The following is a 223,359-nucleotide window of genomic DNA, read 5'->3' as shown; positions in this document are numbered from 1 at the left end:
AGGGCACGATCGCCATCGGCGCCGACGCCGACCTCGTGATCTGGGACGAGCGCGACGTCGTGGTGACGAACGCGCAACTGCACCACGAGGTCGACTACACGCCCTACGAAGGCATGCGGCTCAAGGCCTGGCCAGGCGTCACGCTCAGCCGCGGCGAAGTGGTGTGGGACGGCACGGACTTTCACCCGCAGCCGGGACGCGGCCAACTGCTGGCCTGCGGTGCGCCCACGCTGATGCCCGCGCGCCGCTGAACGACAGCCGCAGAACGACGGCCCCCGATGCGCCTGCTGGTCATCAACCCCAATATTTCCGAAAGCGTCACGGCGCTGATCGAGGCCGAGGCGCGGCGCACGGCATCGCCCGCCACGCAGATCACGATGCAGACGGCCGCCTTCGGCGTGGCCTACATCGAGACCCGCTTCGAAGCGCTCGTCGGCGCCTACGCCGCCGCGCAACTCGCGGCCGAGCACCATGCGGGCCACGACGCGGTAGTGGTCGCGGCCTTCGGCGATCCGGGCCTTGCCGCCCTGCGCGAGGTGATGCCGGTGCCCGTGCTCGGCATGACCGAATCGGCACTGGCCACGGCCTGCATGCTGGGGCACCGCTTCTCGATCGTCGCGATTTCGCAGCGCATCCAGGCCTGGTACCGCGAGGTGGTCGAGGCCAACGGGCTCATCGGCCGGCTCGCGAGCATTCGCGCGCTCGACCGGCCGCTGGCCAGCATCGGCAACGTGCAGGCGGACCATGCCGAAGCCCTGCACGAACTCTGCGAGCGCGCGGTGCGCGAAGACGGCGCCGAAGTCATCGTGCTGGCCGGCGCGCCGCTGGCGGGGCTGGCGCGCGCGCTGCACGGCCAGTTGCCGGTGCCCGTGGTCGATGGCGTTTCGAGCGCGGTGCGCCATGCCGAAACACTGGTGGCGCTGCAACCGGGCAAGGCCGCGATGGGAAGCTTCGCACCGCCGCCGGCCAAACCCCATCGCGGCTTGCCGGAAGCCATCGCCCGCCTGCTCGAAGGCAACGCCGCGCGGTGAGTACGGCCGTCGCCCGCACGCTGCCGGCCCTGACGGCGGTACAGGCCCTGGTGGCGACGGGCACTTTCGCGCTGTCGGTGCTCGCGCCGCAGCTGGGCCTGGAAGTGCAGCAGCTGGGGTTGCTCGGCAGCGCACTGTTCGCGGTCGGCGCCTTTTCCTCGTTGATGGCCGGGCGGCTGATCCGCCGCTTCGGCGATCTGCAATTGGCGGCGCTGTGCATGGCGGCCGTCATGCTGGCCATGCTGTGCCTGGCTTGCGACGCTGCGGGCATCGGCCCCTCGCGCTGGGCACTGTGGCCTGCCGTGCTGTTTCTGGGCCTGGCGTTCGGCCCGGAGACGCCCGCCAGCGCATCGGTGCTGGCGCGCGTCACGCCGCTGGCGCGCCGACCGTGGGTGTTCTCGATCCGGCAGACCGGCAACCAGATCGGCGCGATGGCCGGTTCGTTGCTGCTGCCTTTGCTGCTCTTCCGGCACGCCGCGCTGCCCTTTGCGCTGGTCGCGTCGCTTGCGCTGTGCGTCGGGCTCTGGTGCCTTCGGCTCGTGGGGCGCGATGGTGGCGCGGTCGCTGCGCTGTCGCAGAGCGGCCAGGGTGAAGCGGGCGCGGGACGTTCGAACAGTGCAGGAAGCGGCCTGCATGAGCTGGCCACCTCCGCGCCCCTGCGCCTGCTGACGGCCACCATGCTGGTCTACATGGTCACGCAGGTGTGCCTCAATCTTTTCGTGATGAGCCATGCGGTGCGCCACTGGCAATTGCCCATCGCCCTGGCTGCATCGCTGGTCGCGCTCATGCAGGGCGCGGGCCTGGTGGGGCGCCTGCTGTGGGGCTGGATCGCGCAGCGCCCCGGCCTTTCGACCGGTCGCCTGCTGGGCGCGCTCGGGCTGTCGATGGCGGCCTCGGGCCTGCCGCTGTTCCTGTGGCCCGCGACCCCGCCCGCGTGGGTGCTCGGCACGCTGCTCGCGCTGGTGGGCCTGAGCGCCAGCGGCTGGAACGGCGTGATGATGGCCGAGGTCGCGCGCATCGCCGGGCCCGCGCGTGCGGGCGCAGTGACCGGTGCGGTGCTGCTGTTCGGCTATTCGGGGCTGGCGCTGGCGCCGATTGCATTCGCGGCGCTCGGCGCCCGGACGGGCACCGACGTTTCGTACGCCGTCCTGCTGGTTGCGGCCGGCCTCCTGGGCGCAGTGGTGCTCTGGCGCTTCCGCGTCGAATGAATCCCCGGCGAACCAAATCTCGTGCCGCGGCGCGGAACACGCCCCACGGACGGTAGACAGGCGCCAGGAATTCAGCGCAACGCGAACGCCAGCGCGACCGCGCCCAGCGCCAGCAACCCGAGACCGACGATGAACACCGTCTCGCCCCAGGCTTCCAGCCGCGCACCCGAGCGGCGCGAACGCATGGAGATGAAAGACAACAGCGCGCTGGCCAGGAAGACCAGCGCGCCCAGGGCGAGCAGCCGGTCGATCAGAAGCCGCGCGCCATCGTGCGGCCCGAGATGGCCGATCGACATGACGGTCATGCACACGCCGATCATCGTGGCCGACGTGGGCAGGATGTGCGCGGAGAGGCCGCTGGCCGCCGCGCGCTCCTGGACCACGACGAGGGGCAGTTGGCCTGGCGGCTTCATCCGCTTGCGCCCCGCGGTCAGCCGATGCGGACGGGCACGAAGATCTTGTCTTCGCCGCGCTGGATCAGGAGCGCCACCGACTTGTTGGTCGCCTTCGCCACCACCTCGCGCACCTGCTCCAGGCTCTGGGCCGGGGTGCCGTTGATGGCCAGCAGCACGTCGCCCGCCTGCACGCCGGCCAGCGCCGAGGGGCCTGCCGCGTCTTCGATCAGGAGGCCGGTGTCGATGCCTGCCTCGCGCTTTTCCTGGGGCTGCAGGGGGCGCAGCGCCAGGCCCAGCTTGCCCTGGCCCGCGCCGGTGTCGGCCTTGGCGACCTGGGCCGGCTTGTCGCTGGCATCGCCGAGCCTGGCCTGCAGCTCCTGGCGTTCGCCCTGGCGCCACACTTCGAGCGTGACCTTCTTGCCCGGCGCCTGCTGGCCGATCACCGCGGGCAGGTCGCCCGAGGAGACGATGGCCTGGCCGTCGACCTTGCGGATCACGTCGCCCGCCTTCAGGCCGGCCTTGTCGCCGGGGCCGCCCTTCTCGATGTTGGAGACCAGCGCGCCTTCGGGCTTGTCCAGCTTGAACGAATCGGCGAAGGCCTGGTTCACTTCCTGCACCGCGACGCCCAGGCGCGCGTGCGAGGCCTTGCCGGTCGCGACGATCTGGTCCTTCACCTGCACGGCGACGTCGATCGGGATCGCGAACGACACGCCCTGGTAGCCGCCGCTGCGGCTGTAGATCTGCGAGTTGATGCCCACCACCTCGCCGCGCGTATTGAGCAGCGGGCCACCCGAGTTGCCGGGGTTCACCGCGACGTCGGTCTGAATGAAGGGCACGTAGCTGTCGTCGGGGAGCGAGCGGCCCTTGGCGCTCACCACGCCGGCCGTCACCGTGTTCTCGAAACCGAAGGGCGAGCCGATGGCCAGCACCCATTCGCCGACCTTCAGGTCCTTGGTGTTGCCCAGCGCGAGCACGGGCAGGTTCTTCGCATCGATCTTCAGCACGGCGATGTCGGTCTTGGCATCGGCGCCGAGCACCTTGGCGCGGTATTCGCGGCGGTCGGTCAGCTTGACGGTGACTTCCTTCGCGTCCTTCACGACGTGGGCGTTGGTGATGATGATGCCGCTGGGGTCGACGATGAAGCCAGAGCCCTGCGCACGCACAGGAACGTCGCGTTGTTGCTGCTTCTGGCCGCGCGGGCCCATCTGGCCCTGGAAGCGGCGGAAGAACTGGAACATCGGATCGTCCGGATCGATGCCCTGGATCTCGGCCGCGGCTTCGTCGTCCGAGGCCTTCATGGTGCCGGTCACGCTGATGTTGACCACGGCGGGGCCGTCGCGCGAGGTGATGGTGGAGAAATCGGGCAGCGTGACCATCGCGGGGGCTGCGGCGATGGGGGTGGCGTTGGTCGGCGCGCTCACGGCGCTGGTGTAGGCGCCGGCACCAACGGCGCCGATGACGCCGGCGCTTGCCAGTGCAATCACCAGGGCGCGGGGGGAAGTCAGGCGGGTGTTCATGGCTCGGTTCCTTTCAATTGCGTATGACGCAAAACACGATGAAAGGAATGTCGTTGCGCTGACTTAAGCGCCGCTTAAACGGCGCTGCCGCCCTGCGGCGCTCAGGCCGGCACGGGAAAACGCACCGTTGCCCGCAGCCCGCCGAGACTCGGCGATGCATCGAGCGCCACTGTGGCACCGTGCAGATCGGCAATCGACTTGACGATGGCCAGCCCCAGGCCGCTGCCCGGCGCCTGCGGTTCGCCCGAGCGGTAGAAGCGATCGAGCACGCGCTCGCGCTCCACCTCGGGCAGGCCGGGGCCGCTGTCGTCCACGCTGAGTTCGACCGCATCGCCGAGCTTGGCGATGCCGATGTCCACGCGCCCTTCCTCGGGCGTGTACTTGACCGCGTTGTCCAGCAGGTTGCGCAGCAACATGCGCAGCGCCTCGGGCTGGCCTTCGACCACCGCGTCGTCGGCATGCGCGACGCCGATGTCGATGCGCCGCGCCTGCGCGGCGGCCACGGCGTCCGAGATGGCCAGGCGCGCGACCTCGGCCAGATCGACCGGCTCGGGCTTCGCGCCGGCCGCCATGCTGGCCTCGTGCCGGGCCAGCGCGAGCATCTGCTCGACCAGCCGTGTCGAGCGGTCGATGCCCGCGACCAGCCGGCTCACCGCCAGGTCGCGCGTCGCATCGTCGGGCGCGCGCTGCAGGCCCTGCACCTGCAGCTTCAAGGCTGCGAGCGGCGAACGCAACTCGTGCGCGGCATCGGCGACGAAGTGCTTCTGCGCATCGAAGGCATGGCGCACGCGGCCGAACAGCAGGTTGAGTTCCTGCACCAGCGGGCGCACCTCCTCGGGCAGGCCTTCCTCGCTCACCGGCGACAGGTCGTCGGCCTGCCGCGACGCCACCTGCTTCCTCACGCGGGCCACCGGCGCGAGCGACCGGCTCACGACCCACCACACGACCAGCATCAGGAGCGGCGCCATCAGCGCCACCGGCGCGATGGTGCGCAGCGCCAGCGTGCCGGCCATGCTGCGCCGCGCCGCCATGTCCTGCGCCACCTGGATCACGAGGCCGCGCGTCTGCATCGAGAACACGCGGTAGGTGGTGCCGCGCGCGCGCACGTCGGCAAAGCCCAGCACCGCCAACTGCGGCAGCGCCGCCTGGTCGGCGGACTCGAAGACGCGCACGCCGTCGGCGGTCCACACCTGCACCACGAAGTCGAAGTTCTGCTCGCCGCCGCCGATGCCGCCGACGGCCGCGCTGGGCGGCAGGCCCGAGCGCAGCGACATCGCCATCTGCTGCATGTGGTAATCGAAGATGTCGTCGGCCTCGTGCAGCACCGTGCGGTAGGCCACCAGCGCCTGCGCGCCCGCGGCCAGCACGATGGCCGCGAGCAGGAACCACAAGAGGCGCGCGCGCAGCGATCCGGTCAACGAGCCCATGGTCCTGCTCATGCGCACTCCCTCCGTGGGACGACACGGAACCGGCTTTGCCGGGCCGCAGGCGTCGCCCCCGGCAGGGGGTGGGCGAAGCGACACGACGTGCGCGAAGCCTGGGGGCGAGTCATAGTTTCGGCACCATGTAGCCGACGCCGCGGACGTTGCGGATGAACTCGGCGCCCAGCTTCTTGCGCAGGCCGTGCACGTACACCTCGACCGCGTTGCTGCTGATCTCATCTTTCCAGCTGTAGAGCTTTTCCTCGAGCTGGGCGCGCGAGAGCACCATGCCCGGACGCGCCAGCAGCGGCTCGAGCACCGCCCATTCGCGCGCCGACAGCACCACCGGCTGGCCCGCCACCGTGACCTCGCGCGTGGCGGGGTTGATGCTCACGCCCATGTGCTCGTACACCGGCTCGGCGCGCCCCGCAGCGCGGCGCAGCAAAGCGCGGATGCGGGCCAGCAGCTCGTCCAGGTCGTAGGGCTTGAGCACGTAGTCGTCGGCGCCGGCATCCAGGCCTTCGATGCGCTGCTGCACCGAATCGCGCGCGGTGGCGATCAGCACCGGCATGCGCTGCTTGCGGGCGCGCAGGCTGCGCAGCACCTCCAGGCCGTCGCGGCGCGGCACGCCCAGGTCGAGCAGCACCAGGTCGTATTGCTGGGTGCGCAAGGCGGACTCGGCCGCCTCGCCGTCTTTCACCCAGTCCACCGCGTATTGCTCGGCGCGCAGCAGGTCGAGCACGGCCTCGCCGATCATCACGTCGTCTTCGAGAAGGAGGAGTCGCATGGTTGTTTCCGTTTCGAGATTTCGAGGCAGTGGCTGCGGCGAAGTTCAGTTCAGAGCAGCGACCGGACCTCGCGCGCGGCCTCGAACAGCAGCGGCAGCATCTCGCGCTGCAAGGCTTCTTCCTGGTAGCGCGTGCCCGACAGCACCATGTTGAGCGCGGCCACCGTGTGGCCCTGCATGTCGCGCAGCGGCACCGCGAGCGCCTGCACGCCGAGCTCGTGCTCCTCGCTGGCGAAACAATAGTCGTCCTTGCGCGTGCGGGCAATGAGTTGGCGAAGGCCGCGCGCCTGCGTGACGGTGTGCGGTGTCAGCCGTGCCAGGTGCCGGCCCTTGAGCCACTGCGTGAGCTGGGTGGAGGCCATGGCCGCCAGCAGCACGCGCCCGGTGGAGGTCGCATGCGCCGGCAGCCGCGCCCCGAGATGCAGGCCGTAGGCCAGCACGCGCGTCGGCGTGCCGTAGCTGCCGCTGCGCGCGACGATGACCACTTCTTCGCCATCGAGCACCACCGCGGAGAACGATTCGCCGGTCTGCGCCGCGAGCCGGTTCAGCGTGGGCTGCAGCGCGCGCGGCAGGCGCGACGAGGCGAGGTAGCTCCCCGAGAAGCGCAGCACCTTGGGCGCCATCCAGAAATAGCTGCCGTCGGTCTCCAGGTAGCCAAGGTGGGCCAGCGTGAGCAGGTGGCGGCGGGCGGCGGCGCGCGTGAGGCCGGCGCGCTCGGCGGCCAGCGTGGCATTGAGGCGCTGGCGCTCGGTGTCGAAGCTTTCGAGCACCGCCATTCCCTTGGCGATGCCTTCGATGAAATCGGCCTTGGCGATGGTCATTCGGGGTACAGATGGAAGTGTTGCGCGATCATCGCGCACGCGTTCGCATGATCGCACAGTGCCTCGGAATGCCGTGAACCAAGCGGCCGGCCGCGCCCTACGCTTGGCAAAATACCTCTTGGAGACACGAACATGCGCACCCAGGTCGCGATCATCGGCGGGGGCCCCGCCGGCCTTCTGCTCGGTCAGCTGCTTTTCAAGGCAGGCATCGACAACGTCATCGTCGAACGCCAGAGCGGCGACTACGTGCTCGGCCGCATCCGCGCCGGCGTGCTCGAACAGGTGACGATGGACCTGCTGGCGCGTGCCGGCGTCGATGCGCGCGCCCGCACCGAAGGGCTGCCGCACGAAGGCATCGAGTTGCTGTTCAAGGGCGCGCGGCACCGCATCGACATGCACGGCCTCACCGGCGGCAAGCAGGTCACCGTCTACGGCCAGACCGAAGTGACGCGCGACCTCATGGAAGCACGCGCCGCCGAAGGCCTCACGACCATCTACAGCGCGGCGAACGTCAGCCTGCACGACTTCGATTCGGCCCAACCGCGCGTGCGCTACGAGAAGGACGGCCAGACGCACGAGATCGAATGCGACTTCATCGCCGGCTGCGACGGCTACCACGGCGTGAGCCGCGCGAGCGTGCCGGCCGATGCGATCCAGACCTACGAGAAGGTCTACCCCTTCGGCTGGCTCGGCGTGCTGGCCGATGTGCCGCCGGTGTCACACGAACTCATCTATGCGAACACCGAACGCGGCTTCGCGCTGTGCAGCATGCGCAGCGCCACGCGGTCGCGCTACTACGTGCAGGTGCCGACCGAGGAGCGTGTCGAGAACTGGAGCGACGAGGCCTTCTGGAACGAACTGCGCGCGCGGCTCGACCCCGAGGCGCGCGAGCGGCTGGTGACCGGTCCGTCGCTGGAGAAAAGCATCGCGCCGCTGCGCAGCTTCGTGGCCGAGCCGATGCGCTTCGGCGCGCTGTTCCTTGCGGGCGACGCGGCGCACATCGTGCCGCCGACCGGCGCCAAGGGGCTGAACCTTGCGACGGCCGATGTGGGTTATCTCTCGCGTGCGTTCGAGATCTTCTATGGCGAGAAGTCGGCCTCGGCGCTCGATCGCTATTCGGACCTGTGCCTGCGCCGCGTGTGGAAGGCCGAACGCTTCTCGTGGTGGTTCACCTCGCTGATGCACCGCTTTCCCGAGACGGGTGCCTTCGGCCAGAAGATCCAGGAAGCCGAGCTCGACTACCTCGTGCATTCGCACGCGGCTTCCACCGCGCTGGCGGAAAACTACGTGGGGTTGCCGCTCGAGGATTTCTGAGCGGCGAGGCCCAGCACCGCGTCGACGCGCCGCTGGTCTTCGTCGTAGATCCAGCACTCGGAGAGCTTGCCGTCCCTCACCGCGTAGCGCAGTTGGCGCTCCAGTTCGAAGGCCTGGCCTTCGTGCTCGAACCGCTCGATGGCGACGATAAGCCCGAAGTGTTCGCCGGCCAGCACGTCGCGGATCGCGACCAGCCGGCGGTTCGTCTTCTCCTTCACCTGCTTGAGCACGGCCAGGCAGGCGGCCTTGCCGCGGTGCGTGCCCGCGAGCGGGCTCTGCCCGAAATAGTGGAAGACGACCTCGTCGTGGTAGCAGTCGAAGATCGCCTTCAGGTCGTTCGCCGCCCAGGCGTCCGCATAGCGCTGGACGACGGCGTGGATCTCGCTCGAAGCGGGTGACGCGCTGCTCATTCGCGTTGTTTCTCCAGCGTCTTTTTCATCGCCTCGCCCCCCTTCTCCATCATCGGCTCGACGTAGGCGGCGAATTCGTCGGGCAGCACGTCGGTGATCCACACGAAGCGGGAGCGCCCTTCGCCGTCGGCGAACACCTGCGCGGAAGCGTGATGGTGGCTCGCCTTGCCATCGGTGATGGTGTAGGCGAGGCGGCGGTTCGCCTCGTCGATGCCCATCAGCAGTTCGCGCGCGACGAGTCCGTTGGCAAAGCTCACGATGCGGGCGCCCTGCCCGTCCAGCTTGCAGTCCGTGAGGAAGCCGGGCGCGAGGCGCGTGTGCACGGCGCCGAAGTCGCGCAGCGCCTCCCACACCTGCGCCGCATCGGCCTCGACGGTGAATTCCTTGTAGATGGTTGCCATGGTGTGTCTCCGTACCTCAGGGGCAGACCGCCTCGACGTTGTTGCCGTCGGGGTCGATCAGGAAGGCCGCAAAGTAGGTCGGGCTGTAGTCGGCGCGCGGACCGGCGCCGCCGTTGTCGGTGCCGCCGGCCTTCAGGCCCGCCTTGTGGAAGGCCGCGACGGCCTGGTGATCGGGTGCGCGGAACGCGAGGTGGGTGCCCGGTCCCTTCGCGCCTTTGGCCGCATAGAGCCACAGGGCCGGCGCGTCGGCCGGGCCGATGCCGGCATAGCTGTCGTCGTGGCTGCCCAGCACATGGCCGAGCGGTGCGAGTGCCGCTTCGTAGAAGCGCCGGCTCGCGGCGAGGTCTTTGACTTTCAATCCGATGTGGTCGTACATGGCGATGACTTCCTGCTTGATGAATGAACCAGGCGGTCATCATTGAGCAGGGCGGCCATGCGGACTTGGAGAATCTTGCGATCGCCCCTGGCGGCCTGGCGGAAGCCGCGCGGCGAGACGCCGGCCGCGCGATGGAAGGTGCGAGTGAAGTTGCTGAGATCGGCAAAGCCCACGTCCAGGGCCACCTCGGTGACGGGCCGGTCGTCGTCCGCCAGCAGGCGCGCCGCGTGGCGCAGGCGCGAGCGGACCAGGTACTGGTGCGGCGTCACGCCGAGCACCTGCGAGAACAGGCGCAGGAAATGGAAGGAACTGAGGCCCGCTTCGAAGGCTGCACCTTCGAGCCCGATGTCGTCGTGCGAGTTGGCGTCGATCCACATCGCGGCATCGACGGCGCGGCGCCTGTCGCGCGGGGCGGCGGACTGCGGCGACGGCTTGCCGCGGCCGCCCACCACTTCGACGAAACGGCTCGCGAACCACATGCCCAGCTCGTCCAGGCCGACGTCGCTCTCGCCCTCGGCGGCGACCTGCGCGAGCTCGCCGAGCACCATGAGTTCGGGCAATGGCGGAAGCCCCGCGGTGCGCCAGGTCTGCCTGTCGCCGCCGACCAGGTCGACGAAGCCGGGCGAGAGGTGGAATGCCAGGCACTCGTCGCCGCAGATGTGGTGGTCATGGGTGCAGACGTATTCGTCGCCCGGGCAGCCCACCAGCACCGAGCCGGCCACCAACTCGTAGGCATTGCCGCGCGTGCGGTAGCCGAAGCTGCCCTTGCGCACATACGAGACCGAGTAGTCCTCGTGCATCTCGGTGAACGACGGCGCGCCCGGCCCCGCGTCGCAGCGGTAGCTGGACACGCGGATCGGGTCGGTCTGCAGTTCGGTGGTGATGCGCATGGTGCCTGTACCCTTCGAACACCCCGTCGTGAAAGGCGCTCAGTCCACAGTGTGCATCGCCGCCCATACCCGCGACGGGCTCAGCGGCATATGCAGGCGCGGCGCGGTCGCGGCGAGCCCGTTGCGCGCGAAGGCATCGGCCACCGCGTTCACGATGGCCGGCGTGGCGCCGATGGTGCCCAGCTCGCCCACGCCCTTCACGCCCAGCGGGTTGTTCGTGCAGGGCGTCGATTCGTCCATCTCCATGTGGAACATGGTGTCCACGATGTCGGCGCGCGGCGCGGCGTAGTCCATCAGGCTGCCGGTCACGGGCTGGCCGGTTTCGTGGTCGTACACCACCTGCTCGTACAGCGCCTGGCCGATGCCCTGCACCGCACCGCCTTCGAGCTGGCCGCGCACGATCATCGGGTTGATCACGCGGCCCACGTCGTTGACCGAGCTGTAGGCCACCACGCTGATTTCGCCGGTCGGCGGATCGAGCTCGATCTCGCAGATGTGGCAGCCGTTGGGCCAGGTCGGGCCGGCCACGGTGCTGGTGGAGTCCACGAAGATCTCGCGCTCGGGCTGCTTGCCCGCGAGCGTGAACAGGTCGAGTTCCAGGTCGGTGCCGGCCACCGAGAAGCTGCCGCGGCTGTAGATGATGTCGTCGATGGCCGCCTCGAACTCCTGCGCCGCGAGTTCGCGCGCCTTGTCGATGGTGCGCTCCGCGCCGATGCGCACGGCCGAGCCGCCGGTGAAGAGGGAGCGGGAACCTGCGCTGCCGAAGCCGTCGCCGCGGTCGGTGTCGCCCAGCACCACACGCACCTTCTCGATGGGCACGCCGAAGGCATCGACCGCCAGCTGCGCGAGCGAGGTGGCGATGCCCTGCCCCATGGCGTTGACGGCGGAGAACACCTCGATCACGCCGTCGGCCTGCACCGACACCGTGACGCGCTCTTCGAACACGTTGCCGCCGGTCCATTCGAGGAAGGTGGCGATACCAAGGCCCCGGTGCTTGCCGTTCTTCGCGGACTCCGCGGCGCGGGCCTCGAAGCCCTGCCAGTCGGCCAGCGCGAGCGCCTGGTCCATCACCGACTCGAAATTGCCGGTGTCGTAGACCTGCGCCATCGGGTTCTTGTAGGGCATCTGGTCGGGCTGGATGAAGTTCATCCGGCGCAGGATGATGCGGTCGATGCCGGTCTGGCGCGCGGCCTCGTCCATCAACCGTTCGATGGTGAAGATGGCTTCGGGCCGGCCCGCGCCGCGGTAGGCGCCGGTGGGCGCGGTGTTGGTGAGCACCGCCTTGAAATGGAAGTCGATGGTCTGGATGTCGTAGACGCTGGTCTGCACCCAGGGGCCGATGAGCAGCTGGATCGCGACGCCGGTACCGGTGGCGTAGGCGCCCACGTTGGCCAGTGTCTTGATGCGCAGCGCGAGGATCTTTCCCTCGGCATCGAGCGCGAGTTCGGCCCGTGCCTCGATGTCGCGGCCGTGCGCGCTGGAGAGGAATTCTTCGCTGCGGTCGGCCACCCACTTCACGGGGCGCTGGACCTGCAGCGCGGCGAACGCCACCGCGATGTCTTCGGGATAGGCGCCGGTCTTCATGCCGAAACCGCCGCCCACATCGCCCACCACCACGCGCACCTTTTCCTTGGCAAGACCGATGGCGGCGCACACGGAATCGCGCACGCCCGAAGGCATTTGCGTGCTCATGCGGATCGTGAGGCGATCGGTCTTGGCATCGTGCGCGGCGAGCACCGAGCGCGGCTCGATGGTGAGCGCGACCACGCGCTGGTTGATCACGTCGAGCGCCACCACGTGGCTCGCCTTGGCGAAGGCGGCGGTCGCGGCCTCGCTGCTGCCGTGGCGCATTTCGGCGGCGATGTTGCCGGAGGCCTCTTCGCACAGCTGCGGCGCGCCTTCGGCGGTGGCGCTGGCGAGATCGACCACCATCGGCAGGTCTTCGTAGTCGACCATCACGGCCTCGGCGGCATCGCGCGCCTGCTGGACCGTCTCGGCAATCACGGCAGCCACCGCCTCGCCCACGAAGCGCGTGCGTTCGTTCGCCATGGCGTAGCGCGGCGGGCTGGCGCTGTCGCTGCCGTCCGCGCGCTTGAACCCGGCGGCACCCGGCATCGGCTTGACCCCTGCGGCTGCCATCTCGGCGCCGGTGACCACGCGCAGCACGCCGGGCATGGCGGCGGCCGTGCTCGTGTCGATGGAAACGATGCGCGCGTGCGGATAGGGAGAGCGAAGAAAGACGAGATGCGCCTGGTCGGGGAGCGTGACGTCGTCCGTGTAGCGTCCGGCGCCTGCCAGCAGGCTTTCGTCCTCGAGGCGGCGCACCGCCTGGCCGCTGCCAAAGCGGGTGGGATTGGGTTCAGTGGTCAACGTGGTCCTCTTGTGCTGATCCCCGGCGGGCAACGCTGGCCCACTGGATCCGCTTTATGGGGGGCAAATAGAAGCAGCACTATATGGGCTTCGGAGCTTCTTGTCCGCTACGACGGCGGCCTGTGGCGCATGGACCGTAATCGTTTGCGACACCTGGCGGCCGGGCGCCATTTTCCCTCATCCCACAGGGGATGCAGGCGAAGCCGTGTATACCTACGGCCATGCGACAACTGCCCTGGCTCGAACCCGGAGACACCCTGCCCGACCCGGCATCGGCGTGGGGTGTGGCCGACCCCGTGCCGGGCCTTCTTGCGGCGGGCGGCGCACTCGACGTCGATACTCTGGTGCAGGCCTACAGCCACTGCGTCTTCCCGTGGTTCAGCGAAGACCAGCCGATCCTGTGGTGGAGCCCCGACCCGCGCATGGTGCTGCAGGTGGCCGATTTCAAGCTGCACCGGTCGCTTCGCAAGACGCTGGTGCGATTCGCGGAAACCCCCGGCTGCGAGGTGCGCATCGACCATGATTTCGCGGCGGTGATCAAGGCCTGTTCGCTCTCGCCGCGCGTGGGCCAGTCGGGCACGTGGATCGTGCCGGACATGGTGGAGGCCTATACGCAATTGCACGCGGCGGGTCATGCGCACAGCGTGGAAACCTGGATCGACGGCAAGCTCGCGGGCGGCCTCTACTGCGTAGCGCTCGGCCGCGCGGTGTTCGGCGAATCGATGTTCACCCGCCGGCCGGACGCCTCGAAGATCGCGCTGGCCGCGCTGGTGAGCCTGTGCCGGCGCGCCGGCGTGCAAATGATCGACTGCCAGCAGAACACCGCCCACCTCGCCAGCCTCGGCGCCCACGAGATGCCGCGCAAGCGTTTCGTCGCCCACGTGGCCAAGGCCCGGGAACAGGAGGGGCCACGGTGGCAATTCGAGCCCGTATACTGGACTGAACTCCTTTCCGCGCGACCTCTTTCACCGACGTGACGCACCTCAAGGATCTCCCGCTTCACACGCTGCAGTTCTATGCGACGGCGCCCTATCCCTGCAGCTACCTGCCGGATCGCCAGGCCCGGTCGCAGGTGGCCACGCCCAGCCACCTGATCCACAACGACGCTTACTCCGACCTCGTGCTCAGCGGGTTCCGGCGCAGCGGCATGTTCACCTACCGCCCGTATTGCGACGGCTGCCGCGCCTGCATTCCGCTGCGCGTGCTGGCCAACAGCTTCCAGCCCACGCGCAGCCAGCGGCGGGCGGTGAAGCAGCATTCCGATCTGCAGGCCCGCGTGCTCAAGCTCTGCTTCGTGCCCGAGCACTACCAGCTCTATTTGCGCTACCAGAACGGTCGCCACGCCGGCGGCGGCATGGACCACGACAGCATCGACCAGTACACCCAGTTCCTGCTGCAGAGCCGGGTCAACTCGCGACTGGTCGAATTCCGCGAGACGCTGGCCGATGGCAGCGCGGGCACGCTCAAGATGGTGTCGATCCTGGACGTGCTGAACGACGGCATCTCGGCCGTCTACACCTTCTACGAACCCGACACGAGCGCCGGCTACGGCACCTACAGCGTGCTCTGGCAGATCGAACAGGCGCGCAAGCTGGGCCTGCCGCACGTCTACCTCGGCTACTGGATCGAGCGCAGCCCCAAGATGCACTACAAGGCGCGCTTTTCCCCGCACGAAGTGCTGGTGGATGGACATTGGCAGCCATCCGGCGATTTCACAAGGTAAAATGGGCGCTCGGTCATCACCGCACAGCGCCATGAGAAAAAACCAATCCGACGTTCCTGCCGTTCCCGTGATCCAGGTGATCGAGCGCATGTTTTCGCTCATCGACGTCCTGGCGTCGCGCGAGGAGGCCATCTCCCTGAAGGAAATCAGCGAGAAGACCGGGCTGCATCCTTCGACCACGCACCGCATCCTCAACGACCTGGCGGTCGGTCGCTTTGTCGACCGGCCCGAGGCGGGCAGCTACCGGTTGGGCATGCGGCTGCTGGAACTGGGCAACCTGGTGAAGGGCCGGCTCAACGTGCGCGACGCCGCGCTGGGCCCGATGCGCGAGCTGCACAAGCTCACGCAGCAGCCGGTGAACCTCAGCATGCGCCAGGGCGACGAGATCGTCTACATCGAGCGCTCCTACAGCGAACGCTCGGGCATGCAGGTGGTGCGCGCCATCGGCGGCCGCGCGGCGCTGCACCTCACGTCCACCGGCAAGCTTTTCCTGGCGGCGGATGACCCGGCGCGGGTGCGCAGCTACGCCACCCGCACGGGCCTGGCGGGCCACACCCGCAACAGCATCACGCAGTTGCCCGCGCTCGAGCGCGAACTGTCGAAGGCGCGCCAGTACGGCATCGCGCGCGACAACGAGGAGCTCGAGCTGGGCGTGCGCTGCATGGCCGCCGGTATCTACGACGACCAGGGCAAGCTGGTGGCCGGGCTGTCGATTTCGGCGCCGGCGGATCGGCTGGACGAAGGCTGGCTGCCCAAGCTGCAGGCAACGGCCAACGAAATCTCGGGCGCGCTGGGGTTCAAGGACGGCGTGGCCGCCACGCCGCCCCCCTCCCCGGCAGGCAACGCGCCTTCAGCGAGCGCCTGACCCTCCTTGCGAGGGCTCTGAAAGACAAAGCGGGCCCGTGAGGCCCGCTTTCTTTTGTCGGCCGCTATCGCGGCGTTGTTGTTGCTCAGCCCGCGACCTGGTAGCTCACGTTGCGCGAAGCGGCCGGCGAGCCCGGCATGGCATGCGTCGCCTCGACCCAGCGGCGAACACGCTCTGCATCGGCAATGCGGCTGAACTTGCCCGCCGAATCCAGGAACACCATGATCAGCTTGCGCCCGGCCACCTTGGCCTGCATCACGAGGCACTGGCCGGCTTCATTGATGAAGCCCGTCTTCTGCACGCCGATTTCCCAATCGGGGCTCTTCACCAGGCGGTTGGTGGTGTTGAACTGCAGCACGCGGTTGCCGACCTCGACCTGGTATTCAGGCGACGTGGAGAGCGAGCGCACCGTGGCGTCGGAATAGGCGGCGTTGACCAGCAGCGCCAGGTCTTGCGCGCTCGACTGGTTGCGGCTGGACAGGCCCGTGGGCTCCACGTAGCGCGTGTCCTTCATGCCGAGCATCTTGGCCTTGGCATTCATGATGCTCACGAAGGTCGTGAGGCCACCCGGGTAGGTGCGGCCCAGCGCGTGCGCGGCGCGGTTTTCGCTCGACATCAGCGCCAGGTGCAGCAGTTCGCCGCGCGACAGCGTCGTGCCGATGGTCAGGCGCGAACGGCTGCCCTTTTCGGTGTCGACGTCGTCCTGGGTGATGGTGATGAGTTCGTCGTTCGGCAGATGGGCTTCGCTGATGAGCAGGCCGGTCATGAGCTTGGTGAGCGAGGCGATCGGCAGCACGGCGTGGTCGTTCTTGCTGAACAGCACTTCGTGCGTGTCCTGGTCGATCACGAGGGCGACACTCGACTTCAGGTCGAGCGCGTCGTCGGTGCCGTGCAGGCCGGCCATCTGGCCGAAGGACTGGCGCGGAGGCGCCTCGACGCGTACCACCGAGCGGCGCTGGACGGCCACCACGGTCTTGCCGTTCTTCTTGCGGATGGTGGCCACCACGTTGCGGCCACCGCGAACGACCTTCTCTGCTTTTTCGCTTCGCTCGGCACGGCCGCCGCGCTGGGCAACGGCAACGCGCGGTCCCTTGGCAGAGGCATTGCGCTTGACTTCGACCGGCACCGGACCCTTCGCCTTCTTGGCGACAGCGGTCTTGGCGGCGGTGGGCTTTTCCTTCTTCGCGGCCTGGGCGCCAGGCAGCAAAAACGCCGTGGCGCAGAGCGCGACGGCGATGAATTTGAATGCGGGTAGGAACCGCTGGCTGGAAACTCGGCGGAGACGGGCTTCAGGCATTAATAAATCTCCAGCGGCGACAAACGAGGACCGCAGTGTATCGAATTCAAAAAAGACACGCAATATCAGTTACTTGCATCCTCTTCTTCATTCGAATACCAAGGAACGCCTGAAAACCTAACCTTGCGCTGCAACTCTCTCAGCTTGGCTCTGTAACTTATTGAGAGCACTCAAATAAGCCTTTGCCGAAGCGACCACGATGTCCGGATCTGCACCCACACCGTTGACCACCCGCCCTGCGTTTTGTAACCGAACTGTAACTTCACCTTGGCTCTCTGTCGAGCCGCTGATCGCGTTCACCGAGTAAAGAACCATCTCGGCGCCGCTCTTGACGTGCGACTCGATGGCTTTCAGGGAAGCATCAACCGGGCCATTCCCGTCGGATTCTCCGGTCACTTCCTTGCCCTGGACGGTGAAGACGACCTTCGCCTGGGGGCGCTCGCCGGTTTCGCTGTGCTGGGAGAGAGAGACAAATGCAAACTGTTCGTCAACGTTCGACAGCTCCTCCGCGCTGACGAGCGCGAGGATGTCCTCGTCGAAAATTTCGGACTTGCGATCGGCCAGCTCCTTGAAGCGCAGGAAGGCGGCGTTGATGTCGGCTTCACTGGCCATCGTCACGCCCAGTTCCTGCAGCCGCTGCTTGAACGCATTGCGGCCGCTGAGCTTGCCCAGCACGATCTTGTTGGCGGCCCAGCCCACGTCCTCGGCCCGCATGATCTCGTAGGTGTCGCGCGCCTTGAGCACGCCATCCTGGTGAATGCCCGAGGCGTGCGCGAAGGCGTTGGCGCCCACCACGGCCTTGTTGGGCTGCACCACGAAGCCGGTGGTCTGGCTCACCATGCGGCTCGCGGCCACGATGTGCTGGGTGTCGATGTTCAGGTCGAGCCCGAAGTAGTCGCGGCGGGTCTTGACCGCCATCACCACTTCCTCGAGCGAGCAATTGCCCGCGCGCTCGCCCAGGCCGTTGATGGTGCACTCCACCTGCCGCGCGCCGCCGATCTTCACGCCGGCCAGCGAATTGGCCACCGCCATGCCCAGGTCGTTGTGGCAATGCACCGACCAGATCGCCTTGTCGCTGTTGGGAACGCGCTCGCGCAACATCTTGATGAAGTTGCCGTAGAGCTCGGGGATGGCGTAGCCGACGGTGTCGGGCACGTTGATGGTGGTGGCGCCCTCGTTGATCACGGTTTCCAGCACGCGGCACAGGAAGTCCGGGTCGCTGCGGTAGCCGTCTTCGGGGCTGAACTCCACGTCGCTCACGAGGTTGCGCGCAAAGCGCACGGCGAGCTTGGCCTGTTCATGCACCTCGTCGGGCGACATGCGCAGCTTCTTTTCCATGTGCAGCGGCGAGGTCGCGATGAAGGTGTGGATGCGGCCGCGCGCCGCGCCCTTGAGGGCTTCCGCAGCACGCGAGATGTCGCGGTCGTTGGCGCGCGAGAGGCCGCACACGGTCGAGTCCTTGATGGCGTTGGCGATCGCCTTCACTGCCTCGAAGTCGCCGTTCGAACTGGCCGGAAAACCGGCTTCGATGATGTCGACCTTCAGCCGCTCGAGTTGCTTGGCGATGCGCATCTTCTCGTCGCGCGTCATGGAGGCGCCGGGCGATTGCTCGCCGTCGCGCAAGGTGGTGTCGAAAATAATGAGTTGGTCAGCCATCGTGAATCTCCTTTTTGTTCGTTTCCACCTTGCGCGTCCCGCAGGACGACGTCAGGCGACTTCAACCACCGATTGTGCGCTGTGCGCGCCCCGGGTCCGCGCGCGCTGCACGCCCGAGACGATGGCCTTCAGCGACGCCGAGATCACGTTCGCGTCGATGCCCACGCCGAACAGCGTCTGGGTCTCGTCGACGCGCAGTTCGAGGTACGCCACCGACTTGGCATCGGCACCGGCGCCGATGGCGTGCTGGTGGTAGTCCATCACGCGCACGGTATGGCCGGTGGCCTTGCTCAGCGCTTGCGTGAAGGCATCGATCGGGCCGTTGCCGCGCCCTTCGATGGCGCGGATTTCACCGTCCCAGGGCAGGTCGCCGCGCAGGACCACGGAGGCATTGGCGCCCTCGCCCTCTTCTTCGATCACGCGCTGCTGCAACGAGTGGGCGGCTTCGATCCCATATTCGCGAACGAAGAGCTGCCAGAGGTCGGCAGCGGTGAGTTCCTTGCCGGCCACGTCCATCACGCCCTGCACCGTCTGCATGAATTCCATCTGCAGGCGGCGCGGCATCTCAAGGCCGTACTCGCTCTCGAGCAGGTAGGCCATGCCGCCCTTGCCGGACTGGCTGTTCACGCGGATCACGGCCTCGTAGCTGCGGCCCACGTCCTTCGGATCGATGGGGAGGTAGGGCATGTCCCAGATGTCGCCTTCCTTGCGCGCGGCGAAGGCCTTCTTGATCGCGTCCTGGTGCGAGCCCGAGAACGAGGTGTAGACGAGGTCGCCGACGTACGGATGGCGAGGGTGCACGGGGATCTGGTTGCAGTGCTCGACCGTTGCGCGGATTTCGTCGATGTTCGAGAAGTCCAGCTCGGGCGAGACGCCTTGCGTGTAGAGGTTGAGCGCGACGTTCACGAGATCGAGATTGCCGGTGCGCTCGCCGTTGCCGAAGAGGCAGCCTTCGATGCGCTCGGCGCCGGCCATCAAGGCCAGCTCGCCGGCAGCGGTGCCGGTGCCGCGGTCGTTGTGCGGGTGCACGCACAGCACGATGGCGTCGCGACGCGCCAGGTTGCGGTGCATCCACTCGATCATGTCGGCAAAGATGTTCGGCGTGGAATGCTCGACCGTCGTGGGCAGGTTGACGATGCACTTGCGCTCGGGCGTCGGCGCCCAGACTTCGGTGACCGCATCGACCACGCGCTTGGAGAACACGACGTCGGTACCCGAGAACATTTCAGGCGAGTACTGGAAGGTCCACTTCGTGCCCGGCTGCTTGGCGGCGAAGTCGTTGAACATGCGTGCATGGCTGCTGGCGAGTTCGACAATCTGGTCTTCGTCCATGCCGAGCACGACGCGGCGCATCACCGGGGCGACAGCGTTGTAGAGGTGAACGATGGCGCGTGGCGCGCCTTGCAGCGATTCGAAGGTGCGGGCGATGAGGTGGTCACGCGCCTGCGTCAGCACCTGGATCGTCACGTCGTCGGGGATGCGGTTTTCCTCGATGAGCTTGCGAACGAAGTCGAATTCGATCTGCGATGCGGAGGGAAAACCAACTTCGATTTCCTTGAAGCCGATGGCCACCAGGGTCTCGAACATACGCATCTTGCGCGCGATGTCCATGGGCTCGACCAAGGCCTGGTTGCCATCGCGCAGGTCGGTCGACAGCCAGATCGGGGCCTTGGTCAGCACGGCATCGGGCCAGGTACGGTCCTTGAGGCCGATCGGGGCGAATGCGCGGTATTTGGCTTGAGGTTGCTTGAGCATGTCGATTTCTCTGTGATGGTTGGTAATCAACCAGCAACCCCAAAAACAAACGGCCCGTTGCTGGTGCGAACGGGCCGTGGTGAGGGATTTGCGCGTGCGCTACCGTCTCCGCCCGTGAGGGAGGGCTAGTAGGGCCAGCAGCGAAATCTTGGTCATGAGGGTTGCGAATGTAGCACAAGCGACATTCAGTTATGCAAGCCCCGCTCGTCGGGCTCTTCGGTCGAGGTGCTGATCACGCTGACCGGTTGGCCCTTGGCCCGGCGCCACGCGTAGACCACGTAGCCGCTCAAACCGTAAGCCACGAAGAGGCCGAACAGCACCGTCGGCGGATGGATGTTGATGACTGCGATGCCGAGCGCGATGAGCACGATCACGACGAAAGGCACGCTCTTCTTCATCTGCACGTCCTTGAAGCTGTAGAACGGCGCGTTCGTCACCATCGAGAGACCCGCATAGAGCGTGAACGCGAAGGTGACCCAGGTGATCTGGGTCCACGAGAGGTACAGCACCTCGCCGCCGCGCTTGCCCCATTCGTTCACCAGCCAGATGAAGCCTGCCACGAGCGCTGCCGCGGCGGGCGATGGCAGCCCCTGGAACCAGCGCTTGTCGACCACGCCGGTGTTCACGTTGAAGCGCGCGAGCCGCAGGGCTGCACAGGCGCAGTACACGAAGGCCGCGATCCAGCCCCAGCGGCCCAGGCCCTTGAGGGACCATTCGTAGGCGATGAGCGCCGGCGCGGCGCCGAACGACACCATGTCGGACAGCGAATCCATCTGCTCGCCGAACGCGCTTTGCGTGTTGGTCATGCGCGCGACGCGCCCGTCCAGGCTGTCCAGGATCATCGCGGCGAACACACCGAGTGCCGCAAGGTCGAAACGCGCGTTCATGGCCATCACGACCGAGTAGAAGCCGCCGAACAACGCAGCCAGCGTGAACAGGTTCGGCAGGATGTAGATGCCCTTGCGACGCTTGCGCGGCTGCACATCGTCGGGGAGCGTGTCGTCATGCATTGAAATTGCCTCCATCCCTCATGGGCACTGCGCGAGCAGCTATCCAATCGATAGCATTTTGATCTGTGAGTCGCATGGTTCGCAGTGTAGTTCAGGGGGCGCTGCGCCCCCGACAAACAAAAGGGCCACCGCAACGGGTGGCCCTTTGACCTGCGTGCTTCAAAGGCCACCGAGGCGGCCGCCGCCGGGCCGCCCCAAGGCGAGCCGCGCCTCCCCCCCTTTGGGGGGGTGGCAAATTACACGCAGCGAAGCGAAGTGAAAAGCCGGGGGGCTTCAGTTGCGGGTCTGGTCGACCAGCTTGTTCTTCTTGATCCAGGGCATCATCGCGCGCAGCTTTTCGCCGACGACTTCGATCTGATGCTCGGAATTCAGGCGGCGGCGGCTGATCAGCGCAGGCTGGCCGGCGGCGGCTTCGAGCACGAAGCTCTTGGCGTATTCGCCGGTCTGGATGTCCTTGAGCACTTGCTTCATGACCTTCTTGGTCTCGTCGGTCACGATGCGCGGGCCCGTGACGTACTCGCCGTATTCGGCGTTGTTCGAGATCGAGTAGTTCATGTTGGCGATACCGCCTTCATAGATCAGGTCGACGATCAGCTTGAGCTCATGCAGGCATTCGAAGTACGCCATTTCGGGCGCGTAGCCGGCTTCCACCAGCGTTTCGAAACCAGCCTTGATCAACTCGACCGTGCCGCCGCACAGAACCGCTTGTTCGCCGAACAGGTCGGTCTCGGTTTCTTCGCGGAAGTTGGTCTCGATGATGCCGGCCTTGCCGCCGCCGTTGGCGGTGGCGTAGCTCAGCGCGAGGTCACGCGCCTTGCCGGTCTTGTCCTGGTGCACGGCCACGAGGTGGGGCACGCCGCCGCCTTGCGTGTAGGTGCTGCGCACGGTGTGGCCCGGGGCCTTGGGGGCAACCATCCACACGTCCAGGTCGGCGCGCGGCTGCACGAAGCCGTAGTGCACGTTGAAGCCGTGTGCGAAGACGAGCGAGGCGCCTTCCTTGATGTGCGGGGCCACGTCGTTCTTGTAGACGTTGGCGATCTGCTCGTCTGGCAGCAGGATCATGACGACGTCGGCCGATTTCACGGCGTCGGCCACTTCGGCGACCTGCAGGCCGGCCTTGCCGACCTTGTCCCACGAAGCGCCACCCTTGCGCAGGCCGACCACGACCTTGACGCCGCTGTCGTTCAGGTTCTGCGCGTGCGCATGACCTTGCGACCCGTAACCGATGATTGCGACCGTCTTGCCCTTGATGAGGCTGAGGTCGGCGTCCTTGTCGTAGTAAACCTTCATATGCGTCTTTCCTAATTAATCTCGAGCACCCCCTCAAGCGGGGGTGCGTTCACTCACAGTTGGCCGGAGGGATTCCGGTCCTTCATTTGCTGGTTGATGGACACGAGGTTGTCGTGAATGCGGAACAGCAGGATCAGCAATTCGCTGTAGACGCGAACCATGATCGCGCCGAAAACAAGAATACCGATGGCAGCCAGGATGCGGCCCTGGAACAACGAGATGACCGTTGCCGCGAGCACACCCAGCAGTCCGAGGAAGTACAGAATCCGAATGATGATCGGGGTCACCATCTTCTCGAAACCCAGCAAGTCTTGCATTACCTTCTCCTCATGTTGATTTGAAACATTGAAACTGAGGGGATCTTCACCCCCTACACGCGCAGGATGCGCTCGCCGCGCCCAATGCCGCTGGCACCGGTGCGGACAGTCTCGAGGATAGCGCTACGGTCGATCGCTTCCAAAAAAGCGTCATTTTTGCCGTGATCGCCGGTGAGTTCGATGGTGTAGCTCTTGTCGGTGACGTCGATGATGCGGCCGCGAAAGATCTCGGCCATGCGCATCATTTCTTCCCGCTCCTTGCCCACGGCGCGCACCTTCACCATCATGAGCTCGCGCTCGGTGTAGGCGCCTTCGGTCAGGTCGACGACCTTCACGACCTCGATCAGGCGGTTCAGGTGCTTGGTGATCTGCTCGATCACCTCGTCCGAACCGGTCGTGACGATGGTCATGCGCGAGAGGCTCGCGTCCTCGGTCGGCGCGACGGTCAGCGATTCGATGTTGTAGCCACGGGCCGAGAACAGGCCCACCACGCGGGAAAGAGCACCCGGCTCGTTTTCCAGCAGCACTGCAATGATGTGTTTCATGTTTGCGCGACTCCTCTTTTCGCCGCCCTCCCCCGCGCACGGTAATGCGCGGGCTTGGCGGGCAATAGATTCGTCAGTAAAGAGTTAAGCGAATGCGCCGCAGATCGATCAGAGATCTTCGGAACCCAACAGCATCTCGGTGATGCCCATGCCGGCCTTCACCATCGGGAACACGTTCTCGGTGGGGTCGGTGCGGAAATCCATGAACACCGTGCGGTCCTTGAGCTTGCGCGCTTCACGCAGCGCGGGCTCCACGTCTTGTGGACGCTCGATCAGCATGCCGACGTGGCCGTAGGCCTCGGCGAGCTTCACGAAGTTGGGCAGCGCGTCCATGTAGCTGTGGCTGTAGCGGCCGGAGTATTCGATCTCCTGCCACTGGCGCACCATGCCCAGGTAGCGGTTGTTGAGCGAGCAGATCTTGATCGGCGTGTTGTATTGCAGGCAGGTGGAGAGTTCCTGGATGCACATCTGCACCGAGCCTTCGCCGGTGATGGTGAACACTTCCGAATCGGGCTTGGCGAGCTTGATGCCCATGGCGTAGGGAATGCCCACGCCCATGGTGCCCAAGCCACCCGAGTTGATCCAGCGGCGCGGCTCGTCGAAGCGGTAGTACTGCGCGGCCCACATCTGGTGCTGGCCCACGTCCGACGTGATGTACGCGTCGGCGTCCTTGGTCATGTTCCAGAGCGTCTCGACCACGTACTGCGGCTTGATCACGTCCTTGTTGCCGCGGTCGTACTTGAGGCAGTCGCGCGAGCGCCAGGCTTCGATGGTCTTCCACCAGTCGGCCAGTGCGCCGGCGTCGGGCTTGGTGGTGCTCTCGCGGATCATCGAGATCAACTCGGTGAGCACATCCTTCACGTCGCCGACGATCGGGATGTCGACCTTCACGCGCTTGGAGATGCTCGACGGGTCGATGTCGACGTGGATGATCTTGCGTTCGTTCGTCGCGAAGTGTTTGGGGTTGCCGATCACGCGGTCGTCGAAGCGCGCGCCCACGGCCAGCAGCACGTCGCAGTTCTGCATCGCGTTGTTGGCCTCGATGGTGCCGTGCATGCCCAGCATGCCGAGGAACTTTCGGTCGCTCGCCGGGTAGGCGCCCAGGCCCATCAGCGTGTTGGTGACCGGGTAGCCCAGCATGTCGACCAGCGTGCGCAGTTCGTTGCAGGCGTTGCCCAGGAGCACGCCGCCGCCGGTGTAGATGTACGGGCGCTTGGCCGCCAGCAACAACTGCAGCGCCTTGCGGATCTGGCCGCCGTGGCCCTTGCGCACCGGGTTGTACGAACGCATCTCGACCTTGTCGGGATAGCCGGCGTAAGGCGTCTTCTTGAAGGAAACGTCCTTGGGCACGTCCACCACCACGGGGCCCGGGCGGCCGCTGCGTGCGATGTGGAAGGCCTTCTTCATCGTCATGGCCAGATCCTTCGGATCCTTGACGAGGAAGTTGTGCTTGACGATGGGGCGGGTGATACCGACCGTGTCGCATTCCTGGAAGGCATCCAGACCGATGGCGGCTGTCGGCACCTGGCCCGAGATGATCACCATCGGAATGGAGTCCATGTACGCCGTGGCGATGCCGGTGACCGCGTTGGTCAGGCCAGGGCCCGAGGTGACCAGTGCCACGCCCACTTCGCCGGTGGCGCGCGCATAGCCATCGGCCGCGTGCACGGCTGCCTGCTCGTGGCGCACCAGAACGTGCTGGATGGTGTCCTGCTTGTAGAACGCGTCGTAGATGTACAGAACCGCGCCGCCGGGGTAGCCCCAGATGTACTGGACGCCTTCGGCCTGCAGTGCCTTGACCAGCACTTCAGCGCCCATGAGTTCTTGCGTTGGGTTGCCGGCGCCAGAGGACGCGGCTGCTGCGGAGATGATCTCCGCCTTCGAGATTTCCATGATCAACCTTTGTGTTTTTTCGGGAACGAAAAACCTTGGGTGCCCCTTGCCAACCCTTGTGAGGTCGCGCCAGGACTTGAGGCCATGGCCATGAGCGGACTGATGTTCCGCCGGACCTTGACCCGTTTGCCTTTTGACTTGCAGCGCGGATTATGACATTACCGGCCGTTCAGATTCGCTTCAGGTCGTCTGTAAAGGCGCCGGGGCATAATCCGCGGCGGAAAACCATAAGCGTTCGCTAGACATCCCTTCCCACGCGGCGCACCTTTGCGCGCCCCTCTCGCTTGGCCACTGAACAAGAACTCTCCGACTTCCTGAAAAGCGTCGAACGGCGCGCTTTCAAGCGCTCGGTCTACCACGTGCGGGACGAAGAAGCGGCGCTCGACATCGTGCAGGACAGCATGATGAAGCTGGCGCAGCACTATGGCGACAAGCCAGCCAACGAGTTGCCGATGCTGTTCCAGCGCATCCTGTCGAACTGCACGCTCGACTGGTTCCGCCGCCGGAAAACCCGCCGCGCCCTTTTCTCCAATCTCAGTGATTTCGAATCGGTCGACGATGACGGAGATTTCGACCTTCTGGAGAACTTCGTCTCGCCAACCGACTCCAGAGAGACGGAAAGTGCCGAAGACACGACCCGCCGCGCCCAGGTCTTCCACGAGATCGAGGAGCAGATCGCCGCATTGCCGGGCCGTCAACGCGAGGCTTTCCTGATGCGTTACTGGGAGGAAATGGACGTCGCAGAGACGGCCGCCGCAATGGGCTGCTCCGAGGGCAGCGTCAAAACCCATTGTTCGCGAGCCGTTCACGCTCTGAGCAAGGCGCTCAAGGCCAAGGGAATATCGCTATGAACACTAAGGTTCCAACCTCTTCTATCGCCGCCGAAGATCAGTTCGGTCAGCGTCTGGCTGCCCGGCTGTCCGCCGGCAACCAGGAGCTGTCGCACGACATCGGCGAGCGGCTGCGCGTTGCGCGCGCCCAGGCCGTGGCCGCGCGCAAGCAGGCTCCGCAATTGCGGACCGCGCCAGCGGTGGTGCAGTCCGGCAGCACGCTCACGCTGGGCGGTGGCTGGTGGACCCGCATCGGGTCGGTGGTGCCGCTGATCGCCCTCGTGGCCGGCCTCATCACCATCAGCGTGATGCAGGACGACGACCGCGCCAGCGAACTGGCCGAGGTCGATTCCGCCTTGCTCACCGGCGACCTGCCCCCCGCCGCCTACACCGACCCGGGCTTCGCCCAATTCCTGAAGGCCGACGGCGCCTCCGACTGACCCCCACCGACCGAATGCGACGCCGTTCCAACTCCAGCGCGAACACATCCCGTCCCTTGCGCCCGCTCACGGCGGGCGCATTCGTTTGGGCGGGCGCGTTTGCCGTCGCAGCCTTCGGCCTGACGCTCGCCTGCGCCCAGCCCCCCTCCGAGGCCAACAAGTCCGGGCAGACGGGCGTTGCGAATTCAGCGGCGGCGGGCGCCGCCAAGGCAGTTCCCGCGACCAAGCCGCTCTGGAGCGAACTCACCGCCGAACAGCAGCAGGCCCTCAAGCCCCTGGTCCCGCACTGGACCACGATGAACACCGGGCAAAAGCGCAAATGGCTGGCGCTGTCACGAAACTTCGCGAACATGTCGGCAGATGACCAAGTCACCTTGCACAGCCGCATGATCGAGTGGGCCGCCCTGAGCAACCAGCAGCGCGCCCAGGCGCGCCTGAATTTCGCCGAGGTCAAGCGTGTGCCGGCCGACGAGCGCAAGGCCAAGTGGGAGCAATACCAGGCCTTGAGCGAAGAAGAAAAGCGCAAGCTCGCCGAACGCGCCCCGGCCAAGCCCCGCGGCGCGGCCATTCCGGTACGCCCTGTCTCGTCGCAGAAGCTCGTGCCGGTGCCGGCCGTCACGCCGCCCGGCCAGCACACGCCCAGGATCGTGCTGGCCCCATCGCCGTCCGCACCGGCCGCCATCCTGGTGGCGACGCCGCTGGAGCGGGCGCCTGCTGCAGCCAGCATCGTCCCTGCCACGGCACCTGCACCCGTCTACGTCGCATCGCCGCCGGTTCCCGCCGAGGCCCAGGTCCCGCCGCCAACGCCGACACCCGCAGCGACCGAGCAGCTTCCCTCCGCCCCCTGACACCAAGGTTTCGATGGTTTCCAGTTCTCCCGAGGCTTCGGGGCCCGATCAGTCCGCCTCGCCTGTTTCCCCGGCAACCAGCGCCCCTCCCTCGACGGTACCCGGCCTCTGGCCCCGGATGGCCTGCTGGCTCTACGAGGGCATGCTGCTGTTCGCGGTCGTGTTCGTCTCGGGCTGGCTGTTCAGCACGCTGGGCCAGATGCGCGACGCCATGGACTCGCGCCGGCACCTGTTCCAGGCCTTCCTTTTCGTGGTGTTCGGCGTGTATTTCGTCTGGTTCTGGACCAAGGGCCAGACGCTTGCGATGAAGACCTGGAACATCCGCATCGTCGACGTCCACGGCCAGCCCGTCAGCCAGCGCCGGGCGTTGGCCCGGTATCTTCTGAGCTGGATCTGGTTCCTGCCGCCGCTGGCCGCCATTGCGCCCTTCAGGCTCTCGGGCGGCGAATCGACCGTCCTGATCTTCGGCTGGGTCGCAGTCTGGGCGGTTCTTGCACGTTTTCACCCCGATCGCCAGTTCTGGCACGACGCCTGGGCCGGTACGCGGCTCATCACCTCCAAGCCCATGAGCCGCCGATGAGTGCCCTGCCCGAGCTTCCCGACCCCGCCGTCAATCCGCAGAAGGCCCGCAAGGGCTTGGAGCGCGTCTTTCATGCCACGCTGATTTCGCTCCAGGGCCTGCGCGCCGGCTGGAGCGAGCCTGCCTTCCGGCAGGAAGCGATCCTCTCGATCGTGATGATCCCGGTGTCCTTCTGGCTCGGGCGCAGCTGGGTCGAGGTGGCGCTGCTCGCCGGCAGCGCGATCCTGGTGATGATCGTGGAGCTGCTCAACACCGCCGTGGAGGCTGCCATCGACCGCATCGGCCCCGAATGGCACGACCTCTCCAAGCGCGCCAAGGACATGGGCAGCGCCGCGGTGCTGCTCTCGCTCACGTTGTGCGGTGGCATCTGGGCGGCGGCATTGTGGGCGCGCTTCGTGTCATGAGCGGGCCGGCATCCCGAGGCATGATGGCGGGATGAATCCTGAATTTTCGATCTGTGTGTATTGCGGCTCGCGCCCCGGCGAGCGCCCCGAGTTTTCCGAGGCCGCCAAGGCCGTCGGCCAGTGGATCGGCCAGCACGGCGGGCAACTGGTCTACGGTGGCGGCCGCACCGGCCTGATGGGCACGGTGGCCGAAGCCACGCGCCTGGCCGGCGGCCGCGTCGTCGGCATCATTCCCAAGGCCCTGGTCGACAAGGAACTGGCCAACCCGCTGTGCGACGAACTGCACGTGGTGGACACCATGCACGAGCGCAAGGCCATGATGGGCGAGCGCGCCGACGCCTTCATCGCCCTGCCGGGCGGCATCGGCACCTTCGAGGAACTGTTCGAGATCTGGACCTGGCGCCAACTGGGCTACCACGACAAGCCGACGGGCATCCTCAACACCGCCGGCTACTACGACAAGCTGCTCGACTTTCTCGCCCACAGCGTGCGCGAAGGCTTCATGGGTGACTGGCAGATGCAGTTGATCCGCACCGGCACCGACGCCACCGAACTGCTCACCACGCTGCGCGCCGAAGTGCCGCTCCATCCGCGCGAAGACAGGCTGTCGGAAAACCTCTGACGCCCGCTCGACACCAGGCGACACCAGGGGCCGGGCCCTTCCAGAAACACCGAGGAACCGGCTCTGCCGGGCCTCAGGTGTTGCCCCCTGCAGGGGGTTGGCGACGCGACACGAAGTGCGCGCAGCCTGGGGGCGAGCTCTTAGACGGCGTTTTCGTTTTCCTCGCCGGTACGGATGCGCACGATGCGCTCCACGGCGGTGACGAAGATCTTGCCGTCGCCGATCTTCCCGGTGCGCGCCGAGTTGACGATGGCCTCGATGCAGCGCTCCACGTCGCCCTCGTTGACGACCACTTCGACCTTCATCTTGGGCAGGAAGTCGACCACGTATTCGGCACCGCGGTAGAGCTCGGTGTGGCCCTTCTGGCGGCCGAAGCCCTTGACCTCGGTCACGGTCAGGCCGGTGACGCCCACTTCGGCCAAGGCCTCGCGCACGTCCTCGAGCTTGAAGGGTTTGACGATGGCGGTGATCTGCTTCATGGTTTTTGTGCTCCGGCGGTTTCGTTGAATTTGCTGGTGATAGGGTAACGCCAATCCTTGCCGAAGCTGCGGTGGGTCACCCGGATGCCTACCGGCGCCTGGCGCCGCTTGTATTCATTGATCTTGATGAGCCGCGCAACCCGCTCGACCACCGCGCGTTCGTAGCCCGCGGCAATGATCTCGTCGATGCTCTCGTCGTCCTGCATGTAGCGTGCCAGGATTCCATCCAGGATGTCGTAGGGCGGCAGGCTGTCCTGGTCGGTCTGGTCGGGCCGCAGTTCCGCGCTCGGGGGGCGCGTGATGATCCGCTCGGGGATCGGCTCGGTGCCCGTGCCGTACGGGTCATGGGCGTTGCGCCAGCGCGCCAGCGCGAACACCGTGGTCTTGAGCAGGTCCTTGATGACCGCGAAGCCGCCCGCCATGTCGCCATAGAGCGTGCAATAGCCCGTGGCCATTTCGCTCTTGTTGCCCGTGGTGAGCACGATCGAGCCGAACTTGTTCGACAGCGCCATCAGCAGCGTGCCGCGGATGCGGGCCTGGATGTTCTCCTCGGCCGTGTCCTCGGGGCGGCCCTTGAATTCCTCGGCCAGGGCGTTCTTGAAGGATTCGAAGGTGTGCGCGATCGAGATCTCGTCGTAGCGCACGCCCAGGCGCATCGCCATCTCACGCGCATCGATCCAGCTGATGTCTGCCGTGTAAGGCGAAGGCATCATCACCGCGCGCACCTTGTCCTTGCCGAGTGCATCGACCGCGATGGCGAGCACCAATGCGGAGTCGATGCCGCCCGAGAGCCCCAGGATGGCGCCCGGAAAGCCGTTCTTGCCGATGTAGTCGCGCACGCCGAGCACCAGGGCGTCCCACAGCTGGGCTTCGGCGTCGCGCGGGCCGGCCACTGCATCGGGCTCGATCACGAAGCCGATGCGGCCCTGCGGTGCGCGCTCCAACTGCGCGAAGACCAATCGCTCCTGGAAGCTCTCGGCCTGCATGGCGAGCGCGCCATCGGCCTGCACCGCGAACGAAGCCCCGTCGAACACCACTTCGTCCTGCCCGCCGACCAGGTGCGCATAGACCAGCGGCAACCCCACGGCGCGTGCGCGATCGGCCATGCGTGCGACGCGCTCGCCCTCTTTGCCCACGTGATAGGGCGACGCGTTGATCACGGCGAGCACCTCGGCGCCGGCCTCCCGGGCCAGCTCGGCCGGCTGGTCGAACCACGCGTCTTCGCAGATCAGCAGCCCGACAGAGACCCCACCCGCCTCGAACACGCAAGTGCCCTGCCCCGGCGTGAAATACCGGCGCTCGTCGAACACCTGGTAGTTCGGCAGTTCGCGCTTGGCATAGGTCTCCAGGACGCGTCCTTCCTTGATGACGCTGGCCGCGTTGTGCCGCATCTGCACTGCCACGGAGCGGCTGCGCAGACTGCTGCCGGTCGGATGGCCCACCACCACGACCATGTCTTTGAGGTCGGCCAGCGCGGCGGCAATGCCTTTCACGGCATCATCACAGGCTTCGGTGAAGGCGGGACGGAGGAGCAGGTCCTCCGCCGCGTAGCCGGCAATCGAGAGTTCGGGCGTCAGGAGCAGGCGCGCGCCCTGCGCATGGGCGTCGCGTGCGGCATCGACGATCTTTCTTGCGTTGCCGGCGAGGTCGCCCACCACAAAATTGAGTTGCGCGATGGCGAGCTTGAGCGTCATACAGAAGGAAGAAAAAGGCTTGAACGATTATGTCATTCGGGTTCTGGCGTCGCCGTCGGACGTGAGCCCGAAAGCCTGGAACGCGCTGCTCGCCGCGCAGGCCGAGCCCTCGCCTTTCATGCGCCACGAATACCTCGCGGCGCTGCACGAAAGCGACAGCGCATCGCCCGCGAGCGGATGGACGGCACAGTTCATCACGCTGTGGCGCGGCAAGCAGCTCGAAGCCGCCTGCCCGGTCTACATCAAGGACCATTCGTACGGCGAGTACGTCTTCGACTGGGCCTGGGCCAACGCCTACGAGCAGCACGGGCTTGCCTACTACCCCAAGGCCGTGGTCGCCGTGCCGTTCACACCGGTGCCGGGCACGCGCCTCCTGGCGCGCGATGCGCAAAGCCGCACGCTGCTGGTGCAGGCGCTGGTTGCCTGGTGCAAGCAGGAAGAACTTTCTTCTCTGCACCTCTTGTTCGGCGCCGACGATGACATCGCCGCGTGCACCGAAGCCGGGCTGATGCTGCGCAACACGGTGCAGTTCCACTGGACGAATGTGGCGCCGGCGCCCGGCACCGACATGCCCTCGCCGCCCTCCGATGGGGAGCGCTCCACCCTGGAGCCGCCCGGCTACCCCGACTTCGAGGCCTTCCTCGCCAGCCTTGCGCACGACAAGCGCAAGAAGATCCGCCAGGAGCGCCGCAAGGTCGCCGACGCGGGCGTGAGCTTCCGCTGGTCGCGCGGCAAGGACATCTCGAAGGCCGACTGGGATTTCTTCTACCGCTGCTACGAGCGCACCTACCGCGAGCACGGCAACCCGCCCTATCTCACGCGCGATTTCTTCCAGCGCATGGCCGACACCCTGCCCGAGGCCTGGCTGCTGTTCGTCGCCGAGCGCAACGGCAAGCCCATGGCGACCAGCCTGATCGCGCTCTCCACGCAGCCGGACGAACCGCTCGTCGCCTACGGCCGCTACTGGGGCGCGCTGGAGCGCGTCGACTGCCTGCATTTCGAGGCCTGCTACTACCAGCCCCTTGCCTGGTGCATCGAACACGGCGCACGGCGCTTCGAGGGCGGCGCGCAGGGCGAGCACAAGATGGCGCGCGCGCTGATGCCGGTGAAGACCACCAGCGCCCACTGGCTCGCGCACCCGGCGTTCTCGGACGCGGTCGAGCGCTTTCTCGAGCGCGAGGGTGCCGGCATCGGGAACTACATGGACCACCTGGGCGAGCGCAGCCCGTTCAAGGCGGCAGGCTGAAACACAGCCCTCTGCACAGCCTCTGTCCAAGGGCATAGCGCCCTTGACCGTTTGGCACATCGACGGCGCACGGCGCCTCTCCTAGCATGCGGGCCAGAAAAGCCCCGTTCCCGCATTCCCGTGTTCCCGTGTTCCCGAGGAGATACCGCATGCGCCCATCGACCCGCTTCGCCCTTGCGGCGCTCTGCTTCGCGAGCGCCGGCCTCACCTCTGCTGCGAGCTTCGATTGCGCCAAGGCCGGCAACGCGACCGAGAAAGCTATCTGCGCCGACCCCGGCCTGTCGCGGCAGGACGAGGCCCTGGCCGCGCTCTACCAGCGCCAGCTCGAGATGCCCGACGCGGGCCAATGGGGAACGATCCTGCGACGCGACCAGCGCGACTGGATCGCGGTGCGCAACCGCGAATGCAAGGGCAACGCCGAATGCCTGAAGCAGGACTACCAGCGCCGCATCGCCTACCTCAGCCATCCGCTGCTGCAATGGATGGGCCGCTACGTGCAGGGCAAATGCCCGCACGAAGGCCGCTTCCTCGACGTCACGCCCGGCGACGCCGGGCAGCTCGATGTGGAGATCTACATCTGCCCCAACCCGCGCGGCAACATGCTGCTGCAGGGCAGGAACGTGCTCGAAGCCGGGCAGCGCCTGAGGGTGGCGGAAGGCGGGCGTTGCACCCGCACCTTCCAGTTCGCCGCCGACCGCATCACGGTCGCCGACGGGGCCGAATGCACGCCTGCGCTGAAGGGCGTCTACGTGCGCGACCCGCGCCGCTCGCCCTTCGAGCTCGAGGGCGTGAAGTGAGTTACTTCTTGTACGCGGCGATGCCGTCGATGACTTCCTTCTTCGCCGCATCGATGCCTTCCCAGCCCAGCACCTTGACCCACTTGCCTTCTTCCAGGTCCTTGTAGTGCTCGAAGAAATGGCTGATGGCCTTCAGGCGCATCGGGTTCACGTCGTCCACCGACTTCCAGTGGCTGTAGATCGGCAGCACCTTGTCGGTGGGCACGGCCAGCACCTTGCCGTCGACGCCGGCTTCGTCTTCCATCAGCAGGATGCCCAGGGGGCGGCAGGGCACGACCACGCCGGGCAGCAGCGGGTACGGCGCGATCACCAGCACGTCGACCGGGTCGCCGTCGCCCGAGAGGGTCTGCGGCACGTAGCCGTAGTTGGCGGGGTAGTACATGGCCGTCGTCATGAAGCGGTCCACGAAGATTGCGCCCGATTCCTTGTCGACTTCGTACTTGATCGGGTCGGCATTCATCGGGATTTCGATCACGACGTTGAAGGCATCGGGGACGTTCTTGCCGGGGGAGACTTTGTCGAAGGACATGACGTTTTTCGAGTAGTTGAAAAGTATTGGGGAGACGGGGACAAACCCTGAGTTTACTTTCCGTGTCACCGCACGGTCGCACGCGCCCGCGTTTTTGCCTGTAAATTGCAGCCGTTGGCCAATCGGCTCCTCACCTTTTCGGTGCAGCGAGCTTCGAGGAAGCAACGCGACGGAAAACCTGGGTCCCGTACGCGTTGCGCGCAGGATCCATGCTGTCCGTCTCCACAAGTCACATCGAACGAATGGAGAAGCAAAGCATGATCGGCAACACCCCCCTGATACTCGCCATCGTCTGCGGCCTCGTGGCCGTCGGCTACGGTTTCTGGGCCCGAAGTTGGATTCTCGCCAAGGACCCGGGCAACGCCCGGATGCAGGAAATCGCCGCCGCCATCCAGGCCGGCGCCTCGGCCTACCTTGCCAAGCAGTACACCACCATCGCGGTGGTCGGCATCGTCCTGGCGGTCCTGATCGCCCTCTTCCTGGACCTCACCACGGCCGTCGGCTTCGTGGTCGGCGCGGTGCTCTCGGGCGCCTGCGGCTTCATCGGCATGAACGTGTCGGTGCGCGCCAACGTGCGTACCGCGCAAGCGGCCACCAAGGGCATCGGCCCGGCGCTGGACGTGGCGTTCCGCGGCGGCGCCATCACCGGCATGCTGGTGGTCGGGCTGGGCCTGCTGGGCGTGACCGGCTTCTACTGGTTCCTGGCCGGCAGCGCGCCCAAGTCGGACCACACCCTGGCGGCCATCCTCAATCCGCTGATCGGCTTTGCCTTCGGCTCCTCGCTGATCTCGATCTTCGCGCGGCTGGGCGGCGGCATCTTCACCAAGGGCGCCGACGTCGGCGCCGACCTGGTGGGCAAGGTCGAGGCCGGCATTCCGGAAGACGATCCGCGCAACCCGGCAGTCATCGCCGACAACGTGGGCGACAACGTCGGCGACTGCGCCGGCATGGCGGCCGACCTGTTCGAGACCTACGCGGTGACGCTGATCGCCACCATGGTGCTCGGCGCGCTGATGGTCACCACGGCGCCCGGCAATGCGGTGCTGTACCCGCTCGCGCTGGGCGGCGTGTCGATCATCGCGTCGATCATCGGCTGCTTCTTCGTGAAGGCGTCGCCGGGCATGGTCAACGTGATGCCGGCGCTCTACAAGGGCCTGGCCGTCGCGGGCATCCTGTCGCTGATCGCGTTCTGGTTCGTCACGGCCTGGATCATTCCGGACAACGCCATCGCAGCGAGCGGCAGCCAGCTGAAGCTCTTCGGCGCCTGCTTCGTGGGCCTGGCGCTCACGGCCGCACTGGTGTGGGTCACCGAGTACTACACCGGCACGCAGTACAAGCCGGTGCAGCACATCGCGCAGGCCTCGACCACGGGCCACGGCACGAACATCATCGCGGGCCTGGGCGTCTCGATGCGTTCCACCGCCTGGCCGGTGATCTTCGTGTGCATCGCGATCCTGGCTTCGTACTCGCTGGCCGGCCTGTTCGGCATTGCGGTCGCGGCGACGTCCATGCTGAGCATGGCGGGCATCGTGGTCGCGCTGGACGCCTACGGCCCCATCACCGACAACGCCGGCGGCATCGCCGAGATGAGCGACCTGCCCGCCAGCGTGCGCGCCGTGACCGACCCGCTCGATGCGGTCGGCAACACGACCAAAGCCGTGACCAAGGGCTACGCCATCGGCTCGGCGGGCCTTGCCTCGCTGGTGCTTTTTGCCGACTACACCCACAAGCTGGAGAGCTTCGGGCTGAACATCAGCTTCAACCTGAGCGACCCGATGGTGATCGTGGGCCTGTTCATCGGCGGGCTGATTCCGTACCTCTTCGGCGCGATGGCCATGGAAGCCGTGGGCCGCGCGGCCGGTGCGGTGGTGGAAGAAGTGCGCCGCCAGTTCCGCGAGATCCCCGGGATCATGGAAGGCACCGGCAAGCCCGAGTACGGCAAGGCCGTGGGCATGCTGACCGGCGCGGCCATCAAGGAAATGATGATCCCCTCGCTGCTGCCGGTGGTGGTGCCGATCGTCGTGGGCCTCGTGCTCGGGCCGAAGGCGCTGGGCGGCCTCCTGATGGGCACGATCGTCACGGGCCTGTTCGTCGCGATCTCGATGTGCACCGGTGGCGGTGCATGGGACAACGCCAAGAAGTACATCGAGGACGGCCACCACGGCGGCAAGGGCTCCGAGGCGCACAAGGCGGCCGTCACCGGCGACACCGTGGGCGACCCCTACAAGGACACCGCCGGCCCGGCCGTGAACCCGCTGATCAAGATCATCAACATCGTCGCGCTGCTCATCGTGCCGCTGGTGGTGAAGTTCCATGCCGGCGATGCCGCCGCGATGGCGCCCGCCAAGGTCGAGACGCCGACCGCCGTGACGGCGCCCGCGCCGGCCCCCGCAGCCATGGCCCCGGCCACGCCGGCTGCAGCGGTTGCTGCGGGCGCCGTGACGGCGGCCGAAGCCGCCGCGGTGAAGGTCGAGAACGGCGTCGTGAAGTTCTACTTCGCGAGCGCCAGCTCCGAAGTCGCGCCCAACGCCAAGGAGGCGCTGGCCGATGTCATCAAGGCAGTGCAGAGCGGCAGCACGGTGCTGGTGAGCGGCTACCACGATGCGAGCGGCGACCCGGCCAAGAACGCCGAGCTGGCCAAGCAGCGCGCCATGGCCGTGAGCGACGCGCTCAAGGCCGCGGGGGCGCCCGAAGACAAGATCGAACTGGCCAAGCCCGAGCAGTCGCAGGCCGACGGGCCGGCGTCGGAAGCGCGTCGGGTCGAGGTCAAGGTCAAGTCCTGAGATGCCCACGCCCGCACGGCTGGAAGCCTTCATCGCCGCCGTGGAAGGCGGCGCGCATGCGCAGGCCATCGAGGACTACTACACCGAAGACGCCACCATGCGCGAGAACCAGGCCGAGCCCCGGCGGGGGCGCAGCACGCTGGTCGCGCAGGAGAGCGCCGTGCTCGCCCGCACCGACTCGGTCACCTCCACCTGCGTGCGGCCCGTGCTGGTGAACGGCGACCGCGTGGCGATCCACTGGATCTTCGAGTTCGCCTTCAAGGGCGGCGCCACCATGCGCATGGAAGAGATCGCCTGGCAGCGCTGGGACGGCGAGCGCATCGCCGAAGAACAGTTCTTCTACGACCCGGCGCAGAAAAAGCCGGGCTGAAGAATGCGCTGACCTTTTCACACCGCCGGCCGGGCACTGGAGTCATTCCAACGAGACCTCCTGAACCGATGAAAAGCCTTCGCCGACCTTTCCTGCATTTCTTGCATTCCTTGCATGCCTTGGCCTTGCTGTTGCTTCCGGCCATGGCGGCAACCACCGCCCTCGCGCAGGCCCGCCCGGACGCCCTGCCGCTGAGCTTCGACGCAGCGCGCGCCCGCATGGTCGAGCGCTCCGACAAGCTGGCCGCTGCGCGCTCGGCCGTGGAGTCCAAGGAACTGCAGGGCGAAGGCCTGAAGCGCCTGGGCGGCCCGGTCGTGAGCGTCTCGGGGCTGGCCTACGCGTACAACGCCAACCTGAACCTGGACCTGGACCCGCTCAACCAGAAGCTCGGGCAGATCGGCCAGTCGCTGCCGCCGTCGATCCAGAGCTTCATCTCGCGCGTGCCGATTCCGCAACTGCCCAACAGCTACACGCTCAACCGGCACGACACGGGCACCAACACCTCGATCTCGGCGGTCTGGCCGATCTACCTGGGCGGGGCGACCGATGCGGTGCGCGGCTTCGTCTCGGCGCAGACGCGCGAGGCGCAGGCCGATGCCGAGCAGGCCGGCCACGAGGTCGACACGCTGCTGGTGCAGCGCTACTTCGGCGCCCAGCTCGCGCAGCGCGCGGCCACGCTGCGCGCGCAGGCCGAGCGCACCATCGCCCAACACGATGCGGCCGCGCAGAAGATGCTCGCGGCCGGCGTGATCTCGCGCGTCGAGCGGCTGCAGGCGAGCGCCGCCTACGAAGAGGCCCGGCGCAATGCGCGCAAGGCCGAGGACGACGCGGCGCTGGCGGCAGTCGCCCTCGCCCGCACGGTGCGCGCCGAGGGCAGCGTGACGCCGCAGACGCCGCTGTTCCTCATCAGCGCCCCCATCGAGCCGCTCACCTACTTCATCGATTCGGCGCTCACGCGGCATCCGGGCCTCGGCAAGGTCGCGGCCAAGAAGTCGCAGGCCGAGCAGTTGCACGAAGGCGAAGAGGCGCTGCGCCGCCCGCAGGTCATCGCCTTCGGCACGCGGCAGCTCAAGAGCGGCAATGCCGACTGGGTGGCGGGCCTGGGCGTGCGCTGGACGCTGTACGACTCGGTCGACCGCGATGCGCTCTCCGCCTCCTCGCAAAAGCAGGTCGAACAGGCCGAGCACACCGACGCACAGGCGCGCAGCGACATCTCGCTCCTGGTCGAGCGCAACTGGCGCGCGCTGGAAAACGCCCGCCGCCAGTACCTGGACATGAAGGCCTCGGTCGCGCTCTCGGAAGAGGTGGTGAGGCTGCGCGTGGCGGGCCTGCGCGAAGGCACGAGCACCACGCTGGACCTGATCGACGCCGAGACCAACCGCGCCAAGGTGCTGACCGAGCGCGCGCAGGCAGCCAACGAGTACGTGCAGGCGCTCGCGCAGTTGCTCGAGAGCGCGGGCCTCTCCGAGAAGTTTTCCGACTACATCGCGCGTGCCGACGTGAAGGTGAATTGATGATGAGTGCCAAGACCCGACAACTGATCGCCATCGCCGCGGCGCTGCTCGTGCTGGCGCTGCTCGCGTGGGGCTTCTGGCGCGCCTCGCAGCCCGCCGCCGAGGTGTTCCAGGGCCAGATGGAGGCGCGCGAGACCGATGTCGCCGGCAAGGTCACCGCGCGCATCGCCGAAGTGGCGGTGAAGGAAGGCGACCGCATCCAGGCCGGCGCGCTGCTGGTGCGCATGGACAGCCCCGAGGTGCGCGCCAAGCTCGCACAGGCCACGGCCGCCGAGCAGGCCGCGCAGGCCGTCGCCGACAAGGCGCAGAACGGCGCGCGTCCGCAGGAAGTGGAGATGGCGCGCATGCAGTGGCAGCGCGCCGAAACCGCCGCACAACTCGCGCAGACCTCGTTCCGCCGCGTCGATGGCCTCGCGCGCGAAGGCCTGGTCGCCGACCAGAAGCGCGACGAGGCCGAAGCCAACTGGAAGGCCTCGCGCGACGCGGCCATCGCCGCGAAGGCGCAGTTCGACATGGCACGCATCGGCGCCCGCCCCGAGGACCAGGCCGCGGCCAGCGCGCAGGCGCGCCAGGTCGCCGGCGTGGTCGCCGAGGCGGAAGCGGCCAAGGCCGAGACCGAACTGCGCAGCCCCGTGGGCGGCGAAGTGGCCAAGGTGCTCGCCAAGGTCGGCGAGCTGTCGCCGCAGGGCGTGGCGGTGGTCACAGTGGTCGATCTGAACGACCAGTGGGTGGTACTGAACGTGCGCGAAGACCGGCTCGCGCGCTTCGCGGTCGGCAGCGAGTTCGATGCCCGCCTGCCGGCGCTGGTGAATGACAGGGACAAGTCCGATGCACACCGCGCGGCCCGCTTCAAGGTCTACTACAGCGCCGCCCTGCCCGACTTCGCGACCTGGCGCGCAACACGCGGCGGCAATGGCTTCGACGTGCGCACCTTCGAAGTCCGCGCGCGGCCGCTCCAGCCCATCGAAGGCGCGCGGCCGGGCATGAGCGTGCTGGTCGACTGAAGATCGGCGCAGGACGGCAATGAGCCTCCGAGGCTTTTCCGCAGCCAGCGCACGGCGCGAATTCGCGCTGCTGCGCACCCGCCCCTGGGACCTGGCCATGGTCTCGTGGGTGCCGCTGCTCGCGGTGTTCCTGATCTGGTGGATCTTTTCGGCGGGGCTGCCCGAGCGCCTGCCGATCGGCGTGCTCGACCAGGACCGCACGGCGCTCTCGCGCCAGCTGGTGCGCTTCCTGGATGCCACGCCCGGCCTGCGCGTCGTGCAGTACTACGCGGACGAAGGCGCCATGGCGCGCGCGCTCACCAGCGGCGCGGTCGACGCCGCGGTGCAACTGCCGCGCGACCTCAGCCGCGATGTGAAGCGGGGGCGCGTCGGCCAGGTCGTGCTGCTGCACAACGCGCAGCTCGGCACGCACTCGAGCCTGATCCAGCGCGATGTGCGCACCGCCGTGGCCACTGTCTCGGGGGGCGTCGAGCTCGCGGTGCGCAACAAGCGCGGCGAGTCGATGACGTCCGCGCGCGTGAGCATGGAGCCGATCAAGGCGAGCATGGTGGCGCTGTTCAACACCTCGACGGACTACGAGCAGTTCCTGGGCGCCGCGCTCATTCCGGCGCTGCTGCACATCCTGGCGATGACGGCGGGCGCATGGGCCGTGGGACGCGAGTTGCGCGACCGCACCATCGCCGAATGGCTGGGTGCCGCGCCGCGCTGGCACGAGGCACTGGCCGCGCTGGCGGGCAAGCTCGCGCTGCCGTTCGCCAGCCTGTCGGCGGTCGGCATCGCGGCGATGCTGTGGATCGCGGCCGGACGGGGCTGGCACCCGGTCGGCTCGGTGGGCTGGACGCTCTTCGCGCTCGTGGTGTTCCTCGCGCTCTCCATCGCGCTCGGCGCGTTCGTCTCGGCGCTCACGCGGTCGCTGCGCACGGCGCTGTCGGCCACGGGCTTCATCACGGCGCCCGCGTTCGCATTCGGCGGCGTGGGCTTTCCGCTGGTCGCGATGCCGCTCCTTGCCCAGATGTGGGCGAGCCTGCTGCCCTACACGCACTACATCCGCGTGCAGATGGAGCAATTGCAGATGGGTGCGCCGCTGGCCTATTCGGCCGCCACGCCGCTGTGGATGGTGCTGGGTACGGCGTTGCTTCTGGCCGCGTCGGCCGCGGCGCTGGTGCGCGCCGCCGCCGCACCCGACAGCTGGGGAGGCCGCTGATGGACCTCGACCCCACGCGCTCCCGCTTCGCCGCCGCCTGGCGCGACACCGCGCTCGCCGTGCTGCGCGACAAGGGCGTGCTGCTGATCATGCTGCTCGCGCCCATCATCTATGGCTTCTTCTACCCGTGGCCCTATGGCACGCAGGCCGTGACGCGCGTGCCGGTGGCGGTGGTGGACGAGGACCACAGCGGGCTGTCGCGGCAGATCGCGCGCTTCGCGATGGCCAATCCGCGGCTGGACGTGCGCCTGGTCACCTCCGACGTGCACGAGGCGCAGCAGGCGCTCTGGCGCGGCGAGATCGAGGGCTACGCGCTGCTGCCATCGGACCTCAAGCGCAACGTCATCCGCGGACGCTCGGCAGTGGTGACGATCGAGGGCAACGGCGCCTATGCGCTGCTGAACAAGGCGGTGCTGTACGGCTTCTCGGAGGCAGTGGGCACGGTGTCGGCCGGGGTCGAGATCCGCAAGCTGCAGGCCGGCGGACAGGGCGCGGTGCAGGCGGCGCGCAGCCGCAGTCCGCTCAACACGCAGCTGGTGGCGCTGTTCAATCCGACCGAGGGCTACGGAAGCTACGTGGTGCCGGCGGTGGCGCTGCTGATCCTGCAGCAGACCCTGCTGATGGGCGCCGCAATGCTGGCCGGCACCTGGGCCGAGGCCGGGCGATTGCGCGCAGGCATGGGCGCGTGGTTCGGCCGGCTCGCGGCGCTGTCGGCCTTCGGCTTCCTGAGCGGCCTCTTTTATTTCGGCTGGGTGTTTTTCCTGCAGGACTATCCGCGGGGTGGCAACCCGTTCGGCGCGCTGGTGCTGCTGTTTTTCTACGTGCCGGCGATCTGCACGGTCGGGCTGTTGCTCGGGTGCTGGTTCCGCGACCGCGAGCGGGCGTTGCAGGTGCTGCTGTTCACTGCGTTGCCGATGGCGTTTGTCTCGGGCTTCTCGTGGCCCGTGGAGGCCTTGCCGGGGCCGCTGCAAGTCTTGCGATGGGTGTTCCCGAGCACGGCGGGCATCCAGGCGTCGCTCAGGCTCAACCAGATGGGCGCGCCGCTGCACGACGTGCTGCCGTATCTCGGCGTGCTGCTGTCGCTCGCCGTTGCCGGGCTGATGGCTCTTTGGGTCGCCGCGACGCCGCGCCGAGCGGTCCGCGAAGCCGCCTAGCGCCGGCTCTCGGCCGCCACGGCACGCACGAGGCGCGTGGCGGGCGCCACCAGTTCGCGCAGATCGCCGGCGCGGTTCTGCTCGATGGCCTGCAGCACCAGTTCATTGATGCCGCCGACCACCGTCATCGCCATTTCGCTGGTCAGGTGGGCCGCGGGGCCGCATTCCACGTCGCTGCTGTTGATGGCCACCTGGATGAAGTTGGCGATCTCGTCATTGACGCGGCGGCGCGCCACGAGGCCCGGCATGCCCAGGCCCAGGATCTCGACGAAGAGCGTGCGCAGCAGCACCGGGTCCTGCGCCAGGTAGTCGAAGTACGCGGTCATCGCCTGCTCGACCTGCGCGTGCCAGGGCTGCGCGGGGTCGAAGGCCTCGCTCACGGCTTGCAGCGCGAGGCGGCTGGCGGTTTCGTACAGCGCGATCAGGCACTCGGTCTTGGTGCTGAAGTGCTCGTAGAACGTGCGGCGCGAGACGGCGGCCTCGCGCACGATGTCGGCGATGGTCGTGTCGGCGTAGCCCTTGGCCGCCACGGCGTGCGCCATGCCCTGGAGAAGGCGCGCATAGTGCTCGCTTTCCGTGCCCTCGGTGGACTTGGAGGCCACGGTTTTTTCGATGGTGTCGCTCATGGATGGCACATTTTCCTACGTCTCGGTACTTGACAGTACCAGCATCGACCCGCACCATGGAGGCATGCGGTACGAACCTGTACCAGCCTTTCTTCCCACGATCTTCCGAGGATTGTTTTCATGACTGAACTCGTTGTCCGCCGCCTGCTGATCGACCTGCAATCGCCCTTTGCCCGCAACTGGTGCGGCGGCGATGCATTCTCCAGCGCCTTCTTCAATGCCTTGTCGATGAGCTTCCCCTTCGGCGAGCAATTCTTCATCGACGCCGTGCGCGATGCGGTGGCCACGCTGCCGACCGAGGTGCAGGAAAAGTACCGCGCCGACGTGCGCGGCTTCATCGGCCAGGAGGCCACGCACCGACGCATCCACTCGCTCTTCAACAACCATCTCGAGGAACAGGGACTGGTCGACGGCTGGACGGCGCGTGCCAACAAGCGCATGGCGCTGATGGAAGAAGCCGATCCGCGCCACGCGCTGGCGGTCACGGCCGCCACCGAGCACTTCACCGCGATGTTCGCCGAATGGCTGCTGGCCCGCCCCGAAATCCTCGACGGCGCGGAGCCGCGGCTGCGCACCATGTGGCTGTGGCACAGCGCCGAAGAGCTGGAGCACAAGTCGGTCGCCTTCGACATCTACAAGGCCACGGGCGGCTCCGACGAATGGCGCAGGCGCTGGTTCCGCCGCGTGACCGTGATGTTCCTCGGCGACCTGATGCACCAGACCATCGACAACCTGCGCCACGAAAAACAGCTGTGGAAGTGGGCGACCTGGACAAGCGCGGCGCGCATCCTGCTGGGCAAGGACGGCCTGCTGCGCGGCAACCTGCGCGGCTGGCGCGACTACCTGCATGCGGACTTCCATCCGGCACAGCAGGACAGCAGCCTGTCCACGCGCTGGCTGGCCGACAACCGCGCGCAGTACACGCCCGTGGGCGTTGCGCCCGAAGCGGCTGCTGCGTCTTAGTACATGCTGGCGCGGTGTGCGCCGCCGCCGCTGCCCGCTTGCTGCTGCTCGGGGCGCAGCGACAGGTCGTGCAGGGTGTCGAAATCCGAGGGCGCGTCGGGAATGCGCATCACCACTTCGAGCTCGTGCATCGACGCGACCCAGCGGCCGGCGGCCGAATCGGCCGGCTCGTCGTTGGCGAAGGTGCCGTCGCGGATGTAGAGGGTCTCGCCCTCGGGACGCTCGGCGTGGAGTTCGACCAGGCGCGAGATCGAAAAGTTGTACGTCACGAGCTTCTCGCGCGTCTTGCGGTCCTTGCCGCCGCAGTTGAAGGAGCCTTCCGCCGCGATGACGATGCAGGAGCCCTCGACGCCCCCGTCCATGTCGATTTCGTTGCCGGAACGCCAGATGGCGTTGGGCAGGCGCACCCGGACCTTGTCGATCACCAGATCGCGCTGCTTGTTGAGACTGCCCAGGGGCGGCACCAGCGAACGCAACTGACGCAGGCGTTCCGCAAAGTTGTCGTCCATGAGGAATTCGACGTGGTGCGTGGCGCTGCCCGAGGAGCGCTTGACCACCTGCATGACGACATGGCGTGGCTTGCTCACGGCAGGCCCCTTTCGCACGCGTCAACGTCAACGTCCACGCCCGATGCCGGGCAGCCACGGCCTTGCTGGAATTGATTTGTCATCGGCTACAGATTAGAACTTTTGAATGAATGCAATTACATGCATCAATTGTGTCTAACTGTATATCGATTAAGTCCGTTGTGGAAGGAAATCTGCGACATGTTCACGCGGGCATGTCGCCAAAACGTCGCCGCTTCGTGCTAGCTGAAACTAGCCCGACGACGCTTCCGATTGCTCCAGCGCCTCGTCCAGCGCCTTGCACGAAGGCGCGCAGACGGTTTGCGACTTGCCCAGCACCTGGCGCGTGCGCAATTGCGAGCGCACGCGGTGCTTGCCGCACATGAAGCAGGACATGGTCGCCCCGCTGAAAGACGCCGAAGCGCGGAACGGGGAACCCGGTGTCTTGGTCTTGTAGCGCAGGCCGTCCGCCACCACTGCCGTCTTCACTTCACCCTTCGCCATGCGTCTTGTCCTTGTTCGTTTTGGCACCGCCCATGGCGCGTGCAATGGCTTCCCTGGCGCTGACTTCAGCCGCAAGGGAAGCGTCCAATGCCGAGCGGCAAAGCCCGGCGTGCTGATAGTTGAGGTTCTCATAAACCTCGGATGCGGCCGGATAGGCATCCAGCAGGCGGCCCAGATCGGCGCCTGGCGCGACATCCTCGAACTCATGCACCAGGTGCTCGACCACCGAGCGGTACTGCTCGGCGCCTACGGGCACGGCGCTGTGTTCGAGCCGTTCCAGCAGTTGCGCCAGCACCTGGGTCACTGCCAGATCGGTCTTGGGGGACGGATTGTGGGTCGTGTTCATGGTTCGCATCTGGGGGCAGCATACGCCTATGCAAGTGGCTGATCGTAGAGGGCCGTCTCCGGCTCCCCCGCTTTCTGGGCTGCCTGCATGCGCTGGAGCAGGCTGTGGAGCATTTCCGTGGACAGCCCGTGGATCACCAGCCGGTGCCCCGCCCGCAGGGTCGACAGGGGCACCAGCGGGTGCTTGTTGTTGACCAGGATCAGGTGCTCGGGCGCGTTCAGGATCGTCGCCGTGTAGATGCCTATGGTTTCGTCCAGTTGCAATGAATTGGCCGCGCGCCAGAAATCGTTGTCGGTCAGCATCAGTTGGTAGAGCGGCGTGAACAGCTCGATCGCGCTCTGCAGGTCGAGGAAATTGAGCTTGCCGTGCGGCATGTCCTCCAGCCGCAGCCCCGGCTCCTTGATCATCGAAAAATCGACCTGCTCCGCCTTGCACAGCGCAATGCCCTTCTCGCGCAGCGCGGTGTTCAGGCGGATCACGAAGTTGAAGAGGTTCAGGTCGTGCTTGAGGAACATCTCGTCCTTCAGCGCGTCGATGTCTGCCGGCTCCAGCGGGTTGGTGGCCACGGGCGCGGGCGAATTGCGCCCGATGAACGCCAGCACCTGCGACCCCAGGTGGAAGTGCCGCAGGATCAGCCAGTTGGCCTCCGGCGACACGAAGCGCTTGAGCCCCCACGCGAGAAAGCGGTGCAGCAGCATCGAGTGCGACCAGTTGCGCGGCACGAACACCTTCACGATCTGGATCAGGATGATCGTCAGCCGTGCAATGGGCCGCAGAAACGGCAGCAGGTACTGCCGCGACCCCGAACTCGAATCGGCGAGCCACGCCGACTTGACGTTGTCCGGCAGCGGCGTGCTCTGGTCCAGGTAGAGCGCGAGCCATGGGCTCGGGTCGCGCTCGTCGTGAGCTTGCGTCAGGAATTCAGGCGTTCGGCTCATTGGAAGCCTCCGCCTGCGGCTGCGGTATTCGCCTTGGGGCGGCCCGGCGGCTCATGTGGCATTCGCTCCGTGATGTGCTGGAACTGCATCAGGTACAGCGCGGCCGTGTGGCGCGCGGTGTCGATGATCTGGCGGGCCGCGCGGGCCTGGCCTTCCACGGCCATGACCATCTCGACCGCGGCGAGCCAGCGGTTCAGATGGTTCTCATCGTTGTGGCCGTGGTATTCGAGAAAGCGGAAGGCATCGGGCGGCAGCTTCACGCTCGCCTTGATGAGCGGCAGCAGCGCCGGCACGATCCGCTGGCCCGTGCCTTCGATGATGTAGATCGCGCCCAAAAGGCCGATCGGGTCGCGCGTGGCGGCCAGGCCGTGCAGGTAGGCGTTGAGCGCCTCGCCGCCGGGGTTGCGGCGCAGGTCGTCGATCTGCGCCACCGTGCCGCCGGCCTTCTGGTAGTCGCTGAAAAGGATGTTGAAGTCGTTCTGCTCTTCACCCGCATGCACGTCGATCAGCGAGGCCAGCATCTTGTACGGTCCGCTCAGCGAAGCAGCGCCTTCGCGCATCCACTTGCTGCCCTCGCGCACCTGCGGCACCCATTGCTCCATCCAGTTCAGGTAGTCGGGCAAGGCGAAGCGGCGCTCGCGGATCTGGCGGATCAGCGGCGTGCGCCAGACGCGGGAGCGGTAGTCGTGCCAGATGGAGGCCAGTTCCGTCAACAGCGCACCCAGGCCGTCAGGGGCGGCGGCGGGATCGTGCGGGGGCGCGATGACGAAATCGTCGTCCGGCACGGCGGCGGCACGGGGCGCCACCGTTGTCGCAGGCACCGCATCGGTCGCTTCGACTTCCAGCAGCATGTACGCCGCCATGAAACGCCCCGACTCGGGCACGTAGCAGAAGATCTGCTCGCCCGGCTTCAACGTCTTCGTATGAAGGAATTCGGCCAGCATGACCAGGATTGACGCAGCCCCCGTGTTGCCGCGCCACGCGAGGTTGCTCCACCAACGCTCGCGCGGAATCGACAGGTCGGCCTTGTTCATCAGGTCCTCGACCACCGGGATGAATTTTTCCGACGAGTAGTGGCACAGGAAGTGATCGACCCGCTTCGGATCGACCCAACCGTCGCGCACGAGTCCCGCGTATTCGTGGATACCGATGTCGAACAGGTGCGGCAGCAGGCGGATGTCCTGCCGCAGCGACAGCGCACCGGCGGCTTCGGCCTCGGCCCACGAACCGAAGTCGAGATGACCGCGCGCACGGTCCTCGGTCAGGCCCAACTGCATGCAGACGGGATAGTCCCCCGAGAACGCGCGCTGGTGCACCCATTTCAGCTTCAGACGGAGACCGGGCGCCCCCGCCAGCGCAGGTGCGCCGTCGGACAGCAGCAGGGCCCCTGCACCATCGGACAGCATCCAGCGCAGGAAGTGCGAGTCGAAGTCGGTTTCATACCCACGCGCCGCGAAACGCGAGCGCTTGAAAAGCCGCGACGGCATCTCGCTGGCCACCGCGATTGCCGAGCGATGCGCACCCAGCTCGATGCCCTGCGCCGCCGTCTGGATCGCCGAGACGCCGGCCGCGCAGATGCCGTGCACCGAATGCGTCTCCATCGGCTGCGCCGCGAGCTCGCCCTGGATCATGTTGGCGAACCCCGGCATCAGCGTGTCGCCACCCGAGGAACCGCTGGCCAGCAGCGACACGCGCGACAGCTCCGCGCCGCCGCGCTGCAGGCAATCGCGGATCGCACCGGCGGCGAGCTGCGCATTGGTGTGCTGCGTCACGCCTTCCGCATCGATGGCGTAGTGTCGCGTGAGGATGCCGTTCTCCGCCAGGATGCGCCGCTTGATGCGCTCGGACATGCGGTTGAGCGGTGCGATGTACGCGTCCATGCGGTCGTTGGGAATGGGCTCGCCTGGCATGAAATAGCCGGCGCTCTCGAGGTACACGCGTTGGAATGAAACAGGCATGGTTCAGTGAGTGGAGGAATCGGGAGGCATCAGCGAGCGGCTGCGAAAACGCGGCCACACGGTCCCCAGCACGAAGACCCGCACCATGTAGGGAACCAGCCCGCCCTCGTTGAGCACGGGATCGACCTCGGCGCGGTAGCGCGTGCGGTGCAGGTGCGTGAGCTCGGACCAATGGGCATGCGGGTTCTCGTGATGTGCGGTGTGCAGGCCGATGTTGAACAGCAACGGGTTCACCAGCCCTTCGAAATTGCGTGCGTAGTTCAGCCTGCCCCCAGGGGTATCGCCCAACGCCTCCTTGCGCAGCGCCTTGCGGCCGTCGGCGTGCGCATGCTGCAGGTAGTTCGTGGCCAGCAGCCAGTGCAGGCCGTGCAGCTGCGGCACGATCACGAACACCAGGGCCTTGCGCCAGTCGAGCGCGAGCAGCACGGCCCAGCTCGCGAGCCACAGCACGTACTGCGCGATGCAATAGCGCCAGGCGCCACGCCGATGCGCCCGCAACCGCGCGAGCCAGCCGACGAAGACCGGCATCAGCACCCACACCGCTTGGAACGGATGCAGCAGGTAGCCCCACAGGTGGTTGGTGTCGCCACCGAATCGATAGGTGCGCGCCACGTCCTTCGGCCCATGCCGGTGCCGATGGTGGTTGGCCACGTGCGCGGGCCAGAACACGAAGGTCGGATGGCCTTGCAGCAGCGTGATCCAGAAGTCGGTCAGCCGGTTCATGCGCCGCCCGCGCCACATGCGCAGGTGCACATGGTTGTGATGGATCACGCCGATGCCGAGCGTGAGGAAAAGCATCAGCGCATAGAGCAGCAGATTCAAGCCATTCACCCATTGCCATGCCGCCAGCGCAGGCAGCGCGACGAGGTACGCCAGGCTCTGCCAGTCACGCCAATGCCGCAGGCGCGGCAGGCGGCGCGACGCGTCAGGCGGGGGCGCCATGCTGCCCGGGTTGTTGCTGCTGCTGCCGCGCCTGCTTCTCGCGAAAGGCCTGGAAGTGCGGCTCGGCTGCATCCGCTGCGATGCGCGTGCCGAACAGCCGGTCCATGAAGGTGAACTGGAAGCCGTAGTTGCCGTTGTGGCAGGCATGGTGCAGGTGGTGCCGGCGGCTCGCGGCGAACCAGTGGCTGTACGACACCCCGGTGAAGAAGTCGTAGTTCGAATGCCCGACGCAGTTGAAGAACAGGCTGAACACCGGCACCGCCGCCAGCGACCAGAAGCTGAAGTCGTGCACCACCATCGGCAGCAGGATCACGTTGCCCAGCATCAGCGCCTCGATCGGGTGAAAGCTGTAGGTGGCCCACGGCGTGGTGACGAACGAGCGGTGATGCGGCCCGTGAAAGCGGCGCAGCAGGCGCGTGTGCAAGAGGCGATGGTTGATCCAGAAATGCACGTCGTTCCAGACCGCGAGCACGAGGATCTCGACGGCGATCTGCCGCCAGCCCGCGTCCGGGTCGAGCCTTGCCCAGCCCAACTGCAGCAAGCCCCACGGAAACACCATGCCCAGCCCGAAGATCAGCACCGAGATGCCCGACTGCCCGAGCTCCCGCCGCAACTGCCCCGGCTGCAGCGGCCGCGGATCGAGCACGCGCCCGATGCCCATTGCCGGCAGCAGCCGCCTGGTCAGCAGCCAGGTGATGGCGCCGAATCCCAGGTAGATGCCGCCGAAGAAAAGCACGCCCCACAGCATGACCTGCAGGGCGGGCAGTGAAGTGAAGGTCTGCGCCATCCCCCGAGGCTACAACAGCATCTCGGGAACGATCGGCGCAATGAGCATGTTGTAGAAGCGCTGGAAGAAGCCCGACTCGGGCTCGGAGGTGAGGATCACTTCCTTCTCGCCATCGTTGGTGAGCCACTGCAGCGTGCCGGTGTCCTTGGCCAGCCGCAGCCGGTAGGAGTTCTGCAGCTTGCTGATGTTGATGATGCGCAGCATCTCGCGCGCCAGCTGCGGGCTGTCCACCACCAGCCCCATCTCGGTGTTCTGGCTGGCCGAGCGCGGATCCAGGTTCATCGAGCCGATGAAGATGCGCGTCTTGTCGATGGCCGCGGTCTTGGCGTGCAGCCGGCCGAGCGACTTGCCGAACATGCCGAAGCGCTCGCCCTTGCTGGTGCGCTGCGGGCTCAGCTCATACAGGTCGGCGCCGCCTTCGAGCAGCCGCTGGCGATAGCGCGCATAGCCGGTGTGCACCAGCGGTTCGTCGTTGGCGGCCAGCGAATTGGTCAGCAGCGTGAGCTTGACGTTGCGCCTGGCCAGGTCGGCGAAGGCCTCCATGCCGCGCTCGCCCGGCACGAGGTACGGCGAGGTCAGGTCGACCTCGGTCTTGGCGTCCATCAGGAGGCCCCAGACCTTCATCGTCACGCTGGTGGAGATGGCTTCCTCGGCCGTCATGGTCGCGGGCTTGGTCGGCGGGTCGGCGATGGCGCGCGCCTCGCCCCACAGGAGGCCCATGCGGCCACCGTCCAGTTCCTCGGCGATCGGGCCGTAGCCCAGGATGTCGGACGGCGGCAGCACGATCCTGGGCGGCGGCGCGGCCATGCCGATCCAGTCGTCGAACTCGGCGCTGCCGGGCATGCGGCCGCCCTCGCCCTTCACGATGTCGGCAATGGGCCAGACCTGCACGCTGTTCCAGTAGGCGTCGAAGATGGACTCGAGTTGCGGCACCACCTTGCCGACCACCAGCGCGTCCATGTCGATGAAGTTCTGCGCTTCGCTCAGCACGAAATACTCGTCGGCGATGTTGCGGCCGCCCACCACCGCCATCACGCCGTCGGCGATGAAAAGCTTGTTGTGCATGCGGTGGTTGAGCCGCACGATCTCCCAGGGCGAGGCCGCGAAGCGCGAGAGAAAGCCGTTGCGGCCGCAGCAGAAGGGGTTGTAGAGCCGCACCTGCACGTTGGGCGTTTCCGACAACGCCAGCAGCAGCTGCTGGCTCTTGACGGTGTAGAGGTCGTCCACCAGCACCCGCACCTTCACGCCGCGCGCCGCCGCTTCCCGCAGCGTGCGCAGCAGCAGGCGGCCGACGGCGTCGTTCTCCAACTGGTAGTACTGCACCACCAGCGATTGCTGGGCGCGCTGCGCGAGCTGGATGCGCGCGTCCAGCGAATAGACGCCCAGCGGCATCAGCCGGAAGCCGGAATGCTCGCCGGGCGGAGTGGAGGCCACGGCGATCTTCGCGAGCCGGGTCGACGGATCGGCCGAGGTCGCGTGCTCGGCGGACCGCTCTTTCGCCGGCGGCAGCGAGCCGCAGGCAGCAAGCACCGCCAGCAGAAAGCCTGCGAGCGCCATGCGCAGAAGTCGATCCCAGCCGTTCATGATGATGATTTCCGTCTTTCGTTTTTCAGTCGCTGCCATGAATACGCCGGCCGGGGTGCGCCGGTTTCATTTCGCTCCTGCGAGAGGTGCGCCGTCCTAGAATTCGCGTCACACCTGCACGGAGTTACACCATGGCCCGACCGATCCTCTCACGCATCGCGCTGATGACGGCCCTTGCCGGCCTTTGCGCTCTTGCACACCCCGCCTGGGCCGCCCTGGACATCGGCGATCCCGTGCCCAGATTCACCGCCAACGCCGCGCTGGGCGGCAAGACCTTCCGCTACTCGCTGGCCGAGGCGCTCGCCAAGGGACCGGTGGTGTTGTACTTCTTTCCGGCGGCCGACTCCAACGATTGTTCGATCGAGGCCCATGCCTTCGCCGAGGCGGTCGACCAGTTCGCGGCATTGGGCGCCACCGTGATCGGCGTCTCGGCCGACGACATCGACACCCTCTCGAAGTTCTCGGTCAAGTCCTGCCAGAACCGATTTCCGGTGGCGTCGGACGAAGCCAAGACCGTGATCAACGGCTTCGACGCGCTGATGCAGACCCGGCCGGATTTCGCCAACCGGCTGTCCTACGTCATCTCGCCGGACGGCAAGGTCGCCTACTACTACCAGAACCTGAATCCGGACAAGCATGTGGAGCGCACGCTGAGTGCGGTGCGGGCGCTGCCCAAAGCCACCGCAGCCAAGTAAGGCGGACGGGCGCGGGCGCCACCGGTTTGGGCCGCTTCGCGCAAAATCCCGCCCCATGCAGCTCAACTACATCGCCAACGCCGACGTCCCCTCCGCCTCCGGCCGCACCCTCCCCGTCATCGACCCTTCCGACGGCCAGCCCTTCGACGACATCCAGCGCAGCAACGCCGCCGACATCGATACCGCCGTGCGCGCCGCGCGCGACTGCTTCGAGGGTGTGTGGCACAAGGTCAGCGCCGCCGACCGCAGCCGCCTGCTCTACAAGCTCTCGCTGAAGATCGCCGAGCACGTCGACGAGCTCGCGCTGATCGAACAGCGCGATTGCGGCAAGCCCGTCAAGCAGGCGCGCGCCGACGCGGTGGCGCTGGTGCGCTACTTCGAGTTCTACGCCGGCGCCTGCGACAAGCTGCACGGCGAGACCATCCCCTACCAGGACGGCTACAGCGTCTTCACCTGGCGGGAACCACACGGCGTCACCGGCCACATCATTCCCTGGAACTACCCGATGCAGATCTTCGGGCGCAGCGTGGGCGGCGCGCTGGCGGCGGGCAACGTGTGCGTGGTCAAGCCGGCCGAAGACGCGTGCCTTTCGCTGATCCGCGTGGCGCAGCTCGCGGCCGAGGTCGGCTTTCCGGCCGGCGCGCTCAACATCGTGACGGGCTACGGCCATGAGGTGGGCGACGCACTCGCGCGGCACGAAGGCATCGACCACATCAGCTTCACCGGCAGCCCCAAGATCGGCACGCTGATCCAGCAGGTGGCGGCCGAGCGGCATTGCCCGGTCACGCTCGAGCTGGGCGGCAAGAGCCCGCAGATCATCTTCGCGGACGCCGACCTGGATGCGGCGATTCCCGTGGTCATCAACGCCATCGTGCAGAACGCCGGCCAGACCTGTTCGGCGGGCTCGCGCGTGCTGATCCAGCGCGCCATCTACGAGCCATTGCTCGAACGCCTGGGCCACGCCTTCGAGGCCCTGCGCGTCGGCCCTGCCGCGATGGACCTCGACGTGGGCCCGCTGATCCGCCAGACGCAGCAGCAGCGCGTGTGGGATTTCCTGAGCGACGCCCAACATGCCGGCATCCCGATGGTGGCGCAGGGCATCGTGGTCGACGAAGCGCCCGAAACCGGCTTCTATCAAGCCCCGACGCTGTTGCGCGACGTGCCGGTCGGCCACCGTCTTGCACAGGAAGAAGTGTTCGGTCCGGTGCTGGCAGCCATGCAGTTCGCCGACGAAGACGAAGCGGTGGCGCTGGCCAACGCCACGCAGTTCGGCCTCGTCGCCGGCGTGTGGACGGCCGACGGTGCGCGCCAGTTCCGCATGGCCCGGCGCGTGCGCAGCGGGCAGGTGTTCATCAACAACTACGGCGCGGGCGGCGGGGTCGAGCTGCCTTTCGGCGGCGTGAAGTCATCGGGCTACGGCCGTGAAAAGGGCTTCGAAGCGCTGTACGGCTTCACGACGCTGAAGACCGTGGCCGTCAAGCACGGCTAGCAATAGGCTCTCCCCCCAGGCTACGCGCACTTCGTGTCGCTTCGCCACCCCCCTCGCCGGGGGCGACACCAGCGGCCCGGCAAAGCCGGTTCCGCGGTGTCCCACGAAGGAGACGGGGAAAAGTATTACCCCAGCGCGGTGTCCAGCAGCATCATCAGCACGAAGCCGATCATCAGCCCGCTGGTGGCAAAGGCTTCGTGCCCCTTGCGGTGCGACTCGGGAATGATCTCGTGGCTGATGACGAACAGCATCGCGCCCGCCGCAAAGCCCAGCCCCCACGGCAGCAGGAGCGCCGAATGGCCGACGACCGCAGCGCCCAGCACCGCGCCCAGCGGCTCGACCAGGCCCGACGCCATGCCGATCGCCACCGCGAACCAGCGCTTGTAGCCGGCCGCCAGCAACGCCACCGCAACGACCAGCCCCTCCGGCACGTCCTGGATCGCAATGCCTGTGGCCAGCGCGTCGGCGCGCAGACCGTTGTTGCCCGCGTAGCCCACCCCGATGGCCAGGCCTTCGGGCACGTTGTGCAGCGCGATCGCGAACACGAAGAGCCAGGTGCGCCGCAGCTGCTTTGCCGACTGCCCTTCGCGCCCCTTGATGAAGTGCTCGTGCGGCAGCACGCGGTCCATCACCATGAGCACGATGCCGCCCAGCAGGATGGCTGCGCCGATCACGCTGCCCGCAGCCCAATTGCCGCCGCCGAAGACGCCGATGTTCTTTGCCGCGTCGAGCCCGGGAGTGATCAGCGAAAAGGCGCAGGCCGCCAGCATCACGCCGGCGCCGAAGCCGAAGAGCGTGTCCTGCAGCCGCTCGGGCAGCTTCTGCGAGAACACCACCGGGAGCGTGCCCAGCGCCGTTGCCAGCGCCGCCACCGAACCGCCGAGCCACGCGTTCCACACCACCGGGTCGGCCCGCACGAACTGCCAGAACTGCGACACCAGCGCCAACGCGCCGGCCGTGACGATGACCAGGCCGATCCATTCGCGCACCGAGGGCGTGGTCCTCGAGCGCGCCGTCGCGATCGTGCCCTGGGGGTGTTGCGGCTCGTCGTTCATGGCAATGTCCTCAGCCGCCGGTGGCGGTAGCGGCGGCATGGCGCCGGGCCACCTCGGCCCAGTTCACCACGTTGTAGAACGCCGCGATGTAGTCGGGGCGGCGGTTCTGGTACTTCAGGTAGTAGGCGTGCTCCCACACGTCCAGGCCGAGGATCGGCGTGTTGCCCGAACCGGTGCCACGCATGAGCGGGCTGTCCTGGTTGCCGCTGCTTTCCACCGCGAGCCTGCCGTCCTTGGCGACCGCGAGCCACGCCCAGCCGCTGCCGAAGCGCGTGAGAGCGGCCTTGGTGAAGGCTTCCTTGAAGGCGTCGAAGCCGCCGAGGTCGGCATCGATGGCCTTGGCGAGGTCGCCCGTGGGCGCGCCGCCACCGCCCTGGCCGGCCGGCGCCATCACGGTCCAGAACAGGCTGTGGTTGGCATGGCCGCCGCCGTTGTTGCGCACCGGTGCGCGCAGCGCCTCGGGCAGCCGGTCGATATCGACGATCAGTTGCTCGACCGGCATGCCTTCGTGCGGCGTGTCCTTGACGGCCGCATTGAGGTTGTTCACATAGGTCTGGTGGTGCTTGCCGTGGTGGATTTCCATCGTCTGCGCGTCGATGTGCGGCTCGAGCGCATCGAAGGCATAGGGCAAGGCTGGCAGGGTGTACGGCACGGTCGGAGGCTCCTTGGTCAAGAGCCCTTTGCGTCGTCGACGTGCTGCGTATTCAGGCGCTCAGATGATAGTAATTCTCATTGGCTGCGTCAAGATATCGCTCACGAGATGGCGTAAACAAGCCAAACGGTCACATGACGAAACGACCCCGATACACTGCCCCGCGTCTCCCTGAAGGCTTTGCACCGATGAAATTGCACCGCATCCTGCCTCTCGTGCCAGCGTTCCTGCTGCTGCTCGGCGCCGGCATCGCCAGCGCACAGATCGCCACCCCGCCGGCCGGCGACTACATCTACGAGGGCGGCGCGGGCTCGCTGCGCGTCAAGCCCAATGGGCACTTCGACATCTCCACCGTCGGCGCCAACGCCCACGTCTGCTCGCTCGACGGCACCATCGTTCGCGGCAAATCCAAGATCGAAGACACCGGCTGCGTGGTGAATTTCACCCTCAAGGGCGGCACGGTCGAGGTCAGCTCCAACGGCTCGGACGACTGCCGCCAGAGTTGCGGCGCTCGGGCCTCGTTCGAAGGCACCTACCTCAAGCCCAGCCCCGCCTGCACCGACAAGGCCGTGGCCGCCTCGCGCAAGACCTTCAAGCGCCAGTACGACGCCAAGGATTTCGCCGCCGCCCAGGCCACCCTCGCCCCCGTGCTGGGTGACTGCAGCAAGACGCTCGACTGGATCACCACCGGCCGCGTGCGCAACGACCTGGCGATCACGCAGTTCAGGCTCGGCGACCGCGCGGGGTGCCTCAAGACGCTGGAGCCACTGGCCGAAGACGCCGCGAAGACCGACCAGGGCGTGAAGGACTCCTACCCACCCGCCGACGCCGAGGACATCTTGCCGGTGGCCCGCGCCGCCCGCACGAACCTCAAGCTCTGCAAGGGATAGCCCCCGCACACTGAAACACCAGGCGGCGCCAAGACCGTCATGCCGACTTTCCATCAACGACAGGACGGAGACAACACCATGAAGTTCTTCCAGCGCACCCTGCGCACGGCCGTGCTCGGCCTGAGCCTGGCCGCGCCGCTGCTGGCCGCGGCGCAATCGCTGCCGACCGCCACCCCGGAGCGGGTCGGGCTCTCGACCGAGCGGCTGCAGATGCTCACCGATGTGCTCAAGGCCGACGTGGCCAGCGGCAAGATCCCCGGCGCGGTGCTGCTGGTGGCAAGGCAGGGCAAGGTGGCGTGGTTCGAGCCGGTCGGCAAGCTCGACCCCGCGGCGGGCACGCCGATGCAGCGCGACGGCATCTTCCGCATCTACTCGATGAGCAAGCCCATCACCACGGTGGCCGCGATGATGCTGGTGGAAGACGGCCGCCTGAAGCTCGACGACCCCGTCTCGACCTACCTGCCCGAGTACGCCAGCATGACCGTCGGCGTGGAGAAGCCAGGTGCCGACGGCAAGCCGGTGCTCGAGACCGTGCCCGCGCGCCGCCCGATCACCGTGCAGGACCTGATGCGCCACACCTCGGGCCTGACCTACGGCTTCTTCGGGCCGGGCCTGGTCAAGCAGGCCTACAACGCGGCGGGCCTCGGCGCCAACGACCCGACCCTGGCCGAGTTCTCGCAGCGCCTGGCCAAGCTGCCGCTGGCTTACCAGCCGGGCACGACCTGGGACTACAGCCAGTCGACCGACATCCTGGGCCGCGTGATCGAGGTCGTCTCGGGCCAGTCGCTCTACGCGTTCGAGAAGGCGCGCCTCTTCGATCCACTGGGCATGAAGGACACCACCTATTACGTGCCCGAGCCGACGCGCCAGCCGCGCATCGCCGAGCCGCTCCCCACCGACCGCAGCTTCGGCGTGGGCGCCGACCTGAACGATCCGCGCATCGTGCGCAAGCTCGAGTCGGGCGGCGGCGGGCTGGTGTCCACGGCCGGCGATTACGCGCGCTTTCTGCAGATGCTGCTGAACGGCGGCTCGCTCGAAGGCAAGCGCTACCTCGGTCCGCGCACCATCGCGCTGATGACCGCCGACCATTCCAACGCCGGCGCCGGCATCGTGCCCGGCCCGCTGTACCTGCCGGGTCCGGGCTACGGATTCGGCCTCGGCTTCGCGGTGCGCCGCAACGACGGCGAGGCGCCCTACCCCGCGGCCGGCGGCGAATACAACTGGGGCGGCGCGGGCGGCACCTACATGTGGGTGGACCCGAAGAACGAGATGTTCGTCGTGCTGATGCTGCAGTCGCCGAAATACCGGACACATTACAGATCCTTGACCCGGGACATGATTTATGCGGCCGTGATCAAGTAGCCTGCCGTATAGCCTGCGTTTCGCGGGCCCTTGAGGCCTGGCGCAAAATCGGGCCTTCCCACCACGCCATGAAGAACAGCAGCAGCAGCACCGTCATTCCGATCTCGCAGATCGGCCGCACGCCACCCGCCGTGGCCGTGCCGGACATCGCCGTGCCCGCCACGGGCCTGCTGCTCGACCGCCTGGGCCGTCCGCTGACCGACCTGCGCATCAGCGTGACCGACCGCTGCAACTTCCGCTGCAGCTACTGCATGCCCAAGGACGTGTTCGACAAGGACTACAAGTACCTGCCGCACAGCGCGCTCCTGAGTTTCGAGGAAATGACGCGCCTCGCGCGCCTGTTCGCAGCGCACGGCGTGCGCAAGATCCGGCTCACCGGCGGCGAGCCGCTCTTGCGCAAGAACATCGAGGGGCTGATCGAGCAGCTCGCCGAGATCCGCACACCCGACGGCCAGCCGCTGGCCCTCACCCTCACCACCAATGGCTCGCTGCTCGCACGCAAGGCCGCAGCGCTCAAGGCCGCCGGCCTGCAGCGCGTGACGGTGAGCCTGGACAGCCTGGACGACGCGGTCTTTCGCCACATGAACGACGTCGATTTCCCGGTGGCCGACGTGCTGGCCGGCATCGACGCGGCGCAGGCCGCGGGCCTTGGGCCCCTCAAGGTCAACATGGTGGTCAAGCGCGGCACCAACGAGCAGGAGATCCTGCCGATGGCGCGCTACTTCCGCGAGCACCATGGCGGCAACGTGGTGCTTCGCTTCATCGAATACATGGACGTGGGCGCCACCAACGGCTGGCGCATGGACGAGGTGCTGCCCTCGGCCGACGTCATCGCGCGCATCGCCGAAGAATTTCCGCTGGTGCCGCTCGAAGCCACCACGCCCGGCGAAACGGCCCAGCGCTGGGCCTATGCCGATGGCGGCGGCGAGATCGGCGTGATCAGCAGCGTGACCCAGGCCTTCTGCCACGACTGCAGCCGCGCACGCCTGTCGACCGAGGGCAAGCTGTACCTGTGCCTCTTCGCGAGCGCCGGCCACGACCTGCGCCCGCTGCTGCGCGGCGCCGCCAGCGACGACGACATCTCCTCGGCCATCGGCCACATCTGGCAGGGCCGGGCCGACCGCTACTCCGAGCTGCGCGCCCTGCGCGGCCCCGACCACGCCGCCGATCGCGGCGACGCCAACGACAAGGCGCCGCGCCGCGTCGAGATGAGCTACATCGGCGGATGACGCGGGCTGCCGCCATGCCCGCGCACCCCGCCATCGCGCCTGCCGACATCACCGGCTTGTTGCTGGCCGGTGGACGCGGCTCCCGCATGGGCGGTGTCGACAAGGGCCTGCAGAATTTCAACGGCGAGCCGCTCGCCCTGCATGCGATACGGCGGCTCGGCGCGCAGGTCGGCCAGGTGCTGGTCAATGCCAATCGGAATCTCGCGGCCTACGAAGCCTTCGGCGTTCCGGTCCTGGCCGACACCCTGGCGGACTACCCGGGGCCGCTCGCGGGTTTTCTCACGGGGCTTGCGCATTGCGCCACGCCCTTCCTGCTCACCGTGCCGTGCGACACGCCGCTGTTCCCGCTCGACCTGGCAGCACGCCTGTCCGAAGCGCTTGCCGCTGACGACGCAGAAATCGCCATGGTCAGCGCGCCGGATTCCGAAGGCGACGGTGGCCCCACGCTGCGCCCGCAACCCGTGTTCTGCCTCCTGCGCACCCACCTGCGCGAAAGCCTGCTGTGCTTCACCGATACCGGCGGCCGCAAGGTGCAGGCATGGACCGCGCAACACCGCACCGTGCTTGTCCCCTTCGATCGGCCCGGCGATGCGCCCGATGCCTTCTTCAACGCCAACACGCTCGCCGAATTGCAAGCACTCCAAAACCGATGAGCCCGATGAGCAGCCTCGCCGACATCGCCGCCGCCCTCCCGGGCCATGACACCGACGCACTGAGCGTCGATGCCGTCCAGGCCTTCCTGGCCCGGCTGGTCGCGCCCCTTGTCGTCACTGAGCGCGAGAGCGTGTCGCTGCGCGACGCGCTCGGCCGCGTGCTGGCCGAAGACATCGTCTCGCCGGTGAGCGTGCCGCCCCACGACAACTCGGCGATGGACGGCTACGCATTCGATGGCGCGATCCTTCCAACCGACGCCCCCGCCGACCACTCCATCCAGCTGCGCGTGGTGGGCACCGCGCTCGCCGGCGCGGCCTGGCGCGGCGCGCTGGCCCCGGGCGATGCGGTGCGCATCATGACCGGCGCGATGATGCCGGCCGGCCTGGACACCGTGATCCCGCAGGAGTTCTGCCAGGTCGAAGGCGACGTCGTGCGCTTTCCCGACCGCGTGCTGCGCCGCGGCGACAACCGCCGCTTCGCGGGCGAAGATTTGATGAAAGGCCAGCCGGCCCTCAGGCGCGGCGAGCGGCTCTCACCGGCCGCCCTCGGCATGGTCGCGAGCCTCGGGCTGCCGGGCGTGCCGGCGCTTCGGAAATTGCGCGTTGCGTACTTCTCGACCGGCGACGAGATCCTGTGCATCGGCGAGCCGCCGCGCGAAGGCGCGGTGTACGACTCCAACCGCTACACCGTGTTCGGCCTGCTCGCGCGCCTGGGCTGCGAGGTGATCGACCTGGGCCTCGTGCACGACGACCCCGCCACGCTGGCGGCGACGCTGCAACGCGCCGCGCGCGAAGCCGACGCGATCGTCACCAGCGGTGGCGTGAGCGTCGGCGCGGCCGACCACACGCGCGACGTGATGCAGCAGGTCGGCGAGATGGCCTTCTGGCATGTCGCGATGCGCCCCGGCCGTCCGCTGGCCGTGGGCCTGATTCCGCGCGATAGTGGCGAAGCCGCGGGCCCCGCCGTGCTGTTCGGCCTGCCCGGCAATCCGGTGGCCGTGATGGTCACCTTCCTCGCCTTCGTGCGGCCCGCGCTGCTGCGCATGATGGGTTGCCACGACGCGGCCTCGGCGCCGCCGCCGCTGCTGCGCGCACGCAGCGCCGGCCCCATCCGCAAGAAGCCCGGGCGCACCGAATACCAGCGTGGGTTCGTCAAGGCCGTGGCGGGTTCGTTGCCCGAGGTCTGCGTCGCCACCAACCAGGGCTCGGGCGTGCTGAGTTCGATGGTCGAGGCCAACGGGCTCGTGGTGCTGCATCACGACCAGGGCCACGTCGCCGCGGGCGAAGAGGTCGACGTGATGATGTTCGACGGCGCGATCTAGCGGCTCAGGGCGCCAGGTACTGCTTCGAGATTCCTGCGCCCACCGTGTACTTCGGGTCCACGAAATTCCCGAGCCGCACTTTGCCGCACTGGCTCAGCATCATGTAGGCGTCCCAGCGGTCATAGCCGTACTCCGCCTCCATCCAGAGGATGAGTTCCTTGTAGGCGATGCGGGTCGCGTCCTCCAGCGGCCGCGCGCTGCCGATCGCCATGATCATGTCCTGGGTCTCCAGCCGCGGCCATTCGAGCTTCCAGCCCTTGATGAGATCGACGCGGATGGTCGTGAGGCTCGGGTACTCCACCGCCGTGCCGCACACCTCGCCGTCGCCCTGGCAGGCGTGCGCATCGCCGATGAACAGGCGCCCGCCTTGCGTGCGCACCGGCAGGTAGGTGATGCTGCCGGGCCCCATGTCGGGCAGGTCCATGTTGCCGCCGTGCTGGTCGGGCGTGAGGCTGTTGATCGAGTCGATCTCGGGCGAGCAGCTCAGCGTGCCGATGTGCGGCTTGTAAGGCAAGGTGACGCGCTTGCTCCAATAGACGCCCTCTTCATCCACGTCGATCTTGCGCACCGTCTCGGGCAGCGGCTGGTTCAGCAGCGCGGTGAAGGCCGTGCCGCTGAGCGCGCCGAAGTCCGGAATCATGCAGCAGGTGCCGCGCGGATTGGGCCCGCGCGGCGCCATCGATTCGATGTGCACCGCGATCGTGTCGCCGGGCTCGGCGCCCTCGATCATGATCGGCCCGTTCTGCGGATTCACGAAGGGCATGGTCAGCACCTTGGAGGGCAGGTCCTGCTCGGTCTTGACCTTGCCGTCGAAGGCGTCGCGCGTCTCCACCACGATGCGGTCGCCGGGCTTCACCGTCATCACGGGCTCGGTGTAGGGACCGATGGTGAAGTGGAACTTGCCCTGCTTCGCTTCGGTGAGTTCGTGCGTGTCCACGCTGCGCCCACGGCCGAGGCCTCGCGTGTGCATGATCGATTGGTCGAGCCAGTTCATCGGGTGTTCTCCTTGATCGGTTTTGTTCAGAGCATCAGGTGCGCGCGCACCGCCTGCGCGTTCATCTGGCCGGGCTCGATGCGCCCGACGATGCGGCCCTTCTCCATGACGTAGGCGCGCTCGCCCACGTCCAGGATCGTGTCCAGGTTCTGCTCCACGAAAAGAATGGTGGTGCCCAGGTCGCGCCGTATCGCGCGGAGCACGTCGCAGATCAGCTGCACGATCGAGGGCTGAATGCCCTCCGAGGGCTCGTCCAGCAGCATCAGCGCGGGGTTCCCCACCAGCGCGCGGCCGATGGCCAGCTGCTGCTGCTCGCCGCCCGACATGGTGCCGGCCTGCTGGTTGCGGCGCTCCGCCAGGCGCGGGAAATACTGGTAGACCAAGTCGGGCTGCTTCTTGCCGCGCGGACCGCCGACCAGCTCGCCCACCATCAGGTTCTCGGCCACCGTCATGCGCGCGAACACCTCGCGCCCTTGCGGCACGTAGCCGATGCCCAGGCGCGCGCGCGCATCGCTCGACAGCGCCGCGATGTCCTGCCCCTGCAGCCGCACGCTGCCCCCGCGCGTGCGCAAAAGGCCCATCAGGCAGCGCATGGTGGTCGTCTTGCCGACGCCGTTGCGGCCGATGAGGCTCACGATCTCACCCTTGCGCACCTTCATGTCCACGCCCTGCAGGATGGGCGTCGCGCCATAGCTGGCCTGCAGCCCTTGAAGTTCGAGGATCGTCTCAGTGCTCATGCGTCTTCCCCAGGTAGATCTCGGCCACGCGCGGGTCCGCGATGATTTCGCCGATCGAGCCTTCGGCAAACACCTTGCCGAAGTGCAGCACCGTCACGCGCTGCGCGATCTGGCGGATGAAGGCCATGTCGTGCTCGACCACCAGCACCGTCATGCCCTCCGCGTTGAGCTTCTGGATCAGCTCGCCGGTCTTGAAGGTTTCCTCGGGCGAGAGTCCCGCCGTGGGCTCGTCCATGAGCAGCAGCACCGGCTTGAGCGCGAGTGCCATGCCGATCTCCAGCCACTGCTGCTGGCCGTGGGCGAGTTCACCGGCGAGCTTGCCGGCGTCCTGCGCGAGATCCAGCAATTCGAGCAGCCGGTCTTCCTCGCGCTTGAGGTCCGCCAGGCGCGTGTGGTGCTGCAGCGCGATGTGGATGTTCTGCCGCACCGGGAGCTCCTTGAACACGCTGGGCGCCTGCATCTTGATGCTCATGCCCTGCTGCACGCGCCGGAACGGACGCTCGCGCGTCACGTCGCGCCCCTGGAACGCGATGCTTCCCTCCGAGGCCTCGTGCGTGCCCACGATGAGCTTGAACAGCGTGCTCTTGCCCGCGCCGTTGGGCCCGATGAGGCAATGGATCTCGCCCTGGCGCACCGACAGGTCGACCTCCGACACCGCCGCGTGGCCGCCGAAGCGCTTGGAGAGCGCCCGCGTTTCGAGCAAGGCGTTCATGCGCGGGCCTCCTCTTGGGAGGTGGGCACGGTGGGCACGGCGGACACCGTGGACTCCTTCGGACGGCGGCGCACGAACAGCCGCCGCACCGCCTGCACCACGCCGATCACGAAGCCCTGCGGCGCCACCATCACCGTGCACAGCAGCATCGCGCCCATCAACAGCAGCGCCGCCTGCTGGCTGTAGACCGTGATCGTCTGGAAGGCCCAGAGCACCAGGAACGAACCCACCAGCGTGGCGGTGATGTCGCCCCGCCCCGAGAACGCGACCCACACGATCGGCATCGCCGCGGCCGGCAGCCCCACGCTGGCCGGCGTGATGAACTGGCCCCACGAGGTGTAGAGCACGCCGCTCAGGCCCGCCAACGTGGAGCCGATCACGAAGGTGGCGAGCTGGTATTTGCGCACGTCGTAGCCCAGCAGCTCGGCGCGCTGCGGGTCTTCGCGCACGGCGACGATCACGTTGCCGAAGCGCGAGTTCAGCATCATGCGAAGGCCCAGGTACACCACGAGGATCAGCGCCACCACCAGGTAGTACAGCGCGATGCCGTCGAACACCAACGGATCGTCGCCGGACCACGGGATGTTCAGCGGCGCCATGTCCTTCATGCCGTTGAAGCCGTTCAGCCGCGCGCTGCCGATGTGCCATTCGGGCCCGGCCGTCTGCCCTAGGAAGAAGGCCAGCACCAGCGTGGCCGAGAGCGTGACGATGCCGAAGAATACGCCGCCCACGCGCCCCCAGATCATGAAGTAGCCCAGCACCGCCGCGGCCGCCGCCGCCAGGCACAGCGCGATCGCCAGCGCGAGGAAGGTGGTGCCCGCGTCGCCGCCGAGGTTGACCGCAGCCACGCCATAGCCGTAGCCCGCGATGCCGAAGAAGAAGGTCTGGCCGAACGACAGCATGCCGCCGTAGCCCCAGACCACGCACAGGCCCATGGCCATGAACACCCAGGTCAGCAGGTAGGCCATGTTGCCCACGTCGTAGCCGTCGGCGAAGGCCGGGTACAACAGCACCGCCGCGAGCACCGCGATGAAGGGAAGCCAGAAGACGCGGGTGGCACCCAGCGTCTGCGGTCCGTTGATGAGTTGGAACATTCGTGTGACTCCGTGCAGGTTCAGCGCGTCTTGCGGGCCAGCCATCCGGACACCCCTTCGGGCAGGATGCGGATCACCACGATCACGGCCAGCAGCATGCCGATCTGCCCCACGATCTGCCCGCCCCAGCCATTGAGGCCGGTGCGGATCACCGCGAGCAAAATGCCGGCGGGCGCGGTGCCCAGCAGCACGTTGGCGCCGCCCACCACCACCGTGACGAAAGCCTCGACCAGGAAGGCCGCGCCCATCGTCGGTATCAGCGTCATGGTGGGCGCATAGAGCGCCCCGCACAGGCCCGCCAGCGCCGCGCCGATGCCGAAGCTCAGCGCATACACCCGGCCCACGCGCACGCCGGTGGCCTGCGCGATCGAGGCGTTCTGCATCGTGGCGCGCGCATGCACGCCGAAGCGGGTGCGCATGAAGATGAAGTAGATGCCGCCCAGCACCGCCACGGCCGCTGCGAACAGCACCATGCGGTAGACCGAGAAGGTGTAGTCGCCCACCACGAAGCTGCCCTCGGGCGTGCCCACGCCGGTGAGCGTGGAGCCGAAGACCAGCAGCATGCCCTGCGTCACGATGAGGCTCAGGCCCCAGGTGGCCAGCAGCGAATCGAGCGGCCGCTTGTAGAGCTTGCGCACCAGGCTCCACTCCACGGCCACGCCGATCAGCCCCGCGGCGAGCGTGCCGCACAGTTGCGCGAGCGGCAGCGGAAAGCCCGCGTGCACCAGGCCCACGGTGACGTAGGCGCCGCACATGATGAATTCGCCATGCGCCATGTTGATCACGCCCATCATCCCGAACACGATGGCCAGGCCGGCCGCCGAGAGGATGAGGAACGCGAACACGTCGGCGAACTGGTAGAAGAACGAGAAGATTTCGGCGAACACCGCTGCTCCCTGCTGGACCGGTCGATCGGATGGGTCAGAGCTTCTTGGGCAGGTCCGACGGCGTGTACTGCTTGCGGTCGTTCTTCTTGGTGAGGTCGCAGCCGATCTTGCCGAGCCAGTACGGCTGGATCGTTCCGTAGTCCTTGAGCACCTTCACGTTGTGCTTCTCGTCCACCGCGATCAGGCGCATCTCGTGCGAGGCGTGCTGGCTCTTGGGGTCGATGCAGACCTTGCCTTCGGCCGCCTCGATGCAGGCCTCGCCCGAGGCGATCACCTTGCGCAGGTCCGCCAGCTTGGTCGACTTGGCCTTCTCGGCCATCGTCTTGTACATGTAGAGCGCGTTGTAGGCGTTGTAGCCCATGTCGTTGATGTAGGGCTCATCCGGGAACTTGGCGTGCCAGCGCTTCTTGAACTCGTTGGCCGCGGGCGTGTCGATTTCCTCGAACCAGTTGGCCGTGGCGTGCATGCGGTTGAGCGCGGGCGGCGCGAAGCGCTTGTGCTCGAAGCCCAGCATGACCTTCACCGACGAGCCCATCGGCAGGTTCAGCTTGGCGGCCGCGGCCTGCTCGAAGAACGAGTCCTGCGCGGCGCCCACGTTGAGCATCAGGAGCCAGTCGGGCTTGGCCTTCTGGATGTTCTGGATGGTCTGCGCGAACTGCGAGACGCCCAGCGGAATGAATTCCTCGCCGACCACCGTGCCGCCCACGTCTTTCAGGATCGTGCGGTTCCACTCGGCGGAGATCTGGCCGAAGTTGTAGTCGGCCGCGACCACGTAGACCTTCTTGCCGAACTTCTCGACCATGTAGGGAATGAGCGTGGAGAACTGCTGCTCGGGCACCGCGCCCATGCTGATCATGTTGGCATCGCACACGCCGCCTTCGTACTGGTTGGTATAGAAGTACGGCGTCTGCGTGCGGTCGACGATCGGGCGAATGGCTTCACGCGAGGCCGAGGTGATGCCGCCGATCAGCACGTCCACCTTGTCCTTGCTCAAGAGGCGCCGCGTGAACTCCTGGTAGCGCGCGTTGTCGCCCTGCGGGTCCAGGTGGATGAGCTCGATCTGCCGGCCCAGGATGCCGCCGGCCTTGTTGATCTCTTCCACCGCCAGTTGCGAGCCATCGAGCTTGGGCTTGCCCAGCACGGCGAGGTCGCCCGAGACGTCTTCCATCAAGCCGATCTTCAGCGGCTCGGCGGCCATGGCAGCGGCCGCAGCGGTGGCCAGCACCATCGTGCAGCCCAGGGAGAAAAGCGCGTGACGTAGTTTCATGGTGATGTGCTTTCAGGGGGAGAAAAAAGAAAAGGAAGTGGCGGCGGCTCAGAGCGCCGGATGCCGGCGGTGCCAGTCGGTGACCTCTTGGAAGGCCGCCCCCGCGCGCACCAGCAGTGCCTCGTCGAAATGCCGCGCGACGAACTGGAACGCCACCGGCATGCCGCCCGCGGTGAAGCCGCCGGGCAGCGTGATGGTCGGGCTGCCGGTCATGTCGAAGGGGCAGGTGTAGCGCAGCATCGCGGCCATGAGGTCGGCATCGACGCCCATCTGCGCCATGCGCTCCATGGTCGGCGAGGCGATGCCCGTGGCGGGGATCAGCAGCAGGTCGATGTCCTCGAACATCGCGCGCACCTTGCCGCTGAAGTCGTGGCGGCGCAGCACGATCTTCTGGTAGTCCACGCCGCGCTGGGCGAGGCCCAGGTCGATGAGACCTGCGACCGCGGGGCCGTACATGTCCTTGCGCGACGGATAGGTCTTCTCGTGCACCACGGCCGCCTCGATGCCGCACAGCGGAAACCAGTCCTCGATGGCCTGCGCGGGATCGGGAAAGCGCACCTCGCGCAGATCGCCGCCGAGCGCGCGCACCGCGGCGATGGCGGCGTCCAGCACCTCGCGCGTCGGCGCATCGACGCCCTCGGTGGTCCAGCGCGTGTCGATGCCGATGCGAAGGCCCGCAATGCCCTTGCCGATATCGGCGAGGTAGTCGGGCACCGGCGCGAGGCTGGCCGTCGGGTCGTTCACGTCGGCGCCGGCAATCGCGCCGAGCATCGCACCCGCATCGGCCGCGCTGCGTGTCATCGGGCCGATGTGGTCGAGCGTCGCGGCCAGTTCGAACGCGCCGTAGCGGCTCACGCGGCCCCAGGTCGGCTTCAAGCCCGTGAGGCCGTTGGCGGCAGAGGGAAAGCGGATGGAGCCGCCGGTGTCGGTGCCCAGCGAGCCGTAGCACAGGCCCGCCGCGGTCGCGACGCCCGAGCCGCTGGACGACACGCCCGGCCAGTGCGCCGCGTTCCACGGATTGACCGGCGGCGCGACCGAAGGATGGTGGTCCGCATAGGCGCTCTCGGTGAGCTGCAGCTTGCCCAGGATGACGGCGCCCGCCTCGCGCAGCTTGCGCACCACGGTGCCATCGGCGGTGGGCACGAAGTCCTTGTAGAGCGTCATGCCGGCGGCGGTCGGCACGCCTTCGGTCCAGCACAGGTCCTTGATGGCGATCGGCACGCCGTGCAGCGGGCCGCGGATCTCGCCCTTGGCGATTTCCGCTTCGGCGCGCGCCGCCTCGGCGAGCGCGGAGTCGCCGAGCACCCGCACATAGCTCTTGAGCTTTCCATCGAGCGCGTCGATGCGCTCGAGCTGCGCCTTCGTCACCTCCACGGGCGAGAGTTCCTTGGCCTGGATGCGGCGGCCGACTTCCAGAAGTTCGAGGTAGTGCAGATCGTTGTCCGGCATGGCTGGGAGACTCCGTTTCGTTGTGGATCAGGGCGAGGAACAGGCTTGTCTGAAGCTGCCCATCGAAGGTATCGAAGGGCCGCCGCGAACGCTTGGCTCGCAGCGCCATCTCGATGTGCTGGAGCGGCCAGCAACGCTTTTTTCAGCGCAGCACGGGCGCGCGCTTGTGGAAGTGCGTGGCCTGCTGGAAGGCATGGCCCACGCGCAGCAGCGTGGCCTCGGCGAAGGGCCGGCCGATGATCTGCATGCCGATGGGCAGCCCGTCCGGATCGAACCCGCAGGGCACGTTCAGCGAAGGCAGCCCCGTGAGGCTGGCCACGCCGGTGAACTGCATGATCGCGGAGAGCATGTCTTCCTCCTGCCCGGGCTCGATCTCCACGCGCGTCTCGCCGATGCGGGTGGCGACGAAGGGCAGCGACGGGCAGACGAACACGTCCACCCGCTTGAAGGCCTCCAGGAATTCGGCGCGCAGCAGCGCGCGGTAGCGCTGGGCCTGCAGGTACTGCGTGGCGAGCAGCAGTTCGCCGACCTCCAGCAGGGTGCGCACGTCGTCGCCGTAGTCTTCGGGGCGCTCCCGAAGGTTGCGCTGGTGGTAGGTGCTGGGCTCGGCCGATTCGATGGTGAGCTGCGCGGAGATGTTGCCGTGGATGTTGCGGATGTCGATGTCGACCAGCTCGGCGCCCAGGTCGACGAAGCCGGCCAGCGCCTCCTTCACCGCGTCGTGCACCGGCGCCTGCAGGTGCTCGAAGAAGTAGCCGGGCACGATGCCGATGCGCAGGCCGCGGCAGCCGCCGCCCAGGTCCTGCAGGTAGTCGTCGCAGGCGCGTTGCGCGCTGCCCGCGTCCTTCGGATCGAAGCCCGCGATGGCGCCGAACATCAGCGCGCAGTCTTCGACGGTGCGCGTCATCGGGCCCACCGTGTCCATGCTCCACGCGAGCGGGACCACGCCGTGGTTGCTGACCCGCCCGTAGGTCGGTCGCAGGCCCACGATGCCGTTGATGGCCGACGGCAGGCGGATCGAGCCGCCCGTGTCGGTGCCGATCGCGCCGAAGCAGAAACGCGCCGCCACCGCCACCGCCGAGCCGCCGCTGGAGCCGGCCGGAAAACGCGCCGGGTCCCAGGGGTTGCGCACCGCGCCGTAGTGCGGATTGGCCGAGGTGCCGCCCCAGGCGAACTCGTGCATGTTGGTCTTGCCGATGAAGATCGCGCCGGCCTGGCGCAGCCGCGTGGTCACGGTGGCGTCGGCCTCGGGCACCCAGTCGGCCAGGATCTTGCTGCCCGCCGTGGTGCGGCTGCCGCGCACCGCCACGTTGTCTTTCAGCGCGAGCGGAATGCCCTGCAGCGGGCCGAGTTCATGGCCCGCGCCCGAGAGCAGTTCGGCCGCGCGCGCCACCTGCATCGCCTGCTCCTCGAACACGGTGATGAACGACCGGAGCACGCCGTCGTGCGCGCGGATGCGTGCGAGCGATGCCTCCACCAGCTCCACGGGCGAGACCTTGCGCGCGCGCACCAGGCGCGCGGCTTCGGCCAGGCCGAGTTCGAGCAGTTCGCTCATGCCGCGTCCTCGGGCAGTTCGTGCGCATGCGCGAAGGCGGTGACCGGCATCAGCTGGCGGTAGGCCGCATCGCTCATCTTGCGGCTCAGTTCGTTGGCCGCGGGAATCCAGGCGGACAGCACCGCCTGGACCGCGGCGCGGCGCTCGGGGCTCAGGTCCAGGGCCGCGCAGCGGGCGAGCGCACCGACATCGACCGCATCTGCGGGCGGGGAAGCATTCATCGTCGTCTCCGTTCGTGAAGGAAGCTGGTGGACTTCACGATAGGGAGCAACGCCGCGCGCGGCTTGGCTGCAAAGGCCAGCGCGATGGGCTGGAACCGCCAACCTCCCCGCGCGCGGCGGAAAGCCGGCTGTGGTGACGCGCTCAGTGCCCGCGCAGCAGCGTCTGCGGCGTCACGCCATAGGCCTTCTTGAAGACCCGGCAGAAATGCGAGAGATCGCTGAAGCCGTACTGGAACGCCGCCTGCGTGACCTGCCGCACGCGGCCTTCGCGCAGCGCGCTGTGGCTCGCCTCCAGCCGCTGCTTCCAGAGCCACTGGATCGGCGTGGTGCCATGCTCGGCGAACACGCGCGCGAGCGTGCGGGCGGACACGTGCTGCGCGGAGGCGATCTGCTCGACATCGAGTTCGCAATCGTCCAGGTGCGCGGCGATGTAGTCGCGCGTCTTCTGGAACAGCACGTTGTGCGAGGACTGCACGGCGTCGGTGCATCCGACCTGGAACTGCAGCACCGCCGAGAGCATGTCCAGCAGCGAACTCGCAAGACTCGCCTGCATGCCCTCCTGCCCCGACAACTCGAGCACCGCGGCTTCGCGGATCATGCTGCCCAGCAGCCTGGCGATGGGATGGCCGTTGGCCAGGTGCATGGCCGTCAGGTTCTGGGCCTCGGGAAACCTGCAGAGCAGTTGCAAGCGGGGAATGCGCACGAGCAGGTTCGACTCGGGCAAGAGATCGAAGGTGAAGGGGCGCGCGGCGTCGTAGAGAATGATGTCGCCGTTGCGCTGCACCACCTCGCGGCCCGACTGCGACAGCACGCCGTGCCCGGACACCATGAGGCTCAGCATGAAGTCTTCGTTCGGCCCGCTGCGCAGGTGCTGCGCGTCGCGCTCCCAGTAGTGGCGCGGCGAGGACATCTCGGCGAGCGTGAGGTTGCCGAGCGAACGGACGGAGAAGTGCGCGTTGAAATGCTCGCGGTCCGGCACGCGGCTCGCGGCGGGTATGAAGTGCTTGCGCACCACATCGCTCCAGTAGTCGAAGCGCTGGCTGCGTTCGACCGTGTCCGTTGAGTAGTCGAGGTTCATGCTGCGAACGAATGGACGGTGCCACCGGCGGGTGGAATCTCAAAACCCAAGCAACAATCGTGCCCCTGCGTCGGCCGGCTTCGCTGCGTTGGGGCACTCTAGCAAGCGCCCGCCCCGGCAGCGTCGGGGCTGACCCTAGGTCAGATTCGCCCCAGCGCCTTGTCCACGCCCTTGTTGGCCAGCATGTCGGCCCGCTCGTTCCCCGGGTCGCCCGAGTGGCCCTTGACCCAGCGCCATTCGATCGTGTGGCCCCCCTCGGCCACCAGCTTGTCCAGCCGCTGCCAGAGCTCGACGTTCTTCACCGGCTGCTTGCTGGCGGTCATCCAGCCCTTGGCCTTCCAGCCGCGGATCCACTCGGTGATGCCCATGCGCACGTACTGGCTGTCCAGGTAGAGCAGCACCTTGCAGGGGCGCTTGAGCGCGGCCAGGCCCTCGATGACGGCGGTCAGTTCCATGCGGTTGTTGGTGGTGGCCAGTTCACCGCCGAACAGTTCCTTTTCGGTGGCGCCCGACTTGAGCCACGCGCCCCAGCCCCCGGGTCCGGGATTGCCCTTGCATGCACCATCGGTGTAGATCACGACTTCGTTCAAGCTCTCTTTTCCTTTTTTCTCTGTTCGATTCAATCCGCTCGGTCAATCCGTCCGGTCCGGCCGGTGCCGGTGCACCTTGCCCGCGATCGACACCGGCGCCGTGGCCCGCGCCGCGGCGCGCCGCCAGTCAGCGCTCAGGAGGCGCATGCCGCGCACCCGCTTGACCGCCACCAGGAAATACGCCGCGCCGAAGATCGGCCACCAGCGCTCGCCGGCCTTGTCCATCCAGCGGCAGCGTTCCAGCCATGCCTCGCTGCGCACCGCAGGCCGGTAGACGCCGAAGCGCCCCGACTCCACCTCGAAGCTCAAGAGCCGCAGCCAGTCGCGCATGCGCCAGTAGCCGATGAACTCGCCGCCTTCGGGCAGGTAGAGATCGCCGACCCCCAGCTTGCGGTACAGGTGCGCGCGCCGCTGGCGCATGCCCCAGAGGCTGGCCGGGTTCAGGCCGCAGATCACCACGCGGCCCTCGGGCACCAGCACCCGCTCGACCTCGCGCAGGGTGGCGTGCGGGTCGGGGCTGAGTTCCAGCGCATGCGGCATCACCACCAGATCGAGGCTGTTGGCCGCGAACGGCAGCGCCGTGAAGTCGGTCAGCAGCGTCGCCTTGGCGGGCCGCATCGGGTCGCTCAGGGCCAGCCAGCGGTGCGGCATGCGGTTGGTGCGCAGGCCCTCCACTTCGGCCGCGCCCAGCTGCAGCGCGTGGTAGCCGAATACATCGGCCACCGCCTGATCGAACTGGGCCTGCTCCCACGCGAGGAGGTAGCGTCCCGGGGGGGTCGCGAACCAATCCTGCAAACCTATAATTTGACCGCTCATGACCCTCGTTCCGCTGCCCGCCTTCGCCGACAACTACATCTGGATGCTGCACGACGGGTCCAGCGCCATCGTCGTGGACCCGGGCGACGCTCAACCGGTGTTCGATGCGCTGGCGCACCACAAGCTGCAACTGGCCGCGATTCTAGTCACGCACCACCACGCCGATCACACGGGCGGCGTGGCCGCGCTGCACGCCGCCACGGGCGCACCGGTGCACGGTCCCGCCCGCGAACGCATCCCCGAGCCCTTCACGCCGTACGTGCAAGGCGACGTCGCCGAAACGCTCGGCCTGCGCTTCCAGGTCATCGACGTGCCGGGCCACACGGCCGGGCACATCGCCTACTTTCTTCCGGCCGCAGAAGGCCGCGCGCCGCTGCTCTTTTGCGGCGACACGCTCTTCTCCGGCGGATGCGGCCGTCTCTTCGAGGGCACGCCCGCACAGATGCTGGCCTCGCTCGACGCGCTGGCCGCGCTGCCCGGCGACACACGCGTCTGCTGTGCGCACGAATACACACTTGCTAACCTGCGTTTCGCCCGCGCGGTGGAACCGGGCAACGCCGATCTGACTCAGTACAACGCGCACTGCGAAAGCCTGCGCGCACAAGGGCAGCCCACGCTGCCCGCCCAACTGGCGACCGAACGCCTGATCAACCCCTTTCTTCGCAGCCGCGAAGCCACTGTCCTTCGAGCGGTGCGTGACCACGCCGAGCTTTCCGCCGACGCGGCCGAAGCCGATGTGTTTGCCGCGCTGCGCCAATGGAAAAACGACTTCCGATGAAATTTCTCGCTGCCACCTGCCTTGCAGGTTCTCTGGTGCTCGCAGGCTGCGCGGCACCGACCGACAACTCCTCATCCTCCTCCCCCACTTCTCCCAAGGCCGGCACCACCGCCGGCGGCACCGGCACCAGGGCCGCCGGCAGCGCGGCCCCCGTCTATCCGCGCGACGCCCTCTCGCCCCTGTCCAGCAGCGAGGCCCAATCGCAGAGCGTGGTCACGCTGGCCCCGCCGGCCGACATGTGGGACCGCATCCGCCGCGGCTTCAAGATGCCCAACCTGGAGAGCGACCTGGTGCGCGACCGCGAGCAGTGGTATGCCAGCCGGCCCGACTACATCCAGCGCATGACCGAGCGCTCGAACAAGTACATGTTCTACATCGTGGAGGAGCTCGAGCGGCGCAACATGCCGACCGAGCTCGCGCTGCTGCCGTACATCGAGAGCGCCTTCAACCCGCAGGCCGTCTCCAGCGCGCGCGCCGCGGGCATGTGGCAGTTCATGCCGGCCACCGGCACCGACTTCGACCTGAAGCAGAACATCTTTCGCGACGACCGCCGCGACGTGGTGGCCTCCACCCGCGCCGCCCTGGACTACCTGCAAAAGCTCTACGGCATGTTCGGCGACTGGCAGCTCGCGCTGGCCGCCTACAACTGGGGCGAAGGCAGCGTGGGCCGCGCCATCGCCAAGAACCAGCGCGCGGGCCTGCCCACCACCTACAGCGACCTCAACATGCCGGCCGAAACGCGCCTGTACGTGCCCAAGCTGCAGGCGGTGAAGAACATCGTGGCCAATCCACAAGCCTTCAACGCCGAGCTGCCGCTGATCGCCAACCACCCGTACTTCCAGACCGTCACGCTCACGCGCGACCTGGACGTGGAGCTGGCGGCCAAGCTGGCCGACGTGCGCATCGAAGACTTCCGCGCGCTCAACCCTGCCGCGCACAAGCCGGTGCTGATCGCCGCAGGCACGCCGCAGATCCTGCTGCCCTGGGACAACGCGGCCGTGTTCCAGCGCAACTTCGACGCCTATGCGCAAGGCCAGTACGCCAGCTGGACCGCCTGGGTCGTGCCCAACACCATGACGGTGGCCGATGCCGCCCAGCGCTCGGGCATGAGCGAGAGCGACCTGCGCGCGCTGAACAACGTGCCGCCGCGCATGCTCATCAAGGCCGGCTCGACGCTCATCGTGCCGCGCGGCGCGCGCGTCAAGGAAGACGTCGCGGCGGTGGTGGCCGATGGCGGCCACCTGAGCTTCCAGCCCGAGATCGTCAATCGCCGCACCACCGTCAAGGCCGGGCGCAACGACAGCGTGACGAGCATCGCGCGCCGCTACAGGCTCGCCCCCTCCAACGTGGCCGAATGGAACGACGTGAAGCCCAACCACGCGTTCAAGCGCGGCTTCAGCGTGGTGGTGTACCTGCCGGTTCGCGCGGCGCCTGCGGCCCGTGTCGGCGCGGGCGTGGCGGTGGCGCGCGGCCATGCGGCGACGGCGCCCGCCAAGCGCGGCGGCGCCCCGGCCCAGGCCAGCACGGCCCGGGGCAAGAACGTCGTCAAGGTGCCCGCGGGCAAGCAGGTCGTGCGCGAGAAGCGCGGCGGCACGCCCGCCAAAAAGAAGCGCTGACGCCGGCGGCGCTTGCTCAGTGCGCCGCCTGGGCGGCCCACGCCCGGCGCCGCACCACGGCTTCGAGCGCGGCCACGGCAATCATCACCACCGTGGTCAGCGTGCCCACCACCAGCACCGTCAGGTGCGACGCGAACACCCCCAGCACCGCGAGCCCGGCCAGCCCGAAGAGGTGCGACTGCGGCAGGAAGCCGCGCACCACCCGCTTGAACAGCGCATTGCCGAAGAGGTAGATGGCCGGCCCGCCCAAGAGCGGCCCGAGGTACTTGAGCTCGGCGTGGTGCGAGCCTTCCCCGATCACCAGTTCGTCCGCGACGGCGCACACGATGATGCCGGCCACCAGGATCACGTGCGTGTAGTGGAAGTTGGCGCCCATGCGGCCGGCGTCATTCGCATGCTCGATCGTGTGCGTGGCTTCCTTGGCACTGGTGTCGAAGTACATCCACCACATGGCCAGGCTGCCCGCAAAGCCCACGAGCAGCGCATACACGTCCACCGGGTGCCACTCGGCGTGATGGCCGAACGCGATGCCGCTGGCCAGGATGGATTCGCCCAGCGCCACGATCACGAAGAGCTGGCAGCGCTCGGCGACATGACCGCCGTCGATCGTCCACTCGGCTGTGCTCGAGCGGCCGAGTCCCGGAAAGGCCAGGCCGATCATCGGCGCGACGTATTCGCACAGCACGCCGATGAACCAGAACCCGATGCGCCACGGTCCCTCGGAGAGGCCGCCCGCGATCCAGAACACCGCCGCCACGCAGTTCCACGCCAGGAGGCGCCGGAAGTTGGGCGCCAGCGGGCTCTTGCTGCCGACCGCGATCAGCATGCACAAGGTGCGCCCCACCTGGATGGCCGCAAAGCACGATGCGAACACCAGCCCTCGCTCGGCAAACGCGCCGGGCAGCGCCGACGCCATCACCATGGCCAGCAGCATCACCCCGAACAGCATGCCCCGGATGCGCAGCGACCCCGGGTTGAACCAGTTGGTGGCCCAGGCGGTGTACTGCCAGCCGAGCCAGACGGCGAACCACATCACCAGCGTCTGCAGCGCGCCAAGGAGGCTCAGGTGGTCCAGCAGATAGTGCGACAGCTGCGTGACCGAGAACGCATAGACCAGGTCGAAGAACAGTTCCTCGTTCGAGACCCTGGCAGCCTCGTTGCGCGATCGCAAAGTCGTTGGCAGTCCGTTTTTCTTGCTCAACATGACTCTCTCTCCCTTTCAGTTTTCGAAATTCAAAGATAGCTAGAGTTTTTCGGTTTCCCCGCTGCGCGGCTGCCATTTCATGAGGCGCTTCTCGATCAGGCCGACCAGCCCGTCCAGCAGCAGCGCAAAGGCCGTGAGCACGACGATACCGGCAAAGACGGTGTTGACGTCGAACGTGCCTTCGGCCTGCAGGATCAGGTACCCCACGCCGCGCGCCGAGCCCAGGTACTCCCCCACCACCGCCCCGACGAAGGCCAGCCCCACCGACGTATGCAGGCTGGAGAATACCCAGCTCGTGGCGCTGGGCAGGTACACGGTACGCAGCAGCTGCCGCTGGTTGGCACCCAGCATCTTCGCGTTGGCCAGCACCACCGGGCTCACCTCGCGCACGCCCTGGTAGACGTTGAAGAACACGATGAAGAACACCAGCGTGACCGCCAGCGCCACCTTGCTCCAGATGCCCAGGCCAAACCACAGCGCGAAGATGGGCGCAAGGATCACGCGCGGCATCGAGTTGGCGGCCTTGATGTACGGATCGAGGATCAGGCTCGCCGTCGGCGCGAGCGCCAGCCAGAGCCCGCATGCCAGGCCCACCGCGGTACCGATGCCGAAGGCTAGCACCGTCTCCAGCAGCGTGGTGCCCAGGTGCAGGTAGATGTCGGCGTTGCCCTTGAGCCCCTCGGGGAACAGCAGGTTCGGCGGCACCTCGAAGGGCAGGAACCAGCTCCAGATGCGCCCGGCCACCTGGATCGGTTCGCCGACGAAGAAGGCGAACTGCTGGTTGCGCGACGCCAGGTGCCAGCCCACCAGGATGATCACCAGCAGCACCAGCTGCCAGAAGCGCGCGTTGCGCTCATTGAGGCGGGGCATCATGCCGCCTTCCTCAGCTGCTGCGCGTAGCCCTTGAGCACCTCGTCGCGCAGCACCTCCCAGATCTGGGTGTGCAGCTCGACGAAGCGTGGCTGCGTGCGCACCTCGGCCACGTCGCGCGGGCGCGCCAGGTCGATGGCGAATTCGCCGATGGGGTGCGTGGCCGGCCCGGCCGACAGCACCACCACGCGGTCGCTCATCGCAATGGCTTCATCCAGGTCGTGCGTGATGAAGAGCACCGCCTTCTTCTTCGCGCTCCAGATGTCGAGCACTTCGTTTTCCATCAGCTGCCGCGTCTGGATGTCGAGCGCGCTGAAGGGCTCGTCCATGAGGATGATGTCGGGGTCCAGCACCAGCGTCTGGGCCAGCGCCACGCGCTTGCGCATGCCGCCGGACAGCTGGTGCGGATAGCGGTCGCCGAAACCCGAAAGCCCCACGCGCGAGAGCCAGGCCTCGGCCTGCTCGCGCGCATCCGCATCGGAGACGCCGCGGTATTGCAGGCCCACCATCACGTTGGCGACGGCGCTGCGCCAGGGCATCAGCGCCTCGGTCTGGAACATGTAGCCCGCGCGCGCGTTGACGCCCGCGAGCGTCTCCCCGAAAACCTTGACCGTGCCCGACGACGGCTCCAGCAGCCCGGCGCCCACGTTCAACAGCGTCGACTTGCCGCATCCCGTGGGCCCGACCACCGAGACGAACTCCCCGGCCTTGATGCGCAGCGTGGTGTCGGCGACGGCGGTGTAGCGCTGGCCCGGGTCGTCCTTCGAATGGAAGGTGCAGCTGATGGAGAGAAGTTCGAGTGCGTAGTCGGACATATCGGTTGCGGCCAGCATACGCAACGAAACCCATTCGGGAAACACCGCCGAACCGGCTTCGCCGGGCCGCAGGTGTTGCCCCCGGCAGGGGGTTGGCGAAGCGACACGAAGTGCGCGAAGCCTGGGGGCGAGCTTTGGACTATAAAAAACCCGGCCGAAGCCGGGTCGCGGGACGCTCGGAGTCAGGCTTTGAACCTGTCTTTCGCTCGCCTTGCAAAATCGTTGGTGTAGGTCTTGGTGAGGTCGATCTTGTCGGCCTTCACGCTGGTGTCGAAGCTCGCGATGGCGGTGAGCGCCGTCTTGGGACCGTCGACCGGCACCAGCCCGTCGGTGGCAATGGATTCGCGCACCTTGTCGAAAGACGCCAGGTACAGCGCGCGGTCGCCAAGGAGGTAGGTCTCGGGCACCGTCTTGATGATGTCGCCGGGCCCTGCCGTCTGCAGCCACTTGAGCCCGTGCACGATGGCATTGGCCAGCGCCTGGCAGGTGTTGGGGTTCTTCTGGATGAACTCGCTCGACGCGTAGAGACAGGCCGCCGGCATGGTGCCGCCGAACACCTGCAGCGTGCCCTTGAGCGTGCGGGTGTCGCTGATGATCTTCACGTCGCCCTTCTGCTCGAGCATCGTCATCACCGGGTCGGTGTTGCTGATGGCGTCGATCTGGCCCGAGCGCAGCGCGGTGAGCGCGCCGGCCGCGACGCCCACGCCGATGTAGCTCACGTCGCTCGCCTTCAGGCCGCCGCGCGAGAGCACGAGGTTGGCCACCATGTTGGTCGACGAGCCCGGTGCGGAAACGCCGATCTTCTTGCCCTTGAGATCCTGGATGCCGGTGTAGCCCGCCATGTTCTTGGTCGACACGCCCACCGCGATCTGCGGCGCACGGCCCTGCAGCACGAAGGCCTGGAAGAACTGGTTCTTGGCCTGCAGGTTGATGGTGTGTTCGTAGGCGCCGGAGCAGACATCGGCCGAGCCGCCCACCACGGCCTGCAGCGCACGCGCACCGCCGGCGAAATCGGAAATCTCCACGTCGAGGCCTTCGGCCTTGAAGTAGCCGAGTTGTTCGGAGATCGTGAGAGGCAGGTAGTAGAACGCGGCCTTGCCGCCGACCGCGATGGAGATCTTGGTTTTCTCCAGCTTGGCTTGCGCAAAAACCCGCGGCAGCGCAATCGCTGCGGCGGCGACTGCGGAGGCGGAAATGAGGGTTCTGCGATGAAGCATGAAGCGGTCCTGCGGGCTCTTTGATTCTTGTAAAGTGAATCGAGCTTAGGGGTGCGCGCCCGTTGCCTGCATCGGGGTCATCCCGTGCGGGTTTCCACGTAAGCATGAAGGCCTCCCCGAGGGCCTGCACGGCGCCTTTGCCGAACGGCCTGCGGCGGTCTATTTCGCGAGGAAAAGAATCGCGATGTTGACGAGGAACGCGAGCGCCCAGACCGCGCTGCGCACACCGCCCAGACCCTTGATGTAGATCGCAAGGTAGATCGCGCGCAGCACGACATAGGCCACCGCCAGCATGTCCAGCCGCGCCTGGTTGGCGCCCAGCTGGTGCGCAATGATCACCGCGCCGATGAAGAAAGGCAGCCCTTCGAAGGTGTTGGCCTGCGCGCTGTTGGCGCGTGCGCGCCAGCCGTTTTGCCTGGCAGCCCAGTCGCGCGGATGCACGTTGTCGCGCGGGCCGAAGTTGCCGGCCTTCGCGATCCATGCCGCAAGGTACGGCAGGCCGCAGGCGATGAACACGCACCAGTAGGCGATGGTGAGGAGGGAAAGGGTCATGGCGGGTTGGTTGCGCGCTAGCTTGGGCGATCGCCTGGGCTGTCGCTCGGGCTATCGACGGTCGACCAGCGCGTGCGCGATGGTGCCGAGGTCCACGTACTCGAGCTCGCTGCCGGCCGGCACGCCGCGCGCGAGACGCGTGACGGTGAGGCCGCGCTGCCTGAGTGCTTCGCCGATCACGTGCGCTGTGGCTTCGCCCTCCGCAGTGAAGTTGGTGGCCAGGATGACTTCGCTCACCGTACCGTCCAGCGCACGGTCGAACAGCTTCTGCAAGCCGATGTCCTTGGGCCCGATGCCGTCGAGCGGACTGAGCTTGCCCATCAGCACGAAGTAGTAGCCGCGAAACGCACCAGTGCGCTCCAGCGCAGCCTGGTCGGCGGGCGTCTCGACCACGCAGAGCTTGGTCCCATCGCGGCGCGAGTCCATGCACACGCTGCAGATCGGTGCTTCGGTGAAGGTGTTGCAGAGTTCGCAGTGCCGCACATTGCCCGCCGCCTGCTGCAATGCGCGCGACAGCAACTGGGCGCCGTCGCGGTCGTGCTGCAGCAGGTGAAATGCCATGCGCGAGGCCGACTTCACGCCGACGCCGGGCAAGCGGCGCAGCGCATCGACCAATGCGTCGAGCGAACTGGCGTCGGCCATCAATCGCTCAGAACGGCAGCTTCATGCCGGGTGGGAGCCCTGGCATGCCTGCAGTGAGCTTGCCCATCTTCTGCTCGCTGGTTTCCTCGGCCTTGCGCACGGCCGCATTGAAGGCCGCGGCCACGAGGTCTTCGAGCATGTCCTTGTCGTCGGCCAGGAGGCTCGGGTCGATGGTGATGCGCTTCACGTCGTGCTTGCAGGTCATGACGACCTTCACGAGGCCGGCACCCGATTCGCCTTCGACCTCGATATGGGCCAGTTCTTCCTGGGCCTTCTTGAGGTTGTCCTGCATTGCCTGCGCCTGCTTCATGAGGCCGGCCAGTTGTCCTTTGTTGAACATCGTTGGTCCTGTATGTGTGGTGAAGAAAATGGATGAAGGATAAGAGACGCGGCTGCCCTGCCCGGCTCAGAGGCTGAGAGGCAATTCGGCGTGACCGAGCAGCCGCCGCAAATGGCCCCAATCAAGGCGCAAAGCGCAGCCATAGCTTGGGCTATGGCGAGCATTTGCAACGCGGAGTGGGGCCATTTGCGGGGGATGAGCGGTCATGTCGGATTGCCTCTCGGCCTCTCAGGCCGGCCGCAGCGTTCCGGGGACGATCTTCGCATCGAAGTCGCGCATCAGCATCTGGACCTCGGGGTCGCCGTGGATGGCCTCCTCGGCCACGCGCTGGCGCGCCTCGGCCGCGTGCCGGTTGCGGCGCGCGGGGCTGTCGACCACGCCGCCGATCTCGATCGCGAGCTTGATGTCGTGGCCGAGCGCGTTGAGCGCCGCGGTCAGCTTCTCGCGGCTGGACGGCTGGTTGAGCGTTTCGCGCTCGATGCGCAGGATCCACTGGTCGGTGTCGCGTCCCACCAACTGCGACTGCAGCGCGAGTTCGCGCGAGAGGGCGGTGATGCTTTCGGCCGCGACCAGTTGGGTGACCGTGGCGTACCAGAAGTCGCCGTCTTCGCTGGGCGGGATCGGTGCAACCGGGCCGCGCTGCTCTTCGGTGCGCGGCGCATCGCGCTGTCCGGGAGGCGGCTGCACGCGGATCGGCATGCCCACGACCTTGGCGGGGGCGTCCGTGGGAGAAGGCCTGTGGTCCGAGGGACGCAGGGACTCGTCGACCACCGCCAGACGATGACCCGCGGGGGCCGATGCCGGTGCATTCGATGCTGCAGCGGGTGCCGGAACGGGCGGCGTGGGAGCCGTCGGAGGCGCCGTTTCGGCCACGGGCCTGACCACGGGGGCCGGGGCCGGCACAGGCGCAGCGACGGGGGCCTGGGCCCTTTGCGCTGCGCCCTGCGCTTCATTCAGAGTTTTTTTTTCCGGGGTAGCCGTGGAGGCAGCCGCGCTGGAAGGCTTGAAGGCCAGCAGCCGCAGCAGCACCATGGTCAGCGCCGCGTACTCGTCGGGCGCCAGGCCCAGTTCGCCGCGGCCGTGCAGGCAGAGGCTGTAGAGCAGTTGCGTTTCGTCGGCCGGCATCAGCGATGCGAGGCGCGCGGTGTCGGCGGCGTCCGGGTCGGTGGCCGAATCGGCGGACTCCGCCCGCGAGGGCACCGCCTGCAGCACGGCCATGGCCTGCAGCACCGAGGTCATTTCCTCGAGCGTCGAAGCGGCGGACATGCCATCGCGACGCAGCGCCTCGGAGGTATCGACCACCGTCTTGCCGTCGCCCTGCGCGAGTGCCTCGATCAGCTTGAACACATGGCCGCGGTCCACGCTGCCGAGCATCTGGCGCACGCCGGTTTCGACGAGCTCGCCGTTGCCGAAGGCGATGGCCTGGTCGGTGAGCGAGAGTGCATCGCGCATCGAACCGCGCGCCGCCCGCGCCAGGAGGCGCAGCGCCTGCGGCTCGGCTGGCACCTGCTCGGTCTGCAGCACGCCTGTCAGGTGTTCGAGGATCGTCTCGGGCGCCATCGGCCGCAGGTTGAACTGCAGGCAGCGCGAGAGCACCGTGACCGGCACCTTCTGCGGATCGGTCGTGGCCAGCACGAACTTGAGGTACTCGGGCGGCTCTTCGAGCGTCTTCAACATCGCGTTGAACGCGGTGTTGGTGAGCATGTGCACTTCGTCGATCATGAAGACCTTGAAGCGCCCCTGCACCGGCTTGTAGACGGCTTGCTCGAGCAGCGACTGCACTTCGTCGACGCCGCGGTTCGAGGCCGCATCGAGCTCGGTGTAGTCGACGAAGCGGCCCGAATCGATGTCGCGGCACGCCTGGCAGACGCCGCACGGCGTGGCGGTGATGCCGCCCTGCCCGTCCGGCCCCTGGCAATTGAGCGACTTGGCCAGGATGCGCGAGACCGTGGTCTTGCCCACGCCCCGCGTACCGGTGAAAAGATAGGCGTGATGCAGGCGCTGCGTGGTCAGTGCGTTCTCGAGCGCCTGCACCACATGCCCCTGGCCGACCATCTCACCGAAGGTTTTCGGACGGAACTTGCGAGCGAGCACGAGATAAGACATTGCGGGCATTCTAAAAGGCGCGGAGAGGCGACTTCACGCTTGTTTCCCCACCGCCCCGGAAATCATTCACGCCCCGGCGAAGGGGGCAAATCCTCGCGGTTAGAATCCAGGCTGACGGGCCTCCCTGCATGGTGAAGTGGCCAACCGGGTCAGGTGGGGAACCAAGCAGCCCTAACTGCGTAGTCAGTGCCAGGGGTAAGGCTCGTCAACCTCTTCAGCCGCTCGTTTCACTCCATGCAAAGTGAAACGCAGCTTGCAAAATCTCTCAGCGAAAAACCCTCGGGCGCGAGGTCTTCACAGGCCCAGCCTCTGGATTGCGCCGCGCGCGGCGGCCGCACCGCTGGCCATCGACGCGGTCAGCAGGTAGCCGCCGGTCGGCGCCTCCCAGTCGAGCATCTCCCCCGCTGCGAACACGCCCGGCAGTGCGCTCGCCATGAGCCGTTCGTCGAGCGCATCGAAACGCACGCCGCCCGCAGTGCTGATGGCCTCGTCGATGGGTCGTGTCGCGACCAGTTTCAACGGCACCGCCTTGATCGTCGCTGCCAGTTGCACCGGGTCCTGCATCGCCTCGCGGCTCAGCGCCTCGTGCAGCACGCCGGCCTTGATGCCTTCGATCCCGAGCCGGCTCTTGAGGTGACTGCTGAGCGAGCGGGCACCGCGCGGATGCTTGACCGCCGCCAGCACCTGTTCCGCACTGCGGTCGGGCAACAGGTCCAGCAACAGCGTGGCACTGCCATGCGCGGCGATCTCGTCGCGCAGCAAGGCCGACGCTGCATAGATCAGGCTGCCCTCGATGCCCGTGGCCGTCGCAACGAACTCACCCTTGCGCGTGAAGCTGCGCCCTTGGCTGTCGGTGAACGAAATCGCCACCGATTTGAACGGCTGTCCCGCAAAGCGGCCGGAGAAATGCTCGCTCCACCCTGCCCCGTCGAAGCCGCAGTTGGCAGGCAGCAGCGGCGCGACTTCGATGCCGCGCCCTTGCAGCCACGGCGCCCACGCGCCGTCGGACCCCAGCCGCGCCCAGCTCGCACCGCCCAGCGCCAGCACCACCGCATCCGCCTTCACCGAGGTCTCGCCGGTCGGCGTGGCGAACCGCAGCGCGCCCGCATCGAACGATGCATCGCCCCGCCAGCGATGACGCATATGAAACTGCACCCCTGCCGAGCGCAGCCGATGCAGCCACGCGCGCAGCAGCGGCGCAGCCTTCATGTCCGTTGGAAATACGCGCCCCGAGGTGCCCACGAAAGTCTCGATGCCCAGGCCCGTCGCCCATTCGCGCACCTGCTGCGGCCCGAACTGCGCCAGCATCGGCTCGAGCTGCGCACGGCGCTCGCCGAACCGGCTCATGAAGACATCGAAGGGCTCCGAATGCGTGAGGTTCAGCCCGCCGCGGCCGGCCAGCAGGAACTTGCGGCCCACCGAGGGCATGGCGTCGTAGACGTGCACTTGCGCGCCGGACGCGCCGAGGACTTCAGCCGCCATCAGGCCGGCAGGTCCGCCGCCGATCACGGCGACGGTTGGGGAAAGGGTCATTCGAGATTTACCAGTTCGCCCTGCCCGGTGAGGAACGCGACGCGGACCGTGGCACCGGGATAGGCATGTTGCACGGCCGCGCGGTAGCGCTGCATCTGTGCGATCAACGTCGCGTCCCGTTCGGGGCGCGCTGCGGATTTGTAGTCGAGGATCCACCAGGCGCCACCGTCGCGCTCTCGCACCAGCCGGTCGATGCGCAAGGTCTCGCCTTCGTGGACCAGCGTGACTTCGTTGCCATGCCAGTCGACCCTGCGATCGTCCCACACCCAGGCGCCCGCCCCGGCACGGATGCGTTCGGCCAGCGTTGCGGCACCGCGCGCCTGCTGCGGATCGAGCATGAATTCGCGGGCCGCGGCGCGCACATGGGCCGAGGGCAACGCCTCGCCCGGCACCGCCCATTCGAGCAGCCGGTGCATGGCCTGGCCGAAGGCGGCGGCACGCGCATCGACCGTGGCATCGGCGGCCTTCTTGGCGGAAGGCTGATCGATGGCGGCAGGTGCTGCAGGCATCTGCTTCATCGAAAAACTGGCCACGCCGGTTTCGGTGGTCAGCGCCACCAGCGGCTCGTCGGCCTCGGTCGGCTCGCACGCCGATTCCAGCCGGGCCCACCAGCTGCCCTCATTGGCACGCGCCGGCTTCACCGACGACAGCACCAGCCGCTCGCGCGCCCGCGTGGTCGCGACGTAGAGGCCATTGAGTTCTTCGCGATGACGCGCGCGCTGCTCTTCTTCCAGCAGCGCGGCCGCGCAGGCTGGCGGCGTCTTCTCGCTCGCGAGGAACACGAAGCGCGTCGGCGCGCTGTCGCTGCCCTTCCACTCGACCAGCACGCCCATGGTTTGCGCGCGCGGCGGTGCGGCATCGCAGTCGAGCATCAGCACGGTGTCGGCTTCCAGCCCCTTGGCGCCGTGCACGGTCAGCAGTTGCACCGCATCGGGCGCGGCCACCGACGGCGCGCGCACGCCGCCGGCACGCAGCGCGCGCACCAACGCATAGGGCGTGGCGAAGCGCGCACCTTCGATCTCGAGCGACGCCGACATCAGTCCCCGCAGGTTGGCCAGCGCGCTCTGGCGCATCGCGGCGGGCACGGCAGCGCCGAACTTCGCGAGTACGTCGCCATCGTGAAAGATGGCGTCGATGGCATCGTGCGGCGGCAGCGTCACGAGCCAGCGCTGCCATTTCTTGAGGCTCGCGCCCGCCTCGACCAACACCGGCGGAAGGCCCTCGCCTTTCTGGATCAGCGCGAACCAGCTCGACGACGGGTGCTCCCGCTGCCGCAGCGCCAGTTGCACCAGCACCTCGTCGCCGATGCTGAAGAGCGGGGACTTCAGCGCCCGCGCCAGCGAAAGATCGTGCGCGGGCGACACCAGCGCGTCGATCAGCGCGACCATGTCCTGCACCTCGGGCGCATCGTGCAGCTCGTTCTTCTCGGGCTGTTGCACGGGAATGTGGCGCTGGCGCAGTGCGTCTTGCATCGCGGAGAGGCGGTTGCGCCGGCGCGCCAGCACCATGATCTGCCGGGGCGGTATGCCATCGGCGATGCGCTGCGCCACCCAGCGCGCGGCCTGCTCGCATTCCTTCTGCAGCAGTTGCTCTTCGGGCAGCACGCGCGGCGTGGCGAGGCTGTCGCGCCAGTGCAGCATGCCGTCGTCGGCCGGCGCAGCCTCGGCCGTGTCGCCGAGCGCATCGCGGTCGATGGCCGGCAGCTTGAGCAATTCGCCTTCGTCGCCTCGCTCGGTGGTGTGGGCGCGGTAGCCGTCGAACTCGCCCGCGTCCTGCGCGGCCAGCATGGCCTGGTTGACCAGCCCGACCACGGCGCGCGCGTTGCGGTGCGTGTGGTCGCAGTTGAGCAGTTCGCCATCGAGCCCTTCGCGCACGAACTTCTGCGCGGCGATGAACACCTGCGGCTCGGCGCGGCGGAAGCGGTAGATGCTCTGCTTGGGGTCGCCCACGATGAACACGCGCGGCGCGCTGCCGCCCGCGCCGGTGTAGGCGCTGAGCCAGCCGTAGAGCGCCTGCCACTGCAGCGGGTTGGTGTCCTGGAACTCGTCGATCAGGAGGTGCGCGATGCGCGCGTCGAGCCGCTCCTGCACCCAACCCGACAACGCGGACTGGCCGAGCAGCAGCTGCGCGGCCTGCTCGACGTCGTTCATGTCGACCCAGCCGTGGGCGCGCTTGACGTCGGCGAAGGCGGCGATCAAAAGGCGCGTGAGCCGCGTCATGCGCTGCTGGTAGAGCCATGCGGCGTGCTGGGCCTGCGCGGCGCACAGCACCTGGAGCTCGGCCTCGGCCTCCTGCGCGGCGGGGAATTTCTGCAGGTTCTTGGTGAGACGGTCTTCGCTCGCGACGAAGAAGTTCTTTCTCAGGTGCGCGAGCGCCGCCGATAGCGATTCGGCCGGCGGCTCGCCGACGCCGAACACGTCGATGATGGCCTCGGCGGTCTTCTGCGGCGTCTTGTTGCTTTCCTTGCCGAGCGCCGCGGCGCGATCGAGCCACCGGCGGCGGACCGGTTCGCCGCGCAGCGCATCGGTCGGCTGGTCCAGACCTTCGAGCGACGGGTAGAGCGCACTGAAATGCTGGACGGCGTTTTCCGCATCGGCCAGCGAGAACTCGACGCGCTTGGTCAGCGCCTCGCCCAGCGCCTTGGCCGTCTGCGAGCGGCCGTGCGTCGCGACGACGGCGTAGTAGTCGGCCAGTGCGTGCCTGTCGGCCGTGACCGCTTCGAAGAATGGCCGCCAGGTGTGGCCGCGTGCCTCGGCATCGTCTTCGAGCAGTTCGTAGTTGGACGGCAGGCCCAGCTCGCGCAGCACCGCGAGCGGCGCGTTGCGCAGCAGGCCCGCGAACCAGGCGTGGAAGGTGCGGAACTGCACCGGGCGGCCGCCTTCGAGCAGGCGCCTGTAGAGGCCCTTCAGTCGTGGCACGGCAGCGAGCGCAGCAGCAGGTTCGACACCGCGCATCACGAGCTGCTTCACCAGATCCTCGGGGCTCTGCTCCGCGAATTGCTCGAGCCATTGGTCTAGGCGCTCGCGCATCTCGCCGGCCGCCTTCTTGGTGAAAGTGATCGCGAGAATCTCGTGCGGCTCGCAGGCGGAGTCGCCCTCTTCGAGCAACGCGCGAACGATGCGCGACACCAGCATCCAGGTCTTGCCCGCGCCCGCGCAGGCTTCGACGGCCACCGACCGACGCGGATCGCAGGCGACGGTGTAGAAGGCCTCGCGCGTGACGTGCCGGCCGTTGTGTTCGTAGGCTGCGCCGTTCATTTCGTATCGCCTCCGACCGCCGGGCCGCCCCAAGGGGGAGGCGCCTCCCCCTCGGGGGGTGGCGAAGCACGCGCAGTGGCAAGCCGGGGAGCTTCATCGCCCCAGAAGTCCTTGCGGCACAGGCCGCGGGCCGCGCAGTAGTCGCAGACGGCGCCCTCGCCCAGCGGCGGCAGTGCCGCGCCCTCGGCGATGCGCGTGAAGTCGCTCATGATGCCGGCCACCAGCGCATCCCTCGCCTCGACCACGGCGGGCTGCTCGACGGTCTGCGTGCCGGAGGACTTTTCGCCCACGTTGACGTAGGCCGCGCGCAAGGTGTCGTCGGCCACCAGGGCTGCGTAGAAGGCGAGCTGCGTGTCCTCGGTCGGGTCTTTCACGCGCTCCTTGGTGACGCTGGCGGACTCGGTCTTGTAGTCGATCACGAAGGCCTGGCCATCGGAGGTGCGATCGATCCGGTCGAGGCGGCCGACCAGGCGCAGGCCACCCAGCGGCTGCTCTTTCCAGGGTTCGGATTCGACGAACACCGCGCCGCTCGCCTCGTGTCCCGCGAGCCATTCGAGATAGCCGTCGCGCACCGCGGGCCATGCCGCGGCAAAAGGCAGGAACTCGGCGTCGGAGAGGCCGTACTCGCGCGTGGCGCGCTGCGCGGCTTCTTCGATGCTTGCCACGCGCTCCTGCGCATCCTGCGTCGGCGTTTCGATCAGCGCCTCGTGGAAATGGCCGAGCACGGCGTGCAGCCAGTTGCCGAAGTCGCGCTTGTCGATCTCCACGTCGAGCTCGTCGGCGCTGCGCAGCCCCAGCTGCCGCAGCGCGAAGAAGCGATAGGGGCAGCGACGCAGGTCTTCGTAGACGCTGGTCGAGATGTTTTCCAGCGGGAGCAGCGCGCCCGAAGGCGTCGGGTAGGCGGTCGACTGCACGGCCACGTCGCGCGCAGGACGCGGATCGACCGCGGGTTGCAGCACATGGTCGAGTTGCAATGCCTGCACCAGCGGGCTCGGTCGGACCGGCTCGCCGCTGGCATCGGACTGGCGCCAGACCAGCTCGCACCAGGGGTTGTGCAAGGCCGCGGCCCAGGCCGAACGCTGCGCGGCTTCGAGGGTCTCGCGCAAAGGCAGGCCCAGCTCGAGGCGCTGTGCAGCGCTCCAGTTGCCGGGCGGCTCGGGCGATGCGGGCAGGCGGCGGTCGTCGCAGCCGGGGATGACCACGGTGCCGAACGCGCGGCCCAGCAATTGATAGAGCGGCAGCACGATCACCCGGGGCGCCTGATCGCCGGTGGGCGGCACGAAGCTCGCGTCTTCGAGCACGTCGCGCACCCAGGCGGTGAATTCGGCGAGGGTGTGCCGGCCGCCGGGGAACTCGTCGGCATCGCCGTGCGAGTCGGCATCGAGCCACAGCGCGGCGATGACCTTGCCGCCGGCCATGTCGTCGGCCAGTGGCGTCCATTGCCCGCTGCCTTCGAGCAGCTCGCGTAGCGCGCGCAGCCATTCGGCCACGGGCCGGGACTTCATCATCGACGCGCGGCGTGCCTCGATGGCCTCGGTGTAGGGCAGCAATGCGATGTCCTGGGGCTTCTCGCTGCGGGCCGCGAGGCCGCACCAGGCGGACCAGTCGCGCAGGCCTTCGCGCCGCAGGCGCACTTCGAGCGCCTGCACGGCCAGCGCATCGCCATCGGCGCCGCTCTTGAGCCATTCAAGCACCTGGTCGCTGGCGGCATCGTGGGCGCAGGCGCGCAGCGCGCTCATCAACGCGGCGGCGGCGCGCGTGGTCGAGAGCTTCCAGCCGGTTTCGTCGTGGGTGACGATGCCCTGCGCCTTGAGCTGGGCGCTGATGCGGCGCGTGAGCGCGCGGTCGGTGGCGATCAGCGCGACCGGCGCGCGGCCTTCGGCGAGGTGGCGCAGCACGCAGGCGGCGGCGAGCTCGGCCTCGTCCTCGGGGTCCGCGGCGACATGGGAAGCCGCGGGGTCCACGGGCGTGTTCTCGGGCACCAGCGAGAGATGCAGCGCGTGGTCGCCCCACAGGGTGCACAGCGTCTGGGTGAGCGGATCGGTCTGGAAGCCTTCGAGCACGATCAACGCATCGACCTGGTTGCGCGTGCTTTCTCGCAGCAGCACGTCCGTTGCGTAGCCCGAGGTCGCGGCCCAGGCGACGGCGATGCGGATCAGCGCGCTCTCGATGCGAAACCACTCCGACTCGCTGCCCGCCTCGGCCACCTGCGCGGCACGCTGGGCCCATTCGCCGACGCGCGCATCCGGCAGCGACGCCGAGGCGAGCGGCGCGAGCTGGTAGGCCAGTTCGACGACGCGGCCCGCCAAGGCGAAGCGCTCGTTGTTGAATCCCGCCTGCGACAGCAGCGCCTGGGCCGTGATGAGGTCGCGTGCCATGTCGAACGCGATGTCGTAGCCCGTCGGCAGGAAACCGCCCGCGCTGCGCGCCCAGTTGTGCGTGGTCTCGAAGCGCGGCACGAAGCCCGCGCTGCCGCAACGCGCCCACATGCCGCGCGCCACGCCCATCAATTGCGCATACGGCACCAGCACCACGGTGCGCGCCGCGTGCAACTCGCGCTCGGCGAGCGCGCGGACGATCCGCGTGACGACGCCGTCTGCGGGGTCACACCACAAGGCGTGGACGGGGTGGCCTTCGTTCATGTTCTATCGAGGGGTTCGAGGGGGCGTGGGCGCGATCTGCAAGGGGTTTGGCTATCGCCGCCATAGCGTCTGCGCATGGCACGTCACCCCTTGGTTTCTGTCACAATGACCTGCACTTTAGCTGCACCGAAACTCTCTGCGCACAAGGACACATCACATGGCCAGCGAACTCATCAAACACATCTCCGATTCCTCTTTCGAAGCCGACGTGCTCAAGTCCAGCCAGCCGGTGCTGGTCGACTACTGGGCCGAATGGTGCGGCCCCTGCAAGATGATCGCCCCCATCCTTGACGAAGTGTCGGCCGCCTACGAAGGCAAGCTGCAGATCGCCAAGCTGAACGTCGACGAGAACCGCGACATCCCCGCCAAGTTCGGCATCCGCGGCATCCCCACGCTCATGCTGTTCAAGGACGGCCAGCTGGCCGCCACCAAGGTCGGCGCCATGAGCAAGGCGCAACTCACGGCCTTCATCGACCAGCAACTCGCCTGAAGGCATTTCACCCGGCCAATGCGCAATGCATTGGCCGGCGCGTTTTTCCTGTCATAATCTCCCACAGATCACCGGCCCTTTCAGGCAACCGGTTCGAGTTCCCCGGTTAGTGCAGCAGTTCTCGCTACACATTCAACCTCCCCCCGTTTTCCGTTTCGATAACCCCGCGAGGGGTCATTCCATGCACTTAAACGAACTCAAGGCACTCCACGTGTCTGAAGTCCTCAAGCAGGCTGAAGCGCTTGAGATCGAAAACGTCGGCCGCATGCGCAAGCAGGAGCTGATGTTCGCGATCATCAAGAAACGCGCAAAGGCCGGCGAACAGGTCTTCGCCGACGGTGTGCTCGAAATCCTGCCCGACGGCTTCGGCTTCCTGCGCAGCCCCGACACCAGCTTCACCGCCAGCACCGACGACATCTACATCTCGCCCAGCCAGGTGCGCCGCTTCAACCTGCACACCGGCGACATGATCGAAGGCGAAGTGCGCACGCCCAAGGACGGCGAGCGCTACTTCGCGCTGACCAAGCTGGACAAGGTCAACGACGGTCCGCCCGAGCAGAACAAGCACAAGGTGATGTTCGAAAACCTGACGCCGCTGTTCCCCAAGGAACAGATGAAGCTTGAACGCGACGGCGTCAAGGGCGAAGAGAACATCACGGGCCGCATCATCGACATCATCGCCCCCATCGGCAAAGGCCAGCGCGCCCTGCTCGTGGCGCCGCCCAAGAGCGGCAAGACGGTGATGATGCAGCACATCGCCCACGCGATCAGCGCCAACTACCCCGACGTGCACATGATGGTGCTGCTCGTGGACGAGCGCCCTGAAGAAGTGACCGAAATGCAGCGCACGGTAAAGGGCGAAGTCATTGCTTCGACCTTCGACGAGCCTGCCGCCCGCCACGTGCACGTCGCCGAAATGGTGATCGAACGCGCCAAGCGACTGGTCGAGCTCAAGAAGGACGTGGTGATCCTGCTGGACTCGATCACGCGCCTGGCCCGCGCCTACAACAACGTCGTGCCCTCGTCGGGCAAGGTGCTGACCGGCGGTGTGGATTCCAACGCGCTGCAGCGCCCCAAGCGCTTCCTGGGCGCCGCGCGCAACGTGGAAGAAGGCGGCTCGCTGACCATCATCGGCACCGCGCTGATCGACACCGGCAGCCGCATGGACGAAGTGATCTTCGAAGAGTTCAAGGGCACGGGCAACTCCGAAATCCACTTGGACCGCCGCCTGTACGAAAAGCGCGTGTTCCCCTCGATCCAGCTCAACCGCAGCGGCACGCGCCGCGAAGAGTTGCTGCTGGCACCCGAGATCCTGCAGAAGACCCGCATCCTGCGTCAGCTCATGTACAACATGGACGAGATCGAGTCGATGGAGCTGATGCTCAAGAACATGAAGGCGACGAAGACGAATGTCGAGTTCTTCGACATGATGCGTCGCGGCGGCTGAGCGCCACGCTCTCCCGCAAAAGCGCGTTGGCCCTCACGGGCCGACGCGCTTTTTTCATGGGCGCTCGATGCGGATGGCGCGGCCTTCCGCGGCACTCTGGCGGCCGATGTCGAGCAGTTCCATCAGCGCGACGGCCTGCTCGGGCGGAACGGGATTCGGGCCACGGCCCAGGATTGCGTCGCGTACCGCGGCGTAGTAATCGACGTAGTTGCCGGCCCGCGTCGGCAGCGCGCGAAAGTGCGGCGCCCCGTCGCTCCCGACCAGCGTGAGTTCGCCATCGAGTGGATCGGCGCCCCATCCTGCGGCGGGTGGCCGCTGCCCGGCGCGCAGCGCATCTTCTTGCGGATCGACGCCGTGCTTGACGTAGCTCCCTCTCGTGCCGTGCACGATGTAGCGCGGCGCCGCATGGGCCGCGAGCGTCGTGGCGTGCAGCACCACGCGCAGGGGCGCGTGAGGGCCGCTCTCGTAGCGCAGCACGGCGTGGAAATAGTCTTCGACCTGCGCGCCGTCGCGCAATGCGGCCGTGTCCAGTTGCAGCGTGTCGGGCCGGCCGAAAAGCTGCACGGTCTGATCGACCAGATGGGAGCCAAGGTCCACCCACAGCCCCGCGCCCGGCACCGGCTGCTCCCGCCAGCGCTCGCGAACCTCGGGGCGGAAGCGGTCGAAATGAGATTCCAGGTACACCGGCCGGCCCAGCTCGCCACTCGCGAGAAGGTCCTTCAACGTCAGGTAATCGGCGTCGAAACGCCGGTTCTGATAGACCGCCAGGACGCAATTGTTGCGTCGAGCCAACAATTCGAGCTCCCTGGCTTCGGCCACATCGAGCGTGAAAGGCTTGTCCACCACCACGTGCTTGCCGGCCTCCAGCGCTGCCCTGGCGACCGGATGGTGCTGGGCATTGGGGGTGGCGACCACGATCAGGTCGATGTCGGCCCGGGCCACGAGCGCCGCCACGTCCGGCACCACGGCCACGCCGGGCCAGTCGGCGTGGACCTTGTGCGGCTGCGAACTCGCCACAGCCGCCAGTTCGAGCCCCGGAACCGCCGAAAGCACGGGCGCATGGAAGGTCTGGCCGGCAAAACCGTAGCCGACGAGGCCGGCGCGCAACGCTGTGGATGTCATCTGTGGGCCGCTTTTCGCTCAAAACGGCCAGTATGCGATAATCGCTGGCTCCGCGAAAAGTGCAGCCGGGCGTCCTGTCCAGCGATCCCCTCACCCAGGGACAGCCGCCGACCCAGTCCATCTCGACAGTTGGCGCGCTTGTGGCTCTCGCATCGACCGCGCATTGATTCCAACAGCGCAAAAGGAAACACCATGGCAAAAGAAGGCATCCACCCCAATTACCGCGAAATCCTGTTCGTCGACATGTCGAACGGCTTCAAGTTCGTGACCCGTTCGTGCGCGAACACCAAGGAAATGGGCAAGACCGACGACGGTCGCGAGCTCCCCCTGTTCAAGCTGGACACCACCAGCGAATCGCACCCGTTCTACACCGGCACCCAGAAGTCGGTCGACAACATGGGCGGTCGCGTCGAGAAGTTCCGCAACCGTTTCGGCAAGACCACCGGCGCTGCTTCGAAGTAAAAGCACGCGCTTTGGCGTCGAGGGCAGCCCGGTTTACCGCGCTGCCCTTTTTCATTCCGAATCTCCTTCCCTCTTTCTCCCCGCCTGCCGCCCTTTGAACCAGCCCACTCCCGCGATCGTTGCCCAGAATGCCGTGCGCCGGCTGCCGCGCATCGCGCTGCTGCTGTTGTGCGCGGCCTACCTGCTGCCGGGCCTGGTCGGCCGCGGACCCTGGAAGAGCGCCGACATCACCGCCTTCGGCTACATGGCCGAACTGGCCCGAAGCACCGAAGGCATCGCGCGCTGGTTCGATCCGCTGCTGCTGGGCATGCAGCCCGAGACGCCCGCGCTGGTCCCCTACTGGATCGGCGCCCTGGCGATCAAGCTCGCGCCCGCGTGGCTGAACCCCGACCTGGCCGTGCGATTCGTCTTCGCGCTGCTGCTCTGGGGCACCTTCACCGCCACCTGGTACGCCGTCTACTACCTCGCTCGCACGGCACGCGCCCAGCCGGTGGCATTCGCTTTCGGCGGCGAGGCACGCCCGACCGACTACGCGCGCGCCATCGCCGACGGCGGCCTGCTCGCGCTGATCGCCTGCCTGGGCCTCGCCCAGCTCGGTCATGAAACCACGCCGGCCCTGGCCCAGCTGTACTTTGCCTCGCACCTGTTCTACGGCGTGGCCGCGCTGCCGTACCGCCGCGCGGGCCCGGTGATCGCGCTCGTGGTGGGCACGCTCGGCATGACGTTGAGCGGCGCGCCGACCGTCGGCCTGGCGCTGGCCACAGGCAGCGCGATCTACATCGCCTACGAGCGGCGCCGCACTGCCAAGGCGGGCACGGCCGCCAGCACCGACGACGGCCCCGGCTACACCCGCGGCGCCCTCCTCACGATGATTGGCGTCACGCTGCTGGCGGCGGCGCTGGTGTTCGGCCTCGGCCTGTCGCAGTGGAAGATCACCCTGGACGGCAACTCCATCGGCGGCGAGATCCGCAGCCAGGCCAAGCTCCTGCTGTGGTTCACCTGGCCGGTCTGGCCGCTCGCCCTCTGGACGCTCTGGCGCTGGCGGCGACAGCTCACGGCGCGCCACGTTGCGCTGCCGTTCTGGTTCGCGCTCGTGCCGCTGGCGGCCACCTGGACCACCGACTATTCCGACCGCTCGCTGCTGCTGGCCCTGCCCGCCTTCGCCACGCTCGCAGCCTTCGCGTTGCCGACCTTCCGGCGCAGCGCCGCGGCGCTGATCGACTGGTTCAACGTGCTCTTCTTCAGCGGCCTGGCCGTGCTGGGCTGGCTCTACTGGATCGCCATGCTGACCGGCATGCCGCGCAAGCCCGCGGCCAGCGTCGCGCGGCTGGTGCCCGGCTTCGTGGCCGAGTTCTCGCCGATCGCGTTCGTGCTCGCGCTGGCCGCGACCATCGCCTGGTGCTGGCTCGTGCGCTGGCGCACCGGGCGCCATCGCGCCGCGCTCTGGAAGACGCTGGTGCTGCCGGCCGGCGGCACGGCCCTCTGCTGGATGCTGCTGATGACGCTCTGGCTGCCCCCCATCGACTACGCGCGCAGCTACCTGCCCCAGGTGCGCGCCGTCGCCGAGCGCGTGGGCCAGCCCAGCTGCATCGCCGAACTGGCGCTCAGCCGGCCGCATGCGGCTGCGCTGCGCCACCACGGCAACTTCAACCTGCAGCCGCTGCTGCTGGGCACCGACTGCCCCTGGCTGCTGGTGAGCCCCGACACGATCGAGCGGCTGCACACCATCATCCCGCTCGAGAAGTGGCGCTTCAGCGGCACCCTGCGCCGCCCCAGCAGCGCCGCCGACGACTTGCTTCTTTACCAAAAGATCGCGCCCTGAGCGGTGACAGGCGAACGGGGACTGATCGCACGCCACGCCGGCACGGTGCTGGTCGGCCAGCTGGCCGTGATGGCCTTCGGCGTGACCGACACCATCATCGCGGGCCGCTATTCGGAGCATGCGCTGGCCGCGCTCTCGGTCGGCGCGGCCATCTTCGTGAGCGTGTACGTCTCGCTGATGGGCGTGCTGCAGGCGCTTTTGCCGGTGTGGGCCGAGCTGCACGGCGCGGGCCGCAGCGGCGAGGTGGGCCGCTCGGTGCGGCAGTCGCTCTACCTGGCCGGCATCGCGATCGCGGTGGGCATGGTGGCGTTGCTGCTGCCTGGCGGCGCCCTGCGCTGGACCCAGGTGCCGGCGCAGATGCGCGGCGAGGTCGAGACCTACCTGGCGGTGCTCGCCTTCGCGCTGGCGCCATCTCTTCTCTTTCGCCTCTTCAGCACCCTCAACCAGAGCCTGGGCAAGCCGCAACTGGTGACCTGGCTGCAACTGGCATCGCTGGTGGTGAAGCTGCCGCTGTCGATCTGGTTCACCTTCGGCGGCGCGGGCCTGCCGGCGATGGGCCTCGTCGGCTGCGCCTGGGCCACGCTGTGCGTGAACTGGGCGATGCTCGGCTGCGCGGTCTGGCTGTTGCGCAGCAGCGCCTTCTATCGCGGCTATGCGCTCTGGGAACGCATCGAGCCGCCCGACTGGCACCAGATCCGCCAGTTCGCGCGCCTCGGTGTTCCAGGCGGCCTGGCCGTGCTCGTGGAGGTGACCTCGTTCACCCTGATGGCGCTGTTCATAGCGCGCCTGGGCACGGCTGCGGCAGCCGCGCACCAGATCGCCTCGAACCTGCTGGCGGTCGCCTACATGATGCCGCTCTCGCTCGCCATCGCGACCAGTGCGCGCGTGAGCTTCTGGCTCGGTGCCGGCGATCGTGCGAAGGCGCGTCATGCCTGCCGCCTCGGCTTCGAGCTGGCCATGCTGTGCGCGCTGGTCTATGCGGGCGCGATGGTCGCGCTGCGCCACCAGCTTGCGAACGTGTATTCGGACAATCCCGCCGTGATCGCGCTGGCCGCTTCGCTGCTGCTGGCCGTCGCGGTCTATCACGTCGCCGATGCGGTGCAGACGCTCTGCGTGTTCGTGCTGCGTTGCTACCGCGTGACGCTGGCGCCGCTGGTCATCTATTGCGCGATGCTCTGGGGGCTGGGTCTGGGCGGCAGCTACCTGCTGGCGTACCGCGGCCTCGGTCCCTGGAAAGCGATGCAGTCGCCGCTGGCGTTCTGGATCATGAGCACCGGCGCATTGGCGCTCACGGCCCTGCTGTTCGGCGTGCTGCTGCGCTGGACGATGAAGAAGCGGGCCGGCTGAAGCTACTTACTTCGCCAGCACGCGCGCCTCGCGCACCCGCGCCGCCGGAAACAGCAGCGCAAACCGGCTCCCCTTGCCGACCGTGCTCTCGATGCGCAACTCGGCGCCATGCCGCTGTGCGATGTGCTTGACGATCGCCAGGCCCAGCCCCGTGCCGCCGGTCTCGCGCGAGCGGCTGCGGTCGATGCGGTAGAAGCGCTCGGTGAGCCGCGGGATGTGCTCGGCGGCAATGCCGGGGCCCGTGTCCTTCACGGCATACTCGCCGCGCCCATCGGGCAGCACCCGCCAGCTCACCGCCACCTCGCCGCCGCCGGGCGTGTAGCGGATCGCGTTGCTCAGCAGGTTCGACATGGCGCTCTGCAATTCGGTCGGCGCGCCCGACAGCTCCGACTCGGCGTCGATGGTGAACGACAGGCGATGGCCCAGCGGCGCGAGCCGGCCCGAGAGGCCTCGCCCCTCGTCCTCGCACTGCGCCATCAAGGCGCGGATGCGAATCCACTGGTTGCCCGACGGCGACGCGCTGCCCTCCAGGCGCGACAGCGTCAGCAGGTCGTTCACCAGCGTTTCCATGCGGTGCGACTGCTGGCTCATCAGCGAGAGGTAGCGCGTGCGTTCGTCCGCATCGAGCGGCAGGTTCTGCAGCGTTTCGACGAAGCCCGCCAGCACCGTGAGCGGCGTGCGGATTTCGTGCGACACGTTCGCGACGAAATCGCGCCGCATCGCCTCGGCCTGCTCCAGCGCGGTGATGTCGCGCGTGAGCAGCATGCGGCGGTTGCCCGCGTAGGGATGCACCTGCACCGACAGCCGCACCGGATGGCTGCGCTGGTGCGCATGGCCGGGGCCGGAAGCGTCGATGACGACGTCGCGGCTGTAGTTCCACGACGCCAGGTACGCCACGAAGGCCGGATCGCGCACGAGGTTTGCCAGGTGCTGCAGCAGGTCGCGCTCGGCGTCTATGCCGAACTGCATGGCGGCCGTCTGGTTGCACCATTCGATGCGGCCCTGCTCGTCCAGCAGGATCACGCCGTTGGGCGATGCCTGGATGGCGGCCAGGAATTCCTGCAGCCGGTCTTCGGCCTGGCGGGTCTGCTGCTCGCGGTCGCGCAGCAGCTTGCGGATGCGTTCGGCCAGTTCGCCCCAGACGCCGGGTCCGCGGGTCGGCAGGCCCGCCGCGTCGTTGCGCAGCACCTGCAGCAACCGTTCGGCGCGCCAGGCATCGAGCGCGAGCCACAGCACCGCGCCCAGCCAGGCGCCCATCCATCCAAACTTCCAGCCAAAAATGCCGACAGCGCCCGCGCCTATTGCAAGGGACGCTATTAAAAAAGTAGCGATTCGGAAGGGCATGGCGGGCGATTATCCGCGCCCGCGGCCAAGAGACGCCACGGCGTTCAAACCGTGACTTGGGCGGTCAGGCGGTAGCCTGCTCCCCGGACGGTTTCGACCATCGGTGCGGCGGCACCCAGCGATTCGCGCAGGCGCTTGACGTGCACGTCGACCGTGCGTTCCTCGATGTAGACGTGGTCGCCCCACACCTTGTCGAGCAGTTGCGCGCGGCTGTGCACGCGCTCGGCATGCTGCATCAGATAGGCCAAGAGCTTGAACTCGGTCGGGCCGACCTTGAGCGCGCCGCCCTGCCAGGTCACGCGGTGGGTGGAGGTGTCCAGCGCGAGCTCGCCGATTTCCACGCGCTCGGTCACCACCTCGGGGGCGCGCCGGCGCAGCACCGCGCGGATGCGGGCCAGCATTTCCTGCGTGGAGAACGGCTTGGTGATGTAGTCGTCGGCACCGGCATCCAGGCCTGCGACCTTGTCGGGCTCGTCGCCGCGCGCGGTCAGCATCAGGATCGGGATGGCCTTGGTGCGCGGGTCCTTGCGCCACTGGCGTGCGAGCTGCAGGCCGCTCTGGCCCGGCAGCATCCAGTCGAGCAGGATCAGGTCGGGCAGGAAGGCGTCGATTTCGCGCTGCGCTGCGGCACCGTCTTCCGACCAGATCGGCTCGAAGCCGTTGTGGCGCAGGTTGACGGCGATCAGCTCGGCGATCGAGGACTCGTCTTCGACGATCAGGACTCGGGGTTTTTTCATGTTATCTGCTCACTTGATGGTCACCCCGGTCCCTTCCAGCGAACGCCGCGCAACCGGCTTTGCCGGGCCGCAGGCGTTGCCCCCTGCAAGGGGGTTGGCGGCCACACGAAGTGGGCAAGCCTGGGGGTTTGTCATTGAAGCGCCGATTCGATCTCCTGCATCGAAGTGTGCCGCACATCGGCGCCCTTGACGATGTAGATGATGAATTCGGCGATGTTCTTGGCGTGGTCGCCGATGCGCTCGATGGCCTTGGCCAGGAACAGCAGGTCCAGGCTGGCCGAGATGGTGCGGGGGTCTTCCATCATGTAGGTGACCAGCTTGCGCACGAACCCGTCGAACTCGCGGTCGATCAGGTCGTCGTCCTTCAGGATCGACAGCGCCGCGGCCGTGTCCAGGCGCGCGAACGCGTCCAGCGCGGTGCGCAAGAGGCCCGAGGCCAGGTCGGCGGCGATGCGCAGTTCGGTCGTGGGCAGCTGGCGGGCCGAACCGCTCTCGATGATCGACTTGACCATGCGCGCGATCTTGTTGGCCTCGTCGCCCACGCGCTCCAGGTTGGCCGTGGTCTTGCTGATGGCGATCAGGAGGCGCAGGTCGCGTGCGGTCGGCTGGCGGCGCGCGATGATCGACGAGAGCTCGCGGTCGATGTCGATTTCCATCGCATTGACGCGGTGCTCGGTTTCCATCACGCGGTCGGCCGCCTCGGCGTCGAACTGCAGCAGCGCGTAGACCGCCGTGTGGATCTGCGACTCGACCATGCCGCCGAGCTCCATCACGCGCGACGAGACGCCGTTGAGTTCGCTGTCGAACTGGCTGGAAAGATGTTTCTCGCTCATGGTGTCTCCTTAGCCGAAACGGCCAGTGATGTAGTCCTCGGTTTCCTTGCGCTGCGGCTTGAAGAACATCTGCTCCGTCGCGCCGAATTCGATCAGGTCACCCAGGTACATGTAGGCGGTGTAGTCGCTGCAGCGGGCCGCCTGCTGCATGTTGTGCGTCACGATGACCACGGTGTACTCGTTTTTCAGCTCGGCGATCAGTTCTTCGATCTTGGCGGTGGAGATCGGGTCGAGCGCGGAGCACGGCTCGTCCAGCAGCAGCACTTCGGGCTTGATCGCGATGCCGCGCGCAATGCACAGGCGCTGCTGCTGGCCGCCCGAGAGGCCCGAGCCGCTTTGCTGCAGCTTGTCGCGCACTTCGGTCCAGAGGGCCGCCTTCTTGAGCGCCCACTCGACGCGGTCGTCCATCTCGCTGGCCGAGAGGCTCTCGAACAGCTTCACGCCGAAGGCGATGTTGTCGTAGATCGACATCGGGAACGGCGTGGGCTTCTGGAACACCATGCCGACCTTGGCGCGGATGAGCGCCACGTCCTGCTTGGACGTGAGCAGGTTCTCGCCGTCCAGGGCAATGGTGCCCTCGGCGCGCTGCTCCGGATAGAGCTCGAACATGCGGTTGAAGGTGCGCAGCAGGGTCGACTTGCCGCAGCCCGACGGGCCGATGAAGGCCGTGACCTTGTTTTCGGGAATCTCGAGGTTGATGCCCTTGAGCGCGTGGAATTTGCCGTAGTAGAAGTTCAGGTCCTTGACCGAGATCTTCGAGCGCGACGGTTGTGCGACGGTATTTGGCATTGCGAGCTTCTTCTTCAATCAGTGTTTGTTGCGCGTGAGGACCCGCGCCAGGATGTTGAGGGCGAGCACGGCGATGGTGATCAGGAACACGCCGGCCCAGGCCAGCTGTTGCCAGTTCTCGTACGGGCTCATCGCGAACTTGAAGATCGTGACCGGCAGGCTGGCCATCGGCTGGCTCACGTCGGCGGTCCAGAACTGGTTGTTCAGCGCAGTGAACAGCAGCGGCGCGGTTTCACCCGCGATGCGCGCCACGGCCAGCAGGATGCCGGTGACCACGCCGGCGCGTGCGGCGCGCAGCGTGATGCTGATGATGACCTTCCACTTGGGCGTGCCCAGCGCGTAGGCCGCTTCGCGCAGGCCCGGCGGCACCAGCTGCAGCATGTTCTCGGTGGTGCGGATCACCACCGGAATCACGATCAGCGCGAGCGCCAGCGCACCGGCCAGGCCCGAGAAGGTCTTGAAGTAGGCCACCACCACGGCGTAGACGAACAGGCCGATCACGATCGAGGGCGCAGACAGCAGGATGTCGTTGACGAAGCGCGTGACCGAAGCGAGCCAGCCCTTGGGGTTGTACTCGGCCAGGTAGATGCCGGCCATGATGCCGATCGGCGTGCCCACGAAAGTGGCCAGGGCCACCATCACGAACGAGCCGAAGATCGCGTTGGCGATGCCGCCCACTTCGTTGGGCGGCGGCGTCATTTCGGTGAAGGTGGCGAGCGCGAGCCCGCCCAGCCCCAGGCGCAGCGTTTCCCAGAGGATCCACACCAGCCAGAACACGCCGAACACCATCGCGGCGAGCGACAGCGTGAGCGCGATCTTGTTGACGCGGTTGCGCGAGGCGAACCTGGCCTGGCGCATCTCGGTGAGCGCCTTGGCGTTGAGGAGGTCTTGCGCGGTGCTCACGACTTGGTTCCTTCGCTCTTCTTCATCTTGGCCAACAGCACCTTGGAAAGCGTCAGCACGACGAAGGTGATGAAGAACAGCACGAGGCCCAGGTACATCAGCGCCGCCTGGTGCAGGCCCGCGCCGGCTTCGGCGAATTCATTGGCCAGGGCCGAGGTGATGCTGTTGGCAGCCTCGAACACCGACAGCGAATTGAGCTGGTTCATGTTGCCGATCACGAACGTGACCGCCATCGTTTCACCCAGCGCCCGGCCGAGACCCAGCATGATGCCGCCGATCACACCGGCCTTGGTGTACGGCAGCACGACCTTGGAGACCACCTCCCAGGTGGTGGAGCCCAGGCCGTAGGCCGACTCTTTCAGGAGCGGGGGCGTCACCTCGAATACGTCGCGCATCACCGAGGCGATGAACGGAATGATCATGATCGCCAGGATGATGCCGGCCGACAGGATGCCGATGCCCACGGGCGGGCCGGACACCAGCGCGCCCAGGTACGGCACGCCGGCGAGCAGTTTCTGCAGCGGCTGCTGCACCCAGGTCGAGAGAATCGGGCCGAACACCAGGAGGCCCCACATGCCGTACACGATGGACGGCACGGCGGCGAGCAATTCGATGGCCGTGCCCAGCGGGCGCTTGAGCCAGTTGGGCGACAGCTCGGTGAGGAAAAGTGCAATGCCGAAGCTCACCGGCACCGCGATCACCAATGCGATGAACGAGGTGGCCAGCGTGCCGTAGATCATCACGAGGCCGCCGTACTCTTCCTTGACCGGATCCCACGTGCTGTTGACGAGGAAGCCGAGGCCGTACTTGGAAATGGCGGGCCACGCGCCGACGATCAGCGACAGCAGGATGCCGATCAGCATTGCCAGCGTCAGCAGCGCGGCGCCCTTGGCGGCCCAGCCGAAGAGGCGGTCGGCCATGGGGCCGGAACGCGGCGCCTTCACCGGCGGTGGCGGTGCGGTGGCGCGGCCACGGTCGGCCGCGAGGTCGTACGTGGCGGCAGCAGGAAGAGTGGATGACACGGGTCGCTCCGGCAAAGACGAAAGCGGCGCGTCCTGGAGCGAAGTGCTGCTCATGGATGCGCCGTTCTGCGGGGTGGGTGGATGGCTTACTTGAACGCGACGGGCTTGCCCGATGCGTCCTTCACGTCACCCCATGCCTTGGCGATGGTGGCCTTCACGGCGTCGGGCATCGGCACGTAGTCCAGGTCGTCGGCCGTCTTGTCGCCGCCCTTGTAGGCCCAGTCGAAGAACTTGAGCACGGTGGTCGCGTTGGCCGGCTTGTCCTGCACCTTGTGCATCAGGATGAAGGTGGCGCCGGTGATGGGCCATGCGCCCTTGTCGGCCTGGTTGGTCAGCACCTGGTAGAAGCTCTTGTTCCAGTCGGCAGCGGCGGCGGCGGCCTTGAAGGCGGTGTCGTCGGGCGAGACGAAGTTGCCGGCCGCGTTCTGCAGCTGGGCGTAGGTCATCTTGTTCTGCTTGACGTAGGCGTACTCGACGTAGCCGATCGAGTTGGGCAGGCGGTTCACGAAGGCTGCAACACCTTCGTTGCCCTTGCCGCCCGCGCCGGTGGGCCAGTTCACGGCCGTGCCTTCGCCGACCTTGGTCTTCCACTCGGCGTTGACCTTGCTCAGGTAGTTGGTGAACAGGAAGCTGGTGCCCGAACCGTCGGCGCGGCGAACCGGGGCGATGGCGGCGTCAGGCAGGGCGAGCGAACCGTTCAGCGCCTTGATGGCGGGGTCGTTCCACTTGGTGATCTTGCCCAGGTAGATGTCGCCCAGGACCTGGCCGTTCAGCTTGAGCTCGCCCGGCTTGATGCCGGTGATGTTGACCACGGGGATCACGCCGCCGATGACGGTGGGGAACTGCATCAGGCCCTTGGCCTGGAGCTCGTCGTCCTTCAGGGGAGCGTCCGAAGCGCCGAAATCGACGGTCTTGGCTTCGATCTGCTTCAGGCCCGCGCCCGAACCGACCGACTGGTAGTTGATCTTGACGCCGGTGGCCTTGTTGAAGTCCGAAGCCCACTTGGCATACAGCGGTGCCGGGAAGCTGGCGCCGGCGCCGGTCACGTCTTGTGCGAGGGCGGGAATGGAGAACAGCGCGGCCACGAGACCGGCGGTTGCAAATTTGAACGTCGTTTTCATGAAGCTTCCTTTAGAAGTAAGAAGTAGTCCCTTTCGGGCTTGGAACGGACTCTAGAAAGCTTGTGTGACATCCATATGACACCCCGCTGTCGAGGGAAAATGCCGGTGTTTCCCTCTACGGCCGTGTGACGCTGTCACACAACCGTCATGCGTCGCGCCTAGCCTTCCCGACCTCGCCGCTGAGCGATTCGGGAGGCGGCGCGCCTGTCACGGCGCTACGATCAAAGACAACACCGCCCTCTTCACTACAACTACATGCAAAACGGCACCCGCCTCGCCGCAGTCGATCTCGGTTCCAACAGCTTCAGGCTCGAAATCGGACAGGTCGACCACGGCCAGATCCACCGCACCGAATACCTGAAGGAAACAGTGCGCCAGGGCAATGGCCTGGACAGCGCCCGCAATCTCACGACCGAAGCCATGCAGCGCGGCTGGGATGCGCTGGCGCGTTTCGGCGAGCGACTGGCCGGCTTCAAGCGCTCGCAGGTGCGCGCCGTCGCCACCCAGACGCTGCGCGAAGCGCGCAACCGCGAAGAATTCCTGCTTCGCGCACGCACCATCCTGGGCTTCGGCATCGACGTGATCCCGGGCCGGGAGGAAGCCCGCCTGATCTATCAGGGCGTGGCGCACATGCTTCCTCACACCGACGCCTCCGACAGCGAGCGCCGGCTGGTGGTGGACATCGGCGGACGCTCCACCGAGATGATCATCGGCCGCGCCCTCGAAGCCGAGCTGGTGGAGTCCTACCGCGTCGGCAGCGTCGCCTGGTCGATGAAGCACTTCGCCGAAGGCCAGTTCACGCCCGCCGCCTTCCGCGCCGCCGAAGTGGCTGCCAAGGCGGTGCTCGACGACGCCCTGGGCAGCTACACCCGCGACCAGTGGGACGTGGCCTATGGCGCCTCAGGCACCATCGGCGCGGTCGGCGACGTGCTGGCCGCGGCCGGCGCGGAGCCAGGCCTGGTCACCCGCGAGGGCCTGGACTGGCTGCTGGACCGCCTGCTCAAGGCCGGCAGCGTCGACAAGCTGCGCATCGACGGCATGCGCGAAGACCGCAAGGCCGTGATCGGCGGCGGTGTGAGCGTGCTGCGCGCGGTGTTCGACCTGCTCGGCATCGACGAGATGAAGGTGGCCCAGGGGGCGCTGCGCCACGGCGTGCTCTACGAATTGCTGGAGCGCGACGAGAGCGTGGCCGACATGCGCACCGCCACGGTGGCCCGGCTGGCCACGCGTTTCGCGGTCGATGCGGCGCAGGCCAAGCGGGTCGGCGAAGCCGCCGCGGCATTGTTCGTGCAGCTCGCACCCGCCGCGCGGGGCGGCAGCAGCGCCAACCGCGCCGGCCGCGCGCTGCGCAAGCTCGGCTGGGCGGCCCAGTTGCACGAGATCGGCGCGCTGGTGTCGCACAGCGACTATCACAAGCACGGCGCCTACATCCTGGACAACACCGACGCGCCCGGCTTCGCGGTGAACGAGCTGCACGCGCTCGGCCAATTGGTGCTGGGCCAGCGCGGCAAGCTGCGCAAGCTGGAAGCAGCGCTGGACGACGAAACCTTCGTGATGCAGCTGCTGGCGCTGCGCCTGGCCGTGATCCTGTGCCACGCGCGCCGCGATCCCGATCCGAAGGCGCTGCATCTCTCGGCGCTGGGCGCGAGAGCCTTCACGATCGCCTGCGCTCCCGATTGGGCCGACGCCTATCCGCAGTCGGCGCACCTGCTGCGCGAAGAAGTGCTGGCCTGGCAAAAGACCAGCAACTGGCGCGTGGAACTGAGCGCGGCTTAAAGAAGCTCCGGCGACTGCACCGTCACCACGACGGTCTGCACGTCGCCGTCGCGCTCGCGGGAGCGAATCCACCACAGCGCGCCCTTGCGCACCGGGCAGCTGTCCTGCTTCAGGCCGAGCAAGAGCGAGATGGCCTGCCCCACCGAGGGCTGGTGGCCGATCATCAGCACCACCGACTTGCCGTTGGGCCAGCCAGCCGCGCCCAGCATGGCTTCGGCCGTGGTGTCGGGCGCCAGTTCGGCGCGCAGCTTGTATTTGCGGCCCAGTGCCAGGGCGGTCTGCTCGCAGCGCCGCGCGGGGCTGCAGACGATGCGGGTGCCGTCGGGCAGTTGCCGGTCCAGCCAGCTGGCCATGCGCTTGGCCTGCTTTTCGCCACGTGCGGTGAGCGAGCGCTGCATGTCGTCGCAGCCCTCGGTCCAGTCCTCGGCTTCGGCATGACGCCAGAAGATCAAGTCCATGGTCATCGTCTTTCGGTCGTCAGTTGCTGGATGCATCGCCATGATGCCCTCGCGATGCATAGCGGTTCATGAGTGCGGTCTGCGCGCCGTGGGCCTCGATGGCGCGCGACGCGCCCTCCTCGCCCGGATGCGTATCGCGATCGACGCGCGTGTAGATGCCCTCGTCGCCCAGGTCCCAGGCGTCGCGGCCGTCGTGCAGGTAGGCCACCAGGCACTCGTCGATGAGGCGCTGGCGCAGCCCGGGGTCGGTCACGGGCCAGGCCAGCTCGATGCGCCGCATCATGTTGCGATTCATCCAGTCGGCGCTCGAGAGATAAAGCGATTCGTCCTCGCCGTTGCGGAAATAGAAGACCCGCGAATGCTCCAGGAACCGCCCGATCACCGAGCGCACGCGGATGTTGTCCGTGAGCCCCGGCACCTGCGCCGGCAGCGTGCAGGCGCCGCGCACGATGAGGTCGATCTTCACGCCCTTCTGCCCCGCGAGGATCAGTGCGGCGATCAGCGCGTCGTCGGTCAGCGCGTTCATCTTGGCGACGATGCGCGTGGGCTCTCCGTTCGATGCGGCCAGGCCCAGCGCGTCGATCTGCGCGACCAGGTTCTTGTGCAGGTCGAAGGGCGCAAGCCACATGCGGTTGAGCTTGGGAAGGCGGCTCTGGCTCGCCAGGTGGACGAACACGGCCTCCATGTCGGCCGTGAGCAGCGGATCGGCCGTGAGGTGGCTGATGTCGGTGTAAAGCCTGGCCGTGCGCGGGTTGTAGTTGCCGGTGGAGAGATGGCCGTAGCGGCGCAGCTGCTTGCCCTCGCGGCGCGTCACCAGCAGCATCTTGGCGTGGGTCTTCAGGCCCACCACGCCGTACACCACCTGCGCGCCGATCGATTCGAGCATCTCGGCCCAGTTGATGTTGGCCTCTTCGTCGAAGCGCGCCTTCAGCTCCACCACCACGGTGACTTCCTTGCCGCGGCGCACGGCTTCGCGCAGCAGGTCCATCAGCTCGGAATCGGCACCGGTGCGGTAGATGGTCTGCTTGATGGCCAGCACCTGCGGGTCCAGCACCGACTCGCGCAGGAAGGCGAGCACGCCGTCGAAGCTCTCGAAGGGCTGGTGGATCAGCACGTCACCGCGCTGCAGGCGCTCGAAGAACGACTGGGCGGGTGACAGCGTGACGGGGAACGACGCGGAATACGGCGCAAAGCGCAGCTGCGGCTCTTCGATCAGGTCGATCAGCTGCGTGAGCCGCGCCAGGTTCACCGGCCCATGCACGCGGTACAGCGCCTCGGGCGGCAGGTTGAACTGCGCCAAGAGGAAGCTGGCGAGCGACTCGGCACAACTGGCCGACACCTCCAGGCGCACGGCCTGCCCGTAGTGGCGGTGCTGCAGGCCCTGGCGCAGCGCGGTGCGCAGGTTCTTGACGTCTTCCTCGTCCACCGCGAGATCGGAGTGGCGCGTGACGCGGAACTGCGAGAAGTCGCCCACGTCGCGGCCCGGAAACATGCTCGACAGGTGCGCGCGCACCACGCTGGACAACGCCACGAACAGCGTCTTGCCGTCCGACACCTTGGCCGGCATGCGGATCAGCCGTGGCAGCACGCGCGGCAGCTTGACGATCTGGATCGGGTTCTCGCGCCCGAAGGCGTCCTTGCCGCCGAGCCGCACGATGAAGTTGAGCGACTTGTTGGCCACCTGCGGAAACGGATGCGCCGGGTCCAGCCCGACGGGAATCAGCAGCGGGCGCACCTCGCGCTCGAAATACTCGCTCACCCATTTGCGCTGCGCCGGGTTGCGCTCGCCGTGCGAAATGATGTGGATGCCGTGCTTCGCGAAGGTCGGCATCAGCTCGTCGTTGTACAGCGCGTACTGGCGTGCCACCAGCGTGTGCGCCGCCTCGGCCAGCTGCTCGAACGAATCGACGGTGTAGGTACCCTTCTGGTCCCCGGCGCTGCCGGCGATCAGGTGCGGCGCGGCGCGGACCTCGAAGAACTCGTCCAGGTTGGAAGACACGATGCACAGGTAGCGCAGCCGCTCGATCAGCGGGACCTCGGGCCGGTGGGCCCAGTCGAGCACGCGCTCGTTGAACGACAGGATGCTGTGATCTCGGTCGAGCAGGGTGAACGTGGGCGCCGCGACGGCGAGCGACCGGTCTGCGGGGGCTGGTGACATGGGCACTGATTCTGGAGCAAGCGGCACGGGAGCAGACGTAGACTGAAATATGACAGTGTCGATGTCATTTGTGACAGTTGAATGACGGTCGCGTGACGCTGCATCCCCCGCCTTGTGCGGCTCCATCATGCCCGGGGCCAGGGCGGGCAGCCCGTCGTCAGGACGGACGCCCGCCGGTTTCATGCGCCGAGAAAGTGCTTGCGGTAGCGCGCCGGCAGATCGTCGATGCGCATCAGCATCGGCAGGTCGGCGGCGTTGAAGTCCGGATCCCAGGCGGGGGCGCCCAGCACCTTGGCGCCCAGGCGCAGGTAACCCTTGATGAGCGCCGGCGGCTCCACGTCCAGCGTGCTGTCGAGGCGTTCGACCGGCAGCGGCAGGCGGGGTTGCACCTGGTACTGGATCGGCGCCATGTGGCTGGCCGAAACCTGACGCCAGATGCTGGCCGCTGCGTCACCATTCGTCACACCGTTGTGTGACATCGGGATGCTCGCGCAGCCGATCATGGTGTCCAGCTTGTTGCGGTGCATGAAGCCGGCCAGCGCCCCCCAGAGCGCCAGGATCACGCCGCCCTGGCGATGCTCGGGGTGCACGCAGCTGCGGCCCAGTTCGACCATGCGCTCGCGCAGGTCGCGCAGGCGGGTCAGGTCGAATTCGGTGTCGCTGTAGGTGCTGCCGACACGGCGTGCCTGCGCCGGCGTCAGCACACGGTAGGTGCCGATGACCTGATTGGTGAGTTCGTCGCGCACCAAGAGGTGCTCGCAGAAATCGTCGAACAGGTCGATGTCGTGGCCGGCCAGCGGCGAGGAGACGCGGGCGCCCATTTCGCCGACGAACACGTCGTAGCGCAGGCGCTGCGCGGCGCGCACGTCGTCCAGGTGACGCGCCCAGCCGACCGTGATGCCTTGCCTGGCTTCGACGGGCGGGGGAAGAATGACGGCGGGTGCCTGCGGCACCGACACGCGGGCCGCGGTGGAAACACCGGTGGCAGCAACGACCGTGGGCGCAGGCCACAAGGCCGCGCGCAGCCCGAGCTGCGAAAGCGGAAACGTCGGGTTGGGCAGTTCTTTCATGGGGAACCCTTTCTGCCGAGGGAGTCTCCGCACCTGCGATGAAGCCGGCGTGTCAGGAAGATTGCACGCGCATGACGGTGTTACAGCCGGTCTGGCGCACTTCGTCGTCTAATGCGGTGGATTCGCGACATGGAGCTTGGACACACATGGCCACCGCAGCAAACGGCACCGACAGCAGCCGCTTTCACCAGACCTTTCCCGTCCTCAGTGACACCGAGATTGCGCGCATCGCACGCTTCGGCAGCGTGCAGCAATTCGCGCGCGGCGAGCGCCTTTTTACCGCCGGCGAAACCGGCCCCGGCATGTTCGTTCTGCTCAAGGGCGTGGTCGCTGTCACACAGCGCGACGGGCTCGGGCGCGTGGTGCCGATCGTGCGGCAGGGCCCGGGTGAATTCCTGGCCGAAGTCGGCCAGCTGAGCGGCCGCCCTGCCCTGGTCGATGGCCATGCCGACGAAGACGTGGAGGCACTGCTCGTGTCGCCGCAGCAATTGCGCGCGCTGCTCGTTGCCGAAGCCGATCTGGGCGAACGCATCACCCGCGCGCTGATCCTTAGGCGCGTGGCGCTGATCGAGTCCGGCGCGAGCGGGCCGGTGCTGATCGGCAAGCCGCAGTCGCCAGACATGGCGCGGCTGGAAAACTTCCTGCGGCGCAACGGCTATCCGTATCACCTGGTCGATGCCGCCGAAGACCCCGACGCGGCCGCGTTGCTCGAACAATATGGCACCTGCCAGTTGCTGGCCGTGTGCCCCGACGGTTCGGTCCTGGTGAACCCGGCCGAAGATGCATTGGCCCGATGCCTCGGCATGGTCGACACCGTCGAGCACAACGAGCTGTTCGATGTGGCCGTGGTCGGCGCCGGGCCGGCCGGCCTCGCCACCGCGGTGTATGCCGCCTCCGAAGGCCTGCGGGTGATCGTGCTCGACTGCCGCGCCTTCGGCGGCCAGGCCGGCGCCAGCGCGCGCATCGAGAACTACCTGGGCTTTCCGACCGGCATCTCGGGCCAGGCGCTGGCCGGCCGCGCATTCGTGCAGGCGCAGAAGTTCGGTGTCGAGATGCTGATCCCGGCAAAGGTCGTATCGCTGGACTGCTCGCGCGAGAACGAGCGCGAGAGCCTGGGCATCGCCCTGGCCGACGGCCGAACGATCCATGCGCGCACGGTGGTCATCGCGAGCGGGGCGCGCTACCGGCGGCCCGACGTTCCGCGCCTGGCCGAATTCGAAGGCCGCGGCATCTGGTACTGGGCCTCGGCCATCGAAGCGAAGATCTGCTCGCAGCAGGAAGTGGCGCTGGTCGGCGGCGGCAACTCGGCGGGCCAGGCCGCGGTGTTCCTGTCGCGCCATGCGGCCAAGGTGAATGTGCTGGTGCGCGGACCGTCGCTGGCCGCCAGCATGTCGCGCTACCTCATCGACCGCATCGAGGCCACGCCCAACATCGAACTGCAGCCCCACACCGAACTCGTGCGCCTGCACGGCGGCTCGGACGAAGGCCTCACGGGCGCGACGTGGCGCTGCCACACCAGCGGCAACGAGCACGATTGCCCGGCGCGCAACATCTTCCTGTTCGTCGGCGCCGAGCCCGAGACCTCGTGGCTCGGAGGCTGCGGCGTGGCGGTCGACAAGCACGGCTTCGTGCTGACCGGCGCGGCGGCGAGCAGCGGCTTTCCTGCGCGCCCGGCCACGGCGCTCGAATCCAGCGTGCCGGGCGTGTACGCCGTGGGCGACGTGCGCTCGGGCTCGGTCAAGCGCGTGGGCGGTGCGATCGGCGAAGGCGCTGCAGCGGTGGCGCTGATCCATCAACACCTGTCGCAGGCCACGGCCGTGGCCTGACCCACTCGATCACATATCAAGGAGTTCTTCGGTGCCCATCAAAGCCTGCGACCACGTGCCCTCCACCATCGCGCAACCCCACACCCAGCGCGGCTGCGAGGACTGCCTGAAGACCGGCGACACCTGGGTGCACCTGCGCCTGTGCGTGCACTGCGGCCACGTGGGCTGCTGCGACTCGTCGAAGAACCGCCATGCCACGCGGCATTCGCAGGCCGAGGGGCATCCTGTCATCAAGTCGCTGGAGCCCGGCGAAGACTGGATGTGGTGCAACGCGCACCGGCTGCAGGTGGGCTGAGAAAAGGCCGCAGCAAGGCGAATTCCCGCGCCGGCACGGGTTTGGATTCGCACGTATATGCTGCGTCCCTCCCATCACATCCCTCTCCTGGAGCCCGAGACATGCCCGCATCGACCATCGAGGTCTATTCCTGGCCCACGCCCAACGGGCACAAGGTCCACATCATGCTGGAGGAGTGCGGCCTGCCCTACCACGCGCACCCCGTGAACATCGGCAAGGGCGACCAGTTCGCGCCCGAGTTCCTGCAGATCAGCCCCAACAACAAGATCCCCGCCATCACCGATCCGGAGGGGCCGGACGGCAAGCCGATCTCGCTGTTCGAATCGGGCGCGATCCTGGTCTACCTCGCGGGCAAGACCGGCAAGTTGCTGCCCACCGGCGACCGCGAACGCTATGACGTTCTGCAGTGGCTCATGTTCCAGATGGGCGGCGTCGGCCCGATGCTCGGCCAGGCGCATCACTTCCGCCTGTACGCGCCCGAAAAAATCGCCTATGCGATCGACCGCTACACCAACGAGGCCAAGCGCATCTACGGCGTGATCGACAAGCAGTTGTCCAAGAGCAAGTTCATCGCCGGCAAGAGCTATTCGATTGCCGACATCGCCATCTTCCCGTGGCTGCGCAGCTGGGAAAACCAGGGCATCACCCTCACCGACTTCCCGCACCTGAAGGCCTGGTTCGACGGCATCGCCGCACGCCCGGCGGTGCAGCGCGGCGTGAAAGTGCTGGCCGATCTGCGCCAGCCGCTCACCGGCGACAAGGAGCGCCAGGTTCTTTTCGGCAAGACTCAATACGAGAAACGCTGAGAAAGCCCAAGACCCGGTCAATATCCGGGCTAGAATAGAAGGCTTGTCGGGGTGTAGCGCAGCCTGGTAGCGCATCTGGTTTGGGACCAGAGGGTCGAAGGTTCGAATCCTTTCGCCCCGACCAAGTTTTCTTTTCGGTATTCTCGTTTTTGCTTCTGTCCGGCCCGGAATCTGCCCGTAGCTCAGTTGGATAGAGCACCTGCCTTCTAAGCAGGTTGTCGGGGGTTCGATCCCCTCCGGGCAGGCCAATCCCCCATTTCATGCAGCCTCACGCTGCCTCGGAACTCGCACTTCTCACAGGGGTGGCGGGTTTTTCTTTGCCTCTCGCCACGTCGAGGCATAGTATCGAATCTTCGTTTTTTGTCGGTACTTCTACAGGTACCTGCACGTGGCCTGTTCAGGGCCGACCGCGCCGGCCCGAGTGCAGCGGCTCGGCCTCGCAACCCGGCAAGGTCATGACAGGCGATCGATCCGCAGCCGCTGGCGCTCGTCCGTCATTGATCGCGCGGCCATGTAGACCGCGCCCGCCGCGGCCAACCCGCCGGCCCCCGTGAGCAGGAACAGCAGCAGGATCTGGTATTTCGCCGCCTCGATCGGGTCCATGCCCGCAATCAGCTGGCCGGTCATGATGCCGGGCAGCGTGATGACGCCGGCCGCCGACATCTGGTTGACGATCGGGATCATCCCGCGGCGGATCGACGAGCGCGTGAGGTCCGCCAATGCCTCGTGGAATGTCGCGCCGAGCGACAGCCGGGCCTCGATGCCGGCCCGCCCGGTGACCACGCCTTCGAAGAAGCTGTCCAGCCCGAGGCTGGCCGAATTGAGCACGCTGCCCAGCACGATGCCCATCAACGGAATGGCGTAGCGCGGGTCGTACCAGGGGGTCGGATGGATCGCCGTCATGAGTGCGAGCACCACCGTCGCCACGCTCGACACGCCGACCGCCGCCGCGCCGATACGAAAGTTGCCACCGCGCCGCAAGCGCCACGCGGGCCGCACCGCCACTTCGCGCGCGGCGGCCAGGATCATGAGGAAGACGATGGTCAATGTCGCCGCCGGCGATGCGGCCGCAAACACGAAACGCAGGACGAACCCGACCAGCAGCAGCTGCACCACCATGCGCGTTGCCGCCCACAAGACCTGCCGGTGCAGCCGCAGGTGCAGCATGAGGGAAGCGCCGGCGTTCAGCAGCACGAGCAGCGTGGCCAGCACCAGGTCGGTCGCGTCGAGATGGATCGTGTTCATGCGGGGTGCAGGCCTGCGTCTGTCATTTCGAAACAGCGGTGGCCGATGCGCGCGGCCTGTTCGCGCGAGTGCGTCACCATCACGATCGAAAGGCCCGCCGCCACTTCGCGCTGCAGCAGGCGTTCGATGGCGAGCGTGGTGGCATGGTCGAGCGAGGCTGTCGGCTCGTCGAGCAGCAGCACCGCCGGCTGGCGCGCGAGGGAGCGCAGCAGCGCCAGGCGCTGGCGCTCGCCCGTCGACAGGCGCGCCATGTCCGTGCGCAGGACGTCGTTCGCAAGGCCTGCCTCGGGCAGCCAGTTCGACAGGCGATCCAGGGTGTCGGCGGGAAAGTGCTCAGCGACCGTCGCGGCCCACCATGCGGGCTCGGCGGCCTGGTAGATCACGCGCCGACGCCACTCGGGGCCGGACCATGCATTGCGGCCCGTGCCATCGAGCGTGACGCTGCCTTCGCCCGGATCGAGGTCCGCAACCAGCCGCAGGAACACGCTCTTTCCGGAGCCGGATTTACCCAGGATGCAGATGCACTCGCCCCGGCTTACATCCAGGTCGATCGTCCCGCCACGCAAGGTGCGCAGGCCTTCGATGCAAAGCAGCGGAAGAAGCGCTCGAGGGACGGTCATGAAGTGCGGGAATTGGGCATCGGCGGGCGTCCGATCATCGCGCAAGTGTCCAAATACCTGCGAGGTGACACTTCTGAAAGAAGGCTGAACGGGGTGATCAGCTTGCGTTCACGATCGCGACCTAGGATCGCCGCATGCTGCTGGCGCGAATCAGGAACTTCGTTGCGACCCGCGCCACGCGATGGTGCTGGGCAGGCGTGGCCCTGGTCCTGCTGCTGCCCTTCATTGCGGTGCACTACCGTTGCGACGGCCTCGAGGACGAGCCGATGCTCAGGCTGCACGTTGCCAGCGAGGCGGTGCAGTTCGAAGCCGACGATCGTGCCGACCACGCATCCGATCGCGAGACCACCGTATTTGCGCAGACGCCGGCGAGCGTCGACCATCCAGACGCATTCAGCCTCGCGCTGAACACCCTGATGGCTGCGGTGCTGGCGATGCTGCCGCTGGTACTTGCGATGGCGCGGCTGGTCGTGCCGATCGTGCGCACGACCATCGAGCATGTGCCGACGCACGGCGGCGCCCCGCCTGCCGCGATGCCCTGGCACCGCCTGCCGCCGACCACGGCACCCCCTCCTCTCGACTGAGAAGCGAACGACGCCGCGCGCGTCGCGTCGCCTCGCTGCGCGATCCCGCACCACGACGTCATGGCCCCGTGACGTGTCCCGTCGCGCCCGCAGCCTGGCCGTCCTTCCCTGTCGAAAGGTTTTGATCATGTCCAGTTCCTGCGGGTGCGCATGCCGCACGGGGTGCCGTCCTGCACCCGTCTTTTCGTTCTTCCGCTCTGGAGCGGCGCCATGAATGCGCTGAACCTCGCGCTCTTTCACTGGCTCGCGGGCGGCAGCCATCCCGCACCGGCGGTGCTCTCCGTCGCCTCGGCCTTCGCGCTCTGGGGCAGCTGGCTGAGCGCGGCGATCCTTGCAATTGCGTTGTGGCGGCAACGCGTCGACCGCGCCTACCTGTGCGTCGTTGCCGCGGCAGCGGGTCTCACATCGCTGTTGTCGCACGCCATTGCGATGTCTCTGGACGTGCCCCGCCCCTTCGTGCTGGGGCTGGCGCCGGCATACATCGCGCATTCCGGGCGCGGCTCGCTGCCGAGCACGCATGCGGCGGTGATGTTCATGGTGGCATTTGCCTTCATGCTGCGCCCCAGCCTGCGCAGGCTCGGCCTTCCGCTTCTGGCACTGGCAGCCATTACGGGATGGGCCCGGGTGTATGTAGGCGTTCATTTCCCGCTCGACATCACCGCAGGCCTGGTGCTCGGCGCCGCCATTGCGAGCGCCGTCGCCATCGGTCGTTGGCTCTTTCGATTGCTCACGTTGCGACCGGATGCGGGTTCGGCCACAGACCAGGCGCCTGGATCGCCATGGAGGCATTCATGAATTCATCCACGAATGCGGCAGCGGCAGCCGTCGAGGGCATCGCCCGTTCGCATGCACTTCCGCACGCGCCCTCGCACCCGTCCTCGTCCTTGGATCTGCCGGCGCCCGGCATCTCCTGCGTCATTCCGTGCTTCAACGAAGGCGCCAACCTGCGGCACCTGCTGCCCCGGCTCGAGGACATCCTCTGGGCCACCAAGCTGCGCTGGGAAATCATCGTGGTGGACGACGGCAGCACCGACGACACCGCGCAGGTCGCGCGCGCCTGGTGCGAGCTCTCGGGCTTTCGCTGCATCTCGCTGTCGCGCAACTTCGGCAAGGAAGCCGCGCTCACCGCAGGCCTGGCGGCCGCTGGCGGCGACGCCGTGGTGCTGCTGGACGGCGATTTGCAGCACTCGCCCGATCTCATCCACAAGATGATCGCCCAATGGGTGGCGGGCGCCGAGGTGGTGTACGCGGTGCGGGAGCGGCGCAGCGACGAAAGCCGCTTCAAGCAGCTCGGCAGCAAGATCTTCTACCGCCTGCTGGACACCTCGGACCGTTTCGCCGTGCCCAAGGACGCGGGCGACTTCCGCCTGATGGACCGCAAGGTGGTCGATGCGCTCATGAGCCTGCCCGAGCGCAGCCGCTTCATGAAGGGCCTGTACGCCTGGGTCGGCTTTCGCGCCGTGGCCCTGCCGTACACGCCCGCGCCGCGCGCGGAGGGCACGAGCACCTTCAACGCACAGCGCCTGGTGCGCCTGGCCATCGACGGCCTCACCGCCTTCACCACCTGGCCGCTGCGCATGGTCAGCGTGGTCGGGTTGCTGTTCGCCCTGTCGGCCTTCGGCTACGCCCTCTATGTGAGCATCGATTACCTGCTGTTCGGCAACGCGGTCTCCGGCTGGACCACCATCGTCGTGAGCCTGATGTTCTTCATCGGCGTGCAGATGATCTCCACCGGCATCGTGGGCGAATACATCGCGCGCATCTACGAGGAGGTGAAGGGCCGGCCGCTGTACGTCGTGAGCCGCGAGCATGGAACCGGCCTGGGGACCGGCAAGCCATGAAGCACGCCGGCTCCGCGGGCTGGATTGCGCCCCGCCCGTCGTGGCTCGTGCTCGCGCTCCTCGCCTGGCTGCTGGCCACGGCGTGGATGCGTCCCCTGATGGCGCCCGACGAGGGCCGCTACAGCGGCGTTGCACTGGCCATGCTGCGCTCCGGCGACTGGCTGGTGCCTCGGCTCGATGGCCTTCCCTTCTTTCACAAACCGCCGCTGTTCTACTGGATCGGCGCCGCCGCGATGTCGGTGACGGGCCCCACCGAATGGGCGGCGCGGCTGCCTTCGGTGCTGGGCGCGGGCGCGGGTGCGACGGCGCTGTACCTTTTCCTTCGCCGCTGGTCGACGGCGCATGTGGCATTGCTGTCGACCGTGGTGCTGGCGACCACGCCCTTCTTCTTCCTGGGTGCGCAATTCGCCAACCTGGACATGCTGGTGGCCGGGTGCATCGCGTGCACGGTGTTGCTGGCGGCGGGCGCGGCGCTGTCGAAAGAGCGCGGGGAACCATGGCGCGCATTGCTGGCCGGTGCCTACGTGTTCGCGGCCGCCGGCCTGCTGGCCAAGGGGCTCATCGGCCTGGTGCTGCCCGCGATGGTGATCGTGATCTGGTGCGCCACAACGCGCCGGCTGCCGCTGGCATGGCGGATGGCGCTGTGGCTGCCCGGCTGGGCCCTGCTGCTCGCCGTGGCCGGCCCCTGGTTCGTGGCCATACAGATGAAGTACCCCGGGTTCTTCGACTACTTCGTCGTCACCCAGCACTTCAGGCGCTTTGCTTCGTCGGGCTTCAACAACGAACATGGCTTCTGGTTCTACCTGCCGGTTCTGGCGGGCTTCACGCTGCCGTGGTCCGGCTGGATGCTGGTGCCGCGCGGCAAGGGCGGCAAGGGCGGCGACACGCGTTCCGGGCGCACCGATGTCGACTGGCTCATGTGGATCTGGCTCGCGGTGATCGTCGTGTTCTTCTCGATCCCGCGCTCCAAGCTGGTGGGCTACGTGCTGCCGGCACTGCCCCCGCTGGCTTGCCTGATCGCGCAGCGCGTGTTCGCAGGCCGCTCGCCCGATGCGCTGCGGACCCGGCTGCGCGTGACCGCGCTCGCGTCCGCCGCCGTGTGTGTGGCCTGCGTGGCGGCCATCTCGATCTACTCGGTACCGCCGGGCACGCGGCTGCGGCTGCCGGCCGGCATGTCGGTCGCACCCGGCGAGCGGGTGCTGATGCTCGACAGCTACCACTACGAGATCCCGTTCTACTGGAACCTGCGCGAGCCCGTGCTGGTGTCGGACGACTGGGATGCCGCGGCCCGCGACACGCGCGACAACTGGCGCAAGGAAATCTCCGACGCCGGACGCTTCGAACCGGCACGCGCCGCGGCGACGTTGCTGGACCGGACGCGGCTCGATGCCACGCTCTGCGTGCCGCGCACCACCTGGATCGTCGGGCCGAGCAACGCGCTCCTGGCCAACGCCTGGCTGGCTCGCGCGCAGTTGGTGGCGGTCAACGATGCGATCGCCGCATGGCGCTTTGCGGGCAGCGCCGCGGGCGATCCCCATTGCCTGCGATCCGCGCCCGCTGCGCCGGACTCCGGAGCAACAGGCAATGACTGAGATCGCAGGCCTCGAGAAACTCGCCGTGCGCGAGATCTGCATAGGCGCCGACGACTTCGGCCTGAGCCCCGGCATCAACACGGCCGTCATCGACTTGGCCGAGCGGGGCAAGATCTCCGCCACCAGCGCCATGGTACGGCGCAGCGCCTGGCCGATCGGCGCGCGGACGTTGCGCTCGATCGCACCGGCGCAGTTCGACGTCGGGCTGCACCTGGACCTCACGCGTCCGGCGAGCCCCGACGGCCCCGAGCCCGGCCTGGCGCGCCTGCTCTCGCGGGCCTACACGCGAACGCTGTTCCCGGCGGCCTTGCTGGCCGACATCCGCGAGCAGTTGACGCGCTTCGAGGACGCCATGGGACGCCAGCCCGCCTTCATCGACGGCCACCGGCATGTCCATCAATTCCCGGTGGTGCGCGAACTGCTGCTCGAAGAGATTTCCAGGCGCTATCCGGCATCGCCCCCTTGGCTGCGCAGCACCGCGCCGGGCGGCGCAGGACGGCGCGAGGGACTGAAAGCCCAAGTGATCCACGCGCTCGGCGGCCCTGCCCTGCAGAGGAATGCGCGCGCCCGCGGCGTTCCCCACAGCCGCGGTCTTCTGGGTGTGTACGACTTCGGCGGCGATGCCGACGCCTACCGCGCCAGATTGCATGGCTGGCTGCGCACTGCGTGCACCGGCGACGTGCTGATGTGCCACCCCTCCGCGGCCTTGTTTGCGGACCCGCACGCCAATGCCCGGATGCAGGAGTACGCGGTGCTGGGCGCCATCGACTTCCCCTGGCATGGCGATACCGGCCCCCTTCGTCCGGTGACCCTGACGAAATTGCTGCAGCGCGATTCGGCAGTGCCATGGTGGAGCGCGGGGCCGATCGGGCCACGCCACAAGAACCGGCTCAGTCCCCGCTGAACCAGAACACGAGCCATACCGCGACGGCGGCAAGAGCGCCCAGGCCGGCGGCACTCGCGGAGTGCGACCGCAGCCAGCGCGAGATGCGCGAGGTTTCCTGCCGGCGGGGTGGATTCATGCCGCGCGTTTTTACTGTGGCACGCTGGCTGCGGCAAGTAGAGACAACGATGTACTCGCCGGCGCCTCCTCACCTCCTCACCTCCTCAACTCGTTGCCGGCCTCGGTGGCGACGCCTCCGCCGCAGGAATGACCGACCAGGCCGACCGTTGCGCTCGAACTGGGCTACCGCAACATCGGTGCGTTCATCGCCCTGTTCAAGCGCGCCTTCGGCATCACGCCCACGCAATACATGCCGCAGGCATGCGCATGCGCGGTGCCATCGGGAGTGCCGCGCTCATCCGCGTGCCTGTGAACGCTTCCCGAGCCCCACGCCGGCCGTCGGCAACAGCGCAAGGCCCTGGCGCGCGGCCGTCTCGGCCTGCACCGTCATCGCGCGTGCGAAGCCCGCGCGCGAACAGAGGCGCTCCCAGTACCGCTGCACCGCCGGGCCGAAGCGCTCGTGATGGCCCAGCACGCGGGCCAGCAGCAAGGCGTAGCCGATGGAAATGTCGGCCGCGGTGAAGCGGCCGGCGCACGCGAAATCCTCTGCCTCCAGCCGCTGTTCGAGCGCCCGCAGGCGCACGAAGAAGAACCGGGCGTAGTCCTCCGCGGCCTGGGGCTGGCGTCGGTCTTCGGGCTCCAGCAGGGTGTAGCGAAGCACCAGGGTCTGCGGAAAGGTCAGCGAGGCCTCGCCGAAGTGGAGCCAGTTCAGGTAGTCCCCGTAGCCGGCCTCGCCGCGCTCCACCTCCAGCGGGGTCGGGGCATGGAGGCTGGCCAGGTACTGGCAGATCGCGGCCGACTCTGTCATGCGCGTTTCGCCATCGACCAGCAGCGGCACCGTGCCCTGCGGGTTGATCTTCAGGTAGTCGGGGTGCAGCACCCGCGGCGGGAACGGGAGCATCTCCAGCCGGTAGGCCACGCCGAGCTCCTCGAGCATCCAGAGAACACGGAACGAGCGTGCATTCGCGCAGTGGTAGAGCGTGATCATCGGAGGGTAGGCTGGACGCCGGGAGCGGCCGCGCGATGGTCGCACGCGCTGCGCCGCGGCAGCTTGCGTCGATTGGCTGCATCGGCCGCAGCCAGTCTGCGCAAGTCTTTTCGCGCCCCGCCGAATAGCCTGCGGGCTCCTGCGATCGAGCATCGCGATTCCGGAGCATGCATGCCGTCCCTGAAATCGAAAACACTCTTCATCACCGGCGCGAGCCGCGGCATCGGCAAGGCCATCGCCCTGCGGGCCGCGCGCGACGGCGCCAACATCGTGGTCGCGGCGAAGACGGCAACCGCCGACCCACGCCTGCCCGGCACCATCCACAGCGCCGCCGAGGAAATCGTCGTGGCCGGCGGACAGGCGCTCGCGGTGGTGGTCGACGTGCGCGACGAAGCCCAGGTGCGCGCCGCCGTCGATGCCGCGGTGGCGCGCTTCGGCGGCATCGACATCCTGGTCAACAACGCGAGCGCGATCCACCTGGAGACCGTCGAGCGCACGCCGATGAAGCGCTACGACCTCATGTTCGAGATCAACGCGCGGGGCAGCTACCTGTGCGCGCAGGCCTGCCTGCCGCACCTGGAGAAGGCGGCCAACCCGCACATCCTCACGCTCTCGCCGCCGCTGGACATGAACCCCAAGTGGTTCGCGCGCCACGCGGCCTACACCACGTCCAAGTATGCGATGAGCATGCTCAGCCGCGGCCTGGCCGAGGAGTTGCGCGGGCGCGGCATCGCGAGCAACTCGCTGTGGCCGCGCACCGTGATCGCCACCAGCGCCCTGCGCATCGCGGCGCCCGACGTGGCGGGACAGGCGCGCCAGCCGGCCATCATGGCCGACGCCGCCTGGCACATCCTGACCCGGCCGAGCCGCGAGCTCACCGGCCAGTTGCTGATCGACGAGCAGGTGCTGCGCGATGCCGGCGTCACCGATTTCGCGCCCTACCTGGTGATGCCGGGTGTCGAGCCGCTGATCGACTTTTTCGTGGAACCGTGACCGGGGCGCCATGCCCTCCCAGGAGACCATCGCATGCAGACAGCCGACACCGAACGCGCAAGCATCGCCCGCATCTCGCTCGCGGACATCGTCCGGCGCAGCGCGCGGCGCAATCCGGACAAGACCGCAGTCATCCAGGGCGAGCGGCGCATCACCTTCTCGGCGCTCGATGCGGCCAGCGAACGCGTCGGCGAGGCGCTGCGCGACCACGGCCTGGCCGAGCGCCGCATCGCGACGATGTGCGTCAACTCGATCGAGCACCTGGCGGCCATCCAGGCCATCCACAAGTCGGGCAACGTCTGGGTGCCGGTCAACGTGCAGCTGGATGCGGCTTCGATCGAGCACGTGCTCAGCCACGCCGAAGTCAGCGGCGTCTTCATCGATGCCCCGCTGTTCGCCGTGCCGGCGCTGCGCGCGCTGCTCGAGCGCCTCGGCCTGCTCGCGGTCGTGATCGGTGCGCACGAGCCCACCGGCGGCACGCTGCAGTTCGACGCGCTGGCGTCGCGCCCGCCGGCGCAGCCGCTGGCCGTGGACCGCGGCGACGACGACCTCGCGCTCGTCATGTACACCAGCGGCACCACCGGAAAGCAGAAAGGCGTGATGCATTCGCACCGCGCGATCCACGGCGCGCTGCTGACCTGCGCGCAGAGTTTCGAAGCCGCCGAGCGCGATGTCGTCGGCTCGGTGCTGCCGCTCTTTCACTGCGCGCAGCACACCATCAGCATGGGTGCGTTGATGGTCGGGGCCACGATCTGGCTGGCCAACGGCTTCGATCCGGCGGCCATGCTGGCGGCGATCGCGCGCGAGCGCATCAGCTGGCTGTCGTGCCTGCCGATGATGTTCGATGCGCTGATGAAGCACCCCGAGCGCCCGCGAACCGACTTCTCCTCGCTGCGCATGTGCATGTACGGCCTGGCGCCGATGCCCAGGAACCTGCTCGCGCAGGTGCGCCGCGAGATGTGCGCCGACGTGCGCCTGGGCACCGGCCAGACCGAGATGTACCCGCCCACCATGGTCTACCGCGCGAGCGAGCATCCGGACAAGGACGGCAACTGCTGGGGCGTGTCGGTGGCGGGGGTGGAGACCGCCGTCATGGACGAGGACGGCCGGCTGCTCGGGCCGGGCGAGGTCGGCGAGATCGTGCACCGCGGTCCCAACGTCTTTCTCGGCTACCTCAAGGACCCCGAGGCCACCGCCGCGGCGCGCCGCTTCGGCTGGCACCACACCGGCGACATCGGCATGTTCGACGCCGACGGGCAGATGCTGTTCCTGGACCGCAAGAAGGACATGATCAAGTCCGGCGGCGAGAACGTCTCCAGCATCAAGCTGGAAGCCGTGCTGCTCGCCCATCCCGCGGTCGCCGGCGCGGCCGTGGTGGGGCTGCCGCATCCGCACTGGGGCGAGGCGGTTGCGGCATTCGTGGTCCTGCGCCCCGCCGCCGGCGCCGATGCGTGCGACGAAGACGAACTGCTTGCGTTCTGCAGGGAGCGCCTGGGCCGCTTCGAGGTGCCCAAGTCGATCCGCTTCGTGGACGGACTGCCGATGACGCCGACGGGCAAGGTGCAGAAGTACCAGTTGCGCACGGGGCACCTGGCGCTCTTTGCCGACGAAAAAGCATAGGCTCGCGTCGCAGCCGATCGGGACGACTTCAGCGGCGCTTGCTGCGCGTCGTCCGCGTCGTCCCCGTCGTCCCCGTCGTTTTTTCGGGCGCGATCTCCAGCCCCGAGATCCCGTTCACGAACAGCTGCGTGGCAATCGGCGCCATCTGTTCGTAGGTGAATCGTCCGCCGGGCCGGAACCACGTGAACATCCAGTTGAGCATGCCGAACAGGAACATCGTGAGCAGCTTGTGAAGCTGCGCGTCGTGCAGGTCGGGGCGCGTGGCGGCGATGGCATCCGCAAACACCTGCACCACCGTGCGTTCCTTGTCGAGCACGCGAGCCTGCGCCTCCGGGGCGAGGAAGCGCACGTCCTCGGTGAGCACACGGTGCTCGTTCTGCGCCTCCGCGTACTCGCGCATGAACGCCTCGATGAGCTCGGGCAGCCTTTGCTCCGCGGCGAGGTCCAGCGCCTCCACCCCCGTCACGATGTCCACCAGCCGCGAGACATGGCCGTCCGCGATGTGCAGCAGCACCTCGGCCTTGTCCTTGAAGTGGTGATAGAGGCCCGGCTTGGACAGGTGGCTTGCCTCGGCGATCTCGTTCATCGACGTCGCCGCATAGCCCTTGCGGGCGAACAGCTCGGCGGCGCGCCCGGCGATCAGGCTGCGCTGGTCGCCCGGGCGGGGAGAAGGAAGGTCAACGGTCATGGGTTCGAGAGGGAGAGGCCCTGCGCCAGGCGGCGCGGTCGTCGATCTTAGGGGTTAGTCCCGAGCTTTCGCCGCTTGCCTGTGCTCGCGCTCATGCGTTAGCCTCGCCCTGCCTTCAGACCGACCGGTCGGTCGGTAGATTGATCAAGAAGACATCGAGAGAGATTTGCCGGGCATCCGGCGCACGACTCAAACACTGGAGACAACCCATGCGCGACGAAAAGAAACGTGTACCCCGAGCCCTGCTGTCAAAGGGCCTGCTGCTGGCTGCGGGCCTGGCCCTGCAAGCCTGCGGAGGCGGTGGTGGCGGAAGCGGCGGCGGCTTCCTGCCGATCGTTCCTCCGCCCGCACCCGCACCGGCGCCCCCTGCACCGCCACCGCCCACGGGTCCCACCGCCGAGCAGCTCAAGAGCACCTGCAACACGCTCAAGGGACAGGTCATCGAAGGCGTGACCGTCACGGGCACCGTGCGCCTGGAGGCCAAGGCGCCGATCTATCCGTCGGGCTTCTGCCAGGTGCTCGGCACGCGCGCGCCCTTCCTCGATATCGAGATCGACGTGCCGGACAACTGGACCGGCCGCTACTGGCAACAAGGCGGCGGCGGCTTCGACGGGCGCATCGCCTCGGTGATGGCGACCGATCCGGGCGGCGCGGTGGTCGCGGTGAGCCCCGTGCTCGCCGTGAAGGGCGCGGTGTACGCGGCATCCAACGGCGGCAACCGGGCCAGCGTCCCCGCGCAGGCCGCGCCGGGCGTGTGGGCGAGCGGCACGCCCGAAGGCCAGCAGTCGGCCATCGACTACGCCTACGCCGCCGGGGGCACCACGGTGCGCTTCGGCAAGGCCATCGCCAAGGCCTTCTTCGGCAAGGCGCCGAGCCACAGCTACTTCAGCGGCTGCTCCAACGGCGGGCGCAACGCCTACATCGCCGCGCAGCGCTGGCCCCAGGAGTTCGACGGCATCGTCGCAGGCTGCGAGACCATGGACATGGGCGGCACCGTCACCGGCCTGATGAACACGGCCGCAAAAGCGGCCACGCCGGCCGAGATCAGCCCGCCCCAGTACGCCGCCGCCTACACCGCCGCAGTGGCAGCCTGCGACGCCAGCGACGGCGCGGCCGACGGCTACCTCGCCAACCCCGGCGCGTGCACCCTGCCCGCCGCGTCGCTGCAGTGCGGCCAGCCCGGCGCGAATGCCGACCCTGCCCTCTGCCTGTCGGCGGCGCAGGTTCCCACGCTCGCGGGCCTGCTCAGCGACCTCGTGCTGGCCACCGGCGCCACCGCGTACAGCCGGTACAACTGGACCAACTTCGCGCCCGCGTCCGCCATTCCCGGCGTGCCGGCCCTGGGCGTCACGAGCTATGGCGGCCTGGGTGGCGGGTTCGCGTTCCTCGCGACGAACGATCCGCTGTGGTTCGGCGCGCCGCCCCCCGGCACGGCGCCGGCGCCCAACCTCGCAGGCTTCGACGTCAACCGCGACTATTACGTTTTCAGCAGCGGCCTTCAGCGCCTGGGCGCCGACCACGACAGGAACGCCATCGCGGCCTACGTGGCGTCGGGCCGCAAGCTCCTGTCCTGGCACGACGCGGGGGATCCGCTGATGTCGGTGAACGACCACGTTCGCAACTTCACCACCATGTCCGCCGCCGCCAAGGCGTTCGGCCTGGCCGACCCTCGCACCAACGCCCGCATGTTCATCGTTCCCGCCTCGACCCATGGGGCGGGCGGCAACCTGAACGAAGTCGACTGGCTCGGCGCCGTGGTCGACTGGGTGGAGAACGGCAAGGCACCGGACCAGCTGACCTACAACTTCATGGCCGGCGCCACCGCCCGCGCGATGCCGGTCTGCGAGGCGCCGAAGTACCCGCGCTACAACGGGACGGGCGACGTCAACGCCGCGGCCAGCTTCACCTGCACGCCGTGAGGACTGCAGCCACGGCGACACGGCGCCGGGCCCTGCGGATCATGGGCGCGGGCGCGGCGGCGCTGGTTGCGGCGCCGTGGGCCCGATGGGCGTCTTCGGCGCCGCGCACCGAGGCGGACGCGGACATCCTGATCGGCCAGTCGTGCCAGCTGAGCGGCCCGCTCGCCCCTCTGACGCGCGAGATCCAGGAAGGCGCGGGGTGGTGCTTCGAGCAGGTCAATGCCAAGGGCGGCGTGCACGGGCGCAAGCTCCGGGTCGTCGCGCTGGACGACGCCTACGACCCGCAGCGCACGGCGGACAACGTGCGGCTGCTGATCGAGAAGCACGGCGTCTTCGCGCTCTTCAACCTCGCGGGCACGCCGACCACGTTGGCCGCGCTCCCGGTGGTGCGGGAGCACAAGGTGCCGCTGGTCGCGCCCTTCACCGGAACCGATGCCCTGCGCAGCGGCTTCGACAGATACGTCTTCAACGTGCGCGCGGGCTATGCGGACGAGATCGAGAAGATCGTGCAGCACCTCGCCGTCCTGGGCATCGATCGCGTGGGCGTGGCCTATCTGGACAACGCGTTCGGCACGGGGGGGCTGGACGCCGTCAAGGGCGCGGCCGCCCGGCGCGGCGTGGCGCTTGCGGCAGCAACACCGCTGGCGGTCGACGGCAGCGGGCTGCGAGCGTCGGCGCAGGACCTCGCGCGCGCCAGGCCGCCGGTGATCGTCCTGGCCACGGCAGGCAAGGTCACGAGCGACTTCATCGCGGCCTATTCATCGTCCGGCGCCAGCGCGCAGTTCTATGCCTTGTCGGTGGTGAGCTCCCAGCAGCTGATCCAGGCGCTGGGCGATCGCAGCAAGGGCGTCGCCATCGCCCAGGTGATGCCCTATCCGTGGGGCAGCGCCACGCGGCTTGCGCGCGAACTCTCCGACCTGGCAGGCCGCAAGGGCGTGGAGGCCGGCTACAACCACATGGAGGGCTTCGTGTCCGCCAGGGTGCTGGTCGAAGGTCTGCAGCAGGCCGGCCCATCCCCGACGCGCGAGAGCCTCGTGCGCGGGCTCGAAGGGCTTCGCGAACTCGACCTCGGCGGCTACGTGGTGCGCTTCTCCGACCGCAACCACAACGGGTCGAGCCATGTCGAGCTGACGATCGTCGGTGCGTCGAAACGGGTCTTGCGTTGACCGGCAGCCGGTGCGCGATGTCGCGTCGGCCGTGCAGATTCCCTACGCGACCTTCCGCCCCTTTATCGAGAACTGGTTGACCGGCCGTTCCAGCCCCAGGTTCTCGCGCAGGGTGCGTCCTTCGTACGCCGTGCGAAAAAGGCCGCGGCGCTGGAGTTCCGGAATCACCAGGTCCACGAATTCGTCGAGCGATTCGGGCAGCACCGGCGGCATGACATTGAAGCCGTCGGCCGCGCCGCCCTCGAACCACTCCTGCATCCTGTCGGCGATGGTCTCCGGCGTGCCGACCACCACCCAGTGGCCGCGCGCGCCGGCCAGGTATTCGTAGAGCTGCCGCACGGTGAGCTTGTCGCGCCGTGCCAGTTCCAGCACCACGTGGGCACGGCTGTTTCGTCCCGGCGGTGCGTCCGGAATGTAGGGCGGCGGCGCATCCAGATCCCACGTCGACAGGTCTTCGCCGGGCCAGAACGTGTGCAGCGTGTTCAGCCCGACGGACGGGTGGATCAGCTTCTGCAGCGCGGCCCACTTGGCCTCGGCCTCTTCCTGGGTGCGGCCGATCACCGGCGAGATGCCGGGCAGCACCAGCAACTGCTCGGGCCGGCGACCGTACTTGGCAAGCCGCCCTTTCACGTCACGGTAGAACGCCTGCGCCTCGGCCAGGCTGGTCCACGCCGTGAAGATGGCTTCGGCGGAGGCGGCCGCGAGTTCGCGCCCGGGCTCGGACGAGCCGGCCTGCACGATCACCGGATAGCCCTGCGGCGGCCGCTCCAGGTTGAGCGGGCCGGCGACCTTGAAATACTTCCCCGAATGGTCGAGCGCGTGCAGCTTGGCCGGATCGAAGTACTTTCCGGAGACGGGGTCGCGATGAAAGGCGTCGTCCTCGAAGCTGTCCCATAAGCCCTTGGCCACGTCGATGAACTCGTGCGCCTGCTCGTAGCGGGAAGCCGGGTCGGGGTGCTTGTCCAGGCCGAAGTTGCCGTGGACGTTGTCCGCGCTGGTGGTCACCACGTTCCAGGCCGCGCGGCCCTTGCTCAGGTGGTCCAACGACGCGAACTTGCGAGCAAGGAGAAATGGATCTTCGTAGGTGGTGGACGCAGTCGCCACGAAGCCGATGTGCTTTGTCACGGCCGACAAGGCGGCCCACAGGGTCACCGGCTCGAAGTACGACACCCGCCCCTGGCGGCTGAAGGCCTCGTCGTCGCCATGAAAGGCCACGCCGGGGCTGTCGGCCACGAACACCTGGTCGAACAGGCCGCGCTCGGCGGTCTTGGCGACTTCGATGTAGTGATCGATGTTGACGCCCGAATCGACCTGCGAGCCCGGGTGGCGCCATGCGGCCACGTGGTGGCCCGTGGCCATGATGAAGGCGCCCAGGCGCAGCTTGCGTTGACTCATGAGGATTGGTTGCAGCGGGTGAGGCGCGACGTTAGTCCGCCATGGCGACGCTGCCAAAGAAGAATTTCGCGCTTCGTTATGCGACACGCCTTGCAAACGACACGCGCGGCACGCGGGGCACGCGCGGCCTGCACCCCGGAGGATTTCAGGAAAGTCGGCGACCTTGTCAGTCGGCATCTTCCGTTTCGTCCATCGCGAGGAGATGCGGATCGTCGCCCTCTTCCCGGGGGCCGGTGTTCAGGTCGTCCGACAGTCCCTTGAGCACCACGTAGCCCGCCTGCAGCGCATCGCCGTAGGTGGCGAAGCCTGTGGCCGCCTCCATCAGCGGCTCGAACTCCATCGAGTTGTCGAAGGATTCCAGGAGCACCCAGAAATAGTCCCCGCCGTCGTGTTGCTCGACGGTCAGGGAGATGGAGATGAGTTGGCCAGCCATGCGGGCATGGTGGCGCCGTCAAGTGACAGTCGCGCGAAACGGCTGTGAAGGTTCCGCTGCCGCACAGGAGCGCGGCGATCGTGAAATGGTTGGCACCCCTGTGCGCAACCGTCGCCAAAACACTACGTTCCTTCGCGTATCCAGCCTTCACGGCAGACACCTCGATCGGCGATGCTCGGGTCATGTCCACGGCGCGTTCCCCCTTGTCTTTTCGCCCCGGCTGGCGCATTGCGGCGTCGGTCTACATGGTCGCCGGCGTGGCCTGCGTGCTGGGCAGCGCGGTCGTGCCGGAAAGCGACGTGGGCATGCTGCTCGCCATCGCGGGCGGCCTGCCGTGGTCGCTGGGCCTCTTGACGCTCGACCTGTCGCCCGGCGTGGCGAACACCGCGCTGCTGTTGATCGCGGGAAGCTGGGCGGTCAATGCGGGGCTGCTCTGGTGGCTGGCGCTGCGGCCGCGCGATGCCGGGTTCCAGCGCGGCGACAAGGTGCCGACCGGCGCCGCGAAGCGGACCAGGTAGACCAGGCCTGAACGGCTTCGAGCCGCGCGCTGCCACCACGCAACGGCGGCCATTTGCACACCCACGGATCGTGCGAATATTTGGATGCGATCATTTCGCACGCATGCTCCCCGCATCGCACATCCAAATCCAAGAACAAAGGAAGACAAAAGAATGCCCCGCCCCCTGCATCCCAACGCGCCGCTGGTCGGCGTTCCCGGCGGCCGCCACCTGCTGGACACGCCCGCGCTGCTGATCGACCTGCCCGCGATGACCCGCAACATCGAACGCATGGCCGCCTTCGCCAAGGCGCGCGGCATCGGCCTCAGGCCGCACGTGAAGACGCACAAGTCGGTGGAGATCGCGCGGCGCCAGGTGGCCGCGGGTGCCATCGGCGTGAGCTGCGTCACTTTGGGCGAAGCCGAGGTCATGGTCGACGGCGGCATCCGCAGCGTGCTGATCACCTCGCCCGCGGTCACGCCGAGCAAGATCGCGCGCCTGGTCAAGCTGGCCGAGCGCGCGGCGCCCGGCGGCGTGATGGTGGTGGCCGACAACCTGGCCAACGTGGCCGACCTGGCCCGGGCCGCCGGCGGGCTGCTGCATCCGCTGCCGGTGCTGGTCGACTACGGCGCCGGCTACAACCGCACCGGCGCCGCGAACGAGGCGCAGGTGCTCGCGCTCGCCGCCGCCATCGCCGGCGAGCCGCGCCTCAGGCTGCGCGGCCTGCAGGCCTATGCGGGGAACCTGCAGCACATCGTGGCGCGCGAAGAACGCAGCGCAGCGGCCGCGGCGCTGCGCGAAACCGTGGCGGGCATCGTCGCGGCGGCCCGGCGCAAGGGGTTCAACTTCGAGATCGTCACCGGTGCCGGCACCGGCACCCACGACCTGGATGCGGAGCAGAACGCCTTCACCGAACTGCAGGCCGGCTCCTATGTCTTCATGGACGCGGAATACGCACAGGTGCTGGCCACCGGCACCGAGCCCTCGCCCTTCGAGGTGGCCCTCTTCGTGCAGACGGCCGTGGTCAGCACCAATGCGGCGGAGTGGGTCACGGTGGACGGCGGCAGCAAGTGCTTCGCCACCGACAGCGGCGTGCCGCTGGTCGCGCGCGGCACCGATCCCGCGAGCCGCTATGCCTTCTTCGGCGACGAGCACGGCAAGCTCATGCCGGCGGGGCCGCGCCCGGCGCTGGGCACGCGCATCGAGTTCGTGACGCCGCACTGCGATCCGACGGTGAACCTGCACGATGTCTATCACGTGGTCGAAGGCGGCGCGCTGGTGGCGATCTGGCCAGTGGACGCGCGCGGGAAGCGATAGCCGATAAGGCGGTTGCGGGCGCGGCATAAGGAAACTCGGAAAGCGTATTTCCCAAGACGGATGCAGCCGGGCACAGTCCGCGCCAATGGCAATCCTCCAAGACACACCGCGCACGTCGCCTGCATCGCGCACCGACCCGGCGCCCGCGGCGCCGGCCGCGCCCTCCTCGCAGCAACTCCTTGCGCGTTTTCGCCCCATCTTCGATCGCATCGCCGTGCATGCAGCGCAGCGCGAGAACGAGCGCGAACTGGCCTACGAACCGGTCGCCTGGCTCAACGCCGAGCGCTTCGGCGCCCTGCGCGTGCCCATCGAATACGGCGGCCTGGGCGCCTCGGTCGAGCAGCTGTACGACCTGCTCATCGAACTGGGCGAAGCCGATTCCAACCTGCCGCAGATCCTGCGCGCGCACTTCGGCTTCATCGAGCGGCTGTTCGCGGAGATCGACCCGGCGCTGCACGGCCCGTGGATGCGGCTTGCGGCCGAAGGCGTGATCTTCGGCAACGCCACCACCGAACTGGGCGAAGGCGCCCTCGGCGCATTGCAGACCACGCTGTCGCGCGACGGCGATGCGTGGCGGCTCGACGGCGACAAGTACTACAGCACCGGCACGCTCTACGCCGACTGGATCTCGGTCTCGGCCCAGCGCCTGAGCGGCGACGGCAGCAGCGACCGCGTGATCGCGCTCGTGCCCTCGGAGGCCGATGGCGTGGAACGCGTGGACGACTGGCGCGGCTTCGGCCAACGGCTGAGCGCATCGGGCACCACGCGCTTTCGCAACGTGCGGGTGAAGCCCGAGAACGTGCTGCTCTACGTGCGCGACCAGCCGACCCCGCTGACCGCCCATTTCCAGCTCACGCACCTGGCCACGCTGGCCGGCATCGCCCGCGCCATCGTGCGCGACGCGGTCGCCTTCGTGCAGCCGCGCAAGCGCGTCTACAGCCACGGCAGCGGCGACACGCCGCGCGAAGATCCGCTGGTGCAGCAGGTCATCGGCCAGCTGGCGAGCACCGCGTTCATCGCGGCCTCGACCGTGCAGGCGGTGGCGCGCGGGCTCGGCGAGGTCGATCGCTTCCGCCAGCGCGGCGAAAGCGTTCCCGAGAGCCTGCTCTTCGAGGTGGAGCTCAACACCGCCAAGGCGCAGGCCGGCATCGTGGATGCGGTGCTGCAGGCGGGCACGCGGCTCTTCGACATCGGCGGCGCCTCGGCGCTGCAGGAAGACCGGCGGCTGGACCGCCACTGGCGCAACGCGCGCACGCTGGCGTCGCACAACCCGACGATCTACAAGGGGCGCGTGGTCGGCGATCACCTGCTCAATGGAGCGAGGCCGACGTTCTACTGGGCAGTGGGAGCGATTGCGGCCTGACGCCGCAAGAAGATAGGCCTCAGACGCGAGGCAGCGCGGCCAGGAAGGTGGAGACAACGATCGCAGCGGCGCGATCCAGTTGCAGGATGTCCGCCACGTCGAAGGCGTGCGGCGCCGTGCGTCCGCTCGCGCCGAGGGGCTTCCTGATCTCCACAAGCACTTCGGCCGCGAGTTCGCGATCGCTGCGCGGTCCGCCGTCGGGATGCATCACCCACTCGTCGACTTGATCGAATGGAATGCTGCGGAAAACCCCAACGATGGGGACGTACTTGTAGCGATCCTCGCCCACCAGGATGGGCACGCTGAGGTTACAAAAAAACGTGGTCGTCGACATGCAGGATCGCCGTCGCTAGGCAAAGCATTCGATTGTTAAGGACTGTGCGTTCAGGAGCCATCCTTCCAAGGGACTACTCCGAAGCCAGCCGTGACCTTCTGCACACAAAGTGATTCCATTTCCGCCCATCCTTCCCATAAAACAACTACTTAATTCTTACACACAGATACCCAATGTGTGCTAAGTGCTGATTCTTTCGACGGCAGAAATGCGCAAAGCGACCGGAAAAAGACCCGCCCGCGCCTCTTTCCGAAGCGCTGGCGCTGCAACGCGGCGGGGGTTGCCGGGTCAAACGGGCGGATCGAAGCGCGGCGCGCGGCGCTCGATGTTGGCTTTCACCGCTTCGGCCTGGTTCGCGCTCCCGATGAGCGCTTTCTGCTCCACCGATTCGGCCATCAGCAGTTCGGCGGCGCCCTGCGACATGGCCGCATTGAGCAGGCGTTTGCCGGCCCGGATCGCGTCGGGGCTCTTGGCGGCGATCTCGTGCGCCATCTGCAGCGCCTCGGCCAGCGGTTCGGCCGAGAGCCGCGTGGCAAAGCCGATCTCGAGCGCCTCCTCGCCCGTGAAGATGCGCCCGGTGAACGTCAGCTCGCGCACCACGTCGCTGCGCGCCAGTTCGCGCATCAGCACCATGCCGGCCATGTCGGGCACCAGGCCCCACTTGATCTCCATCACCGACAGCTTGGTGTCGGGTGCGACGATGCGGATGTCCGCGCCCAGCGCCACCTGAAGGCCGCCGCCGAAAGCCACGCCGTGCACCGCGGCGATGACCGGCACCGGCACGTCGCGCCAGACCATCGCGACGTGCTGCGCGGCGTTGGAGATGCCGTGGGTGCGCTTTGCGAGATCGGCCCCTGCCGCGCCCCCGCCCAGCACGCCGGCGCCGTCACCCGCACCCGCACCCTGTTGCATGCGCTCGAAAGAAGCCATGTCCAGCCCCGCACAGAACGCCTTGCCGCGGCCGGAAATCACCACGGCGCGCACCGCCGCGTCGCTGCGCAGGGCTTCGCCCGCTTCGATCAGCGCGTCGAACATCGCGGGGTCCAGCGCGTTCATCTTGTCGGCGCGCGCCAGCTGCAGTTGCACCACGCCGTCGGGGTGGCGGGTCCATTCGATGCGATCGCTCATGCGTGTCTCCTTGTGGGTTTCGTCGGGGGTTCGTTGGGGGTTTGGGCCAGTATCGCCCGGTGCGGCGCCTGGGCGATGATGGCGGCTGTCGCCCATCCAACACCCCTGCCATGCCACTGGACCGCCGTCACTTTCTTCTCCAATCGGGCTCGGCCGCCGCCGTGGTGGCGCTGTTCGGCCAGGGCTGCGCGCTGCCTTCCGCGGCGCAGCGCGGCAACGCGCCCGGGTTCACCGGTGTGTCCGTGTCCCTGCGCGACACCGTCGTCGTGCCGCCCGGGTACGAATGGCAGGTGCTCTATCCGTGGGGCACGCCCACCGGCATCGCGGACCGGATGCCGGCCTTCGCAGCAGATGGCTCCAACAGCGCCGCCGACCAGGCCGTGCAGGCCGGCATGCACCACGACGGCATGCACTTCTTCGCGCTCGACGAGGGCGGCGAGCGCGGCCTGCTCGTGATGAACCACGAATACACCGACGAACAACTGCTGCACACCGACGGCGTCAAGGTGTGGAACGCGGACAAGGTGCGCAAGTCGCTCCACGCGATGGGCGTCTCGGTGATCGAGGTGCGGCGCACGGCCACCGGCTGGCAGCAGGTGCAGCCCTCCCCCTTCGCGCGCCGCATCCACGGCAACACGCCCATGCGTATCGCTGGCCCGGCCGCGGGCACGCCGCTGATGCGCACCACCGCCAATCCGGCCGGCGACCAGGTGTTCGGCACCTTCGCCAACTGCGCGATGGGCGTCACGCCCTGGGGCACGTACCTCACCTGCGAAGAAAACTTCCACGGCTACTTCGGCGGACCGAAGGAAGCGGCGACGGACCTGACGGATGCGCAGCGCCGCTACGGCACGGTTCCCGGTTCGCAATGGGTCGAGTACTGGCGCTTCGACGAGCGCTTCGACCTCGCCCGCCATCCCAACGAGCCGCATCGCTTCGGCTGGGTGGTCGAGATCGATCCGTTCGATCCCACCGCCACGCCCGTCAAGCGCACGGCCCTTGGCCGCAAGCGCCAGGAGAGCGCCACCTGCACGATGTCGAAGGACGGCCGCGTGGTGGTCTACATGGGCGACGACGCGCGCTTCGAATACATCTACAAGTTCGTGAGCCGCGAGAAGGTGCGCCCCGGCACCGACGCCGCCGCGCGCGCTGCCAACCGCCACCTGCTGGACGACGGCACGCTCTACGTGGCGCGCTACGACGCCGGTGGACGCGGCCGGTGGCTCGAGCTCGTGCACGGCCGCAACGGCCTGGATGCAGCCAACGGCTTTGCCGGCCCCGCCGAAGTGCTGGTCCACGCGCGCCTGGCGGGCGACATCGTGGGCGGCACGAAGATGGACCGCCCCGAATGGATCGCCGTGCATCCGCACAGCGGCGAGGTGTACGTCACCCTCACCAACAACAGCCAGCGCGGCGACGCCGGCAAGCCCGCGCCCGATGCGGCCAATCCGCGCGCCGGCAACCTCTTCGGCGGCATCCTGCGCTGGCGCGAGGACGGCGGCGACGCGGCGGGCACCGGCTTCGCCTGGGACCACTTCGCGCTGGCCGGCGACCCCGCGCAGGCGGGCAGCGGCGCGCGCTATCCCTCGGCCGACGCCGACATGTTCGGCAGCCCCGACGGCCTGCACTTCGACAGCGGCGGCCTGCTCTGGATCCAGACCGACATGAGCGGCCAGGTGATCGGCAAGCCCGCCTACGCGTCGCTGGGCAACAACCAGATGCTGTGCGCCGACCCCGCCACCGGCCGGATCAAGCGCTTCCTGACCGGGCCGAGCGGCAGCGAAATCACCGGCTGCGTGGTCACGCCGGACCGCCGCACGCTGTTCGTGAACATCCAGCATCCGGGCGAGGCGCGCGACGACGGCAATGGCACGCCCGTCAGCGCCTGGCCCGACGGCACGACGCCGGGCAGCGCGCGGCCGCGCTCGGCAACGCTCGCGATCCGGCGCCGCGACGGCGGTATCGTCGGCACCTAGGATGAAACTTGCCCCCAGTCTTCGCGCACTTCGCGTCGCTTCGCCAACCCCCTTCCAGGGGGCGACACCAGCGGCCCGGCAAAGCCGGTTCCGCGGTGTCCCCCGACTGGATCACGGCAGTTTCATGCGTCGCGGGTCACGCAAGGCGTGATGAAAATTGACAAGAAGGAGGACCTGTCCATGAGCATCCGCATCGTTCGCCTGGGCACACCGCGCGCAGCCGGCGAGGGCCTGCGCGTGGGGACCGTGCGCCGTCCGCCGCGCGGCGTTCCGAAGACCGAGTTCGCCTCGCAGGACTGGTACGACGTGTGGTACCCCAACCTCGCGCCGTCCGCCCAGACGATGAAGCTCGGCCAGGAGGCGCAGGCGACACGGGAGCCCGCGCACTGGAACGCCTTCGCGCGAAAGTACAAGGCCGAGATGGCCGAGGCCGACGCGAGCCGCAGCCTCGACCTGCTTGCCGCGCTTTCGCACAGCACCGCTCTGGCGGTCGGCTGCTATTGCGAGGACGAAGCGCGCTGCCACCGCTCGTTGCTGCGCGGCCTCCTGGCCGAGCGCGGCGCGGCTATCGAAAGCTGAGCGCGGCCGGATCAGACCTGGGGCGATGCCAGGAACGCCGGCAGGTTTTCTGCGCGCGCGGAGCAAGCCGCCAGCGCCGGGAAACTGCCCGGCGCGACGACCTCGGGCAGCATCAGCTGCGTGAAGGCCCAGGCGACGGCCGACGAAATACCGGCCTGCGTCATCGCCGATTCCTCGGCAGGCAGCGGCATCGCAGCCACCTCCTGCTCGAGCGTCGCGTACGCCGCCACAAGCTGCCCCTGAATCCGATCCAGCCACGGCTGGTGCAGCTTCTCGGCCGGGCGCAGGTTGTGTTCGTAGACGATCTGCACGGTCTTCTCGCACGCCGCCAGCGCGAGGCCCACCGTGCGCAGGGTGCGCAGCCGGCCGGCCCCATCGACGGGCATCAGGCTGCGCCCGGCCAGCACTTGTGCGTAGTCGATGATCAAGGTGGAATCCATCAGCACCGTGCCGTCGTCGCACACCAGCGTGGGCGCCTTGACCACCGGGTTGATCGCGCGGAACTGCTCGAAGGTGCTGAAGACCGAGACCGGCCGGTGCTCGAACGCAAGGCCGAGCAGCCGCAGCGAGATGGCGACGCGGCGCACATAGGGTGAATCGAGCATGCCGACGAGTTGCATTGTTTCTCTCCTGAAGGTGTGCGCCACGATATCGGTCGCTGCGCCGGCGCCGAATGGCAACCCATCGAAAATCAGGGCCGCAAACCGATCAACCATCGGTCATGAAACACACCATGATGAACATCGACAAGAAGGACCGCCTGATCCTGGAAGCCCTGCAGACCGATGCGCGCCAGAGCCTGGCCGCGCTGGGCAAGCGCATCGGCCTCTCGCAGCCCGCGATGAGCGAGCGCGTGCGCAAGCTCGAGGACGCCGGCGTGATCGAAGGCTATGGCGCCCGCGTCAACCTGCGGGCGCTGGGCGTGGGGCTGCAGGCCATCATCCGCATCGACACCACGCATGCGGGCATCGCCAAGTACCTGAAGCTGTTCGACGCCATGCCCGAGGTGCTGAGCGCCGACCGCGTGACCGGCGAAGACTGCTTCTTCGTGCGCTGCGCGATCGCCGAGCCGGCCGACCTGCAGCGCGTGGTCGATGCGCTGGCGGTGGACGGCGCGGTGACCACCTCGCTGGTGCTGTCCAGCCCCGTGCAGAAACACGTCACCGTGCACGCGGCGAAGCCGCCGAAGAAATAGGAAGAGGCCGACAGCGGCGCGCTCAGCGCTGCGCCTTGTCCTTCTGGTTCTGCGCCTCGATGCGTTCGCGCGCGTCCTTCCAGTCGGTGTCGCTCCACTGGCGCAGCTCGTAGAAGTTGCCGCCGTTGGCCAGCGCGTTGCCGCCGTCCATCATGATGCTCTGGCCCGTGAGCCAGTCGCACTGGCCGGGCGCCATCAGGAAGGCGGCGATGTTCTGCAGCTCGCTCATGCGGCCGGTGCGCCCCATCGGGCTCATCTCCTTGGTGCGCGCGCCGGGCTCCTCGCCCGGGTTCAGGCGCTTGCTCATGCCCTCGGTGGGAATCTCGCCGGGGCCCACGGCATTCAGGCGGATGCCGTGCCGCGCCCACTCCACCGCCAGCGACTTGGTCATCACCTCGATGCCGGCCTTGCTCATGGCCGAGGGCACGACGTAGGGACTGCCGTTGTCCACCCAGGTCACGATGATGCTCATCACGCTGCGGAAGGCATCGCCCGGCTTCCACTTGCCCGACCTGGCCTCGGCCACCCAGCGCTTGCCCACCGCCTGCGTCACGTAGAAGCTGCCGTGGAAGACGATGTTCGCGATCGCATCGAAGGCGCGTGGCGAAAGGCTCTCGGTCGGCGCCACGAAATTGCCCGCCGCGTTGTTGATGAGGCCGGTGAGGCCGCCGCTGTCGAACAGGCTCTGGACCATGTCGTCGACCTGCTGCGCGATGCGGATGTCCACGCCGAAGGTGTCGATGCGCCGTCCCGGGAACTGCTGGCGCCACTCGGCCGCCGTTTCCTCGCAGACCGACTGGCGCCGCCCGCAGATGGCGATGTCGGCGCCCAGGCCGAGGAATCGCTCGGCCATCGCACGGCCCAGGCCCGTGCCGCCGCCGGTCACGAGGATGCGCTGGCCGCTCATCAGGGAAGCTTCGAACATGGTGGGTCTCCTTGGATCGTTGCTGCAGCGGCAAGGACGAGCGCTGCCATGGCGCATGCTACGCGCGCCGCCGGGGCGGCGGCTTGCGGAATCTGGCTCTCCGCGGCGTGGTGCGGGCTACTGCAGCACCAGCTCCACGCGCCGGTTCTTCGCCTTGCCGGCCTCGCTGGCGTTCGAGGCCACCGGCGCCAGGCTCGCCACGCCGTTGGCGGTGAGGCGGTCGCGCGCAATGCCGTAGTCCTTCGCGAGCACGGCCGACACGGCATCGGCGCGGCGCTTGCTGAGATCCAGGTTCGCCGGCAGCGCCCCCGCGTTGTCGGTGTGGCCCACCACGTGCAGCTTGAGCGCGGCCTGCTGCTTGAGCAGCGCGCCGATCTGCTCGAGCGAGGCCTTGCTCTCGGGCTTGATGTCGGCCTTGGCGGTGTCGAACAGGATGCCGTAGACCGCGACCTTGCCGTTGGCGTCCAGGCTCTTGCCGAGCTCGGAGGCCGAGAGCGTTTCCATCTTCTGCTCGCGCGCCTTGGGTTCGACCTTGACGACCAGCACGCTGATGCGCTTCTTGAACTCTTTTTCTTCGCAGTACACCGACACGTCGCCCGGCTTCCAGACCATCAACGCGATGGCCGCGCCGCTCGCCTTGTTGTCGAGCACGGCATAGCGGAAGTCGGAGACGAAATGCCCGGCGCCGCAGGCCGCGGGCGTGTTGTCGCCGGCCTTGCTCCACCAGGTGTCGGGCAGCACCAATGCCGAGAGGCTGGTCTTGTCGATGTCGCGGCTGTCGCCGCAGGCTTCGCCGGCGCACTCGAACACCGTCTCGAAGCCGGCGCCCTTCTGCTCCTGCTGGTAGTTGCGCAGCACCTCCAGCGCGCTGCGGTCGGGCGGCGTGAGGTATTGCAGCGCGGTGCGCTGGCCCGCGCGATCCAGAGTGCGCGCGGCGGCGACCTTGTCGTCCTTGTAGACGGCCTTGCCGACGGGCAGCCTGACCTCGTCGTAAGCCACGTCGTCGCGGTACACCAGCACCGCGCCCGCGAAGCGCTTGAGCCCGGCCGGATCGCCCAGGCCCTTCAGGTCCTGCTTGGGCACGGAGGTGTCGGCCTGCGCGGCGCCGGCGAATGCGCCCAGCAGCGCGGCAACGAAAAAGACATGGCGTGCGGCGTGCATGGCGCTCCCTGGCGTCGAGTGAGAATGGCCGCGACGATAACCCGGCGCGCGAAGGCCGCCAGCGGCCGTTTTCGAGGTGGATGCGGCGTGCAGCCCTTGTGCTGCCTGGGCAACCAGCTACGCATTCGATAGCAACCTGTTCTTTGGATATACGCCCTATGCCAAGCCCCGCCGCCACCGCATTCCTTCCCCTCGAAGGGGTGCGCGTCCTGAGCCTTGCGCTGAACCTGCCGGGCCCGGCAGCACTGCTGCGCTGCCGAACGATGGGCGCCACCTGCCTGAAGCTGGAGCCGCCGGCCGGTGACCCGATGGCGCTCTACAACCAGCCGGCGTATGCCGCATTGCACCAGGGCATCGCCATCGACACGGCCGACCTGAAGACCGAAGCGGGGCAGCAAAGGCTGCACGAAGCCCTCGCGGCGACCGACGTGCTGCTTACCTCGTTCCGGCCCTCCGCGCTGCGCAAGCTGGGCCTGGACTGGCCCGCGCTGCAGGCGCGCCATCCGTCGCTGTCGCAGGTGGCCATCGTCGGCGCGCCGGGCGACCGCGCCGAGGAGCCGGGCCACGACCTCACCTACCTGGCCGAGAGCGGCCTGGTCACCGGCACCGAACTGCCGCCCACGCTCTACGCCGACATGGGCGGCGCGCTGCTCGCGAGCGAAGCGGTGCTGACGGCCACGCTGCGGCACGCCCGTGGCGGCGACAAGGCCGCGGGCATCTACCTCGAAGTGGCCCTGAACGCCTCGGCCGACTGGCTCGCGCTGCCGCGCACCTGGGGCCTCACGCAGCCCGCGGGCGCGGTGGGCGGCGCGCATGCGGGCTATCGGGTCTATCCCTGCGCCGATGGCCGCGTCGCGGTGGCGGCGCTGGAGCCGCATTTCGCGAAGAGCCTGTGCGAAGCAGCCGGCGTGACGCCGCCCGACATGATGGCCAGGGCGACGCACGAGGCGCTGGCTTCGTGGCTTGCAACCCGCACCCGCGCCGAGCTCGACGCCATGAGCCGCGAGCGCGACGTGCCGCTGCTCACGCTGGCCGGCTGAGCGATGTCAACGGCCGGCGCCGTCGCGCTGCCGGTCTTCGCGCTTGAGGGCCAGATAGGTGTCCAGGTCGACCTCGTGCAGTTGCCGCGGGTACTGCTCGGCCCCCGCGAACCAGTGGCGCTGGCGCCGCTCGGCGGCGTCCGCGGCATCGCTCGACAGGTAGGCGTCCAGCGTGAGGAAGTAGCGCATCGCGTTGCGCTCCACCAGCCCCCGCAGGCCGCGGATGTACTCGGGCTTGCCGTCGGCCGCCTTGCCCACCACGGTGAAGCCGACCTTGTCGCGGCCGAAGGTCGCCAGGTAGGCCTGGGTCGCCACCCGCACCATCATGTTGTGGTCGTAGCCGTAGCTGAAGTGCACGAAGCTCTTGCGCTCGTCGAGCGCCACCGCCTCGAGCGTGACGCGGTAGTTGCTCGTGCCGAACGGGCCGCTGGCGGCCGAGAGTTCCACGGACAGGTTCTCGGGCGTCGCGCTGGCCACGCGGTAGATGAAGGGCAGCTCGAAGGCCTGGTCGACCGGCTTGTCGTAGCGGCGCACCACGTAGAGCGTGAGCGTTTCGCGCCCTTGCGCCGTGCCGATCCTGCAGCGCCGGTTGTTGATGTGCAGCGTGAGCAGTTCGCACCAGTGGGCCGATCCCTTGAATGCGGCCGTGACCTCCGACAGGGGGTGGTCGATCACGGCATAGATGTCGCCCTCCAGCCCGTTGGCCGTCTCGCTCGAATCGAGTTGCACGGGGCGCCCGAAGCTGCTGTGGTCCAGCTTGTCGCTCAGGCGCTGGTGGGTGGCGCGCAGGGCCTGGGCGGGCCCGCCCGGTGCGGCGGACTCCGGGGCTGCCGCGAGGGCCGGTAGCGAGATGGCATACAGGACGGCACGCGCCAGGGTGCGTGTCCACGATGCCGGCAGGTGGGGCGAACTGCTCATGGGGCCACACCATACAACGGACTGCGCGGTCCTGGCCCGACGCGGTAGATTCAGGCGCCCTTGGTTCAGGCGTCCTTGCGTCGGCGCATGAGCAGCAGCATGGCCAGCGCCAGCAGCACGGCCCCCATCCACTGGCGTGGCGCCATCGGCTGCGCGAGCAGCAGCGCCGCCAGCAACGCGGCCACCAGCGGCTCGATGAGCGTGCCGACGACCGCCGCCGTGGGCGACAGGCGCCGCGCGCCCCATGCGAAGGCCAGATAGGCGACCGAGGTCGTGACCACGCCCGTGTAGGCGGCGCCGAGCCACTGGGCCGCGCCGCCGGGCCACGTGATGCCCGTAGTCCAGGCGACCGCGAGCATGCACAGCGCCGCGACGCTCATGCCCCAGGCCGACGCCGTGACGGCCGGCACGCGCGCCGGCATCCGCGCATTGCCGAGCACCACCAGCGCGTAGCAGAGGGCCGAGCCGAACGACCAGGCCAGCCCCGCGGCGTGCCCTGCAGGCAGCGGGCCCCATCCGTCGGCAGGCATCACGAGCAGCGCCACGCCCGCGAGCGCCAGCGCCAGTCCGGAGGCCAGGCGCAGGCCGAAGCGCTCGTAGCCGCGCGCGACCGACACCAGCACCACGATCACCGGCGCGCAGCAGATCGAGATCACCGTCGGCAGTGCCGCGCCCAGGTGTGCGATGCCGGCGAACCAGCAGCTCACGTTCAGCGCCATCGCGGCGCCGGTGCCGACCACCTGGAACCGCTCCTGCCGCGACAGGTCGCGCCAGCGCGCGCCCGTGGATTGCGGTGCGCGTTGCACCCTCCAATGCAGCCACCACAACAGCGGCACGCCGAGCGCGAAGCGCGCCAGCGACAGGCTCTGCGGCGCAATGCCGCCATCGATGAGGAATTGCGCCACCAGCGCGCCGCCGCCCCACAGCGCACCGGCCAGCAACACGCCGCCCCAGGCCAGGGCGGCAGACATTCTTGCGTTCATTGTTTGAAACTCTCCATGACGCCCGCCGCTCTTTGGTTGTCGAGGGTGGGCATGACCATCCGGCCGTCATCCGGCCTCGTGAAGGAGGCGAACGACGGCGACCACTTGCAGGTCTGAGCGCGGCACGAGGCGCGCGTCAGCGGCAGGTCGACGGAGGGGGAGAGTGGTGCAGGTGCATGAGCGGCCGATGATAGGGGCCGGGTCCATCAGGGGCAAGAAAAAGGGCAAGGGAGAATCGCAGCCATGTGCCCTCCCCCAGCCCGCCTCCAGACATGAAACGCCAAGGTCGACTCGTTCGCTGGGAGGCCGAGCGCGGCTTCGGCTTCATCCGCAGTCCCGACGTGCCGGCCGATGTGTTCGTGCACCTGCGCGATTTCAGCGACCGACGGGTGTTGCCGCAGGTGGGCATGGCACTGAGCTTCGAGGAGGGCTCCTCCGAGGAACGCAAGACTGCATGAGCGCGCAGACGAGATCGATTCTTCGACTGAGGACGCCCTCCTCTGAAGGCGTGCCTGCCGCGGGGCCCAAAAAACCAGCCGCGCAAATGCGGGAAGCAGACGCAAGCGCAGAGCCTCTGCCTCAGAAGGCAGCGCCCGCGCCCCCGCCGACGCCGGACACTCGGCGGCAGGAGCAGACACCCACCGCGCTCCCGACCGCTATGCCCCTGCATCGCTACTGCCAGTTGGCCGCGATCACAGTGTTCAAGCTGGCCTGGTAGTTCGGCGGCAGAGAGGAACTGCATCGAATCGCCGACGGGCGTCGGGAAGCCTCGCGACGCGCTGGCGAGTCGATCGCCCGGAAAGACGCCAAAACCTGCTTCCAAGAACGCGCGGCCGGCAAGAAACCTCGCCCGTCCTCGGCGCGCAGCCCAACCGACGAGGGGGAGCTTCCTCGACGATGGAGGCGAGCGACTGGCTGGCTTGCAAAAAACATGATCGATTCCCGACATACCTAATCTCAGGGATAGGCGGGATACATTTACTTCTATAAATTGCAATTAGAAACCTCTTGAGCTTTCGGGCTCGAGAGGTTTCTTTTTTGCGCATCAATAACTTCAACGAGGGCTGAGGATCATGACAAGTCAAATGAATTTCTACGGGCGCCGCGGCGCCGTGGCGGCAGCGATTGCATTGCTGGCTTCCTGTGGCGGAGGCGGCAATGGCGGGAGCGGCTTCTTTCCGATCACGGCACCGGCGCCGGTGCAACCCGTGGTGACCCCGGTCGTCGCCAAGCACACGGTCAGCGGCACGGTGACCGGCCTGGTCGGCAATCTGGTGCTGCAGAGCAACGCGGGTGACGACCTCACGCTGACGGCCGATGGCAAGTTCACCTTTGCGACCGGGATCGCCGAAGGATCTACCTACGCTGTCAGCGTGCGCACCCAGCCCTTCTGGCAGTTCTGCGCCGTGACCAGGGGCAGCGGCACCGTCACTGCCGATGTCGGCGACGTGACCGTGGCCTGCTCGGCGGCCGTGGGACAGGTGTCGACGCTCGCAGGATCCGGCGCCATCGGCGCGCTCGACGGCAACGGCACCGCAGCGACGTTTGCCGATCCTTACGGCATCGTCATCGACAAGAACGGCGGACTGATCGTGTCGGACGTTGCACGCAACCGCGTGCGCAAGATCGCGGCCAACGGCGACGTCACCACCTTTGCCGGCAACAACACGACCGCCACGGTCGACGGCAACGGCACGGCCGCCTCGTTCAACAACCTGGCTGCCATTGCGCTGGCGCCCTCGGGCGATCTCTACGTCGCGGAATTCTCCGGCAACCGCATCCGCAAGATCACCCCGGCGGCCGACGTGACGACGTTCGTGGGCACCGGTGCGGGCGGCTCGGTCGACGGCAATGCCGCGAACGCCACGTTCACCGGCCCGATCGCGATGACGCTGGACGGTGCCGGCAACATCTACCTGGCAGAACTCAACACCTCCCTCATCCGCAAGATCACGCCGGCGGGCGACGTGACCACGCTGGCCGGCTCCGGCGGGTTCGGCTTTGCCGAAGGCACCGGCGCCGCCGCATCGTTCGCGCGGCCCTACGGCATCGCGGCCGACGCCGCGGGCAACCTCTTCGTGGCCGACAGCGACAACAACCGGATCCGCAAGGTGACGCAAGCTGGCGTGGTCACGACCTTCGCGGGCTCGGGAGCAGCAGGCGCTGCGGACGGCGCGGCCGCCAGCGCGACCTTCCAGCGCCCGGGCGGCGTGGCCTTCGACCCCGCTGGCAACCTCTACGTGGCCGACACGGGCAACAGCATCCTTCGCAAGATCACGCCCGAAGGTGTGGTCTCCACGGTGGCAGGCCAGGCCGGCGTGATGGGCTCGCAGAACGGCATCGGCTCGGCGGCAAGGTTCAGCGAACCATCCGGCGTGGCGGTCGGCGCCGATGGCACGGTCTATGTGGCCGATACCCTGGGCAACCGCATCCGCAAGATCGCACCGGTCGGCGCGCCCTGAGCGGCACGGCCGAAGACCACCAACGGCAGCGGCTGGCGATGCCCACCGCCGCGAGCGCATCGCCGGCGGCGACGCCCCGCGCTCACGTCGAACAAGCACACTGCCTCTCGACGGTGATTTGGCGCCGGTAGAGGCCAGGGAGAACAAACCGCTCAGGGAATCGCCTCGATGCGGGCGACCGTCGCTTTTCATACATAAGCGCACCGGCAAGTACGGCATGGCAAGCTCGCCGAGCCTCCAGAATTTGTAGTTGCGAGCCCGAGCGAAGGTTGTTCTTGCCGGACGTGTCCGCCGCCGCGGCCGGTGAAGCCCAGAAGGTATTGCGTCGACGTGCGACCGGGGGTAGAGCAACAGGCCAGCCATTGGCGAGGCAGCCTGGCTCGTCGCCATGACGATGCATATGCGTCTGGTCGTCACGCGCTCATCGTTCCTCGGCCTGTCCTGGCTACTCGGCCTTGATGCTTCCCTTGGCGACGATCGCGCCGAACTTGCTCTCCTCGTTCTTCAGGAACGCCGCGAACTCCTGCGGCCCGGCACCGATCGGCGTGACGCCGCCGTCCTCGAAGTTCCTTCGCACGCTGGGGGTCGCCAGCACTTGGCCGAGCGCAGTATTCAACTGCTCGACGATCTGCGGCGACGTGCCCTTGGGCGCGAAGACACCTTGCCACACTGACACGTTCGCGCCGCGCCAAGCCGGCACGCCGGCCAGCGGTGGCGCCTCGGGCATGGCCGGGGACGGCTTGTCCGACATCACGCCGTACACGCGCATCTTTCCTGCGCGTGCCTGCTGCATCACCATGGACAAGGGCAGCACGGCCAGGTCCAGTTGGTTGCCGCTGAGATCGTTCACGATCTGCATGCCGGTTCGATAGGGCACATGAACCATGTCGATGCCGCCTTGCTGTTTGAGCAGTTCGCCGCCCAGGTGCAGCGAGGTTCCCACGCCGGAACTCGCGTAGCTGTACTTGCCGGGCGCCGACCTCAGCTCCGCGTAGAGCGCCTCGCTGGTCTTCGCCTGCATGGCGGGCTTGCCCACCAGCGCCAGGGGCTGCGAACCCAGCAGGGTGACGGGCATCAGATCGACCAACCCGTCGTAGCGGACGGTAGAAGGCGTGACCATCTTCGCGATGACGATGGTGCTTTCCACCGACAGCAGCAGGGTGTAGCCGTCGGGCTTGGCGCGCACGGCTTTTTCCGTGCCGATGACACCGCCGGCGCCTGAGACGTTCTCGATGACCACCGGCTGCCCGAGGCGCGTGGACAGTTCGGGCCCGATCCACCGCGCCATCACGTCCACGTTGCCGCCGGCGCCGTAAGGCACGATGAGCGTGATGGCACGGGCGGGCCACGCGCCTTCGGCCATGCCGGGTGGCGCCGCCCCCGAGAGGGCGACAAATGCGAGCGCCGCGAGCCATTGGCGGCGATAGGTTCGTATGGCAGTTGCGGGTCGCATTGCGGTTCCTTGTTTTCGGCTGGTGTATGGGTTCAGGCGGAGGTCATTGCGCCGCGGACTGCGTGCTTTCGAGCTGGGCGATCTCGCGCTCGAACTCGGCGCGCAAGGCCCGCTTGGCCGATTCGTCGAGCCAGCACGCGTCCACGCCCGCCAGGCTGAAGGCGCGCGCCTGCGCCCACCCCCAGCCGCAGCCTTCGAGCACGGTGGCGTAGGAATGCGAGAGGTCGGTGTGGAACATCGCAGGGTCGTCGGTGTTGAGGGTGACGGGCAGGCCCGCGTCGACCATGCGCTTCACGCCTTCGATGCGCTGGCGCTGGCGCCGTACCACGCTCGTGACCCCGCACACGCAGAAGTACACGCCGCGATCGCGCGCGCGGCGCAACCCGTCTTCGCTGGCGAGCAGGTTGTAGCCGTGGTCCAGCCGGTCGCAGCCCAGGTGCTCGATGCACGCGTCGACATTGGAAGGCGGTGCCTCCTCCAGCGTCTGGTTGTCCTCGCACACGTGGGCCGTGCGGCGCAAGCCGGCGCCGCCGGCGCGCTGGAAGAGCGCCGCGAACCTGGCGGGAGGGCCTTCGCGCTCGGGCCCGTCCAGGCCTACGCCGACCACCAGGTCCGAGCGCAGGGCAACGATGTCGTCCATGGCTCGCTCGGCACTGTCGAGCGGCAGGCCGCGGTCGAAGGAGGCGATCAGCAGGCCGGAGCAGCCGAAGTCGCGTTGCGCTGCACGCAGGCCCGAAGTCAGTCCCTCGACCTGTACCCGGTAAGGAACGCAGGTGGGCATGAAGTACTGCGGGTTGAAGGACATCTCGACATGACGCGCGTTGCTGCTGCGCGCCGCGTCCTCCACGGCTTCGTAGGCCACGCATTCGAAGTCGGCGCTGGTGCGCACGGCCTGCGCGGCGATGCGCAGCACGTCGATGAAGTCGTAGAAGTCGCGGTAGGTGTACAGCGTCTCGACGGACCGGGGCAGGGGCAGGTCGTATTTGCGAGCGAGCCGCGCAAGCGTGGCCGGGCGCAGGGTGCCTGCCATGTGGAAGTGCAGGTCGACCTTGGGAAGCCGAGCGACACAGGCGAACAGTTCGGGCGGAAGCGGCGTGGCGGAAACGGCGTGCGGAACGGCGGCGTCGGAGAGAGGGGCGGACATGGGCGGCAGCGTCGGTTGGAATGTGTGCCGCGACCTTATCCACGCCTGTCGCCGGTGCCCAGCACTGCGGTGTGCAGCGGGTTATGACGCCACTGTCATGACCTGGGCCGGTGGGCGAGTTCGCGCGCGGCGGCAATCAGCTCGCTGCGCATCCAGCTCATGGCTTGGTTCTTGTGCGTGCGCTCGTGCCAGACCAGGCGGTAGCGATGCGGCTTGATCTTGGCGGGGAACGGCACGAGCGCGAGCGGGTATTGCTCGGCGAAGTCCTCGGCCAGCAGCCGGCCGGTGGAGAAGATGAGATCGGAGCGTGCGAGGATGGCAGGCGCCATGCCCAGGAACTGGGTGCGCATGGCCGTGTGCACCGATACGCCCAGCTCAGCGAGTTGCGCATCGAGGATGGTGCCCTGCCCCGGCACATGCTCCAACGAGGTGAGATGCCGTGCCCGGCGATAGTCCTCAAGTGTCAGTGGCTTCCCCACCAGTGGATGGTCCCTTCGCATCAGGCACACCATCGGCTCGGTCAACAAGCTTGCCGCGCGCAGATGGTCCGGGAGTTCGGGCCAGATGGTGATGACCATGTCGACCTCGCCGTCCGCGAGCTGCCTGTAGTGCTCGAACCGGGAGCCCAGGCCGCGGATCACCACGTCGCACTCGGGCGCCTGCCGGGCGACCCGCTCGACGATGTCCGCGAAGAACCGGCGCGGCAGGAAGTCGTAGGTCGCGATGCGGAAGCTCTGGCGCATCTCACGTAGTTCGATGGGATTGGCCTCGGAGGTGAGCAGCGACATGTCGGCCAGGATGCGGCGGGTGGGCGCGACCAAGGCCTGCGCCCGGTCGGTCAGCACCATTCGGTTGCCCACGCGTATCAGCAACTCGTCGCCGGTCAACTGGCGCAATACCTTGAGGTGGCGGCTCAGCGCGGACTGCGCAACGCCCAGCTTTGCGGCAGCCTGCGAGACGCTGGCTTCGGCCAGCAGGGCGTGGAGCGAGCGCAGCAGCGATTCGTCCAGCCGACGGTCATGTTCGCCAATTTCGAGGGACACGATGTTCACGCGAAGGAAGTGGGGGGCCGCTCGAAGCGCGGGGAGGTGCCCGATTCTGCCGGCAAGCTGCGACCCGCGGTGCTGCGTCGTCGGCCTCGCATGGGATCCGTCCGAGGGCACTCGGGTGCTCGAACTGGTTGTTCGTGGACTCGCTGCGGGCTGATCAGCGTGCGGGTGCATCTGCTGATCGACATCACTGACGCGAAGATGCTGGGGCGAAGGCGAGTGGAAGACGAAGAAGCACAAAGCGGAATACCGCGGGCAGCGGCGAGGTGCACTTGGGCATCGATGCACAGACTCTGGAAATTCGTGCCAGCGAGATCACGAACAACGCCATTGGCGATGCGCCGATGCTACCGGCGTTGCCGGCGCAGATTCCTGCGGACGAAAAACTGCATTCCGTAAGCTCCGATGGTGCCTATGACACCAAAGCGTGCAACGAGGCCATCGCCGGTCGGCAGGCTGCTGCGATCATCCTCAACCCCACACGCAAGTCGTCAAGCCTCGGGCAGAACAAAGGCTGGGGCCTGGCGGAGCACTTGCCGCGGCGCACCCTGGTCCACTCCCCGCAAAGTGATTGCAACTGCGAAGCTTGCCGTCACGGTCTGCGCGAGATCGGCCAGGACGTCTCGGAGGTACTCGACTGCGAGCCGGGCAGCTTTCATGTCGTGCGCCACGTTCGCCCCAAGCTCGCGAGCGCGAGTTGCAGCACGATCTCGCAAGCGCCCGCACCGACTCGCCCATCGATCGCTGCATGGCAGGCGGACTGCTCGCGCACGTGCTGGTGAGCGAGACCGGAGGAGCGACAGAGTGGCGATCATTGCGTTTCAAGGCCTGTGCCGCGCCGGCGTCGAGATCCATGTCGGCGGCAAGGGGCCGCGCGCCGTGGCGGTGCAGGTGGCATCGGCCGATGCCTCGCGCGCCCTGCCGAAACTTGCACCGGTGGACAACCGTCGCCGCTCCACACCGACACGTGCGAAGCCGCGTCGCCCAAGCGCATCCGAGGCCCCGGCCTCGTGGGGGCTACTTTTCCTGCTGGCCTACGGGGTGCTACTCGGAATGGCCGTCTGGTCCGGCCGCTTGCCGCTGCTGGTTCTTGGCGCAGTGCCGCGTCTGAGCCTCTTGGCCTTCTTCGCCTACGCCCTCGACAAGAACGCCGCACAGACCGGCCGCTGGCGCACCAGGGAAAGCACCTTGCACCTGCTCGCGCTGATCGGTGGCTGGCCGGGCGCATGGGCCGGGCAGCGGCTGCTGCGGCACAAGTCGGGCAAGCAGGGCTTTCTGATCGTGTACCGCGCCACGGTCGTGCTTCACTGCGCGGCGGTGGCGGCCTGGGTGTTCTGGCTGCGGGGTATTTCGCACGCGGCCTGACGCCCGGTGCGCGCGGTCCTAGACTGAAACCGTCCCCATCCAGGAGAAACCTTCCATGCCACTCGTTCGAATCGAACTGTCCGATGCCTCGCCGCAAACGCTGGGCCCCGCCATCGGCGACCTGGTCTACCAGGCGATGACGGAAACCATCAACGTGCCGAAGGACGACAAGTTCCAGGTCATCACGCGGCACGCCGCAGGGGCGCTGGTCCATCCGGCGAGCTATCTGGGCATCGCGTATTCGCCAGGCTTCGTGCTGATCCAGATCACGCTGAACCAGGGGCGCACGATCGAGATGAAGAAGGCCTTCTACAAGCGCGTGGCCGACGACCTGCACGAGAAGCTGGGCATCCGGCGCGAGGACGTGTTCATCAGCCTGGTGGAGGTGGTGAAGGAGAACTGGTCCTTCGGCAACGGCGAGATGCAGTACGCGTAGCGGTCGCCCGCCACGCGTCCGGTCAACGCACCTTGCGTGACGAAGGCTTGCTGGCCGGCTTGCCGCTGCCGTTGTCGCGCGGTGGGAGGCCCGTGTGCTGCGTGAGCATGCGGCCCTTCGACGGCTTCACGGGCGCGAGCCTGACCGGCGCCGCGGCCTTGGCGGCGACCGGCGCAGAGGTCGAGTTCTTGCGGCGCGCGCTCGTGTAGCCGCCGTCGGTCAGCGGCTGCCACGTCGGGATGAGGTGGTGCTTGCCGTTGCCGATCAGGTCGGCGCGGCCCATGGTCTTCAAGGCTTCGCGCAGCAGCGGCCAGTTGTTGGCATCGTGGTAGCGCAGGAACGCCTTGTGCAGGCGGCGGCGCTTGTCGCCGCGCACGATGTCCACCGTCTCGCTCTCGCGCGTGATCTTGCGCAGCGGGTTCTTGTTGGTGTGGTACATCGTCGTGGCCGTGGCCATCGGGCTCGGGTAGAACGTTTGCACCTGGTCGGCGCGGAAACCGTTCTTCTTGAGCCAGATCGCGAGGTTCATCATGTCCTCGTCGCTGGTGCCCGGGTGCGCGGCGATGAAGTACGGAATGAGGTACTGCTTCTTGCCCGCCTCGGCCGAGAACTTCTCGAACATCTGCTTGAACTTGTCGTAGCTGCCGATGCCGGGCTTCATCATCTTGGTGAGCGGGCCCTGCTCGGTGTGCTCGGGCGCGATCTTCAGATAACCGCCCACGTGGTGCTGCACCAGTTCCTTCACGTACTCGGGCGACTGCACGGCCAGGTCGTAGCGCAGGCCCGAGCCGATCAGGATCTTCTTGATGCCGCGCAGCGCCCGCGCGCGGCGGTAGATCTTGATGAGCGGATCGTGGTTGGTGCCCAGGTTCGGGCAGATGCCGGGGTACACGCAGCTGGGCTTGCGGCACGCCGATTCGATCTCGGGGCTTTTGCAGCCCAGGCGATACATGTTGGCCGTGGGGCCGCCCAGGTCGGAGATGGTGCCGGTGAAGCCGCTGACCGAATCGCGGATGGCCTCGACCTCCTTGATGATCGATTCCTCGGAGCGGCTCTGGATGATGCGGCCCTCGTGCTCGGTGATCGAGCAGAAGGTGCAGCCACCGAAGCAGCCGCGCATGATGTTCACGCTGAAGCGGATCATTTCCCACGCGGGGATCTTGGTCGCGCCGTCGTGGCTGCCGTTCTCGTCGGCGTAGCGCGGATGCGGGCTGCGCGCATACGGCAGGTCGAACACGAGGTCCATCTCGGCCGTGGTGAGCGGAATGGGCGGCGGGTTGATCCACACGTCGCGCGCCGTGGTGCCCTCGCCGTGCGCCTGCACGAGTGAGCGGGCGTTGCCGGGGTTGGTCTCCAGGTGCAGCACGCGGTTGGCGTGGGCGTAGAGCACCGGGTCGCTGCGCACCTGTTCGTACGAAGGCAGGCGGATCACCGAGTGGTCGCGCGGAGGCACCTTGATCTTCGTGCGCGAAACCAGCGCCGGGTTGGGCATGAAGGTCAGCGGCTTGATCGCCGGATTGACCGCGGGCGAGCCGGCTTCTTCCGCCGCCTTGGCCACGTCCTTCGCCTCGTCTTCCTTCGCGCAGGTGGCGCCGTTGGCCTTGGCCTGGTCCGACACCATCAGGTACGGATTGACGTGCGCCTCGACGCGGCCCGGCTCGTCCACGCTGGTGGAATTGATCTCGAACCAGCCCTCGGGCGTTTCGCGCCGCACGTAGGCGGTGCCGCGCACGTCGGTGATCTGCTGCACCGGCTCCTTGGCGGCCAGGCGGTGCGCGATCTCGACGATGGCGCGCTCGGCGTTGCCGTACAGCAGCAGGTCGCACTTCGAATCGACGACGATGGAGCGGCGCACCTTGTCCGACCAGTAGTCGTAGTGCGCGATGCGGCGCAGCGAACCTTCGATGCCGCCCAGGATGATCGGCACGTCGTTCCAGGCTTCCTTGCAGCGCTGCGAATACACGATGGCCGCACGGTCGGGGCGCGAGCCGCCGATGTCGCCGGGGGTGTAGGCGTCGTCGCTGCGGATCTTGCGGTCCGCGGTGTAGCGGTTGATCATCGAATCCATGTTGCCGGCGGTCACGCCGAAGAACAGGTTCGGTTTGCCCAGCGCCTTGAAGGGCTCGGCGCTCTGCCAGTCGGGCTGGGCAATGATGCCCACGCGAAAGCCCTGCGCCTCCAGCATGCGGCCGATCACCGACATGCCGAAGCTGGGGTGGTCGACGTAGGCGTCGCCCGTGACCACGATGATGTCGCAGCTGTCCCAGCCGAGAGCGTCCATTTCCTTGCGCGTGGTCGGCAGGAACTTGGCCGTGCCGAAACGGGCCGCCCAGTACTTGCGGTAGCTGTTCAGCGGCTTGGCGGCGCGGGCAAAGAAGGAGACGTCGACGGGAGCGTTCATCGGTGGGTGTGAACAGCGCTGCGGCGGCGCTGTGGTGGGCAACCCTCGATTTTAGGGTTTTCCAGCATCCCTGTCGCGGCAAACATCCTGCGACCCGACCTCGCCACGGACTTGAATTGATTGCCAAAGTCAACCAATCGAATGACAATGGCAACCATGTCAGCCATCTCGCCCTCCGTAGACACCGCAGCCGTCAAGGCCATCCGGCAGTTCAACCGCTTCTATACCCGCCAGATCGGCGCGCTCGATCCGTACCTTGGGAGCGACATGTCGCTGACCGACGTGCGCCTCCTGTACGAGCTGGCACACCGCGAAACGGCGGTCGCCAGCGAGATCGGCCGGGACCTGGGGCTGGACGCGGGCTACATGAGCCGCATCCTTCGCCGCTTCGAATCCGCGGGCTGGCTCACCCGCGAGCCCCATGCGCGGGACGCCCGCCAGAGCGTGCTGCGCCTGACCGAGGCCGGCCACGCCGCATTCGCGCCGCTGCAACAAAAATCGCGCGACGAGGCCGCCGCGCTGCTCGGATCGCTGGCGCCGGCCCAGCGCCAGCAACTGGTGCAAGCCATGGGCACGATGCAATCGCTGCTGGACCCCGCGGCACCGCCCCCTAAACCCCAGGCCGCGGTCCTGCGCGATCCCGCGCCCGGCGACATCGGCTGGGTCGTGCAGCAGCACGGCGAGATCTATGCGCGCGAGTACGGCTGGGACAGCAGCTTCGAGGCGCTGGTGGCGCAGATCGCGGGAGAGTTCTTGCAGAAGTTCCAGCCCGAATGGGAGCGCTGCTGGATCGCGGAACTCAACGGCGAGCGCATGGGCTCGATCTTCGTGGTACGCAAGTCGGCCGCCGTGGCGCAACTGCGCCTGCTGATCCTGTCACCGGCCGCGCGCGGGCTGGGCCTGGGCGGCAAGCTGGTGGACGAATGCATCGCCTTCGCGCGCCTGAAGGGCTACAGGAAGATGGTGCTGTGGACCAACAGCGGCCTCACGGCTGCGCGCAGCATCTATGCCAGGCGCGGCTTCCAGCTCACCGGGTCGGAACTGCACGAGAGCTATGGGAAGCAACTCATGGGCGAGACCTGGGAGCTGAGGCTGTAACCCCTGTCTTGCTCCTTCCCCCCGGGGAAGGTTGGGATGGGGCAGGCAGAGCGTTGGAAATTGGCGCCGTCGTGCCCCACCCCGGCTCTCCCCCAGAGGGGGAGAGAAAGAGAAATCCTTACTGCATGAACCAGCCGTGGCTCACCACCAGCGACTGGCCGGTCAGCGCATTCGTCGGGAAGCCTGCGAACAACAACGCCACGCGCGCCACGTCTTCCGTGGTGGTGAACTCGCCATCGACCGTTTCCTTGAGCATCACGTTCTTGATGACTTCTTCTTCGCTGATGCCCAGCGTCTTGGCTTGCTCCGGAATCTGCTTCTCGACCAGCGGCGTGCGCACGAAGCCCGGGCAGATCACGTTGGCGCGCACGCCGTGCTTGGCGCCTTCTTTCGCGACCGTCTTGGCCAGGCCGATGAGGCCGTGCTTGGCCGTCACGTAGGGGGCCTTCAGCAGCGACGCCTCCTTCGAGTGCACCGAGCCCATGTAGATCACGCTGCCGCCGCGGCCCTGTGCATACATGTGCTTCAGGCACGCCTTGGTGGTGAGGAATGCGCCGTCCAGGTGGATCGCGAGCATCTTCTTCCAGTCGGCGAAGCTGAATTCTTCCACCGGGTGAACGATCTGGATGCCGGCATTGCTGATCAGGATGTCGATGCCGCCGAAGGCCTTGGCGCCCTCCTCGACCGAGGCGTTGACCTGGTCTTCGTTGGTCACGTCCACGGCCACGCCGATGGCCTCGGCGCCCGTGGCCTTGAGTTCAGCGGCGGTGGCATCCGCCGCTTCCTTGTTGAGGTCGGCAATGATGATCCTGGCGCCTTCCTGTGCGAAGAGGATGGCGATTTCCTTGCCGATGCCGCTGGCCGAGCCGGTGATGTAGGCGACCTTGTCCTTGAGTTGCATGGTGTGTCCTTGAAAGCTTGAGAGGTTGGGGTTGAAAAGTGACAGCAAGAATCAGGCGAGATAGTCGTGCTCGACGGTACCCAGCGCAAGCGTCATGTCCGCGATGTAGTGCACCGCCGATTCGACCTTCAGCACCGGCAGGTCGGCCACCGGTGCCAGCGCATGCGGATGCAGTTCGAGCGATGCCGGCGCGGTCCACGCGCCGTGCAACGTGACATCGACCATGTGATAGCGCACCAGCTCGCAGATGCGGGCCGTGCCGTCGACGTGCGGAATGATCTTGAGCAGGAAGTTCGGCTGCGCGATGCCCGCAAGAATCGGCGCGTGCTCGAGCGCGCGGTGCTTGAAGCCCATGGTGGCCTTGGCCACGCGCACCTTGCCGTAGTCCAGCGTGCCGACGATCACGTCGGTCTCGTAGTCGAGCACCGGCGAGGCGAGCTTCTTCGGAAAGCCCCAGAGCTCGCGGCCGCCGGCAATCGGCGGATGGTCGTTCAGGTACATCGCATGCACATACGCGCCCTGCTCCACGCCCTTGGCGGTGCGCAGCTGCACCGGGATGACCTGGCCCGACTCGGTGTAGTCGCCGAAGCCGGTGGAGTCGGGCATGCGGATGAATTCGTACTTCACGAGCGGCTCGACCACTTCGAGCGGCTCGGGCACCACGGCGCGCAGCGCGTCCATGTCGGTGCGGTAGGTGACGATGAGAAATTCGCGGCGCACGAACCGGTACGGTCCGGGCGGGAAGGCGGGGCTGGTGAGCGGCATGGCGAAAGCCTGTCGCCGTACATCTTCAATGTTCATGGACATTTCCTCCTGTTGAAGTGACCGATCCAGTCTGGCGCTGGTTTCTTAGTCGAACCTGATTCGCCTTGTGTTCAGCGCGACAGGCCCGGCCGCTTGACCCGGCCCGGGCCGTGTTCGCCGAGGTCGAAGGTGGTCACGCCGTTGACGGTGGCGTCGGCGCGCAGGGTCTCGGGGTGCGCGAGCGTTGCGCGCATGTCGCGCGCGCCCGACTCCCAGTGCTCCTCGACCGCGGCGCGCGAGAACTCGTAGTCCTTCGACTCGAGCTCATAGGGCTTGTCGCGGTAGATCAGGTGAAAGATGTCGATGGGCTCGTGCGTGAGCTGCGACTGCACCGCGAGCACGCTCGGGTCCTTGCGCAGATTGGCCGGCAGCTTGGTGATCAGGTCGGCAATGGCCTGCTGCAGGTTCATGTTCGCGGCCAGCGCGTCGGTGTTCATGCGGGTGCGGCTCGAATAGGTGATGTCCTTCTGCCGCTCCATCACGCCCGCCATGGTGCGCGGCATCTCGCCGCGCGCATTGAAGAGGTCCACCTGCAGCACCACCAGGGGCTCGTTGCGCGGATGGAGGTCGAGCACGTACTGCAGCGGCGTGTTCGAGACGATGCCGCCGTCCCAGTAGTCGTCGCCGTCGATGTGCACCGGCGCAAAGCCCGGCGGCAGCGCGCCGCTGGCCATGATGTGCTCCGGACCGATGCGCTGGCGCGTGTTGTCGAAGTACACCGAGTTGCCGGTGCGCACGTTGACCGCGCCCACGCTGAAGCGCGCTTCGCAGGCGTTGATGCGGTCGAAATCGATGAGGCGCTCCAGCGTGCCCCTGAGCGGCGAGGTGTCGTAGTAGCTCAGCAGCGGCGCCGCACCGCCCATCAGGAGGGCCGGCGAATAGCGCGGCTCGAAGAATCCCGGAATGCCGACCAGCGACGCCATCGCCGCGCTGTACTGGTTCTGCGTGGCCCGGTCGCCGAGCCAGGAAGGCAGTCGCTGCGAGGGCCCGGAGGACACGAGGTGCCAGAACTCGCGCAGCCTGTCGACCCGGTGCTCGGGCGCATTGCCCGCGATCAGGGCCGCATTGATGGCGCCGATCGAGACGCCGGCAATCCAGTGCGGCTGCAGCTCGGTCTCGCTGAGCGCGGCATACACGCCCGCCTGGTAGGCGCCGAGCGCGCCGCCGCCCTGCAGCACCAGCGCCTTGCGGGCCTGGCGCATGTCTTCGCGGCGTGACGCGAAAGGATTGAGGGGTTGCCGGGAGGATGCCGCACGGGGATTTTTCTTGGGGGTCGTCGTCATGCGTTCATTTGACACCACCCCCGCGACAGCAACCTGACCGGAGACCGAAGTCTCCCGGTCCTCTCCCGGAAGAAGATCACATCTTCGGCAGCATCTGCCCGCGGATCTCGCCACCCGGGTTGGCCGCGGTGTGGACGTTGGCGTACCACTTGCCCGCGACCAGGTCGGCGGCCTGCGCCGGGGTCAGCGTGGCCTGGCCTTCGATCGGGCTGGCTGCGTTGGCGAACGGCAGCACCACGCCGGCATTCGCGCCAGCCGCGGCAGGACCGTGGAAATGCGCTGCGGTCGCCGGGCCGCTCAGGCCGGTGTAGGTGATCTTGTACTTGAGGACGTTGGTGTCCCGGTTGAGCCAGGCTTCGGCCATGCCGCTGCCGCGCGTCATGTTGGGCGGCACTTCGCTGGCCGCGTTCATCGCGCCGCTGAAGCTGGCGGTGTTCGACTTGGACATCATCCCGCAGCCGACCAGGGCAGCGCTGGCCACGCCGGTGATGAGGGCTGCGCGCAAAAGGGTGCCGTATTTGGTCATGAGCTTTATCTCCTGGGTTGTGAAAGCCTCCACAGCATAGGCAGCGCCCGCACCCGGCCGTGTCGGCCACCGCCCCGACTTTGCGGGCCCGCCACAGAGTGAAAGAGAATGCAACGATGACCTCCCAAGCACTCTCCACGCTCCCCGAGGCGCGCGATGTGGCCGGCTTCTGGCGCGACGCCGGCCCTGCCCGCTGGTTCGCCAAGAGCGATGCATTCGACGCCGAATTTCTCTCGCGCTTCTCGGCCGCGCACCAGGCCGCCGCCCGCGGCGAGCTCGATCACTGGAGCGACGATGCCGAAGGCGCTCTGGCGCTTCTTGTGCTGCTGGACCAGCTGCCACGCAACGCCTGGCGCAACAACCCGCACATGCTGGCCACCGACGGCCTCGCGCTGGCCGCGGCGAAGAAGGCGATCGATGCGGGCTTCGACCAGCAGTTCGACAAGGAACTGCGCGCGTTCTTCTACCTGCCGTTCATGCACTCCGAAGTGCTGGCCGAGCAGGAGCGCTCGGTCGAACTCAATGCGGCGCTCGATGCCAACACGCAGCGCTACGCCGTGCTGCACCGGGACATCGTCGCGCGCTTCGGCCGCTTTCCGCATCGCAACCGGATGCTGGGGCGCAGCACCAGCGCGGAAGAACAGAAGTTCCTCGACGAAGGCGGCTTCGCAGGTTGATCCAGCGAGCGTTCAGGCGTCGTTGTGCGCCAGGGGCACGTCGCGCGTGGGCGACGGGTTCGCATCGGGCAGGCCCGCCTTGTCCTTCATCGAGCCGTAGGTGCGCGCATAGACCCAGGTGAACTCGGCGCCCAGAAGGAAGATCTGCGCCGAGTAGTACACCCACACCAGCACCACCACCAGCGAGCCCGCGGCGCCGTAGCCCGAGGCCACGCTGCTCTTGCCGATGTACAGGCCGATCAGGTGCTTGCCCACCGTGAAGAGCAGCGCCGTGACCGCCGCGCCCACCCCCACGTCGCGCCACTGCACCTTCGCGCGCGGCATGATCTTGTAGATCATCGCGAAGATCACCGTCACCATCGCGAAGCTGAAGACGAAGTTCACCACCTGCGCCAGGCTCTCCCAAGCCCCGAACACCGGCGACCACCACTTGCCCAGCGCCGCCAGCGCCGCGCTGGCCACCAGCGACACCATGAGCAGGAAGCCGATGCCCATGATCATGCTGAACGACAGCAGCCGCACCCGCAGCAGGTTGAAGATGCCCGAGCTCTTGGCGCGGGCCGGCGCACGCCAGATGCGGTCGAGCGCATCCTGCAGTTCGCCGAAGACAGTGGTCGCGCCGACCACCAGGAGGCCGATGCCGATCACCGTGGCCACGATGCCCTCGGCTGGCTTGTTCACCGCCTGCAGCATGCCCTGCACCGCCGCCGCGCCCTGTGCGCCCATGAGGCCCGAGAGCTGCGCGAAGATCTCGCCGCGCGCGGCCTCCTGGCCGAACACCAGCCCGGCCACCGCGATCACGATCAGCAGCAGCGGCGCGATGGAGAACACCGTGTAGTAGGCGAGCGCCGCCCCCATGCTGGGCGCGTAGTCGTTCGACCACGACGCGAAGGCCCGTTTGCAGAGATCGAAGAGCGCGCGGATTTGCATGAGCATGGAATGTCCCTGTTGGATCGGCCGGGTCTTGTCGGTGCGATGCCCGGCATGTTGCAGGCCTGCCTACGATAATCGCATCCACATGCACCCGCCCCTCTCCGATGCGGCAACGCCGCAAGCGCCCTCGCAGCCACAGCCCCGGTCGCCACGCGACCTTTTTGTTTCATTCACCTGGCTCGCGCTGCAGGGCTTCGGCGGCGTCCTGGCCATCGTCCAGCGCGAGATGGTCGAGAAGAAGAAATGGCTCACCCCCGAACAGTTCCTCGAAGACTGGGCCGTGGCCCAGGTGATGCCGGGCCCCAACGTGATCAACCTGGGCCTCATGATCGGCGACCGCTACTTCGGGCTGCGTGGCGCCCTCGCCGCGGTGGCGGGCATGCTGACCATTCCCCTGGTCGTGATCCTCGCGCTGGCCGTGCTCTACGCGCACTACGCCGGCAACCCGCAGGTGGCGGCGGCGTTGCGGGGCATGGGGGCGGTGTCGGGCGGGCTGATCGCCGCCACGGGCATCAAGCTGATTCCGCAACTGCGCAAGCACCCGCTGGGTTTTCCGGCCTGCCTCGCATTCATGGCGCTGGTGTTCGCGGCCATCGCGGTGTTCAAGGTGCCGCTCGGCTGGGTGCTGCTGGTGGTCGGCGGCGTGGCCTGCGTCTGGACCTGGAAGAGGATCGCGCCATGAGCGCGCGCCGGGCCGCCCCAGGCACGCTCGCACCGCAGCCGAAGGCGGAGGTTTTCGAATGACCATCGCGATGCAATGGCACGACTGGCTCGCCCTCTTCGGCCAGTACCTGCTGCTCTCGCTGCTGTCGATCAGCGGCGCCATCACCACGGTGCCCGACATGCACCGCTACCTCGTCACCCAGCACGGCTGGCTCACCGATGCGCAGTTCAGCTCGTCGGTCGCGATCGCCCAGGCCGCACCCGGGCCCAACGTGCTGTTCGTTGCGCTCATGGGCTGGAACGTCGGGCTCAACGCGGGCGGCGGCATCGGCGCCGGGCCGACGGCCTGGCTGCTCGGCTTCTTCGGCCTCATGGTGACCATGGTCGGCATCATGGTGCCGAGCACCACCCTCACCTATTTCGCCACCCGCTGGGGCCACCGCAACCGCACCCGCCGCGAAGTGCGCGCCTTCAAGCAGGGCATGGCGCCGGTGGTGGTGGGCCTCCTCATCGCCACCGGCTGGGTGCTGGCCACGGGTAACCATGCCGGCAACGCGCCTGCCTGGCACCTGTGGCTGCTGACCGGCGTGGCCGCACTTATCGTCTGGCGCACCCGCATCCACCTGCTCTGGCTGCTGGGCGCGGGCGCGCTGCTCGGCGCCGTGGGCTTCGTCTGATCCTTCCCTTTCGTTTTTCTTCTTCAGGAAACTTCGTCATGTCGCAACTTCGTCCGCTCGGCCGCTCCGGCCTCCTGGTTTCGCCGCTCGCCTTCGGTGGCAACGTGTTCGGCTGGACGGTCGACGAGGCCGCCTCGTTCAAGCTGCTCGACGCCTGGCTGGACGCGGGCTTCAACTTCGTGGACACCGCCGACGTCTACTCGGCCTGGGTGCCGGGCCACACGGGCGGCGAATCGGAAACCATCATCGGCAAGTGGCTCAAGCAGAGCGGCAAGCGCAACCGCGTGGTGCTGGCCACCAAGGTCGGCAAGCCGATGGGCGAAGGCAAGGTGGGTCTCGCGCCCAAGTACATCCGCGAGGCGGTCGAGGCGTCGCTCAAGCGCCTGCAGACGGACTACATCGATCTCTACCAGTCGCACGACGACGACGCCGGCACGCCGCTCGAAGAATCGCTGGGCGCCTTCGATGCGCTCATCAAGGAGGGCAAGGTGCGCGCCATCGGCGCTTCCAACTACACGGCGCCCCGGTTGGCCGAGGCGCTGGACGTGTCCGAGCGCCTGGGCATCGCGCGCTACGAGAGCCTGCAGCCGCTCTACAACCTGTACGACCGCGCCGTGTTCGAAGACGAGCTGGAGCCGCTGTGCGTGAAGCGCGAGGTGGGCGTGATCAACTTCTACGCGCTCGCGGCCGGCTTCCTCACCGGCAAGTACCGCACCGAGGCCGATGCCGCCAAGAGCGCGCGCGGCGCCAACACCACGAAGAAGTACCTCAACGAGCGCGGCCTGCGCATCCTCGATGCGCTCGACAAGGTCGCGCAGCAGTACAACGCCAAGCCGGGCCAGGTCGCCATCGCATGGCAGATCGCACGGCCGGGCGTGACGGCGCCCATCGCCAGCGCCACCTCGATCGCGCAACTCGAGGAGCTGGTGGTCGCCACGCAGCTCAAACTCGACGCGGGCACCATCGAGATGCTCGATCGCGCGAGCGCAGAGACGGCAGCCGCCTGAACCGCTTCGTGCGATGAGCAGCCACGTGTTCGATTCGATCGCCGCGCCGACGCTCGACCACTTCGCCGACCTGCGCGTCGAGGTGGGCGTACCGCAGGTGCTGGGCCAGAGCGCGCGCGGGTTGCGGCGCGTGGTGCCCATCACGGGCGGCGAGGCGTCGGGGCACGGCTGGCGCGCACGCGTGCTGCCGGGCGGCAGCGACTTCCAATTGATCGTGAGCGACACGCTCTCCGAGCTCGACGCGCGCTACGGCCTGGAGACCGACGCGGGCGACCTGATCTACGTGCAGAACCATGCGGTGCGCTCGGCTGCGCCGGAGGTGATGGCCAAGCTGATGCGCGGCGAGGCGGTCGACCCAGCGCAGGTCTACTTTCGCTGCAACCCGCGCTTCGAGACGGCCTCGCCCGCGCTGCGATGGATCAACGAGCGCATGTTCGTCGGCGCCGGCGTCAGGCATCCGAGCGAAGTCGTGATGCGCTTTTTCTCACTCGCCTAGCCGTCGACCGGGTTCAGCGGCGTCGCAAGAATCCGCTGGTAGAACGCCACGTCGAGCCAGCGGCCGAACTTGAAGCCGGCCTGCCGTACGGTGCCCGAGTGCTCGAACCCCAGCCGCTCGTGCAGGCCGATGCTGCCCGCATTGGCGGCATCGATGGCGCCGACCATCACGTGCACGTCGCGTGCGATCGCCTCGGCAATGATCGCTTCCATGAGCGTGCGGCCCAGCCCCGCGCCCCGGTGGTCGGCCGCGACGTACACCGAGTGCTCGACCGTGTACTTGTAGGCGGGAAAGGCGCGAAAGTTGCCGTAGCTCGCAAAGCCCAGCAGCTTGCCGTTTTCGTCCTGCGCACCGATCACCGGGAAGCCGTTGGTGCGCTTGGTGGCGAACCAGGCGACCATGTTCTCGGGCGTGCGCGGCTTGTAGTCGTAGAGCGCCGTGGAGGTGACGATGGCGTCGTTGAGGATGGCGAGGATGGCGCCGGCGTGGGCTTCCTCGGTGCAGGGGATGAGGCGCATGGTGTTTCTTTCGTTCAATATAGGAGAATAATAATCTCATATGAGAAACACATCTCCCTCTTCAACATCTCCTTCTTCTTCATCCCCTCCTTCGGACGATTCCGCCGGCCGCATCGACGCCCTCATCGCCACCCGGCTGCTGGCGCTGCGGCAGGCCAAGGGGCTCAGCCTGGCCGCGCTGGCCGAGCTGTCGGGCGTCAGCAAGGCCATGATCTCGAAGGTCGAGCGTGTGCAGAGCAGCCCCACGGCCGTGCTGCTGGGCCGGCTGGCCGCGGGCCTCGGCGTGTCGCTGGCGCAACTCCTCACCGAGGAAAAGGAAGGCCCCCAGCGGCTTCGCACGAAGGCCGCGCAGGAAGTCTGGCGCGATCCCGACGCGGGTTATCTGCGCCGCCAGGTCGCCGAGCGCGGCACGACGGGCAGCGGGGTGGAACTGGTCGAGGTCGAGCTGCCGCGTTCGGCACAGGTCGGCTATCCGCGATGGAGCGGCAAGCCCTATCGCCAATGCCTGTGGATGCTCGAAGGCGCGTTGCGGGTGGACTACGGCGACGAGCGCTTCGAGCTGGCGCCCGGGGATTGCCTGGATTTCGGCGTGGACCGGCCGCTGGTCTTCAAGGCACTCGGGCGCACGGCCTGCCGGTACCTGCTGGTGGCCTGCCCGGACTAGGGTGCCGCCCCGCAAATAACCGCGCATGACATCGCGCCGTTCACGCCAGGGCGTCTGTTTGCGAGACAGCACACCAGCCAACCGGTAGGCACGCTCCCACACGCAGAGGCGGCTCAGGCCGGTCCGGGCCGCAAGGGCGTCCGGGGTACACCAAGGCATCTTGGCTTCGGAGGAACATGATGTCTTTTGCGCTTTACATGATCGGGTTCCTGATCTTCCTGGGCGGCGTCGCCTGGGGTGCGTCGGTGGCTGGCGTCCCCACGCTCTACATCGGCATCGGTGCGTTGATCCTGCTGGGCATCGGCATCTTCAGCGCGGTGGGCCGCACGCGCGGCAAGGACCCGTCCTGACACGCTGGCCCGGGATAGGGTTCACACAGGCTTCACGCCGCCCGCACATGGCGTAGCTAACTTCGCACGCGCACCACAAACCGTGGCGCGCGTTGCTCAGTCAGCTGCCCATGCACTCCTCCTCTTCCTGCCTTTTTTCCCCGCTCTCCACTTCATCCACGGCGCCCTGTCCCGCGCCGCCCACCGCAAGCAGCGGCCTGGCCAACATCAAGGTCGACCTGCTCGTCGTCGGCGCAAGCTTCTCGGGCCTTGCCTGCGCCCGGGCTGGGGCCCTGGCCGGATTGAGCGTGATGGTGCTGGAGAAAAAAGCCAGCGCCGGCGCCAAGCTCCACACCACCGGCGTCATCGTGAAGGACGCGGTCGACAGCGTCCCCTGGCTGGCCGAGGTGCCACCTGCGCTGGTCCGGCGCATCGAAGGCGTGCGGCTCTATGCACCGAACATGCGGCACGTCGACCTGCATGCACCCGGCTACTGGTTCTGGGCCACCGATGCGCCCGCGCTGCTCGACTGGATGGTGGATTCCACCCGGGCCTGCGGCGTCGATGTGCGCCTGGGCACGCTGTTCGAGCAGGCGCTGTGGATGAACGACCGGTGGGAAGTCCCGGTGACGCACGGCCCCTGCATCACCGCCACCTACCTCGTGGGCGCGGACGGCCCGCATTCACGCGTCGCCAAGGTGCTCGGCCTCTCGCGCAACACGCGCTTTCTCTATGGCGTGGAGCACGAATACCAGGGCGCCCGCATGGCGCCAGACCTCCTGCACTGCTTCATCGACCGCAAGCTCGCACCCGGCTACATCGGCTGGGCGCTCGACGGCGTGGGCGTGAGCCAGATCGGCCTGGCGCGCCGCATGGGCCAGAACGACGCGAACGCGCTGCGGCTCGCGCCTTTCCTGAAGAAGATCGAATCGGTGGTGTCGCCAGGCGATGCACCCCCGGTGGCCGTGCGCGCCGGGATGATTCCCTGCGGCGGCGTGCTCCCGGTCGTGGCGCGCGAACGGGCGCTGCTGGTGGGCGACGCAGCAGGCATGGTGTCGCCGGTCACGGCCGGCGGCATCCACACCGCGCTGCAGCACGGCGAACGCGCAGGCGAGGCCGTGGCACGTTTCGTTCGCGGCGAGATGGACGACCCGGCGACGTGGTTCGTGCGCAGCTATCCGCGCTTCCTGCTCAAGCGCTCGCTGCGCTGGGCCTTCGACCACTTCCAGAGCGACTGGATGTTCAACCACCTGCTCGGCACGCCGCAGATGCGGCGCATGGCCGAACTGGTGTATTTCCACCGCAAGGGCGGGCCGCTCCCGAAGGATTAGCGACGGATCAGGCGCTGCGCTGGCGCATCGCCTCGTAGAGGCACACGCCGCTGGCCACCGAGACGTTCAGGCTCTCGACCGCACCGGCCATCGGGATGCTCACGAGTTCGTCGCAGGTCTTGCGGGTCAGCTGGCGCATGCCCTCGCCTTCGGCGCCCAGCACCAGCGCCAGCGGACGCTTCAGGTCGCTCTGGTAGATCGTGCCCGGCGCGTCGTCGCTGGTGCCCACGCACCAGATGCTGCGCTCCTTGAGTTCGTTGAGCGTGCGCGCGAGATTGGTCACCATGAAATACGGCACCGTCTCGGCCGCACCGCTCGCCACCTTGGCCACGGTGGCGTTGATGCCGGCCGCGTGGTCCTTGGGCGCAATCACCGCATGGGCGCCCGCGCCATCGGCCACGCGCAGGCACGCGCCCAGGTTGTGCGGATCGGTCACGCCGTCGAGCACCAGCAAGAGGGGCACGGTGCCGGCCTCTTCGAGGCCTTCGAGCAGTTCGTCGAGCGAATGGATTTGCGCGGTGGGTTCGACCCGCGCCGCCACGCCCTGGTGGCCATGGCTGCCGGCGAGCTTGGCGATGCGCAGGCTGTCGGCCTCGACCAGCCGCACGCCGGCTTCTTGCGCACGGGCGAGGAATTGTTTCATGCGCGCATCGCGCCGGCTGGCGTCGAACAGAACCTCGAGCACCGATTTCGGCGCGGTCTTGATTCGCACGCCCACGGCATGGAAGCCGAAGATCACTTTGGGGGAAGACATCCCCCGATTATCCCTACCCCCAGCGTCGATCCGTCAGGCGATCGGCAGGCCGCTGAGCGCACGCGTGCGCTCGTCGTGCAGTTCCTGTACCGCCAGCGCGTTCGGATGCACCCGCTCGAGGTTGCCGACGCTCTCCAGGTACTGGCAGGCGGCGTGGCCTTCGGCGGCCTTTTCGTACTGCGCGACCCAGGCATCGCGCACGGGCAGCTTCTCGGGCGACACGGGCCAGACGCCCGGCTGCGGCCGCATGTGCTCGCCGATGCCGATGCGCCAGGGCTTGGCGCTCACGCGGGCGCGAAAGCAGTTCTGGTTGCGGCACATGCGCGCGTAGACCTTGTCCACGCCCAGCGCCTGGAAGCAGTCGGCCACGGCCATGTCGGCCGGGCTGAAGACGTCGTGCATCGCGAGGACCCGAAAGCCGGCGGGTGTGCGGTAGATCCGCAGGTGCCAGTCGGGATGCTGGTGCAGGAAGCGCCCGATGCGCTCGGCCGCGCGCTTCTCGGGCGCGGGGTTCGTGCTGGCCTCCCCACGCTTCTTGGCCAGCCCGATGCGGTAGGCAACGATGAAGACCACGATGGCAGCAATCAGCCCGCCCACCCAGGTCTTGGCCGTCCATCCGCCGACGATGCCCGCGATGAGCGCCGGCACCAATGCGAAGCCGAACACGCTGGTGCGCAGGGGTTCGTCGAAGTCGATGTCGACGAACAGCACGTCGGGCGTGTTCAGGCAGCGCGCGCCGTAGCCGTTGCGGGTGATGACGCTCTGGCCCTGCCGCTCGACGATTTCCTCGCGGATCGGCACGCCGTCGGCGCCGTTGTAGGCCAGCTTGCGCTCGAGGCGGTCGAGTTTTTCGCCGCTCGCGATGCGGTCGAAGGCCTCGCGGGTGCGCTGGTCGGCATGCGCCTGGGCGGCCAGCGGGCTGTCGTCGGACCAGCCGTAGCGCCGCACGGTGATCTGCTTGCCGGCCGTGCGCTCCTGGATGCGGCCCTCGGCCCAGAACTGGGGAACGATCATCGCTTCAGACGCCCTTCACGAAATACAGCCAGGCCAGCGCCACGACCAGCAGGACGATGACGATGGGCAGCCACTTGAAGCCACCTTGGGGCACCCGCCCCGGCTCGGCCATCGGGTGGGTCGGAATGTTCGACGGCAAGTGCCCGAAATCGCCCAGCGCCGGGTTCTGGTGGTTCTCGACCAGTTGCTTGGCCTCGGCCAGGCCCAGGCCGGTGGCTTCGCGCGTGAGGCGGACGGCTTCGATCTTGTTGCCACGCGCCAGGGCCGCGAGCGCGGCTGCGGGCACGGCGGCCGGCCCGTTGCCCTGCATGCCGCCCGCAGCCTCGGGCTCGCCGCGGCCCCAGTCGCCCTCCTGCCAGTCCGCTGCCGCCCCGTCGCCATTGGCGTAGCGCTCGACGGCTTCCTTGGCCGACCTGAGATCCAGGCCGGTCTTGTCGCGCACGATCTTGATGGCCTCGATCAGGCTGCCGCGCTGCAATGCGGCGATGGCTTCGGGTGGAAGCTTGTCCATGGACCTCTCCTCGGGTTGTTGTTGCGGCTGTCTCTTCGCTGTCTCTTCGCCGTTTCTTCGACGTTTCTTCGACGTTTCTTCGACGTTTCTTCGACGTTTCTTCGACGTTTCTTCGACGTTCAGGCGGCCTGCTCGACCGTCGAGATCGGCGTCTTCTCGTTGAGCGACACGCGCCCGGCCTCGATGGTGATGCGGCGCTCGCAGCGAGACGCGATGCCGCGGTCGTGGGTGACCAGGACCAGCGTCGTGCCGAGCTCGCGGTTCAGGTCGAACATCAGCTTCATCACCTGCTCGCCGGTCGCGAAGTCCAGGCTGCCGGTGGGCTCGTCGGCCAGGAGCAGGGCCGGCTGCACGACGAAGGCACGGGCCAGCGCCACGCGCTGCTGCTCGCCGCCCGAGAGCACCTTGGGGTAGTGGCCCAGGCGCTGCCCGAGGCCGACGCGGCCGAGCATCTCGGTGGCGGCCTTGCGCGCATCCTTGCGGTTGGCCAGCTCCAGCGGCAGCATCACGTTTTCGAGCGCGCTCAGGTTGCCCAGCAGCTGGAAGCTCTGGAACACGAAGCCCACGCGCTGGGCGCGCAGGGCGGCACGTTCGTCCTCGTCGATGGCGAAGATGTCGTCGCCACCGAGCCTGACCGTGCCGCGTGTGGGCGTATCGAGCCCCGCGATGATCGACAGCAAGGTGCTCTTGCCGGAGCCCGAGGCGCCCACGATGGCAGCGGTTTCCCGCGCGCCGAGGGTGAAATCGATGTCCTGCAGAATGTCCAGCGTGCCGGCCGAATCGGTGACGGACTTGAAGACATGCTCGACGGCGACAATGGCATCAGACGGGGGTTGGGACATGGAAAGGCTTTGGTTTTGAATCGACGTGACTTTATCTTGACCACCGCCGCACTATGCGGTGCGGGCAGCGCGGGAACATGGACGGCCGCGGCGCAGGCCCAGGCCACCAACGCGTCCGGCAAGCCGGTCATCCTGGTGCTGGGCGATTCGCTGAGCGCAGAGTACGGCTTGAAGCGCGGCGAGGGCTGGGTACCCTTGCTGGAAAAAAGGCTTGCCCAGCAGAAGATTGCGGCCACCGTGGTCAACGCCAGCATCAGCGGCGACACCAGCTCCGGTGGACGTGCCCGCTTTCCCGCCCTGCTCGTGCAGCACAAGCCCAGCCACGTGGTGGTGGAACTGGGCGCCAACGACGCGCTGCGCGGCCTGCCGCTCTCGGACACCGAGAGCAACCTGCTGCAGATCACCAAGGCCGCGCAGGCCGCGGGCGCGAAGGTGCTGATCGTCGGCATCCAGGTGCCGCCGAACTACGGGGGCGACTACACGCGGCGCTTCGAGGCGGTGTTCTCCAAGGTGGCAGGCGTGACCAAATCGGCGCTCGTGCCCTTCCTGCTCAAGGGCGTGGCCGATGCGCCCGATGCGCTCTCGCTGTTCCAGGCCGACCGCATCCACCCGACTGCCGTGGCGCAGCCGCAGTTGCTGGACAACGTCTGGCCCGAACTGCGCAAGCTGCTGCCGAAATAGCGAGAGCAAGGCCGGCAGCGCGCAAGAAAAAAGCCGCCGCAGGCGCAGGCCTGCGGCGGCTTTTCGATGGGGACGCCAGGAGCGGATCAACCGTTCTTGGTGGGCAACTCGGGCACCGTGGGGGGATCGCGTTCGAGCGATGCCACGTCGGTCTCCGGGTCTCCGGGAGCCAGTCCGTCGCTGCTCGGGCTGAGCTTGCGATATTGTTTCTCGCGGAGCTTGTCTTCCTTCTTCTTCTTCTTGGCCAGTTCTTTCTGGCGCTTCTCGTAGCCGTAATTTGGTGTTGCCACTGCTTCTCCTTGAGGCGAGACAGTCACCGTGACTGTGCGTCGCCTACTGTAAGCGATAACGGTGCAGTCTCAAGGCGTGGCGCCGGGCCGCGTTTCGAACTCGAACAAACCTTGCAAACCGGGGTGGCGTGCTGCCCACCGCGCGCAGTAGAGCCTACATCTGCACCAGCGCTTGCTGCAGGTCGGCGCGCAGGTCGTCCACGTCTTCCAGCCCGACCGAGAAGCGCACCAGCGTGCCCTTGTAGGGCCAGCGCGCCACGCTCGCGTCGCGCATCAGGCCGATGTCGTAGGGCACCACCAGGCTGATCGGCCCGCCCCATGAATAGCCGAGGCGAAAGAGCCGCAGGCTGTCGCAGAAGCGGTCGACCTGCTCGGTGCTGTAGCGCTCGTCGAACACGACCGAGAACAGGCCCGCGGCCAGGTCGGTGGCGCCGCACAGCGCGCGCCAGTTGGCGTGGCCGGGCGAATCTTCCAGCGCGGGGTGCAGCACCTGCGCGATCTCCTCGCAGCCGTTGAGCCAGCCGGCCAGTTCGCGCGCCGCGCGGTCGTGCGCGGCGTAGCGCAGTCCGATGCTCGGGAGCGAGCGCAGCAGCGTTTCCACATCGCCCACACCGATGCCGAAACCGATGCGCATGTGCGCCAGCTTGAGCGCGCGGTGCAGCCGCTCGTCGTTGGTGACCACGCTGCCCATCAGCACGTCGCCGCCGCCGCTGGGGTACTTGGTGAGCGCGTGCACCGAGATGTCGACGCCCTGCCCCGTGCCGTTGAAATCGAAAGGCGCGAAGGCCAGGCCCGCACCCCAGGTGTTGTCCAGCGCCGTCACCACGCCGCGTGCGCGGCAGACGTCCACGAGCGCGGGCAGGTTGGGGAACTCCATCGTGACCGAGCCTGCCGCCTCGACCCACACCAGCCGCGTGCGGTGCGAGATCTTGGCCTCCAGGTCGGCCGGGTTCATCGCGTCGTACAGGCGATGGGTGATGCCGAAGTTGGCGAGTTCGCCGGTGGCCAGCGCCTTGTTGGGGCCGTAGGCGTTGTCGGGAATCAGCACCTCGTCGCCGGTCTTCAGGAACGCGAACGAGACCAGCGCGATGGCCGCCAGGCCGCTGGGCACCAGCAGGCACTCGGTGCCGCCTTCGAGCGTGGCCAGGCGCTCCTCGAGCGTGAACGTGGTCGGCGTGCCGTGCAGGCCGTAGGTGTAGCCCGCCTTGGTCTTCCAGTCGCGCGCGCGCATGGCGGCCACGTCGGCGAAGAAGACGGTCGATGCCTTGAACACGCCGGGCTGCGGCGCGGCGAATTTGGCGGGTGGGACGTAGGGGTGGTGGATCAGGGTCGTCGATGGCTTGCTCATGTGCCGATGCTAGCGCGACTGGCCTGTGGGGCGCCCCCATCGCACAATGCGCCGATGGGCTACAGCCTGCTTCAGCCGGGTCTCGCAGCATGCAGCTGACGCGACCCCCTCCTCCTCACTTGCAGCCGTTCATCAAGCTGCTGTGGGCGTCGTCGCCCGACGGCGCACCGGACGATCGGCCGGGCGCGCGCGAACATGTGCTGCCCACCGGCGGCATGCACCTGGTGTTCCGGCTGTCGGGCCCGCCGCTGAAGCTGTTCGGCGGCCCCGAGGACACGCGGGGCCGGACCTGCGGCTACGCGATCGTCGGCGGCGCGCGCGCCGCCTCCTACATGCGCGACGTTTCGGTGGCCACGCGCTCCGTCGGTGCACAGCTGCAGCCTGGTGCCGCGCGCGCCCTGCTCGGCGCGCCCGAGGACGCACTGGCCAGCCAGCACACGCCGCTCGATGCGCTGTGGGGCGCGCGGCAGACCGACGCTGCGCTCGAGCAGATCCATGCGGCGCGCAGCCTCGAACGACAGCTGGCAGTTTTCGAAGCCCTGCTCGCCCAGCGCATCGTCGATTCGATGAGCGCCGGCTTGCGTGGCCTGCATCCGGCCATCGCCGCAACGCTCGGGCCGCTGGCCCACGAGAACCCTTCGATCGCCGGGCTGGTGACGCACAGCGGCTACAGCCATCGCCGCTTCATCGCGCTCTTTCGCGGGGCCATCGGCCTCAGCCCCAAGGAGTACGCGCGCGTGATGCGTTTCGACCGCGCACTGACGCTGGCCGCCAACCCCGCGCAAAGCTGGGCCGACATCGCGCTCACCGCCGGCTACAGCGACCAGGCGCACCTGAGCCGCGAGTTCTCCGCGTTGGCGGGCATGTCGCCGCAGGCGTGGCGGCGGACCGGGGCCGCGTCGCCGCGGCATGTGCCAGTGGCCGCAGGTCAATTTCGTTCAAGACGCTAGCGTTGCGGCGGCCCAGAATCGGCGCCACGACACTGCTTCCTCTCTTTGCGAAAGGCAATCTATCATGGCGATCCACGAACTGTTCCCCTACCTCTGCGTCGACGATGCCGGCGCGGCCATCGACTTCTATTGCGAGGTTTTCGAGGTGAAGGAAATCTTCCGCCTCACCGAGCCCAGCGGGCGCATCGGCCACGCGGAGCTGGACTTCCACAACGGCGCGATCCTGATGATTTCGGACGAGTTCGCCGAATACAACATCCGCAGCGCCAAGACGCTGGGCGGCAGCGCCGTGACGCTGCATCTGCACGTGGACGATGCGGACGCGGTGGTGGCGCGGGCCGTGGCGGCCGGCGCGACGCTCGACATGGCGCCGCAGGACCAGTTCTACGGCGAGCGCTCCGGGGTTTTTCGCGACCCCTTCGGCCATCGCTGGAACGTGGGGCACAGCATCGAAAAACTGACGCCGGAAGAAATGCAGCGGCGCTACACCGCGATGCTCACTTCCGGCGACGGGTCGTGCCAGACCTGATCAAGGCCTGATCAGACCGACCACTTCTCCAGCAGCTTCTCCGCGCCGAGCGAGTCGTAGCCCTCGAAGGGCTGGTGGATCCAGGGGTTGGTCGCCAGGTACTCGACCGAGTAGTCGGGCGTGAAGGTCGACAGCGCCTTGGTCCAGATCACCGCGCTGCGCAGCTCGGTGATCGGCTTGTAGTTGTTGCGCAGCATGTCCATCACGGCATGCAGCGTGTGGCCCGAGTCGGCCAGGTCGTCCACCAGCAGCACCTTGCCGGCGATCTCGCCCTTGGGCGTGGTGATGAAGCGGGCGATGTCCAGGTGGCCCTGCACCGTGCCGGCGTCGGCGCGGTACGAGCTGGTCGACATGATCGCCAGCGGCTTGTCGAAGATGCGCGAGAGCACGTCGCCCGGGCGCATGCCGCCGCGCGCGAGGCACAGGATGGTGTCGAACTCCCAGCCCGACTGGTGCACCTTGATCGCGAGCTTCTCGATCAGGTTGTGGTACTCGTCGTAGCTGACGTAGAGATGTTTGCCGTCTTCGGTCAACATGGTCTGGATTCCTTCAGTCTTTTCTCATTCGTGGAACACCGCGGAACCGGCTTTGCCGGGCCGCTGGTGTTGCCCCCGCAAGGGGGTTGGCGGCCACACGAAGTGGGCAAGCCTGGGGGAGACTCAATCCGCGAGGTAGGGGTGACGCATCATGATCGTGTGATCGCGATCCGGACTCGTGGACACCATGTGGATCGGCACGCCGGTGATCTGCTCGATGCGCTGCAGATAGAGGCGCGCGTTGACCGGCAGCTTGTCGTACTGCGTGACGCCCACGGTGCTTTCGGTCCAGCCTTCGAGCGTTTCGTAGATCGGCGTGCAGCGCTCGATTTCGTCCGCACCCATCGGCAGAATGTCGGTCGTTTCACCGTCCAGTTCGTAGCCGGTGCACAGCTCGAGCTTTTCCAGGCCGTCCAGCACGTCCAGCTTGGTGATGCACAGGCCCGACAGGCCGTTGACCTGCGCCGAGCGCTTGAGCAGCGCGGCGTCGAACCAGCCGCAACGGCGGCTGCGGCCGGTGGTCACGCCCTTTTCGGCGCCCACGGTGCTCATGTGATAGCCGGGGGTGCCGGGCGTGGCCCAGTCGAGCTCGGTGGGGAACGGACCGCCGCCGACGCGCGTGCAGTAGGCCTTCGTGATGCCCAGGATGTAGTGCAGCATGCCCGGGCCCACGCCCGAACCGGCGGCGGCGTTGCCGGCCACGCAGTTGCTGGAGGTGACGTACGGGTAGGTGCCGTGGTCGACATCGAGCAGCGTGCCCTGCGCGCCTTCGAACAGCAGGTTGGCGCCGGCCTTGTGCGCATCGTTCAGCTCGCGCGACACGTCGGCCATCATCGGCTTGAGCAGCACGGCGTGGCGCATGGCTTCGTCGAACACGGTGTCGAAATCGACGGCCGGCGCGCCCAGCACCTGCGTGAGCACGTGGTTGTGCAGGTCGAGCAGCACGCGCAGCTTGGTGGCGAAGCGCTCGGGGTGCTTCAGGTCCTGCACGCGCAGCGCGCGGCGGGCGATCTTGTCTTCGTAGGCCGGGCCGATGCCGCGGCCGGTGGTGCCGATCTTCTCGACGCCGCCCTTCTCGCGGTAGGCCTCGCGCGCGATGTCCAGTGCAGCGTGGAACGGCAGGATCAGCGGGCAGGCCTCGCTGATGCGCAGGCGCGAGCGCACTTCGACGCCGGCTTTCTCCAGGCCTTCGATTTCCTCGAACAGCTTGGCGGCCGACAACACCACGCCGTTGCCGATGTAGCACTTGACGCCGGGCCGCATGATGCCGCTCGGGATCAGGTGCAGTGCGGTCTTCACGCCGTTGATGACCAGCGTGTGGCCCGCGTTGTGGCCGCCCTGGAAGCGGACCACGCCCTGGGCGCTTTCGGTCAGCCAGTCGACCAGCTTGCCTTTGCCTTCATCGCCCCACTGGGTACCGACGACGACCACGTTTCTTCCGGTGGTTACGCTCATGCTCGTTCCATTGCTTAAAAATTCAGATCGCTCGGACATTCCATTGACCCGCCTGCTCGACGAGCTCGCGGTCGCAATGGAATTCATCGATTTCGCTGCCGTGTCCCGGCAGCACGCAGACAACCGTTTCACCGGCCTTGCGCAGTTGGGTGATGGCTTGGCCGAGGCCCGCCGCATCGCTCCACGGCGCACGGATGGCGGCCCGCAACGGGCGAGCCGGCAGCACGCCGACCAGTTCGCGCACGTCCAGGCTGAAGCCGACGGCCGGGCGGTTGCGGCCGAACACGGCGCCCACCTCGTCGTAGCGGCCGCCGCGCACCAGCGAATCGGCCGCGCCCGGCACGTAGATGCCGAAGCGCATGCCGCTGTAGTAGGCGTAGCCGCGCAGATCGGCCAGGTCGAAGCTGATTTCGCGCCCTGCCGTGCCGTTCAGGCCCGCGGCAAGCTGCTTCAGGTCGGCCAGCGCGGCGCTCACGGCCGGGGTGCCCTTGAGCGCCTTGGCGGCCTCGTCGAGCACCGCCGCGTCGCCGTACAGCTGGACCAGCGCGCGCAGCCCATCGCGTGAAGCGGCCGGGAAATCCTTGGTGAGCACGTGCAGTTCGCTCGCGTCCTTGGCGGCCAGCGCGGCATGCACGCGGGCGAGCCCAGCGGCATCGACCGGCACGCCGGCGAACAGCGCACGCACGATGCGGGCATCCGCCAGGTCGACGATCACGCCGTCGCGCAGGCCCGCGGCATCCAGGCAGTCGAGTGCCAGAAGGAGCGTTTCGGTATCGGCTTCGAGACCGGCGTGGCCGTAGATCTCGGCGCCGAACTGCAGCGGCTCGCGCGTGGCATGCGGGCGGTCGGGCCGGGTGTGGAGCACCGGGCCGCAGTAGCAAAGGCGAGCCACGCCATCGCGGTTCAGCAGGTGGGCATCGATGCGCGCCACCTGGGGGGTGGTGTCGGCACGAAGGCCCATGCTGCGGCCGGAGAGCTGGTCGACGAGCTTGAAGGTTTGGAGGTCGAGCGCTTCGCCGGTGCCCGAAAGCAGCGACTCGAGGTGCTCGAGCAGCGGCGGCATCACCAGCTCGTAGCCATAGCCACGGGCGGTATCGAGCAGCTGGCGTCGAAGTTCTTCGATGTGGCGCGCCTCGGAAGGCAGCACATCGGCAATGTGATCCGGGAGGACCCAGGCGGACATGGGGATCGGGGGCGTGGTTAAACCGGGATTCTACCGGGACCGCGCTACGCCAAAACCCAAAGTAGTACCAAGCCCAGCAAGATGCTGCAAAGACCGAAGAATCGCAGCTGCCCGTCGCGCAGCTGCATCAACTGCCCGAAGCCGCGGCGCCAGCCGCCCGGCGACACGAAAGGCAGGATGCCCTCGATCACCAGGACGAGCGCCAGCGCGCTCCAGAAGGTCTCGGCGCTCACGAAGCCCCGGAGCGGATCAGCGGCGCGGGGCGTTGCCCGCCGAGCCGGAGCCCTGCATGGCGCGGAAGAAGTCGGACGATGGGTCGACCACCATCACGTCGCTCTTCTTGTTGAAGCTCTGCTTGTAGGCTTCCAGGCTGCGATAGAACTGGGCGAACTGCGGGTCGCGGCCGAAGGCCTCGCTGTACGCGGAGGCGGCCTGCGCATCGCCCTCGCCCTTGATCTTCTGGGCATCGCGGTAGGCGTTCGCCACGATCACTTCGCGCTGGCGATCGGCGTCGGCGCGGATCTTTTCGCCCTCGGCCGTACCCGTCGAACGCAGTTCGTTGGCCACGCGCTTGCGCTCGGCTTCCATCCGGCGGTAGACCGATTCGGTGATCGCTTCCACGTAGTCCACGCGGGTGATCCGCACGTCGACCACATCCACGCCCCAGGGCTTGGCGCCCTTCACCACGGCCAGCACCTCGCGCTGCACGTCGGCCATCAAGGCCTCGCGGCGCAGCGAGATGAGGTCGCGCACGGTGCGCTTGTTGATGTTTTCCTGGAACGCATTGCGCACCACGCGGTTCAACTGCATGGCACCCGCGTTTTCGTCGAGCCCGACGTTGCGGATGTAGGCCTGCGGATCGCTGATGCGCCAGCGCACATACCAGTCGATCACCACGCGCTGCTTCTCGGCGGTGAGCATGGGTTCGGTGTCGATGCTCGAGAGCGTCAAGAGGCGCTTGTCGATGTACGACACGTTCTGGAACGGCGGCGGCAGCTTGAAATTGAGGCCGGGCTCGGTGATGACGCTCTTGATCTGGCCAAGCGCGTAGACCACGCCGAACTGGCGCTGGTCGACCACGAAGAGGGTCGAGCTCAGCAGCACGAGCAAGACGATGATCGACGAGGCGATGAATCCGATTCTGTTCATGTTCTTCCTGGCCTTTTTCAGCGCACGTCGCGTTCACGCGAACGACCGTCGCGTGCACGGGTCTCGCCCGTGGGCGGCGCCACCGGAATCACCGACGACTGGGCCGGTGCAGTGCCAGCCACGCTCGGGCTGGCTGCATCGACGGGTGTGGCGGCCGCATTGTTGCCGCCCAGCTGCATGATCTTGTCGAGTGGCAGGTACAGCAGGTTGGAGCCTGCCTTGGTATCGACCAGGACCTTGGTGGTGCTGGCGTAGATCTGCTGCATGGCGTCGGTGTACATGCGGTCGCGGGTGACCTGCGGCGCCTTCTGGTACTCGGCCAGCACCGCGCTGAAGCGGCCGGCATCACCTTGCGCTTGCGCCACGATGCGCGCCTTGTAGGCTTCGGATTCTTCCTTCAGGCGCGAAGACGTACCGGTGGCGAGCGGCACCACGTTGTTGGCGTAGGCCTGCGCATCGTTCTTGGCGCGCTCGCGCTCCTGGCCGGCCTTGAGCACGTCGTCGAACGCTGCCTGCACCTGTTCGGGAGGACGCACACCACCCTGCTGCAGATTGATGCCGACGACTTCGACGCCGATCTTGTAGCGATCCAGGATGGTCTGCATCAGCGCGCGAACGCGCGGGGCGATCTGGTCGCGCTCTTCGGCCAGCGCCGCGTCCATCTTCATCTTGCCGACCACCTCGCGCACGGAGCTCTCGGCCACCTGAACGATGGTTTCGGCCGGCGACTTGCTCTCGTAGAGCCAGGCCTGCGCATTGCTCAGGCGGTACTGCACGGCGAACTTGATCTCGACGATGTTCTCGTCTTCGGTCAGCATGGCCGATTCGCGAAGGCCGGTGGAGCGCACGATGGCATCGCGGCCCACATCGGTGGAGCGGATCTGCGTGGTCACCACCACTTCATGGCGTTGGATCGGGTACGGCAGGCGCCAGTTGAAACCCGCGTTCACGGTCGACTTGTAGCGGCCGAACTGCGTGACCACGGCCTGCTGGCCTTCGTTCACGATGAAGAAGCCGGTGCCGAGCCAGATGAGGATCGCCACGGCAGCCACCAGGCCGAGGCCGAATCCTGCGTTTTTCATGTCGGGTCTGTAGCCGTTGCCGCCACCGCCGCTGTTGCTGCCGTTGGGGCGGTTGCCGCCGCCCTTGCCGCCGCCGAAGAAACCGCCGAGCTTGCGATTGAGGTCGCGCCAGAGTTCGTCCAGGTCCGGCGGGCCCTGGTTGGGACCCTGGCCACGCGGGCGGTTGCCATTGTTATTGTTGTTGCCCGAAGGCGGGGGCGTCGGTGCGCCCGGAGGATCGGCATCGGGGGGGCGATTGCCGGCCGGACGGTCGCCGTTGGAGGACGACGGCTCGTCGCCGCGACCCCATCGGCCATCGTTCAGGTTGAACATGCCCAGAAACCCTCTCCACGCTGGCTTTGCATTCATTCGCTTCGTTCTCTTGTCAGTGGCGGGATTGTGCCCCATCAAAGGGCGGCATCGTGCAATTCAGTGTCGTCCGCAGGGGTCATCGTATCGGCTACGGAGCCCGATAGCCGGGCCAGCTCGGCGCGCAGCAGCGGCACGCCCTCGCCGCTTTTGGCGCTGAGGAAGATGCGGGGGACCTGAACGCCATCGATTTCCATCTCGTCCTGCAGATGCAGTGGGCGTTGCGCGCTTTCAAGAGCATCGAGCTTGTTGAATATCAACAGTTGCGGAACGGCGTCCGCGCCGATCTCGCGCAGGACGGTCTGCACTTCGGCCATCTGCTCGGGGTAATGGGGGTTGGAGGCGTCGATCACGTGCAGCAGCAGGTCGGCATCGACCGCCTCCTGCAACGTGGCCTTGAACGCATCGACCAGGCCGTGCGGCAGGTCGCGGATGAATCCCACGGTGTCGGATATGGACACCTGGCGCCGCGCGTCGCCCAGATAGAGGTTGCGCGTGGTGGTGTCGAGCGTGGCGAAGAGCTGGTCGGCCGCATAGGCGCGCGCCTTGACCAGCGCATTGAAGAGCGAGGACTTGCCCGCGTTGGTGTAGCCCACGAGCGAGATGTTGAAGGTCTCGCGGCGCTCCCGCTGCCGGCGCTGCGTGCCGCGCTGTTTCTGCACCTTGGCCAGCCGCTCGCGCGTGCGCTTGATCGACTCGCTGATCATCCGGCGGTCGAGTTCGATCTGCTTCTCGCCCGGGCCGCCGCGCACACCTGCACCACCGGTCTGGCGCTCCAGGTGAGACCAGCGGCGAACCAGCCGCGTGCTGAGGTACTGCAGGCGAGCCAGTTCGACCTGCAGCTTGCCTTCGTGCGAGCGAGCGCGCTGGGCGAAGATCTCGAGGATGAGGAAGGTGCGGTCGTAGACGGCGATGTCGAGCTGGCGCTCGAGGTTGCGCTGCTGCGCCGGGCTGAGGGACTGGTCGAAGATGACCTCGCTCGCCTGGTGCATGGCGGCGAGTTCCTTGATTTCGTCGGCCTTGCCGCTGCCCACGAAAAGTGCCGCATCGGGCGCCTTGCGCTTGCAGGTGATTCGGGCGACAGGCACGAGGCCCGCGGTCTGCGCGAGCAGGCCGAGTTCCTCGAGTTCGCTGTCGAAATGGGGCAGCCCAAAGTCGACGCCGACGAGAACGGCGGCGCCTTCCTGGCGGTGGATCAGTTCAGACAAGCGGAATCAGAAAATGGAAAAAGCGCGACGGAGAAGACTCCGTCGCGCTCCGCGCGATCAGGCTGCGGCGTCGTCGTTCTCGGCAGCCGAGAAGTTGACGGCACGACCCGGCACGATGGTGGAAATGGCGTGCTTGTAGACCATTTGCGTCACTGTGTTGCGAAGCAACACGACGTATTGGTCAAAAGACTCGATCTGGCCTTGCAGCTTGATGCCGTTCACCAAATAAATGGAAACCGGCACATGCTCGCGACGCAAGGTGTTCAGAAACGGGTCTTGCAGAAGTTGCCCTTTATTGCTCACGATATTCTCCGTGTTCAAGAGTAGTTGTTGGAGAGATGACCTTAACACAGGGTTTCTGCGCTGCAGCAATCGGGGCCAAAAGCCTTGAGAAAATAACGGTTCTCAAAAGACGGAACTTCCATTCCTGCTGCAACTCATCGGCCGTCATCGGCGGCCAAGCGCTCTTAGCTGTCCTTGTCCGCAAACGGATTTTGCGAGCTTTTGAACTGGATCCGCAAGGGCGTGCCCACCAGGTCGAATTCCTTGCGGAAGCGCCCTTCCAGGAATCGCTTGTAGGCGTCGGTCACGTGCTCCAGCGAATTGCCGTGGATGATGATCACCGGCGGATTCATGCCGCCCTGGTGTGCATAGCGCAGCTTGGGCCGGAACATGCCGCCGCGCTGGGGCGCCTGGAATTGCACCGCCTCCAGCAGCAGCCGGGTCAACACCGGCGTCGACATCTTGCGCGTGGCCGACTTGTGGGCCTGCGCAATGGCCTGCCACACCGGCCCGAGGCCTTGGCGTTTGATGGCCGAGATGAAATGCAGCGACGCGAACTTCAGGAACGGCAACCGAGTTTCGATCTGCCGCTGGATCTGCTCGCGCTGGTAGCTGTCGACCGCATCCCATTTGTTGATCGCGATCACCACCGCGCGGCCGCTTTCCAGGATGTAGCCGGCAATGTGCGCATCCTGGTCGGTCACGCCCTGCGTGGCGTCCAGCAGCAGCAGCACGACGTTGGCCGACTCGATGGCCTGCAGCGTCTTGACCACCGAGAACTTCTCGATCGCCTCGAACACCTTGCCCTTGCGGCGCAGGCCGGCGGTGTCGATCAGCTCGAAGCGCTGGCCGTTGCGCTCGAACGGCACCGAGATGGCGTCGCGCGTGGTGCCAGGCATGTCGAAGGCCACCAGGCGCTCTTCGCCGAGCCAGGTGTTGATCAGCGTGGACTTGCCGACGTTCGGCCGTCCGGCCACCGCCAGCTTGATGGGCTTGTTGACGTCGTCTTCGTCGGTCTCGTCGTCCGGGTCCGGCAGGTTCAGCGGCTCGAGCGCCAGCTCGACCAGGTCGCGCATGCCCTGCCCGTGCGCGGCAGACACGCCATGCACGTCGCCAAAGCCCAGCTCGTAGAAATCGACCAGCTTGGTGCCGTCGTGCATGCCTTCGGCCTTGTTGGCCGCCAGCACGCAGGGCTTGCCCAACCGGCGCAGCTCGTTGGCGATGTCGTGGTCCTGCGCCGAGAGGCCTTCGCGGGCGTCGACCACGAAGATCACCACGTCGGCCTCGGCCACGGCCTGCCGCGTCTGCTTGGCCATTTCCTTGTAGATGCCACTGCCGGCATCGGGCTCGAAGCCGCCGGTGTCGATCACGATGAACTCGTGCTTGCCCAGGCGTCCGTTGCCGTAGTGGCGGTCGCGCGTGAGGCCGGCGTAGTCGGCGACGATGGCGTCGCGCGTCTGAGTCAGGCGGTTGAAGAGCGTCGACTTGCCGACGTTGGGGCGGCCGACCAGGGCCACGACCGGCTTCATGGCCGGCCTTTCGATGGCGCGGTTTTCATGGTCGGGCCTTGAGAGTGGGAAAAGAAGAAATTATTCAGGGCGATAGCCAAACACGCCGCCCTTGGCAGTCACGACCACGACCGTGTTGCCGGCCAGGACCGGCGCAACGGTGATGGCGGAGCCATCGGGCGTGACACGATTGAGCAGCGCGCCGTCTTCGCGCGAAACGAAATGCAGGGACCCGGTGTCCTCGCCGATGATCAGCGAGCGGCCCACCGCGAGCGGCGAGGTCAGCACACGGTTCTTGAAACGAGTCGATTGCCAGGCGCGCTCGCCGTCGCCGCGGCGCCAGGCCGTGACGCTGCCGTCGGATTCGGTGCCGTAGACAAAACCTTCGTCGCCGCTGACACCGTCCGCGCCCGAGGCCGGCTTGCTCCAGACCAGCGCGCCGCGCTGGGTCTCGACGCAGCCGACGCTGGCGTAGTAGGCCCGCGCGCAAACGCTGTCGCCGAAACGGCTCACGCTGCCGGTCAGGTCGACCAGGCGCTCCACGTCGTTGGTGCCGCGCGGTGCCGCAATGGGCGACTCCCAGCGCGAGGTGCCGTTGGCCGGATTGATGCCGACCAGCCGGCCGCCGATGCCTGCGACCAGGGTGTCGCCCACGGCGATCAGCACGCCCGACTTGCGCAGCACCAGGTTTTCACCGGGGCGCTGCTGCAGCCAGAGGCGGCGGCCGCTCTGGCCGTCCCAGGCGCTGATGCTGCGGTCGGCGGTCTGCACGAACACGCGGCGGCCTGCGACCAGCGGTGCGGTGAAGGATTGGGCCGAGAGCTTCTGCTTCCAGAGGACCTTGCCATTCTCGATGGCCACGAGTTCGTTGTTGGTGGTGACCACCGCGGCCATGGAGCCGTCGCTGCCGACGCCTGCCGCCAGCGTGGCGCCCGCGTTGGCGCGCCAGGTTTCGCGGCCGGCACGGGCGTCGATGGCCACCACGGTGCCGTCGCCGCCGGCCACGGTCACGATGTCGCCGCTGACATCGGTGGTGAGCGGGAAATTGACTTCCGAGATGCGCACGCTCCAGGCCTGACGCACGCCGGTCGTGGCGGGGTTGGCGGGCAGCTCGGCCGGCTTCGGCTTGCCGCTGCCCGAGCAGGCGGCCAGGAGCGCGACCAGAACAAGAGCGGAACCCGCGCGCAGAGCGGCAGATTCAGGCATGAGACGCTTGAAATTCATGATGCGGTCAGGAAGTTTTGGAGGCTGCGGGTGTGACAGTGATGGTGGGCGCCAGGCTCTTCGGGTCGACGCCGACCGCGTTCAGCTTGATCTCTACCAGGCGGCGGTAGTCAGAGGTCGCGCCCAACCCCGTCCAGGCCTTGCGGTATTCCTGCTGCGCCTCGTCGCGCTTGCCCTGTGCCATGTAGATGTCGCCCTTGCGGTCGGCCACCAGCGGCTCGAATTCCTTGGGCACCTTGCCGTCGAGTTGCTTCAAGGCTTCGTCGTACGACTTGCCGTCGAGCAATTCGGCTGCGAGCCGCAGCTTCGCGATGGCCTGGTAGCCCGGGTCGATGGCGCTCTGCGCCACCCAGCCCAGCGCGGCACGCGATTCCTCGACCTTGCCCTTCTCGTACAGCGTCTTGGCGGCCAGGAGACCCGCCTGCTGCGCATAGGCGGTGCCCGCGAAGCGTTCCTTCATGTCGCCCAGCACGCGCTGGATGCGCTCGACGTCGCCGGACTGCGTGCTGCGCTCGACCTCGTCGTAAAGGGCCGCGGCCTGGGCAGCCTTGCTGCGTTGGAAGTACTGCCAGCCGTTCCAGGCCACGAAGGCGCCGGCGACGAGCAGCACGGCCCAGGTGATCAGGGTGCCGTAGGTGTTCCAGAAATGCTTGAGCTGGTCGAGCTGTTCCTGTTCTTCGAGATCGAGATGGGTTGCCATGCGCTGTCAGGTGTTGGGAGCCGGGGATTGTAGGGTGGCGGCCCAGGTGGCCACTTCGGCGAGTGGCCGCGAGGTTTGCGCGCCGCTGCCGTCGCGCAGCGCCTTGAGAGTCACTTCGCCGCGTGCAAGTTCATCGGCGCCGAAGATCAGGGCGTAGGTGGCGCCGCTGTTGTCGGCCCGCTTGAACTGCGATTTGAAGCTGCCAAGGCCGTCGACCGTGGCGGCGTGCATCTGCACGCGCACACCGACATCACGCAGTTGCTGCAGCGTGCGCAGCACCACGGGCATGGCGGACGCGTCCGGAACGACCGCGTAGACGTCGGGCACGGGCAGGGAAATGTCGGTGCCCTGCTCTTTCATCAGGTCGAGCACGCGCTCCACGCCCATGGCCCAGCCAACCGCAGGTGCGGGCTTGCCACCGATCTGCGCGATCAGGTCGTCATAGCGGCCGCCTGCGCACACCGTGCCTTGCGACCCGAGACGGTCGGTCACGAACTCGAACACGCTGAGGTTGTAGTAGTCCAGGCCGCGCACGAGCCGCGGGTTGATGGTGTAGGCCACGCCGTTGGCATCGAGGATGGCCTTCAGTCCCTCGAAGTGCGCAAGCGATTCGGCACCCAGGAAATCGATCAGTTTCGGCGCCGACTCGACCACGTCCTTCATCGCCGGGTTCTTGGTGTCGAGGATGCGCAGCGGATTGCTGTGCAGGCGCCGCTTGCCGTCTTCGTCGAGCTTGTCGGCGTGCTTCTCGAAGTGGGCGATGAGCTGCGCGCGATGCAGCGCGCGCTCGGCGGGCTGCCCCAGGCTGTTGAGCTCGAGGCGAACGTCGGTCAGGCCGATCCGCTTCCAGAGCGCGTTGGCCAGCAGGATCAGTTCGGCGTCAACGTCGGGGCCGGCAAAGCCGAGCGCCTCGGCGCCGATCTGGTGGAACTGGCGAAAGCGCCCTCGCTGCGGCTTCTCGCGCCGGAACATCGGGCCGATGTACCAGAGGCGCTTGCCGCCGTCGTAGAGCATGTTGTGCTCGATCACCGCGCGCACCAGGCCGGCAGTGTTCTCGGGGCGCAGCGTCAGGTGGTCGTTGTCGCCGTACTTGTCCGAGCGGTCGTGGAAGGAGTACATCTCCTTCTCGACGATGTCGGTGACCTCGCCGATGCCGCGCACGAACAGCGCCGTGTGCTCCAGGATCGGCGTGCGGACGTTGCGGTACGCATAGCGCCCCATCAGGTCGCGCACGGTGGCCTCGAGCCACTCCCAGCGCGCCGATTCGGGCGGCAATATGTCGTTCATGCCTTTGACGGCATTCAATTTTTCAGCCATGAGTCTGCGGAGGTGTCAGGCAGCGACGGCGTGTTCGCCGCCGAAGCGCTTTTCGATGTAGGTTTCGACGAGCTGGTGGAACTCGTTGGCGATATTGTCGCCGCGCAGCGTGAGGGCCTTTTCGCCGTCGATGAAGACCGGTGCGGCGGGCGCCTCGCCGGTGCCGGGCAGGCTGATGCCGATGTCGGCATGCTTGCTCTCGCCAGGGCCGTTGACGATGCAGCCCATGACGGCCACTTTCATCGTCTCGACGCCAGGGTACTTTTTGCGCCAGACCGGCATCTGCTGGCGCAGGTAGTCGTCGATCTGCTTGGCCAGTTCCTGGAAGGTGGTGCTGGTGGTGCGGCCGCAGCCCGGGCAGGCCGTGACGCTGGGCACGAACACACGCAGGCCCAAAGCCTGGAGGATCTCGTTGGCGATCAGCACTTCCTGCGTGCGCGATTCGCCCGGCTGCGGCGTGAGCGACACGCGAATGGTGTCGCCGATGCCTTCCTGCAGCAGGATCGACAGCGCCGTGGCCGACGCCACCGTGCCCTTGGTGCCCATGCCGGCTTCGGTCAGGCCCAGGTGCAGGGGATAGTCGCAGCGCCTGGCGAGCTCGCGGTACACCGAGATCAGGTCCTGCACGCCGCTCACCTTGCACGACAGGATGACCTGGTTGCCGGCCATGCCCATCGATTCGGCGAGCTTCGCGGATTCGATGGCCGAGGTGATCAGCGCCTCGTACATCACCTGCTTGGCGTCCCAGGGCTGGGCGCGCTGGCTGTTGGTGTCCATCAGGCTGGCGAGCAGTTCCTGGTCGAGGCTGCCCCAGTTCACGCCGATGCGCACCGGCTTGTTCCAGCGCATCGCGGCGTCGATCATCTGGCCGAACTGCTTGTCCTTCTTGTCGCCCTTGCCCACGTTGCCGGGGTTGATGCGGTACTTGCTCAGCGCCTCGGCGCAGGCCGGATAGTCGGTGAGCAGGCGGTGGCCGTTGTAGTGGAAGTCGCCGATCAGCGGCACGTCGATGCCCATGCGGTCGAGTTGCTCGCGGATGTAAGGCACCTGGGCCGCGGCCTCGGGCGTGTTGACCGTGATGCGGACCATCTCGGAGCCCGCGATGGCGAGCTCCTTGACCTGGATCGCGGTGCCGATGGCGTCGACCGTGTCGGTGTTGGTCATCGACTGCACGCGCACCGGCGCATCGCCGCCCACCGTGACGACACGCGGGCCCCAGGCCACGCTGGCCTGGCGCGAGCGGCGCGCCTTGGGCGCCGCCGATTCGATGGCTGATTCGATGGCTGAATCGATGGGCTGAGGAGTGCAGTCAGTGGAGTCGGTCACGGTGTCACCTCGAAACGCGCCACGCCGCCGCCGCGCGTGACAGGCTTCAGATCGTAGGCTTTTCCGCGCACCTGCACGTCCACGGCGGAAGCGCGCCCCACCACCACCGAGAGTGGCAGCGTGCCCGAGAGCCCGACGGTTTCGCCGGCCTGGAGGCTGCGGCGCAGCAGTTGCTTGCCGCCAGCTTCGGTCACGGTGATCCAGCACTCTTCGCGTGCCACGAAAACCAGTTGCTGGCTGCTGTTTGCGGCGGCAACGGGAGATGCCGCAGGTGCGACGGTTGCCGCAGCCGCAGCCGCAGTTGCGGGGGCATTGGCAGCCGCAGCAGGTGCATCGCCTGCGGGCCCGGTGGGCGCAACGGCCTGCACGGGAACGTTCTCGGCAACGACGCCCGGCGTGCCCGAAACCGATCCGGCTGCGGGCGCGTCGCCCGCCGCACCCGCATCGGGCTCGCTGCGCGACGTGAGGCGCGACACCGAGGCGCCGATCTGGTCGAAGACCGATTGCGGCAGCCAGAACAGCGCACCTGCGCCGATCAGCAGGAGCACGACCACCGTCAGCAGCGCCCGCGACGGCAGCACGCTGGAGCGGCCGCCGTTCCAGCGCGGTGTGCCGGAAACGATGTTGGTCTTGAGGGTGCGGTCGGCCACGGCCAGTGCCGTGTGCTTGGTGCTCGGCAGCTTGGCGAGCACGGGCGCCGGATCGATGCGCAGGGCCCGGCAGACACTGCTGGCCAGGGCGCGCGCAAAGACCGGGTCGGGCAGCGACGCGATGTCGTCCGCCTCGAGCGCCATGAGCTTCTGCGGCGGCACCTTGAGGGCGGCCGCGACCATGTCGATATGCAGTCCGTGCGCTTCGCGCGCCTCGCGCAGCAGGTCGCCGGCCGTCTTGTGCGCGATGTCGCCTTCCTCGAGCGGCAGTGCCGCGGAAGTGCCGAACTCCGAAACCCGTTCAGTCATTGAAATTCCCGCGCTCGTACGCTGATGCCTCCCGCGATTGGGGGAAGCGGCGCTGCAGTTGGCCTCCCAACTGCGCGATGGCCTCGCGGTTGTTGAGCTTGCGTTCGATCTTGATGCCCAGCCAGAGCGTCTCGGCGCTGGCCGAGGGGCTGTTGTTGACGCGGCGGATGTAGAACTGCGCGCGCTGCCACTCGTCGCGCTGCGCCAGCACCGACGCCAGGTTGAAGCCGACCACCGGATTGCCGGCGTCGATTTCGTAGGCCTGCATGAGGCTGCGCTCGGCCTGCGGGCGCAGCCCGGCCTTGAGCTCGCAGACGCCCTGCGTCATGAGCGTCTTGGCGCGGTCGTTGTAGCTGGGCACGGCAAGCGCTTCGGTGAACTGCTGCGCGGCGTCGCCAAAGCGGTTCTGCTGGCACAGAAGCCAACCGTAGTTGTGGCGGATGTTGGGGTCGCGCGGGTTGATCGCGATCGCGCGGCGGAAGCTGTCTTCGGCCAGGCCCGCATCCTCCAGGCGCATGTAGACGAGGCCGCGCAGGTTGTAGGCGTCCGCGTAGTTGGGGTCGGCCACCAGCGCCTGCTTGATTTCGTCGAGCGCGACGGTGGTCTGGCCATGTTCGAAATAGCCCGAAGCCAGCTCCATGCGCAGGCGCGCGCGACGCTGCCGGTTGGTCTCGTCGGACTCGGTGACGATCTCGTTGCCCTTGCCCGAGCTGGTGTCGGCCAGGCTGGTGGTGGTGGTCCGCGTGTTGACGCAGCCCGTGAGCAGAAACGCCACGGCGACACCGGCAAAGCTCGCAGCCAGCATGCGCTGCGTGCTCGCGGTGGTCATCGGAAAGGCCTTGCTCATCGGTTCAATGCTCCTGGGGAACGGTAGGGGTCTTGCGCATCGGGTGCAAGACAACGGGGCGCTCCGTCGCGCGGCGCTGGGCCATGCGTTCGGCCGCGCGGGTGCGGTCTTTGACGTCGCCGGCGAGCTGTCCGCAGGCGGCGTCGATGTCGTCGCCGCGCGTCTTGCGCACGGTGGTCACGAGCCCCGCTTCGCTCAGCGCCCTGGCAAACGCGAGCACGCGGGGCTGCGGCGAGCGCAGAAGGCCCGAGGCCGGAAACGGGTTGAACGGAATGAGGTTGAACTTGCACGAGACATCGTGCTTGCGCACGAGCTCGATCAGCTGGCGCGCGTGCTCGGGCTGGTCGTTCACGCCGTCGAGCATGCAGTACTCGAAGGTAATGAAGTCGCGCGGCGCGTGTTCGAGGTAGCGCTTGCAGGCCTCGAGCAGCTCGGCAATCGGGTACTTGCGGTTGAGCGGCACGAGGTCGTCGCGCAGCGCATCGTTGGGCGCGTGCAGCGAAACGGCCATGGCCACGGCGCAGTCGGTGCCCAGGCGATCGATCATCGGCACGACACCGGAGGTCGACACGGTGACACGGCGGCGCGACAGCCCGTAGGCGTTGTCGTCGAGCATGGTGCGCAGGGCGGGCACCAGCGCCGAATAGTTCTGCAGCGGCTCGCCCATGCCCATCATCACCACGTTGGAGATGACGCGGTCGTCACGCTTCAAGTGCTTGCGCAGGAAATGTTCGGCAAACCACAGCTGGGCGGTGATTTCGCCCGTGCTGAGATTGCGGCTGAAGCCCTGATGCCCGGTCGAGCAAAAGCGGCAACCGACCGCACAGCCGGCCTGGGACGACACGCACAGGGTGCCGCGGTCGTCCTCGGGAATGAATACGGCTTCGACGGCATCGCCGCCGCCGACGTCGAACAGCCACTTGATGGTGCCGTCCTTGGATTCGTGCTGCGTGAGGACCGTCAGGGCCTCGACGCGCGCGGTGGTCGCGAGCTTTTCGCGAAGCGACTTGGCCAGATCGGTCATCTGGGTGAAATCGCTGGCGCCACGCTGGTGAATCCAGCGGAACAGCTGCGTGGCGCGGAAACGCTTCTCGCCGAGCTTTTCGCAGAACGCGGCCAGTCCCTCGAGATCGAATTCGAGCAGGTTGGCCGTGGTCATGGAATCAGTCGGCAGACAGCCTCAGCGGGCGTAGACGTTGAGGCCGGCGAAGAAGAACGAGACTTCGTTCGCTGCGGTTTCGGCGGCGTCCGAGCCGTGCACGGCGTTGGCGTCGATGCTGTCGGCGAAGTCGGCGCGGATGGTGCCGGCGGCTGCCTTCTTGGGGTCGGTGGCGCCCATCAGGTCACGGTTCTTGGCGATGGCGTTTTCGCCTTCGAGCACTTGCACGAACACGGGGCCCGAGATCATGAACTCGACCAGGTCCTTGAAGAAGGGACGCTCCTTGTGGACCGAGTAGAACTGTTCGGCTTCGTTGCGCGACAGATGCACCAGCTTGGCGGCGACGATCTTGAGGCCGGCAGCTTCGAAGCGGGAGACGATCTTGCCGATGACGTTCTTGGCGACTGCGTCGGGCTTGATGATGGAGAGGGTACGTTCGATAGCCATTGAAATGCTTCCTGCAGCTTTGATTTTGAAGTGTTTTGTCACAACTGCAACGAATTTGTTTCGCAACCAGTCGACAAAGCCTCTGATTTTAACCGGCGCGGCCCATGGGATTGGTGAAAACCCCGCGAAAGCCGCGCTGTGACGGCTGGCTTTCAGCGCCCGCGGCGGCGCGAACCGGCCGGGCCGCCGTAACCGCCACCCCCTGTGGCGCCACCGCCTCCGCTGCGACGCCCCGGTCCGCCGCGCTGCTCCTTGCGCTGGCGCGAGAAGCTGTCAGCGCCGATGTAGCCCAGCGACGTCTTCATCGGATCGGGCTGGTTGGCGCCGCTCGGCTGGCGATCGTCGCCCTGACGATTGCCGCCCCCCTGCCCCTGGCGGTTGTTGCCGCCGGCATTGCCGCGGCGCTGCTGCTGCTGCGGCGGGCCGCCGTTGCCGCCGCCGCGGTTGGCGCGGCCACCGCGATCGCCGCGCGGCGGGCGACCGTCGCCCAGCGGATTCGGAATGGGCGCCTCGCGCCCGTCATCGCGCATTTCGCGCGGTTGCTGGCCTTGCTCTTGCCCCTGACCTTGGCCCCCGGCATTGCGGTTGCCACGGCGTTTCTTGTTGCGCCCGTTGCGGCCACCGCCTTCGGGGCCGCCGGGACCGCGTTGCTGCGGCGCCGCGGGGCGCGCAGCGGCGCCGCCCGAAGCCTGGAACAGCGCGCGGATGTCGCGCTCGTCCAGCTCCATCCAGGCGCCGCGCTTCAGGCCGCGCGGCAGCACCATCGCGCCATAGCGGATACGGATCAGCCGGCTGACCGCATGGCCCACCGACTCGAACAGCCGGCGAACCTCGCGGTTGCGGCCTTCGGAGATGGTCACGCGGTACCAGCAGTTGGAGCCTTCGCCGCCGCCCTCTTCGATGGTGCCGAACTGGGCCATGCCGTCTTCCAGGCGCACGCCGTCGAGGAGCTTCTGCTTCTCTTCGCTGCTGAGGGCCCCCAGCACGCGCACCGCGTACTCGCGCTCCAGGCCGAAGCGCGGGTGCATCAGTTGGTTGGCCAAGTCGCCCGAGCTGCTGAACAGCAGCAAACCTTCGGTGTTCAGGTCGAGGCGGCCGACCGACTGCCACTTGCCCTGCTGCAGGCGCGGGAGCTTGCGGAACACGGTGGGCCGGTTCTGCGGGTCGTCATGCGTGACCACTTCGCCCACGGGCTTGTGGTACGCGATCACGCGCGGCGGCGGCGGTGCGATGCGGTAGCGGATGGGCTTGCCGTTGATCTTGACCTGGTCGCCGTACTGGATGCGCTGGCCGATGTGGGCGGGCTCGTTGTTGACCGAAATCCGGCCCTGCAGGATCAGCGACTCCATCTCGAGCCGCGAACCGAGGCCCGCTTGCGCCAGCACCTTGTGCAGCTTGGGCGAATCGGCCTCGGGCAGCAGCACGCGCTTGAGCGGCGGCACCTCGGGGCTTTCCTCGTCGGCATCGAACTGGCCCGAAATGACGTCGGCGAAGCGGATCGGCTCGGTCGGCGGGGCGTTGCGCTGTTCACGCTCGGCAGCGCGGCGGGCGCGGTCCAGGTCGTCTTCTTCCTCGTCGGGTTCTTCGTCTTCGTCTTCTTCCTCGTCGTCGCCTTGATCGCCGCGGGGCGCCTCTTCCATCGGGCGCTCCTCGCGGGCGGCTTCGACCGGGGCAACGTCTTCGGACGCCGCAGCGGCAACCGACGTTTCGACTGCGGGTCCTGTGGGTTCTACGGGCTCGGCCTGCGCGATTGCAGAAGGTGCCTCGGCCTCATCGGCTGCCACCTCCACCACCTTCTTCTTGCGCGGGCGCCGCTTCTTGGGAGCCTCGCCATCGGCAGGCGCTGCGGAATCGATACCGGCATCCGCAGCCTGTTCGGTCGCTGGCGCCTCCTTTTGCTCGGATTCAGGCGCGACCGGCTGGATTCCCGCGTCGTCGATGTCAGATGGGCTCATGGGGTTTTTCCGGAGGAACTGCGTGGGGGTCGGCCTCGTCCTGGGACGCGGCATCGGGGTCGGAATCGGGGACGCGGGTGGGTTCGACTTCGGCGGGAGACTCGGCCTCATCGCCTGCGGGGAGCGGGGCCTGGTCCGCTTCCTCGGCCACGTCGGCAGACGCGGCATCTTCAGCCACCTGCGCTGCAGCGGCTTGCACCACTTCCGCGGGGGCTTCGACGGCGGCGTCCGCTGGCAGCGGCGCCTCTTGCGAGGCTTCTCCCGGCGCCATGTCCGCATCGCCATCGGCGGAGGCATCGGCATCCGACTCGGCCACGACGTCCATGGGCAGACCGGGCTGGTTGCCGGACGCCTGCTCGAGCGCATCGACCAGGGCGGCCTGCTGCGCGGGGGTTTCGATCAGCGGCAACTGGTCCAGCGATGCAAGCCCGAGATCGTCGAGAAACTGCCGGGTGGTCGCGTACAGCGCAGGCCGGCCGACGGTTTCGCGGTGGCCGATCACCTCGACCCAGCCGCGGTCTTCGAGCTGTTTCAGGATCAGCGAGTTGATCGTGACGCCCCGGATGTCTTCCATGTCGCCGCGCGTGGCCGGCTGGCGGTAGGCAATGATGGCGAGCGTCTCCAGCGCGGCGCGCGTGTAGCGCGGCGGCTTCTCGGGGTGCAGGCGATCGAGGTGGTCGCGCATCTCGGGCCGGCTCTGGAAGCGCCAGCCGCTGCCGACGCTCACCAGCTCCAGGCCGCGTTGCGCCCAGTCTTCCTGCAGTTCAAGCAACAGCACCTTGATGGTGTCCACGCCCAGCTCGTCGTCGAACAGCACGCGCAGATCGCGCACCGGCAACGGCTGGCTCGAACAGATCAAGGCGGTTTCGAGAATGCGCTTGGCATCCGCCGTATTCATGGTTCGCGTTATCCGGGAAAAGGCGCCTCGAAGGCGCTTGTTCAGAAGGATGAAAGAAGGAGGCGTTGCCGGCACGCGGCGAGTGCAACGCAGGGCCGGCATCGGGGCCGGCGCGGCCCTCGGGCCGTCAGGCGCGATTGTAGTCCAGCCCCCAGGACTGCAAAGCCTGGACAAGGTCCGGCGGCGGCGGCGAGCGGAACTCCAGCGCCGCTTGCGTGATGGGGTGCACGAACGCGAGCCGGAACGCATGCAGCCCCTGGCGCGCCAGGCCGACGGCCGGGGCGCCGCCGTACAGCGCGTCGCCCACCAGCGGATGGCCGATCGACGCCATGTGCACGCGAATCTGGTGCGTGCGGCCGGTTTCGAGCGTGCAGCGCACCACGCACCCTTCCGAATGGCTGTCCAGCCGCTCGATCAGCGTGCGGGCCGTCTTGCCCGAATGGCGCTCCAGGTCGACCACGGCCATGCGCAGCCGGTTGCGCGGATCGCGCCCGACCGGGGCATCGACCTGGCGGGCCGCGGCGCCGACCCATGGCTTGTGCCCGATCGCAAGGTACTGCCGCTTGACCTCGCGCGCGGCGATCAGCGCCACCATCGCGTCCATCGCGGCGCGGGTGCGCGCGACGACCATCAGCCCGCTGGTGTCGCGGTCGAGCCGGTGCACGATGCCCGCGCGGGGCAGCAGCACGGCCTTCGCATCCAGCGCCAGCAGCCCGTTCAGGAGCGTGCCGCTCCAGTGGCCCGGGGCCGGATGCACGACCAGGCCGGCCGGCTTGTCGACGATGCGCAGGTGCTCGTCCTCGAACACGGTGACCAGATCCATCGGCTCGGGCCGGAAGGCCTGGCTCTGGGGCGTGGGCTTCAGCTCGATACGCCCCGCCTGCCCCGCGCGCACGGTGGCCGAGGCCTTGGTGAGCGTGCGGCCCTGAAGCTCGACCGCGCCGGCTTCGATCAGTTGCTGCAGGTAACTTCTGGAAAACTCGGGCACCAGGACGGCCAGTGCCCGGTCGAGCCGCTGGCCATGCTGCGCCTGGCTGATGGCGAAGGGGCGCAGTTCGCTCGATTCGACCGGATCGGCGCCCTCTTCGAGCTCCATGGTTTCCGGGGGATCGGCCAAAGGGTCGGTCGATATAATTGAAGGCAACTGTTTCACGAAAGCCGTATGTGATGTTTCGCGCCAAATTATCGGTCCCCGCCTGGATCGCGCTCAGCGCGGCGGCCCTGCTCGCTACCGGCTGCTCTTCCACCAAGGAAGACAAGACTGCCGGATGGAGCCCCAACCGCATTTACTCGGAAGCCAAGGACGAAGTCGGCTCGGGCGCCTACGACAAGGCAGTGCCCCTGTACGAGAAGCTCGAAGGCCGCGCCGCCGGGACCCCGCTCGCGCAGCAGGCGCAGCTGGAAAAAGCCTACGCCCAGTACAAGAGCGGCGAAAAGGCCAGCGCCATCGCCACCATCGATCGCTTCATGAAGCTGCACCCGGCCAGCCCGGCGCTCGATTACGCGCTCTACCTGAAGGGCGTGATCAACTTCAACGACGACCTGGGCATGTTCGCGTTCCTCACGCGCCAGGACCTGTCCGAGCGCGACCAGAAGGCCGCCAAGGAATCGTTCGAATCGTTCCGCGACCTCGTCACGCGGTTCCCCGATTCACGCTACGCCCCCGACGCGCGCCAGCGCATGAACTACATCGTGAACTCGCTCGCGCAGTACGAAGTTCACGTGGCGCGCTACTACTACTCGCGCGGCGCCTACCTGGCAGCCATCAACCGGGCGCAGATCGCGCTGTCCGATTACCGCGAAGTGCCGGCGCTCGAGGAAGCTCTGTACATCATGGTGAAGTCGTACGACGCCCTCGGCATGAACGACCTGCGCGACGACGCCCAGCGCGTGCTGACCACCAACTATCCGCAGAGCACCTACCTCGCCAACGGCTTCAAGGGCAACAACGACCCTTGGTGGAAGCTCTGGTAAAGCGCTAGCCAGGATTCCTGAGGGCGCCGATGGCGCTCTCGAAATCCGCCTCGGTTTCCAGCCGCCGCATCGGCGGCAGCGCCGCCAGCAAGCGGCGGCCATAGCCCATCGCCACCAGCCGCGTGTCGCAGATCGCCAGCACGCCGCTGTCGGTCTCGCGGCGAATCAAACGCCCTGCCCCCTGCTTGAGCGCCACGGCCGCCTCGGGCAACGAATAGTCGCTGAACGAACTGCGCCCTTGCGCTTCCAGGCGCTGCGAGCGGGCCTCGACCAGCGGATCGTTGGGCGGCGGGAACGGCAGCTTGTCGATCACCACCAGCTGCAAGGCGTCGCCCGGCGCATCGAAGCCCTCCCAGAACGACGCCGACGCCACGAGCACGCAGCCGGCACGTCCCTCGTTCGCGCCTTCACGGAATCGCTCCATCAGCACGCGCTTGGGAAGCTCGCCCTGCACCAGCACCTCGGGCCGCTCCGCCGCATCGAGCAGTTCGAAGTGCTGCTTCATCGCGTCGCCGATGGTGCGCAATGCGCGCAGCGTGGTCGTCAGCACGAGCGTGCGCCCGCCAAGTTCGGCAGCGCCGCGTGCGGCCAGTTGCGCGACCTTCGCGCTGTGCGAGGCGTCGTTGGGTTTCGGAAAGACGCGCGGCACATAGAGCGCGGCCTGCGACGCGTAGTCGAACGGGCTCTGCACGCGCAGCACCTCGGCATCCCCCAGCCCGCACGGTTCGGTGAACCAGCGCAGCGTCGGCTCGTCGCCCAGCGTGGCGGAGGTGAAGACCCAGGCGCGGCGGTCGGGCTCCCGCTCCTGTGCCGCGGGACGCTCGCCGTAGGCGTCGGTGTCGCTGTCGTCTTCGTCGTCCGGCTCGCTGATCTTGAGCACGCGTTTGCGCATCGCCTCGGCGATGTCGAGCGGTGATTCGATCAGCCGCAGTTGCGAGCCCACGTCCACCCAGCGCACCGAATCGACCGCGCAGGGCAGCGCGAAACGTGCCGCGCGCTTGGCAAGCTGCTGCGCCCGCTCGTGCAGGCGCACGAAGTCGGGAGAAATTTCGCTGACGGTGTCCAGCCCCTCGGCCGCGAGCTCGAACGAATGTTGCAGATCCTCCAGCGACCTTTGCCAGGCCCCAGGGTCGACGCCCTCCGGCGACTCTCCCATCCAGCGCAGCTTGGCCCCGGGCCATTGCTTGCCGACCACCAGCCGCAGTTCGCGCGCGGCCCGCTCGACGGCCGCCACCAGTTGCTGCCAATCGACCAGCCCGCGCGCGTGCTGCAAGCCCGCGCCCAGCATGTCGCGCGCGAAGTCGAGTGCCTGGCCACTGCCCAGTTGCGCGCCCAGAAACTGCACGCCGGTCTCGTTGAGCTGGTGCGCCTCGTCGAACACCACCACGCTCACGGTCGGCAGCAGTTCTGCCATGCCGGTCTCGCGCACCGCGAGATCGGCAAAGAACAGGTGGTGGTTGATGACCACGATGTCGGCCGCCAATGCCTCTCGCCGCGCCAGGTTGACGTGGCAGGGCTTGAACTGCGGGCACTGCGCGCCCAGGCAGTTCTCGCGCGTGGAGGTGATCAAGGGAATCAGCGGCGAACGCTCGTCGAGCCCGGGCAGCTCGGCCAGGTCGCCGGTGCGCGTCGCCTTGGACCATTGCTCGATCTTGGCGAGCGTGCGCAGGCTCCCGCGCTCGGGCAAGGAGGCATCGTGGCGCGCCGTGTCGAGCCGGTGCAGGCACAGGTAGCTGCCGCGCCCCTTCAAGAGCGCCGTGCGCACAGGCAGCCCGAAGGCTTCGACCAGCCGCGGCAGGTCGCGGCCGAACAATTGGTCCTGAAGCGTCTTGGTGGCCGTCGACAGCAGCACGCGCTCGCCGCTCAGCAGCGCCGGCACGAGGTACGAAAAAGTCTTGCCGACGCCGGTGCCGGCCTCGACCACCAGCACGCCGCCCTGGTCGATGGTGCGGGCCACCGCCATTGCCATGTCGGTCTGGCCCGAGCGTTCGCGAAACTGATCGGCGGCATGCGAGAGCACCCCGCCCTGCGCGAACGCATCGCGCACCTTGTCCTGGAGCGTTTCCGTCACGCGGGCTCTCTCGGATCGAGCATGTTCTCCACGCGCGTGATCTGGTCGCGCAGCGCGAGACGGCGCTTCTTCAGGCGCCGCAGCAGGAGCTCGTCTTGCGGCGAGGCTTCGGCGAGGCGGTCGATGGTGGCGTCCAGATCGGCATGCTCGATGCGCAGTTCGATCAGTTGGCGGGAAAGGGAGTGGAGATTGGAGTCCAACGGTGGGTGTGCGAACGCAGGGTTTGCGCGGCGCATGTTCATTCGATAATACGTCCTGATACGAATTTACGAGAAGACAGGAAGCGCGCCTTTGGCGCACATGTGCTCATGACCCAAGGCTTTCGACTTGCCGCCGCCACCGGACTCCACAAGGGAGACCGCCCCTATCAACAGGACCAGGTGTTGATGATGAGCCATCCGCGCACGCCGGGCTGTGTCCTGGGCGTCATCGCCGATGGAATGGGCGGGCGCAGCGGTGGCCGCAAGGCCTCCGACCAGGTGCTGATGACCGCGCGCCAGCTCTTTACGCGCTACCACCCCGACCGCGACGACCCCGAGGCGGTGCTGCGCCAACTGCTCGACGACGCGCACACGGTCATCAAGCTCACCGCGATCTCCAGCGAGCAGGAGCCGCACAGCACGCTGGCTGCGTTTCTCATGAACCCCAAGGGCGACTGCGCGTGGATTCATGCGGGCGACTCACGCATCTATCACTTTCACGACGGGCAATTGATCAAGCGCACGCGCGACCATTCGTATGTGCAGGCGCTGGTCGACCGCGGCCAGATCAGCGAGGCCGAGGCCAACGTGCATCCGCAAGGCAACATCCTGCTCGGCTGCCTGGGTATGGCCACGACGCCGCCGCCCATCGACCCGCACTACATCCCGAAGATGCAGACGGGCGACCTGCTGATGGCGTGCAGCGATGGGCTCTGGCACTACTTCAGCCCCGCGGAACTGGCGAGCGTGCTGTATGCGCAGCCGCCGCGCGACGCGGTCGAGATCCTGGTGGGAGAAGCGCGTCGCCGGGCCCGCGGAACGGGCGACAACATCTCGATCGCCGTGCTGAAGCTCGACCCGCTGCCTACAGCGGCAGCGGCCACCGCAACGGCCTGATCGCCGGGCCCTCGGCGCGTCGGCGTTGATGCTCAACGCGTCGGTGCCGATGTGCTCAGCGCGCCGGCGCCGATGCGGCCGTGGCCGGCGGCAGCGGCGCGCCGCGCGGCTTGGTGCGGTTGGTGTTCTGCCGCTCGCGGCTGGCCCTGTGCTCTTCGGCCTTCTTCTGCTTGTCGGCGAACTGCGCGGCCGCTGTCGGCGCCTCGGCGCGGCGTTGCGCGGCCTTGGCCTCCGCATCGGCGTGCGCCTTCTGCTTGTCGTCGAACTGTCGCTGGCGCTCGGCCGCCTCGGCGGCCGTGGCGGCACGGCTGGTTGCATGGTCGGCTGCGCGCTGCTCGCGGTCTTTCTGGCCCTGCTGCGACTGCTCCTTCTTCTCGGTGGTGTCCGCCGGGCGTTGCGTCGCGGCCTTCTGGTCGAGCTTCTGCAACTCCGCGGCACCGGCGCGCTGGCGCTGGATGTCGTTGATCGCCGTTTCCTGGCGCTTGATGCTGTCGAGTTCCGTGCGCCTGCGGCCGCGGCTTTCGCGCAGGCAGTCCTCGACCGCGAACTTCTTGTAGCAGGCCGCGCGCTCCTTCACGAAGCGCGCTTCGATCGCCTCGCGCTCGGTGGACAGCCGGCTGCGTTCGGCATCGAGATTGGCGTTGCCCGCCGCGGCGTTCGACTGCGCCCAGAGCGGAAGGCTGGCCAACGTCATCAGCAAGGCAAGGGCGATTTTTTTCATGTGAGTCGGGTATCGACGATGCGGCGTTCCAGGGAGAGGAACTCGCTCGATTGCATTTCGGTGAGCCGGGAAACCGTGCGCGGAAACTCGTGCGCCAGCGGACCCTCGGTGTACAACGCCTCCGGCGGAACCTCAGCCGACATGATGAGCTTCACGCGCCGGTCGTACAAGACGTCGATCAGCCAGGTGAAACGGCGTGCTTCCGAGGCCATGCGCACCGGCATGTGCGGCACGTCGGACAGGAGCACGGTGTGGAACTGGCTCGCGATCTCCAGGTAGTCGTTCTGCGAGCGCGGTCCGCCGCAGAGCGTCTTGAAGTCGAACCAGACCACGCCGCCGGCCTTGCGCCGCGCGCGGATCTCGCGCGCCTCGATGTGCAGCACCGGGCTTTCGTCGGCCGTCTCGGCCAGCTTGTCGAAGGCCTTGCGCATTTCCTTTTCCGTCGACGCATCGTTCGGCGTGAGGTACATGCGCAATTGCTCGAGCGTGCGGCGCCGGTAGTCGGTGCCGTTGTCCACGCTGAGCACTTCCAGCTTCTCGTTGAGCAGCGCGATCGCGGGCAGGATGCGGTCGCGGTGCAGCCCGCCGGGATACAGGTCGTCGGGCTTGAAATTGGAGGTGGTGACGAAGCCCACGCCGTTCTCGAACAGCGACACCAGCAGCCGATGAAGAATCATCGCGTCGGTGATGTCCGCCACGTGGAACTCGTCGAAGCAAATGAGCTTGTAGCGCTTGGAGATGCGCAGCCCCAACTCGTCCAGCGGGTTGACCGTGCCCTGCAACTCGCGCAGCTCGCGGTGCACCTCGCGCATGAATTCGTGGAAGTGCAGGCGCGTCTTGCGGCGCAGCGGCACCGCGTTGAAGAACAGGTCCATCAGGAAGCTCTTGCCCCGCCCGACGCCACCGTACATGTAGACGCCGCGCGGCAGCTCGGGCCGGTTGATGAACTTCTTCAGCGCATTGGAACGCTGGGCCTTGTACTCGGCCCATTCGTTCGCGCAGCGATCCAGCGCCTCCACGGCGTGCAGTTGCGCGGGATCGCTCTGGAACCCGCGCGCGGCGAGTTCCTTTTCGTAAGCCTCTTTGACGCTCAAGATAGACCTCAGGTCGCCGCCGGGCCGCCCCAAGGCGACCGAGCCTTCCCCGCGAGGGGTGGCGCAGTCCGCGAAGCGGCAAGCCGGAGGGCGAACATCCTTAGAAGTTGAGCGTGCGCTTGTCCACCGCCAGGGCGGCTTCCTTGGTGGCTTCCGACAGCGACGGGTGCGCGTGGCAGATGCGCGCGATGTCCTCAGCGCTCGCCTTGAACTCCATGGCCACCACGGCTTCGGAGATCAGCTCGCTGACCTGCGGGCCCACCATGTGCACGCCCAGGATCTCGTCGGTCGTCGCATCGGCCAGGAACTTGACCATGCCCGTCGTATCGCCCAGCGCGCGCGCGCGGCCGTTCGCCAGGAACGGGAAGCTGCCGGCCTTGTAGGCGCGGCCTTCGGCCTTGAGCTGCTGCTCGGTCTGGCCGACCCACGCGATCTCGGGGTGCGTGTAGATCACCCAGGGAATCGTGTTGAAGTTGACGTGACCGTGCTGGCCGGCAATGCGCTCGGCCACGGCAACGCCCTCTTCCTCGGCCTTGTGCGCGAGCATCGGGCCGCGCACCACGTCGCCGATCGCCCACACGTTGGGCAGGTTCGTCTTGCAGTCGCCGTCCACGGTGATGGCACCGCGTTCGTCCAGCGCCAGGCCCACGGCGTCGGCAGCCAGGCCGATGGTGTTGGGCACGCGGCCGATCGAGACGATCAGCTTGTCGACGTCCAGCACCTGGGCTTCGCCCTTGGCGTTGGTCCAGGCGATCGAGATGCCCTTCTTGCCCGACTTGATCTCGCCGACCTTCACGCCCAGTTCGATCTTCAGGCCCTGCTTGTCGAACGCCTTCTTGGCTTCCTTGGCGATCTGCTCGTCCACCGCGCCCAGGAAGGTGGGCAGCGCTTCGAGCACCGTCACTTCCGAGCCGAGGCGGCGCCACACCGAACCCATTTCCAGGCCGATCACGCCCGAGCCGATCAGCGCGAGCTTCTTGGGCACGGCGCCGATGCGCAGCGCGCCGTCGTTCGACAAGATGTTCTCTTCGTCGAAGGCCGCACCCGGCAGCGCGCGGGCATTGGAGCCCGTGGCCACGATGATGTGCTTGCCGACGATGGTTTCCTCGGCAGCGCCCGCCACCTTGATCTCGTAGCCGCCTTCGGCGGCCTTCACGAACGAGCCACGGCCGTGGAACGACGTGATCTTGTTCTTCTTGAACAGGTAGGTGATGCCGTCGTTGTTCTGCTTCACGACCTGGTCCTTGCGGGCCAGCATCTTGTCGATGTCCAGCGCGAGGCCCGACACCTTGATGCCATGGTCCGCAAAGCCGTGGCCGGCGTGCTCGAAGTGCTCCGACGATTGCAGCAGCGCCTTCGAGGGAATGCAGCCCACGTTCGTGCAGGTGCCGCCCAGCGCGGGACCGCCCTTGGCGTTCTTCCACTCGTCGATGCAGGCCACGTTGAAGCCCAGTTGCGCCGCGCGGATCGCGGCGATGTAACCGCCGGGTCCGCCGCCGATCACGATGACGTCGAATTGTTTGGTCATTTGATTCTCGAAAATTTAGTGATGAACGCGCCGCACCATCTCGATGTGCGGTATCCCGTCTTCGTCGTAGGGCTCGCCCACCTTGGCAAAGCCCGCCGACTCATACAACTTCTGCAGGTAGGCCTGCGCGCCGATCCTCAACGCGGCATCGGGCCAGAGCTTGCCCGCTTGCAGGAGCCCCTGGTTCAGGAGCTCTTGCCCGATGCCCTGGCCGCGGTACGCGATGCCCGTCAGGACGCGCCCGATCGAGGCTTCCTCGTACGACACGCCCGGCGGCAGCAGCCGCAGGTACGCAGCCACCTGCGGCCGGCCCTCTGCGCCATCGTCCAGCGCGAAGAGGTGATGCGCCTGCGCGTCCTTGCCATCCGGGTCCAGGTACACGCAGCGCTGCTCCACGACAAAGACTTCGCTGCGCGCCGACAGGATCGCGTAGAGCTCCGGCGCCGTCAGAGCGTCGAAAGACTTGCAATACCACTCCATCGGCAGCGCGCGTGGATCAGATGTCGAACAAGAGGCGCGACGGATCTTCCAGCGCTTCCTTCATGGCGACCAGGCCCAGCACGGCTTCGCGGCCGTCGATGATGCGGTGGTCGTAGCTCATGGCCAGGTAGTTCATCGGGCGGATGACGATCTGCCCGTTCTCCACCACCGCGCGGTCCTTGGTGGCGTGCACGCCGAGGATCGCGGACTGGGGCGGGTTGATGATCGGCGTGGAGAGCATCGAGCCGAAGGTGCCGCCATTGGAGATGGAGAACGTGCCGCCGGTCATCTCTTCGATGCCCAGCTTGCCGTCTTGCGCCTTCTTGCCGTACTCGGCGATCTTCTTCTCGATGTCGGCAAAGCTCATCTGGTCGGCATTGCGCAGGATCGGCACCACCAGGCCGCGCGGCGAACCGACGGCGATGCCGATGTCGAAGTAGCCGTGGTACAGGATGTCGTTGCCGTCGACCGAGGCATTGATCACCGGGTACTTCTTGAGCGCGTGCACCGCCGCCTTCACGAAGAAGGACATGAAGCCCAGCTTCACGCCGTGTTCCTTGGTGAAGCTGTCCTGGAAGCGCTTGCGCAGTTCCATGACGGGCGCCATGTTCACTTCGTTGAAGGTCGTCAAGATCGCGTTGGTCGATTGCGACTGCAGCAGGCGCTCGGCGATGCGGGCGCGCAGGCGGCTCATCGGCACGCGCTGCTCCGGACGCTCGCCCAGGTCGGGCGAGCCCGTCGGCGAGGCGACTTGCTGCAGTGCGGGCTTGGCAGCCGGTGCGGCAACGGGAGCCGCCGCAGGCTTGGCGCCCGAAGCCACGGCGCCGAGCACGTCGCCCTTGGTGACGCGGCCGTCCTTGCCGGTGCCGGCAACGTCGGCGGTCTTCAGGTTGTTGTCGGCCAGCAGCTTGGCAGCGGCGGGCATGGCAACGTCCGACTTCGAACCACCGGTGGCTGCAGCGGCCGCGGCGGCCGGCGCAGGCGCTGCTGCGGCTGGCGCTGCGGCAGCGGGTGCTGCTGCAGGCGCGGCGGCGGCGGCCTTGCCTTCGGTGTCGATCCTGGCGATCAGCTGCTCGGCCACCACGGTGGCGCCATCGGGCTGCACGATTTCAGCCAGCACGCCCGCCGAGGGCGCGGGCACTTCCAGCACGACCTTGTCGGTCTCGATCTCGATCAGGATTTCATCGACGGCGACGGCTTCGCCGGCCTTCTTCTTCCAGGTGAGCATGGTGGCTTCGGCCACGGATTCGGAAAGCTGGGGGACTTTGACTTCTACGATAGACATTTGGAGATTGCTCCGTGTTTTTCTTGAGGGTGTTCGTGTGAAAAGAGGCTTGGATTACTTGGTCAGCACGAAGCCCTTGAGCTTGCCAAATGCGCCATCGACGAGCGCCTTCTGCTGTTCCTGGTGCAGGTGCGAGTACCCGACCGCCGGCGATGCCGAAGCGGCACGGCCGGAGTAGCCCAGCTTCTGGCCGTCCTGCATGTTTTCGTGGATGTAGTGCTGCACGAAGAACCAGGCGCCCTGGTTCTGCGGCTCGTCCTGGCACCACACCACGTCCGCGAGGTTCGGGTACTTCTTGATCTCGGCCGCAAACGCCTTGTGCGGGAACGGGTAGAGCTGCTCGACGCGGATGATCGCCACGTCGTCGCTGCCCTGCTCTTCGCGCTTCTTGGCCAGGTCGTAGTAGACCTTGCCCGAGCAGGCGATCAGGCGCTTGACCTTCTCGGCCTTCAGGCCCTTGCTGTCGGGAATGACGGTCTGGAAGCTGCCCTTGGTGAACTCGGACAACGGCGAGGTCGCGTCCTTGTTCCGCAGCAGCGACTTGGGCGTCATGATGACCAGCGGCTTGCGCAGGTTGCGCACCATCTGGCGGCGCAGCACGTGGAAGATCTGGCTGGCCGTGGTGGGCTGCACCACCTGCATGTTGGTGTCGGCGCTCAGCTGCATGAAGCGTTCCAGGCGCGCCGAGCTGTGCTCCGGGCCCTGGCCTTCGTAGCCGTGCGGCAGCATCATCGTCAAGCCGTTGACGCGGCCCCACTTCACTTCGCCCGAGGCGATGAACTGGTCGATCACCACTTGCGCGCCGTTCACGAAGTCGCCGAACTGGGCTTCCCAGATGACGAGCGTGTTCGGGTCGTTCGAGGCGTAGCCGTATTCGAACGCGAGCACGGCCTCTTCCGACAGGATCGAGTCGATCACGACGAACGGGGCCTGGTTCTCGGCCACGTTCTGCAGCGGCGTGAAGGTGCCGGTGTCGAACTTCTCGCGGTTCTGGTCGTGCAGCACGGCGTGGCGGTGCGTGAACGTGCCGCGGCCCGAGTCTTCGCCCGACAGGCGCACCGGGTAGCCGCTGGCCACCAGCGAGGCGAAGGCCATGTGCTCGCCCATGCCCCAGTCGACGTTGACGTCGCCGCGGCCCATGGCGGCGCGGTCGTCCAGCACCTTCTTCACGAGCGGGTGCACCGTGAAGCCGGCCGGCACCGTGGTGATCTTCTCGGCCAGGCGCTTCCACTCGGACGACGGGATGGCGGTGTCGCCGGCGTCGGTCCACTTCTTGTTGAGGTACGGGCTCCAGTCGACGGCGTACTTGCTCTTGAAGTTGGTGAGCACCGGATCGACGGTGTTCTTGCCTTCGTCGAAGGCCGCGCGCTGCGCCTTGACCATGTCGTCGCCCAGCGTGTCGCCCAGGCCCTGAGCGGCCAGCTTGTCGGCATACAGCTTGCGCGTGCCGGGGTGCTGGGCGATCTTCTTGTACATGAGCGGCTGCGTGAGCGAGGGGGTGTCCTGCTCGTTGTGGCCGAGCTTGCGGAAGCAGATGATGTCCACGACCACGTCCTTCTGGAATTCCATGCGGAAGTCCAGCGCGAGCTGGGTGGCGAGCACCACGGCTTCGGGGTCGTCGCCGTTCACGTGCAGCACCGGCGCATCGACCATCTTGACGATGTCGGTGCAATACAGCGTCGAGCGGCTGTCGCGCGGGTCGCTGGTGGTGAAGCCGATCTGGTTGTTGATGACGATGTGCACCGTGCCGCCGGTGGAGTAGCCACGGGTCTCGGCCAGCGCCAGCGTTTCCATCACGACGCCCTGGCCTGCGAAGGCGGCGTCGCCGTGCACGATGACGGGCAGCACCTGCTTGCCCAGCGGGTCGGCGCGGCGGTCCATGCGGGCGCGCACCGAGCCTTCGACCACAGGGTTCACGATTTCAAGGTGCGAGGGGTTGAACGCGAGGCTCAAATGCACCGGGCCGCCGGGGGTGGTCACGTCCGAGCTGAAGCCCTGGTGGTACTTCACGTCGCCGCTGGGCAGCTCTTCGGGGGCGGTGTGGTCGAACTCTGCGAACAGGTCGGCGGGCATCTTGCCCAGCGAATTGACCAGCACGTTCAGGCGGCCGCGGTGGGCCATGCCGATCACGATTTCCTGCACGCCCTTGGCGCCGGCCTGGGTGATCAGTTCGTCCATCGAGACGATGAAGCTCTCGCCGCCTTCGAGCGAGAAGCGCTTCTGGCCGACGTACTTGGTGTGCAGGAAGCGCTCCAGGCCCTCGGCCGCGGTCAGGCGGTTGAGCACGTGCTTCTTCTGGTCCGCGTTCAGTTGCGGGTTGGTGCGGGCGCTTTCCAGCCGCTGCTGCCACCAGCGCTTGTGGTTCTGGTCGGTGGTGTACATGTACTCGGCGCCCATCGTGCCGCAGTACGTTTCGCGCAAGGCGTTGAGCAGGTCGCGCAGCGACATGGTCTCCTTGCCGAAGAAGGTGTTGCTGGTGTTGAACACCGTCTCGAGGTCGGCATCGGTGAAGCCGTAGAACGAGGGCTCGAGCTCCGGAATGGCCGGGCGCTCGGCGCGCTTCAGGGGATCCAGGTCGGCCCAGCGTGCGCCGACGTTGCGGTAGGCGGCGATCAGCTGCTGGACGGAGGTGCGCTTGCGGCCGAGTTCGGAGTCGGCGCCGCTGGCCTGCACGACCTTGGTCGTGCCCTGCTTGGCGCGCTCGGCGAAAGCGTTGATGACCGGCAGGTGCGGTACGTCGCGGGTGTTGGTGCCGTCGGCCGCGGGCACGTTCTGCAGGGCGTCGAAGTACGAACGCCAGTTGTCGGGAACGCTGCCGGGATTGGAGAGGTAGTTTTCGTACATCTCTTCGACATAGGGCGCGTTGCCGCCGAAGAGGTAGGTGTTGCCTTGATAGGCGGTGTACGCCGTGGGCGTAGAGGAATCGCTCATGATCCGCTGACCTTCGCTTCCCTGAAGGAAGCACTAGCTGGTTAAGAAACCTTCCGCGACACGGCTGAACCGATTGGCGGATGCGACTGTGGCTGGGGAAGGGCCTGAGTACCTTGGCATTGTGCCACGTCAACCATATGACGGCGGCAAGGGGGTCCGCAACCCCCATTGGGGAGATATCAGCCCCTATCGAGTAACTGTTTGATCTGCTGCAGCGTGGCCGGGTCGTCGATGGTCGTCAGGTCGCCCGGGTCGCGCTGCTCACACACGGCCTGGATGGCGCGCCGCAGCAATTTGCCGCTGCGGGTCTTGGGCAGGCCCGAGACGAAGCGCACGCGCGCGGGCCGCGCGAGGGTGCCGAGCTGGTCGGCCACCACTTTCATGATCTCGCCTTCGAGCTTCAGTGCCGCATCGGCGTCGGTCACGGCAAGGCCGTCCTTCGGGACGACGAAGGCCATCGCCACCTGCCCCTTGAGCGCATCGGCCACGCCGACCACCGCGACCTCGGCCACGTTGGCGTGGCCCGAGATGCTCTCCTCGATCTCGCGCGTGCCCAGGCGGTGGCCCGCCACGTTGATCACATCGTCGGTGCGCCCCAGGATGTAGAAATAGCCGTCCGCATCGCGGATGCCCCAGTCGAAGGTCGAATAGACCATCTTGCCGGGCACGCTCTTCCAGTAGGTGTCGACGAAGCGCTTGTCGTCCTTCCACACGGTCTGCATGAAGCCCGGTGGCGTCGGCCCCTCGACCACGACCACGCCCTTTTCATTCGGTGCCGTGAGTTCCTCGCCGGTCGACTCGTGCAGGATCTTGATGCGGTAGCCATACATCGGGATGCCCGGGCTGCCGAACTTGCTGGGCTTGGCCTCCACGCCGTTGGCGATGGTGATCATCGGCCAGCCCGATTCGGTCTGCCAGTAGTTGTCGATGATCGGCACGCCCAGGCCTTCGCTGATCCAGCGCGCGGTCGGCTCGTCGAGCGGCTCACCCGCCAGGAACAGCGCGCGCAGGGTCGAGAGGTCGTATGTCTTCAGCAGCGCCGGGTCCTGCTTCTTGAGCACGCGCACCGCGGTGGGCGCGCTGAACATCACCGTCACCTTGTACTTCTCGACCAGGCGCCACCAGATGCCGCCGTCGGGCTGCCGGTCGATGCCCTGCGTGGGCAGCCCCTCGTACAGGATGGTCGCCATGCCGGCGATCAGCGGGCCGTAGACGATGTAGCTGTGGCCCACCACCCAGCCGATGTCGCTGGTCGAGAAGTAGGTTTCGCCGGGGCGGCCGTCGAAGATGTGCTTCATGCTCGCGGCCAGCGCCACCGCATAGCCGCCCACGTCGCGCTGCACACCCTTGGGCTTGCCGGTGGTGCCGCTCGTGTAGATGGTGTAGCTGATGTCGGTCGAGACGAGCCACGTGCAGGGCACTTGCGCATCGAGGTGTTTCTGGCGGAGGTCGCTGGCCAGGTGGTCGCGGCCGGCAGCCAGGTCCATGGGCGCCAGACCCCGGTCGGTGAGCAGCACCGCGGCCGGCTTGTACTTCGACAGGCGGATCGCCTCGTCCAGCAGCGGCTTGTACGCGATGACCTTGCCGCCGCGCGAACCCGCATCGGCGCTCACGACGACCTTGGGTTCGGCGTCCTCGATGCGGGTGGCCAGCGAGCCGCTCGCGAATCCGCCGAACACCACGCAGTGGATGGCGCCGATGCGGGCGCACGCCAGCATCGCGAAGGCGGCCTCGGGAATCATCGGCATGTAGATGAGCACGCGATCGCCCTTCCCCACGCCGAGTTCGACCAGGCTGGCGGCGGTGCGCTGCACCTCGGCGTGCAGTTCGCTGAAGCTGTAGCTCTTCTCGACGCCGGTTTCGGTGGACACGAAGATCAGCGCCTGCTGGTCGCCGCGCGCGGCCAGGTGCCGGTCGACCGCGTTGTGGCACAGGTTGGTCGTGCCGCCCACGAACCAGCGCGCGAACGGCGGCTGGCTGGCATCCAGGATCTGCTCTGCGGGGGCCTGCCAGTCGATCAGCTTCGCCTGCTCGGCCCAGAAGGCCTCGGGCGCGTCGACGGACTGGCGGTAGAACTCTTCGTAGCGGCTCATCTCGGTTTGTCTCCTGTTATTCGTCCGGCTTCGGCAGTCTCGCCAAAACTGAATTCATAATTATGGAGACCGATCTTGCAGCAAGCTGACGGCCGGAACAATCCGGCCGAGCCCTGCCCGGCAGGCCGCAATTTGGCTATCGGGCTAGCGGACCAGCGCGAGCACTTCAGGAAATGCGGGGTGTTCCGCGGTGCGCAGCCATTCGAAGGCAACCATCTCGGTCGTCACGAGCTCGGCGCCGGCGCCGGCCAGCCGGTCGAACGCGGCGTCGCGGTTGCGCTCGGTGCGCGAGCCGCAGGCGTCGGTGACCACCCAGACCTCGAACTCGTCTTCCAAGAGGTCGAGCGCGGTCTGCAGCAGGCAGACGTGGGCTTCGCAGCCGGCGATCACGATGGTGTTGCGCTCTTCGGCCGCGGCGGCCGGCTTCTGCAGGTGCTTGGGGAGGCTCCGGGCATTGCCCTGCGGCACCTTGGCCGGCACGCGCAGCCATTCGCCCAGGCCCTCTTCCACGCCGCTGAAGTGCATCTTGGGCAGGGTGCGCTGGCACAGCGCGCGGATGTCCGGCACGTTCTCGCCCAGCTTGGAGGGGTTGTGCTCGGTGCCGAAGACCGGCACCTCGAACAGCCGCGCCAGCTTGCCCAACCGCACCGCGTTCTGCGCGACCGCTTCGGTCTCGAAGATCGCAGGCATCAGTCGCACCTGGTAGTCGACCAGAACGAGTTGGGATTGCGAGGCGTCGAGCAGCATGAACGGTGTCTTTCAGGTATCGGTTGAATTGGGTCGAACCGTACCACCGAAAAGATCGGGTTGGCCCGCCGACGCGGGCTCGCCGGCATCTTCCTTCGTCGCTGGGGCGGCGGAGCGCTGCGTCAGTTGCGCCAGGTAGGTCTTGAACAGGGCATCGGCCGACTGTTTGAACATGCGGATGCGGCCGGTGTGCTGCATCAGCAGCAGGCCGACGCCGTGCGCGAAGAGAGCCGTGTTTTCCTGCAGCGCCAGCGCCGCGTCGAGGCCCATGGCCAGCAGCGCGTCTTCGCAGGGGCGCAGCGCGTCGTAGAGGCGGTCGTTCAGTTCGTGGTCCAGCTCGCTGGTCAGGCCGCGGGGGCGCATGCCGTGCACGAGGTAGAAGCCCAGGTCCAGGTCGCGCGGGTTCGCTGCGTAGAAGTCGAACCAGGCCTGCGCCTTGGCGGCCAGGGTCTTGTCCGGCCGGCTCCTGGACACCTTCGCCTCGGCCACGGCCGTCTGCAGGCGCAGCAGCGATTCGTCGAGCAGCGCGGCGTAGATCGCCTCCTTGCTCTCGAAATACGAGTAGATGGCACCGGGCGTGTAGCCGGCCTTTTTCGCGATTTCCCGAATGCTCGCGCCCTCGATGCCCGCCTCCCCGAACACCGTGCGGGCGGCGTCGAGCACCAGGGCACGGCGGGCGTCGGTGAGGGTCTGGCGGCGTTGGAGCTTGGCGTGCATGGGCGGCACTATAAGCCTCGGATTGGGCACCGGTTCATATTTTTTAACATTGATATAAAAAATGAACAATGTTCAAATATTTGTGCCGACGATCAAAACCCGGAGACAACCGATGAACGCCCCACTCCCTGCCGCCGCCCTCATGTCCGGCGCCGACTACCGCGAATCGCTTCGCCGCTACAGCCCCAACGTGTTCGTCGATGGCCGCCGCGTCGACAGCGTGGCCGATGAAGCCGCCTTCCAGCCCGGCATCAATGCCATCGCCCTCACCTACGACTACGCCCTGAAGACCGAATACGAGCCGCTGATGACCGCCGTGCAGCACACCAGCGGCAAGCGCGTGAACCGGCTCTCGCACATCAACACCAGCTCCGGCGACCTGCTCAACAAGCTGGAGGCCGTGCGGCTGGTCTGCCAGGAAACCGGCTGCGCCCAGCGCTACCTGACGCACGACGCGCTCAACGCCATCGCGCAGGTGTCCGCGCGCATCGACGACGCGCGCGGCAGCACCGAGCACACCGCGCGCTTCCGCGAGTACCTGCATCGCGTGCAGGACCAGGACCTGACCCTGGGCGTGGCCATGACCGATGCCAAGGGCGACCGCAGCCGCCGGCCGCACGAGCAGGCCAACGTCGACAGCTACCTGCACGTGGTCGAGCGCAACGCCCGCGGCATCGTGATCTCGGGCACCAAGGCCATCGTGACCGGCGCGCCCTACGTGCATGAACTGCTGGTCATGCCCTGCCGCAACATGGGCCGCGAAGACGCCGACTTCGCCGTGTGCTGCGCCGTGCCGCTCGATGCGCCCGGCCTCACCATCGTCGCGCGCCCGGCAGGCCGGCCCGGCGAAAAGCTCGAGCACGGCGATGCGCTCTTCAGCCGCAAGTACGGCCAGAGCACCGGCGTGTGCATGTTCGACAAGGTCTTCGTGCCGTGGGAGCGCGTGTTCTACGCCGGCGAATGGGAGCACTCCGGACACCTCACCTACAGCTATGCCACCCACCATCGCCACAGCTGCATCGGCGCCCGCGCCGGCTTCGGCGACCTGCTGATCGGCGCCGGCGCCTTGATGTGCGAGGCCAACGGCTTCGATCCCGGCAAGGAAAGCCACCTGCGCGAGCAGATGGTCGAGCTCATCACCATCACCGAGAGCTTCTTCGCCTGCGGCGTGGCGGCCAGCGTCTACGGCAAGGCCGACGAACACTGTGAAGTCTTCATGCCCGACCCGGTGTTCAGCAACATCGGCAAGCTGCTGCTGGCGACAAAGATCTACGACATGCACCGCATCGCGCACTACGTGAGCGGCGGCCTCATCGTCACGCTGCCCGGCCCCGACGAAGACCACACCCCCGAGCCCGCCGCCCGCCTGTCGGACGTGCTGCGCGCCAATCCGGCGATTCCCTACGAGCAGCGCATCGAGACGGCCCGCTTCATCGAAGACCTGACCGCGGGCTACCAGGGCGGCTGGTACAGCGTGATCAGCTTGCATGGCGGCGGCTCGCCGGCGGCGATGAAGCAGGAGATCTGGCGCAACTACCCGGTCGGCTCGAAGGTCGAGCTGGTCGAGCGCATCCTGGAGCGCGGCATTGCGGCCGACGGATCGCCCGCCGCCGCGCCGCACGACCCGGCGCGCGCCATCACGAAGAATCGCCAGCCCGGCAAATGCTGCGACACCGGCTGCACGACGCCCGGCCAGCCGGTGATGGTCGACCTGCCGGTGTCGCTGCGCACCTAGACTCCGGCGGATGCGGATTCTCTCCACGCGAGGCCACCTCCAGGTTCTGAGCTTGTGCGCGGCGCTGCTGGTCGCGGGTTGCGGCGGCCTGCGCACGGCCAAGGTCCCGCTGGACACCACGCTCGAAAAAAGCACCTGCACAGCGAACGCCGACACGCTCCTCGTGATGCTGCCCGGCGCGTATTCGCACCCCGACGAGTTCGTGCGCGAAGGCTTCGTCAGCGCCCTGAACGACAACAGGCTCGCGGTGGACGTGGTGCGGGTCGATGCGCACCTGGGCTACTACAACAACAAGACGATCCTCGAGCGCCTCGGCCAGGACGTGATGGCGCCGGCGCGCAGCCAGGGCTACAAGTCGATCTGGATCGTCGGCATCTCGGTCGGCGGCTTCGGCGCGCTGCTCTACGCGCAGACGCATCCCGGCGAACTCGCGGGCCTCGTCACGCTCGCTCCCTATCTTGGCGAGCGCGGCCTCAGCACCGACATCGCCAATGCCGGCGGCATCGCCCGCTGGACCGGACCGTTGAGCGATCCACCCGGCAGCGACCCACGCACGCCGAACGAAACGCAGCTCTGGCAATGGCTGCGCGGCTACGTCGGTGCCAGCGCCACCTTCGGCGCGCGGCCGCCGCTCTATCTCGGCTACGCGGTCGATGACCGCTTTGCCTTCAGCCACCGGCTGCTCGCGGCCGCGCTGCCGGCGGACCGCGTCTTCACGACGCAAGGCGGCCACGACTGGCCCGAGTGGACGCGGCTCTGGCGCCGCATGCTGCCGACCCTGCCGCTGCCGGGTTGCCCCGGCTGAATCGCGCGCTCAGTTCGGCCGCAGGCGCAACAGCTTGCCGTCGGCCTCGTCGGTCAGCACGTAGATGAGGCCGTCCGGCCCCTGCTTCACGTCGCGGATGCGCGCCCGGCTGTCGGTCAGCAGCTTGTGCTCGGCGACCACCTTGCCGTCCTTCAGTTCGATGCGGTCCAGGTAGCCGAACTTCAGCGAACCCACGAAAAGGTTGCCCTTCCAGCCCGCCCCGTAGCGGTCGCTCGTGAGGAACGCCATGCCCGATGTCGCGATCGATGGCACCCAGTAGTGCAGCGGCTGCTCCATGCCGTCCTTGGCGGTGATGCCCTCGCCGATCTTGCCGCCGCCGTAGTTCTCGCCGTAGGTGATCACCGGCCAGCCGTAGTTGCGGCCGGCCTGCGGGATGTTGATTTCGTCGCCGCCCTGCGGGCCGTGCTCGGTCATCCAGAAGCGGCCGTCGGGCGCGAGCGTCGCGCCCTGGCCGTTGCGATGGCCGTAGCTCCAGATCTCGGGCAGCGCGCCTGCCTTGCCGACGAAGGGGTTGTCCTTCGGCGCCGAGCCGTCCTTGTTGATGCGCACCACCTTGCCCAGGTGGTTGTCGAGCTTCTGCGCATCTTCCTTCCGGCTGAAGCGGTCGCCCAGCGTGAGAAACAGCGTGCCGTCGCGCGCCTCGACGATGCGGCAGCCGAAATGCGCGCGGCTCGCCACCTTGGGTTTCTGGCTGAAGATGATCCTGAGGTTCTCCAGCCGGGCACCGTCGGCCGACAGCTGGGTGCTGGCCAGCGCGGTGCTGTTGCCGGAACCACCGGCCTCCGGTTCGGAGAAGCAGAAATACAGCGTGCGGTTCTTTTCGAAGCCTGTATCGGCCAACACGTCGAGCAATCCGCCCTGGCCTCCGGCGGCAATGGCGGGCAAGCCTGCGATGGGCGCACCGATCTTTCCGCCCTCGCCGATCAACCGCAGGCGGCCTGGACGCTCCGTGACCACGTAGCGGCCGCCCGGCAGAAAGGTGAGGCCCCAGGGGTTTTCGAGGCCGGCCGCCAGGATTTCAGGTCGCCCCTGCGCCAGGGCCAGCCCGCACAACCCCAAAGCAGCGCCGGCCACAGCGCGGCGCGTAAGACGAAAGATCGCACGAATCTGCAGGTTCATGTCTTTTCCGGAGAGTTGGCGCAATCTTGGCGGTAATTAACGCCCGAATCCAGGCCATTGGCCATTTCACCCCGATGCCGAAGGCCCATTCGAAACGAACCACTTATGGGCCATAAAGGTCGACCGTTACATTTTTTCTTCGGCCGAATCGAAAAACTTCAAGCAAATCAATGATTTGCAGACACATTCGCTAATTCAGATTAAATTGACATAACCGCGCGTCATCAATATCCTACGCGGCATGCGTTTTTTCGTCCTACCCGCGTCCCTCCTGTTTGCCGTCGCTGTCCATGCAGCCCCTCCACAGGATCGAACCGATGACGAACTGGCCGGGTTGCTCGCAGACAAGGGTCTGATCGGCCAACTCAAGCAGGTCCGTCAAACAGTCACCGAACGAACTTCCGACCTGGTGGTCACCGCCATCGGCTTCCTCGGAGTCCCCTACCGCCGCGGCGGCAACACGGCAGAGTCCGGTTTCGATTGCAGCGGCTTCGTCCGCGCGATGTACAACCAGACCGTCGGCCACATGCTCCCCCGCCGCGCCGAAGAGCAAGCCGCCGCCACCGAGAAGATCGACCGCAGCCAGCTCAAGCCCGGCGACCTCGTGTTCTTCAACACCATGCGCCGCGCCTTCAGCCATGTCGGCATCTACGTCGGCGAAGGCAAGTTCATCCACTCCCCCCGCTCGGGCGCCCAGGTTCGTGTCGAAGACATGAACGGCAGCTACTGGCAACGCCGCTTCGACGGCGCCCGCCGCGTGCTTGGCGGCGCACCGACCGAAGAGATCAAGGCCGCAGCGGCCAACGCCCGGACCGGCGACTGATCCTCTTCCTCGGTCAGGACGAAAAAAATCCCGCCGCGGCGGGATTTTTTATGGGCGCTCGATAGCGCCTCAGCCTCTACCAAGCTATCAGGCGGCCTTCTTCACCGGCGGCAGATCGGTACACGTACCGTGCGCCACCTCCGCCGCCATGCCGATGCTTTCGCCCAGCGTCGGGTGCGGGTGGATGGTCTTGCCGATGTCGATCTCGTCCGCGCCCATCTCGATGGCCAGCGCGATCTCGCCGATCATGTCGCCCGCATGCGTGCCGACGATGCCGCCGCCCAGGATGCGGTGCGTCTCGGCATCGAACAGGAGCTTGGTGAAGCCCTCGTCGCGGCCGTTGGCGATGGCGCGGCCCGAAGCGGTCCACGGGAAGTGGCCCTTCTTGATCTTGATGCCTTCGGCCTTGGCCTGGTCCTCGGTGAGGCCCACCCACGCCACCTCGGGGTCGGTGTAGGCCACGCTGGGGATCACACGGGCATTGAAGGCGGCGCTGGAAAGCTCCTTGTCGCCCTTCTGCTCTCCAGCAATCACCTCGGCCGCCACGTGCGCCTCGTGCACCGCCTTGTGCGCCAGCATGGGCTGGCCCACGATGTCGCCGATGGCGAAGATGTGCGGCACGTTGGTGCGCATCTGGATGTCCACCGGAATGAAGCCGCGGTCGCTCACCGCGACGCCGGCCTTCTCGGCACCGATCTTCTTGCCATTGGGGCTGCGGCCCACGGCCTGCAGCACCAGGTCGTACACCTGCGGCTCCTTGGGTGCATTCTCGCCCTCGAAGGTGACCTTGATGCCCTCCTTCGTGGCCTCGGCGCCGACCGTCTTGGTCTTCAACATGATGTTGTCGAAGCGCGGCGCGTTCATCTTCTGCCAGACCTTCACCAAGTCGCGGTCGGCGCCCTGCATCAGGCCGTCGAGCATTTCGACCACATCCAGGCGCGCACCCAGCGTGGAATACACCGTGCCCATCTCGAGGCCGATGATGCCGCCGCCCAGCACGAGCATGCGCTTGGGGTCGGTGCCCATTTCGAGCGCGCCGGTGGAATCCACGATCCGCGGATCGCCCTTGGGCATGAACGGCAGGCTGACCGACTGCGAACCGGCCGCGATGATCGCGTTGCGGAACTTGACGGTCTGCTTCTTGCCCGTGGTGTCCCAGCTCGTGCCGGAGGTTTCTTCGACTTCCAGGTGGTACGGGTCGATGAAGTTGCCGACGCCGCGCAGCACCGTCACCTTGCGCATCTTGGCCATGGCGGTGAGGCCGCCGGTGAGCTTGCCCACCACCTTGTTCTTGTGGCCGAGCAGCTTGGCGCGGTCGATCGTGGGCGCGGCGAAGCTCACGCCCAGGTCGGCGAAGTGCTTGACCTCGTCCATGACGGAGGCCACGTGCAGCAGCGCCTTCGAGGGAATGCAGCCGACGTTCAGGCACACGCCGCCGAGGGTGGCATAGCGTTCGATCAGCACGACCTTCAGGCCCAGGTCGGCCGCGCGGAAGGCTGCCGAGTAGCCGCCAGGGCCGGCGCCGAGCACGATCACGTCGCACTCGACATCGACCTTGCCGCCGTAGGTGGACGCGACAGGCGCTGCAACCGGCGCCGGTGCGGGCGCAGCGGCCTTGGGCGCAGGAGCCGCAGCAGCAGGCGCTGGCGCAGCGGCAGCCGGTGCAGGTGCCGCGGCACCCTCCACCTCCAGCGTCAGCACGACCGAGCCTTGCTTGACCTTGTCGCCCACCTTGACCGCCAGCGCCTTCACCACGCCGGCCGCCGACGACGGAATCTCCATCGAGGCCTTGTCCGATTCGACCGTGATCAGCGACTGCTCGGCCTTGACCGTGTCTCCGACATTGACCAGCACCTCGATCACCGCGACTTCGTCGAAGTCGCCGATGTCGGGCACCTTGATTTGTTGTTCGCTCATTTGGACACTTTCAGTTTGAGTGTGAGAACGTCGACCGGTGGGGCCGAATTGCGATCGAATTCGCAGGCGGCGGCGATCCCCGCCTCCGCCACGTCGCGCGCGCTGCGCGACTTGATGTCATAGGCCGCGTGCATGGCGCCCAGCGCAAAGCTGCGTCCCGAGCCGATGGCCCAGAACTGCTTGAACTCGAACACCTCGCGGTAGCTGTAGATGCCGTAGATGCCGCTCTGGTTGGCCATCAGCATCGTGAACTGGCTCGACTCGTAGGGCTCGTGCTCGTCTTCCTTGGTCTGCATGAAGAACGAGTCCTTGAGCACCGGATGCAGCATCGTGAAGGTGCGGAAGATCTCGTGCTTGCTGCCGAACAAGAGCTTCTCGCGCTCCTGCGCGGCCAGCGCGTGCTGCAGCACCAGGAAGTGCGCCGCGGCACCGGCCATCGCAAACAGGCTCGTGCCCGCCGCGTCCTCGACGGTGAAGATCTTCTGGTTCGCCTCGGCCTTGTGCGACAGGCGCGTGTCGCCGAAGGTCACCAGAGAGTCCGCTGCCATCGTGACCTGGCCGCCTTTGCGGACGGCCACTACGGTGGTCATAGCAGGATGCGACGGTAGTCCGCGAGCACTTGCCCCAGGTAGGCGTTGAAGCGCGCAGCCAGGGCACCGTCGATCACGCGGTGGTCGTAAGACAGCGACAGCGGCAGCGTCAGGCGCGGCACGAACTGCTTGCCATCCCACACCGGCTTCATCTGGCCCTTGGAGAGGCCGAGGATGGCCACTTCGGGAGCGTTGATGATGGGCGTGAAGTGCGTGCCGCCGATGCCGCCCAGCGAGCTGATCGACATGCAGCCGCCCTGCATGTCGGCCGAGCCGAGCTTGCCGTCGCGCGCCTTCTTGGCCAGTTCGCCCATCTCGGCGCTGATCTGCAGGATGCCCTTCTTGTCGGCGTCTTTCAGCACCGGCACCACGAGCCCGTTGGGCGTGTCGGCCGCGAAGCCGATGTTGTAGTACTGCTTGTAGACGAGCTGGTCGCCGTCCAGGCTGGCATTGAAGTCGGGGAATTTCTTCAAAGCGGCAACCACCGCCTTGATCACGAAGGCCAGCATCGTGACCTTCACGCCCGACTTCTCGTTCTCCTTGTTGGTGGAGACGCGGAAGGCTTCGAGCTCGGTGATGTCGGCTTCGTCGTTGTTGGTGACGTGCGGAATCATCACCCAGTTGCGGTGCAGGTTCGCGCCGCTGAGCTTCTTGATGCGCGACAGGTCCTTGCGCTCGACCGCACCGAACTTGGTGAAGTCGACCTTGGGCCAGGGGATGAGGCCCAATGCCGCGCCGGCCGCGCCGTCCGCGCTGCCGCCACCGGCCGGCGCCTTGGCTGCCGACGCCTTGGTGCTGGCCTGGCCGCTCATCACGGCCTTGGTGAAGCCCTGGACGTCTTCCTGCGTGATGCGGCCCTTGGGACCGGAGCCCTTGACCTCTTCGAGCGGCACGCCGAGTTCGCGGGCGAACTTGCGCACCGAAGGCGACGCGTGCGGCAGGTTGGCGCTCGGTGCCGTGGTGGGATCGTGCGGTGCGGCAGCGGCAGCCGGGCTTGCGGCCGGGGCCGGCGAAGCAGCGGCCGGCGCGGGGGCGCTGGCGGTTGCTGCGGCCGGGGCGGCTGCAGCAGCTTGCGCAGGCGCGGGGGCAGGTGCGGCGCCTGCCGCACCTTCCAGGATCGCGATCAGGTCACCGATGTTGACGGTGTCGCCGACCTTGACCTTGAGTTCCTTCAGCACGCCGGCACCCGACGATGGAATCTCCATCGAGGCCTTGTCCGACTCCACCGTGATCAGCGACTGGTCGGCCGCGATCGTGTCGCCGGGCTTCACCAAGAGCTCGATGACCGCGACGTCCTTGAAGTCGCCGATGTCCGGCACCTTGATCTCGACCGGGCCGGAGGCTGCTGCGGGTGCGGCAGCCGGCGCGGGCGCCGCGGCTGCAGGCGCCGGGGCGGCGGCCGCAGGGGCCGGGGCCGGGGCCGCTGCAGGTGCCGGTGCCGCGGCAGCGCCTTCGGCCTCGAGCACGAGCACCACCGAGCCCTCCTTCACCTTGCCGCCGATCTCGACCTTGATTTCCTTGACCACACCGGCGGTCGAGGAGGGAATCTCCATCGACGCCTTGTCCGATTCCACCGTGATGAGCGACTGCTCGGCCTTGACCGTGTCGCCCACCTTCACCAGCACCTCGATCACCGCGACTTCATCGAAATCGCCGATGTCCGGCACCTTCACTTCCACTGCTGCCATATCGTTGTCTCCCGCCGCGAGGCGCCGTTCGTTCGTTGGTTGTTGATGTTCAAGCGTAGAGCGGGTTGACCTTGTCGACATTGATGCCGTACTTCTTGATCGCTTCCACCACCTTGGCCACCGGCACGGTGCCATCTTCGCTCAGCGCCTTGAGCGCAGCCACCACGATGTAGTGACGATTGATCTCGAAGTGTTCGCGCAGCTTGTTGCGGAAGTCGCTGCGGCCGAAACCGTCGGTGCCCAGCACCTTGTAGGTGCGGCCCTTCGGGATGAAGGGGCGGATCTGCTCCGCATAGGCCTTCATGTAGTCGGTCGATGCAACCACCGGGCCGGTCGTGGGCGAGAGCTGCTCGGCCACGAACGACACGCGCGGGGTCTGGTCCGGGTGCAGCAGGTTCCAGCGGTCGGCGTCCTGGCCGTCGCGGGTGAGCTCGTTGAAGCTCGGGCAGCTCCACACGGAAGCCGACACGCCCCAGTCCTTCTCCAGCAGCTCTTGCGCCGCGAAGCTCTCGCGCAGGATGGTGCCGCTGCCCAGCAGTTGCACGGTCGGCGCTTCCTTGCCCTTGGCGGCCTTGACCACCGGGCCCTGCCTGGACAGGTACATGCCCTTGATGATCTGCTCTTCGGTGCCCGGCTGCAGGCCCGGCATCGCGTAGTTCTCGTTGAGCAGCGTCAGGTAGTAGTAGACGTTGTCCTGCTTCTCGACCATGCGCTTCAGGCCGTGGTGCAGGATCACGCCCACTTCGTGCGCGAAGGTCGGGTCGTAGCTCACGCAGTTCGGGATGGTGTTGGCCAGGATGTGGCTGTGGCCGTCTTCGTGCTGCAGGCCTTCGCCGTTGAGCGTGGTGCGCCCCGAGGTGCCGCCCAGCAAGAAGCCGCGCGCCTGCATGTCGCCAGCCGCCCAGGCCAGGTCGCCGATGCGCTGGAAGCCGAACATCGAGTAGTACACGTAGAACGGCACCATGATGCGGTTGTTCGTGCTGTACGAGGTGGCGGCCGCGATCCAGCTGGACATGCCGCCGGCTTCGTTGATGCCTTCCTGCAGGATCTGGCCGGCCTTGTCTTCCTTGTAGTACATGACCTGGTCCTTGTCGACCGGGGTGTACTGCTGGCCTGCGGGGTTGTAGATGCCGATCTGGCGGAACAACCCTTCCATGCCGAAGGTGCGGGCCTCGTCCACCAGGATGGGCACCACGCGCGGGCCGAGCGCCTTGTCGCGCAGAAGCTGCGTGAGGAAGCGAACGTAGGCCTGCGTCGTCGAGATCTCGCGGCCTTCGGCCGTGGGCTCCATCACCGACTTGAAGGTGTCCAGCGAGGGCACCGTGAAGCTCTCATCGGCCTTGGTGCGGCGGTGCGGCAGGTAGCCGCCGAGGGCCTTGCGGCGCTCGTGCAGGTACTTCATTTCCGGGGTGTCGTCGGCCGGCTTGTAGAACGGCAGGTCGGCGATCTGGCTGTCCGGGATCGGGATGTTGAAGCGGTCGCGGAAGGCCATGATGTCCTCGTCGCTCAGCTTCTTGGTCTGGTGGACGTTGTTCTTGCCTTCGCCGATCTTGCCCATGCCGAAGCCCTTGACCGTCTTGATCAGGAGCACCGTGGGCTGGCCCTTGTGCTTGACGGCCGCGTCGAAGGCCGCGTAGACCTTCTGCGAGTCGTGGCCGCCGCGGCGCAGCTGCCAGATGTCGTCGTCGCTCATCTTGGCGACCATCTCCAGCGTGCGCGGATCGCGGCCGAAGAAGTGCTTGCGAACGTAGGCGCCGTCGTTGGCCTTGAACGACTGGTAGTCGCCGTCGTTCGTCTCCATCATGATCTTGCGCAAGGCACCTTCCTTGTCGCGGGCGATCAGCTGGTCCCAGCCGCTGCCCCAGATCAGCTTGATGACGTTCCAGCCCGAGCCGCGGAATTCACCTTCCAGCTCCTGGATGATCTTGCCGTTGCCGCGCACCGGACCGTCCAGGCGTTGCAGGTTGCAGTTGATGACGAAGACCAGGTTGTCCAGGCCCTCGCGCGCTGCGAGGCCGATGGCGCCCATCGATTCGACTTCGTCCATTTCGCCGTCGCCGCAGAACACCCAGACCTTGCGGTTCTCGGTGTTGGCGATGCCGCGGGCGTGCAGGTACTTGAGAAAGCGCGCCTGGTAGATCGCCATCAGCGGGCCGAGGCCCATCGACACCGTGGGGAACTGCCAGAACTGGGGCATCAGCTTCGGATGCGGGTAGCTGGAGAGGCCCTTGCCGTCCACTTCCTGGCGGAAATTGAGCAGCTGCTCTTCGGTCAGGCGCCCTTCCAGGTAGGCGCGGGCATAGATGCCGGGCGACACGTGGCCCTGGATGTAGAGGCAGTCGCCACCGTGGTTTTCGCTCTCGGCGTGCCAGAAGTGGTTGAAGCCGGCGCCGAACATGTTCGCCAGCGAGGCGAAGGAGCCGATGTGGCCGCCGAGGTCACCGCCTTCGGCGGGGTGGTGGCGGTTGGCCTTGACCACCATCGCCATGGCGTTCCAGCGCATGTAGGCACGCAGGCGTTCTTCGATTTCCAGGTTGCCGGGGCAGCGCTCTTCCTGGTCGGGCTCGATGGTGTTGACGTAAGCGGTGTTGGCAGAGAACGGCTTGTCGATGCTGTGCTGCCGGGCATGTTCGAGCAGTTGCTCGAGAAGGAAGTGGGCCCGCTCGGGACCCTCGCTCTGGATGACGGAAGACAGTGCATCCATCCATTCACGGGTCTCCTGGGCGTCCGCATCGTTTGCGGCCGAGCCGAACAGGTTCTCGGGATTTGCCGACATGCTTGTCTCTCCTTTTAGGGCTGTGGCTGTAATTTAGTGCGCTCTGCAATAAACGCGGGCGAGTTTCGCATAGAAATCCTGATATTTCAAATGGCGCATGCAGTTTTCTTAATGTGATATTTATGTGACTTTTCCTGACAGGACCCGACCGCGACGGGATCAATGGCACTGGCGCTTTTCCGACGTTTCCCGAGGGGCATCCCCTAAACTCGCGCGATGCCTTTTTCCTCCCCGCTGGCGGTTGCCCGCAGTGCCGTGAACGCCTCGCCGCTCTCCTGGTGGCGCCGCTGGTGGCGTCGGCAGACGCCGGTGCTGCAGGACGCGGTCGCCATGCTCGCGCCGATGGCCGCCGTGCTGCTGTTCCTGGCCGCCATCGTTTCCGCCTTCTGGTACCTGCGCACCGAGGAGGTCGAGCGCGAGCAGGAGTCGGTGCGCCGCGACGTCGAATATGCGCAGCAGCGCATGCGCCTGCGCCTCCTGGAGCGCCAGGAGCAGTTGATGCGCATCGCGCGCGATGCCTCCAACCGCGAGATCGATCCGACCGAGTTCACGAGCCGGGCCGAATCGCTCGTGAGCCAGTTTCCCGAATTGCAGACCATCACCTGGATCGACGACCGCCGCCGCTTCAAGGCCGGCTACGCCGCGCCCAGCGTGCACCCGGCGCAGCAGCACCTGATCGGCGACGTGCTGCGGCCCGGCGACATCGAAAGCAATTACGCCTTGGCGCGCGAGTTGCGCCAGCCGGTGTATTCGCAGCCGGTGGCCGGCGGCGACCCGGCCGCGATGCTGCAGTTGCATATCCCCCTTTTCGACCAGGGCCTGTTCGCCGGCGTCGTGCTCGGCGAGTTCTCGGTCGACGGGCTGCTGCGCTACGGCATGCCCTCCGAGGTGCAGGCGCGCTATGCGGTTTCGCTGCTCGACGCCAAGGGCAACGTCATCGCCGGCAACACGGCCAACCTGAAGGACAGCGGCACGCGGCTGCTGCCGTGGTCGGAGCGAACCAACGAATACGAAGTGCCGGTGTCGCCCGTCGGCAATGCGCTGCTGCTGCGCGCGCAGGCCTATCGGACCTCGCAGGGCGTGGTGGGCAACGGCCTCTTCTGGCTGGTCTGCGCGCTCAGCGTGCTCACCAGCTGGATGCTGATCGGCACCTGGCGCCACACGCGCCGGCGCCTGCAGGCGCAGCAACGCCTGGTGGCCGAGACCAACTTCCGCCGCGCGATGGAAAACTCCATGCTCACAGGCATGCGCGTGCTCGACCTGCAGGGCCGCATCACCTACGTGAACGCCGCCTTCTGCGCGATGACCGGCTGGAGCGAAGCCGAACTGGTCGGCCAGTCGCCGCCCTTCCCCTACTGGCTCGAGTCCGACCGCGAAGTGATGAACGAGCGGCTGGAAGAAGAACTGCACGGGCGCGCCCTGCCCGGCGGCTTCCAGGTGCGTGTGAAGCGCAAGAACGGCAGCGTGTTCAACGCCCGCCTCTATGTGTCGCCGCTGATCGACGCGCGCGGCCACCAGACTGGCTGGATGACGTCGATGACCGACATCACCGAGCCCACGCGCATCCGCGAGCAGCTGTCGGCGTCTTACGAACGCTTCACCACGGTGCTCGAGGCGCTCGATGCGGCCGTGTCGGTCGCACCCATCGGAAGCGAAGAACTGCTGTTCGCCAACAAGCTGTACCGCCTCTGGTTCGGCTCGGACACCGTGGGCCACCTGGGCATGGTGGCGCAGGCCGGCGTGCCGGCGTCGAATGCGCACGACGAGGGCCTGGACGACGTGGACCCGTATGCCGGCCTGCCGATCGACACGCTCACTGCCGCGCAAGCCGCCAACAACGAAATCTTCGTGCCCCACCTCGGCAAATGGCTCGAAGTGCGCTCGCGCTACCTCACCTGGGTGGACGGCCGCCTCGCGCAACTGGTGATCGCCACCGACATCACGCCGCGCCGCGATGCCGAAGAGCAAGCCGCCGCGCAGGCCGACAAGGCCCAGGCTGCGAGCCGCCTCATCACGATGGGCGAGATGGCCTCCAGCGTCGCGCACGAGCTCAACCAGCCGCTGACTGCCATCACCAACTACTGCAACGGGATGATGTCGCGCATCAAGGGGCAGACGATCGACACCGAGGCGCTGCTCGCCGCGCTGGAGAAGACGTCCAAGCAGGCCCAGCGCGCCGGCCAGATCATTCAGCGCATCCGCTCCTTCGTGAAGCGCAGCGAACCGAACCGCACGCCCGCCGACGTGGCGACCATGGTGAGCGAAGCGGTCGAACTCGCGGGCATCGAACTGCGCCGCCGCAACGTGCGCCTGAACCACTACGTCGCCGCGCGGCTGCCGGTGGTGCGGGTCGATCCGATCCTCATCGAGCAGGTGATGGTCAACCTCTTGAAGAACGCGGCCGAATCCATCGACCTCGCCGACCGGCCGCTCGCGCGCCGCAGCGTCGAGCTGCGCGTGCTGCCCAAGACGATCGAGGGACAGAACGCCATCGAGTTCTCGGTGCAGGACACGGGCAAGGGTCTCTCGCCCGAAGTGATGGACCGGCTGTACGAAGCCTTCTTCTCCACCAAGCCCGAAGGCATGGGCATCGGGCTGAATTTATGTCGCACGATTGTGGAGTCGCACCGCGGCCGGATGCAGGCGGAGAACATCTACAATGGCCCGGATGTGATCGGATGCCGTTTTTCCTTCTGGATTCCGGTGTTGGACGCTATCAGTTCCGTAGCTAGCGACGAGGCAAAGGTACCTGCATGAGTTTGATTCCGAAGAAGGGCACGGTCTACGTCGTCGACGATGACGAAGCCGTACGCGATTCGCTGCAATGGCTTCTCGAAGGCAAGGACTACAGAGTCCGCTGCTTCGATTCCGCCGAATCCTTTCTCTCCCGATACGACCCGCGCGAAGTCGCCTGTTTGATCGTCGACATCCGCATGGCCGGCATGACCGGCCTCGAATTGCAGGATCGGCTGATCGAGCGGCGCTCCCCGCTGCCGATCGTGGTCATCACCGGCCACGGCGACGTGCCGATGGCGGTGGACAGCATGAAGAAGGGCGCGATGGATTTCATCCAGAAGCCTTTCAACGACGAAGAGCTCGTCACGCTGGTCGAGCGCATGCTCGAACATGCGCGCGGCGCCTTCACCCAGCACCAGCAATCGGCCAGCCGCGACGCGCTCTTGTCCAAGCTCACCGGCCGCGAGGCGCAGGTGCTCGAGCGCATCGTCGCCGGCCGCCTGAACAAGCAGATCGCCGACGACCTGGGCATCAGCATCAAGACGGTGGAGGCGCACCGCGCCAACATCATGGAAAAGCTCAACGCCAACACCGTGGCCGATCTGCTGAAGATCGCCCTCGGGCAGGCGGCCCCCGCGGCCAAGGCCTAGACGTTATCTCCCCGAGAGAGATGCATACCCCCCACGCCTGCGCAAGCGGGCGTTTTTACTTGGAAAATCGAAACCGATGACCGCCCAACTGATCGACGGCAACGCCCTCGCCAAAACCATCCGCGCCGAAGTCGCAGGCCGCACCGCCGCACTCAAGGCCCGTGGCGTGAACCCGGCTCTTTCCATCATCCTCGTGGGCGAGGACCCGGCCAGCCAGGTCTACACGAAGCACAAGGTCAACGACAGCACGCAGACGGGCCTGGAGGCCACGCTGGAGACCTACCCCGCCGACATGACCGAGGCCGACCTGCTGGCCCGCGTCCGTGCGCTCAACGACGACCCGAAGGTGCACGGCATCCTGGTGCAGTTGCCGCTTCCAAAGCACATGGACAGCCAGAAGGTCATCGAGACCATCTCGCCCGCCAAGGACGTGGACGGCTTCCACGTGGCCAGCGCCGGCGCACTGATGACCGGCGCCCCCGGCTTCTGGCCCTGCACGCCGCACGGCTGCATGAAGATGCTCGAGGCCATCGGCTACGACCTGCGCGGCAAGCACGCGGTGGTCATCGGGCGCAGCAACATCGTGGGCAAGCCGATGGCCATGATGCTGCTGGCCAAGAGCGCCACCGTGACCATCTGCCACAGCGCCACGCAAGACCTGGGCGCCATCACGCGGCAGGCCGACGTGATCGTCGCTGCCGTCGGCAAGCTGAACCTCTTGACCGCCGACATGGTCAAGCCCGGCGCGGTCGTCATCGACGTGGGCATGAACCGCAAGGCGGACGGCAAGCTCGCCGGCGACGTCGATTTCGACGGCGTGAAGGAAGTGGCCGGCTGGATCACCCCCGTCCCCGGCGGCGTCGGCCCGATGACCCGCGCCATGCTTCTGGCAAACACCCTTGAAGCGGCCGAACGCGCCGCCAAGTAACTTCCATGGCCATGACGAACAACCCCCTCCTCGACTTCACCGACCTCCCGCTGTTCGACCGCATCAAGCCCGAGCACGTCGCGCCCGCCGTCGACGTGCTGCTCGCCGAAGCCGAAACCGCGCTGCAGGCCGTCACGGCGCCGGAATTTCCAGCCGACTGGAACGAAATCTCCAAGGTGCTCGAAGTCGCATCGGAGCGTTTCGGCCGTGCATGGAGCGCCGTCGGCCACCTGAATGCCGTGGCCGACACGCCCGAACTGCGCGCCGCCTACAACGAGGCGATGCCCCGCGTCACCGCGTTCTGGACCCGCCTGGGTTCCGACGAACGGCTGTACGCGAAGTACAAGGCCATCGACGTCGCCACGCTCAATGCCGAACAGCGCCAGGCGCACCGCAACGCCGTGCGCAACTTCGTGCTGGGGGGTGCCGAGCTCCAGGGCGACGCCAAGAAGCGCTTCGCCGACATCCAGGAACGCCAGGCCGAGCTGAGCCAGAAGTTCAGCGAAAACGCACTCGACGCCACCGACGCCTTCGCCTACTACGCCAAGCTGGGCGAGCTGGACGGCGTGCCCGAGGACGTGGTGAGCGCTGCGCGCTCGGCCGCCGATGCCGAAGGCAAGGAAGGCTACAAGCTCACGCTCAAGATGCCGTGCTACCTTCCGGTGATGCAGTTCGCCCGGAGCAGCGCATTGCGCGAAACGCTCTACCGCGCCTACGTCACGCGCGCCAGCGAATTCGGCGATGCGGCCTTCGACAACACCGCGCTGATCACCGAGATCCTCGCGCTGCGCGAAGAAGAAGCCAAGCTCCTGGGCTACAACAACTTCGGCGAACTCTCGGTCGTGCCGAAGATGGCCGAATCGCCCGAGCAGGTCGTGAAGTTCCTGCGCGACCTGGCCACCAAGGCCAAGCCCTACGGCGAGCGCGACCTGGCCGACCTGCGCGTCTTCGCCTCCGAGCAACTGAGCATCACCGACCCGCAGCCCTGGGACTGGAGCTACATCGGCGAGAAGCTCAAGGAAGCGCGCTATGCCTTCAGCGAGCAGGAGGTCAAGCAATACTTCCCCGCGCCGAAGGTGATGGCGGGTCTCTTCAAGATCGTCGAGACGCTGTTCGAGGTGTCGATCCGCCGTGACACGGCGCCCACGTGGCACCCGAGCGTCGAGTTCTACCGCATCGAACGCGCCGGCCAGAAGGTCGGCCAGTTCTACCTGGACCCCTCCGCCCGCGCCGCCAAGCGCGGCGGCGCCTGGATGGACGACGTGCGCGCACGCTGGCTGCGCCCCGACAACGGCGTGCTGCAGACGCCGGTCGCGCAGCTGGTCTGCAACTTCGCCAGCGGCGTGGACGGCAAGCCGCCCCTCCTCACGCACGACGACGTGACCACCCTCTTTCACGAGTTCGGCCACGGCCTGCACCACATGCTCACGCAGGTGAACGAGCGCGACGTCTCGGGCATC

215 protein-coding genes, 2 tRNA genes, 1 other RNA gene and 1 pseudogene (2 of these 219 running past the window's edge) are annotated in these 223,359 nt (G+C 67.4%); 87 read left to right on the top strand and 132 right to left on the bottom strand.

All coding sequences use genetic code 11. The features are described 5' to 3' along the window. The 3 genes in view from hydA to BM133_RS05200 are tightly spaced (at most 27 nt apart) and all read left to right on the top strand, a layout consistent with a single transcriptional unit that may run on beyond the window. Positions 1 to 251, top strand: the end of a protein-coding gene (gene hydA, locus BM133_RS05210) for a dihydropyrimidinase (RefSeq protein ID WP_093432103.1). The gene continues 1,168 nt to the left of window position 1, outside the view; 251 of the gene's 1,419 nt are visible here — the last part of the coding sequence; its start codon lies off the left edge, out of view; it ends in the stop codon at positions 249 to 251. Between the two features lie 27 nt (positions 252 to 278). After that, positions 279 to 1,031, top strand: coding sequence for an aspartate/glutamate racemase family protein (locus BM133_RS05205; RefSeq protein ID WP_093432101.1), 753 nt, complete (start codon positions 279 to 281; stop codon positions 1,029 to 1,031). Continuing rightward, entirely contained in the window at positions 1,028 to 2,239 is a 1,212-nt protein-coding gene (locus BM133_RS05200; RefSeq protein ID WP_093432100.1) for an MFS transporter, read from the top strand. The genes BM133_RS05205 and BM133_RS05200 overlap by 4 nt, the downstream gene beginning before the upstream one ends. A 71-nt stretch (positions 2,240 to 2,310) precedes the next feature. On the opposite strand, the gene BM133_RS05195 is transcribed toward BM133_RS05200, so the two are convergent. From BM133_RS05195 to BM133_RS05175, 5 genes are all read right to left on the bottom strand, one after another. Beyond that, on the bottom strand, positions 2,311 to 2,652 hold the full coding sequence (locus BM133_RS05195) for a hypothetical protein (RefSeq protein ID WP_093432098.1): 342 nt from the start codon (positions 2,650 to 2,652) through the stop codon (positions 2,311 to 2,313). Positions 2,653 to 2,669: 17 nt separating this feature from the next. Beyond that, entirely contained in the window at positions 2,670 to 4,151 is a 1,482-nt protein-coding gene (locus BM133_RS05190; protein ID WP_093432097.1) for a DegQ family serine endoprotease, read from the bottom strand. Between the two features lie 101 nt (positions 4,152 to 4,252). Then, the gene (locus tag BM133_RS05185; RefSeq protein WP_093432095.1) at positions 4,253 to 5,590 is read right to left on the bottom strand and encodes an ATP-binding protein; all 1,338 of its coding nucleotides are present in this window, start codon (positions 5,588 to 5,590) and stop codon (positions 4,253 to 4,255) included. 109 nt (positions 5,591 to 5,699) lie between these two features. Further along, a complete protein-coding gene (locus BM133_RS05180) occupies positions 5,700 to 6,359 on the bottom strand; it encodes a response regulator (RefSeq protein WP_093432094.1) in 660 nt (219 codons plus the stop codon). A gap of 50 nt (positions 6,360 to 6,409) precedes the next feature. Next, positions 6,410 to 7,180, bottom strand: a complete 771-nt coding sequence (locus tag BM133_RS05175) for an IclR family transcriptional regulator domain-containing protein (RefSeq protein ID WP_093432092.1) — start codon at positions 7,178 to 7,180, stop codon at positions 6,410 to 6,412. 132 nt (positions 7,181 to 7,312) lie between these two features. Between BM133_RS05175 and pobA the strand changes: the two genes are divergently transcribed. Beyond that, positions 7,313 to 8,494, top strand: a complete 1,182-nt coding sequence (gene pobA / locus BM133_RS05170) for a 4-hydroxybenzoate 3-monooxygenase (RefSeq protein WP_093432091.1) — start codon at positions 7,313 to 7,315, stop codon at positions 8,492 to 8,494. Here the strand turns inward: pobA and BM133_RS05165 are convergent. Genes BM133_RS05165 through BM133_RS05145 form a run of 5 tightly spaced genes read right to left on the bottom strand, consistent with a single transcriptional unit; the run spans position 8,464 to position 12,941 of the window. Further along, complete coding sequence (locus tag BM133_RS05165; RefSeq protein WP_093432089.1) at positions 8,464 to 8,904, bottom strand: nuclear transport factor 2 family protein; 441 nt, start codon at positions 8,902 to 8,904, stop codon at positions 8,464 to 8,466. The two genes, pobA and BM133_RS05165, sit on opposite strands and share 31 nt — an antisense overlap. Then, positions 8,901 to 9,305, bottom strand: a complete 405-nt coding sequence (locus BM133_RS05160; protein ID WP_093432088.1) for an SRPBCC family protein — start codon at positions 9,303 to 9,305, stop codon at positions 8,901 to 8,903. The genes BM133_RS05165 and BM133_RS05160 overlap by 4 nt, the downstream gene beginning before the upstream one ends. A gap of 16 nt (positions 9,306 to 9,321) precedes the next feature. After that, on the bottom strand, positions 9,322 to 9,681 hold the full coding sequence (locus tag BM133_RS05155; RefSeq protein WP_093432087.1) for a VOC family protein: 360 nt from the start codon (positions 9,679 to 9,681) through the stop codon (positions 9,322 to 9,324). Next, a complete protein-coding gene (locus BM133_RS05150; protein WP_093432085.1) occupies positions 9,660 to 10,571 on the bottom strand; it encodes a helix-turn-helix domain-containing protein in 912 nt (303 codons plus the stop codon). The genes BM133_RS05155 and BM133_RS05150 overlap by 22 nt, the downstream gene beginning before the upstream one ends. A gap of 39 nt (positions 10,572 to 10,610) precedes the next feature. Beyond that, positions 10,611 to 12,941 (bottom strand): xanthine dehydrogenase family protein molybdopterin-binding subunit, encoded by a 2,331-nt coding sequence (locus BM133_RS05145; protein WP_093432084.1) that lies wholly within the window; start codon positions 12,939 to 12,941, stop codon positions 10,611 to 10,613. A 221-nt stretch (positions 12,942 to 13,162) separates the two neighbouring features. Here BM133_RS05145 and aat point away from each other — a divergent pair, with 221 nt between their 5' ends. The 3 genes from aat to BM133_RS05130 are packed head-to-tail and all read left to right on the top strand — an operon-like array spanning position 13,163 to position 15,529. Then, positions 13,163 to 13,918, top strand: a complete 756-nt coding sequence (aat, locus tag BM133_RS05140) for a leucyl/phenylalanyl-tRNA--protein transferase (protein WP_093432082.1) — start codon at positions 13,163 to 13,165, stop codon at positions 13,916 to 13,918. Beyond that, positions 13,915 to 14,664: an arginyltransferase gene (locus tag BM133_RS05135; RefSeq protein WP_093432081.1), complete on the top strand. Its 750-nt coding sequence runs from the start codon at positions 13,915 to 13,917 to the stop codon at positions 14,662 to 14,664. Before aat ends, BM133_RS05135 begins: the two co-directional genes overlap by 4 nt. Before the next feature lie 31 nt (positions 14,665 to 14,695). Then, positions 14,696 to 15,529: an IclR family transcriptional regulator gene (locus BM133_RS05130; protein ID WP_093432080.1), complete on the top strand. Its 834-nt coding sequence runs from the start codon at positions 14,696 to 14,698 to the stop codon at positions 15,527 to 15,529. Positions 15,530 to 15,614: 85 nt separating this feature from the next. Here BM133_RS05130 and BM133_RS05125 read toward each other — a convergent pair whose 3' ends face one another. The 8 genes from BM133_RS05125 to BM133_RS05090 all read right to left on the bottom strand — a co-directional run bounded on the left by BM133_RS05125 (position 15,615) and on the right by BM133_RS05090 (position 25,292). Further along, positions 15,615 to 16,826, bottom strand: coding sequence for a serine hydrolase (locus BM133_RS05125; RefSeq protein WP_093432078.1), 1,212 nt, complete (start codon positions 16,824 to 16,826; stop codon positions 15,615 to 15,617). Between the two features lie 117 nt (positions 16,827 to 16,943). Further along, positions 16,944 to 18,482, bottom strand: a complete 1,539-nt coding sequence (locus BM133_RS05120; RefSeq protein ID WP_093432076.1) for a 2-isopropylmalate synthase — start codon at positions 18,480 to 18,482, stop codon at positions 16,944 to 16,946. Positions 18,483 to 18,533: 51 nt separating this feature from the next. Beyond that, positions 18,534 to 20,237: a 2-isopropylmalate synthase gene (gene leuA, locus BM133_RS05115; protein WP_093432074.1), complete on the bottom strand. Its 1,704-nt coding sequence runs from the start codon at positions 20,235 to 20,237 to the stop codon at positions 18,534 to 18,536. A 185-nt stretch (positions 20,238 to 20,422) separates the two neighbouring features. Further along, positions 20,423 to 21,247: a CDP-diacylglycerol--serine O-phosphatidyltransferase gene (pssA, locus tag BM133_RS05110; protein ID WP_093432073.1), complete on the bottom strand. Its 825-nt coding sequence runs from the start codon at positions 21,245 to 21,247 to the stop codon at positions 20,423 to 20,425. Between the two features lie 273 nt (positions 21,248 to 21,520). After that, positions 21,521 to 22,537 carry a ketol-acid reductoisomerase gene (ilvC, locus tag BM133_RS05105; protein ID WP_093122648.1) on the bottom strand — a complete coding sequence of 339 codons (1,017 nt, stop codon included), beginning with the start codon at positions 22,535 to 22,537 and terminating at the stop codon, positions 21,521 to 21,523. Between the two features lie 53 nt (positions 22,538 to 22,590). Then, positions 22,591 to 22,854 (bottom strand): DUF4282 domain-containing protein, encoded by a 264-nt coding sequence (locus BM133_RS05100; RefSeq protein WP_042579951.1) that lies wholly within the window; start codon positions 22,852 to 22,854, stop codon positions 22,591 to 22,593. Positions 22,855 to 22,907: 53 nt separating this feature from the next. Further along, positions 22,908 to 23,399: an acetolactate synthase small subunit gene (ilvN, locus tag BM133_RS05095; RefSeq protein WP_093432071.1), complete on the bottom strand. Its 492-nt coding sequence runs from the start codon at positions 23,397 to 23,399 to the stop codon at positions 22,908 to 22,910. 108 nt (positions 23,400 to 23,507) lie between these two features. Further along, positions 23,508 to 25,292, bottom strand: a complete 1,785-nt coding sequence (locus BM133_RS05090) for an acetolactate synthase 3 catalytic subunit (protein WP_013540982.1) — start codon at positions 25,290 to 25,292, stop codon at positions 23,508 to 23,510. 284 nt (positions 25,293 to 25,576) lie between these two features. Here BM133_RS05090 and BM133_RS05085 point away from each other — a divergent pair, with 284 nt between their 5' ends. The 6 genes from BM133_RS05085 to BM133_RS05060 are packed head-to-tail and all read left to right on the top strand — an operon-like array spanning position 25,577 to position 29,016. Then, positions 25,577 to 26,143: an RNA polymerase sigma factor gene (locus BM133_RS05085; protein ID WP_093432069.1), complete on the top strand. Its 567-nt coding sequence runs from the start codon at positions 25,577 to 25,579 to the stop codon at positions 26,141 to 26,143. Continuing rightward, positions 26,140 to 26,562 carry a DUF3619 family protein gene (locus BM133_RS05080; protein ID WP_093432067.1) on the top strand — a complete coding sequence of 141 codons (423 nt, stop codon included), beginning with the start codon at positions 26,140 to 26,142 and terminating at the stop codon, positions 26,560 to 26,562. The genes BM133_RS05085 and BM133_RS05080 overlap by 4 nt, the downstream gene beginning before the upstream one ends. A gap of 56 nt (positions 26,563 to 26,618) precedes the next feature. Further along, a complete protein-coding gene (locus tag BM133_RS05075; protein WP_256219058.1) occupies positions 26,619 to 27,410 on the top strand; it encodes a DUF3106 domain-containing protein in 792 nt (263 codons plus the stop codon). A gap of 13 nt (positions 27,411 to 27,423) precedes the next feature. After that, the gene (locus BM133_RS05070) at positions 27,424 to 27,990 is read left to right on the top strand and encodes an RDD family protein (protein ID WP_093432064.1); all 567 of its coding nucleotides are present in this window, start codon (positions 27,424 to 27,426) and stop codon (positions 27,988 to 27,990) included. Then, positions 27,987 to 28,394, top strand: coding sequence for a diacylglycerol kinase (locus BM133_RS05065; RefSeq protein ID WP_093432062.1), 408 nt, complete (start codon positions 27,987 to 27,989; stop codon positions 28,392 to 28,394). Before BM133_RS05070 ends, BM133_RS05065 begins: the two co-directional genes overlap by 4 nt. 31 nt (positions 28,395 to 28,425) lie before the next feature. After that, positions 28,426 to 29,016: an LOG family protein gene (locus tag BM133_RS05060; RefSeq protein ID WP_093432060.1), complete on the top strand. Its 591-nt coding sequence runs from the start codon at positions 28,426 to 28,428 to the stop codon at positions 29,014 to 29,016. Positions 29,017 to 29,156: 140 nt separating this feature from the next. On the opposite strand, the gene BM133_RS05055 is transcribed toward BM133_RS05060, so the two are convergent. Both BM133_RS05055 and BM133_RS05050 read right to left on the bottom strand, forming a co-directional pair. Continuing rightward, the gene (locus tag BM133_RS05055) at positions 29,157 to 29,495 is read right to left on the bottom strand and encodes a P-II family nitrogen regulator (protein ID WP_013540975.1); all 339 of its coding nucleotides are present in this window, start codon (positions 29,493 to 29,495) and stop codon (positions 29,157 to 29,159) included. Continuing rightward, positions 29,492 to 31,189, bottom strand: a complete 1,698-nt coding sequence (locus BM133_RS05050) for an NAD+ synthase (protein WP_093432059.1) — start codon at positions 31,187 to 31,189, stop codon at positions 29,492 to 29,494. Before BM133_RS05050 ends, BM133_RS05055 begins: the two co-directional genes overlap by 4 nt. Before the next feature lie 19 nt (positions 31,190 to 31,208). Between BM133_RS05050 and BM133_RS05045 the strand changes: the two genes are divergently transcribed. Both BM133_RS05045 and BM133_RS05040 read left to right on the top strand, forming a co-directional pair. Next, entirely contained in the window at positions 31,209 to 32,435 is a 1,227-nt protein-coding gene (locus BM133_RS05045) for a GNAT family N-acetyltransferase (RefSeq protein WP_093432058.1), read from the top strand. 149 nt (positions 32,436 to 32,584) lie between these two features. Further along, complete coding sequence (locus BM133_RS05040; RefSeq protein ID WP_177224728.1) at positions 32,585 to 33,232, top strand: lysozyme inhibitor LprI family protein; 648 nt, start codon at positions 32,585 to 32,587, stop codon at positions 33,230 to 33,232. A 1-nt stretch (position 33,233) separates the two neighbouring features. On the opposite strand, the gene ppa is transcribed toward BM133_RS05040, so the two are convergent. Further along, positions 33,234 to 33,761 carry an inorganic diphosphatase gene (ppa, locus tag BM133_RS05035; RefSeq protein ID WP_093432055.1) on the bottom strand — a complete coding sequence of 176 codons (528 nt, stop codon included), beginning with the start codon at positions 33,759 to 33,761 and terminating at the stop codon, positions 33,234 to 33,236. A gap of 257 nt (positions 33,762 to 34,018) precedes the next feature. Here ppa and BM133_RS05030 point away from each other — a divergent pair, with 257 nt between their 5' ends. The 6 genes from BM133_RS05030 to BM133_RS05005 all read left to right on the top strand — a co-directional run bounded on the left by BM133_RS05030 (position 34,019) and on the right by BM133_RS05005 (position 41,790). Next, the gene (locus BM133_RS05030) at positions 34,019 to 36,544 is read left to right on the top strand and encodes a sodium-translocating pyrophosphatase (RefSeq protein WP_093435062.1); all 2,526 of its coding nucleotides are present in this window, start codon (positions 34,019 to 34,021) and stop codon (positions 36,542 to 36,544) included. Position 36,545: 1 nt separating this feature from the next. Continuing rightward, entirely contained in the window at positions 36,546 to 36,914 is a 369-nt protein-coding gene (locus BM133_RS05025; RefSeq protein ID WP_093432054.1) for a nuclear transport factor 2 family protein, read from the top strand. Positions 36,915 to 37,057: 143 nt separating this feature from the next. Beyond that, positions 37,058 to 38,428 carry a TolC family protein gene (locus tag BM133_RS05020; RefSeq protein ID WP_093435060.1) on the top strand — a complete coding sequence of 457 codons (1,371 nt, stop codon included), beginning with the start codon at positions 37,058 to 37,060 and terminating at the stop codon, positions 38,426 to 38,428. Next, positions 38,428 to 39,432 (top strand): HlyD family secretion protein, encoded by a 1,005-nt coding sequence (locus BM133_RS05015; RefSeq protein WP_093432052.1) that lies wholly within the window; start codon positions 38,428 to 38,430, stop codon positions 39,430 to 39,432. The genes BM133_RS05020 and BM133_RS05015 overlap by 1 nt, the downstream gene beginning before the upstream one ends. Positions 39,433 to 39,451: 19 nt before the next feature. Further along, on the top strand, positions 39,452 to 40,636 hold the full coding sequence (locus tag BM133_RS05010) for an ABC transporter permease (RefSeq protein ID WP_093432051.1): 1,185 nt from the start codon (positions 39,452 to 39,454) through the stop codon (positions 40,634 to 40,636). Continuing rightward, complete coding sequence (locus BM133_RS05005) at positions 40,636 to 41,790, top strand: ABC transporter permease (protein ID WP_093432049.1); 1,155 nt, start codon at positions 40,636 to 40,638, stop codon at positions 41,788 to 41,790. Before BM133_RS05010 ends, BM133_RS05005 begins: the two co-directional genes overlap by 1 nt. Here BM133_RS05005 and BM133_RS05000 read toward each other — a convergent pair. Then, complete coding sequence (locus BM133_RS05000; RefSeq protein ID WP_093432048.1) at positions 41,787 to 42,416, bottom strand: TetR/AcrR family transcriptional regulator; 630 nt, start codon at positions 42,414 to 42,416, stop codon at positions 41,787 to 41,789. The two genes, BM133_RS05005 and BM133_RS05000, sit on opposite strands and share 4 nt — an antisense overlap. Before the next feature lie 120 nt (positions 42,417 to 42,536). Between BM133_RS05000 and BM133_RS04995 the strand changes: the two genes are divergently transcribed. Then, positions 42,537 to 43,379, top strand: coding sequence for a metal-dependent hydrolase (locus BM133_RS04995; protein WP_093432046.1), 843 nt, complete (start codon positions 42,537 to 42,539; stop codon positions 43,377 to 43,379). On the opposite strand, the gene BM133_RS04990 is transcribed toward BM133_RS04995, so the two are convergent. From BM133_RS04990 to BM133_RS04955, 8 genes are all read right to left on the bottom strand, one after another. Continuing rightward, positions 43,376 to 43,966, bottom strand: a complete 591-nt coding sequence (locus BM133_RS04990) for a hypothetical protein (RefSeq protein WP_093432045.1) — start codon at positions 43,964 to 43,966, stop codon at positions 43,376 to 43,378. The genes BM133_RS04995 and BM133_RS04990 overlap by 4 nt on opposite strands. 231 nt (positions 43,967 to 44,197) lie before the next feature. After that, entirely contained in the window at positions 44,198 to 44,449 is a 252-nt protein-coding gene (locus BM133_RS04985; protein ID WP_013540963.1) for a hypothetical protein, read from the bottom strand. Continuing rightward, positions 44,436 to 44,804: a hypothetical protein gene (locus BM133_RS04980; protein WP_093432043.1), complete on the bottom strand. Its 369-nt coding sequence runs from the start codon at positions 44,802 to 44,804 to the stop codon at positions 44,436 to 44,438. Before BM133_RS04980 ends, BM133_RS04985 begins: the two co-directional genes overlap by 14 nt. Positions 44,805 to 44,821: 17 nt before the next feature. Beyond that, positions 44,822 to 45,733, bottom strand: a complete 912-nt coding sequence (locus tag BM133_RS04975; protein ID WP_093432042.1) for a DUF6999 family protein — start codon at positions 45,731 to 45,733, stop codon at positions 44,822 to 44,824. Beyond that, complete coding sequence (locus tag BM133_RS04970; RefSeq protein ID WP_093432040.1) at positions 45,730 to 47,691, bottom strand: StlD/DarB family beta-ketosynthase; 1,962 nt, start codon at positions 47,689 to 47,691, stop codon at positions 45,730 to 45,732. Before BM133_RS04970 ends, BM133_RS04975 begins: the two co-directional genes overlap by 4 nt. Before the next feature lie 3 nt (positions 47,692 to 47,694). Next, positions 47,695 to 48,633 (bottom strand): fatty acid desaturase, encoded by a 939-nt coding sequence (locus BM133_RS04965; RefSeq protein ID WP_093432039.1) that lies wholly within the window; start codon positions 48,631 to 48,633, stop codon positions 47,695 to 47,697. Then, complete coding sequence (locus tag BM133_RS04960; RefSeq protein ID WP_093432037.1) at positions 48,617 to 49,420, bottom strand: sterol desaturase family protein; 804 nt, start codon at positions 49,418 to 49,420, stop codon at positions 48,617 to 48,619. The genes BM133_RS04965 and BM133_RS04960 overlap by 17 nt, the downstream gene beginning before the upstream one ends. A gap of 9 nt (positions 49,421 to 49,429) precedes the next feature. Continuing rightward, positions 49,430 to 51,004 carry a phospholipase D family protein gene (locus BM133_RS04955; protein WP_093435058.1) on the bottom strand — a complete coding sequence of 525 codons (1,575 nt, stop codon included), beginning with the start codon at positions 51,002 to 51,004 and terminating at the stop codon, positions 49,430 to 49,432. A 131-nt stretch (positions 51,005 to 51,135) separates the two neighbouring features. On the opposite strand from BM133_RS04955, the gene BM133_RS04950 reads away from it, so the two are divergent. Together BM133_RS04950 and BM133_RS04945 are read left to right on the top strand one after the other, a co-directional pair. Next, positions 51,136 to 51,699: a peroxiredoxin gene (locus BM133_RS04950; RefSeq protein WP_093432036.1), complete on the top strand. Its 564-nt coding sequence runs from the start codon at positions 51,136 to 51,138 to the stop codon at positions 51,697 to 51,699. Positions 51,700 to 51,754: 55 nt separating this feature from the next. Beyond that, positions 51,755 to 53,188: an aldehyde dehydrogenase family protein gene (locus tag BM133_RS04945; RefSeq protein ID WP_093432034.1), complete on the top strand. Its 1,434-nt coding sequence runs from the start codon at positions 51,755 to 51,757 to the stop codon at positions 53,186 to 53,188. 125 nt (positions 53,189 to 53,313) lie between these two features. Here the strand turns inward: BM133_RS04945 and BM133_RS04940 are convergent, their stop codons facing one another. Beyond that, positions 53,314 to 54,243, bottom strand: coding sequence for a ZIP family metal transporter (locus BM133_RS04940; protein WP_093432033.1), 930 nt, complete (start codon positions 54,241 to 54,243; stop codon positions 53,314 to 53,316). 10 nt (positions 54,244 to 54,253) lie between these two features. Beyond that, on the bottom strand, positions 54,254 to 54,895 hold the full coding sequence (locus tag BM133_RS04935; protein WP_093435056.1) for a superoxide dismutase: 642 nt from the start codon (positions 54,893 to 54,895) through the stop codon (positions 54,254 to 54,256). Positions 54,896 to 55,083: 188 nt separating this feature from the next. Here BM133_RS04935 and BM133_RS04930 point away from each other — a divergent pair, with 188 nt between their 5' ends. The 5 genes from BM133_RS04930 to glp all read left to right on the top strand — a co-directional run bounded on the left by BM133_RS04930 (position 55,084) and on the right by glp (position 60,351). Further along, entirely contained in the window at positions 55,084 to 55,785 is a 702-nt protein-coding gene (locus BM133_RS04930; protein ID WP_093432031.1) for a hypothetical protein, read from the top strand. Positions 55,786 to 55,863: 78 nt separating this feature from the next. Beyond that, complete coding sequence (locus tag BM133_RS04925; protein ID WP_093432030.1) at positions 55,864 to 57,147, top strand: serine hydrolase domain-containing protein; 1,284 nt, start codon at positions 55,864 to 55,866, stop codon at positions 57,145 to 57,147. 68 nt (positions 57,148 to 57,215) lie between these two features. Further along, the gene (moaA, locus tag BM133_RS04920; protein ID WP_093432028.1) at positions 57,216 to 58,376 is read left to right on the top strand and encodes a GTP 3',8-cyclase MoaA; all 1,161 of its coding nucleotides are present in this window, start codon (positions 57,216 to 57,218) and stop codon (positions 58,374 to 58,376) included. Positions 58,377 to 58,390: 14 nt separating this feature from the next. Continuing rightward, positions 58,391 to 59,029 (top strand): molybdenum cofactor guanylyltransferase MobA, encoded by a 639-nt coding sequence (mobA, locus tag BM133_RS04915; protein WP_256219056.1) that lies wholly within the window; start codon positions 58,391 to 58,393, stop codon positions 59,027 to 59,029. A 5-nt stretch (positions 59,030 to 59,034) separates the two neighbouring features. Continuing rightward, complete coding sequence (gene glp / locus BM133_RS04910; protein ID WP_093432025.1) at positions 59,035 to 60,351, top strand: molybdopterin molybdotransferase MoeA; 1,317 nt, start codon at positions 59,035 to 59,037, stop codon at positions 60,349 to 60,351. Between the two features lie 4 nt (positions 60,352 to 60,355). Here glp and BM133_RS04905 read toward each other — a convergent pair whose 3' ends face one another. From BM133_RS04905 to BM133_RS04850, 12 genes are all read right to left on the bottom strand, one after another. After that, the gene (locus BM133_RS04905; RefSeq protein ID WP_093432024.1) at positions 60,356 to 61,345 is read right to left on the bottom strand and encodes an acetamidase/formamidase family protein; all 990 of its coding nucleotides are present in this window, start codon (positions 61,343 to 61,345) and stop codon (positions 60,356 to 60,358) included. Between the two features lie 26 nt (positions 61,346 to 61,371). Beyond that, on the bottom strand, positions 61,372 to 62,082 hold the full coding sequence (locus tag BM133_RS04900) for an ABC transporter ATP-binding protein (RefSeq protein WP_177224726.1): 711 nt from the start codon (positions 62,080 to 62,082) through the stop codon (positions 61,372 to 61,374). Continuing rightward, a complete protein-coding gene (locus BM133_RS04895) occupies positions 62,072 to 62,794 on the bottom strand; it encodes an ABC transporter ATP-binding protein (RefSeq protein ID WP_093432022.1) in 723 nt (240 codons plus the stop codon). The genes BM133_RS04900 and BM133_RS04895 overlap by 11 nt, the downstream gene beginning before the upstream one ends. After that, entirely contained in the window at positions 62,791 to 63,888 is a 1,098-nt protein-coding gene (locus tag BM133_RS04890; protein WP_177224725.1) for a branched-chain amino acid ABC transporter permease, read from the bottom strand. The genes BM133_RS04895 and BM133_RS04890 overlap by 4 nt, the downstream gene beginning before the upstream one ends. Before the next feature lie 20 nt (positions 63,889 to 63,908). Next, positions 63,909 to 64,775, bottom strand: coding sequence for an ABC transporter permease subunit (locus BM133_RS04885; protein ID WP_093432021.1), 867 nt, complete (start codon positions 64,773 to 64,775; stop codon positions 63,909 to 63,911). 34 nt (positions 64,776 to 64,809) lie between these two features. Further along, complete coding sequence (locus BM133_RS04880) at positions 64,810 to 66,042, bottom strand: urea ABC transporter substrate-binding protein (protein WP_093432019.1); 1,233 nt, start codon at positions 66,040 to 66,042, stop codon at positions 64,810 to 64,812. 48 nt (positions 66,043 to 66,090) lie between these two features. Continuing rightward, the gene (locus BM133_RS04875) at positions 66,091 to 67,491 is read right to left on the bottom strand and encodes an amidase (protein ID WP_093432018.1); all 1,401 of its coding nucleotides are present in this window, start codon (positions 67,489 to 67,491) and stop codon (positions 66,091 to 66,093) included. 142 nt (positions 67,492 to 67,633) lie between these two features. Then, entirely contained in the window at positions 67,634 to 69,046 is a 1,413-nt protein-coding gene (locus BM133_RS04870; RefSeq protein WP_093432016.1) for an amidase, read from the bottom strand. Further along, positions 69,043 to 69,267, bottom strand: a complete 225-nt coding sequence (locus tag BM133_RS04865; protein WP_093432015.1) for a hypothetical protein — start codon at positions 69,265 to 69,267, stop codon at positions 69,043 to 69,045. Before BM133_RS04865 ends, BM133_RS04870 begins: the two co-directional genes overlap by 4 nt. Before the next feature lie 142 nt (positions 69,268 to 69,409). After that, a complete protein-coding gene (locus BM133_RS04860) occupies positions 69,410 to 70,345 on the bottom strand; it encodes a helix-turn-helix domain-containing protein (protein ID WP_093432013.1) in 936 nt (311 codons plus the stop codon). A 140-nt stretch (positions 70,346 to 70,485) separates the two neighbouring features. Beyond that, positions 70,486 to 70,935, bottom strand: coding sequence for a ribonuclease HI (gene rnhA / locus BM133_RS04855; RefSeq protein WP_093432012.1), 450 nt, complete (start codon positions 70,933 to 70,935; stop codon positions 70,486 to 70,488). A 42-nt stretch (positions 70,936 to 70,977) separates the two neighbouring features. Next, positions 70,978 to 71,751 carry a class I SAM-dependent methyltransferase gene (locus BM133_RS04850; RefSeq protein ID WP_256219055.1) on the bottom strand — a complete coding sequence of 258 codons (774 nt, stop codon included), beginning with the start codon at positions 71,749 to 71,751 and terminating at the stop codon, positions 70,978 to 70,980. Here BM133_RS04850 and gloB point away from each other — a divergent pair. After that, positions 71,750 to 72,529 (top strand): hydroxyacylglutathione hydrolase, encoded by a 780-nt coding sequence (gene gloB, locus BM133_RS04845; protein WP_093432008.1) that lies wholly within the window; start codon positions 71,750 to 71,752, stop codon positions 72,527 to 72,529. The two genes, BM133_RS04850 and gloB, sit on opposite strands and share 2 nt — an antisense overlap. Continuing rightward, a complete protein-coding gene (locus BM133_RS04840; RefSeq protein WP_093432007.1) occupies positions 72,526 to 74,145 on the top strand; it encodes a transglycosylase SLT domain-containing protein in 1,620 nt (539 codons plus the stop codon). The genes gloB and BM133_RS04840 overlap by 4 nt, the downstream gene beginning before the upstream one ends. A gap of 16 nt (positions 74,146 to 74,161) precedes the next feature. Here BM133_RS04840 and BM133_RS04835 read toward each other — a convergent pair whose 3' ends face one another. The 8 genes from BM133_RS04835 to dnaX form a co-directional block, all read right to left on the bottom strand. Beyond that, complete coding sequence (locus BM133_RS04835) at positions 74,162 to 75,349, bottom strand: low temperature requirement protein A (RefSeq protein WP_093432005.1); 1,188 nt, start codon at positions 75,347 to 75,349, stop codon at positions 74,162 to 74,164. Between the two features lie 39 nt (positions 75,350 to 75,388). Next, entirely contained in the window at positions 75,389 to 76,222 is an 834-nt protein-coding gene (locus BM133_RS04830) for an ABC transporter permease (RefSeq protein WP_093432004.1), read from the bottom strand. Continuing rightward, the gene (locus BM133_RS04825; protein ID WP_093435050.1) at positions 76,219 to 77,034 is read right to left on the bottom strand and encodes an ABC transporter ATP-binding protein; all 816 of its coding nucleotides are present in this window, start codon (positions 77,032 to 77,034) and stop codon (positions 76,219 to 76,221) included. The genes BM133_RS04830 and BM133_RS04825 overlap by 4 nt, the downstream gene beginning before the upstream one ends. A 182-nt stretch (positions 77,035 to 77,216) precedes the next feature. Continuing rightward, positions 77,217 to 78,251 (bottom strand): ABC transporter substrate-binding protein, encoded by a 1,035-nt coding sequence (locus tag BM133_RS04820; RefSeq protein WP_093432002.1) that lies wholly within the window; start codon positions 78,249 to 78,251, stop codon positions 77,217 to 77,219. Between the two features lie 159 nt (positions 78,252 to 78,410). After that, positions 78,411 to 78,803 carry an MAPEG family protein gene (locus BM133_RS04815; protein ID WP_093432001.1) on the bottom strand — a complete coding sequence of 131 codons (393 nt, stop codon included), beginning with the start codon at positions 78,801 to 78,803 and terminating at the stop codon, positions 78,411 to 78,413. A gap of 51 nt (positions 78,804 to 78,854) precedes the next feature. Next, positions 78,855 to 79,445, bottom strand: coding sequence for a recombination mediator RecR (recR, locus tag BM133_RS04810; RefSeq protein WP_093431999.1), 591 nt, complete (start codon positions 79,443 to 79,445; stop codon positions 78,855 to 78,857). A gap of 7 nt (positions 79,446 to 79,452) precedes the next feature. Further along, complete coding sequence (locus tag BM133_RS04805) at positions 79,453 to 79,785, bottom strand: YbaB/EbfC family nucleoid-associated protein (RefSeq protein ID WP_007836669.1); 333 nt, start codon at positions 79,783 to 79,785, stop codon at positions 79,453 to 79,455. Between the two features lie 228 nt (positions 79,786 to 80,013). After that, on the bottom strand, positions 80,014 to 81,891 hold the full coding sequence (gene dnaX, locus BM133_RS04800) for a DNA polymerase III subunit gamma/tau (RefSeq protein WP_093431998.1): 1,878 nt from the start codon (positions 81,889 to 81,891) through the stop codon (positions 80,014 to 80,016). 113 nt (positions 81,892 to 82,004) lie between these two features. Here dnaX and ffs point away from each other — a divergent pair. After that, an RNA gene (gene ffs / locus BM133_RS04795) (signal recognition particle sRNA small type) lies at positions 82,005 to 82,101 on the top strand. 84 nt (positions 82,102 to 82,185) lie between these two features. On the opposite strand, the gene BM133_RS04790 is transcribed toward ffs, so the two are convergent. Genes BM133_RS04790 through BM133_RS04780 form a run of 3 tightly spaced genes read right to left on the bottom strand, consistent with a single transcriptional unit; the run spans position 82,186 to position 89,323 of the window. Beyond that, a complete protein-coding gene (locus tag BM133_RS04790) occupies positions 82,186 to 83,424 on the bottom strand; it encodes a TIGR03862 family flavoprotein (RefSeq protein ID WP_093431996.1) in 1,239 nt (412 codons plus the stop codon). Further along, entirely contained in the window at positions 83,421 to 86,681 is a 3,261-nt protein-coding gene (locus BM133_RS04785) for a UvrD-helicase domain-containing protein (protein ID WP_093431995.1), read from the bottom strand. Before BM133_RS04785 ends, BM133_RS04790 begins: the two co-directional genes overlap by 4 nt. Continuing rightward, the gene (locus tag BM133_RS04780) at positions 86,678 to 89,323 is read right to left on the bottom strand and encodes a PD-(D/E)XK nuclease family protein (RefSeq protein WP_093431993.1); all 2,646 of its coding nucleotides are present in this window, start codon (positions 89,321 to 89,323) and stop codon (positions 86,678 to 86,680) included. Before BM133_RS04780 ends, BM133_RS04785 begins: the two co-directional genes overlap by 4 nt. A gap of 157 nt (positions 89,324 to 89,480) precedes the next feature. On the opposite strand from BM133_RS04780, the gene trxA reads away from it, so the two are divergent. Next, positions 89,481 to 89,813: a thioredoxin TrxA gene (trxA, locus tag BM133_RS04775; protein WP_093431992.1), complete on the top strand. Its 333-nt coding sequence runs from the start codon at positions 89,481 to 89,483 to the stop codon at positions 89,811 to 89,813. Positions 89,814 to 89,994: 181 nt separating this feature from the next. After that, positions 89,995 to 91,260: a transcription termination factor Rho gene (gene rho / locus BM133_RS04770; RefSeq protein WP_013540932.1), complete on the top strand. Its 1,266-nt coding sequence runs from the start codon at positions 89,995 to 89,997 to the stop codon at positions 91,258 to 91,260. A gap of 54 nt (positions 91,261 to 91,314) precedes the next feature. On the opposite strand, the gene BM133_RS04765 is transcribed toward rho, so the two are convergent. Then, positions 91,315 to 92,382, bottom strand: coding sequence for an oxidoreductase (locus BM133_RS04765; protein WP_093431990.1), 1,068 nt, complete (start codon positions 92,380 to 92,382; stop codon positions 91,315 to 91,317). Between the two features lie 192 nt (positions 92,383 to 92,574). On the opposite strand from BM133_RS04765, the gene BM133_RS04760 reads away from it, so the two are divergent. The 3 genes from BM133_RS04760 to BM133_RS04750 all read left to right on the top strand — a co-directional run bounded on the left by BM133_RS04760 (position 92,575) and on the right by BM133_RS04750 (position 96,013). Then, positions 92,575 to 92,844: a type B 50S ribosomal protein L31 gene (locus BM133_RS04760; RefSeq protein WP_007836661.1), complete on the top strand. Its 270-nt coding sequence runs from the start codon at positions 92,575 to 92,577 to the stop codon at positions 92,842 to 92,844. Between the two features lie 94 nt (positions 92,845 to 92,938). Then, positions 92,939 to 94,666, top strand: a complete 1,728-nt coding sequence (locus BM133_RS04755; protein WP_093431989.1) for a hypothetical protein — start codon at positions 92,939 to 92,941, stop codon at positions 94,664 to 94,666. Between the two features lie 3 nt (positions 94,667 to 94,669). Next, positions 94,670 to 96,013 (top strand): MATE family efflux transporter, encoded by a 1,344-nt coding sequence (locus tag BM133_RS04750; RefSeq protein ID WP_093431987.1) that lies wholly within the window; start codon positions 94,670 to 94,672, stop codon positions 96,011 to 96,013. A gap of 6 nt (positions 96,014 to 96,019) precedes the next feature. On the opposite strand, the gene phoR is transcribed toward BM133_RS04750, so the two are convergent. The 7 genes from phoR to pstS form a co-directional block, all read right to left on the bottom strand. After that, a complete protein-coding gene (phoR, locus tag BM133_RS04745; RefSeq protein WP_093431986.1) occupies positions 96,020 to 97,357 on the bottom strand; it encodes a phosphate regulon sensor histidine kinase PhoR in 1,338 nt (445 codons plus the stop codon). A gap of 44 nt (positions 97,358 to 97,401) precedes the next feature. Next, a complete protein-coding gene (gene phoB / locus BM133_RS04740) occupies positions 97,402 to 98,094 on the bottom strand; it encodes a phosphate regulon transcriptional regulator PhoB (RefSeq protein ID WP_007836652.1) in 693 nt (230 codons plus the stop codon). Positions 98,095 to 98,225: 131 nt separating this feature from the next. Continuing rightward, positions 98,226 to 98,927 carry a phosphate signaling complex protein PhoU gene (gene phoU / locus BM133_RS04735; protein ID WP_093431984.1) on the bottom strand — a complete coding sequence of 234 codons (702 nt, stop codon included), beginning with the start codon at positions 98,925 to 98,927 and terminating at the stop codon, positions 98,226 to 98,228. Between the two features lie 9 nt (positions 98,928 to 98,936). Continuing rightward, entirely contained in the window at positions 98,937 to 99,716 is a 780-nt protein-coding gene (gene pstB / locus BM133_RS04730; protein ID WP_093435048.1) for a phosphate ABC transporter ATP-binding protein PstB, read from the bottom strand. Between the two features lie 18 nt (positions 99,717 to 99,734). After that, the gene (gene pstA / locus BM133_RS04725; protein ID WP_093431983.1) at positions 99,735 to 100,619 is read right to left on the bottom strand and encodes a phosphate ABC transporter permease PstA; all 885 of its coding nucleotides are present in this window, start codon (positions 100,617 to 100,619) and stop codon (positions 99,735 to 99,737) included. Beyond that, on the bottom strand, positions 100,616 to 101,695 hold the full coding sequence (gene pstC / locus BM133_RS04720; RefSeq protein WP_093431981.1) for a phosphate ABC transporter permease subunit PstC: 1,080 nt from the start codon (positions 101,693 to 101,695) through the stop codon (positions 100,616 to 100,618). Before pstC ends, pstA begins: the two co-directional genes overlap by 4 nt. A 32-nt stretch (positions 101,696 to 101,727) precedes the next feature. Next, entirely contained in the window at positions 101,728 to 102,762 is a 1,035-nt protein-coding gene (pstS, locus tag BM133_RS04715; RefSeq protein ID WP_093431980.1) for a phosphate ABC transporter substrate-binding protein PstS, read from the bottom strand. A 255-nt stretch (positions 102,763 to 103,017) separates the two neighbouring features. On the opposite strand from pstS, the gene BM133_RS04710 reads away from it, so the two are divergent. Then, a complete protein-coding gene (locus BM133_RS04710) occupies positions 103,018 to 104,538 on the top strand; it encodes a Ppx/GppA phosphatase family protein (RefSeq protein ID WP_093431978.1) in 1,521 nt (506 codons plus the stop codon). On the opposite strand, the gene BM133_RS04705 is transcribed toward BM133_RS04710, so the two are convergent. From BM133_RS04705 to BM133_RS04695, 3 genes are read right to left on the bottom strand one after another with little or no spacing between them, the layout of a single operon-like run. Beyond that, a complete protein-coding gene (locus tag BM133_RS04705) occupies positions 104,535 to 104,996 on the bottom strand; it encodes a SixA phosphatase family protein (RefSeq protein ID WP_177224820.1) in 462 nt (153 codons plus the stop codon). The genes BM133_RS04710 and BM133_RS04705 overlap by 4 nt on opposite strands. Positions 104,997 to 105,015: 19 nt before the next feature. After that, positions 105,016 to 107,337 (bottom strand): polyphosphate kinase 1, encoded by a 2,322-nt coding sequence (gene ppk1 / locus BM133_RS04700; protein ID WP_093431975.1) that lies wholly within the window; start codon positions 107,335 to 107,337, stop codon positions 105,016 to 105,018. Next, positions 107,334 to 108,224, bottom strand: coding sequence for a GNAT family N-acetyltransferase (locus BM133_RS04695; protein WP_093431974.1), 891 nt, complete (start codon positions 108,222 to 108,224; stop codon positions 107,334 to 107,336). The genes ppk1 and BM133_RS04695 overlap by 4 nt, the downstream gene beginning before the upstream one ends. Before the next feature lie 146 nt (positions 108,225 to 108,370). Between BM133_RS04695 and BM133_RS04690 the strand changes: the two genes are divergently transcribed. The 5 genes from BM133_RS04690 (at position 108,371) to BM133_RS04670 (ending at position 111,399) form a co-directional block, all read left to right on the top strand. Further along, positions 108,371 to 110,050, top strand: a complete 1,680-nt coding sequence (locus BM133_RS04690) for an FAD-dependent oxidoreductase (RefSeq protein WP_093431972.1) — start codon at positions 108,371 to 108,373, stop codon at positions 110,048 to 110,050. 31 nt (positions 110,051 to 110,081) lie between these two features. Beyond that, a complete protein-coding gene (locus tag BM133_RS04685; protein WP_093431971.1) occupies positions 110,082 to 110,345 on the top strand; it encodes a UBP-type zinc finger domain-containing protein in 264 nt (87 codons plus the stop codon). 101 nt (positions 110,346 to 110,446) lie between these two features. Next, positions 110,447 to 111,151 (top strand): glutathione binding-like protein, encoded by a 705-nt coding sequence (locus tag BM133_RS04680; RefSeq protein ID WP_093431969.1) that lies wholly within the window; start codon positions 110,447 to 110,449, stop codon positions 111,149 to 111,151. 47 nt (positions 111,152 to 111,198) lie between these two features. Beyond that, positions 111,199 to 111,275 (top strand) — tRNA-Pro (locus BM133_RS04675). Between the two features lie 47 nt (positions 111,276 to 111,322). Continuing rightward, positions 111,323 to 111,399: transfer RNA gene (locus BM133_RS04670), tRNA-Arg, on the top strand. Between the two features lie 205 nt (positions 111,400 to 111,604). Here the strand turns inward: BM133_RS04670 and fetB are convergent. Together fetB and BM133_RS04660 are read right to left on the bottom strand one after the other, a co-directional pair. Continuing rightward, a complete protein-coding gene (fetB, locus tag BM133_RS04665; RefSeq protein ID WP_093431968.1) occupies positions 111,605 to 112,396 on the bottom strand; it encodes an ABC transporter permease in 792 nt (263 codons plus the stop codon). Then, positions 112,393 to 113,016 carry an ABC transporter ATP-binding protein gene (locus BM133_RS04660; protein ID WP_093435046.1) on the bottom strand — a complete coding sequence of 208 codons (624 nt, stop codon included), beginning with the start codon at positions 113,014 to 113,016 and terminating at the stop codon, positions 112,393 to 112,395. Before BM133_RS04660 ends, fetB begins: the two co-directional genes overlap by 4 nt. A 134-nt stretch (positions 113,017 to 113,150) precedes the next feature. On the opposite strand from BM133_RS04660, the gene BM133_RS04655 reads away from it, so the two are divergent. The 5 genes from BM133_RS04655 (at position 113,151) to BM133_RS04635 (ending at position 117,937) form a co-directional block, all read left to right on the top strand. Beyond that, a complete protein-coding gene (locus BM133_RS04655; RefSeq protein ID WP_093431966.1) occupies positions 113,151 to 113,600 on the top strand; it encodes a hypothetical protein in 450 nt (149 codons plus the stop codon). Between the two features lie 210 nt (positions 113,601 to 113,810). Continuing rightward, positions 113,811 to 114,395, top strand: coding sequence for a phosphatase PAP2 family protein (locus BM133_RS04650; protein WP_093431965.1), 585 nt, complete (start codon positions 113,811 to 113,813; stop codon positions 114,393 to 114,395). Continuing rightward, a complete protein-coding gene (locus tag BM133_RS04645; RefSeq protein ID WP_256219053.1) occupies positions 114,392 to 115,441 on the top strand; it encodes a glycosyltransferase family 2 protein in 1,050 nt (349 codons plus the stop codon). Before BM133_RS04650 ends, BM133_RS04645 begins: the two co-directional genes overlap by 4 nt. Further along, positions 115,438 to 117,033 (top strand): ArnT family glycosyltransferase, encoded by a 1,596-nt coding sequence (locus BM133_RS04640; protein ID WP_093431962.1) that lies wholly within the window; start codon positions 115,438 to 115,440, stop codon positions 117,031 to 117,033. The genes BM133_RS04645 and BM133_RS04640 overlap by 4 nt, the downstream gene beginning before the upstream one ends. Next, positions 117,026 to 117,937 (top strand): ChbG/HpnK family deacetylase, encoded by a 912-nt coding sequence (locus tag BM133_RS04635; RefSeq protein WP_093431960.1) that lies wholly within the window; start codon positions 117,026 to 117,028, stop codon positions 117,935 to 117,937. Before BM133_RS04640 ends, BM133_RS04635 begins: the two co-directional genes overlap by 8 nt. Here BM133_RS04635 and BM133_RS35405 read toward each other — a convergent pair. Continuing rightward, positions 117,924 to 118,055 (bottom strand): hypothetical protein, encoded by a 132-nt coding sequence (locus tag BM133_RS35405; protein WP_256219052.1) that lies wholly within the window; start codon positions 118,053 to 118,055, stop codon positions 117,924 to 117,926. The two genes, BM133_RS04635 and BM133_RS35405, sit on opposite strands and share 14 nt — an antisense overlap. 159 nt (positions 118,056 to 118,214) lie before the next feature. Between BM133_RS35405 and BM133_RS34500 the strand changes: the two genes are divergently transcribed. Beyond that, complete coding sequence (locus BM133_RS34500) at positions 118,215 to 118,349, top strand: hypothetical protein (RefSeq protein ID WP_143100137.1); 135 nt, start codon at positions 118,215 to 118,217, stop codon at positions 118,347 to 118,349. Here the strand turns inward: BM133_RS34500 and BM133_RS04630 are convergent. Continuing rightward, positions 118,332 to 119,024, bottom strand: coding sequence for a glutathione S-transferase family protein (locus BM133_RS04630; protein WP_093431959.1), 693 nt, complete (start codon positions 119,022 to 119,024; stop codon positions 118,332 to 118,334). The two genes, BM133_RS34500 and BM133_RS04630, sit on opposite strands and share 18 nt — an antisense overlap. Before the next feature lie 171 nt (positions 119,025 to 119,195). On the opposite strand from BM133_RS04630, the gene BM133_RS04625 reads away from it, so the two are divergent. Beyond that, positions 119,196 to 120,017 carry an SDR family oxidoreductase gene (locus BM133_RS04625; RefSeq protein ID WP_093431957.1) on the top strand — a complete coding sequence of 274 codons (822 nt, stop codon included), beginning with the start codon at positions 119,196 to 119,198 and terminating at the stop codon, positions 120,015 to 120,017. A gap of 33 nt (positions 120,018 to 120,050) precedes the next feature. Next, positions 120,051 to 121,637, top strand: coding sequence for a class I adenylate-forming enzyme family protein (locus tag BM133_RS04620; RefSeq protein WP_093431956.1), 1,587 nt, complete (start codon positions 120,051 to 120,053; stop codon positions 121,635 to 121,637). 28 nt (positions 121,638 to 121,665) lie between these two features. On the opposite strand, the gene BM133_RS04615 is transcribed toward BM133_RS04620, so the two are convergent. Next, a complete protein-coding gene (locus tag BM133_RS04615; RefSeq protein WP_093431954.1) occupies positions 121,666 to 122,325 on the bottom strand; it encodes a TetR/AcrR family transcriptional regulator in 660 nt (219 codons plus the stop codon). A gap of 209 nt (positions 122,326 to 122,534) precedes the next feature. Here BM133_RS04615 and BM133_RS04610 point away from each other — a divergent pair, with 209 nt between their 5' ends. Together BM133_RS04610 and BM133_RS04605 are read left to right on the top strand one after the other, a co-directional pair. After that, positions 122,535 to 124,244, top strand: a complete 1,710-nt coding sequence (locus BM133_RS04610) for a tannase/feruloyl esterase family alpha/beta hydrolase (RefSeq protein WP_093431953.1) — start codon at positions 122,535 to 122,537, stop codon at positions 124,242 to 124,244. Further along, positions 124,241 to 125,410 (top strand): ABC transporter substrate-binding protein, encoded by a 1,170-nt coding sequence (locus tag BM133_RS04605; protein ID WP_143100082.1) that lies wholly within the window; start codon positions 124,241 to 124,243, stop codon positions 125,408 to 125,410. Before BM133_RS04610 ends, BM133_RS04605 begins: the two co-directional genes overlap by 4 nt. A 42-nt stretch (positions 125,411 to 125,452) precedes the next feature. Here the strand turns inward: BM133_RS04605 and BM133_RS04600 are convergent, their stop codons facing one another. Together BM133_RS04600 and BM133_RS04595 are read right to left on the bottom strand one after the other, a co-directional pair. Further along, positions 125,453 to 126,805 carry an LLM class flavin-dependent oxidoreductase gene (locus BM133_RS04600; RefSeq protein ID WP_093431950.1) on the bottom strand — a complete coding sequence of 451 codons (1,353 nt, stop codon included), beginning with the start codon at positions 126,803 to 126,805 and terminating at the stop codon, positions 125,453 to 125,455. 166 nt (positions 126,806 to 126,971) lie between these two features. Further along, the gene (locus BM133_RS04595) at positions 126,972 to 127,238 is read right to left on the bottom strand and encodes a hypothetical protein (protein WP_093431949.1); all 267 of its coding nucleotides are present in this window, start codon (positions 127,236 to 127,238) and stop codon (positions 126,972 to 126,974) included. 203 nt (positions 127,239 to 127,441) lie between these two features. Between BM133_RS04595 and BM133_RS04590 the strand changes: the two genes are divergently transcribed. The 3 genes from BM133_RS04590 to BM133_RS04580 all read left to right on the top strand — a co-directional run bounded on the left by BM133_RS04590 (position 127,442) and on the right by BM133_RS04580 (position 130,415). Beyond that, a complete protein-coding gene (locus BM133_RS04590; RefSeq protein ID WP_256219051.1) occupies positions 127,442 to 127,756 on the top strand; it encodes a hypothetical protein in 315 nt (104 codons plus the stop codon). 153 nt (positions 127,757 to 127,909) lie between these two features. Next, positions 127,910 to 129,052: a DSD1 family PLP-dependent enzyme gene (locus tag BM133_RS04585; protein ID WP_093431947.1), complete on the top strand. Its 1,143-nt coding sequence runs from the start codon at positions 127,910 to 127,912 to the stop codon at positions 129,050 to 129,052. Between the two features lie 85 nt (positions 129,053 to 129,137). Then, positions 129,138 to 130,415 carry an acyl-CoA dehydrogenase family protein gene (locus tag BM133_RS04580; protein WP_093431946.1) on the top strand — a complete coding sequence of 426 codons (1,278 nt, stop codon included), beginning with the start codon at positions 129,138 to 129,140 and terminating at the stop codon, positions 130,413 to 130,415. A 19-nt stretch (positions 130,416 to 130,434) separates the two neighbouring features. On the opposite strand, the gene BM133_RS04575 is transcribed toward BM133_RS04580, so the two are convergent. Together BM133_RS04575 and BM133_RS04570 are read right to left on the bottom strand one after the other, a co-directional pair. Continuing rightward, positions 130,435 to 130,749: a hypothetical protein gene (locus BM133_RS04575; RefSeq protein WP_042580912.1), complete on the bottom strand. Its 315-nt coding sequence runs from the start codon at positions 130,747 to 130,749 to the stop codon at positions 130,435 to 130,437. Between the two features lie 288 nt (positions 130,750 to 131,037). Next, positions 131,038 to 131,877, bottom strand: coding sequence for a crotonase/enoyl-CoA hydratase family protein (locus BM133_RS04570; protein WP_093431944.1), 840 nt, complete (start codon positions 131,875 to 131,877; stop codon positions 131,038 to 131,040). Between the two features lie 110 nt (positions 131,878 to 131,987). On the opposite strand from BM133_RS04570, the gene BM133_RS04565 reads away from it, so the two are divergent. Beyond that, positions 131,988 to 133,853: a PhoX family protein gene (locus tag BM133_RS04565; RefSeq protein ID WP_093431943.1), complete on the top strand. Its 1,866-nt coding sequence runs from the start codon at positions 131,988 to 131,990 to the stop codon at positions 133,851 to 133,853. Between the two features lie 180 nt (positions 133,854 to 134,033). Then, complete coding sequence (locus BM133_RS04555) at positions 134,034 to 134,432, top strand: DUF488 domain-containing protein (protein ID WP_093435044.1); 399 nt, start codon at positions 134,034 to 134,036, stop codon at positions 134,430 to 134,432. An 11-nt stretch (positions 134,433 to 134,443) separates the two neighbouring features. On the opposite strand, the gene BM133_RS04550 is transcribed toward BM133_RS04555, so the two are convergent. After that, positions 134,444 to 135,052: a glutathione S-transferase gene (locus tag BM133_RS04550; RefSeq protein WP_093431941.1), complete on the bottom strand. Its 609-nt coding sequence runs from the start codon at positions 135,050 to 135,052 to the stop codon at positions 134,444 to 134,446. A gap of 116 nt (positions 135,053 to 135,168) precedes the next feature. On the opposite strand from BM133_RS04550, the gene BM133_RS04545 reads away from it, so the two are divergent. Next, positions 135,169 to 135,627, top strand: coding sequence for an Lrp/AsnC family transcriptional regulator (locus BM133_RS04545; protein ID WP_093435042.1), 459 nt, complete (start codon positions 135,169 to 135,171; stop codon positions 135,625 to 135,627). A gap of 22 nt (positions 135,628 to 135,649) precedes the next feature. On the opposite strand, the gene BM133_RS04540 is transcribed toward BM133_RS04545, so the two are convergent. Further along, positions 135,650 to 136,552 (bottom strand): SDR family oxidoreductase, encoded by a 903-nt coding sequence (locus tag BM133_RS04540; RefSeq protein ID WP_093431940.1) that lies wholly within the window; start codon positions 136,550 to 136,552, stop codon positions 135,650 to 135,652. A gap of 117 nt (positions 136,553 to 136,669) precedes the next feature. Then, on the bottom strand, positions 136,670 to 137,713 hold the full coding sequence (locus BM133_RS04535; protein ID WP_093431938.1) for an OmpA family protein: 1,044 nt from the start codon (positions 137,711 to 137,713) through the stop codon (positions 136,670 to 136,672). 158 nt (positions 137,714 to 137,871) lie between these two features. Between BM133_RS04535 and BM133_RS04530 the strand changes: the two genes are divergently transcribed. Next, on the top strand, positions 137,872 to 138,753 hold the full coding sequence (locus BM133_RS04530) for a CoA transferase (RefSeq protein ID WP_093431937.1): 882 nt from the start codon (positions 137,872 to 137,874) through the stop codon (positions 138,751 to 138,753). Positions 138,754 to 138,759: 6 nt separating this feature from the next. Here BM133_RS04530 and BM133_RS04525 read toward each other — a convergent pair whose 3' ends face one another. Next, positions 138,760 to 139,671, bottom strand: coding sequence for a hypothetical protein (locus BM133_RS04525; protein WP_093431935.1), 912 nt, complete (start codon positions 139,669 to 139,671; stop codon positions 138,760 to 138,762). A gap of 65 nt (positions 139,672 to 139,736) precedes the next feature. Then, a complete protein-coding gene (locus BM133_RS04520) occupies positions 139,737 to 140,642 on the bottom strand; it encodes a DMT family transporter (protein WP_256219050.1) in 906 nt (301 codons plus the stop codon). A 284-nt stretch (positions 140,643 to 140,926) separates the two neighbouring features. On the opposite strand from BM133_RS04520, the gene BM133_RS04515 reads away from it, so the two are divergent. Beyond that, the gene (locus tag BM133_RS04515) at positions 140,927 to 141,112 is read left to right on the top strand and encodes a cold shock domain-containing protein (protein WP_256219049.1); all 186 of its coding nucleotides are present in this window, start codon (positions 140,927 to 140,929) and stop codon (positions 141,110 to 141,112) included. Between the two features lie 615 nt (positions 141,113 to 141,727). Beyond that, the gene (locus tag BM133_RS04510; protein WP_093431932.1) at positions 141,728 to 143,116 is read left to right on the top strand and encodes an NHL repeat-containing protein; all 1,389 of its coding nucleotides are present in this window, start codon (positions 141,728 to 141,730) and stop codon (positions 143,114 to 143,116) included. A gap of 445 nt (positions 143,117 to 143,561) precedes the next feature. Here the strand turns inward: BM133_RS04510 and BM133_RS04505 are convergent, their stop codons facing one another. From BM133_RS04505 to BM133_RS04495, 3 genes are all read right to left on the bottom strand, one after another. Further along, a complete protein-coding gene (locus BM133_RS04505; protein ID WP_093431931.1) occupies positions 143,562 to 144,569 on the bottom strand; it encodes a Bug family tripartite tricarboxylate transporter substrate binding protein in 1,008 nt (335 codons plus the stop codon). Between the two features lie 43 nt (positions 144,570 to 144,612). Then, complete coding sequence (gene add, locus BM133_RS04500) at positions 144,613 to 145,713, bottom strand: adenosine deaminase (RefSeq protein WP_093431929.1); 1,101 nt, start codon at positions 145,711 to 145,713, stop codon at positions 144,613 to 144,615. 95 nt (positions 145,714 to 145,808) lie between these two features. After that, complete coding sequence (locus BM133_RS04495) at positions 145,809 to 146,756, bottom strand: LysR family transcriptional regulator (protein WP_177224723.1); 948 nt, start codon at positions 146,754 to 146,756, stop codon at positions 145,809 to 145,811. Positions 146,757 to 146,930: 174 nt separating this feature from the next. Here BM133_RS04495 and BM133_RS04490 point away from each other — a divergent pair. From BM133_RS04490 to BM133_RS04475, 4 genes and pseudogenes are all read left to right on the top strand, one after another. Continuing rightward, positions 146,931 to 147,256, top strand: a pseudogene (locus tag BM133_RS04490) (transposase); the annotation flags it as partial. Positions 147,257 to 147,295: 39 nt separating this feature from the next. After that, positions 147,296 to 147,544 carry an IS66 family transposase zinc-finger binding domain-containing protein gene (locus BM133_RS04485; protein WP_371286328.1) on the top strand — a complete coding sequence of 83 codons (249 nt, stop codon included), beginning with the start codon at positions 147,296 to 147,298 and terminating at the stop codon, positions 147,542 to 147,544. 22 nt (positions 147,545 to 147,566) lie between these two features. Then, complete coding sequence (locus tag BM133_RS35400) at positions 147,567 to 148,127, top strand: DUF1294 domain-containing protein (RefSeq protein WP_256219048.1); 561 nt, start codon at positions 147,567 to 147,569, stop codon at positions 148,125 to 148,127. A 55-nt stretch (positions 148,128 to 148,182) separates the two neighbouring features. Next, the gene (locus BM133_RS04475; protein ID WP_093431928.1) at positions 148,183 to 148,563 is read left to right on the top strand and encodes a tautomerase family protein; all 381 of its coding nucleotides are present in this window, start codon (positions 148,183 to 148,185) and stop codon (positions 148,561 to 148,563) included. 22 nt (positions 148,564 to 148,585) lie between these two features. Here the strand turns inward: BM133_RS04475 and BM133_RS04470 are convergent, their stop codons facing one another. After that, positions 148,586 to 150,964: a YgiQ family radical SAM protein gene (locus BM133_RS04470; RefSeq protein ID WP_093431926.1), complete on the bottom strand. Its 2,379-nt coding sequence runs from the start codon at positions 150,962 to 150,964 to the stop codon at positions 148,586 to 148,588. Between the two features lie 141 nt (positions 150,965 to 151,105). Between BM133_RS04470 and BM133_RS04465 the strand changes: the two genes are divergently transcribed. Beyond that, positions 151,106 to 152,062 (top strand): bifunctional helix-turn-helix transcriptional regulator/GNAT family N-acetyltransferase, encoded by a 957-nt coding sequence (locus BM133_RS04465; RefSeq protein ID WP_371286306.1) that lies wholly within the window; start codon positions 151,106 to 151,108, stop codon positions 152,060 to 152,062. A 118-nt stretch (positions 152,063 to 152,180) separates the two neighbouring features. On the opposite strand, the gene BM133_RS04460 is transcribed toward BM133_RS04465, so the two are convergent. The 4 genes from BM133_RS04460 to BM133_RS04445 form a co-directional block, all read right to left on the bottom strand. Beyond that, complete coding sequence (locus tag BM133_RS04460; protein ID WP_093431923.1) at positions 152,181 to 152,963, bottom strand: 3-hydroxybutyrate dehydrogenase; 783 nt, start codon at positions 152,961 to 152,963, stop codon at positions 152,181 to 152,183. Between the two features lie 51 nt (positions 152,964 to 153,014). Beyond that, a complete protein-coding gene (locus tag BM133_RS04455) occupies positions 153,015 to 153,764 on the bottom strand; it encodes an acetoacetate decarboxylase (RefSeq protein WP_093435036.1) in 750 nt (249 codons plus the stop codon). A 74-nt stretch (positions 153,765 to 153,838) separates the two neighbouring features. Beyond that, positions 153,839 to 155,050: a patatin-like phospholipase family protein gene (locus BM133_RS04450; protein WP_093431922.1), complete on the bottom strand. Its 1,212-nt coding sequence runs from the start codon at positions 155,048 to 155,050 to the stop codon at positions 153,839 to 153,841. Positions 155,051 to 155,126: 76 nt separating this feature from the next. Continuing rightward, a complete protein-coding gene (locus tag BM133_RS04445; protein ID WP_093431920.1) occupies positions 155,127 to 155,576 on the bottom strand; it encodes a CHRD domain-containing protein in 450 nt (149 codons plus the stop codon). A 116-nt stretch (positions 155,577 to 155,692) separates the two neighbouring features. Here BM133_RS04445 and BM133_RS04440 point away from each other — a divergent pair, with 116 nt between their 5' ends. Further along, entirely contained in the window at positions 155,693 to 156,253 is a 561-nt protein-coding gene (locus BM133_RS04440; RefSeq protein WP_093431919.1) for a DUF924 family protein, read from the top strand. A gap of 12 nt (positions 156,254 to 156,265) precedes the next feature. Here the strand turns inward: BM133_RS04440 and BM133_RS04435 are convergent, their stop codons facing one another. Then, a complete protein-coding gene (locus tag BM133_RS04435; RefSeq protein WP_177224721.1) occupies positions 156,266 to 157,189 on the bottom strand; it encodes a YihY/virulence factor BrkB family protein in 924 nt (307 codons plus the stop codon). Positions 157,190 to 157,271: 82 nt separating this feature from the next. Here BM133_RS04435 and BM133_RS04430 point away from each other — a divergent pair, with 82 nt between their 5' ends. The 4 genes from BM133_RS04430 to BM133_RS04415 are packed head-to-tail and all read left to right on the top strand — an operon-like array spanning position 157,272 to position 160,029. Next, positions 157,272 to 157,868 (top strand): chromate transporter, encoded by a 597-nt coding sequence (locus BM133_RS04430; RefSeq protein ID WP_093431917.1) that lies wholly within the window; start codon positions 157,272 to 157,274, stop codon positions 157,866 to 157,868. Between the two features lie 58 nt (positions 157,869 to 157,926). Then, positions 157,927 to 158,526 carry a chromate transporter gene (locus BM133_RS04425; RefSeq protein ID WP_093431916.1) on the top strand — a complete coding sequence of 200 codons (600 nt, stop codon included), beginning with the start codon at positions 157,927 to 157,929 and terminating at the stop codon, positions 158,524 to 158,526. A 38-nt stretch (positions 158,527 to 158,564) separates the two neighbouring features. After that, complete coding sequence (locus BM133_RS04420) at positions 158,565 to 159,533, top strand: aldo/keto reductase (protein WP_093431914.1); 969 nt, start codon at positions 158,565 to 158,567, stop codon at positions 159,531 to 159,533. Between the two features lie 13 nt (positions 159,534 to 159,546). Further along, the gene (locus tag BM133_RS04415; protein WP_093431913.1) at positions 159,547 to 160,029 is read left to right on the top strand and encodes a DUF3237 domain-containing protein; all 483 of its coding nucleotides are present in this window, start codon (positions 159,547 to 159,549) and stop codon (positions 160,027 to 160,029) included. Here the strand turns inward: BM133_RS04415 and BM133_RS04410 are convergent. After that, positions 160,026 to 160,547: a GNAT family N-acetyltransferase gene (locus BM133_RS04410; protein WP_093431911.1), complete on the bottom strand. Its 522-nt coding sequence runs from the start codon at positions 160,545 to 160,547 to the stop codon at positions 160,026 to 160,028. The genes BM133_RS04415 and BM133_RS04410 overlap by 4 nt on opposite strands. Positions 160,548 to 160,587: 40 nt before the next feature. Between BM133_RS04410 and BM133_RS04405 the strand changes: the two genes are divergently transcribed. From BM133_RS04405 to BM133_RS04400, 3 genes are all read left to right on the top strand, one after another. After that, positions 160,588 to 161,211: a helix-turn-helix domain-containing protein gene (locus BM133_RS04405; RefSeq protein ID WP_093431910.1), complete on the top strand. Its 624-nt coding sequence runs from the start codon at positions 160,588 to 160,590 to the stop codon at positions 161,209 to 161,211. Between the two features lie 179 nt (positions 161,212 to 161,390). Further along, positions 161,391 to 161,561 carry a hypothetical protein gene (locus tag BM133_RS35100; RefSeq protein ID WP_177224720.1) on the top strand — a complete coding sequence of 57 codons (171 nt, stop codon included), beginning with the start codon at positions 161,391 to 161,393 and terminating at the stop codon, positions 161,559 to 161,561. Positions 161,562 to 161,671: 110 nt separating this feature from the next. Beyond that, positions 161,672 to 162,871, top strand: a complete 1,200-nt coding sequence (locus BM133_RS04400) for an NAD(P)/FAD-dependent oxidoreductase (protein ID WP_093435033.1) — start codon at positions 161,672 to 161,674, stop codon at positions 162,869 to 162,871. A 7-nt stretch (positions 162,872 to 162,878) separates the two neighbouring features. Here BM133_RS04400 and rlmB read toward each other — a convergent pair whose 3' ends face one another. The 4 genes from rlmB to BM133_RS04380 all read right to left on the bottom strand — a co-directional run bounded on the left by rlmB (position 162,879) and on the right by BM133_RS04380 (position 165,992). After that, entirely contained in the window at positions 162,879 to 163,625 is a 747-nt protein-coding gene (gene rlmB / locus BM133_RS04395) for a 23S rRNA (guanosine(2251)-2'-O)-methyltransferase RlmB (protein WP_093431908.1), read from the bottom strand. Between the two features lie 33 nt (positions 163,626 to 163,658). Beyond that, positions 163,659 to 164,639: a hypothetical protein gene (locus tag BM133_RS04390; protein WP_093431907.1), complete on the bottom strand. Its 981-nt coding sequence runs from the start codon at positions 164,637 to 164,639 to the stop codon at positions 163,659 to 163,661. Positions 164,640 to 164,643: 4 nt separating this feature from the next. Further along, a complete protein-coding gene (locus BM133_RS04385; protein ID WP_093431905.1) occupies positions 164,644 to 165,150 on the bottom strand; it encodes a ribosomal protein L7/L12 in 507 nt (168 codons plus the stop codon). A 119-nt stretch (positions 165,151 to 165,269) separates the two neighbouring features. Continuing rightward, entirely contained in the window at positions 165,270 to 165,992 is a 723-nt protein-coding gene (locus BM133_RS04380; protein ID WP_093431904.1) for an ABC transporter ATP-binding protein, read from the bottom strand. Between the two features lie 36 nt (positions 165,993 to 166,028). On the opposite strand from BM133_RS04380, the gene BM133_RS04375 reads away from it, so the two are divergent. Further along, positions 166,029 to 166,673 (top strand): arylesterase, encoded by a 645-nt coding sequence (locus BM133_RS04375; protein WP_177224719.1) that lies wholly within the window; start codon positions 166,029 to 166,031, stop codon positions 166,671 to 166,673. Positions 166,674 to 166,759: 86 nt separating this feature from the next. Here the strand turns inward: BM133_RS04375 and BM133_RS04370 are convergent, their stop codons facing one another. Both BM133_RS04370 and BM133_RS04365 read right to left on the bottom strand, forming a co-directional pair. Further along, the gene (locus tag BM133_RS04370) at positions 166,760 to 166,963 is read right to left on the bottom strand and encodes a hypothetical protein (protein WP_042580885.1); all 204 of its coding nucleotides are present in this window, start codon (positions 166,961 to 166,963) and stop codon (positions 166,760 to 166,762) included. Positions 166,964 to 167,117: 154 nt separating this feature from the next. Next, positions 167,118 to 168,311 (bottom strand): PLP-dependent transferase, encoded by a 1,194-nt coding sequence (locus BM133_RS04365; RefSeq protein WP_093431902.1) that lies wholly within the window; start codon positions 168,309 to 168,311, stop codon positions 167,118 to 167,120. A gap of 89 nt (positions 168,312 to 168,400) precedes the next feature. On the opposite strand from BM133_RS04365, the gene BM133_RS04360 reads away from it, so the two are divergent. Together BM133_RS04360 and BM133_RS04355 are read left to right on the top strand one after the other, a co-directional pair. Beyond that, positions 168,401 to 169,261, top strand: a complete 861-nt coding sequence (locus tag BM133_RS04360) for a helix-turn-helix domain-containing protein (RefSeq protein ID WP_093431901.1) — start codon at positions 168,401 to 168,403, stop codon at positions 169,259 to 169,261. A 64-nt stretch (positions 169,262 to 169,325) separates the two neighbouring features. After that, complete coding sequence (locus BM133_RS04355) at positions 169,326 to 169,790, top strand: VOC family protein (protein ID WP_093431899.1); 465 nt, start codon at positions 169,326 to 169,328, stop codon at positions 169,788 to 169,790. Positions 169,791 to 169,801: 11 nt separating this feature from the next. On the opposite strand, the gene BM133_RS04350 is transcribed toward BM133_RS04355, so the two are convergent. The 20 genes from BM133_RS04350 to BM133_RS04255 form a co-directional block, all read right to left on the bottom strand. Beyond that, the gene (locus BM133_RS04350; protein ID WP_013542102.1) at positions 169,802 to 170,326 is read right to left on the bottom strand and encodes a phosphoribosyltransferase; all 525 of its coding nucleotides are present in this window, start codon (positions 170,324 to 170,326) and stop codon (positions 169,802 to 169,804) included. Positions 170,327 to 170,449: 123 nt separating this feature from the next. Further along, positions 170,450 to 171,781, bottom strand: coding sequence for an adenylosuccinate synthase (locus BM133_RS04345; RefSeq protein WP_042580879.1), 1,332 nt, complete (start codon positions 171,779 to 171,781; stop codon positions 170,450 to 170,452). A 22-nt stretch (positions 171,782 to 171,803) separates the two neighbouring features. Beyond that, positions 171,804 to 172,964 carry an ATP phosphoribosyltransferase regulatory subunit gene (locus BM133_RS04340; protein WP_093431898.1) on the bottom strand — a complete coding sequence of 387 codons (1,161 nt, stop codon included), beginning with the start codon at positions 172,962 to 172,964 and terminating at the stop codon, positions 171,804 to 171,806. Between the two features lie 44 nt (positions 172,965 to 173,008). Further along, entirely contained in the window at positions 173,009 to 173,197 is a 189-nt protein-coding gene (locus BM133_RS04335; protein WP_013542105.1) for a DUF2065 domain-containing protein, read from the bottom strand. Between the two features lie 16 nt (positions 173,198 to 173,213). Next, positions 173,214 to 174,113, bottom strand: coding sequence for a protease modulator HflC (gene hflC / locus BM133_RS04330; protein ID WP_093431896.1), 900 nt, complete (start codon positions 174,111 to 174,113; stop codon positions 173,214 to 173,216). 17 nt (positions 174,114 to 174,130) lie between these two features. After that, positions 174,131 to 175,507: an FtsH protease activity modulator HflK gene (gene hflK / locus BM133_RS04325; RefSeq protein ID WP_093431895.1), complete on the bottom strand. Its 1,377-nt coding sequence runs from the start codon at positions 175,505 to 175,507 to the stop codon at positions 174,131 to 174,133. A gap of 74 nt (positions 175,508 to 175,581) precedes the next feature. Continuing rightward, positions 175,582 to 176,751, bottom strand: coding sequence for a GTPase HflX (gene hflX / locus BM133_RS04320; protein ID WP_093431893.1), 1,170 nt, complete (start codon positions 176,749 to 176,751; stop codon positions 175,582 to 175,584). Positions 176,752 to 176,808: 57 nt separating this feature from the next. Continuing rightward, positions 176,809 to 177,072 carry an RNA chaperone Hfq gene (gene hfq / locus BM133_RS04315; RefSeq protein ID WP_018902784.1) on the bottom strand — a complete coding sequence of 88 codons (264 nt, stop codon included), beginning with the start codon at positions 177,070 to 177,072 and terminating at the stop codon, positions 176,809 to 176,811. Between the two features lie 146 nt (positions 177,073 to 177,218). Then, entirely contained in the window at positions 177,219 to 178,562 is a 1,344-nt protein-coding gene (gene der / locus BM133_RS04310; protein ID WP_013542109.1) for a ribosome biogenesis GTPase Der, read from the bottom strand. A gap of 60 nt (positions 178,563 to 178,622) precedes the next feature. Then, entirely contained in the window at positions 178,623 to 179,765 is a 1,143-nt protein-coding gene (gene bamB / locus BM133_RS04305; protein ID WP_093431892.1) for an outer membrane protein assembly factor BamB, read from the bottom strand. A 7-nt stretch (positions 179,766 to 179,772) separates the two neighbouring features. Beyond that, positions 179,773 to 180,465: a YfgM family protein gene (locus BM133_RS04300; protein ID WP_093431890.1), complete on the bottom strand. Its 693-nt coding sequence runs from the start codon at positions 180,463 to 180,465 to the stop codon at positions 179,773 to 179,775. Positions 180,466 to 180,471: 6 nt separating this feature from the next. Next, on the bottom strand, positions 180,472 to 181,782 hold the full coding sequence (gene hisS, locus BM133_RS04295) for a histidine--tRNA ligase (RefSeq protein WP_093431889.1): 1,311 nt from the start codon (positions 181,780 to 181,782) through the stop codon (positions 180,472 to 180,474). Positions 181,783 to 181,797: 15 nt separating this feature from the next. Beyond that, positions 181,798 to 183,108: a flavodoxin-dependent (E)-4-hydroxy-3-methylbut-2-enyl-diphosphate synthase gene (gene ispG, locus BM133_RS04290; protein ID WP_371286305.1), complete on the bottom strand. Its 1,311-nt coding sequence runs from the start codon at positions 183,106 to 183,108 to the stop codon at positions 181,798 to 181,800. Beyond that, positions 183,105 to 184,067, bottom strand: coding sequence for a helix-turn-helix domain-containing protein (locus BM133_RS04285; RefSeq protein ID WP_093431887.1), 963 nt, complete (start codon positions 184,065 to 184,067; stop codon positions 183,105 to 183,107). Before BM133_RS04285 ends, ispG begins: the two co-directional genes overlap by 4 nt. Then, the gene (gene pilW, locus BM133_RS04280; RefSeq protein WP_093431886.1) at positions 184,060 to 184,914 is read right to left on the bottom strand and encodes a type IV pilus biogenesis/stability protein PilW; all 855 of its coding nucleotides are present in this window, start codon (positions 184,912 to 184,914) and stop codon (positions 184,060 to 184,062) included. The genes BM133_RS04285 and pilW overlap by 8 nt, the downstream gene beginning before the upstream one ends. A gap of 4 nt (positions 184,915 to 184,918) precedes the next feature. Then, positions 184,919 to 186,073: a dual-specificity RNA methyltransferase RlmN gene (rlmN, locus tag BM133_RS04275; protein WP_093431884.1), complete on the bottom strand. Its 1,155-nt coding sequence runs from the start codon at positions 186,071 to 186,073 to the stop codon at positions 184,919 to 184,921. A gap of 21 nt (positions 186,074 to 186,094) precedes the next feature. Further along, positions 186,095 to 186,520 carry a nucleoside-diphosphate kinase gene (gene ndk / locus BM133_RS04270; protein ID WP_093431883.1) on the bottom strand — a complete coding sequence of 142 codons (426 nt, stop codon included), beginning with the start codon at positions 186,518 to 186,520 and terminating at the stop codon, positions 186,095 to 186,097. 152 nt (positions 186,521 to 186,672) lie between these two features. Beyond that, on the bottom strand, positions 186,673 to 188,475 hold the full coding sequence (locus tag BM133_RS04265; RefSeq protein WP_093431881.1) for a pseudouridine synthase: 1,803 nt from the start codon (positions 188,473 to 188,475) through the stop codon (positions 186,673 to 186,675). Further along, complete coding sequence (gene scpB / locus BM133_RS04260; protein WP_093431880.1) at positions 188,462 to 189,373, bottom strand: SMC-Scp complex subunit ScpB; 912 nt, start codon at positions 189,371 to 189,373, stop codon at positions 188,462 to 188,464. The genes BM133_RS04265 and scpB overlap by 14 nt, the downstream gene beginning before the upstream one ends. Positions 189,374 to 189,500: 127 nt before the next feature. After that, positions 189,501 to 190,469, bottom strand: a complete 969-nt coding sequence (locus tag BM133_RS04255) for an RluA family pseudouridine synthase (RefSeq protein ID WP_093431878.1) — start codon at positions 190,467 to 190,469, stop codon at positions 189,501 to 189,503. Between the two features lie 71 nt (positions 190,470 to 190,540). Between BM133_RS04255 and BM133_RS04250 the strand changes: the two genes are divergently transcribed. Further along, positions 190,541 to 191,347 carry an outer membrane protein assembly factor BamD gene (locus BM133_RS04250; RefSeq protein ID WP_093431877.1) on the top strand — a complete coding sequence of 269 codons (807 nt, stop codon included), beginning with the start codon at positions 190,541 to 190,543 and terminating at the stop codon, positions 191,345 to 191,347. A gap of 4 nt (positions 191,348 to 191,351) precedes the next feature. Here BM133_RS04250 and BM133_RS04245 read toward each other — a convergent pair whose 3' ends face one another. Next, the gene (locus BM133_RS04245) at positions 191,352 to 193,418 is read right to left on the bottom strand and encodes a DNA repair helicase YoaA (protein WP_093431875.1); all 2,067 of its coding nucleotides are present in this window, start codon (positions 193,416 to 193,418) and stop codon (positions 191,352 to 191,354) included. Next, positions 193,415 to 193,618 carry a YdcH family protein gene (locus BM133_RS04240; RefSeq protein WP_041943815.1) on the bottom strand — a complete coding sequence of 68 codons (204 nt, stop codon included), beginning with the start codon at positions 193,616 to 193,618 and terminating at the stop codon, positions 193,415 to 193,417. Before BM133_RS04240 ends, BM133_RS04245 begins: the two co-directional genes overlap by 4 nt. A 108-nt stretch (positions 193,619 to 193,726) precedes the next feature. On the opposite strand from BM133_RS04240, the gene BM133_RS04235 reads away from it, so the two are divergent. Then, positions 193,727 to 194,515, top strand: a complete 789-nt coding sequence (locus BM133_RS04235; RefSeq protein WP_093431873.1) for a PP2C family protein-serine/threonine phosphatase — start codon at positions 193,727 to 193,729, stop codon at positions 194,513 to 194,515. A 55-nt stretch (positions 194,516 to 194,570) separates the two neighbouring features. Here BM133_RS04235 and BM133_RS04230 read toward each other — a convergent pair whose 3' ends face one another. The 9 genes from BM133_RS04230 to BM133_RS04190 all read right to left on the bottom strand — a co-directional run bounded on the left by BM133_RS04230 (position 194,571) and on the right by BM133_RS04190 (position 206,111). Next, positions 194,571 to 195,236: a hypothetical protein gene (locus BM133_RS04230; RefSeq protein ID WP_093431871.1), complete on the bottom strand. Its 666-nt coding sequence runs from the start codon at positions 195,234 to 195,236 to the stop codon at positions 194,571 to 194,573. Continuing rightward, complete coding sequence (zapE, locus tag BM133_RS04225) at positions 195,233 to 196,330, bottom strand: cell division protein ZapE (protein ID WP_093431870.1); 1,098 nt, start codon at positions 196,328 to 196,330, stop codon at positions 195,233 to 195,235. Before zapE ends, BM133_RS04230 begins: the two co-directional genes overlap by 4 nt. Before the next feature lie 100 nt (positions 196,331 to 196,430). Then, positions 196,431 to 197,858 (bottom strand): dihydrolipoyl dehydrogenase, encoded by a 1,428-nt coding sequence (lpdA, locus tag BM133_RS04220; RefSeq protein WP_093431868.1) that lies wholly within the window; start codon positions 197,856 to 197,858, stop codon positions 196,431 to 196,433. 15 nt (positions 197,859 to 197,873) lie between these two features. Next, complete coding sequence (locus BM133_RS04215; RefSeq protein ID WP_093431867.1) at positions 197,874 to 198,338, bottom strand: GNAT family N-acetyltransferase; 465 nt, start codon at positions 198,336 to 198,338, stop codon at positions 197,874 to 197,876. Positions 198,339 to 198,354: 16 nt separating this feature from the next. Then, positions 198,355 to 199,623 carry a 2-oxoglutarate dehydrogenase complex dihydrolipoyllysine-residue succinyltransferase gene (gene odhB / locus BM133_RS04210; protein WP_093431865.1) on the bottom strand — a complete coding sequence of 423 codons (1,269 nt, stop codon included), beginning with the start codon at positions 199,621 to 199,623 and terminating at the stop codon, positions 198,355 to 198,357. Positions 199,624 to 199,677: 54 nt separating this feature from the next. Beyond that, positions 199,678 to 202,554, bottom strand: a complete 2,877-nt coding sequence (locus BM133_RS04205) for a 2-oxoglutarate dehydrogenase E1 component (protein ID WP_093431864.1) — start codon at positions 202,552 to 202,554, stop codon at positions 199,678 to 199,680. A 179-nt stretch (positions 202,555 to 202,733) separates the two neighbouring features. Next, positions 202,734 to 204,701, bottom strand: a complete 1,968-nt coding sequence (locus BM133_RS04200) for a propionate--CoA ligase (protein ID WP_256219191.1) — start codon at positions 204,699 to 204,701, stop codon at positions 202,734 to 202,736. Between the two features lie 90 nt (positions 204,702 to 204,791). After that, positions 204,792 to 205,394 (bottom strand): isochorismatase family protein, encoded by a 603-nt coding sequence (locus tag BM133_RS04195; protein WP_093431861.1) that lies wholly within the window; start codon positions 205,392 to 205,394, stop codon positions 204,792 to 204,794. A 12-nt stretch (positions 205,395 to 205,406) separates the two neighbouring features. After that, the gene (locus tag BM133_RS04190; RefSeq protein WP_093431859.1) at positions 205,407 to 206,111 is read right to left on the bottom strand and encodes a TetR/AcrR family transcriptional regulator; all 705 of its coding nucleotides are present in this window, start codon (positions 206,109 to 206,111) and stop codon (positions 205,407 to 205,409) included. Between the two features lie 112 nt (positions 206,112 to 206,223). Here BM133_RS04190 and BM133_RS04185 point away from each other — a divergent pair, with 112 nt between their 5' ends. Together BM133_RS04185 and BM133_RS04180 are read left to right on the top strand one after the other, a co-directional pair. Beyond that, positions 206,224 to 207,846, top strand: a complete 1,623-nt coding sequence (locus tag BM133_RS04185) for a 4-hydroxyphenylacetate 3-hydroxylase family protein (RefSeq protein WP_093431858.1) — start codon at positions 206,224 to 206,226, stop codon at positions 207,844 to 207,846. Positions 207,847 to 207,856: 10 nt separating this feature from the next. Continuing rightward, complete coding sequence (locus BM133_RS04180; RefSeq protein WP_093431856.1) at positions 207,857 to 208,651, top strand: alpha/beta hydrolase; 795 nt, start codon at positions 207,857 to 207,859, stop codon at positions 208,649 to 208,651. A 9-nt stretch (positions 208,652 to 208,660) separates the two neighbouring features. Here BM133_RS04180 and BM133_RS04175 read toward each other — a convergent pair whose 3' ends face one another. Continuing rightward, positions 208,661 to 209,791 carry a PQQ-dependent sugar dehydrogenase gene (locus BM133_RS04175; RefSeq protein WP_093431855.1) on the bottom strand — a complete coding sequence of 377 codons (1,131 nt, stop codon included), beginning with the start codon at positions 209,789 to 209,791 and terminating at the stop codon, positions 208,661 to 208,663. A 241-nt stretch (positions 209,792 to 210,032) separates the two neighbouring features. Between BM133_RS04175 and BM133_RS04170 the strand changes: the two genes are divergently transcribed. Beyond that, on the top strand, positions 210,033 to 210,614 hold the full coding sequence (locus BM133_RS04170) for a C40 family peptidase (protein ID WP_093431853.1): 582 nt from the start codon (positions 210,033 to 210,035) through the stop codon (positions 210,612 to 210,614). Positions 210,615 to 210,701: 87 nt separating this feature from the next. On the opposite strand, the gene lpdA (BM133_RS04165) is transcribed toward BM133_RS04170, so the two are convergent. From lpdA (BM133_RS04165) to aceE, 4 genes are read right to left on the bottom strand one after another with little or no spacing between them, the layout of a single operon-like run. After that, positions 210,702 to 212,531, bottom strand: a complete 1,830-nt coding sequence (gene lpdA / locus BM133_RS04165; RefSeq protein ID WP_093431852.1) for a dihydrolipoyl dehydrogenase — start codon at positions 212,529 to 212,531, stop codon at positions 210,702 to 210,704. Then, the gene (locus BM133_RS04160) at positions 212,528 to 213,121 is read right to left on the bottom strand and encodes an Ntn hydrolase family protein (RefSeq protein ID WP_093431850.1); all 594 of its coding nucleotides are present in this window, start codon (positions 213,119 to 213,121) and stop codon (positions 212,528 to 212,530) included. Before BM133_RS04160 ends, lpdA (BM133_RS04165) begins: the two co-directional genes overlap by 4 nt. Further along, positions 213,118 to 214,809, bottom strand: a complete 1,692-nt coding sequence (gene aceF / locus BM133_RS04155) for a dihydrolipoyllysine-residue acetyltransferase (protein ID WP_093431848.1) — start codon at positions 214,807 to 214,809, stop codon at positions 213,118 to 213,120. Before aceF ends, BM133_RS04160 begins: the two co-directional genes overlap by 4 nt. Before the next feature lie 49 nt (positions 214,810 to 214,858). After that, the gene (aceE, locus tag BM133_RS04150) at positions 214,859 to 217,585 is read right to left on the bottom strand and encodes a pyruvate dehydrogenase (acetyl-transferring), homodimeric type (protein ID WP_093431847.1); all 2,727 of its coding nucleotides are present in this window, start codon (positions 217,583 to 217,585) and stop codon (positions 214,859 to 214,861) included. Positions 217,586 to 217,801: 216 nt separating this feature from the next. On the opposite strand from aceE, the gene BM133_RS04145 reads away from it, so the two are divergent. From BM133_RS04145 to BM133_RS04130, 4 genes are all read left to right on the top strand, one after another. Beyond that, positions 217,802 to 220,342 carry a PAS domain-containing sensor histidine kinase gene (locus BM133_RS04145; protein WP_042577214.1) on the top strand — a complete coding sequence of 847 codons (2,541 nt, stop codon included), beginning with the start codon at positions 217,802 to 217,804 and terminating at the stop codon, positions 220,340 to 220,342. After that, positions 220,339 to 220,971 (top strand): response regulator transcription factor, encoded by a 633-nt coding sequence (locus BM133_RS04140; protein ID WP_012747279.1) that lies wholly within the window; start codon positions 220,339 to 220,341, stop codon positions 220,969 to 220,971. The genes BM133_RS04145 and BM133_RS04140 overlap by 4 nt, the downstream gene beginning before the upstream one ends. A 76-nt stretch (positions 220,972 to 221,047) precedes the next feature. Beyond that, positions 221,048 to 221,899 (top strand): bifunctional methylenetetrahydrofolate dehydrogenase/methenyltetrahydrofolate cyclohydrolase FolD, encoded by an 852-nt coding sequence (gene folD / locus BM133_RS04135; protein WP_093431845.1) that lies wholly within the window; start codon positions 221,048 to 221,050, stop codon positions 221,897 to 221,899. 5 nt (positions 221,900 to 221,904) lie between these two features. Further along, positions 221,905 to 223,359, top strand: the 5' portion of a protein-coding gene (locus BM133_RS04130) for a M3 family metallopeptidase (protein WP_093431844.1). 603 nt of this gene lie beyond the right edge of the window; the window shows 1,455 of its 2,058 coding nt (coding positions 1-1,455); the start codon lies at positions 221,905 to 221,907; its stop codon lies off the right edge, out of view.

Origin of the sequence: Variovorax sp. 770b2, from assembly GCF_900115685.1 — a bacterium.
In the GTDB taxonomy this organism is placed as follows: Bacteria; Pseudomonadota; Gammaproteobacteria; order Burkholderiales; family Burkholderiaceae_C; genus Variovorax.
The sequence above is the reverse complement of the archived record's forward strand: the minus strand, read 5'-3'. Positions and strand labels throughout refer to the sequence as shown.

Bases quoted from the DNA above. Each gene is read 5' to 3' on its own strand.
- BM133_RS04420 (WP_093431914.1), top strand. From the start codon at position 158,565: ATGTCGCAACTTCGTCCGCTCGGCCGCTCCGGCCTCCTGGTTTCGCCG.
- BM133_RS04285 (WP_093431887.1), bottom strand. From the start codon at position 184,067: ATGACTGAACGGGTTTCGGAGTTCGGCACTTCCGCGGCACTGCCGCTC.
- folD (WP_093431845.1), top strand. From the start codon at position 221,048: ATGACCGCCCAACTGATCGACGGCAACGCCCTCGCCAAAACCATCCGC.
- BM133_RS05080 (WP_093432067.1), top strand. From the start codon at position 26,140: ATGAACACTAAGGTTCCAACCTCTTCTATCGCCGCCGAAGATCAGTTC.
- BM133_RS04510 (WP_093431932.1), top strand. From the start codon at position 141,728: ATGACAAGTCAAATGAATTTCTACGGGCGCCGCGGCGCCGTGGCGGCA.
- BM133_RS04390 (WP_093431907.1), bottom strand. From the start codon at position 164,639: ATGATCGTTCCCCAGTTCTGGGCCGAGGGCCGCATCCAGGAGCGCACG.
- BM133_RS35405 (WP_256219052.1), bottom strand. From the start codon at position 118,055: ATGAATCCACCCCGCCGGCAGGAAACCTCGCGCATCTCGCGCTGGCTG.
- BM133_RS04365 (WP_093431902.1), bottom strand. From the start codon at position 168,311: ATGAGCAAGCCATCGACGACCCTGATCCACCACCCCTACGTCCCACCC.
- phoR (WP_093431986.1), bottom strand. From the start codon at position 97,357: ATGCCCTTCCGAATCGCTACTTTTTTAATAGCGTCCCTTGCAATAGGC.
- BM133_RS04345 (WP_042580879.1), bottom strand. From the start codon at position 171,781: ATGAGCGTAACCACCGGAAGAAACGTGGTCGTCGTCGGTACCCAGTGG.
- BM133_RS04525 (WP_093431935.1), bottom strand. From the start codon at position 139,671: ATGAGCAGTTCGCCCCACCTGCCGGCATCGTGGACACGCACCCTGGCG.
- BM133_RS04215 (WP_093431867.1), bottom strand. From the start codon at position 198,338: ATGGAGTGGTATTGCAAGTCTTTCGACGCTCTGACGGCGCCGGAGCTC.
- BM133_RS04630 (WP_093431959.1), bottom strand. From the start codon at position 119,024: ATGATCACGCTCTACCACTGCGCGAATGCACGCTCGTTCCGTGTTCTC.
- BM133_RS04645 (WP_256219053.1), top strand. From the start codon at position 114,392: ATGAATTCATCCACGAATGCGGCAGCGGCAGCCGTCGAGGGCATCGCC.
- BM133_RS04870 (WP_093432016.1), bottom strand. From the start codon at position 69,046: ATGAGCGAACTGCTCGAACTCGGCCTGGCCGAAGCCGCGCGCCTGGTG.
- BM133_RS05160 (WP_093432088.1), bottom strand. From the start codon at position 9,305: ATGGCAACCATCTACAAGGAATTCACCGTCGAGGCCGATGCGGCGCAG.
- BM133_RS05040 (WP_177224728.1), top strand. From the start codon at position 32,585: ATGCGCCCATCGACCCGCTTCGCCCTTGCGGCGCTCTGCTTCGCGAGC.
- bamB (WP_093431892.1), bottom strand. From the start codon at position 179,765: ATGAATTTCAAGCGTCTCATGCCTGAATCTGCCGCTCTGCGCGCGGGT.
- BM133_RS04815 (WP_093432001.1), bottom strand. From the start codon at position 78,803: ATGACCCTTTCCCTCCTCACCATCGCCTACTGGTGCGTGTTCATCGCC.
- BM133_RS04230 (WP_093431871.1), bottom strand. From the start codon at position 195,236: ATGAAAAAAATCGCCCTTGCCTTGCTGATGACGTTGGCCAGCCTTCCG.
- BM133_RS04540 (WP_093431940.1), bottom strand. From the start codon at position 136,552: ATGTTCGAAGCTTCCCTGATGAGCGGCCAGCGCATCCTCGTGACCGGC.
- BM133_RS05185 (WP_093432095.1), bottom strand. From the start codon at position 5,590: ATGAGCAGGACCATGGGCTCGTTGACCGGATCGCTGCGCGCGCGCCTC.
- BM133_RS04515 (WP_256219049.1), top strand. From the start codon at position 140,927: ATGAAACGCCAAGGTCGACTCGTTCGCTGGGAGGCCGAGCGCGGCTTC.
- aat (WP_093432082.1), top strand. From the start codon at position 13,163: ATGCGACAACTGCCCTGGCTCGAACCCGGAGACACCCTGCCCGACCCG.
- BM133_RS04890 (WP_177224725.1), bottom strand. From the start codon at position 63,888: ATGTTCCAACTCATCAACGGACCGCAGACGCTGGGTGCCACCCGCGTC.
- BM133_RS04145 (WP_042577214.1), top strand. From the start codon at position 217,802: ATGCCTTTTTCCTCCCCGCTGGCGGTTGCCCGCAGTGCCGTGAACGCC.
- BM133_RS04760 (WP_007836661.1), top strand. From the start codon at position 92,575: ATGGCAAAAGAAGGCATCCACCCCAATTACCGCGAAATCCTGTTCGTC.
- BM133_RS04880 (WP_093432019.1), bottom strand. From the start codon at position 66,042: ATGAAACTACGTCACGCGCTTTTCTCCCTGGGCTGCACGATGGTGCTG.
- BM133_RS04235 (WP_093431873.1), top strand. From the start codon at position 193,727: ATGACCCAAGGCTTTCGACTTGCCGCCGCCACCGGACTCCACAAGGGA.
- BM133_RS04615 (WP_093431954.1), bottom strand. From the start codon at position 122,325: ATGACCGTTGACCTTCCTTCTCCCCGCCCGGGCGACCAGCGCAGCCTG.
- BM133_RS04505 (WP_093431931.1), bottom strand. From the start codon at position 144,569: ATGCGACCCGCAACTGCCATACGAACCTATCGCCGCCAATGGCTCGCG.
- rlmN (WP_093431884.1), bottom strand. From the start codon at position 186,073: ATGACCACGGCCAACCTGCTCGAATTCGATCTCGAGGGACTGGCCGCG.
- BM133_RS04255 (WP_093431878.1), bottom strand. From the start codon at position 190,469: ATGGAGCTCGAAGAGGGCGCCGATCCGGTCGAATCGAGCGAACTGCGC.
- BM133_RS04415 (WP_093431913.1), top strand. From the start codon at position 159,547: ATGAGCAGCCACGTGTTCGATTCGATCGCCGCGCCGACGCTCGACCAC.
- BM133_RS04765 (WP_093431990.1), bottom strand. From the start codon at position 92,382: ATGACATCCACAGCGTTGCGCGCCGGCCTCGTCGGCTACGGTTTTGCC.
- der (WP_013542109.1), bottom strand. From the start codon at position 178,562: ATGAAGCCGGTCGTGGCCCTGGTCGGCCGCCCCAACGTCGGCAAGTCG.
- BM133_RS04350 (WP_013542102.1), bottom strand. From the start codon at position 170,326: ATGTTGACCGAAGACGGCAAACATCTCTACGTCAGCTACGACGAGTAC.
- BM133_RS05100 (WP_042579951.1), bottom strand. From the start codon at position 22,854: ATGCAAGACTTGCTGGGTTTCGAGAAGATGGTGACCCCGATCATCATT.
- BM133_RS04205 (WP_093431864.1), bottom strand. From the start codon at position 202,554: ATGAGCGATTCCTCTACGCCCACGGCGTACACCGCCTATCAAGGCAAC.
- trxA (WP_093431992.1), top strand. From the start codon at position 89,481: ATGGCCAGCGAACTCATCAAACACATCTCCGATTCCTCTTTCGAAGCC.
- BM133_RS04995 (WP_093432046.1), top strand. From the start codon at position 42,537: ATGACTGAACTCGTTGTCCGCCGCCTGCTGATCGACCTGCAATCGCCC.
- BM133_RS04555 (WP_093435044.1), top strand. From the start codon at position 134,034: ATGAGCATCCGCATCGTTCGCCTGGGCACACCGCGCGCAGCCGGCGAG.
- BM133_RS04955 (WP_093435058.1), bottom strand. From the start codon at position 51,004: ATGAACGGCTGGGATCGACTTCTGCGCATGGCGCTCGCAGGCTTTCTG.
- BM133_RS04620 (WP_093431956.1), top strand. From the start codon at position 120,051: ATGCAGACAGCCGACACCGAACGCGCAAGCATCGCCCGCATCTCGCTC.
- BM133_RS05125 (WP_093432078.1), bottom strand. From the start codon at position 16,826: ATGCCTGAAGCCCGTCTCCGCCGAGTTTCCAGCCAGCGGTTCCTACCC.
- BM133_RS04530 (WP_093431937.1), top strand. From the start codon at position 137,872: ATGCCAAGCCCCGCCGCCACCGCATTCCTTCCCCTCGAAGGGGTGCGC.
- BM133_RS04430 (WP_093431917.1), top strand. From the start codon at position 157,272: ATGCACCCGCCCCTCTCCGATGCGGCAACGCCGCAAGCGCCCTCGCAG.
- BM133_RS04300 (WP_093431890.1), bottom strand. From the start codon at position 180,465: ATGGCAACCCATCTCGATCTCGAAGAACAGGAACAGCTCGACCAGCTC.
- BM133_RS05175 (WP_093432092.1), bottom strand. From the start codon at position 7,180: ATGACCATCGCCAAGGCCGATTTCATCGAAGGCATCGCCAAGGGAATG.
- pstS (WP_093431980.1), bottom strand. From the start codon at position 102,762: ATGAAAACGACGTTCAAATTTGCAACCGCCGGTCTCGTGGCCGCGCTG.
- BM133_RS05020 (WP_093435060.1), top strand. From the start codon at position 37,058: ATGGCGGCAACCACCGCCCTCGCGCAGGCCCGCCCGGACGCCCTGCCG.
- BM133_RS04140 (WP_012747279.1), top strand. From the start codon at position 220,339: ATGAGTTTGATTCCGAAGAAGGGCACGGTCTACGTCGTCGACGATGAC.
- BM133_RS04440 (WP_093431919.1), top strand. From the start codon at position 155,693: ATGACCTCCCAAGCACTCTCCACGCTCCCCGAGGCGCGCGATGTGGCC.
- BM133_RS04640 (WP_093431962.1), top strand. From the start codon at position 115,438: ATGAAGCACGCCGGCTCCGCGGGCTGGATTGCGCCCCGCCCGTCGTGG.
- BM133_RS04410 (WP_093431911.1), bottom strand. From the start codon at position 160,547: ATGCGCCTCATCCCCTGCACCGAGGAAGCCCACGCCGGCGCCATCCTC.
- BM133_RS04465 (WP_371286306.1), top strand. From the start codon at position 151,106: ATGACAATGGCAACCATGTCAGCCATCTCGCCCTCCGTAGACACCGCA.
- BM133_RS05015 (WP_093432052.1), top strand. From the start codon at position 38,428: ATGATGAGTGCCAAGACCCGACAACTGATCGCCATCGCCGCGGCGCTG.
- BM133_RS05165 (WP_093432089.1), bottom strand. From the start codon at position 8,904: ATGAGCAGCGCGTCACCCGCTTCGAGCGAGATCCACGCCGTCGTCCAG.
- BM133_RS05030 (WP_093435062.1), top strand. From the start codon at position 34,019: ATGATCGGCAACACCCCCCTGATACTCGCCATCGTCTGCGGCCTCGTG.
- mobA (WP_256219056.1), top strand. From the start codon at position 58,391: ATGCCCGCGCACCCCGCCATCGCGCCTGCCGACATCACCGGCTTGTTG.
- BM133_RS04175 (WP_093431855.1), bottom strand. From the start codon at position 209,791: ATGAACCTGCAGATTCGTGCGATCTTTCGTCTTACGCGCCGCGCTGTG.
- BM133_RS04790 (WP_093431996.1), bottom strand. From the start codon at position 83,424: ATGACCCTTTCCCCAACCGTCGCCGTGATCGGCGGCGGACCTGCCGGC.
- BM133_RS04600 (WP_093431950.1), bottom strand. From the start codon at position 126,805: ATGAGTCAACGCAAGCTGCGCCTGGGCGCCTTCATCATGGCCACGGGC.
- hisS (WP_093431889.1), bottom strand. From the start codon at position 181,782: ATGGCTGAAAAATTGAATGCCGTCAAAGGCATGAACGACATATTGCCG.
- hflC (WP_093431896.1), bottom strand. From the start codon at position 174,113: ATGAACAGAATCGGATTCATCGCCTCGTCGATCATCGTCTTGCTCGTG.
- scpB (WP_093431880.1), bottom strand. From the start codon at position 189,373: ATGAATACGGCGGATGCCAAGCGCATTCTCGAAACCGCCTTGATCTGT.
- pstB (WP_093435048.1), bottom strand. From the start codon at position 99,716: ATGCCAAATACCGTCGCACAACCGTCGCGCTCGAAGATCTCGGTCAAG.
- BM133_RS05050 (WP_093432059.1), bottom strand. From the start codon at position 31,189: ATGACGCTCAAGCTCGCCATCGCGCAACTCAATTTTGTGGTGGGCGAC.
- glp (WP_093432025.1), top strand. From the start codon at position 59,035: ATGAGCAGCCTCGCCGACATCGCCGCCGCCCTCCCGGGCCATGACACC.
- BM133_RS04545 (WP_093435042.1), top strand. From the start codon at position 135,169: ATGAACATCGACAAGAAGGACCGCCTGATCCTGGAAGCCCTGCAGACC.
- ppk1 (WP_093431975.1), bottom strand. From the start codon at position 107,337: ATGAAACCGGCGGGCGTCCGTCCTGACGACGGGCTGCCCGCCCTGGCC.
- moaA (WP_093432028.1), top strand. From the start codon at position 57,216: ATGAAGAACAGCAGCAGCAGCACCGTCATTCCGATCTCGCAGATCGGC.
- phoB (WP_007836652.1), bottom strand. From the start codon at position 98,094: ATGAAAAAACCCCGAGTCCTGATCGTCGAAGACGAGTCCTCGATCGCC.
- BM133_RS04780 (WP_093431993.1), bottom strand. From the start codon at position 89,323: ATGAACGAAGGCCACCCCGTCCACGCCTTGTGGTGTGACCCCGCAGAC.
- leuA (WP_093432074.1), bottom strand. From the start codon at position 20,237: ATGCTCAAGCAACCTCAAGCCAAATACCGCGCATTCGCCCCGATCGGC.
- BM133_RS04925 (WP_093432030.1), top strand. From the start codon at position 55,864: ATGAAGTTCTTCCAGCGCACCCTGCGCACGGCCGTGCTCGGCCTGAGC.
- BM133_RS04425 (WP_093431916.1), top strand. From the start codon at position 157,927: ATGACCATCGCGATGCAATGGCACGACTGGCTCGCCCTCTTCGGCCAG.
- BM133_RS04265 (WP_093431881.1), bottom strand. From the start codon at position 188,475: ATGAGCCCATCTGACATCGACGACGCGGGAATCCAGCCGGTCGCGCCT.
- BM133_RS05190 (WP_093432097.1), bottom strand. From the start codon at position 4,151: ATGAACACCCGCCTGACTTCCCCCCGCGCCCTGGTGATTGCACTGGCA.
- BM133_RS04945 (WP_093432034.1), top strand. From the start codon at position 51,755: ATGCAGCTCAACTACATCGCCAACGCCGACGTCCCCTCCGCCTCCGGC.
- BM133_RS04895 (WP_093432022.1), bottom strand. From the start codon at position 62,794: ATGAACGCCTTGCTCGAAACGCGGGCGCTCTCCAAGCGCTTCGGCGGC.
- ppa (WP_093432055.1), bottom strand. From the start codon at position 33,761: ATGTCCTTCGACAAAGTCTCCCCCGGCAAGAACGTCCCCGATGCCTTC.
- pssA (WP_093432073.1), bottom strand. From the start codon at position 21,247: ATGCATGACGACACGCTCCCCGACGATGTGCAGCCGCGCAAGCGTCGC.
- BM133_RS04535 (WP_093431938.1), bottom strand. From the start codon at position 137,713: ATGCACGCCGCACGCCATGTCTTTTTCGTTGCCGCGCTGCTGGGCGCA.
- BM133_RS04595 (WP_093431949.1), bottom strand. From the start codon at position 127,238: ATGGCTGGCCAACTCATCTCCATCTCCCTGACCGTCGAGCAACACGAC.
- BM133_RS05055 (WP_013540975.1), bottom strand. From the start codon at position 29,495: ATGAAGCAGATCACCGCCATCGTCAAACCCTTCAAGCTCGAGGACGTG.
- BM133_RS04445 (WP_093431920.1), bottom strand. From the start codon at position 155,576: ATGACCAAATACGGCACCCTTTTGCGCGCAGCCCTCATCACCGGCGTG.
- BM133_RS04905 (WP_093432024.1), bottom strand. From the start codon at position 61,345: ATGAACTGGCTCGACCAATCGATCATGCACACGCGAGGCCTCGGCCGT.
- BM133_RS04650 (WP_093431965.1), top strand. From the start codon at position 113,811: ATGAATGCGCTGAACCTCGCGCTCTTTCACTGGCTCGCGGGCGGCAGC.
- aceF (WP_093431848.1), bottom strand. From the start codon at position 214,809: ATGGCAGCAGTGGAAGTGAAGGTGCCGGACATCGGCGATTTCGATGAA.
- BM133_RS04340 (WP_093431898.1), bottom strand. From the start codon at position 172,964: ATGTCCGCCTGGGTCCTCCCGGATCACATTGCCGATGTGCTGCCTTCC.
- BM133_RS04900 (WP_177224726.1), bottom strand. From the start codon at position 62,082: ATGAGCACTGAGACGATCCTCGAACTTCAAGGGCTGCAGGCCAGCTAT.
- BM133_RS04400 (WP_093435033.1), top strand. From the start codon at position 161,672: ATGCACTCCTCCTCTTCCTGCCTTTTTTCCCCGCTCTCCACTTCATCC.
- BM133_RS04710 (WP_093431978.1), top strand. From the start codon at position 103,018: ATGCAAAACGGCACCCGCCTCGCCGCAGTCGATCTCGGTTCCAACAGC.
- BM133_RS04850 (WP_256219055.1), bottom strand. From the start codon at position 71,751: ATGAGCGGTCAAATTATAGGTTTGCAGGATTGGTTCGCGACCCCCCCG.
- BM133_RS04690 (WP_093431972.1), top strand. From the start codon at position 108,371: ATGGCCACCGCAGCAAACGGCACCGACAGCAGCCGCTTTCACCAGACC.
- BM133_RS04840 (WP_093432007.1), top strand. From the start codon at position 72,526: ATGAAATTTCTCGCTGCCACCTGCCTTGCAGGTTCTCTGGTGCTCGCA.
- BM133_RS04680 (WP_093431969.1), top strand. From the start codon at position 110,447: ATGCCCGCATCGACCATCGAGGTCTATTCCTGGCCCACGCCCAACGGG.
- BM133_RS04975 (WP_093432042.1), bottom strand. From the start codon at position 45,733: ATGAGCCGAACGCCTGAATTCCTGACGCAAGCTCACGACGAGCGCGAC.
- recR (WP_093431999.1), bottom strand. From the start codon at position 79,445: ATGGCCGACGCCAGTTCGCTCGACGCATTGGTCGATGCGCTGCGCCGC.
- aceE (WP_093431847.1), bottom strand. From the start codon at position 217,585: ATGTCGGCAAATCCCGAGAACCTGTTCGGCTCGGCCGCAAACGATGCG.
- BM133_RS04865 (WP_093432015.1), bottom strand. From the start codon at position 69,267: ATGAATGCTTCCCCGCCCGCAGATGCGGTCGATGTCGGTGCGCTCGCC.
- BM133_RS05120 (WP_093432076.1), bottom strand. From the start codon at position 18,482: ATGGCTGACCAACTCATTATTTTCGACACCACCTTGCGCGACGGCGAG.
- BM133_RS04455 (WP_093435036.1), bottom strand. From the start codon at position 153,764: ATGAACATTGAAGATGTACGGCGACAGGCTTTCGCCATGCCGCTCACC.
- gloB (WP_093432008.1), top strand. From the start codon at position 71,750: ATGACCCTCGTTCCGCTGCCCGCCTTCGCCGACAACTACATCTGGATG.
- BM133_RS05180 (WP_093432094.1), bottom strand. From the start codon at position 6,359: ATGCGACTCCTCCTTCTCGAAGACGACGTGATGATCGGCGAGGCCGTG.
- BM133_RS04160 (WP_093431850.1), bottom strand. From the start codon at position 213,121: ATGACCACCGTAGTGGCCGTCCGCAAAGGCGGCCAGGTCACGATGGCA.
- ilvN (WP_093432071.1), bottom strand. From the start codon at position 23,399: ATGAAACACATCATTGCAGTGCTGCTGGAAAACGAGCCGGGTGCTCTT.
- BM133_RS04195 (WP_093431861.1), bottom strand. From the start codon at position 205,394: ATGCTGCTCGACGCCTCGCAATCCCAACTCGTTCTGGTCGACTACCAG.
- BM133_RS04940 (WP_093432033.1), bottom strand. From the start codon at position 54,243: ATGAACGACGAGCCGCAACACCCCCAGGGCACGATCGCGACGGCGCGC.
- BM133_RS04625 (WP_093431957.1), top strand. From the start codon at position 119,196: ATGCCGTCCCTGAAATCGAAAACACTCTTCATCACCGGCGCGAGCCGC.
- pstC (WP_093431981.1), bottom strand. From the start codon at position 101,695: ATGAGCAGCACTTCGCTCCAGGACGCGCCGCTTTCGTCTTTGCCGGAG.
- BM133_RS35100 (WP_177224720.1), top strand. From the start codon at position 161,391: ATGTCTTTTGCGCTTTACATGATCGGGTTCCTGATCTTCCTGGGCGGC.
- BM133_RS04580 (WP_093431946.1), top strand. From the start codon at position 129,138: ATGGCAATCCTCCAAGACACACCGCGCACGTCGCCTGCATCGCGCACC.
- ilvC (WP_093122648.1), bottom strand. From the start codon at position 22,537: ATGAAGGTTTACTACGACAAGGACGCCGACCTCAGCCTCATCAAGGGC.
- phoU (WP_093431984.1), bottom strand. From the start codon at position 98,927: ATGAGCGAGAAACATCTTTCCAGCCAGTTCGACAGCGAACTCAACGGC.
- BM133_RS04475 (WP_093431928.1), top strand. From the start codon at position 148,183: ATGCCACTCGTTCGAATCGAACTGTCCGATGCCTCGCCGCAAACGCTG.
- BM133_RS05205 (WP_093432101.1), top strand. From the start codon at position 279: ATGCGCCTGCTGGTCATCAACCCCAATATTTCCGAAAGCGTCACGGCG.
- BM133_RS04550 (WP_093431941.1), bottom strand. From the start codon at position 135,052: ATGCAACTCGTCGGCATGCTCGATTCACCCTATGTGCGCCGCGTCGCC.
- BM133_RS05195 (WP_093432098.1), bottom strand. From the start codon at position 2,652: ATGAAGCCGCCAGGCCAACTGCCCCTCGTCGTGGTCCAGGAGCGCGCG.
- hflK (WP_093431895.1), bottom strand. From the start codon at position 175,507: ATGTTCAACCTGAACGATGGCCGATGGGGTCGCGGCGACGAGCCGTCG.
- BM133_RS04360 (WP_093431901.1), top strand. From the start codon at position 168,401: ATGCAGCTGACGCGACCCCCTCCTCCTCACTTGCAGCCGTTCATCAAG.
- BM133_RS04190 (WP_093431859.1), bottom strand. From the start codon at position 206,111: ATGCACGCCAAGCTCCAACGCCGCCAGACCCTCACCGACGCCCGCCGT.
- BM133_RS04805 (WP_007836669.1), bottom strand. From the start codon at position 79,785: ATGTTCAACAAAGGACAACTGGCCGGCCTCATGAAGCAGGCGCAGGCA.
- pilW (WP_093431886.1), bottom strand. From the start codon at position 184,914: ATGAGCAAGGCCTTTCCGATGACCACCGCGAGCACGCAGCGCATGCTG.
- BM133_RS04960 (WP_093432037.1), bottom strand. From the start codon at position 49,420: ATGGCGCAGACCTTCACTTCACTGCCCGCCCTGCAGGTCATGCTGTGG.
- BM133_RS04705 (WP_177224820.1), bottom strand. From the start codon at position 104,996: ATGGACTTGATCTTCTGGCGTCATGCCGAAGCCGAGGACTGGACCGAG.
- BM133_RS04575 (WP_042580912.1), bottom strand. From the start codon at position 130,749: ATGTCGACGACCACGTTTTTTTGTAACCTCAGCGTGCCCATCCTGGTG.
- BM133_RS04570 (WP_093431944.1), bottom strand. From the start codon at position 131,877: ATGAGCGATCGCATCGAATGGACCCGCCACCCCGACGGCGTGGTGCAA.
- BM133_RS04655 (WP_093431966.1), top strand. From the start codon at position 113,151: ATGCTGCTGGCGCGAATCAGGAACTTCGTTGCGACCCGCGCCACGCGA.
- BM133_RS04585 (WP_093431947.1), top strand. From the start codon at position 127,910: ATGCCCCGCCCCCTGCATCCCAACGCGCCGCTGGTCGGCGTTCCCGGC.
- BM133_RS04470 (WP_093431926.1), bottom strand. From the start codon at position 150,964: ATGAACGCTCCCGTCGACGTCTCCTTCTTTGCCCGCGCCGCCAAGCCG.
- BM133_RS04970 (WP_093432040.1), bottom strand. From the start codon at position 47,691: ATGCCTGTTTCATTCCAACGCGTGTACCTCGAGAGCGCCGGCTATTTC.
- BM133_RS05090 (WP_013540982.1), bottom strand. From the start codon at position 25,292: ATGGAAATCTCGAAGGCGGAGATCATCTCCGCAGCAGCCGCGTCCTCT.
- BM133_RS05060 (WP_093432060.1), top strand. From the start codon at position 28,426: ATGAATCCTGAATTTTCGATCTGTGTGTATTGCGGCTCGCGCCCCGGC.
- lpdA (WP_093431852.1), bottom strand. From the start codon at position 212,531: ATGAGCGAACAACAAATCAAGGTGCCCGACATCGGCGACTTCGACGAA.
- BM133_RS04980 (WP_093432043.1), bottom strand. From the start codon at position 44,804: ATGCGAACCATGAACACGACCCACAATCCGTCCCCCAAGACCGATCTG.
- BM133_RS04835 (WP_093432005.1), bottom strand. From the start codon at position 75,349: ATGTTGAGCAAGAAAAACGGACTGCCAACGACTTTGCGATCGCGCAAC.
- BM133_RS04355 (WP_093431899.1), top strand. From the start codon at position 169,326: ATGGCGATCCACGAACTGTTCCCCTACCTCTGCGTCGACGATGCCGGC.
- BM133_RS04520 (WP_256219050.1), bottom strand. From the start codon at position 140,642: ATGTCTGCCGCCCTGGCCTGGGGCGGCGTGTTGCTGGCCGGTGCGCTG.
- BM133_RS05130 (WP_093432080.1), top strand. From the start codon at position 14,696: ATGAGAAAAAACCAATCCGACGTTCCTGCCGTTCCCGTGATCCAGGTG.
- BM133_RS05010 (WP_093432051.1), top strand. From the start codon at position 39,452: ATGAGCCTCCGAGGCTTTTCCGCAGCCAGCGCACGGCGCGAATTCGCG.
- BM133_RS05155 (WP_093432087.1), bottom strand. From the start codon at position 9,681: ATGTACGACCACATCGGATTGAAAGTCAAAGACCTCGCCGCGAGCCGG.
- ndk (WP_093431883.1), bottom strand. From the start codon at position 186,520: ATGGCTATCGAACGTACCCTCTCCATCATCAAGCCCGACGCAGTCGCC.
- BM133_RS04405 (WP_093431910.1), top strand. From the start codon at position 160,588: ATGAGAAACACATCTCCCTCTTCAACATCTCCTTCTTCTTCATCCCCT.
- dnaX (WP_093431998.1), bottom strand. From the start codon at position 81,891: ATGTCTTATCTCGTGCTCGCTCGCAAGTTCCGTCCGAAAACCTTCGGT.
- BM133_RS04875 (WP_093432018.1), bottom strand. From the start codon at position 67,491: ATGCCGGACAACGATCTGCACTACCTCGAACTTCTGGAAGTCGGCCGC.
- BM133_RS04950 (WP_093432036.1), top strand. From the start codon at position 51,136: ATGGCCCGACCGATCCTCTCACGCATCGCGCTGATGACGGCCCTTGCC.
- BM133_RS04380 (WP_093431904.1), bottom strand. From the start codon at position 165,992: ATGTCCCAACCCCCGTCTGATGCCATTGTCGCCGTCGAGCATGTCTTC.
- BM133_RS04820 (WP_093432002.1), bottom strand. From the start codon at position 78,251: ATGCTTCATCGCAGAACCCTCATTTCCGCCTCCGCAGTCGCCGCCGCA.
- add (WP_093431929.1), bottom strand. From the start codon at position 145,713: ATGTCCGCCCCTCTCTCCGACGCCGCCGTTCCGCACGCCGTTTCCGCC.
- BM133_RS04825 (WP_093435050.1), bottom strand. From the start codon at position 77,034: ATGTCCGACTACGCACTCGAACTTCTCTCCATCAGCTGCACCTTCCAT.
- BM133_RS04930 (WP_093432031.1), top strand. From the start codon at position 55,084: ATGAAATTGCACCGCATCCTGCCTCTCGTGCCAGCGTTCCTGCTGCTG.
- fetB (WP_093431968.1), bottom strand. From the start codon at position 112,396: ATGAACACGATCCATCTCGACGCGACCGACCTGGTGCTGGCCACGCTG.
- BM133_RS04610 (WP_093431953.1), top strand. From the start codon at position 122,535: ATGCGCGACGAAAAGAAACGTGTACCCCGAGCCCTGCTGTCAAAGGGC.
- BM133_RS05070 (WP_093432064.1), top strand. From the start codon at position 27,424: ATGGTTTCCAGTTCTCCCGAGGCTTCGGGGCCCGATCAGTCCGCCTCG.
- BM133_RS04450 (WP_093431922.1), bottom strand. From the start codon at position 155,050: ATGACGACGACCCCCAAGAAAAATCCCCGTGCGGCATCCTCCCGGCAA.
- BM133_RS04985 (WP_013540963.1), bottom strand. From the start codon at position 44,449: ATGGCGAAGGGTGAAGTGAAGACGGCAGTGGTGGCGGACGGCCTGCGC.
- BM133_RS04180 (WP_093431856.1), top strand. From the start codon at position 207,857: ATGCGGATTCTCTCCACGCGAGGCCACCTCCAGGTTCTGAGCTTGTGC.
- BM133_RS04695 (WP_093431974.1), bottom strand. From the start codon at position 108,224: ATGAAAGAACTGCCCAACCCGACGTTTCCGCTTTCGCAGCTCGGGCTG.
- BM133_RS04830 (WP_093432004.1), bottom strand. From the start codon at position 76,222: ATGATGCCCCGCCTCAATGAGCGCAACGCGCGCTTCTGGCAGCTGGTG.
- BM133_RS04660 (WP_093435046.1), bottom strand. From the start codon at position 113,016: ATGACCGTCCCTCGAGCGCTTCTTCCGCTGCTTTGCATCGAAGGCCTG.
- BM133_RS05000 (WP_093432048.1), bottom strand. From the start codon at position 42,416: ATGAGCGACACCATCGAAAAAACCGTGGCCTCCAAGTCCACCGAGGGC.
- BM133_RS04965 (WP_093432039.1), bottom strand. From the start codon at position 48,633: ATGGCGCCCCCGCCTGACGCGTCGCGCCGCCTGCCGCGCCTGCGGCAT.
- rho (WP_013540932.1), top strand. From the start codon at position 89,995: ATGCACTTAAACGAACTCAAGGCACTCCACGTGTCTGAAGTCCTCAAG.
- BM133_RS04785 (WP_093431995.1), bottom strand. From the start codon at position 86,681: ATGAACGGCGCAGCCTACGAACACAACGGCCGGCACGTCACGCGCGAG.
- BM133_RS04565 (WP_093431943.1), top strand. From the start codon at position 131,988: ATGCCACTGGACCGCCGTCACTTTCTTCTCCAATCGGGCTCGGCCGCC.
- lpdA (WP_093431868.1), bottom strand. From the start codon at position 197,858: ATGACCAAACAATTCGACGTCATCGTGATCGGCGGCGGACCCGGCGGT.
- BM133_RS04170 (WP_093431853.1), top strand. From the start codon at position 210,033: ATGCGTTTTTTCGTCCTACCCGCGTCCCTCCTGTTTGCCGTCGCTGTC.
- BM133_RS05150 (WP_093432085.1), bottom strand. From the start codon at position 10,571: ATGCGCATCACCACCGAACTGCAGACCGACCCGATCCGCGTGTCCAGC.
- BM133_RS04185 (WP_093431858.1), top strand. From the start codon at position 206,224: ATGAACGCCCCACTCCCTGCCGCCGCCCTCATGTCCGGCGCCGACTAC.
- BM133_RS05005 (WP_093432049.1), top strand. From the start codon at position 40,636: ATGGACCTCGACCCCACGCGCTCCCGCTTCGCCGCCGCCTGGCGCGAC.
- BM133_RS04435 (WP_177224721.1), bottom strand. From the start codon at position 157,189: ATGCTCATGCAAATCCGCGCGCTCTTCGATCTCTGCAAACGGGCCTTC.
- pobA (WP_093432091.1), top strand. From the start codon at position 7,313: ATGCGCACCCAGGTCGCGATCATCGGCGGGGGCCCCGCCGGCCTTCTG.
- BM133_RS04250 (WP_093431877.1), top strand. From the start codon at position 190,541: ATGTTTCGCGCCAAATTATCGGTCCCCGCCTGGATCGCGCTCAGCGCG.
- BM133_RS05025 (WP_093432054.1), top strand. From the start codon at position 36,546: ATGCCCACGCCCGCACGGCTGGAAGCCTTCATCGCCGCCGTGGAAGGC.
- BM133_RS04460 (WP_093431923.1), bottom strand. From the start codon at position 152,963: ATGCAACTCAAGGACAAGGTCGCCTACATCACCGGCTCGGCCAGCGGC.
- BM133_RS05065 (WP_093432062.1), top strand. From the start codon at position 27,987: ATGAGTGCCCTGCCCGAGCTTCCCGACCCCGCCGTCAATCCGCAGAAG.
- BM133_RS04635 (WP_093431960.1), top strand. From the start codon at position 117,026: ATGACTGAGATCGCAGGCCTCGAGAAACTCGCCGTGCGCGAGATCTGC.
- rlmB (WP_093431908.1), bottom strand. From the start codon at position 163,625: ATGTCTTCCCCCAAAGTGATCTTCGGCTTCCATGCCGTGGGCGTGCGA.
- BM133_RS04860 (WP_093432013.1), bottom strand. From the start codon at position 70,345: ATGAACCTCGACTACTCAACGGACACGGTCGAACGCAGCCAGCGCTTC.
- odhB (WP_093431865.1), bottom strand. From the start codon at position 199,623: ATGTCTATCGTAGAAGTCAAAGTCCCCCAGCTTTCCGAATCCGTGGCC.
- BM133_RS04385 (WP_093431905.1), bottom strand. From the start codon at position 165,150: ATGGACAAGCTTCCACCCGAAGCCATCGCCGCATTGCAGCGCGGCAGC.